We start from the raw sequence: 200,056 nt of genomic DNA, 5'->3' as shown, positions 1-200,056 counted from the left end.
GCTGCCTCATCAACTTGCCGAAGGCGCGCGGGCTCAGTCCGGCGAACGGGGCTATCCAGGACGGCTCAGACGCCGTGATCACACCAGCCACGGCCGAGATCATCCCACGGCAAGATCACTTACGGGACAACCCTTAGTGTTCGAATAGAACAAGTGGCACCAGTCTTGACCTGCGGTGATGCGGTCCAAGTCGCGGGCCGGTGCTGGCAGTGCTGAGCTGGAGACGTGGCCTCGCCTGCCAAGCCTGCGAACCGATTGACAAGGACGTTCCGGGACGCCGTCAGCAAGCCGCCGACGCCCGCACAGAAGCGGATATTCGGTCTAGCGGTATTGTTAGGCTCTGCATTAATAGTCGATGGCGCGGCCTATGGCTTGCATCATTCATCAGCTGAAGTTCGGTTCATTGTCGGCATGTCGGCCTATCTGCTAGTTGGCATTGGCTGGCTCTTCCTGGCTCGCACTGAAGCAACGCAATGGGGTCAGACGCGCCATGGGCGATGGTGGAGAGAACGAATTCAGGAGATGCTCGTAATCTTGGCTGCCCTGTCGTTTCCAGTACTCATTTCGGGCGCTCTCTCTAGCGGCGAGGAATCCCCCAGAGGGGCGGAAGTTGCCTGGGCGGAGCTAATTAGTGGACTGACAGTAGCTGGGGTCGGGATTTTTGGGGCTATGCTAAATGAGTTTCGCGGCAGGGACTCAAGTGGCCTGAAGCGGCGATTCGATGATGCCATGGAAGATCTGCAAGTGCTCCGTCTGAGGGCGATCAGTCTTGCTAGCGATATCGCGGCACTGAAGCAATGGGCGCAGGTGGACGCAGAGAGGGCCGCACACTTCTCCCAGCTGCTTGAATCGGCAGACGGCACAGTGGCCCGCGTGCTGCGCCAAGTGGAGTTCGCAGAGACGTCAATCGTTGCGGCCGTCAAAGAGGAGCCACCTCGCCAACCAGATCCCAATGTCGGTGATGGCAGTGCGGCTGATTCCTCACAGAGAAATGATCTTCCCGGCGCCGCTCGGTGATTACATCCTGTGGGCGCCATATTGCGGCCTCAGTCCTGACCACTTGCAATCCTGCGGATCCGGCGGCTCAAGCTCAGGTCTCGCTCAGACTGCTCAACCTTCACTGCGGCGGGAAAGGTGGGGCCGTGCAGGCCCTTTTTGTTGGCGGTCGTTCATGGCCCGACGAACCAAGGGGGCAGTTCCCCGCCAACCCTGTGAACAGCTAGCGCGCGACCAGGACAGCCGCGTCGCATCGACCGCCAACAAACATGAACGGTTACATGCGGATCAGCCGGCGGCGGCTGCCCTGAGCGCCATGTCCGTCTGGTGGTGGCAGTGCCCGGCGAGGGCCTCGCGCATGGTGGGGTGTTGCCGCATGGCCGCGCCGGCCTGCCGCTCACCCTCCCGCAGCGCATTCAGCCGCGCGGCCTGCTCCTCGGGCAGGGCCTGGCCGGGGTACTCGGCGGTGACCTGCGCGGAGTACTCGAACAGCTCGGCGCGCGCCGCTTCGAGGGCACGCTGGAGGGCGATCAGGTCATCGGGGATGGGGAGAGCGTCAGGCATGCCGCGATCGTACGGGCGACCACCGACAGGACGTCCTCGCCTCGCTAGGCTGCGGGCATGACGATCAGGGCAGTGGTGTTCGATGTCGGCGAGTGTCTGGTGGATGAGACCCGCGAGTACGGGACTTGGGCTGACTGGCTGGGGGTGCCGAGGCACACGTTCGTCGCGCAGTTCGGGGCGGTGATCGCTGAGGGCCGGGACTATCGCGAGACGTTCCAGGTGTTCCGCCCGGGGTTCGACCTGTACGAGGAGCGGGAGAGGCGGGCCGCAGCTGGCCGGCCCGAGTGGTTCGGCGAGGACGACCTCTACCCGGACGTGCGCCCCGCTCTCGCTCGGCTTCGCGCAGACGGCTTGTGGCTGGCCATCGCCGGCAACCAGACCGTTCGGGCGGGTGGTCTGCTGCGCGAGCTGTTCACGGGTGACGTTGACCTGATCGGCACGTCGGACGACTGGGGCGCGAGCAAGCCCGACCGGCTGTTCTTCGAACGGGTCGCCGAGGTTACGCCAGCCGCACCCGGCGAGATCCTCTATGTAGGGGACCGCCTCGACAACGACATCCGCCCGGCCGTTGAGGCGGGCATGCGTACCGCCCTGATTCGGCGCGGCCCGTGGGGGTGGATTCAGCAGCACGATCCGGCGGCCGACGAGCTGGCGACGTTCCGCATCGACTCCCTCGGTGACCTGCCTGAGCTGATCGAGAAGTTCAACGCTGGAGCGAGCTGAGCGTCGCTGACCAGCTGTACAGCCGGTCGTCGACGCGCTGGACAGCCGCCGTGTCCTGCCACGTGGCCAGGGCGCGGCGCGCGTCCCGCACGCGATCCATGCCGGTGGCGTACCAGGTGGCGGCGAGCTGGTCGAGCGCCTGTTCCAGGAGCGTGCACGCCGCCTCCGGCCTCCCGGACGCGGCTTCGACGGCGGCCAGGTCGCCGAGGACAACGACGCGCTGCTTGCCGTCCATCTCGCCCAGGTCGCCGAGGACACCCTCCAGGGTGGTGCGTGCCTGTGGCAGGTGGCCGGCGAGGAGCTCGGTGTTCCCCTTGAACGCGGCGAGGCGGACGGGAGAGAACCACGTCAGCCAGTTCGGGGAGAGGTGCTCGTTGCCGGCAGCAAGGGTGTCCTCTGCACGATTGAGTAGGGCGAGTGCGCCGCGCTGGTCGCCGCATCGGGTGAGGCATTCGGCTTCTACTGCGTCCAGCCAGGCAAGAAGTTCGGCGGACGCGGGGCCTCGGCGGGCGTAGGTACGCGCGGCCTGCATCCGCTCGACGGCATCGTCGCGGCGGCCCGCCCAGCCGGGGATGAACGCGGCGTGTCCAAGAACGGCGGCGCCGAGGAGGGTGTCATCTGCTTCGCCTGCGGCTTGGAGGGCGCGGACGAGGGTGGCGTCGGCCTGTTCGGGTTGCCTCAGGTCGAAGAACTGAATGCGTCCCGCGAGCAGCAGGCTTTCGGAGAGGGCAGAGGCGAGGACGCGCCGTGCAACGCCGGACGTCTCGCCGAGAAGTGCAGTGCCGAGGTTGGCGTGTTCGGCTACGGCCTGCACGAGGGTGGCCGGGGCGACGCTCCAGTACAGACGGCGGTGGGCCTCGGTCACTATGGCGAAATCACTGCCGACAGTGGAGGGCTGGAGGCTCGTGGACTGAGCAGGGCGGGGCAGCGCGGACCGGAGCGCGGTGGGCGCGGACGCGGTACGGACCGGTGCGGGCGGCATGGGTGCCGGCCGGGCATTGCGGTCCCAGGGCGCACGGAATCCGAGGTCCTCGACGGGTAGGTGGAGGACGTGGGTGAGGAGCCGCTGGTAGTCGTCCTGCGGCCAGGGGGGCGTGTCGGATTCCCAGCGGCGGATCTGGCGGGTGCTGACGACGACCTCGCCCATTCCGAGTTGCCGGGCGGCGATGCTGAGCGCGTCGGCGAAGGCCTGCTGAGAGGAGAGGCCAGCTGTCTGGCGCGCCGCCTTCAGCGCGGTGTTGCCAGTGGATCGGGACACGGTGCCCTCCGAGAGGTGACTGGCTCTCAAAGATACGGGCGACCAGCCTTGGAGGGGCCCCCTATGGCATATGACGGCAGGTGGAGTCCTCAAAGAGTCCGCAAGGTGTCCTCTGTGCGGCCTTCAGGACGTCCCTCGCGGGGTCGAAGATGAGCGAGTCACCACATCTGGTGGCCACCAGACTACTGCCCGTGGGGAACCATCATGTCCGACGCGCTCGCCCCGCCCTCGTCGCCGACCGACGCCCAGTTGCACGGCAAGGCGTGCATCGAGTGCGGATCGGATGGCGGCCCGTTCGTCCCGGCCGGGCATCGGCACATCGAGACGTGCGCCGGCCGGGCCCCGCTCGGCTGGGCCGTCGTCGCCTGCCCCGAGCACGCACCGGCGGTGACGGAATGATCGAGATCCCGGTCGACCGGAGCGGCGAAGCCTGGCGGGCGACGATGCAGGGCCTGGCGGGCTACCAGCGCAAGATGGCCCGCCTCGACAACCAGCGCGCAGAAGCCGCCAGCCCTGAGGGCGAGCTCACCACAGACAACGCGCACCGCGAGGAACGCGCCCCCCACCTGCCCGCGACCATCCCAGGAGACCAGATGGCCAGCGACCCAATCTTCTCCCGCGTCCCGGCCCCCGCCTCCTGGGCCCGGACAGAGCCGACTCCAGCCCCACCAGCGCCGCAGCCCGAGCCGCCCGCCGATAGCGAGCAGGAGTGACCGCCCCGAGGCGGCGCCCCGGCTGGAGTCTCGACGAGCCGTACGGCCTACGGGCGGCCGCCGCGGACCTGGCGCAGATGGCCACCCGGGTCCACGTCCTCAATCGCCGACCGAGTCCACAGTCGTCTCTGGCGAGCCTGCGGCTCGTTGCGCGGATGCAGCAGGTCATTGCCCGGATCCGCCTTGAGCCGGCGCTGGAGGGGGCCGGCGAGGACGGCGTGATCGGTGAGCCCACTACGGGGTACTGCGGTGTGTGTCGCAGGTATGGGGCGGGCTCGTACGCCGGGCCGGCCAGTGCTTATTTGGACGCCATCACCGACCACCTGGGCTGTCCTGGTGAGGCTGACGTCTGCGAGGAGGCGCATCGCCATGGCCGGAACTGAGCGGCTCACGCCGTACGTGCTGGGCGGCGGCGGGTACGGCGTGTGGGACGAGGCGCTGGATGCGCGCGTCGAGCAGCCGGGGCTGGCCGACGTGTACTGGTTCCCGAACGAGGCGCGCGCGCAGGCCTGGATCGACCGACAGGCCGAGCCGTCAGCCGTCGAAGAGGCGCCGGAGCTCGGTGTCGAGTGCGTCGGCGACCGCAGTGAGCTGGTCGATCGTGGCCGCCACAGTGCCGTGCTCCAACCGGCCGACGGTGCGGCGGTCCATTCGGGCCAGCTCGCCCAGCCGCTCCTGACTGAGCCCACGCTGACGCCGGAGGGCCCGCAACCGGTTGCCGACGGCCCGGCGCTCACGGAGCTGCTGGTCGTCGGGGGCTGGGGCGGCGACTCCCCTCGGCGCCGACCAAACCATGATCAAACCCTGGACGCATAAGCGGACTTAGTCGCGAGAATGCTTCGATAGAGTCCGTTCCCATCACACTCCGGGGGGACCAAGATCCGGAGCATGCCCTGACCACGTACACCACGCTCACGCTCGACGGCATCACCGAGCCGACCACCTACGACACGCTCATGGAAGCCACCGCCGCCCTCGCGGCCATCCTGGAGTCCCTGCCCATGGACCCGACCGAACGCGAGGCCTATGCCTTCTTCATCAGCGCCCGAGGGAGGGTCTGTGACTTCATACGCCGCGACGGCGCATTCACCCTGCCCCTGACCATCCAGGGCCACGACTACGTCGCAACCCTTCGGGCCGCAAGTCCGCCGTGACCTACATGCCGCCCTCACGCCTCGCCCACCAGTACAGCAGCTGAGCGACCGTCTGGCACCCTGTCTTCCGTCGCAGTTCTGCCAGGCGGTTCGAGATCGTGCGACGCGAGATGGACAGCGCAACCGCAGCCTCGTCCTGTTCGTCACCGGCAGCCAGGCGCCGCAGGATGTCCTGGTGCAGCTCCGTCAGCTCGACGCCAGGATCCGTACCGTCCCATGGCTCGGATCGCGCCCAGTCGCGCTCGAAGCTTGCGACAAGGAGACGGACCAGGCCCTCGTCGAAACAGAACAGCGCGCGGTCCGGCTCAGGTCCCGGCCCCTCCCAGGGGGTCAGGACCGACGTCACTGCGACGCGCCGATCAATGATGATGGCCCGCTGGAACTCGTAGCTGGTGCGGATCTCAGCACCCTCATCCGTCATGGTCTGAGCCCACCTCGCGGTCGGGCCGTCCTTGCGCACGCTGGGTAGATAGATGGTACGCATGGAGGCCCCGCGCCGCAGCACTCCGAGGTCTCGCTGGTAGGACATGGCCAGGATGTGCGCTGGCCGGGGGCCGGTGGGTTGCGCCGTCAGCAGTTCCTGCGTGACGGAGGTGACGAGCGGTTCCAGCCTCGCGTTGATGGCTTCGAAGCCCGTGACGTACTCAAGGCTGCCGCTGCCCGAACCACCCGGGTGGGCAACCTGATAGGCGCTGCTGAGCTCGCGGAGCTGCGCGGGGATCGACCTCGCTTCGGCAAGGAGCTGCCCCGCCATCGTCTGGAGGGACGCCTGCCACTGCTGAACGGCCGCCTGGACATCCTGCGCCTGGTAGTGGCCGGCGCGGTGCGGGTCGGGGGCGACAAGTCGCACGCCAAGCAGCTGATCGAGTGCCGGGCTCTCTGGCGGGGCGGTCTCGCGGCCGGACAGAATCCGCAGGTAGAGGCGCTTGGCTGCCGGTGTGAGAAACGGACGAGAGTCCGATATGTCCAACTTCACACGATCTACCCCATCCAAAGCGTGCACATATGCGCAACCTTTTGACGATAGCGCGGGAACGCTTGCTTCAACCAGCAACCAAAGCGAAAACTGGTGCGTGCGGAGATCACCGCACCACCCACCTCTCACGCGACAGCTGCTGACGCAGCGAAAGGGGCGCGCATGTCCGCGAGTAAGGCCGGTCGCCGAACCGCCGCAGCACTCCTCGCCAGCCTCGTGGTGGCGGCTGGGATCGCCACAGCGGCAACGTCACTGCCGGCTGACTCTGACCGCACCACGGTGGCTGACTCGGTCTGGGGTGGGTTCGCGGCGGCCGATCCTCAGTCGACGCCTACCCCGACGCCCGAGGTCACTCTGATGGACTCAGTCTGGGGCGGGTGAGGTCTGCGGCTCGCCGCTCAAAGGCACCCGTCCCGTAGTGCCCGCTTTCACCGGGCGCTACGGGACGGGAACTGTGGGGCTGTGGGGTGCTCGTCCAGAAGCTGGGAGGCTTGCCGGGCATCCTACTGCCCCCACCGTCGACCCGTACCCCCCCGGGCGGGGGGTGCGGGTCGACTTGCTTCCGGGGAACGGTGGGGAATCCTGGGGAGTATCTGGGGGGCGGGGGAGTGCTCGGGGGGTTCCGTGGCGGGCATTCATGGGGACACATGGGCAGCTCTGGGGAGACTGTTTCGCCAGTTCAGTAGGGCGCGTCCTGTATCGCTGGTTGTCAGCGATGCCCGGGAGACAGAACCCGGCGTACAGGCCGGCTCCATCCGCCGTACCAGGGGCTTTGCCCCCGGAAGGGCCTCTGACCTGCGTCGGAGGCCCTTTCCGATCTTTCAGGGGCTTGCCGTGTTAGGCGGCAAAACATCCCTCGAAAGTCCCCCGGACAGAGCTGAAAGTCCCTGAAAAGTCCCCGATAATGATCTTGGTTGACTGTCGCTGACCAGGCCCGATGCACCAGCATCTGGGCCGCCTCGCGGCCCCGGGCCGACGCCATTTGTCTGGACGGACGTCTGTCATGAGACCGGTACCTGGCAGTAGGCCGCCGCGCGACGGTCCGGGCTGCGCGTCCCCGATGATCTGGCGCTGGTCGCCTATGACGATGAGATCGCCGACATCGCCGAGGTTCCGCTAACCGCCGTGGCACCGCCCAAGCAGCTGCTGGGTCGGACGGCGGCCGCGTTGCTGCTGGACCGGCCCGAACGCCCGGAGCACTCCCGCCGACACGTCCTGCTCCGACCGGCGATCACCGTCCGCGACTCCTGCGGAGCCGCCCGGCCGCAGCCGGCGCCGGTCCCGGAGTGACCGCATGCCCTCTCAGGGAGTCAGCAGGGCCGCCTCCGTGACATCCGGGTCCGGGTGGCGCTGCCAGTAGGCCAGTTCCTCGCGCCAGTGTGGTGGCCAGGACTCCTTCCCGCCGATGGTGCGGACGAGTCCCACGGCGAGCGTGGCGGCGGCGGTCGTGGCGCGAGCCCGAAGGTGGTGGAGCACCGCCAGGGTGGCCTCGGGTGGCGGGCGGTCGCCCCAGGCGAGGCCGGAGTCCTCGGCCACCCGGGCCAAGCGGAGCGGATGGCCCTCCGCCAAGTCGAGGCAGCGGTCCCAGAGGTGGAGCGCCGGGTCGCCGACCGCCAAGGCGCGGACCGCGACCAGCTGCGCCGCGCGGGCTGCCCGACCTGCCAGGCCGGCTCGGGTGAGCGGCTCGACCATTCCGTCCAGCAGCTCCGGCGCCAGGGAGTCGAATCTGCCACCGACCAGCCCGGCCAGCCGCAGCTGGGCCGGCTCCCGTTGGTCGCCGCTCCCAGTGGCCAGCTCGACCAGCCGGGAAACCACCTCCGGCCATCGGTCCTGCACGACCAGCTCCTCCGGGCGGAGGGAGAACACCATCGCGGCCTTCCGCCAGACCCGTCCCGCCTGACCGAAGGTCAGCAGCTGCGCCGCCGCCGCGCGGGCCGCTGCCTCGCCGGTACGGCCGCGCCGGATCACCGCGTCGAAGGCGTCCTCCGCGACGTCCGGATCGGGATGGATCGCTGCCGCTGCCAGGAAGTCCTCCCACGCCGCCTGGGCCAATCCGGGTAGCGGTTCCGTGCGCGCCGCCAGTACCGCCTCCCGCACGGCGGGTTCACCGAGCCATGCGCTGAGCCGGCCGGCCACGCCGGGCCGGTCGAGCAGACACACCATCAGCTCACCCAGGGTGGCTCGCACATCGCGGTGCAGACTCGGGTGGTCCCAGACGGCGACGGCCGTCCGTGCAGCCGCGTCGGGCGGGAGGTCGGCGAGGGCCCGGGCGAGTTCCTTGCCGACGCCGACCGGGGTGTCCGGCGCGAGCAGCGTCTCGCGCAGCAGCGCCGCAGCCTCGCCGTCCGGCGTGTGGGCAAGCACGCGGCGCAGGCCCCGGGCGGCGGCCCGGCCGCGTACCCCGCCGCCGAGCTGGGCGAGAAGCACGGGCAGGGTCTTCGCGGGATCGCCGACCTCCGCCAGCCGCAGCAGGGCGGCGGCGGCCACCGGCTGCGGCGCCCGGTCGATCACCTCCAGCAGGTCGGAGGGGCCGGTGAGCACTGCGGCAGCGGCCGTGCGCAGCGTGATCGTCCGTTCCTCATCGTGGGCCAGGGGTGCCACTAGCGCGGTGTGCAGGGCCCGGTCCGTGCGGGAGGCGTCTTCGGGAAGGGCCGGCACCCAGGGCACCGCTCTCTGGAGGTGAGCCGTCAGGGCGGGACCGATCAGGTCGGTCCGTCGCCGGACCAGCACGCTCCACACCTCGTCCATCTCGGCGAAGGCCGGGTGGGCCAGGATCACCTCCTCGCAGCGCCGCTCACGGGTCCACCACTTCCGCAGCAGCAGACGGACCGCACGGGCGCGAACTGCCAGGCCGTCCTCGCCGTTGAGGATCTGCCGCGACCAGCGATCGACCACCTGCAGGCGGGGAAGCACCTCCGCCGCACCCAACAGCCGCTCCGGCCTGCGCAGCCGGGGGTCCGTCCGCAGGCGTGCCCAGACCTTCCACGCGAAGGGCAGGTGCCTGACCAGCGGGCCGATTGGCTCGGTGCAGCGCGGATGTTCCCGCACCTGGGCGAGGACGGCCAGCAGTTCGGCGACCCGGTCGAGATCGCGGGCCTCGGCTGCCTGACGGATCGTCCGGGCGAGCCAGCGCGCGGTGGCGTCGAGGCAACGTGCAGTCGAGTCGCGTGCCTGAAGGACCGTCAGGGCTGCGTCGCGCAGGACGTCCTCCGGGACGGCGGCGAGGAACTCCTCCGGCGTCTCGGCCGCTCGGATCAGCGCCAGCTCCCGGACCTCGGGGTGGTCGTGCCAGGCCCGTTCGCTGCGCCGTAGCACGCGGGCGTACTCGGCGGGATCGCCGTTGAGCGCGGCGCACTGGAGCAGTGCCGACCAGCCGTAGCAGCGCATGTGTCGGCTGTGGTCCCCGGCCAGCCTGGCGAGCCGTTCCTCGGCCTCGGCGAGGGGAAGGTACCTGACTGTGGCGGCCAGGCGCTGTTCCCGGCTTCTCCGGCCGGCCAGGTAGTCGCGCACGACGACGGCTCGTTCCTGCGGATCGAGGGCGAGCAGCAGCGGACCGTACGGGCGGTCGTGTGGATGGGCGGCGAGCAGTTCGCGGGCCACGCGGTGCCGTTCGGACGGTTCGAGCAGCTGGAGCACGGGTTCGGGCCGCGGCTGTCCGAACGGACCCAGCGACGCCTTCGGGCGGCAGGTCCTGGCGAGGAGGGCCAGGTCCTCGGCGGGCAGGGCGCGCAGGGCCCGGCGGATCCGCTCCGGCAGCTCTCCGACCGGAACGGGCAGGTCGACCGCGTTCTCCCGAAGGGCGGCGACCACCGCTGCCGGTTCGGCGAGCAGGTCGACGACGGCCTCGGCAGGGAGTAGGCCGGGTCGGTTGTGGAGGACGGTCAGCCCGGCGTCGCGGTCGCGACGGGTCGCCCCGGCGATCAGCTGATCGCGCTGCCGGACGGGGAGCTGGGCGTCGGCGGGTTGCCCGGCCTGGCGCAGCAGGCACTCCGTCAGCGGACGGGGGGCGGTCCGGGCGAGCGAGCGCAGGACTCCCTCGGGGACGGGCAGGCGGGGAAGCCACGTGTCGACCAGGGCGGGGGTGCAGGCGGGCAGGAGCCGGGCCGCCTCCTGGCCGCCGTGAAGCCGGTCCACCTCGGGGAGCAAGCGGTCGGCGAGGGTGTGGCGCCTGCTCCGGCGGAGCAGCCGGTAGAGGGCGTGCCGGTGGGCGCGCGGTGCCGTGCGGGCGACATCGGCCAGAACCTCGTCCGGGACGGGCAGCCGGCCGGCGGCCGCCAGGGCGCGGGCGCGGAGCAACGGATCATCGAGGGCCGAGCGGACTCTCACCAGGTCGCGCCGGACCACGGCGAGGAAGAGCGCGGTGTGCCGGGCCTGAGTATCGCCCGAGTCGAGGGCCGCGTGAAGCGCCTCGTACGCGTCGGGGGCAAGGGCCCTGGCGTGGCGCGCGAGAGCGGCCTGGCGGGCGGGCCGGGGAAGCCGGTCGAACTGGGCGAGTTGCTGAGGAATGTCGTATGCCATCGCGATCACCGGGAGTTCGCGAGGCCAGCCTTTCGGATCATCATGGGCGTGATCATGGCGCCCGTCCCGGTGGCGTGCAACCGGTTTTCGTCGTTGAGCTTGCCTCGGCGGCGACACGTGCCGCGCCCGATCGGGAGTCTGCACTTTGCAGGCATTGCCGATAGACTGGCAGCATGACTGCACTCACCATCAGGGATGTCCCGGACGACCAGATCCAGACGCTCAAGATCCGGGCTGCCCAGGCCGGCAAGTCCCTCCAGGCGTACCTTCTCGACCTCATCGGGAGGGAGACCGCGAAGCCCACCATGGCGGAGATGATGGAGCGCTTGAGTCGCGAGGCCACTGCGGACGTCAGCACGGCGGACATTCTCGCGGCGATCGACGAGGGCAGGACCGGGCGTTGATCGTCATCGACAGCTCGGCCCTCGTCACCGTTCTCACCGCGCACAACCCTGGCGGAGACCTCGTCCGCACACGTGTCGCTGAAGCAGGTGATGTCTACGCTCCCACGCTGCTGGACTACGAGATCCAGTCGGCACTTCTCGGGATGCGGCGCGGCGGCAAGCTCACGGAGAGGGAGACCGAAAAGGCTGTCAGCGCTTACCAGCTCCTCCCGATCACCAAACGGGAGACGCTCCCCTTCTGGGACCGTGTGAAGACGCTACATGCCAACCTCAGCGCCTATGACGCCCAGTACGTAGCCCTCGCCGAAGCGCTCGGTGTGCCGCTGATCACCGGCGATGCGAGGATCAAGCGCAGCGGCGCGGCGAAGTGTGAAGTCGAGGTATTTGCCTCAGGCAACTGACGAAAGGCCGTGTACCAGTTGGAGCTCGCTGCGGCCGCCGTGGTGATCCTGCGGCTTCCGAGGCCTGTGGACAGAGCGAATCCGAGTGGGGTCTGGCCCCAGCCATGGACGAGGGTTCCACGTCCTGCGGCGCACGTACGCCTCCGTCACGCGAAGCCTCTCGGCCGAATGTCCCCGAGAAGTCCCAGCGGCTGGATCGGGCCCTCCACCGCGCGCAAAGTGCCTGGTCAGGCGGGTCGTGGCATGATCGTCGCCAAGGTTGGCCCAAAGTCGGCGTACAGGCCGACTCGTCCGCCGCCTGACTGCCGAAGGCCCCCTCTGGCCTGCTGATTCGCAGGTCGGAGTCTTTCTGTGCGATCCTCCCGTCCCGTTCAACACCTGGGCGCCCGCTGGGTGCGGTCAGACGTCGTCGTCGACGTTGTTCGCGGTCTCCTCGTCGGCGGCGGTCTCGGACGCGTCCTCCGGGGCGGGGGTGGAGAGGATCGCCGCGTCCGTGGTGCCGCCGCCGATGTCCGGAAGCTGTCTGCCGTTGCCGTCGGGCATGGTGCCCTGCCCCCCTGGGTGCAGATCCCCGCCCGGGTGCGGGGATCTGACGGACGGTAGCAGGACCGGCGGGTCACCGGCCGGCGTGCTGGGGCACCCGCTCGGTCAGGAAGTCCTCCCAGGTGCGCTTGCCGGTGGTGGCGCCGGTGAGGGAGAGGTTCTCGCCGGCGCGGTAGGCGCGGCCGGCCTTGCCGGGCATCCGGACCGGCAGCATCGGGCGGTGCTTGCCACGTGCCTTCAGGTAGGCACGGGCCAGGTCGGCCATCCCGTACACCGTCGGTCCGGCCAGGTCGGGTACCAGGCCGGCGGGGGCTCCGAGCGTCAGTTCCACGAGCCGGGCGGCGACCTCGCGTGGGTCCACCGGCTGGAGGCGGACCCCGCCCGGGGCGGGGATCACGGGCAGCTTGGCCATCTTCTCCGTCACCGTCAGCATCAGGTCGTGGAACTGGGCGGCACGCAGCGTGGTCCACGGCAGGCCGGAGCCGGCGACGGCCTGTTCGGCGCCCAGCTTGGACCGGAAGTAGCCCAGCGGGATCTTGTCCGCCCCGATCACCGAGATGTACACCAGGTGCCGCACCCCGGCCCGCCGGGCGGCCCGCACCAGGTTCCGGGTCGCCTCGTCGTCGCCCTTGGGGCCGCCCGCGAGGTGCAGGACGATCTCGACCCCGTCCACCGCGGACTCGATGCCCTCGTCCTTGAGCAGGTCGGCTGTCACGTACTCGACGCCGTCCCCGGACGGGCGGGCGTGCCGGCTCAGGACCCGTACGTCGCGGCCCGCCTCCCGCAGGAGCGGTACGACGTGGCGTCCGAGCGTGCCCGTGCCGCCGGTGACCAGGATGGGTGACGTCATGGCTTCTCCAAAGTCGCTCGGTCCGAGAGTCGCTCCCGGCCGTGGCGGCCGGGTTGGTCGATCTACTCCTATGACTCCGCGCGGAGAGCGAGTGTGACAGGGCGGACGGGCGGTCGGAAGGACGGACGGACGGGATCGGCCCGGCCGGGCGTGAGAGGGCGATGGTGGACGCGTGCAGTCAAGGTGACCGTTTCGCGTTCAACCTGGTAACGATTGGGTGATCAGTGGTCTCGACTGCGGCGTACGGCCGGCGCCGCGCCGCTAGGTTCACCCTTCGTGACCAAGCATCTCCTCAAGGTGTTGCCCGCCGTCGCGGCGGTTCTCGTGCTGTCCGCCTGCGACCCCACCACGGCTGCCGCGCCGGTCGGGACCACGGCCGCGGTGCAGTCCGTCGCGGCGGCGCCGGCGACGACGGGCGCGAAGCCCGCCGTGACGACCCCGGCGGCCGGCCCGGCGTCCACGCCGACCGACGCGCCGGTCGTGGCGCCGCTGCCGGACCCTGTGCCGTCGTCGGCGCCCGCGGCCGCTGCTCCCACACCGGCGCCCACCAAACCGGCACCCACGAAGCCGGCGCCCGCGAAGTCCGCACCGGCCATGCCCGAGGCCGCGCCGACGGCGGAGCCGAGCAAGGCGCCGGCGGCGCCCGCGGGCAGCTGCGCCAGGCACACCACCGGCGCCTGCGGCTGGGACCTGGGCCTGAAGCCGTCCTCGTCGGCGCAGATGGCCGAGTGCAATGACGGCACCTCGTCCGAGTCGGCGAACTTCAGCGGGACCTGCTCGCACCACAAGGGCGTTCGCTACTGGTTCAAGTAGCGCTACCGACGGGCACCATCACGCCGGGCGTGACGGACCGTCACGCCCGGCGTCCTCCCGCTCACCTGCGCCGCCGGGCCCCGGGCCCCTACCCCGCGTCGGGGCGACGTGGGGCTCAGGCCGGGTGGGCTCCGACGGCGTCGCGGATCTGCTCGCCCAGGCCGCCGTTGACGCGGGCGCAGTTGGCGCAGCAGAAGAAGCGCCCGGACACCTCGACGCCATGGCCGACGATGCGGACCTGGCAGTGCTCGCAGCGCGGCGCGAGCTTCTCCATCGCGCACTCGAAGCTGTCGAAGGTGTAGGTGTCGCCGGTGATGGTCTTGATCTCGAAGGCCAGCCAGTAGTCGTTCCTGCAGACGTCGCAGACTGCCATGGGCCCGTCTCCCTTCCTCTGGGGCTGACCGACCGGGGCGGTGGCTCAGCGCTCTCCCAGTGTCGAAGGCGCTCCCGGGGGCGGCCATCGGCGATCGGCCGTCCGGGCGCCGCACCACGGGCCGCCGCCGCTCTGCGGGACCCCGGGCTTCGCGGCGCGCCCGGTGCTTTCCGGTCTCCTCGTTCCCAAGGTAGCGGGCCGGACTCAGGGCTGCCCGGCCGCGAGCTCCTCCAGGGTGCGCAGCGCGCGCACGGCGTCGTCGGCCCCGACGAAGAGGTGGTCGTGGTGGAAGCCGGCCACCACGTTGCAGCTGATGCCCGCCTCGGCGAGGCGCCCGGCCACCGCGGCGGTGAGGCCGACGGCCGCCAGCGCGGAGTGGATCCGCAGGGTGATCCAGGCGGCCACGTAGTCGTAGCGCAGGCCGAGCGAGTCGGCCTCCTCCTGGGGCAGCACCGCGGTGATGCCCTCCGCCTCCGTCACCGTGACGACGGGCCGCATCCCGGCGGGAACCCTGGCGGGGAACGTGCAGTACACGTACTTCCCCGGGTTGAGCACCGGGCGCATTCCCTGGAGCAGTTTCGCGAGGTCTCGTTCACCGGCCATGCCCGCCACGGTAGTCGCTGGGCGGCGCGCTGGGCGGGAGCGACGTGACCGGGCGGCTGGGCGGAAGGCCCGGCGGTGCCGGCCCGTCGCGAACGACTGTTGTTCTGTCTCCTGTCTCACTGAGCCCTGACCACGTCTCACCGACGCCTGATCAGTCGCTCGATCCATGGCCGAGCCTCGTGCGGACTGCTCCCCTCCGAGTGGACCTGGTCGATGAGGCCGTTCACGTGGCTCTCCAGCGCTGCGAGTTCGAAGCACGTGGTTATCGGCAGGGTGGGGTGCGGGCGGCAGCCGGCCTTGAGGGAGTCGGGCAGGCCGTCGAAGGCGAGGACCTTCTCGTGGGCGACCCGGTAGAGCGCGTACTCCGCGCCGTCGATCTCCTCGATGGGAAGGTCGCCCTCCCAGGCGTCCTCGTACCATCTGCCCGAGATACGGGAGATGAAGAGAAGGGCGCGTTGGCCCACGGCGAGTGACCGTTGGCCCCAGGTGGTCGGCTTGCCGACGAACTGGATCTGTGATCCCACCCTGGCCCGGAAGACCCGCTTCGAGTACACCTCTTCGACGACCGCGGTGAATTGCTGCGGAGCCGGAGAAGCAGTGATCGCCACCCTGATCAGGGCGTTCCCTTCCACCTTCGCCTGCAGAAAGCTCATGGCCCGATTGTCATCCCTACCGCCGGCCGGTGAAAGATCACCCCAGGGCCACTGGGACGTCGCCCGCCTGGTGAACATCCCAGGTGACGTTGGCGAGGTGATCCCGCTCGGTCATCCCTTCGAGAGCCTTCCACACCTCGTCGCTCCGGTCGGACGCCGGTGAGACGTGGTCAAGGTTCGAATGGGACGGACGGCGAACGACTGTCGTTCACCGTTGACGGGCGACAGTCGCCGATATATCGTCGAGTTATCGAGACAGTTACTTCGAGACTGTCCGACAGTCCCAGGTGTTCCGGCTGGTCCGAGCTTGTTCGGACGGCCCGGACGTGAAAGGTGGTGGGCGTCATGCGCCCAGGAAATCCGTACAGGCAGGAGGGCCCGCGCGGCGGACGTCGCCGTGGACGCGGCCCGGGAGCGGGGGAGTTCCCCGGTGAGGGGTTCGAGGGCCGCGGCGCCTTCGGGCCGTTCGGGCCGCCGCCCGGCGGCGGGCCGGGCTTTCCGGGCCGCCCGCCCGGTCCGTGGGGCCGGGGCTTCGGCGGGCACGGCGGTCGCGGGCACTACCCCGGCGGCCGGCGCGGCGGGCGGGCCCGGCGCGGGGACGTGCGTGCCTCGCTGCTGGCGCTGCTGAAGGAGCGCCCGATGCACGGCTACGAGATGATCGCCGAAATCGGCGAGCGGACCGGCGGGGCCTGGCGCCCGAGCCCGGGTTCGATCTACCCGACCCTCCAGCTGCTGGAGGAGGAGGGGCTGATCACGGCGCAGGTGGTGTCCGGCAAGCGACTGGTCTCGCTCACCGAGGCCGGGCGGGCCGAGGCAGAGGCCGGGCCCGACGAGCCGTGGGCCGAGGCCGGCCGTGAGGTCGACTGGGAGGCCGTCCAGGAGGTCGGCCAGGCGCTCGGTGCGGTGGACAACGCGATCCGTCAGGTGATGGCCACCGGCACGGAGGCGCAGCGCGCCAAGGGGCTGGCGGTGCTCACCGAGGCCCGGAAGAAGCTGTACCTGATCCTCGCCGAGGATGACTGACCCGGGCGGGGGGCAAGGGGCCGGAGCGGGGGAGGGGAGGGTCGGGTGGTGCTGCTGCGGTACGTCCCCCCGGACGGGCGCGCCGCGGACAGGGACGGCGCACGCGGGCCGGAGCCTCAGCGGCGTACGACGAACAGTCCCGCGCAGACCAGCAGCAGCACCGCCCACCCGAACCACAGCCAGCTGTTCGACCCGAGCGCCACGGTGTAGGCGCTGACCAGCACCAGCAGCCCGCCTGTCAGCCAGGCCACCTGTCGGTTGCGATGCGCGTTGGCGGCCGGGGGCGGGGCGGGAGGGGGATTGCGGTGTCGCTCGGGTTGCGCCATGGCCGTCCTCCAGACCGTGGACCGTCCGCCGTCGGACCGAACGCCGTCCGCTGGCTGGCGCGGACGGCCCGGCCCGGCCCGGCGTGGTCCACGCCTGCGCTACGCCGGAGGTTCCTCCGACGTGGACATCGACTCGGGGTCGGGTGACTCGGGGGTGGGTGCGTGGCCGGAGGTCACCGGGTCGAACTCGTAGCGCCAGTGCCAGCGGTAGCCCCGCTCCTGCTTGGCGCGGACGTACACCAGCGTCTGCGCCGGTACGTCCCCGTGCGCGGGGACCGGCACCTTGTACGTCTTGGGCACGCCGTTGAACGGGCCCAGGGGGATCGGCAGTATCCGGCCGTCCAGTGGGCCGCCGATGAATTCGATCTCCGCACTTCTCACCACACCAGCGTCTCACCTCCCGCGCTCGACTGACACTCGCCCGCCACCGGCCGGGCACCGGCCCGCGACCAGGACCACCACCGGCCGGGCACCGCCCCGTCACCGGCCCGTCACTGGCCCGTCACCGGGATCGCCTCCGGAAGGGCGCCGCCGCAGGAGCGTCACTGTGACCAGCGCTGCACCGCCCCCGGTCATCCGGACCCGCTCCGCACCCTTATCCTGCTCTGTACGCCCTCGGGGTTCACCCGGGTCAGCGGGCCTGTACGGGCCGGGTGAGGCGCGCGTCCGTGTGCCTGCCCGCCGAGTCGCAACTCTCGCACTCCGTACCGTGACCCCGGCGTCGGCCGTCCGGCAACCCCGGCTCCGGCCGGCAGGCGAGACGCCGGTCCGAGCACCACCCGGGAAGCAGCGGGGGGTTTCGGGTGTTGCGTCGAGTGTTGCGTCGAATGCTGTGTCACACCAGGCACGGCAGGTGTACGGAAGGGGCCCGATGGAAGCCAGCAGCAGGTGGACGACCTGGTGGCAGAAGCGCGATCGTCAGCGGGCCCGTCCGGCCGCCGCCGACGGCCCTGCCGCCCGACTGGATCAGCTGCTCGGTGCCGTCCGCGCCGGCTTCCCGCTCGCACCGGCCGCGCACCCGGCGGGTTACCGATGTTCCTGTGACCGGGTCGGCTGTCCGGCCCCCGCGCAGCATCCGGTCTCCTTCGCCTGGCAGACGCAGGCCAGCACCGACCCCGAGCAGCTGGCACGCTGGCTCTCCCGTGACCCGCAGGCGAACTTCATCACCGCCACCGGCCGCGCCCACGATGTCCTGGACGTACCGGCCGAGGCCGGTCGCCTCGCCCTGACCAGGCTCACCGAGCAGGGCGTGGCGGGGCCCGTCGCCGCCGTCGGCGAGGACCGCTACCTCTTCTTCACCGCCACCCGCGGCACCCCGGTCGACGAGGACGAGTGGTGGCCGAGCGCCCTGGACTCGACCCCGGACACCATGTCCGAACACCCAGGTCTGCGCTGGCACTGCCGGGGCTCGTACACCCTGCTTCCGCCGGCCGCCCTGCCGGACGGCTCCCAGGTGCGTTGGCTGCGCGGCCCCGAGCAGCCGCTGCCGGATCCGCTGCGGGTGCTGGACGTGCTGACCGACGCCTGTACCGAGGTGGGCGCGGTGGCCGAGGAGCAGTGGCTCATCGGCTGACCGCCGTCGGCCCGAACGGACTGCGCAGACCGGAATGGACAGCGCAGGCCCGGCCGACCGATCGCCCGGGCAATCGCTCGCCCGGGCGGGCCGCCCGCGCCGGCGCGGCCGTGCTACGGCAGGGTGAGGATCTCCGCGCCGTCCGCCGTGACCACCAGCGTGTGCTCGAACTGGGCGGTGCGCTTGCGGTCCTTGGTGACGACCGTCCAGCCGTCCGCCCAGATCTCGTAGTCGTACGTGCCCAGGGTGAGCATCGGCTCGATGGTGAAGGTCATCCCGGGCTTGATCACCTCGGTGGCGCGCTCGCTGTCGTAGTGCGGGATGATCAGGCCGGAGTGGAACGACGTGTTGATCCCGTGGCCGGTGAAGTCCCGCACCACGCCGTAGTCGAATCGCTTGGCGTACGACTCGATGACCCGCCCGATCACGTTGATCTGCCGGCCGGGCTTGACGGCCTTGATGGCCCGGTTGAGGGCCTCCCGGGTGCGCTCGACCAGCAGCCGGGACTCCTCGTCGACGTCCCCGCAGAGGTAGGTGGCGTTCAGGTCGCCGTGCACGCCGTGGATGTAGGCGGTCGCGTCGATGTTGACGATGTCGCCGTCCTGGAGCACGGTCGAGTCCGGGATGCCATGGCAGATCACCTCGTTGACCGAGGTGCAGATCGACTTGGGGAAGCCCCGGTAGCCCAGGTCGGACGGGTACGCGTCGTGGTCGCACATGTACTCGTGGGCGACGGCGTCCAGCGCGTCGGTGGCGACACCCGGCGCGATCAGCTTCGCGGCCTCCTCCATCGCCTGCGCGGCGATGCGGCTCGCGATCCGCATCTTCTCGATCGTCTCGGCGCTCTGCACCTCGGGCCCGGTGTACGGCGTCGGCGCGGGCTTGCCGACGTACTCGGGGCGCGCGATGTGGGCCGGGACCTTGCGGGTGGGGGACTGGATGCCGGGTACGAGAGCCATGGCGGCGAGTCTATCCGGCGGCCGCGGCCCGCCCCGGCGGTGTGCGCGCGGGCTCCTACGGGCATGATCGGCACGAGCGACGGATGCATGCACCACCCGAACCTGGTGCTCGGCCCATCAGTCACCTCAGTCACCTCAGTCACCTCATCACCGACCGACCGGAGAGGCCCGCCATGAACCTGGGATTCAGCCGCAAACCGACCGGCAAGCCCGGCGAGTGGTTCTTCTGCATCAAGCACAACAAGGTCGAGGAAGGCCCCGAGTGCCCGGCCAAGGACCGCCTCGGCCCCTACGCCACCCCCGACGAGGCCGCCCACGCACTGCAGCTCGCCGAGGAACGCAACCGCGAGTGGCAGAACGACCCCCGCTGGCGCGACACCCCGGCCACCGCCCCCGACGAGGACTGATCCACCGGAACCAACCGGGCCCGACCGGCGTTGGCATCGGCGCAATCGGTCTGTGCCGTGGTCGCGGGGGCGGCCAGCGCGTCCGGTTCCGTCCGATGCAGTCCGAGGGGGAGGACGAGCGGCATGGCAGAGCCCAGGGAGAGCGGCGCGGGCTACCGGGTGGACCCGGGAGCACTGCAAAAGGCGGGTGGCGTGGCGTTCGAGCTGTGACAGACCGCCCTCACCGAAGCCGGGAAGAGCTGCGAGGCGACCGGTGCCGCCGTGACCGGCCTGGCGGGCTGGCAGACCGCTGACCAGCTCAGGGCCACCCAGCAGCTTTGGGAGAAGCAGAACGACATGCTGGCCGAGCGACTGGGCCGCACCGGGGGAACCTGGAGACCAGTGGCCGGTCCTACCGCGCAGTCGAGGACGCCAATCGGTCGGCTCTGGGCGGGGGGCATTGACTGTGCTGACGGTCGAGCAGGTGCGAGAAGCGAAGGTCGGGCCGGTGCTGAAGGCCGCCGAGGCGTGGGAAGCGCAGGCGGTGCAGCTGGCCAAGCTGGTCGAGCGCTACCGCACCGAGGTCAACAACGCGGTGCAGAACAGCGGTTGGGTCGGGTCTGCCTACGAGCAGGCCCGTAGCAACATCGTCGAGGACCTGACGCAGCTGGAGTACGCGCAGAAGCAGGCCGAGGCGATCACCTACGCACTGCAGATGGCGGTCGGGGAGTTCCGGGCCGCGCAACAGGAACTGGAGCACTGGCTTCACCAGGCGCAGGCCTTGGGTGTGACCGTCGCACCGGACGGAAGTCTGCACCTGCCGCCCGACCTGCGGAACGACCCCGATGCAAGGGGCCGGGAGTTCCAGGACCGGATGACAGCGATACAGGGGCACATCGGGGATGCGCTGTCGATGGCCACCAAGTCCGATGAGAAGGTCGCCTGGGACCTCAAGGACGACAGCGGGACGACAGCCGACTCCTTCAACGGCGTCGCGTACAAGGGCCGGCGCCTGAGTCCGCAGGAAAGCCTTCAGGAGTACCAGGTGACCGACGATCCTCGGGGGATGACTCGGCTGCTCGGAGAGCCGCGGCCGATCACGCGGGGCGAGGCGAACATGCTCGGCGACCTGAATGCGGCGGAGCTCCTGGACTTCCAACGGACCAGGGAGCAGGCATTCGAGTGGAGTGCGGCCGCGTTCCCCGAGGACAACAACGACGGCCATATGGATGCGATGCGGCACGCGTACTGGAATGCCCTGATGGCCAGGCGCTACGGCGTCGACTGGACGGAGCGCTACGGGATGGCCCACGAGCGGCTCCCCGGCAATCCGTCCGACCGCGAGGCGATGGATCTCTTCAACAACGAGGTCGGGCGGAAGATCGCGTTGGAGAATCCGACAGCGACGGACGCGGAGATCGCCGGGCTGGTGCAGCAGGCCGTCCTGCACGGGCGGACGGTGGTCATGGACGCGGATGGCAACCTGGTCAACAGCGACAAGGTCAAGATCGGCGAGACCGGGCACACCGACAACAAGCCCGGGGCACCTGATGAGGGCAGAGATCTCGGCGATCCGGGCAGCAGGTAGCGGGGGCGTGGTGGGGACGGGGGCCGGGAGGTGGCGGGTGTCGCGGAGGTGGTTCGGCGGCGGGGTCGTACTGGTGGCGGTGCTGCTGTGCGGCGTGCTCTGGTACGTGCTGCGGGAGCCGGCGCTGGAGAGCGGGGTGGACGGGCGGCTTCAGGCCGCGCTCGACGGCGCGGTCAAGGGCGAGGCGCCGGTCGCGCTGGCGGAGCTCACCCCGTTCGCGTGGGACCGGGTCCAGGTGTTCGGGGAGGGTGACTCCGACGACGAGATCTCCGACGCCGTGGGCGACCCGGTGGAGTGGGTGCCGCAGGCCACCTCGTACTCGCTGCCGTCCCTGTGGGTGTTCAGCAAGGGCGGCGAGGCTGTCCGGGCCGTTCAGTTGGATGTCAATGTGCCGGTCGGATGGGCGGGCCGCGCGTGGACGCCTGCGGTGAAGGTGTCCGGCGGCCCGCATCACAACGTGCTGCAGTTGGCGGAGTGACCCGGGGGCCGCTCAGCGCAGGCGGCCCTCCAGGACCAGGGCCCAGGCGAGGCAGCCGAAGGCGGCGGTGGAGGCCACGGCGCGGACGATGTTCCAGCGCACCCAGGTGCCCTCGAAGTGGGCGCGCAGGCCCGCCAGGTCGGTGATCGAGGCCGGGTCGCCGGCGGCCGCGAGGTCGTTGTTGAGTGGGACGTTGACGGCGCCGGTGATCACGAACATCACGCCGTACAGCACGATCGCGGCCACGATCCACGGCAGCACCGACCGGCCGTCGCCACGCCAGTGCAGCGCGGCGGAGATCACCGCGAACACCGCCGCACCGCCGAAGCCGAGCGCGAACCAGCCGTTGATGATGGCGGTGTTGATCCGCTGCATCACGTCGACGAAGGTGCGGTCGTCCACCTTGCCCAGGGCGAGCATCACGGAGCACGCGTAGCCGTAGAACAGGCCGGCCGTGAGGCCCATCGTGAGGGCGGCGGCGGCCAGTGAGGTGGTCCGGAACAGGGCGAACATCGCGGCCTCCAGGGCGGGAACGGTTCTAAGGCGGGTGGTGGTACCGGTGGTGCGGGGCAGTGTGGGCGGTGCGCCCCGTTCGGACGGGGTTTCTGTTGCCTCATCAGTCAATCGCCCCAGGGGAGTTCCCCGCCATGGTCGGGACACTCCCGCCCATGCGCGAGCGTCTATAGACTCGTACGCATGGACGCACTCGCCGGTCTGCTCGACGGGCCGAGAGCCAGGGGCGCCTTCCTGCTCAGGTCGGTGCTGGACCCGCCGTGGTCGCTCCGGATCCAGGACCGGGCGCCGCTCACGCTGCTGGCGGTCGAGCGCGGCGAGGCCTGGGTGGTCCCCGACACCTGCCCGCCGGTACGGCTGCGCCCGGGCGACGTCGCCGTGGTGCGCGGGCCCGAGGCTTACACGGTCGCCGGCGATCCGGCGACCGAGCCGCAGATCGTCATCCAGCCGGGCCAGGTCTCCACCACCCCGGACGGGGTGGAGCTGTGCGAGGACATGGACCTGGGCGTGCGGACCTGGGGCGAACGCCCGGGCGGCTCGACGGTGTTGCTCAGCGGCACGTACCAGATGGAGGGCGAGGTCAGCCGGCGGCTGGTCGCCGCGCTGCCGCAGCTGGTGGTGCTGGCGCGGGGCGAGTGGGACTCACCGCTGGTACCGCTGCTCTCCGAGGAGATCGGCCGGGACGAACCGGGCCAGGAGGTGATGCTCGACCGGTTGCTCGACCTGCTGCTGATCACCGTGCTGCGGGCCTGGTTCTCCCGGCCGGAGGCGGCGGCGCCGGCCTGGTACCGGGCGCAGGGCGACCCGGTGGTCGGCCGGGCGCTCCAGCTGCTGCACGACGATCCGGCCCACCCGTGGACGGTCGCGGACCTGGCGTTCAAGGTGGGTGTCTCGCGCGCGGCGCTGGCCCGGCGCTTCACGGAGCTGGTGGGCGAGCCGCCGATGGCGTACCTGACGGGCCGGCGGCTGACGCTGGCCGCCGACCAGCTGCTCGAACCGGAGGCGACCGTCGCCTCGGTGGCCCGCAGGGTCGGCTACGGCAGTGCCTTCGCGCTCAGCGCCGCGTTCAAACGCGAACGGGGCGTCAGCCCGCAGGAGCACCGGGAGCAGGCCGCCCGAGCCTGAACCGACGCCAGCGCATGGATCTGGGCTGGTGGTTGGTGGGCCGGTGGGGTCGGCGGAGGCTCAGTGTCCGGCGGTCGGTACCTGCTCCGAGTCCGGTACCTGCTCTGACTCCAGCCCTTGCGCCGAGTCCTGCCGCGCGCGTTCGGCGCGGGCGGCCGCCACGTGCGGGTCCGTCCGGGCGTCGTACGCGAGCAGTCTGGGCAGTGCGGCCGCCAGGGCCACCACACCGACCACGCACGCCAGGCCGCCCGCCCAGATCGAGCCGCGCACGCCGACCAGCCCGGCCATCGCACCCGCCCGGACCTGGCCCAGCTGCGGGCCGACCGAGTAGCTGAGCAGCTCGACCCCGGCCAGCCGCCCGCGCAGAGCGTCGGGGATGGACTGGTTCCAGATGGTCGCGCGACCGAGACCGCTGACGTTGTCCGCGCCGCCCGCCAGGGCGAGCATCAGCAGCACCACCCAGAGGTTCCCGGCCAGCCCGGCGCCCGTCATCGCGGCGCCCCAGCCGAGCGCGGCGAGCACCACCATCCGGCCGTGCCGGTGCACCCGGGAGGTCCAGCCGCTGGTCGCGGAGACCAGCAGCGAACCGACCGCCGACGCCCCGTACATCAGCCCCAGTGCCCAGTGCGCGTCCAGCTCGTCGGCGAGGAACGGGAAGATCGCGTTGGGGAAGGCGAACAGCATCGCGCAGATGTCCACCACATAGGTGCCGAGCAGCTCGGGCCGGCTCCAGGCGTACTTCAGGCCGGTGGCGATGCCCGCCAGCGAGGGCTTCTCCGCGCCGGTGGGCGGCGGTACGGCCCGCATCCGGGCGAGCAGCAGCAGTGAGACCGCGAAGGTCAGCACGTCCAGCGCGTACGCGGTCTGCACGCCGGCCAACGCCACGATCACGCCCGCCAGCGCCGGGCCGAGGATCGACCCCGCGCTGTGGTAGAGCGAGGTGAGGGCGAACGCGGCGGTCATCTGGTCGTGTTCGACGATGCGCGGGGTGAGGGTGTCACGGGCGGGGCGCTGGAGGCCGTCCAGCGCCGCGACCAGGCCGGTGACCAGGTAGATCGGCCAGAGCATCGGTGCCGGCAGCAGTGCGTTGAGCAGCAGCAGCCCGGCGAGCAGACCCAGGCCGGCCTCCGAGGCCAGTACCAGCTTGCGGCGGTCCAGCGCGTCGGCCAGGGCGCCGCCCCACAGGCCGAAGGCGATCAGTGGCAGCAGTTCGACCGCGCCGATCAGGCCGACCGCGAGGTAGGAGCCGGTGAGCTCCTTGATCTGCATCGGCACGGCGACGTAGGTGAGGAAGCTGCCGAAGGTGGTGATGCAGCCCGCGCTCCAGAGCAGCCGGAACTCGCGGGACGAACGCCACGGCGCGAGGTCGGGCCGCAGGCCGCGCAGCAGGGTGCGCAGCCCGCTCGGATGAGGTGGTTCAGCGGTCACGAGCGGCAATCATGCGCGCCACCGATCCGCCCCCGCAACGCAATTTCCGCGCCCGGCGGCGCACACACCGGACGCCGGATCCGGGCATACGCGGGATCAGCCACCCGCCGGACCCGCGCGGGTGGCGGCCGCGCTACCAGTGGGTGACCGGCGGGGCCGTCAGCCGTTCCACCAGCCGAGCGAGTCGCGAGCGGCGCGCCGGCGCTGCCCCGGCGGCGGTGCTGACCAGATGCTGGACGAGATCGAAGGGTTGCCCCGAACCCGAACCCGAACCCACCTCCGCCGCCGCGACCCCCACCGCCTCCACCGTGAGCCGCTCGTGCGCCAGCCCGGCCAGCTCGTGGTCACCGTCGTCCAGCGCCAGCACCGTCGCCCCGCCCCGGCGCGCGTCCTGGACCCGCTCCAGCAGCCGGGCCCCGGCCGCCGTCGGAGCCACCAGCAGCACCGTCTCCCCGCGCCGGACCCCGGTGAGCCGCCGCAGGCCGTACGAGAGGTGGGCGGGGGCCTCGGCGGGGACGCGGTGGCGCAGCAGGATCGGGGCCAGTTGCGGGACGGCCGACCAGGCGGCCTCGTCCTCCAGGTGGGCGGCGAGGTGCCAGGGTTCGTACGCCGGGGTGCCGACCAGCAGCAGCCCGGCGGCGCTGCGGCGGGTGACCGACCGGCGCAGCGAGCCGGCGAACGCCCTGGTCGATTCGATCCAGCCGGTGCCCGCCAGGCTCTGCCGGAGTGCTGAAACTCTCACCGCGTCCATGCGGCCCAGCATGTCGTGGCGCCCGGGGCTTTGGCAGGATCAGCGCATGACTTCCCTCGATTCAGCGACCAACCCCGCCCATGACCTGCCGGACGTCTCGCAGCTCGTCGTCGGCGTCCTGGGCGGTACCGGCGACCAGGGCCGGGGGCTGGCCTACCGGCTGGCCAAGGCGGGCCAGCCGGTGATCATCGGTTCCCGTACGGCGGAGCGCGCCGAGGCCTCGGCCGCCGAGCTCGGGCTCGGGGTGCGGGGCGCGGACAACGCGACGACCGCGCGTGAGAGCGACATCGTCATCATCGCCGTGCCGTGGGACGGGCACGCCGCCACCCTCTCGGCCCTGCGCGAGGAACTGGCCGGCAAGATCGTCGTCGACTGCGTCAACCCGCTCGGGTTCGACAAGCAGGGTGCCTACGCGCTCAAGCCGGAGGAGGGCAGCGCCGCCCAGCAGGCCGCGGCCCTGCTGCCGGACTCCCGCGTGACCGCCGCCTTCCACCACCTCTCGGCGGTGCTGCTCCAGGACGAGTCGATCGCCGAGATCGATACGGACGTGATGGTGCTCGGCGAGGAGCGTGCCGCCACCGACATCGTGCAGGCGCTCGCCTCCCGCATCCCCGGCATGCGCGGCATCTTCGCCGGCCGGCTGCGCAACGCCCACCAGGTCGAGTCGCTGGTCGCCAACCTGATCTCGGTCAACCGCCGCTACAAGGCCCACGCGGGCCTGCGGGTCACCGACGTGTAGCACGCGGCAAGCGCGGGGCGGGCGCCCGGCGAGCAGGTGCCAGGCCGGTCGTAGCACGGGCGGCAGGCACGCCGAAGGCCCCATGGAGCGGATCCACGGGGCCTTCGGCGACAATGGGGGCTGACCGTACCCGGCCCTAGGAGCCCTCTCTCATGCCCCGCACCGCCCTCTACGCCTCGATCGTGCTCGTCCTCGCGGTGACCGCAGCCGTGGTCTCCTTCGTGCAGGGCAACTGGCTGGGAGTGGTGTGGGTGCTGCTGGCGGGCGTCTCCAGCAACATCGCGTGGTTCCACGTGCGCAAGGCCCGCCTGGAGGGCCGGGACGGCTAGCGGACGGGCGGCGGCCCCCAGGCCCCCAGGCCCCCAGGCCCCGAGCCGGCAGGCCGACCGGCGTCGACGCCCGGGGAGCAACAGCGCGAGCGGGCTCGGGCCCGGTTCAGAGCTCCCAGAACCGGAACAGGTGCTGGCCGATCCAGATGTCGCCCTCCGACACCCCGAAGGCGCCGGTGATGTCGTACACCAGGTTGAAGAACCAGCTGCCGATCTGGGACTGCCACAGCAGGATGAACACCGCGAGCAGCCCGTACGGCGCGAACGGCTCGACCGCCCGGCGGGCCTTCAGCGACAGCCAGGGCTCGACGATCCCGTAACCGTCCAGGCCGGGCACCGGCAGCAGGTTCAGCAGCGAGGCGCTGACCTGGAGCAGGCCCAGGAACGCCAGCGCGGCGGGCAGCACGGTGACCTCGTACGGACCGATCTGGGCCGTGCCGGGTGCGTCGTCGAGCCAGCCGGCGCCGACCGGGATCAGCAGCAGCGCCGCGCAGGCCACGTTCACCAGCGGCCCGGCCGCCGAGATCAGGCTGTGCTTGAGCCGGCCCCGGATGCGGTGCCGCTCGATGTACACCGCGCCGCCGGGCAGGCCGATGCCGCCCATGATGATGAACACCACCGGCAGGACGAAGCTCAGCAGCGCGTTGGCGTACTTGAACGGATTGAGGGTCAGGTACCCCTTGGCGCCGATCGAGATGTCCCCGCCGTGCAGTGCGGTGCGCGCGTGGGCGTACTCGTGCAGGCAGAGCGAGACCATCCAACCGGCCACCACGAACAGGAACACGCCGAAGCCGGGTGCGTTGCCGTAGCCCGCCCACACGGCCCAGCCCGAGGTGCCGAGGATCCCGAGCAGCACCCAGAAGACCGGGCTGATCCGGCGGTCCTCGCTGCGCGAGCGCTGCGTTGCGGCGAAGGTCATGATGCGTGGGCTCCGAGGGTCGGGGGCGGACGGAACGCGGTGGGCGATCGGCGGTGAACGGCCCGGGCGGGCCGGGGACCGATCATGCCCGCCGGGCCCGGGCCCGGACAAGCCGTCCCCGGAGAACGTCCGGGACGGCGTCCGGGGTTCCTGGCCGGGAGGTGCCGCGGCCGGTATATGTGCGTGCGCCCGGCCGGGCGTCCTCCAGAATGGGGCGGGTGTACTACGGCATCCTGGGTACGACCACGGCCCACCACGACGACGGCACGCCCGTATCCCTCGGCGGGGCGCGGCTGCGGGCCCTGCTGGCCGCGCTGGTGCTCCGGCAGGGCCGGCCGGTGCCCGCCGAGCTGCTGGTGGACGAGGTCTGGGACACCGAGCTGCCGCAGGACTCCGCCGCCGCGCTGCAGACCCTGGTCGGCCGGCTGCGCCGCACCATAGGCCGGGACGAGGTCGGCTCCGGCCCGGCCGGGTACTGGCTGACCGGCCCGCACAGCGATCTGGCCGACTTCCAGCGGCTGTCGACCGAGGGCCGCCGGGCGCTGGAGGCCGCCGACCAGGCGCGTGCCGCCGAGCGGCTGTGCGCCGCGCTGGCGCTGTGGCGCGGGCCCGCCCTGGCCGACCTGCCCGATCCCGGCGGTCCGGCCGTCCGGCTGGAGGCCCAGCGCGAGGAGGCCCGCCGCCACCGGATCACCGCCGAGCTCGGCCTCGGGCGCGCCCCGGAGCTCACCGCCGAACTCGCCGAGCTCTGTGAGCAGTATCCGCTGGACGAGCAGCTGCGCTACCTGCAGATCCGCGCGCTGTACGAGAGCGGGCGGACGGCGGACGCGCTGCGCCAGTACGACCTCGCCCGGCGGGCGCTGGCAAAGGAGCTGGGCACCGATCCGGGCCGGCAACTGCTGGACCTGTACCACGAGTTGCTCCAGCCGCCGGCCGACTCCGCGCCGCAGGTCCAGGCGGGCAGGCCGCCGGAACCCCGCCGGGCCGCCCCTGCTGCTCCCGCCGCGCCGCCCGCCCCCGCCACCCCGACACCCCTCGCCGCGCCGCCCGCCCCCGCCACCCCGACGACCCCCGGCGCGCCGCCCGCCCGGCCCGCGGGCAACCTGCGCGCGCGCCTCACCAGCTTCGTCGGCCGCGAGAGCGACCTGGCCGCCCTGCGTACGGCGCTGACCACCGGGCGGTTGACCACCCTGACCGGCCCCGGCGGCTCCGGCAAGACCAGACTCTCGGTCGAGGCGGGCCGCGCCGAACAGGAGGGCGGGCAGTGGCCGGACGGCGTCTGGCTGGCCGAACTCGCCCCGCTGGAGAGCCCGGAGGACGTCGCCGGCGCGGTGCTCTCCGCGCTGGGCCTGCGCGCCACGGCCCTGCACACCGGCGGCATGGTCGCCGAGGTGATCGAGGGCCGCAGCGGCGACCCGGTGCGTCGGATCATCGAGCACTGCGGGCGCCGCCGGATGCTGATCGTCCTGGACAACTGCGAGCACCTGATCCAGGCCGCCGCCGAGTTGGTCGACCAACTACTCGCCGAGTGCCCCGAGTTGACCGTACTGGCGACCAGCCGCGAGCCGCTCGGGGTGCCCGGTGAGAGCGTCCTGCCGGTCGAGCCGCTGCCCGACCCGGTCGCCCTGCGGCTACTGGCGGAGCGGGGCGCCGCGGCCCGGCCCGGCTTCGAGCCGGACGCCGACCCGGAGGCCGTTGCCGAGATCTGCCGCCGGCTGGACGGCTTGCCGCTCGCCATCGAGCTCGCGGCGGCCCGGCTCAGGGTCATGACGCCACGTCAGATCGCGAACCGGCTCGACGGCCGGTTCGCCCTGCTCACCGCCGGCAGCCGTACCGTGCTGCCCCGCCAGCAGACCCTGCGCGCCGTCGTCGACTGGAGCTGGGACCTGCTCGGCAAGCGCGAACGAGCGGTGCTGCGGCGGCTCTCGGCCTTCTCCGGCGGCTGGACGCTGGAGAACGCCGAGGCGGTCTGCTCGGACGGGGCCGACGTGCCCCGCGCCGACGTCGCCGACCTGCTCCTCTCGCTGGTCGACAAGTCCCTGCTGGTGGCGGGCCTGGGCGGCGAGGGTCCGCCGCGCTACTGGATGCTGGAGACGATCCACGAGTACGCCGCCGAGCGGCTGGCCCAGGCCGTCGGGGACGACGTGCAGCTGCGTCACCTGCGGCACTTCAGGGAGCTGGTCCGCGCCGCCGAGCTGGACCTGCACGGCCCGAAGCAACTGCACTGGCTGGCCGTACTGGAGCGTGAGCAGGACAACATCCGCGCCGCGCTGCGTCGGGCCGTCGACCGGGGCGAGGAGCAGGAGGCGCTGGTCCTGGTCCTCGGGATGAGCTGGTTCTGGGCCCTGCGCGGCTACGGCGCCGAGGCCGCCGGCTGGTACGAGGCGGTGGCGGCGCTGGGCCCCGAGCCGTTCGCCGAGGACGGCCCGGCGCCGCAGCCGCTGGAGTGGCCCGTGCTGGAGCACGAGTTGCCGCTGCCGGACGGAGTGCTGGCCGAGGCCCGCAGACAGCTGGCGATCTTCAGTCTGACCTGCCAGTTCGAGGGCAACCTGGACGTGCTGGGCGACCGCCGGGCCGCGGCACTGTCGCGGCGCATCCTGGACACCTACACCCCGGACCTGCCACAGGCGTACCGGTTCCCCGGGCTGATGCGGGTGTTCGGGGCGTTCCTGGTCGGCAAGCTGGAGGGGATGCGGGAGCTGCTGGACGACGCGGTGGCGGGCTGCCGGGTCCACGGCACGGACGCCGACCTGGCGTTCATCCTGCAGATCCGCGCCAAGATGATGAACGACTGGCCGGGCGGCGCGGAGCAGAGCATCCGGGACGGCGAGGAGTCACTGGAGCTGTTCGTCCGGGTCGGCGACCGCTGGGGCATGTCCCAGGCGCTGGCGGCCCGCGGCGAGGCCCTGGCGAACGGGGGATCGTCCGACCAGGCCGCCGAGGCCTACCGTCAGGCGATCGAGCTGGCCGAGGAGCTGGGGGCGCCGCACGAGGTGCCGATGCTGAGGGTGCAGCTCGGCAACGCGCTGCTCGCCCGCGACCTCGACGAGGGGGAGCACGCCATCCGGTCCGCCCTGGCGGACCTGGAGCCCGGCCCGAGCCATGCGGCCAACGGCGCCCGGCTGCTGGGGCACCTGCTGCTGTGCGCCGTCCGGACACACCGCGAGGACTTCCCGGGGGCGCTGGTGGAGCTGGACCTGCTGGCGGCGAGCAACCTCGGTCCGGGCCCGGTCGGCCTGGTCACGGGCATGCTCTGCTGCACCCGGGCCTGGGTGGTGGCCCGGGCCGGCGACCCCGAGCGCGGTCTTGAGATGCTCCGGGAGGGGCTGCGGATGCTGGCCGTGGTCCGGGACCGGATCAGCGGCGGCTTCGTCGAGCAGATGACGGTGATGCTGGTACCGCCCGCGGTGGGCGTGCTCAGGGTCTTCGCCGAGCGGGACGGCACCCGCGAACCCGCCCTGGAGGCAGCCTCGCTGATGGGCGCGTACGCCGGGCTGAACGGGCCCAAGGGCGGCTTCCTGGACCGCTCCGAGCAGGAGCGCGCCGAGCGGAGCCTGCGCCGGATGCTGGGTGACGAGGCCTACGAGGCCGCGTACGCCGAGGGCGGTGGCTTCTCGCTGCGGGAGGCATCCACCGCGCTGGACGCTATCGCGCACTGGCTCGCGCGCTGACGCCGCCACGGCCGGCCGCGCTCTGCGGTCGGCCGTGGCGGCGTGCGGGCGGTGGCGTCCGGCGCCGGGCCGCGGTCAGGTCCGCTTGCGGAACCGGGCCACCGCCAGCGGCGCGGTCACGGCGGTGATCGCCGCCGACCAGATCAGCACCACCAGCACCGCGTGCGTCAGCGGCCCGCCGTTGATCAGGTTGCGGCAGGCGTCCGCCAGCGCGGAGAGCGGGTTGTACTTGGTGAAGGACTGCAGCCAGCCCGGCATGGTGCTGGTCGGCGCGAAGATCGAGCTGCCGAACTGCAGCGGCATGACCGCGAGCATGGTGACCCCCTGGACGGCCTGCGCGCTGCGCATGGCCATGCCGAGCAGCATCGAGACCCAGACGATCGACATGCCGAAGGTCAGCGACAGACCGACCGCGGCGAGCAGGTGGAGGACGCCGGTCCTGATCTCCAGGCCGAGCAGCATCGCGAAGCCGATCAGGATGGTGAACGAGACCAGGCAGCGCAGGGTCTCCGCCGCCATCTTGGAGAGCAGGACGGCGGCGCGGCCGATCGGCAGCGTACGGAAGCGGTCCATCACGCCGGTCTGGAAGTCCGAGTTGAGGCCGGTGCCGACGGCCATCGCCAGGTTCAGCCCGGTGGTGCCCAGCAGGCCGGGGATCATGTACTGGATGTAGTCGTGCTGGTTGCCGGAGACGGCGCCGCCGAAGACGTAGACGAAGAGCAGCGTGAAGATGATCGGCACCAGCAGTGCGTCGATCATCGACTCGGGGTCCGCCTTGATCCGCAGCAGGTTGCGGCGGGTCAGCGCGCCGACGTGGCGCAGGGTGGAGCGCAGGCCGATCCTCGGGTCGTCGGCGGTCGAGGACTTGGGCAGGGCCGGGGTGAGGGTCGCGGCGCTCATGCGACGGGCTCCTTCGCAAGGGTCGCGGGGGTGGCGTCGGCGCCCGGCGCGTCGGCCGGTGCGGCGGGCTTGCCGGTGATGGCCAGGAAGACCTCGTCCAGGCTGGGCACCAGGGTGTCGATCCCGGCGATCGCGAAGCCGCGGGTGCCGAGCACCCCGACCACGGCGGTGAGCTGCTCCTCCCCGGTGAGGGGGACGGAGAGCAGCCCGGTGTCGGTGGAGAAGGTGGCGACGGGGATGCCGTGCTCACGCAGGCAGCGGGCCATCTCGGGCAGGTCGGCCGGGTGGGCCGGGCGCACCTGGAGGGTCTGGCCGCCGACCTGGGCCTTGAGTTCGGCGACACCGCCGGAGGCGATCACCTTGCCCCGGTCTATCACGGTGAGCTCGTGCGCCAGCTGCTCGGCCTCCTCCATGTACTGGGTGGTGAGCAGGACGGTCGCGCCCTCGGCGACCATGCGCTGGACCTCGTCCCAGACCTCGTTGCGGGTGCGCGGGTCCAGGCCGGTGGTGGGCTCGTCCAGGTAGAGGACCCGGGGGCGGCCGATCATGCTGGCCGCGAGGTCGAGCCGCCGGCGCATACCGCCGGAGTACGTCTTGGCGATCCGCTTGGCGGCCTCGGTGAGCGAGAAGCGCTCCAGCAGCTCGGTGGCGCGGGATCTGGCCTCCTGGCGGGAGAGGTCGAGCAGCCGGCCGATCAGGTAGAGGTTCTCGTAGCCGGAGAGCATCTCGTCGACGGAGGCGTACTGCCCGGTCAGACCGATGGTGCGGCGCAGCTGCTTGGGCTGGCGCAGGACGTCGTAGCCGCCGACGAACGCGGTCCCGGCGTCGGGCTTGATCAGGGTGGAGAGGATACGCACCAGCGTCGTCTTGCCGGCGCCGTTGGGGCCCAGGACGCCGAGGACGGTGCCCTGCCTGACGGTCAGGTCGACGCCGTCGAGGGCCTTGGTCTCGCCGTAGTGCTTGACGATCCCGTGCACCTCGACCGCGTTGCCGCTGGTCCCCTGCTCGTTCGGGGCGGTGGCGATTCGTGTCATGCCACCAGGCTGTCCGGCCCGGCTGTCAGACCGCTGTCAGCGCCCTGTCGGCACTGTCAGCGGGCTGTCAGCGGGGCGTCGGCCGTGGTCGGCCGACCGGTTCACTCGCCGGGCCGGCCGGCCCGGCGGCCTCGGGTGCGGCTCACTTGAAGGTGTGCTCCGGCGCCGGGAAGGCGCCGCCGGAGACGTCGGCGGCGAACTCGCGGGCGGCGTCGCCGAGGACGGCCCGAAGGTTGGCGTACTGCTTGACGAACTTGGGCACCCGGCCCGCCGTCATGCCGGCCATGTCCGTCCAGACCAGCACCTGGGCGTCGCAGTCGGCCCCGGCGCCGATGCCGACGGTGGGGATGGCCAGCTGCCCGGTGACCTGGGCGGCCAGCTCGGCCGGTACGGCCTCCAGCACGACGGCGAACGCGCCGGCCTGCTGGACGGCCTTGGCGTCGCGCAGCAGCTGGTGCGCGGCCTCGTCGCCGCGGCCCTGGACGGGGTAGCCGCCGAAGGCGTGGACGGACTGCGGGGTCAGGCCGATGTGGGCCATCACCGGGATGCCGGCCTCGACCAGCAGCTCGATCGAGCGGGCGCTGCGCTCGCCGCCCTCCAGCTTGACGGCGCCGACGCCGGCCTCCTTCATCAGGCGGGCGGCGTTGTGCATGGCCTGCGCGGGGGACTCCTGGTAGGAGCCGAACGGCATGTCGCCGATGATCATCGCTCGCTTGGTGCCGCGGACGACGGCGGCGGAGAGCATCACCATCTGATCCATGGTCACCGGCACGGTGGTCTCGTAGCCGAGGTGGCAGTTGCCCGCCGAGTCGCCGACCAGCAGGACGGGGATGCCGGCCTCGTCGAAGACGCCCCCGGTGAGGGCGTCGTACGCGGTGAGCATCGACCACTTCTCGCCGCGCTGCTTGGCTGCGGCGAGGTCGCGGACGGTGACGCGGCGGTTGGTGACGCCTCCGTAGAGGGTGGCGGTCGACGCCTGGTTCTGGGCAGGCGAGGGCGAAGAAGCGTTCATCGAACAGGCTCCTGAAGGGTTGTCGTCTCGTGGCGCCGTGCGGCGTCCCCGGATCTCCTCCATGCTTGCACGCCCCGGCCCGGGCGCAAAGAGGCGCGTACCCGACCGTGTGCGACGTACGCCACAGCGTGCCTTTGCCCAATCTTTACGATACGGGCCCGTCTCGTATCGAAACTGGGGCTACTCTGTCGGAGGGGGTTACGAGACGCCGTCGTCTCGGAAGGTCCCGCAAGCGGCACTTCGCACCGACGGGAAGACACACATGAGCAGCTCGCCCGCGCCACCGCGGATATCCGAAGCGATCCACCGACGCCGCTGGGCGATCCTGGGCACCCTGGTGCTCGCCCTGCTGGTCGTGGTCCTGGACAACTCGATCCTCAACGTCGCGATGAAGACCATCGCGTCCCCCGCCCCGGTCGGGCTCGGCGCCTCGCAGAGCGACCTGGAGTGGTCGATCAACTCCTACACCCTGGTCTTCGCGGGCCTGCTCTTCACGGCCGGGCTGCTCGGCGACCGCTTCGGGCGCAAGAAGTCGCTGCTCGCCGGCATGCTGGTGTTCGGCCTCGGCTCGCTGCTCTCGGCCCTCGCCACCTCGCCCGGCGAACTCATCGGCTACCGCGCCGTGATGGGCCTCGGCGGCGCCTTCGTGATGCCCGCCACGCTCGCCATCATCATGAACGTCTTCGAGCGCTCCGAGCAGCCCAAGGCGATCGGCATCTGGGCCGGCGCGGTGGGCCTGGCGATCGCCATCGGCCCGATCACCGGAGGCGCGCTGATCGAGCACTTCTGGTGGGGCTCGGTCTTCCTGGTCAACGTCCCGATCGTGCTGGTCGCACTGGTCGCCATGGCGCTGCTCGTCCCGGACTCCCGCGACCCGCGGCCGGGCCGGCTGGACCCGCTCGGCGTGCTGCTCTCGGTGATCGGCCTGGTCGCCCTGATCTACGGCATCATCAAGGGCGGCGAGCTGGCCGACCTCACCGCGCCCGCCGCCTGGGTGCCGGTCCTGATCGGCGTGCTCGCGCTGGTCGCCTTCGTCGTGCACGAGAAGCGCACCGACCACCCCGCGCTGGACGTGGGCTGGTTCCGCAACCGGGTGTTCAGCGCCTCCGTCACCGTCATCGGCCTGGTGTTCTTCGCGCTGATGGGCGTCTCCTTCTTCGGCGTCTTCTACACCCAGAGCGTGCGCGGCTACAGCGCCCTCCAGGCCGGGGTCCTGATGCTCCCGCTGGCCGTCGCCCAGCTGCTCTTCGCGCCCCGGGCCCGGCTGGTGGTCGACCGCTTCGGCGTACGGGCGACCTGCGCCGGCGGCATGGCGCTGATCGCCGTCGCCTTCCTCGGCTACCTGCTGCTCGGCGTCACCACGCCGATCTGGGTGCTGGTGGTCCTCGGGTTCCTGATGGGTGCCGGAATGGCGCACGTGATGCCGCCCGTCACCGTCGCGATCATGGGCTCGCTGCCGCGGGAGAAGGCCGGGGCCGGCTCGGCGCTCAACAACACCTTCCGCCAGGTCGGCGGCTCGCTCGGGGTGGCCGTCCTCGGCGCGGTGCTCTCCACCGTCTACCGGGACGGCGTCTCCGACCGGCTCGACCAGCTCCCGGCCGGACTGCGGGACAAGGCCGGCGAGTCCCTGGAGGCCACCCTCGGCGTCGCCGCCAAGCTCGGCCCCAAGGGGGCGGAGCTGGTCGGACCGGCCCAGGAGTCCTTCATCCACGCGATGCACGTGGTGGCCGGCGTGTCCGCCGGGGTGACGGCGGTGGGTGTCCTGCTGGCCTGGTTCCTGCTGCCGGGCAAGCCGACCGCTCAGGGCGCGGCTCCGGCCGCTGCCCCGGGCACCGCGCCGACGGCCGCTCCCGGCTCTCCGACCCTGCTCCCGGGCGCGCCGGTACCGGCCCCGGCGGGCGCCGCGGGCGCCGCGTCCGCCCGTACGCCGCAGCCCGAGGCTGCCGAGGCCTGACCCGGTGGGTGGAGAATGGGGCCCTGCCCTCCGGGAATCTCCGGGGCGGCAGGGCCGCTGCCGTGGGGCGCCGCGGCCGGTGCCCACGGCCGACATCCCCGCGCCGCGAGCCCGGCGCTCGAACGGCCCGGGGGAGAATGCCGGGGTGCCGTGCGCAGCCCGCGCACGCGGAACCGGGAGCTCGCTCCCGCCGGCCGGCGCCGGCGGGGCCGCTGAGAAGAGGACTGAGGACTGATGGAGACGGACACCACGGCCTCGGTGCCCGCTGCCGCGCAGGCCGACGCCGTACCCGCTGTGCCCACGGAGGCCGAACCCGCCGCATCCGCCGACACCGGGCGCACCGTCCCCGCACCGGTGGCCACCACAGGGGCGGCCGCCGTGCAGACAGCCGGAGCACAGGGCGTCAGCGCCCAGGGCGGGCGCGGCCCCGGCGGGGCGCCGCCGTGCCAGGCCCCGCGCCGGGGGCGGCCGCGCAGTGAGGCCGCGGAACACGCGATCTTCGCCGCCGTCGAGCAGCTGATGGAGAGCGGCGCGGGCCTCTCCGACTTCTCCGTCGAGGGCATCGCGACGGCCGCCGGCGTCGGCAAGGCCACCATCTACCGGCGCTGGCCCAACAAGGAGGCCCTGCTGGTCGACGTGGTCGCCCGGATGGAGGCCCCCGAGTTCCAGCTCACCGGCGGCAGCATCCGCGAGGACCTGGTGACGATGGTCGAGTACATGCGTCAGCGCGGCCTCGCCAAGCGCTCGCGCTGGGTGCTCAAGGCCGCGCTCGGCCAGACCCACGCCTGGCCCGAGCTGCACGCGGCCTACAAGGAGCGGGTGATCAAGCCCCGCCGGGAGCTGCTGCGCGCAGTCGTACGGCGCGGTGTCGAGGAGGGCGCCCTGCGCGCGGACCTCGGCGAGGACCTGCTCTACGACCTGCTGCTCGGCCCGATCCTGAGCCGCACCGTGCTCTGGGACGACTCCGACCTCAGTGACCCGCGGCTCGCCGAGCAGATGGTGGACGCGCTGCTCCAGGGCCTCGCGGCCGACCGCGCACCCTCGTCGTCCTCGCCGGCGCCCTCGTCCTCGCCGGCACCCCAGCCCTCGCCGGCACCCCCGGCGTCTCCGGCTCCTTCGCCCACGCACTCGTAGCCAGCCGCAAACGTGGGCTGCCTCACCAAAGCGCGCCGTGCCGCAACCCCGGTCGGCCGTGCCCGCGTCTGTGCCGTCATAGGCTGAGCCGAGAATCCGACAAAAACGGCATCAGTCCGACACCGACCGGCAACACCCCAGCACGAAGGGCACCACATGGCGCAGGCGGACAGGGCAGCGGCACCGACCGGCGACGGCCTACCCCCCTCCGACGGCGTAGCACCCTCCGACGGCGTACCGTCCCGCGACGCCGTACCGTCCTTCGGCGGCGCCGCCTCCCGGCCCGGCCGGGGCTGGAGCTGGGGGGTGGACGGCAGGGGCCGCAACACCTGGCGCCGTGGTCCGGTCATCGCCGCGCTGGCCCTGCTCACCACCCTGCTGCTGGCCCTCCACTCCCAGGTCCCCAACGGCGTCGGCAACCTCGGCAGCCTGCTGGAGACCTTCCTGCCGTGGATCGGCCTGGCGGTGCCGGTGCTGCTGGCGCTGGCCCTCTGGCGGCGCTCCGCGACGGCGCTGGTGGCGATCACGCTGCCGGCCGTGGTCTGGCTCAACCTGTTCGGCGGCCTGCTGACCGACAAGAGCAGCGGCAAGGGGGACTGGACGGTCCTCACCCACAACGTGGCCGCCGCCAACACCGACCCGGCCGGCACGGTCAAGCTGCTGAAGGACTCCGGTGCGCAGATCGTCGCGCTCCAGGAGCTGGCCGGCAGCCACCTGCGCACCTACGAGAGCGGGCTGGCGGAGACCTACCCGTACCACGCGGTGGAGGGCACGGTCGGCCTCTGGTCGAAGTACCCGATCAGCGGAGTCTCGGTGGTGGACATCAGGATCGGCTGGACCAGGGCCTTCCGCGCCCAGGTGACCACTCCCCAGGGGCCGGTGGCGGTGTTCGTCGCGCACCTGCCATCCGTCCGGGTGAAGTTCGACAGCGGATTCACGGCCGGTCAGCGGGACATGAGCGCCCAGGCGCTGGGCGATGCCATCCAGGCCGAGAGCCTGAAGAAGGTGCTGCTGCTGGGCGACCTCAACGGCACCATGAACGACCGCAGCCTCGCGCCGATCACCTCGCAGATGCGGTCCGCCCAGGGCGCCGCCGGTGACGGCTTCGGCTTCAGCTGGCCGGACGCCTTCCCGATGGCCCGGATCGACCAGATCCTGAGCCGGGGCGGCCTGAAGCCCACCGACTCCCGGGTGCTCGGCTCCGACGGCAGCGACCACCGGGCGGTCTCCGCCGACTACAAGTACTGACGCGCACGCCCGCCGGCCCCGGGCCTCCTGGCGCCGGCGCGGGGCCACTCCGGTCCGCAGTGGCCCCCGCCGCGCCGCCCGGCCGGCCGGGTCAGCCCCGGCGCCAGCGGTTGGTGATCGGCAGCCGGCGGTCGCGGCCGAAGCCCTTGGCGGAGATCTTCGGGCCCGGCGGGTACTGCCGGCGCTTGTACTCGGCGGTGTCCACCAGCCGGACGATGCGGTCCACCACGTCGGCGTCGAACCCGGCCGCCACGATCGCGTCCCGGCCCTGGTCGCCCTCGACATAGAGGTCGAGCACGGTGTCCAGCAGGTCGTAGTCCGGCAGCGAGTCGCTGTCGACCTGGTCGGGCCGCAGCTCGGCGGACGGCGGCTTGGAGATGGTGTTCTCCGGGATCGGCGGCACCTCGCCGCGCTCCTCGGCCACCTCGTTGCGCCAGCGCGCCAGCCGGAAGATCAGCGACTTGTAGACGTCCTTGATCGGCCCGTACGCGCCCACCGAGTCGCCGTACAGCGTCGAGTAGCCCACCGCCAGCTCGCTCTTGTTGCCCGGCGCGAGCACGATGTGTCCCTCCTGGTTGGAGATCGCCATCAGCAGCGTCCCGCGCAGCCGGGACTGCAGGTTCTCCTCCGCCAGCCCGGTCAGGTTCAGTGCGGCCATGTAGGCGTCGAACATCGGCGCGATCGGCACGGTACGGAAGTTCAGTCCGGTGCGGCGGGCCAGCTCGGCGGCGTCGTCGCGCGAGTGCTGGGAGGAGTACCGGCTGGGCATCGAGACGCAGTGCACGTTCTCGGCGCCGATCGCGTCCACCGCGATGGCCGCCACCAGGGCGGAGTCGATGCCGCCGGAGAGGCCGATCAGCACCGACTCGAAGCCGTTCTTGCGGACGTACGCCCGGGTGCCGGAGACCAGCGCCGCGTAGATCTCGGCCTCGTCGGAGAGCCTGGGAGCGATCTCCGCCGCCGCGCCGGGCTCGTCCGGCCCGCCGGTGGCGGCCTCGGCCACCTCGTCGTCCAGCTCGGCGCGGACCAGGTGCAGCCCGTCGCTCAGCAGCAGGCCGTCGGTGTGGTTGGAGTCCGCCGCCGGCAGGTCGAGATCGAGGACCAGCAGCCGCTCCTCGAACTGCGGCGCCCTGGCCAGCACCTCGCCGTCCGCGCCGACCACGATCGAGTCGCCGTCGAAGACCAGCTCGTCCTGAGCGCCGACCATGTTGACGTACGCGAGGGTGCAGCCGGCCTCGGCCGCCCGGCGCCGCACCAGCTCCAGCCGGACGTCGTCCTTGTTGCGCTCGTACGGCGAGCCGTTGATCACCAGCAGCAGCCCGGCGGCGACCTCGCGGGCCGCGGCGACCCGGCCGCCGTCCTGCCAGATGTCCTCGCAGATGGCCAGTGCCACGTCCACGCCGTGCAGCCGCACCACGGTCAGCTGGTCGCCGGGGACGAAGTAGCGGTACTCGTCGAAGACCCCGTAGTTGGGCAGGTGGTGCTTGGCGAAGCGGGTGACCACCTCGCCGCGGTGCAGCACGGCGGCGCAGTTCTGCGGCGAGCCGGCCGGGCGGCCCAGCTTGGCGGAGGCGTGCTCGGAACGCCCGAGGTAGCCGAGGACGACGGGCAGCTCGCCCAGGCCCTCCTCCGCCAGCCTTGCGGCCAGTTCGACCAGCGCGGTCCTGGAGGCCTCGACGAAGGAACTGCGCAGCGCGAGGTCCTCGACCGGGTACCCGGTCAGCACCAGTTCGGGGAAGGCGACCAGCTGGGCGCCTGCTCCGGCGGCCTGCCTGGTCCGGCGCACCACCTCCTCGGCGTTGCGCGCGAGGTCACCGACGGTGGGGTCGATCTGGCTCAGGGCGAGACGGAGATTGGGCATGCCCCGAGTGTAATCGTCTATCTGACGCTATGTCTCGGGCGGGGTTCCCGTGCCGCCGCTTCCCCGCCGCCCACGGGCCGTCCCGGGGCCCGTCCGCGAGTGGCCCGCAGGCCGTCCCTGAGCCGGCTCCGCCCGGCGGTGCGCCCGCCCGGGTGTCGGTTTCCCGGCGGTGATCCGCCATGATGGGGGCAGCCGCTCCCGAGTCGTCCTCCGGTGCGTACCCGGCCACCCGCCCGGTCCGTTTCCCGAGCCGCCCCCGGAGCCGCTTTCGGGCGTAACACGAACGTAAAGAGCAGAGGTGAGACTGTCCCCATGGGCAAGCAGCAGGAGTTCGTGCTTCGCACGCTCGAAGAGCGTGACATCCGTTTTGTCCGGCTGTGGTTCACCGATGTGCTCGGGTTCCTGAAGTCGGTCGCCGTGGCTCCCGCCGAGCTGGAGCAGGCCTTCGAGGAGGGCATCGGCTTCGACGGCTCCGCGATCGAGGGCTTCGCCCGGGTCTACGAGTCCGACATGATCGCGAAGCCGGACCCGACCACGTTCCAGATCCTGCCCTGGCGCTCGGAGACCCCGGGCACCGCCCGGATGTTCTGCGACATCATGATGCCGGACGGCTCCCCCTCCTACGCCGACCCGCGCTTCGTGCTCAAGCGCACCCTGGAGAAGGCCTCGGCCCTCGGTTTCACCTTCTACACCCACCCGGAGATCGAGTTCTTCCTGCTGAAGAACCTCCCCGGTGACGGCACCCCGCCGATCCCCGCCGACCAGTCCGGGTACTTCGACCACACCCCGCGCGGGGTGGGCCACGACTTCCGCCGCCAGGCGATCACCATGCTGGAGTCGATGGGCATCTCGGTGGAGTTCTCCCACCACGAGGGCGCCCCCGGCCAGCAGGAGATCGACCTGCGCTACGCCGACGCGCTCTCCACCGCCGACAACATCATGACCTTCCGCCTGGTCATGAAGGAGGTCGCGCTGGAGCAGGGCGTGCACGCCAGCTTCATGCCCAAGCCCTTCTCCGACCACCCCGGCTCGGGCATGCACACCCACCTGTCGCTCTTCGAGGGCGACCGCAACGCCTTCCACGAGTCGGGCGCGGAGTACCAGCTCTCCAAGGTCGGCCGCTCCTTCATCGCCGGCCTGCTCAGGCACGCCGCCGAGACGGCCGCCGTCACCAACCAGTGGGTCAACTCCTACAAGCGGATCTGGGGTGGCTCGCAGCGCACCGCCGGCGCGGGCGGCGAGGCGCCCTCGTACATCTGCTGGGGCCACAACAACCGCTCGGCGCTGATCCGCGTCCCGATGTACAAGCCCGGCAAGCAGGGCTCCACCCGCATCGAGGTCCGCTCGCTGGACACCGGCTGCAACCCCTACCTCGCCTACGCCGTCACCCTGGCGGCCGGCCTCAAGGGCATCGAGGAGGGCTACGAGCTCCCGGCCGGCGCCGACGACGACGTCTGGGCACTGTCCGACGCCGAGCGCCGGGCGATGGGCATTCAGCCCATGCCGCAGAACCTCGGCGAGGCCATCGACCTCATGCAGCGCAGCGAGCTGGTCGCCGAGACCCTGGGTGAACACGTCTTCGACTTCTTCCTCCGGAACAAGCGTCAGGAGTGGGAGGAGTACCGCTCCGAGGTCACGCCCTTCGAGCTCCGCAAGAACCTCCAGGTGCTCTGACGTCACGTCAAGTCCCCGTAGTGGCGCCCGGTTGGTCCTCCTGGACCGGCCGGGCGCCGCTGCGTCTGCGGGGCGGCTCCTGCGGGGGAGTGATTCGGGGAGCCAATGGGGTGGCACTGGTGGGTAAATCCGATGGATGTCGCCATTTGTGGTGAATTCTTACTTGTGGTGCTGACGGCACCATCCGGTTGGAGCGCTTCGCTCACCGGCTCGGTCGCGGGTCCAGGAGGTCGGTTTCAGCATGTCCTGTTCGGTGGTGCGAAAGACTTCAGTGGCGGTGCCGGTGGCAGCGCTGCTCTTCTCCATGGGTGGATGGGTGGCGGCGGCTCCCGCCTCCGCCGATGGTGGCCAGGGCGGCCACGGCGGCGGTAGGGGCGAGGGCGGCAACATCAAGATCCATATGCTGACGACTCCGGTGGACGACCACCGCAACGAGTCGAAGGTGTCTGAGTTCTACGTAGAGGCCTTCGACTTCAAGGCCGACGAGGAGCTGAACTGGACGATCCACCCGGGGACGTTCGGCCAGCACGGCGCCGCCGTCGCGGGCGGTACGGCCACCTTCACCGCGACCGACCACCAGGGGCAGGACATCTCCGGCCCGCTCAACACCGACGGGAACCTGTCGGGCACGTACGTGGCGATCCTGGGTGACGGCCGGGGCGAGAAGCACAAGGAGTTCAAGGTCGACTGCGGCCAGCCGGTACCGATCGCCTCGCCCAAGGTCGTCGGCGGCATGGCGGCGGTCGCGGCGCCCGCCGCCGTCGGCTTCTTCCTGTGGCGCCGGCGCCGCATCGAGCTGGCCTGAGGCCGAGGGCGGGCCGACACCATGGGCAGCGCCGCAACGGTGGCCGTCGTGCTCGGGACGCGGCCGGAGATCGTCAAGCTGGCGGGCGTCGTCCGCGGCCTCGGTGACCGGGGCCGGGTCGTCTACACCGGCCAGCACTACGACGAGGCCCTCGCCGACGGAGTCTTCCGAGGGCTGCGGCTGGCGCCGCCGCACACCCGCCTCAGCGGGATCGGCGGCGCTGCCAGGGGCCGGCAGGTCGGGGACATGATCTCCGCACTGTCGGACCTGTTCGCCGCCGACCCGCCGGCCGCCGTGGTGGTGCAGGGTGACACCAACACCACCTCGGCGGGCGCGCAGGCCGCCCACTACCACGGCGTGCCGGTGGTGCACGTGGAGGCGGGGCTGCGGTCACGGGACCGGGCCATGCCGGAGGAGATCAACCGTCAGGTGGTCGGCGTGCTCGCCGACGCGCACTGCGCGCCGACCGCCGGCGCAGCGGCCAACCTGAGGGCGGAGGGCGTGCCCGACCACCGGATCCACCTCACCGGCAACACCGTCGTCGAGGCGGTCGCCGACTCGGTGCCCGGACCGCGGCAGGCCGCCGCGCTGCTGCGCCGGTACGGGCTGCACGCCGACGGGTACGTGCTCGCCACCCTGCACCGGCCGGAGAACACGGATGACCCGCGGCGGCTGCGGGTCATCCTCGCCGAACTCGCCGGGCTCGACCTGCCGGTGGTCTTCCCCGCGCACCCCCGCACCCGGGGGTGCGCGGCGCGGCACGGCCTGTCGGCCGAGCTGGCGCGGCTGCACGTGGTCGACCCGGTCGACCACGCCGCCTTCCTGGGCCTGGCGTTGCACGCCCGGCTGCTGGTCTCCGACTCCGGCGGAGTCCAGGAGGAGTGCACCGTGCTGAAGAAGCCGCTGATCGTGGTGCGCAACAGCACCGAGCGTCCGGAGGCCGTCGAGGCGGGCTTCGCTACGCTCCTGCGCCCCGGGCCGGAGATCGGCCGGCTCGCCAGGGCGCTGATCGCCGACACCGCGTTGCCGGCCCGGCTGGCGGCCCGGCCCTCCCCGTTCGGGGACGGCCGGGCGGGCGAGCGGATCGTCGCGCTGACGCTGGCGCTCGCCGACCGGAAGGCCCGGACGGCCGGTCAGCTCCCCGGGGTCGCCCGGATTCCCGGGGGCGTCCGGATCCCCGTGGCGGCCGAGGTGCCCGCGGTTCCCGGGGCCGCTCACCCGCCGCAGGCCGGCACCGGGCCACGCCCGGGACGCCGGGCCTTCGCCCTCCCGGCGCCCTCGATAGCGGGGGTGCTCGTCGCGGGCGCACGCCGGGCCCCGTTCGCAGTTCCCTCTCCCCCCACAACCCCTCACCTCACTGGAGGCACCCTGTGTACCGTCCATCCGTAGGCGGTGGCGGCGCTGCTGCCGGCGGCGCGCTCGCCGCGACCGGTAGCGGCAACTCCGTCATGCTCGTCCTGCTGGCCCTGCTGCTGGCCGTCTCCGGCGCGCTGCTGACGAGGGTCGCGCACCACCGCCGCGAGAATGGCTGACGTCGACAGCCCGGCCAGGCGACAGCCCGACCCGGGGACCGGACCGCGCACCAGCGCGGCCCGGTCCTTCCGGCTGTTCCTGTCCGGGCTGCTGATCCTGGGGGCGCTGCTGCTGCTGGTCTTCAACGACCGGTTCCGGTCGCTGGAGGCCGTCGTCGCGGGCCCCGTGATCCACCTTGGCCTCGGCGGCGAGGTCGAGGTGGTGCCCCGCTTCGCGGCCGTGTTCTTCGACGCCCACACCTGGCGGATGGAGGGCCTGCGGATCACCAGCGACTGCACCGCGGCCGTGGTGATCGCACCCTTCCTCGCACTGGCCGGGGTCGTGATCAGCTTCAGGCGGTTCCGGATCGGCCGGGTGCTGGCCGGGGTCGGCTTCGCGGCCGCGATCCTCTTCCTGGTCAACCAGCTGCGGCTGCTGCTGATCGCCTACGCCACCCACGAGTGGGGTCTCAACCACGGCTACGGCTGGTCGCACCTGCTGGTCGGCTCGGTCGTCACCAGCGCCGGGGCGGTCGTCGCGGTCGCCGTCTTCTTCCTGCTCGTCTCGCGTACCGGCGCCGGGCGCCGGAGCGCCCACGCCCACGGAGGTACCCGAGGTGAGTGAGTCCAGCGGCACGCTGGTCAGTCTCGGCATGGCCCTGTCCCTGATCCTGGGCAGTGCCTTCGTCGCCTATCTGGCCGCGATCGCGATCCCCTTCCTGCGCAGCCGGCCCGGGCAGCCGGGCGACGCGAGCGGGTTCGACTGGCACGCCTTCGTGCCCTGCCGGGACGAGGCGGCGGTGATCGGCGACACGCTGGGGCGGCTGCGCTCGCAGTTCCCGGGCATGCACCTGTGGCTGATCGACGACGCCTCGGTCGACGCCACCGCCGAGGTGATCCGCACCGAGGCGGCCGGCGACCCGCACGTCCACCTGGTGCGGCGCTGCCTGCCCGAGGCCCGTACCGGCAAGGGCGAGGCGCTGAACGCCGCGTACCTGGCGCTCAACGAGTGGCTCCCCGAGGGCATCTCGCCCGAGCGCGTGGTCGTCGGGGTGTTCGACGCGGACGGGATTCCCGCCCCGGGCTGCCTGGAGGTGATCGCCGCCGACCACCTGTTCGGCGACCCGGAGGTGGCGGCCGTCCAGATCGAGGTCCGGATGGGCAACCGGGACGACCGCTCGCCGGTGCCGGGCGCCGGACGGCTGCGCAACCTGGCGGCCCGGACCCTGGTCCGGATGCAGGACCTGGAGTTCCGCACCACCATCCCGGCCATGCAGCTGGGCCGCCGGATCACCCGCACCGTGGCGCTGGGCGGCAACGGCCAGTTCACGCGGCTCAGTGCGCTGCGGGGGATCAGCGAGCCCGGCGGCGGCCCGTGGCGCGGCTCGCTGCTGGAGGACTTCGAGCTGGGCCTGCACCTGCGCCTGGGCGGCTGGCAGACCGCGTTCACCCGGGACACCTGGGTGGACCAGGAGGCGCTCTGGAACGCCCGGTTGCTGCTGACCCAGCGGGCGCGCTGGGGGCAGGGCTCGATGCAGTGCATGCGCTACCTGCCGAAGGTCTGGCGCTCCTCCAAGCTGACCACGCTCGGCGTACTGGAGATCTCCTACTGCCTGTTCCAGCCCTGGATGCAGCTGTTCGGCAGCGTGGTCTACCCGGTGCTGATCGCCATGCTGGCGCTGCGCTACGCCGCCCACCCCGAGGTGATCGGCCAGTTCCTGGAGCAGGGCGGCTGGGGCCTGCTGGCGGCCTACCTGGTGCTCAGCGCGATCCAGTTCACCCTCTGGGGGCCGCTGTACTGGCGCAAGTGCGAACGCGGCGTGGGGTTCTGGCGCAGCCTCGGCTGGGGAATGGCCTACACCGTCTACATCTGGCTGTACTGCCTGGCCACCTGGCGGGCCCTGGTGCGGCTGAGCAACGGCCGCAACGGCTGGGCGAAGACCCGCCGCAACGCCGAGCTGGGCGTCGGTGTGGCGGCCGTGGTGGTCGCCGAGCGCTGACGCGAGGGCGGGCGCCAGCTCGTGGACGGGCGGTGGACCCCACCGGGGGTGCGCCGCCCGTCAGGCGTTCGGCAGGTTCGCGGGGGCCGGCCGGTAGATGGTGATCTCGTCCACGCCGAGGGTGGAGGGCTCGGCGGTGGTGGGCGCGGCGTGGTACATGCCGTTGTTGACGGACAGACTTAGGATGGGGAACGCCGCGAAGTCGTCGCCGACCCCGGTGTGGTCGGCGTACACCGCTGCCAGCCGGTCCGGCGCGGTGCCGAGGTACCAGGTGGTGTTGTCGGAGCCGAGGCGCACGCCGACGTAGAGCAGCCGGCCGGGGCCGATGTCGGGGGAGCTGTAGTGGCCGGTACTGGAGTGGACCTGGTTGACGAACTCCAGGGTGTCCGGCCGGTCGGCGTGCCACTCGAAGACGTCGACCTCGTTACGGCCGTCGCGCCAGGTCCACAGGGCCGGCCAGGCGCCGTTGTCGGTGTCGGGGAGGCGGACGAGGGCCAGCAGCAGGTCGCCGGTGCGTACCTGGGCGCCGTTGCCGCCGGAGTCGCAGGAGTCGCCGGTGGTGATCAGGCCGGTGTTCCAGCTGTCGCCGTCGGCGGGGGTGGCGGTCACGGTGAGCCGGCCGCCGCTGGCGCTGAGCGCGTCGGGGGTGAGGCGGTCGAGCTTGAAGTCGGCGGGGTTGCTCACGCAGTCGGCGTAGGCGCCGGTCTGCCAGCCCCAGGTCCGGCCCGGGCCGAGCTCCAGGCGCTGGAAGCTGTCGCTGAAGGCGACCGTGGTCCGGCCGTACGGGGTGTCCACCCAGTTGTCCTGCGCGGGGGCGGCGGCCGACAGTGCGGCGAGCGCGGTGGCGAGCCAGATGTGTCTCGGGACCATGCGTGACCTCACACGGGTCGGGCCGCCGACGGCGGGCGCCGGGGGGGGATTTGCACCACATCATGCCCGGCCGGTCTGCCGGGGGCCCGCGTCCTGGGCCATCCGAGGGCGCGGTGCCCGTAGGCCCGGGGTGCTACGAGGCGAGCTCCGGCGGCGGGGTGCGGTGCTCGTCCATCGCGTCCACCCGCTGGAGGCTGCCCCAGACGGCCATTCGGTAGAGGGAGGTGTACACCGGCGTACAAGTCGTCAGGGTGATGTAGCGGCCGGGCGCGTCGTAGCCGGAGCCGGTCGGTACCGGCGCGACGACGCCGGTGTCGTACTTCGAGGTCTCCGGCAGGGTGTTGTCGACCCGGTAGACGTACCAGTTGTCCCCGGTCTCCACGACCAGTGCGTCGCCCGGCTGCACCTGGTCCAGGTCGTGGAACTTCGCGCCGTGCCCGTCCCGGTGGGCGGCGAGCGCGAAGTTGCCCTCCTTCTCCCAGGGCAGCGCGGAGCGGTACGGCTCCTGGTAGACCCCGGCCACGCCCTCGTCCAGGGTCTCCTCGTCCGTCCCCATCTTGATCAGCACCTGGTAGTCCTGGCCCAGCGCCGGGATGTGCAGGAAGCCGACGCCCTCGCCCACGTCGTGGCGCGCGCTCGCGAGGGCGGTGGACCAGGCGCCGCGCAGGCGCTCGCCGTCCTGGCCGGCCCGCCGGCCGGCCAGGACGTCCGTCCACCACAGCGAGTAGGTGGCGAACAGCGCGAGCAGTACGCCGACCGTGAACAGGGTCTCCCCGAGGGCCCCGGCCACCACCAGCACCGGACCGCGGCGTGGCGGCCGGGTGGTGCCTGCTGCGTCGGCCGGTGCTGCCTGTTGCTCCGTCACCATGGTGTCGCCCCTTGCCGTCGGAGGGTCCGGCGCGATGGGCCGGGCCCGATGCCACGTGCGCGGCCCGGTGCCCGGGCCGCCTGTCGGTACACACCCGGGTCAGCGGGCCGGGAGGGGAGCCGCCCGGGGCCGCGTCCGCCGGGGGTGCGGGCGGCCGGCTCCTCGCGGGCCTCACGCCGGGTGGTCATGGGGGTACCCCATCGTCTGCGCAAATCGGCATCAAGCAGCCACGCCACGACATTCCGCCGCTTGCCGCGCCGTTCGCCGCCATCGGGGTCGCCGCCGCGCCGGCGGGGCAGGGACGGACAGACGAGCGGCCTGCGGCGGGGTGGGCCGCAGCCCTTGCGGGCAGCGCGCGGCCGGGCCACGTACGCTGCTGCCAAGGGCCGGACGGATGTTCGCGGGCTCGCGTACCGGAGGGGCGATGGGCGTGGAGGAGCAGCGCAGCGGCAGCCGGGTCAGCCGCCCGGAGACCAGGCTGGTGCGGCGGGGGTTCACGGATCCGGACGGCGCGCTGCGACTGCTCGCCGGGCCCGCGCTGAACGGCCTCGCCGCCGAGAGCGTCCTGCTGGACGCGCTCGGCGCCACCGCGGACCCCGACCTCGCGCTGCTGGGCCTGGCCCGGCTGCTGGAGGCGCTGGACGAGGCCGAGCGGCGCACCCTGCGCGACACCCTCACCACCGCCAAGCCGCTGCGCGACCGTCTGCTCGGCGTCCTCGGCGCCTCCACCGCGCTGGGCGACCACCTGGCCAGGCACCCACGGGACTGGCACGCCCTGGTCACCTTCGAACTGCGCGACATGCACCCCGGCCCGGAGGACTTCCTCCGGGCACTGCACCACAGCGTGTGGGGCGCTGGGCCCGGCGAGGGCGGGCCGCCGCCGGGGGTGAGCCGGCCGGACGCGCTGCGGGTGGCCTACCGGCGCTGCCTGCTGGCCATCGCCGCCCGGGACCTCACCGGCACCACCGAGCTCGCGCAGACCGCCGCCGAGCTGGCGGACCTGGCCGGCGCCACCCTGCAGACCGCCCTGGACATCGCCACCGAGCAGGACCAGGACGCCGCCGCCGCCTGCCAGCTCGCCGTGATCGGCATGGGCAAGTGCGGCGGCCGGGAGCTGAACTACGTCTCCGACGTCGACGTCATCTTCGTGGCCGAGCCGCGCGAGGGCGTGAGCGAGCAGGCCGCCGTCCAGGCCGCCACCCGGCTCGCCGCCCACCTGATGCGGCTCTGCTCCGACGCCACCGGCGAGGGCACCATCTGGCCGGTGGACGCCAACCTGCGCCCCGAGGGCCGCAACGGCCCGCTGGTGCGCACCCTGGCCAGCCACCTCGCGTACTACCAGCGCTGGGCCAAGACCTGGGAGTTCCAGGCGCTGCTGAAGGCCCGCCCGGTCGCCGGGGACACCGAGCTGGGCGCCGCCTACACGGAGGCGCTGGGCCCGCTGGTGTGGCAGGCGGCCGCCCGGGAGAACTTCGTCGCCGACGTCCAGCAGATGCGCCGCCGGGTGATCGACTCGATCCCCGCCACCGAGGTCGACCGGCAGCTCAAGCTCGGTCCCGGCGGCCTGCGCGACGTGGAGTTCTCCGTCCAGCTGCTCCAGCTGGTGCACGGGCGCGCCGACACCGCGCTGCGCAGCGGCAACACCCTGGAGGCCCTCGCCGCGCTGTCGGCCGGCGGCTACGTCGGCCGGGCCGACGCCGCCTCGCTGGACGCCGCGTACCGGTTCCTGCGGACCCTGGAGCACCACATCCAGCTGCACCGGCTGCGCCGCACCCACCTGATGCCCAAGGACGCCGCCGACCAGCGCCGCCTCGCCCGCAGCCTGGCGCCGCTGATCAACGACGACACCCGCGCCGACCCGGTCGCCGCCCTCCAACGGGAGTGGAAGCGGCACGCCGTCGAGGTCCGGCGGCTGCACGAGAAGCTGTTCTACCGGCCGCTGCTGGACGCCGTCGCCGAACTGCCCGCCGGCGCCGCCGGCCTCAGCCCGCAGGCCGCCCGCGCGCGGCTGGAGGCCCTCGGCTACGCCGACCCGGCCGCCGCGCTGCGCCACATCTCGGCGCTGGCCTCCGGCGTCAGCCGCAAGGCGGCCATCCAGCGCACCCTGCTGCCGGTGATGCTCGGCTGGTTCGCCGACTCCGCCGACCCGGACGCCGGGCTGCTCAACTTCCGCCAGGTCTCCGACGCGCTCGGCCGCACCCCCTGGTACCTGCGGCTGCTGCGGGACGAGAGCGCCGCCGCCGAACACCTGGCCCGGGTCCTCTCCGGCGGCCGGCTCGCCCCGGACCTGCTGCTGCGCGCCCCCGAGGCGGTGGCCATGCTCGGTGATCCGCAGGGCCTGGAGCCGCGCGGCCGGGCCGCCCTGGAGCAGGAGATCCTGGCCGCCGTCGGCCGGGCCCCCGGCCCCGCGGCGGCCGTCGCCGCCGCCCGCGCGGTACGCCGGCGCGAGCTGTTCCGCACCGCCGCCGCCGATCTGCTCGGCCGGCTCGGGGACGGGCCGGGTCAGGCCCTGGACGCCGCGGGGGAGGCCCTCACCGCGCTGAACGCCGCCACCCTCCAGGGCGCGCTGCGCGCCTGCGTCGCGGGCTGGGAGGCCGCGAACGGCGAGCTGCCGACCCGGATCGCGGTGATCGCGATGGGCCGCTTCGGCGGTCACGAGCTGGGCTACGGCTCCGACGCGGACGTGCTGCTCGTCCATGAGCCGCTGCTCGGCTCACTGGAGGAGGACGCCGCCCGCGCGGCCCACGCCGTCTGCAACGAGCTGCGCACCCTGCTGGCCGCGCCGTCCACCGAGCCCCCGCTGCTGGTCGACGCGGACCTGCGCCCCGAGGGCCGGCAGGGCCCGCTGGTGCGCACCCTGGTCTCGTACGCCGCGTACTACCGGCGCTGGTCGAAGGCCTGGGAGAGCCAGGCGCTGCTGCGGGCCGACCCGGTGGCGGGGGATCCGGAGCTGGGGGAGCGGTTCCGCCGGCTGATCGACCCGCTGCGCTACCCCGGCACCGGCGTGCCGGAGCGCGATCTGGTGGAGATCCGCCGGATCAAGGCGCGGATAGAGTCCGAGCGGCTGCCGCGCGGGGCCGACCCGACCACCCACACCAAGATCGGCCGGGGCGGCCTGGCCGACGTCGAGTGGACGGTCCAGCTGCTCCAGCTCCAGCACGGGCACGAGCTGCCCGCGCTGCGGACGACCAGGACCAGGGCCGCGCTCGCGGCGGCCGCCGAGGCCGGTCTGGTGCCGGCGCAGGACGCGGCGGTGCTGGACGCGGCCTGGGTACTGGCCTCGCGGGTACGCGCCGCGGTGATGCTGGTGCGCGGCCGGGCGGGGGACAGCTTCCCCGCGGACGCCCGCGAGCTGGCGGGGGTGGCCCGCTACCTCGGGTACGGCGCAGGGCACAGCGGTGAGCTGGTGGACGACTACCGGCGGATCACCCGGCGGGCCAGGGCCGCGGTGGAGAAGCTCTTCTACGGTCCGGCCGGCGCCTGACGCGCGGCGGGGCCGCAGGCCCGCGGTACGCCGACGGCCCGCGGAGCCGTGCTCCGCGGGCCGTCGTACAGAGTCGTACAGAGGGGAGGCGCGCCGCTCAGCGGCGCCCGACGCTCACGGCCGGGGCCGTCCACTGCTCGGGCACGGTGACCGGCTCGCCCGCCGCCTCGGGGGTGGGCACCCTGGGCAGCTGGTAGGCCCACACGTGGTAGATCGTCCGGGCCGCCGCGAAGCCGACCGCGAGGCAGACGATGCCGCCGACGGCGTCCATCCAGAAGTGGTTGGCCGTCGAGACGATCACCACCAGGGTCGCCGCGGGGTAGAGCAGGCCCAGCGCCCTGACCCAGACCGCGCGGGCCAGGAAGAAGATCGTCAGCCCGCACCAGAGCGACCAGCCGATGTGCATCGAGGGCATCGCCGCGTACTGGTTGGAGACGTGCGCGGCCGGGCCGGAGGCCATCGAGCCCCAGGTGTGGTGCGCGGTGACGGTGTCGACGAACCCGCCGTTGGTCATCAGCCGGGGCGGGGCCAGCGGGAAGAAGTAGAAGCCGACCAGCGCGATGCCCGTGGTCACGAACAGCACCGTCCGGGTCGCCGCGTAGCGGCCCGGATGCCGTCGGTAGACCCAGACCAGCACACCGATGGTGACGATGAAGTGCAGCGTCGCGTAGTAGTAGTTCATCCCGACGATGAGCCAGCCGACGGAGTCGACGCCGTGGTTCACCGCGCGCTCCACGCCGACGCCCAGCGCCCGCTCGAAGTCCCAGATCCAGGTCGCGTGCCGCTGGGCGATGCTGGCCTGCTCGGGGACGGCGTTTCGCACCAGGGAGTAGACCCAGTAGCTGATGCCGATCAGGGCGAGCTCGAACCAGACCCGGGGCCGTGCGGGCGAGCGGCGCTGCGCCCGGACCCGCCCGCGTACCGCCGCGGCGCGGGACTGCGCGACGACCGAGGCGCCCGCGTGGGCCGGGCCCGTGGGCTCGGCGACTGCTGCCTGGATCTCGCTAGGTTCCCCCATGGACGAGAAGTCTGCCAGACGTCCCGTAGCCGATTGGTCATCCTGCAGTTGTGGATTCTTCACCGCACGTCCCCCCAGAGGTGGATGGGGTGTATCCCACCGGAGTAGGGGTTGCGATCGGGGTGTCGGTGCACCGGCGGGACGGACATATGTCCCATTGTTACGCGCCCCTGATCGGCTGGTCCAAGCGGGGTGGGTGTGGTCCTCCGCGCACGGAGTTCGGCACGGGAGAGCGGCCGGGCCGGAGGCCGTCGAACCCCGGGGTGCCCGGCGGGGCAAGGCCGGGATCGGCGCGCAGGGCAGGGGCGGCCCGGCGCAGGTCAGGTCTGCGACGGGCGGCCGCCCCCACGTGCGCGCAGCCGAACGGTGGCTTCCGACCCTCACCGGAAGCCGGGCCGCGGTGTGTACGGCGCGGTGCGCGGTAATGACTCTGAGGGGTGCCCGGGGGCCGGGTCAAGAGGTCGTTGGAAACAATTTCCGCATCTTGCTGAAACATCTTGCAACCACTAGCGTCCTCGCCACTCGATGACGATCCCGCCCGCCTTGCCGCCCCAAGGGAGCCCTTCAGTGGCCGCTGTCCAGCCCCGCCGCGCACGGAGCACGACCACCTATCGCAGACCCGGCCGCACGGCCGTGCTGCTCGCCGCTTCACTGATCGCCGCCACACTCGGCGCCGCGGCCCCGCTGGCGGCCGCCGCCGCCCCGCCCGCCCCGCCCTCGGACGCCGCGCTGGCCGCCACCGCCGGGCGGCACGACCTCACCCGCGAGCAGTTCTACTTCGTCCTGCCGGATCGTTTCGCCAACGGCGAGGGCGGCAACGACACCGGTGGTATCACCGGCACCCGCTTGGACAATGGCCTCGACCCCGCCGACAAGGGCTTCTACCACGGCGGTGACCTCCCCGGCCTGATCCAGCGGCTCGACTACATCCAGAACCTCGGCACGACCGCGATCTGGCTGGCCCCGATCTTCAAGAACAAGCCCGTCCAGGGCACCGGGGACGCCGCCTCGGCCGGCTACCACGGCTACTGGATCACCGACTTCACCCAGGTCGACCCGCACTTCGGCACCAACGACCAGCTCAAGGAGCTGATAGCCAAGGCCCACGCCAAGGGCATCAAGGTCTTCTTCGACGTCATCACCAACCACACCGCCGACGTCATCGACTACGCGCAGCAGCAGTACGGCTACCGCTCCACCGGCGCCTACCCGACGCTGGACGCGAGCGGCGCGCCCGTCGACGAGACGGCCGCCGCCCAGCCCGGCGCCGTGTTCCCCCGGCTGACCAGGGACTCCTTCCCGTACTCGCCGACCTTCCGGGCCCCGGCGGACGCCGCGGCCAAGACTCCGTCCTGGCTCAACGACCCGTCGCTGTACCACAACCGGGGTGACTCCACCTTCGCCGGCGAGTCCGCGACCGAGGGCGACTTCTCCGGCCTGGACGACCTCGACACCCAGAACCCCAAGGTGGTCAAGGGCTTCGAGAAGGTCTACCAGACCTGGGTGAAGGACACCGGGGTCGACGGGTTCCGGATCGACACCGTCAAGCACGTCGACATGGCCTTCTGGCAGCAGTGGGCGCCCGCGCTCAAGGACTTCGCCGCCAAGCAGGGCAACAAGAAGTTCTTCATGTTCGGCGAGGTCTACTCCGGCGACCCGGCGATCACCTCGCCGTACGTCACCAAGGGCAAGCTCCAGGCCACCCTGGACTTCCCGTTCCAGAACGCCGCCCGCGGCTACGCCTCGCAGGGCGGCTCCGCCCGGGCGCTGGCCGACCTCTACGCCCAGGACTACCGGTACACCACCGCCGACACCGACGCCTACGAGCTGCCGACCTTCCTCGGCAACCACGACATGGGCCGGATCGGCAGCTTCCTGCAGAGCGACAACCCGGGCGCCGACGACGCCACCCTGCTCGGGCGCGACCGGCTCGCGAGCGAGCTGCAGTTCCTCACCCGCGGGCAGCCCGTCGTCTACTACGGCGACGAGCAGGGCTTCACCGGCGCCGGCGGCGACAAGGACGCCCGCCAGGACATGTTCGCCTCCCGGACGTCCTCCTACAACGGGGACCGGGTGATCGGCGGCAAGAGCGGCCCGGCCGACCGCTACGACCAGGGCGGCCCGCTCTACCGCGGCATCGCCGCCCTCGCCGAGCTGCGCCGGGCCCACCCCGCGCTCGCCGACGGCGCGCAGATCGAGCGCTACGCGGCCGACGGCGCGGGCGTGTACGCCTTCTCCCGGATCGACGCCGGCCAGCAGATCGAGTACCTGGTCGCGGTCAACAACGCCACCGAGGCGAAGACCGTCACGCTGGACACCTTCTCGGCCGGCCAGGGCTTCGAGCGGCTCCACCCCTCGGCCGGCGCGCAGCTGACCAGCGGCGCCGACCGGAAGGTCACCGTGACCGTCCCGGCGCTCTCCTCCGTCGTCTACCGCGCCGCCGGCCGGCTCGCCCCGGTCACCGCCGCGCCGCAGCTCACCCTCCGGGCGCCGGCCGACGGTTCCACGGGCACGGTCACGATCGGCGCGGACGTCCCCGGCGGCGGCTTCAACCGGGTCTCCTTCGCGGCGCAGGTCGGCAACGGCCCCTGGCAGGTGCTCGGCACCTCCGACACCGGCGTGTACCGGGTCACCCAGGACCTGAGCGCCGCCGCGCCCGGCACCGTGGTGCGCTACAAGGCCGTGGTGCAGGACTCCAGCGGCCATCTGCGCTCCGCCACCGGCGGCTTCACCACCGGCACCCCGGCACCCGCGCCGGCGCCCAGCGTCACCGCGCGCCCGTACGCGATCGTGCACTACCAGCGCGAGGACAAGAACTACGACGGCTGGAACCTCTACGCCTGGGGCGACATCGCCGCCGGCGAGGGCACCGACTGGCCGGCCGGCCACGCCTTCACCGGCCGGGACGCGTACGGCGCCTTCGCCTACGTGAAGCTGAGGAGCGGCGCCTCGGACGTCGGCTTCATCGTGGAGAACAACGGCACCAAGGACGTCGACGCCGACCGGCACATCGACGTCGGCGCCACCGGCGAGGTCTGGCTCAAGCAGGGCGACCCGGTGGTCCGCACCCAGAACCCGGGGCCGGCCAACACCCAGCCGGCCGACACCGCCGTCCTGCACTACCACCGCGCGGACGGCGACTACGACGGCTGGGGCCTGCACGACTGGACCGGCGCCGCCACGCCCACCGACTGGGGCAGCCCGCTGCAGCCCGCCCGCCGGGACGCCTTCGGCCTGGTCTTCGAGGTGCCGCTGGCGCCGGGTGCGCGCAGCCTCAGCTACATCCTGCACCGCGGCAACGACAAGGACCTGCCCGGCGACCAGTCGCTGGACCTCGCGGTGAGCGGTCGTGAGGTCTGGGTGCTCGGCGGCCAGGAGGGCTACCTGCTGCCGCAGAGCTCCGCCGCCTCCGCCCAGCTCGACCTCGGCTCGGCCAAGGCCCAGTGGATCGACGCCAGGACGGTGGTCGTCCCGGCCGGCTTCGGCGCCGGCGACGACGCCCTGGCCGGCGGCACCAGCGCCCAGTTGGTCTACGACCCCGAGGGCGGCATCAAGGCCGACAAGGGCGTGCTCAGCAAGCCCGGCCGCCTGCTGCGACTGGAGCCCGTCAAGGGCGGCCTCACCGCGGTGCAGAAGGCCAAGTACCCGCACCTGGCCGGATACCGCGCCTTCAGCGTGGACCAGCGGGACACCGCCCGGATCCCGCAGGCGCTGCGCGGCCAGCTGATCCTCACCGAGCGCCTGCCCAGCGGCGCCGTGCTGGCCGCCACCGGGGTGCAGATCCCCGGCGTCCTGGACGACCTGTACGCGGCGAAGGCCGGCCCGGCCGACTTCGGCCCGCAGTACTACCAGGGCAAGGTCGCGCTCTCGCTCTGGGCGCCGACCGCCGCCGAGGTCTCCGTCCAGCTCTTCGACGGCCCCACCGGCGGCACGCCCAGGACGGTGCCGCTGAAGCTCGACGATGAGACCGGCGTCTGGGAACTCACCGCGGACGCCGCCGAGTTGAACGGCAAGTACTACCTGTACCAGGTCAAGGTCTGGGCGCCGTCCGTCCAGCAGGTGGTGACCAACCTGGTGACCGACCCGTACTCGGTGGCGCTCTCCGCCGACTCCCGGCGCAGCCTGGTCGCCGACCTCGCGGCCAAGGAGCTCAAGCCCGCGGGCTGGGAGAACCACCCGCTGCCCGCGGCGATCCCGCCCGGCAAGCAGCAGATCCAGGAGCTGCACGTCCGGGACTTCTCGGTCGCCGACACCACCGTCCCGGCCGAGGAGCGCGGTACCTACCTGGCCTTCGCCCGGTCCCAGTCGGCCGGGATGCAGCACCTGCGTGACCTGGCCAAGGCCGGCGTCACCACCATCCACCTGCTGCCCACCTTCGACATCGCGACCATCCGGGAGAACCGCGCCGAGCAGCAGCTGCCCGCCTGCGACCTGGCCGCGCTCGCGGCGGACAGCGAGAAGCAGCAGGAGTGCGTGGCCGCGGTGCAGGGCGCGGACGCCTACAACTGGGGCTACGACCCGCTGCACTACAACGTGCCGGAGGGCTCGTACGCCACCGATCCCACGGGTACCGCCCGCACGGTGCAGTTCCGGCAGATGGTGCAGGCGATGCACGAGGCCGGCCTGCGGGTGGTGCTGGACGTGGTCTACAACCACACCGCCGCCGCCGGGCAGGACGAGCACTCGGTGCTGGACCGGATCGTCCCCGGCTACTATCAGCGGCTGGACGCCAACGGCAAGGTCACCACGGACAGTTGCTGCGCGGACACCGCGCCCGAGCACGCCATGATGAACCGGCTGGTGGTGGACTCGGTGACCACCTGGGCCCGGGAGTACAAGGTCGACGGTTTCCGCTTCGACCTGATGGGCATCGACCCCAAGTCGACCATGTTGGACGTGCAGGCGGCGCTGCGCCGGATGACGCCGGACTCCGACGGCGTCGACGGCCGCAACATCTTCCTCTACGGCGAGGGCTGGAACTTCGGCGCCGTCGCGGACAACGCCCGGTTCGAGCAGGCCACCCAGCTGAACATGGCCGGCACCGGCATCGCCACCTTCGACGACCGGGTCCGCGACGCGGTGCGCGGCGGCAACTTCCAGCTGTCCTCCGCGCCCCAGCAGGGCTTCGCCTCGGGCCTGTTCACCGACCCCAACGGCTCGTCCGACAACGGGACCCCGGCCGATCAGAAGGCCCGGCTGCTGCACGAGATGGACCAGCTCAAGGTCGCCCTGACCGGCAACCTCGCCGGGTACACCTTCACCGACAGCAGCGGGAAGAGCGTCACCGGCGCGGGAGTCGACTACAACGGCTCGCCGACCGGCTACGCGGCGCGGCCCGGTGAGTCGGTGGAGTACGTCGACGCGCACGACAACGCCGACCTGTTCGACGCGCTGGCGTTCAAGCTGCCGGCCACCACCTCGCCCGCCGACCGCGCCCGGATGCAGGCGCTGGCGCTGGGCCTCACCGCCCTCACCCAGGGGCCCGGCTTCGCCCAGGCCGGCAGCGACCTGCTGCGCTCGAAGTCGCTGGACGCAAACTCCTTCGACTCCGGTGACTGGTTCAACGCGATCCACTGGGACCCCGTGCAGGGCAACGGCTGGGGCCGCGGCGTGCCGATGGCGGCCGACAACAAGGCGATGTGGCCGCTGTCCAAGTCGCTGCTGGCCAACCCCAACCTGAAGGTGGGCGCCGGCGACATCACCGCGGCGAGTGCGATCTACCAGCAGCTGCTGCGGATCAAGCAGTCCTCGCCGCTGTTCTCGCTGCCGACGGCGGCCGACGTCCAGCAGCGGCTGTCGTACCCGCTCTCCGGTACGGCCGGCGAGACGCCCGGCGTCATCACGCTGCACCTGGACGGCGCCGGGCTGAAGGGCGCGGAGCAGGGCATCACGGTCGTCATCAACGCCACGCCGGGCGTGCAGGGGCAGACGGTGGCCGGCCTGCGGGGCACCCGGCAGGGCCTGCACCCCGTCCAGGCGGGCGGCGCGGACCAGGCGGTCAAGCAGTCCGGATTCGACGCCGCCACCGGCACGTTCACCGTTCCCGGGCGCACCGTGGCAGTGTTCGTCCAGCAGTGACCGGCCCCTTCCTCCGGTCGTGACCGTTCGGCCGTAGTACTCCGTCAGGTCCCGCCGGGCCCCGCATCGCGCACCGAGTGCGCCGTGCGGGGCCCGCCGATTTCCTGGCCCGTACTGGCCGGATCGCACCCATGGCACGCGTGGCCGGGTGACGTGTCAGGGGGTGTCGGCGCTGTACCGAGCGGGTGGCCCCGTCCGGGGATGTCGGGTACTGGTCAAGGCCCGCGCGGCGTGGTCGAACCAATGGTCAGTAATGAAACCCATATCCAGAACCCCCCCTGCCCGTAACACACCTGACATGTCGATGGCCAATCCGGAGGGGGCGGTAATCGGCCAATCCATGGCATGCATCTGTCATTCACGACGCGTTTGCTGCCACGATTCCACCGGCTGCAGATGTGAGGGTCCCCCACCCCCCGGTGCGGCCGTGCCAGGTCAGGTACAGCGCTTCTGAATTCGAACTGCTCCTAGGTCACCGCACCCGCGCCGCGCACAGGCGGCGGGGGCCCCCACTGTCCGCAACCCGCGGTCAGGTTTCTGTCCACCGCCCGCGAACCCGCGTCCGGTCGGAAAAGGAGTCCGCATGCCCCGCTACACCCATGCCCGGAAGGCGGCAGTGGTTCTCGCCGCCTCCACGGCGCTGCTCGTGACCGGCATCCCGGTCATCGCGCAGGCCGCACCTTCACCCGTGCCGGCCGGCCAGCAGGCGGTGCCCGCCCGGGCCGAGCTCATCGCCGCCGCCGACCAGCAGAGCGCCTCGCTCGCCCAGAGCCTGGGCCTGAGCGGCCAGGAGAAGCTGGTCACCAAGGACGTCGTACGCGACGCCGACGGCTCCCGGCACCTGCGCTACGAGCGGACGTACAGCGGACTGCCCGTGCTGGGCGGCGACCTGATCGTGCACCAGGACGCCACCGGCGCCACCACCGGCGTCACCAAGGCCAGCGAGGCGGTGCTCTCCGGCATCAACACCACGCCGGCGCTGGCCGCCCCGAAGGCCCAGGAGGCCGCGCTCGCCGCCGAGTCCGGCGCCGCGCTGGAAACGGCCCCGCGCCTGGTCGTCTGGGCCGCCAAGGGCACCCCGACGCTCGCCTGGGAGACGGTCGTCTCCAGCACCGAGAGCGACGGCACCCCGAGCCGCCTGCACGTCATCACCGACGCCAGGACCGGCGAGGTGCTCGGCAAGGCCGAGGGCATCATGACCGGCACCGGCAAGGGTGTCTTCGTCGGCACCGTGCCGCTGACCACCACCCTGAGCGGCTCCACGTACCAGCTCAAGGACGGCACCCGCGGTGGGATGTACACCACCAACCTGAACAACGGCACCTCCGGCAGCGGCACGCTCTTCACCAAGAGCACCGACTCCTGGGGTGACGGCACCGTCGCCAACAAGGAGTCCGCGGCCGTCGACGCCCAGTACGGCGTCGCCGCGACCTGGGACTTCTACAAGAACACCTTCGGCCGCAGCGGCATCCGCAACGACGGCGTCGGCGCCTACAGCCGGGTCCACTACGGCAACAACTACGTGAACGCGTTCTGGGACGACGGCTGCTTCTGCATGACGTACGGCGACGGGTCGGGCAACACCCACCCGCTGACCGAGATCGACGTGGCCGGCCACGAGATGAGCCACGGCGTCACCGCCGCCACCGCCAACCTCAACTACTCGGGCGAGTCCGGCGGCCTCAACGAGGCCACCTCGGACATCTTCGGCACCGCCGTCGAGTTCTACGCGAACCTGGCGACCGACGTGCCGGACTACCTCATCGGCGAGGAGATCGACCTCAACGGCAACGGCACCCCGCTGCGCTACCAGGACAAGCCCTCCCGGGACGGCAAGTCGCCCGACGCCTGGTACTCCGGCGTCGGCAACCTGGACGTGCACTACTCCTCCGGCCCCGCCAACCACTTCTTCTACCTGCTGTCCGAGGGCAGCGGCGCGAAGGTGATCAACGGCGTCAGCTACAACAGCCCGACGGTCAACAACATCACCGTCGCCGGCATCGGCCGGGACAAGGCGCTGCAGGTCTGGTACAAGGCGCTGACCTCGTACATGACCTCCACCACCAACTACGCCGGTGCCCGCACCGCCACCCTCAACGCCGCCACCGCGCTGTACGGCGCGAACAGCACCGAGTACAACCAGGTCGCCACCGCCTGGGCCGGCATCAACGTCGGTACCGTGCCCCCCAACCCGGGCACCCCGGCGGTGACCAGCCCCGGCAACCAGACCACCAAGATCAACACCGCGGTGAACCTGCAGATCCAGGCCTCCGGCGGCACCGGCGCGCTGACCTACTCGGCCACCGGCCTGCCGGCCGGCCTGTCGATCAACGCCTCCACCGGCAAGATCACCGGTAGCCCGACCGCGCTCGGCACGTCCAACGTGACGGTCACGGCCACCGACACCGCCGCCAAGAGCGGCAGCACCAGCTTCACCTGGACCGTCAACGACACCTCCAGCACCTGCACCCCGGCGCAGCTGCTCGGCAACGCCGGCTTCGAGAGCGGCACCGCCACCCCGTGGACGGCCACCAGCGGCGTCCTCGACAACGGCTCCTCGCAGGCCTCGCACGGCGGCTCCTGGAAGGCCTGGCTGGACGGCTACGGCTCCACCCACACCGACAGCCTCTCCCAGACCGTCACCATCCCGACCGGCTGCAAGGCCAGCCTCAGCTTCTACCTGCACATCGACACCGCGGAGAGCGGCAGCACCGTCTACGACAAGCTCGCCGTCACGGTCAACGGCACCAGCCTGAAGACCTACTCCAACGTGGACGCCGCCTCCGGCTACCAGCTGCGCACCTTCGACCTCTCGGCCTACGCCGGCCAGACGGTCACCCTGAAGTTCAACGGCACCGAGGACTCCTCGCTGCAGACGAGCTTCGTGATCGACGACACCTCGATCGCCACCAGCTGACGCCGGGCCGGCCAGCCGGCGGTAGCAGCGGTACGGGTAGGACCCGGCGCAACCAGCAGGACAGGGGCAGGGCCCGGCAGCAACCGCTGCCGGGCCCTGCGGTCGTACGCGACGGCACGACGGCACGACGGCACGACGGCGCGTGGGTGCAGCGGTGTGACGGCGCGGCGGGACTCGGCCCGCAGGACCTCGCCGTGCGCCCCGCGAGCGCGTACGATCGCGGCGTTCCGGGCCTGCGGTGCGGGGGCCCACGCCCACGTGCTCACGCACTCGTCCGACAGGCCTGCGCCGTATGAAGCTGATCACCGCCATCGTCAAGCCGTTCAAGCTGGACGAGGTCAAGGACGGACTTCAGGCCATCGGCGTGCACGGGCTGACCGTCACCGAGGCCACCGGGTACGGGCGCCAGCACGGGCACACCGAGGTGTACCGGGGTGCCGAGTACCGGATCGACCTCGTGCCCAAGGTCAGGATCGAGATCCTGGTCGCGGACGAGGACGCCGAGCGGGTGATGGACGCCATCGTGCACACGGCGCGTACCGGCAAGATCGGCGACGGCAAGGTGTGGGCCGTGCCGGTCGAGGCCGTCGTCCGGGTACGGACGGGCGAACGCGGGCCGGACGCGATCTGACGCTCCGTCCCGTCGTGTGCCGCCCCCGAGGCGTGGCGCGCGGTGTCCCCCGGCGCACTGGCGTGCCCCGGCGTGCCCCGGTGCGCTGATCCGCCCTGACGGCCCCGACCTGCTCTGACGTGCGCAGTCGCGCCCTGAAAGGTCGTATGCGGCCGGTGTCGGCGCTATCAAACCGTTGCTCCGAAGGCCCTTGACGGGTTATGGGGTCGGTCATATGTTCGGCGCTGCAAGTTTCCTGCAAGTTTCAGAAACCTTGCAGATTCGGTCCCAGGCTGCCCCCACCCCAGCCCCCAGGAGACAACGTGGTCCCCACCGCCCCCACCCGTCGGCGTGCCCGCGTCGCGGGAGCGCTCACCGCCTCCGCGGCCCTCGCGCTCTCGCTGACCGCCTCGCTCGGCAACGCCCCGGCCGCCCAGGCCACCCCGCCCAGCAGCAAGGACGTCACCGCCACCCTCTTCGAATGGCGCTTCGACTCCGTCGCCAAGGCCTGCACCGACACCCTCGGCCCGAAGGGTTACGGCTTCGTCGAGGTCTCCCCGCCCCAGGAGCACATCCAGGGCGCCCAGTGGTGGACCTCCTACCAGCCGGTCAGCTACAAGATAGCCGGGCGCCTCGGCGACCGGACGTCCTTCCAGAGCATGGTCTCCACCTGCCACGCGGCCGGCGTCAAGGTGATCGCCGACTCGGTGATCAACCACATGTCGGCCGGTTCCGGCACCGGTTCCGGCGGCACCGTGTACAGCAAGTACAACTACCCCGGCTACTACCAGGACCAGGACTTCCACTCCTGCCGCGCCGCGATCAGCAACTACGGCGACCGCGGCAACGTCCAGAACTGCGAGCTGGTCAACCTCTCCGACCTCGACACCGGCAGCGGGTACGTCCAGCAGACCATCGCGGGCTACCTCAACGACCTCGCCTCGCTCGGCGTCGACGGCTTCCGGATCGACGCGGCCAAGCACATCGCCGCCGCCGACCTCGCCGCCATCAAGGCCAAGCTGGCCAACCCCGGCGCGTACTGGGTGCAGGAGGTCATCTACGGCGCGGGCGAGCCGATCCAGCCGTCCGAGTACACCGGCACCGGCGACGTGGACGAGTTCCGCTCCGGCACCTGGCTCAAGAGCGCCTTCAGCGGCGGGCGGCTGGCCGACCTCTCCGGCTGGGGTTCGGGCCTGCTCCCCGGTGACAAGGCCCGCACCTTCGTCGACAACTGGGACACCGAGCGCAACGGCTCCACCCTCACCTACCGGGACGGCAGCGCCTACACGCTGGCCAACGTCTTCATGCTGGCCAACCCCTACGGCTCGCCGAACGTCTACTCCGGGTACGCCTTCTCCGGCCACGACGACGGCCCGCCGAACGGCGGTGCCGTGAGCGCCTGCTACAGCGACGGCTGGAACTGCACGCACGCCTGGCGGCAGGTCGCCAACATGGTCGGCTTCCGCAACGCGGTGGCCGGCACCGGGATCACCAACTGGTGGTCCAACGGGAACAACGCGATCGCGTTCGGGCGGGGAGGCAAGGGCTTCGTCGCGATCAACCGCGAGTCCGGCGCCGTCACCCAGACCTTCCAGACCTCGCTGCCGGCCGGCTCGTACTGCGACGTCCAGCACGGCGACCCGGTCAGCGGCGGCTGCACCGGCACCACGTACACCGTCGGCTCGGACGGGAAGTTCACCGCCACCGTCGGCGCGGGTGACGCGGTCGCGCTGTACGTCGGCGCGAGCGGCGGCGGCACCCAGCCGCCGGCGAGCTCCGGTGCGTCCTTCGCGGTGAACGCCACCACCGTGCTCGGCCAGAACATCTACGTGGTCGGCGACAACGCCGCGCTGGGCGGCTGGGACACCGGCAAGGCGCTGCCGCTCTCCTCGGCCGCGTACCCGGTCTGGAAGCTGGACGTCGCGCTGGCGGCCGGCACCTCGTTCCAGTACAAGTACATCCGCAAGGACGCCGCCGGCGCGGTGACCTGGGAGTCCGGGGCCAACCGCACCGCGACGGTGCCCTCGTCCGGCAAGGTCACGCTGAACGACACCTGGCGCCCCTGAGCGCGGCCGGTCCGTGCGCCCCGGCCCGCGTGCTGACGGCCGCCCTGCCTCGCGCCACTCGGCGAGGCGGGCCGGCCGTCAGCGCTGTGCCCAGGGATTGTCTCCTCCGAGTGGCTCGCGGCCGTCAAGCCTCGATCCGACCCCCCGCTGCCACCATCGGGGCATGAGCACCCCCATCCCCGTCGTCCTCGACGTCGAACTCTCCGGCGGCCGCTGGGACGGCCACCGCGAGCGGGGCAACGCCCTCGCGCCGCCGCCCGCACTGCGCTACCGCTACCGCTACTCGCACGACGAGTGACGCGGTCCGGTGTCGCCCGTCAGCTCCGGCGCGACAGCGCCACGCCGCCCAGGCAGAGTGCCCCGCCGGCCAGTGTGAGCCAGCCCGGCACCTCACCCAGTACGGCCCAGGACATCAGCACCACCAGGGCCGGCACCGCGTACGTGGTCGCCCCCATCCGCCCGGCGGTGGTGCGGGCGAGCGCGTACGCCCAGGTGGTGAAGGCCAGCGCGGTCGGGAACAGGCCCAGGTAGACGACGTCCAGCGTCGCCCGCAGCGGCGCGTCCCGGACCTGCGAGAGCAGCTGCCCGGCGAACGGCAGGCAGGCCACCGTGCCGATCAGGCAGCCGAAGGCTGTGACCTGCAACGGTGAGGCGTGCCGCAGCGCCGGCTTCTGGGCGACCACGCCCGCGCCGTACGTGAGGGCGGCCAGCAGGCAGAGCGCCACGCCGAGGACGGAGGCCTCGCCGCCGCCCGACATCGACAGGCCGACCACCACCGCACCCGCGAACGACACCGCCATGCCGGTGACCAGCCCGCGGGGGAGGCCCTCCTTCAGCAGCCACCCGCCGAGCAGGGCGATCACCATCGGCCCGACGTTGACCACCATCGCGGCCGTGCCGGCGTCGACCTTCTGCTCGCCCCAGTTCAGTACCACCATGTACAGCCCGAACCAGAGCAGCCCGGAGACGGCGATCCCCGGCCAGGCGGCGCGCGGCGGCAGGCCCTCGCCGCGGACCAGCAGGATGGCGAACAGCGCAACCGAGCCAGTCAGCAGCCGGCCCAGCGCCAGCGCTCCCGGGCCGAAGTGGTCGGCGGCGTCGCGGATCGCGACGAAGGCCGAGGCCCAGAGCACGACCGACACCGTGGCGGCGACGACCGCCCTGCGGTCGACGCGGTCGACCGGGGCCGGGCCGGGGGTGGCCGTGCGATCCTCAAGAGCCATCCGCCCAAGCTATGCCATGCGGCGGGTGCGACGCCCGGGATTTCCGGGCCGGGCGGGAGGGCCGGGGCCCGATGCGGGAGCCTTATGCGGGAGCCCGACCTGGGAGCCCGCCGACGGGCTCAGCCCCGGCCGATGTACGGCATCGCGGTCGCCATCACCGTCGCGAACTGCACATTGGCCTCCAGCGGCAGCTCCGCCATGTGCCGCACGGTCCGCGCCACGTCCGCGACGTCCATGGTCGGCTCGACGGCGATCCGGCCGTCGGCCTGGCGCACCCCGCGGCTCATCGCCGCCGTCATGTCGGTCGCCGCGTTGCCGATGTCGATCTGCCCGCAGGCGATCCGGTACGGCCGGCCGTCCAGCGAGAGCGACCTGGTGAGGCCGGTGACGGCGTGCTTGGTCGCGGTGTACGCGATGGAGTGCGGACGCGGCACGTGCGCGGAGATCGAGCCGTTGTTGATGATCCGCCCGCCCTGTGGGTCCTGCGCCTTCATCAGCCGGAAGGCGGCCTGGGCGCAGAGGAAGCTGCCGGTGAGGTTGAGGTCGACCACCGCCCGCCACTCGGCGGGGTCGAGTTCCTCCACCGGGGTCGGGGTGCCGAACGTCCCGGCGTTGTTGAAGAGCAGGTCGACCCGGCCGAAGCGCTCGGCGCTCTCGTCGAAGAGGGCTTTCACCGCTCGGGCGTCGGTGATGTCGGTCGGGACGACGGCCGTCGTCCCGCCGCTGAGCCGGGCCGTCTCGTGCAGCGGCTCGGCCCGCCGCCCGGCGAGGACGAGCTGCCAGCCGGCCGCCGCGAGCTCCAGTGCCACGGCCCGGCCCACGCCGGTGCCGGCTCCGGTGACGACGGCGATCTGCTGCGGCATGACGGGCTCCTCGGCGGGCTGCGGTGGTCAGTCGATCATCGCGGCTGCCCCGGGGGGTGTCACTCGTGGAAGGCTCCGAAGAGCGGTGTGCCCGGCCCGTCCCGGTATGGCGGGATGTCCGGGGCGGGCGGGCGATCGGGCGGGCGGGCCGGGGTCCGAAGCCCGGCCCGGCGCCGGCGCCCGGTCGTCCCCCGCTGGCCCGTTCCACGCACGTTCCCCGCCCGTTCCCCACGTGTCCCCGCCGCCCGGCGGGGTGGCGTCGGGGCGGCCCCCGTCGACCGGCGGGGGTGCACGGAAGGCTTTGCCCAAACAGGGGTAAAGCTTGGAAAGCCCGGTGCCGGCCGCGCAACCGGCCCGCTCCGACCCACGTCATAAGATCGCAGGACGGCGCGCCGCTCCCCGGGGATCCGAGGACCGGAGCAGGGCTGGGCGGGGCGCCGGACCGGAGGACGGGCATGCCGCCGTCCCCCACGCCGCCAAGGTCCCACCCGGGGGCCGCCGCCCGGCTCCGAAGAGAGCGGGCGTGACACCGGTCGGAGAGTCGTCACCGTGCAGCCGCAGTCCACCCGTACCCGCGCCGTCCTCACCGGCGCCGTCGCCCTCGCCCTGGCCGCCGCGCTCGCGGCCTGCGGGAGCGAGGGCACCAGCCCGAGCGGCAATGCGGCGAAGGCCGGCGAGGGGCCCCGCGCGGGTTCCCCGTCCGCCACCGGGGGCGGCACGGCCTCCGCGCCCGGCAGCACCTCCGCCGCGCCGCCCACCAGTACGGCCCCGGCCAAGCCCAGCAAGGTGCTGATGCCCACCGGCCCGAGCGCGAGCTTCTCCAAGGCCCGGGACACCGCGGCCGGCCAGATCATCATGACGACACTGAACGGTCCGAAGTCGGGCGTCTCCGGCAAGGTCTGGGTCTGGCTCCCGCCCGAGTACAACGACCCGAAGTACGCCAAGACCGGCTTCCCGGTCCTGACCCTGTACGCGGGCGGCCAGAGCGCCGGCTACAACACCTGGACGGACAACCAGCTGCCGATCCAGGAGGTCAACGCCGAGCTGGTCAAGGCGGGCAAGGCGCACCCGTTCATCATGATCATGCCGGTGCAGAACCTGGACTCCAGCGAGGCCAAGGCCCTGGAGTGCAGTGACATCCCCGGCCAGCCCAAGATGGGCACCTGGATGGCGCAGGACATCCCCGACTTCGTCCGGGCCAACTTCCGTACGGTCAAGGGCCGCGACGGCTGGGGCCTGATGGGCGCCTCCACCGGGGCCTTCTGCAGCGCCAAGCTGGCGCTTCAGTACCCGGACACCTTCAAGGCCGCCGTCCCGATCGACGGCTACTTCAACCCGGACTCGCCGCTCTGGAAGGGCCACGACGCCGAGCGGCTGGCCAACAGCCCGGACGTCATGGTCGGGGCCGGCAAGGCCGACGTGCGGATGCTCGCGACCGCCGGCGGCGCCAACGCGTACGAGATGAAGCTGGTCAAGGCGTGGGTCGCCAAGGCCGCCGGTCCGCTGAAGGTCGAGTACTACGAGCAGCCGGGCGGCAAGCACCTCACGACGGACTTCAAGAAGATGATCCCGGACACCCTCCAGTGGCTGACCAAGAACCTGGCGGGGCCCGAGGCCGACTGACGCGGCCGTCGGCAGGCCCGGGATCTCAGCGGCCGCGGCGCGGCGCAGCGTGCTCTCGGGCGGGGTCCCGGGCGCCGTCCTCAGCCGGCCGACTCGCGCCGGCCCGCGCGCTCCACGCTCGCGGTCGCCGATGCGGTCGCTGATGCTGGCGTCGACGCGGTCACGGTCGCCTCGTCGGCGGGCGGCGGAGCGGGGGCGGCGCCGGTGGCGGCCGCGCTCGGCATGCCGGACTTCCCGCCCTCCGGGCCGCGCTGCCCCACCGCCACCCCCGCGGAGGCGATGACGCCCACCGCCGCCACCGCGGCGGTCGCCGTCAGCAGCCGGCGCCTGCGGCGCAGCCGCGTACCGGCCCGGCGGGCCCGGTCCGTCACCACCTGCGGCGGGGACGGCTCCGGCTGGTCCAGCACCGCGCGGAACAGGGCGCCCATCTCGTCAGCGCCGAACGCCGGGTCGTCCAGTGTCATCTCTTCCTCCGTCAGCTCGGGCCCGGCCGGATGCCGGCCCGGGGTACGCCGCACTCAGCTCCCGGCGATCTCGCGCAGCGAGTCGCCCAGGATCGCCCGCAGCTGGGCCAGCCCGCGGTTGGTGCTGGACTTCACGGCGCCGGTGCTGGTGGCCAGCGCGGTCGCCACCGCCTCGATGCTCTGGTCCTCCCAGAACCGCAGCACCAGCACCGCCCGGTACCCCGGGCTGACCTGCGCCAGGGCGGCCAGCAGCGCCAACCGCCGCTCCGGGTCGGGGTCGGTGGCGCCGGAGGGCAGGCCGTCCACCACCTCGGGGACGTCGACCGTCGCGACCTCCCGTGAGCCGCGCCGGCGTCTGGTGTCGATGTAGTGGCGGACGAGGGTGGTCCGCGCGTACCCGCAGGCCGACTCCGGTTCGCGCAGCCGGGGCCAGCGGGCGTACAGCTTCACCAGCGTGGTCTGCACCAGGTCCTCGGCGAGGTGCCAGTCCCCGCACAGCAGGTACGCCGTCCGGCGCAGTCCTGCGTAGCGGACCGCGACGAACTCGTCGAACGACTGCTCCTGGTCTGGTGACATCTGCTTCACGGCCCCCCGTACGTTCCCCCGGGGCGCGCCTCGGCACGCCCCGTTCACTACACGCCCAGGAGCCCCCGAAATGTTGCGTCACGGCGCTGACCTGCACGTCAATCGGACATTGATTCGACCCTGATCGACTGTGACCACTCTGGTGAAGCCAGACTCACCCAGCCTCAGCCAGTTGCGAAGAGAGCGTCATGCCCAGCCATCTGCTGCCCGTCGAGTCCCCGAACGTCCCCGCCCAGGCGGACCCGAGCCGTGAGCCGGCGGAGGGCGAGCCCGACGTGGCGCCCATGCGCTTCGCCGGAGTGCGGCTGGTGCACCGCGCACTGCGCCGCGACCTCGCCCGACTGCCCAACGCGCTGCGACTGCTCCAGCCAGGTGACGAGATCCAGGCCGAGGCGCTCCAGCGCCACTGGGACTTTCTCACCGCGATGCTCACCTGCCACCACGAGCAGCAGGACACCCGGCTCTGGCCGGTCGTGCGCCGCTTCGCGCCCGAGCAGCGGCTGCTGCTCAACTGGCTGGAGTCGGACCACCACAACCTGGACCACTCCTTCACCCGGGTCACCACCCTGGTGCGGATCGCCACCCGCGACCCCGGCAGCGCCTGGCCGGTCGCGTACGCGATCGAGGACCTGGCCGCCCGGCTGGAGACCCATCTGCGGGTCGAGGAGCGCCAGTTGCTGCCCCGGATGGAGAAGGTCTTCGCACCGACCTCCCGGATCGGCACCCTCCCCGAGCTGCTCGACCTGCTGCGCGCCGCCGACGGCCCGGGCCACGCGGACGCGCTGACCTGGCTGCTGGACGGCGTCGACGAGGCCACCATCCAGGGGCTGCTGGCCGACTGCGACGACACCACCGCCCGCCACTGGCCGCACTGGCAGGCCACGTACGAGCGCTGCACCGGCCCGCTCTGGGGCCTCGCGGACTGACCGGCGCGGGCGCGCGCACCGGCCGTCCTGCCCCCGCCCCCGCCCCGTGCTCGGCACCCCGCCCGCCACTGCACCGCCACCCGTCGCCGCGCCGCGCGTCGTTCAGCCCACGCCCAGCGGCGCCAGGTAGCCGGGCAGATCGGCCGGGTCATCGGTGGCCAGGCCGACATAGCCGTCCGGACGGATCACGAAGAGCCCGCGTCCGTACGCCTCGGCCGCCACCCGGCCGGTCGGCCGCAGGGCCCGCAGGCCAGGGGGCAGCGCCGACGTCGGCGGCAGCTCACAGCCGACGGCCAGCAGGGTGAAGTGCGTGCCCCGGAAGAACTCGAACAGGTGCCGCGCGGTGCCGTCCGCCCCCGTGTACGGTGCGTCCGGTGCACGGCCCCCGGCCCGCAGGGCGCCGGCGACGGTCGCCTCGGCCGCCCTTGTCGCCCCGCGCGCCTCCACGGTGAGCGGGCTGTCCGGGTAGCCGATCCCGAGCTGGTCGGTGTCCTCGCCGCGCCTGGCCGCGCCGGTGCTGACCAGGCCCTGCCCCGAGCCGCCCGCCCGGTGCAGCCGGGTGCTGATGCCGAGGACCCCTTCCGCGACCGGCAGCCGCTCCTGCTCGTAGCTGTCCAGCAGCTCCGGGTCGGCGCCGTGCCGCAGCACCTGGCCGAGCTTCCAGCCGAGGTTGTACGCGTCCTGGACGCTGGTGTTCAGGCCCTGGCCGCCGGCGGGGGAGTGGATGTGCGCAGCGTCCCCGGCGAGGAAGACCCGGCCCAGCCGGAAGCGCTCGGCGAGCGCCGCCCGCGGCCGGAAGTCCGAGGCCCAGCGCACCTCGCGGACCGAGCTGCGCGGCAGGTGGGTGCGGGCGGCGATGAGCGCGCCGACGGCATCCGCCGAGGTGTCCGGCTCGCCCTCCTCGAACTGGGCGAACAGCTGGAAGTCCGCGCTGCTGGGCATCGGGCAGAGCAGCAGCGCGCCGCCCGGCGCCTTCGGCCAGATGTGCCAGTTGTCGCGGTCCAGGCCGTCGATCCGTACGTCGGCGACCAGCGCGGGCCGGGGGTCCACCTCCTCGCCGATCATCGCGATGCCCATCGCCCGGCGTACGGTGCTGCGCCCGCCGTCGGCGGCGACCAGGTACCGCGCGGTGACCGTCCTGGCGGTGCCGTCCGTGTCGGTCAGTGCAGCCTCGACCCGGTCGGGGTGCTGCCGGACGTCCGTCACGGCGATGCCGAAGCCGACCGTCCCGCCGAGCTCCAGCAGCCGCGCGTGCAGGATCTCCTGGGTCCGCCACTGCGGCAGCATCCAGGTCTCGGCGTACGGGGTGGTCGGCCCGGGGGTGCCACGCTCGAAGAGCGCCCACTCGCCCGTCCGTTCGCCGTCCTCCCACCCGGCCATCAGCGGGTACGGCGCACCGGCCGCGTGGACGGCGTCGATGACGCCGAGGTCGTGGAAGGCCTCCTGGGTGCGCGGTTGCAGTCCCTTGCCGCGCGAGCCGGGGAACAGCGCGGCGGCGCGATCGACCAGCAGCGCCCGTACGCCGCGCCGGGCGAGGTCGCAGGCAAGGGTGAGACCGGTCGGGCCGGCGCCCACGATCAGGACCTCGATGTGCTCGTGCTCGGTGGTCTGGCCCGTGTCCTTCACGAGAGCCTCCTTAACATCGTTAAGCTGCGGACGTTTCCGAGGATGGCCTTAACGGTGTTAAGTTGTCAAGGGTCCAGAATTCTGGGCTCAGGCGTGCCCGCGTTCAGGGGCGCGGAGGTTCAAGGGTTCAGCCGCGGAGCTACGGACAGTGAGGCAGGGCCGGTACATGGCGGCACAGAAGCTCGATCGCGCCCTGGTGGTCGACACCGCCCTACGGCTGCTCAACGAGACCGGCCTCGAAGGCCTGACGCTGCGGCGCATCGCCACCGAACTGAACGTCAAGGCGCCCGCGCTCTACTGGCACTTCGCAAGCAAGCAGGCGCTGCTGGACGAGATGGCGACCGAGATGCTCCGCCGGATGACTGCCGTCGGCGAGGGTGGAGGTGGCCAGGACGGCGCTGCCGCCGCCCGCCCGGCCGACTGGCGCCAGGTCCTCGCCACCACCTGCCGCACCCTGCGCACCGGCCTGCTCGGCTACCGCGACGGCGCCAAGGTCTTCAGTGGCACCCGGTTGACCGACCAGGGCCACACCGAGGGCCAGAACATGCTGCTGGAGATCCTCGTCTCCGAGGGCTTCCAACTCGGCGACGCCGTCCAGGCCTTCTTCACGGCCTACGCGTACACCATCGGTTTCGTGATCGAGGAGCAGGCCGTCCAGCCGCTGCCCGGTGAGGGCTCCCCGGCGTCGGCCTACGACCCGGCCGAGCGAGCGGCCCGGATCGGGACCGATCACCCGCTCGCGGCCGCCGCCGGCCGGGACCTCTTCGCCGACTACGACCGCCGGTTCGAGCGGGGGCTCGCCATCATCCTGGCCGGTGTCGCGGCCGAACTTCTGCCGGACGCCTGAGCGCGCGCCCGGCCCACCGGGGGTCGGCGGGCTCGCCGTGGCGTCCCCCCGGTCCCCCGGCGGCTGGCCGTCCCGCTCTGGACGTGCCGGCCGCTACTCCGGCAGCCGGTGCAGCCACTCCAGCGGCGCGACGGTGATCGCCTCGTCCGGGGAGCCGCTCCACCGCACCGCCAGCCCGGCCTCGCCCAGCGCGGCCACCACCGCATGCCCGATCCGGGTCGTCTCCTGCGCCGAGCCCCGGAAGCCCCCGTAGCGCAGCATCAGGCCGCCGCCGGCCGCCGCCCGCTCGGTGTCCTGCTCGTGGAAGAACACGAAGCCCCGTGAACTCTCCTCCGCCTCCCCGCCGATCTCGGCGTAGCCGCAGCTGCTACAGCAGGTGAAGTCCATCGCCGTGACGATGCCGCTGTCCTCCAGCGCGTCGAACGCCTCCACCAGCCGGTCGACGTCCGTCACCGCCGGCCAGCCGGCCTGCTCCGCCAACTGCTGCTGCCACAGCGGTGCGACGATCCGCGCCGCCTGTTCCTCCGTCAGCCCCTGGTCGTCGAGGAAGTCGACCAGGGACTCGGCTATCTCGTCCGCCTCCTGGAATCCGCAGCGGATCAACTCCCGCGCGCGCTCCTCGGCGTCGCGCAGTACATCGGGGGAGAGCAGCGTGTCCTCGGTCATGTTCAGATCCTTGCACCCCCTACTGACAATTCCTGACCGTCCGCCACCTCCCGGTGCTAGCGTCCGCCCGATGACCTCTCCTGGAACCCCCGCTGGTCAGCCGCCTCCGCGCGGCCGAGCGCATCCTGATCGCCGGCGCCGGCGGCGGATTCGACGTCTACGCGGGCCTGCCGCTCGCGATCGCCCTGCGCGAGGCCGGCAAGGAGGTGCACCTCGCCAATCTCTCCTTCAGCCATCTCGACGGTCTCGACCTCTCGGTCTGGCTGGAGCCGCACGTCGCCCGGATCCGCCCCGAAACCGCCTCCGCCGAGCGGTACTTCCCCGAGCGGACGCTTGCCCGCTGGCTGCGACTGCACGGTATGCCCGACACCGTCTGGGCGTTGGGCTCGGTCGGCGTCCAGCCGCTGCGCGCCGCCCTACCGCGCGCTGACCGCCGAGCTGGACATCGACGCGATCGTGCTGGTCGACGGCGGTACGGACATCCTGATGCGCGGTGACGAGCCTGGCCTCGGCACGCCGGAGGAGGACATGGCCAGCCTCGCCGCGGTCGCCGGGATGCCCGAGATCCCCGAGCGCCTGGTCGCCTGCGTGGGCTTCGGCGTCGACGCCTATCACGGCGTCAACCACTCACTGGTGCTGGAGAACCTCGCCGCGCTGGAGCGGGCCGGCGGCTACCTCGGAGCCTTCTCGATACCGCGCGACAGCCGGGAGGCCGGTCTCTACCTGGACGCCGTCGAGCACGCCCGGGCCGCGCTCCCCGAGCACCCCAGCATCGTGCAGGGATCCGTCGCCGCCGCCCTGCGCGGTGAGTTCGGCGACGTCAGGTTCACCGACCGCACCGAGCACAGCGAGCTCTTCGTGAACCCGCTGATGACGATCTACTTCACGGTCACCGTCGAGGCACTCGCGGCCGAGCACCGGTACCTCGACCGGATCGAGCAGACCCGGCTGACCCGGCAGATCGCCTCCGCCATCGAGGAGTTCCGGGACGGCCTCGGACAGCTGCGCCCCGCCCGGCGGTTCCCGCACTGAGTCCCGCCCACTTCGGCGCCGCGGTCGGTCCACGGCGGGCTCGGTGCGCGCCTCGCTGAGCTCGCGCCCGGCTCAGTCCGCGGCCAGGCGGAACTCCAGCCCGCCGAACCGCACCTGATCACCCGACCGCACCCTGACCGCCCCCGCGACCCGTCGGCCGTTCACATGCGTCCCGTTGGTGGACCCGAGGTCGTACAGCACCCAGCCGTCCCCTTCGCGGCGCAGCTCCGCATGGGTACGCGAGACCGAGGCGTGGCTCAGCCGGAGGTCGGAGCCCGGCAGTCGGCCGATCGTCAGCAGCTGTGCCCCGCCGCCCTTCGGCAGGCTCAGCCCCGGCAGCTGCTCGACCTGCCAGGCGCCGCGTACCCGGACCGCGAACGCGGACAGCCGGCCGACCATCCGCAGCACCAGCCCGGAGACCCCACCGCGGGGCGCCAGGTCCGCCATCACCTCGTCGAGCTCTGCTCTGGTGCGAGCGCGGAGCACGATCTCCATCCGCGTCATGAAGGTGTCGTGGGAGATGCGGCCGACCCCGGCGCTCTCCCTGAGCACCCCGAGCGCCTGCTCCCGCTCGGCCTCCGACGGCCGCGCCGCGCGGGTGCTGATCTCAGGAGACGTCATACGGTGATTGTCGGGCTCCACCCGCACGACTGTCCAGATTCCGCCCCGCTCAGCCCTTCTTCGCGGCCGCCAGGATCTTGGCGGTGGTGTGCAGGAAGCGGGCCGTGCCCTGGCCGCCGTAGGTCTTGCCGAAGACGTCGCCCGGGTTGATGTTCATCCGGCCGCCCTGAAGGTGGATCACCACGTACGCGGTGCCCTGGTCCGCGCCGAGGATCTCGAAGTCCCCCTTGGGTGACTTCTGCGGAAGCTCGAACCCCCTCGGCAGCGGTTCGGAGAGGAAGACCAGCATCAGCCGCACGTCGGGTGTGGCCTCGATACCGGTGAACGGCTCGGCGGCGAGCAGCCGCTCGATCTCCTCGACGGTGCGCAGCATGACCGGCACCGGGTAGCCGAGCCCGGCGGCCAGGTGGTCCTCGATCCGCCGGGTCAGGGCGGCGCGGTCCTGTTCGGTGCTGGTGAAGAAGACGTTGCCGCTCTGGATGTAGGAGCGGACGCCGCCCAGGCCCAGCTCCTCGAACAGCGCGCGCAGCCGTTCCATCTTCACCGTGCGCCCGCCCACGTTGATCGCCCGCAGGAACGCGATGTAGGTCGTCGCCGGGCCGTCCGTCGCGGGCGTGCCGGTGCTGTTTCTGCCTGCCTTGGTCCTGGTGCTGGTCACCTGGCCAGTCTGGCACCGGGCACCGACAACCGGCCCGGTTGTCGGTGCCCGGTGCCAGACTGTCGCCATGGCTACCTGGCAGGATTTCGAGCACGAGGCCCCCGACCTGGCGCCCCTGGTACGGGCCCGCTTCGAGGCCAACAAGCACCATGTCCTGGCGTCGCTGCGCAGGGACGGTTCGCCGCGGGTGAGCGGTACCGAGGTGGCCTTCATCGGCGCCGATCTGACGATCGGATCGATGTACGGCGCAATGAAGGCCCGTGATCTCCAGCGGGACACCCGCTTCGCCCTGCACAGCCATCCGGGTGATGAGTCGATGGAGGGTGGGGACGCCAAGGTCTCCGGCCGCGCCGTGGAGATCACCGACGAGATCGAGCTGTCCGCCTACGAGTCCGAGCTGCCGCAGCCGCCCCCGCCCGGCCCGTACCACGCCTTCCGGCTGGAGCTGGAGCACGTGGTGCTCACCACCGTCGAGGGCGACCGGCTGTGGATCCGCTCCTGGCACCCGGGCGAGCCGGTGAAGGTCGTCCAGCGGGACTAGGGCCCCTCTGACAGGCCTCAGGGCCGCCAAAGGCCTCTCCGGCCCCGGCCATTCCCAGCGGGCGGGGTTGCGGCGGTCAGGGCAGGACGGACTTCACGGCCTCCGGCGTCCGGGCGACGATGGCGTGTCCGTCGTCCGCGGTGATGATCGGGCGCTGGATCAGGATGGGGTGCTCGGCCATCGCCGCGATCCAGCGGGCCCGGTCGCCGGGCTCGCGGGTCCACTGCTTCATGCCGAGATCCTTGGCCGCCTGCTCGTCGAGGCGGGTGATGTCCCAGGGTTCGAGCGCCAGCCGCTGCAACACCTGCTCCAGCTCGGCGGCCGTGGGCGGATCCTCCAGGTAGCGCCGCACCGTGTACTCGGCGCCGGCGGCGGTCAGCTCACTGAGCGCCGAGCGGCACTTCCCGCAACGGGGGTTGATCCAGATCTCCATCCCGCCAGCGTACCCACCGGGCGGGGAACTCGGCGCCACGTGTGGACGGTTCACCTACCAGTGGGTACGGCCGGCCTTCCCGCACGCCCCGGGAGGCGCGCTCTGCGGGGCACCCGGCGCCACCTGGCGGCACCGGCGGTACTCGGCGGTACTCGGAAGTTCTCGGATGGTTTGTCGGAGGGGAGCGGGGATGGACGGCGCGGGGATATTCGGGCAGCTCATGACGGCCGAGGGGCGGGCCAATCCGTACCCCCTCTACGAACGCGCTCACGAACTCGGGCCCGCCGTCGACTGCGGTGACGGCCTGATGCTGGCGGTCGGCCACCACGCCGCCAACCAGGTGCTCCGTATGCCCGGCTTCGCCGTCGCCGACGCCGAGATGCGCGGCGCCTACGACCCCGCGTTCAACGAGCACTCCTCGGCGGTCCTGCTCGGCCGCTCCATCCTGGAGAGCAACGCACCCCACCACGCCCGGGTCCGCTCGCTGATCGCCTCGGTGTTCACCGCCCGCCGGGTCGCGGCGCTGGAGCCCGCCGTGGCCGGCGCGGTCCAGCACCTGCTGGCACAGATGGCGGAGCAGGGTGCGGACGGCTCGCCGGTCGACTTCATGGACGCCTTCGCCTTCCGCCTGCCGGTCGGGGTGATCTGCGAGCTGCTCGGCGTCCCCGAGGCCGACCGCTACCGCTTCCGCGGCCTGGCGAGCGACCTCACCACCGCACTGGAGCTGATCGCGGACTACTCCGAGCTCGGCGTAGCCGACCAGGCGGCGGACGAACTGGCCGGCTACTTCACCGAACTCGCGGCCGAGCGCCGCGCCCACCCCCAGGACGACCTGGTCAGCGCCCTGGTCCAGGTCGCCGCGGCGGACGAGAGCCGGCTCTCCGGCCAGGAGCTGCTGGCCAACCTCGTCCTCCTGCTGGTGGCGGGTTTCGAGACCACCACCAACCTGCTCGGCAACGGCCTCGCCCTGCTCTTCGAGCACCCCGAGGCGGTGGCCGGTCTGCGCGCGGGCACCGTGACCGCGGCCGGGCTCACCGACGAGGTGCTGCGCTTCGACTCCCCGGTGCAGCTCACCTCACGGCTGGCGCTGGCCGACGGTCTGACCGTCGCCGATCTGCCGGCGCCGCGCGGCAGCTCGGTGTTCGTGCTGCTCGGCGCGGCCAACCACGACCCGGTGCGCTACCACCGCCCCGACCTCTTCGACCCCACCCGCACCGACAGTCAGCCGCTCAGCTTCGGCGGCGGCCCGCACTACTGCCTCGGCGCCCAGCTCGCCAAGCTGGAGGCGGCCGTCGCGCTGCCCGCCCTGCTGGCGCGCTTCCCCCGGCTCGCACCCGCCGGCTCGTCCACCCGCCGTGACCGGCTTGTCCTGCGCGGCTACGAGACCCTCCCGGTCACCGTGCGCTGAGCCCGCCGCCTCGGGACTCCGGACCTGTCCCGGCGGACCAAGGTGGGCGGCCGACTCCCGGGACGAACGCACGACGCGGCACGGGGCCGCGCCGCCGCCACCCGCACCGGCTACCCTCGCGACCGTGAACGCACTCGACGTGCTGGCCGGATTCGGGGCGAACGGCCGGATCGGACCGCTGTACCGCGGCGCGTCCCTGCCCGAGATCACCGCCGAACTCGGGGAGCCCTGGGACGGAGGCCCGATCGACGGATCCAACCGGTGGCCCCACCGCTTCGGCTACGGCAGCATCGACCTGACGGTCTGCCGCTGCCGCCGGGTGAGCTCGATGTCGGCGGACGTCTGGCGGGAGAGCCACGAGATCCTGGACCCGGGCTCGAATGCCCTCATCCCCGTCGGATCGGATCTGCCGCTGCGGCGCTTCACCGCCGCCCTCGACTCGCACGGCTGCCGGTGGCGGGCGGAGGATCAGCCCGCCATCGGGCAGATCGACGTGGTGACCGAGCCGGCCGGGGTGGTCTTCGTCTTTGTGACCCGGACCCACGACACCGTTTTCCCCCAGCCGCTGCTGGCCAACGCCGCGGTCTGGAGCGCCCCGCACGACTGCCCGCCGATCCCGCCCGGCACCCCGGACGGCGGCTTCGGCACCTGACGGGCCCATGGACCTACGGCCCGCCGGCGGGAACGCCCGAGGCCGCCGACCGCGCTGTGACGCGGGCCGGCGGCCTCGGACAGCTGCTTCCTACAGGTCGTAGTAGAGCTCGAACTCGTAGGGGTGGGGGCGCAGGGCGATCGGGGCGATCTCGTTGGTGCGCTTGAAGTCGATCCAGGTCTCGATCAGGTCGGGCGTGAAGACGCCGCCGGCGAGCAGGTACTCGTGGTCGGCCTCCAGGGCCTCCAGGACGGCCGGCAGGGAGGCCGGGACCTGGGGGACGGAGGCGTGTTCGTCGGGGGCGAGCTCGTAGAGGTCCTTGTCGACGGGCTCCAGCGGCTCGATCTTGTTCTTGATGCCGTCGAGGCCCGCCATCAGCATCGCCGCGAAGGCGAGGTAGGGGTTGGAGGACGGGTCGGGCGCGCGGAACTCGATGCGCTTGGCCTTGGCGTTGGAGCCGGTGATCGGGATGCGGATCGCGGCCGAGCGGTTGCGCTGGGAGTACACCAGGTTGACCGGTGCCTCGAAGCCGGGGACGAGCCGGTGGTAGGAGTTCACCGACGGGTTGGTGAACGCCAGCAGCGAGGGTGCGTGCTTGAGCAGGCCGCCGATGTAGTAGCGGGCGGTGTCGGAGAGCCCGGCGTAGCCCTGCTCGTCGTAGAACAGCGGGGAGCCCTCGGTCCACAGCGACTGGTGGACGTGCATGCCCGAGCCGTTGTCGCCGAAGATCGGCTTCGGCATGAAGGTGGCGGTCTTGCCGTTGCGCCACGCGACGTTCTTGATGATGTACTTGAACAGCATCAGGTCGTCGGCGGCGTGCAGCAGCGTGTTGAACTTGTAGTTGATCTCCGCCTGGCCGGCCGTGCCGACCTCGTGGTGCTGGCGCTCGACCTCCAGACCGGCGGCGGCGAGTTCGAGCGACATCTCCGCGCGCAGGTCGGCGAAGTGGTCCACCGGCGGGACCGGGAAGTAACCGCCCTTGTACTTGACCTTGTAGCCGCGTACGTCACCCTCGGCGGAGCCGGTGTTCCAGGCGCCGGCCTCGGAGTCGATGTGGTAGTACGACTCGTTGGCGCTGGTCTCGAAGCGCACCGAGTCGAAGACGTAGAACTCGGCCTCGGGCCCGAAGAACGCGGTGTCGGCGATACCGGAGGAGGCGAGGTAGGCCTCGGCCTTCTTGGCCACGTTGCGCGGGTCGCGGCTGTAGGCCTCGCCCGTGATCGGGTCCTGGATGAAGAAGTTGATGTTGAGGTGCTTCTCCTTGCGGAACGGGTCCAGCCGCGCCGTGGCAAGGTCGGGCATCAGCGCCATGTCCGACTCGTGGATGGCCTGGAACCCGCGGATCGACGAGCCGTCGAACATCAGCGTCTCGGCCGGATCGAAGGTCGCCGCAGGTACGGAGAAGTGCTGCATGACGCCTGGCAGGTCGCAGAACCGGACATCGATGAACTTCACATCGTTGTCGGTGATGAACTGCTTGACCTCGGCGGCGTTGTTGAACATCCATCCTCCTCAGTGCGGATTGGGCCTCACCCTAGGAACGGCCCGTTTCCGGTTAGTGACTCGGCTGTTTCCTGAATGTTAACCGCCCTCGCCGGGCGGGTGGCAAAGGCGTACTCTTCCGGGCAAATCGCTTCACCCCGCAAGGCCATGGCCTCCAGGTGGTCTGGACCACTTGAGGCAAGCCGGCGACATCCGATTCACCCTCCGGGGGAGTCGGTGACGGAGCGCGGGGGGCGCCCGGTTAGTGTGGATTCGTGGACACCAGAGAAGCGTTGGGATCGTGGATCGACGGCCCGAAGGCGGCCGCCGAGAAGATGGGGGCCGACTTCGGCCACCGCGGTGAGCGCCTCGGACTGCCCAAGGAGGGCCCCGGTTCGGTCGCCGGCCCCGGCCGCCGGATCGGCGCGCTGTTCGTGGACGGCTGGCTGGTGTCCCTCGTCGCGTACGGGCTGATCGCGCGCGGTGAGCCGACTCAGGCCAACCTCTGGACCACCCCGCTGTTCTTCGTGGTCACCGTCCTGCTGCTGGCCACCTCGGGCACGACCGTCGGCAAGCGCCTGTTCGGCCTGCGGGTGGTCCGGCTGGACGGGCAGCGGGCGAGCATCCCGCAGGTACTGCTGCGTACGGTCCTGCTCTGCCTGGTGGTGCCGGCCCTGGTCTGGGACCGCGACACCCGCGGGCTGCACGACAAGGCCGTCGGCACCGTTGAAGTTCGGATCTGAGTCGAAGCAGTGGATCCTAGGCCCGGATCCAGGGGCCCGGATCCAGATCCAGGGGCCCGGGTCCAAGGCCGCCGGGTCGCGACAGCTCCGGTCGGCAGTCGGTCGGTTTCGGTCGGCGATCGCCGACCATCGGGCATCGACCGCCACCCGGAAATCACATTCGACCAATCCGCGGGGCGGGCGGCAGGCACCGACCGGCCGGTGAGCGTCAAACGGCCCCGCCGCGGAGTCTCCGCGGCGGGGCCGTGTCGTTCAACTAGGGAGGGTCAGCGGACCTGGCCGCCCTTGGGCATCCGGGCACCCTTGGGCATCGGGCCCTTGGGGATCGGCGCCTTGGAGAGCAGGTCGCCCAGCGCGCGCAGGCGGTCGTTGGTCTCGGTGACCTGCGCCGGCGTGATCGCCCGGGGCAGGCGCATCAGGTGGACCTGCAGCTTCTTCAGCGGGATCTCACCCTCGCCGGTGCCGACCACGATGTCGTGCACGGGCACGTCACCGACCACGCGGGCCATCTTCTTCTTCTCGGAGGCCAGCAGCTGGCGGACCCGGTTCGGGTTGCCCTCACCGATCAGCGCGATGCCGGGGCGGCCGACGGCGCGGTAGACCGCGTCCTGGTTGCGGGTGACCGCGACCGGGGTCGGGTTGGCGCTCCAGCCGCGCTTGATGTTGTTGAGCACGGCCGCGACCGCGCCCGGCTGGCCCTCCATCTGCCCGAAGGCCGCGCGCTCGGCCCGGCGGCCGAAGACGATCGCCATGGCCAGGAAGGCCACGATGAAGCCCAGGACGCCCAGGTAGATGGGGTGATCGATCGCAAAGCCAATGGCGAGGAACACGCCGAAGGTAAGCAGGCCGACGCCGCCGATGATCAGGCCGATCTTGCTGTCGACCTTCTTGGTCATTTTGTATGCCAGGCGGATCTGCTTCAGTCGCCCGGTGTTCTCGGATGTTTCCCTCGCCATAACGCTCATGGTACGTGGCGGGGGCGGATGATATCCAAGCCCGGTACCCGATCGGTACGAACCGTAACCCGGGCGGCGGCGGAACGGTGACGGAACGGGTGGCGGGCGGGCACGCGCCGTTCAGCGGGGCATCCCGTCCCGGGCGGTGCCGGGCAGGTGGGCGCTCTGCGCGCGGTCGGCGGCGTGCCGGCGGTTCTCGCACACCGCCGCCCAGGCGTTGCGCCGGGCCTGCCGCTGGCCGCCGGCCAGCAGGACGCTTTCGGCGAGCCGCAGTGCGGTGCCGACCGATCGGATCCTGACCTGCATGCCGAAACAGCTCCCCTCGAAGCCGAGAAGGTCCTTACGGTTCCATCGTCAACGGTTCCATCGTCACCACCTGGTGTTACCAGCCGGTGACCGAGTCGTCAAAGCCTGATGAAAGCCGAACGCCCCATTGGCGCAATCCCGCCGCGCGGACGGCGGATGCCGGACGCCACCGCACGAGGGCGGAAACCCGTGCGCACCGACGCCCCCGCGGACGCGCCGGAGGGGCGGAGCCGGCAGGCCCCGCCCCTCCGTGGGCGATCTCAGACCGCGGCCTTCTCGCGGTGCTCCAGCGCCTGCCGGTACAGCCGCCCGGCGCGGTACGAGGAGCGCACCAGCGGGCCGGACATCACACCGGCGAAGCCGAGCTCCTCGGCCTCCTGCTGAAGCTCCACGAACTCGTGCGGCTTCACCCAGCGCTCCACCGGGTGGTGGCGCAGCGAGGGCCGCAGGTACTGGGTGATGGTGATCAGCTCACAGCCGGCGCCGACCAGGTCGGCCAGCGCCTGGCTGACCTCCTCGCGGGTCTCGCCCATGCCCAGGATCAGGTTGGACTTGGTCACCAGACCGGCGGCGCGCGCCTGGGTGATGACGTCCAGCGACCGCTCGTAGCGGAAGGCCGGGCGGATCCGCTTGAAGATCCGCGGCACCGTCTCGACGTTGTGCGCCAGCACCTCGGGGCGGGAGGAGAAGACCTCGGCCAGCTGCTCGGGCACCGCGTTGAAGTCCGGGATCAGCAGCTCGACGCCCGTGCGGCCGCCCTCGCGCCCGGCGGTCTGCTGGTGCACCTGGCGGACCGTCTCGGCGTACAGCCAGGAGCCGCCGTCCTCCAGGTCGTCACGGGCGACACCGGTGATCGTGGCGTAGTTCAGGTCCATCGTCACGATGGACTCGGCGACGCGGCGCGGCTCGTCCCGGTCGAAGTCGGCGGGCTTGCCGGTGTCGATCTGGCAGAAGTCACAGCGGCGGGTGCACTGGTCACCGCCGATGAGGAAGGTCGCCTCGCGGTCCTCCCAGCACTCGAAGATGTTGGGGCAGCCCGCCTCCTGGCAGACCGTGTGCAGCCCCTCCTTCTTGACCAGCGACTGGAGGGCGGTGTACTCCGGGCCCATCTTCGCGCGGGTCTTGATCCACTCAGGCTTCCGCTCGATCGGGGTCTCGCTGTTGCGGACCTCCAGGCGAAGGAGCTTCCTGCCGTCGGGTGCGACAGCGGACACGTGCGACTCCTAGAACTAGACGGGGTACCCCCAGGGTACGCCTGTGCTTGTACGGCTTTCGCTGGCGTAGGCCCCGCATTCGCAGGGTCCGGTCCAGCTCGGGCAACATTCGCCGCCCGGATGCGATTCCCCGCCCGGGCCCGCGGCTGCGGTCCGACCGGTGTTCCCGCCTGCCTCCGGGCGGCTTCCTACCGGGTCAGGGCGGGCTCCGGCAGCTCGGCGAAGACGCCCGCGAGGTGCTTCTCGACCACCGCCAGCGCCTCCTCGACCGGGAAGGTACGGCCCAGCTCGGTGGAGACCGAGCCGACCCCGGCGTCCCGGATGCCGCAGGGCACGATCCGGTCGAACCAGGTCATCTCGGGGTTGCAGTTCAGCGCGAAGCCGTGCATCGTCACGCCCCGCGCGACCCGCACGCCGATCGCCGCCAGCTTGCGGTCGTCCCCGCGCTGCCCGGCGTTGGACGGCGCGTACTCCGGGCCGGCCAGGCGCGGGTCGATGCCCAGCGGCAGGCCCATCCGCAGGGTCAGCCGGCCGATGTCCACCACCTGCGACGGGTCCACCACGGCGTCCGCGATGGCCTCGCCCAGGACCCAGACCCCGCTGCGGCCCTCGACCCGGGTGGTGTCCACGCCGAACTCGGCGCAGGAGCGGATCAGCGCCTCCTCCAGCCGGCGGACGTACGCGACCACGTCCATCGGCTCCGGCAGCTTGATGATCGGGTAGCCGATCAGCTGGCCGGGGCCGTGCCAGGTGATCTCGCCGCCGCGGTTGACCTCGACCACGGGGGTGCCGTCCAGCGGGCGGTCCTCCGGGTTGGTGCGGCGCCCGGCGGTGTAGACCGGCGGGTGCTCCAGGAGCAGCACGGTGTCGGGGATCTCGTCGGCGACCCGCAGGGCGTGCAGCCGCTGCTGCTCCTCCCAGGCCTCCTGGTACGGCACCGAGCCTTCGCCGATGCCCATGCGTACGAACCGTACGTTCTCGCTCACCGCTGCTCCTTGCCAGGCGTTCGAGACCAACCTCGCCACTGTACGCCTGACGGGGGACGAGTCGGTCAGGTGCCCGAGAGCAGTTGCAGGCGCAGGGCGAGCTGCAGTTCGAGCGAGCGCTCGGGGTGGTTCCAGTCCTGGCCGAGCAGGGCCTCGACCCGGTCCAGGCGCTGGACGACGGTGTTCACGTGCACATGCAGCTCGTCCTTGGCCCGGGTCAGGCTGCTGCCGTTGTCGAAGTACGCGCGCAGGGTGCGGACCAGCTCGGTGCCGCGCCGGGCGTCGTACTCCAGCAGCGGGCCGAGGGCGGCGGTGACGAAGCCGTCCACGTCGTGGCCGTCGCCGAGCAGCACGCCCAGGAAGCCCAGCGCCTGCGCGGAGGCGCCCTCGCCGGCCCGGCCGAGCACCCGCAGGGCGCGGACGCAGCGCAGGCCCTCGGCGTGTGCGGCGGCCAGCGCCACCGGCCCCGCGGCGGGGCTGCCGGCGCCGACGGTGACGGGGAAGCCGGCGAGCCTGGCCAGGTGCTCGGCGGCCCGCTGCGCGGCCCGCTGCGCGGCGTCGCCCGGGCGGGCGGTCGTGCCGTGACCGGCGGTGCTCTGCTGGGCGGGCACCGTCCGGGTGGGCCCCGATCGCCCGGACCGCCGCGGCTGCTGCGCGCCCGACGCCGCCGGGCCCGCCGGGCCCGCCGGGCCCGCCGGGCCCGCCGTGTCCGCTGCGGCGGACCCCTCCTCGGGCACCAGCAGGACGACGGCCTCCCCGTGTTCGGCGCTGATGCCGCGGGTGCCGAAGAGGTAGCGCCCGGCGGCCGCCGCCAGCCGGCCCCGGTCGGTGGCGCAGGCGGCCTCGGCGACCAGCACCAGGTGCGGGCGGCCGAGGTCCACGCCGAGCCGCCGGCCGCGGGTGACCAGGCCCGCGGGGTCGCGTCCGGGCGCGGTGAGCAGGTCGGCGAGCAGTTCGCCGCGCACCCGGTTCTCCGTCTCCGCGACCGAGCGGCGCAGCAGCAGGAGCAGCGCCGTCACCACGCCGGCCCGTTCGAACAGCCGCCGGTCGGCGTCGTCCAGCCCCGGCCGGCCGCGCAGCACCAGGCTGCCCAGTGGCTCCTGGCCGGCCAGCAGGACGCAGACCCAGCTGTCGCCGTGCCGCACGGCCCGGCCTTCGGCCCGGGAGGCGGCGACGGCCTCGGCCAGCGGCTCGCTCGGCGCCGGGCGCCCGGTGAGCGGATTGCCCTCGGCGTCGTGCACGGCTATCTCGCCGTCCAGCAGGGCGGCCACCTCGGCGGCGACGTCGGGCACCTCGGCGCCGCGCAGGACGAGATCGGTGAGCCGGTCGTGGGCCTGTTCGGCGCGCTGGACGGCGGTGGAGTGGGCGCGGATCAGGGCGTTGGCGGAGTTCAGCCCCTCCAGTGCGGCCCGGGTCTCGGCCAGCGACTTGGCGGTGTCCAGGGCGATCGCGGCGTGCGCGGCCAGCGAGCAGAGCAGGGCGACCTCGTCGGGGGAGAAGGCGCGCGCGGAGCGGTCGGCGGCGAACAGGACGCCGATCACCCGCCCGCCGAGCAGCAGCGGCACCCCGATGATCGCGACCAGGCCCTCGTCCAGGACACCGGCGTCGATCCGGCCGGTGTGCCGGAACCGTTCGTCGGCGCGGTAGTCGGGGGTCGCGTAAGGGCGGGCGGTCTGCGCGACCAGGCCGCCGAGCCCGTCGCCGAGGCTGAGCCGCAGGTTCTGGAAGAGCTGGGAGACCGAGCCGTCGGTGACCCGCATGTACGTGTCGCCGGCCTCCTCGTCGGGGAGCGTCAGATAGGCGGTGTCGGTGCCGAGCAGCAGCCGGGCCCGGCGCACGATCGCCTGGAGGACGGCGTCCAGGTCCCGGGAGGCGGCCAGGTCGCCGGCGGTGTCGAACAGGGCGGTGAGTTCGGCCTCCCGGCGCCGGTGCTGACGCAGTGTCCGGTGCACCCGCAGGGCCAGCCAGGTCGCCTCGTCGATCTCGGCGAGTGCGGCGGCCGGCGCACCCCGGCGGCGGGCGTCGGCGAGTACCTCGGCGTAGTCCTCGGTGGCGGCGCCGGAGGCGAGCAGGTCGAGCAGCCGGCGCAGCGCGGGGGCCGGGCCGGCGTGCGGGTCGTGCGGGTCGTTCATGCGGCGGCCGCCAATCCCCAGAAGTCTGGCCACAAGGACGGAAGCGCGATGGTACGCCTCGCGGCGCCCGGGGAGAGCCGCCGGCCGGCGCCCGCCGGGGGAGCGGGCGCCGACCGGCGGCCGGCGGCGCGGAGTGCCGGTCGCCGGCGGCTACGCGACGGCGGGCTTGCCCGCCGAGGGGGCGTCAGCGGCCGGACCCTCGGCGGGACTCGGGGCCGGGTCGACTGTGCCGGCCGGCTCGATCGTGCCGAGGTCCCGGCCGCGGGTCTCCCTGGCGCAGAGCACGGCGAGCACGGTGAGCACCGCGGCGATCGCCACGTACACCGAGATCGGCGTCGAGCTGCCGTAGTCCTTGAGGAGGGCGGTGGCGATCAGCGGCGCGGGGGCGCCGGCCGCGACGGAGGCGAACTGGGCGCCGATCGAGGCTCCGGAGTACCGCATCCTGGTCGCGAACAGCTCGGAGAAGAAGGCGGCCTGCGGCGCGTACATCGCGCTGTGGAACACCAGACCCACCGTCACCGCGAGCACCAGTGAGCCGAAGCTCCTGGTGTCGACCAGGCCGAAGAAGGCGAAGGCCCAGATGCCGACCCCCACCGCGCCCACCAGGTACACCGGCTTGCGGCCGACCCGGTCGGAGAGCGCGCCGAACACCGGGATCAGCGCGAACTGGACGGCGGAGGCGATCAGTACGGCGTTCAGCGCGGTCTGCTTGGGGAGGTGGACGTGGCCGACGGCGTATGCCAGCACAAAGGTGGTCATCACGTAGTACGAGATGTTCTCCGCCAATCGCGCGCCCATCGCCACCAGCACCTCTCGCCAGTGGTGGCGCAGCACGGCCACCAGCGGCGGCTGTTCGGCCGGCGCGGAGGCGTGCTGGGCGGCCCTGCGCGCCTCGGCCTGCGCCAGTGCCTGTTTGAACAGCGGCGACTCGTCCACCGCGAGCCGGATCCACATTCCGACCAGCACCAGCAGGGCGGAGAGCAGGAAGGGCACCCGCCAGCCCCAGGCGAGGAAGGTGGCGTCCGACTGGACGGTCGTCAGCAGCGAGAGCACGCCCGCTGCCAGCAGGTTCCCGGCCGGTGCGCCGCCCTGCGGCCAGGAGGCCCAGAAGCCGCGCCGCCGCTGGTCGCCGTGCTCCGAGACCAGCAGCACCGCGCCGCCCCACTCGCCGCCCAGGGCGAAGCCCTGGACCAGCCGAAGTGCGGTGAGCATGATCGGTGCGGCCACGCCCACCTGGTGGTACGTCGGGAGCGCGCCGATCAGCGTGGTCGCGCCGCCCATCAGCAGCAGGCTCACCACCAGCAGCCTCTTGCGGCCGATCCGGTCGCCGAAGTGGCCGAACACCAGCGCGCCGAGCGGGCGGGCGGCGAAGCCGATGGCATAGGTGAGGAAGGAGAGCAGGGTGCCGGTCAGCGGGTCGCTGTTGGGGAAGAAGACCTTGCCGAACACGAGCGCGGCCGCCGTTCCGTACAGGAAGTAGTCGTACCACTCGATGGTGGTGCCGATCAGGCTGGCGCCGACGACCTTCCAGAGGGGGGAGCTGGCTCTCGCTTCGTCGGGAGAACTGGCCATGGGTCCACCTGTCTACTACGGGGGCGGGGTGAGTGGGTGGCTCAGCGGGCGGTCCAGCCGCCGTCCACGGGCAGGCTGGCGCCGGTGATGTAGGAGGCGTGCGGGGAGCAGAGCCAGAGGGCGAGCTGCGCGATCTCACCGGGTTCGATCAGCCGCTTGACGGCGGTGCGGTCGAGCATGATCCGCTCGACCACCTCGTCCTCGGGGATCTTGTGGGCGAGCGCCTGGCCGGCGATCTGCCGCTCCACCAGCGGGGTGCGCACATACCCGGGGTTGACGCAGTTGCTGGTCACGCCGTGCGGTGCGCCCTCCAGCGCCACCGTCTTGCTCAGCCCCTCCAGGGCGTGCTTCGCGGTGACGTACGCGGACTTGAAGGGGCTGGCCCGCAGGCCGTGCACGGAGGAGATGTTGACGACCCGTCCCCAGCCCCGCCGGTACATGTGCGGCAGGGTGCGGCGCAGGATGCGGAACGGGGCCTCGACCATCACCCGCTGGATCAGGGTGAAGCGCTCCGGCGGGAACTCGTGCAGTGGCGCGACGTGCTGGAGGCCGGCGTTGTTGACCACGATGTCGGCGTCGTCCGGCAGGGCGTCCACGGCGGCCGGGTCCGCGAGGTCGGTGACGTGCACGACGCCACCGATCCGCAGGGCGACCTGTTCGGCCGCCTCGGCGGCCAGATCGACGACGTAGACCCGCGCGCCCGCCCCGGCGAGCGCCTCGGCGCAGGCCCGGCCGATCCCCGAGGCGGCGCCGGTGACCAGGGCCGTGCGCCCGTCGAGCAGGCCGGCGAGCGGGCCGGCGGGAGGCACGGGCGAAGTGGTGTCCATGGCCGAGAACGGTAGGAACCGGCGGGCCGCGGTCCTATGTGTCCGGCAACCACAGCACTCGTCAGGGATATGGCTTGCCCACCCATGTGTCCCGATCGGCGGGGTGCCGGGCGAATCGCAAACCCCCGTTGTCCCCTCTTCCCCACAATGGACGCCGTTGCTTCACCCGTTCGGAGGATTGCCCGGCCAGAACCGCGCATCGCGCCTGAATGCTCGCTACATTCACGCCGATTCCCGACAGGGGGCGCCGCCCCAGGCACCGGGGGACTGGTCGTGCCGGTGCGGCGCTCGAGAGGTGTTGACTGACTATGCCCCAACGGCCTGCAACCGACAGCCCGGCGTACGGACCGCTCGACCCGCTCGACCCGCACGGAGGGCCGGCCGGGCGGGCCCTTCCGGCCGCGCCCGACGCCCTGCCCGCCGCCCACACGACCGCTCACACCGCCGCCCCGGCGCACGTCGGCGGCATCCCGCAGCAGCCAGGCCCGCCGCAGCCAGGCCCGCCGCCCGCCGGGGCGGCGGGCGCCGCCGCACCCACCGCCACCTCGCCCATCCCCGGCGGGGCCACCCCCGGCCCGGCGGCCGACACCCCGTCGGTCCCGGCCTCGGTCTCGTCCTCCTCCCCGCAGAACGGCCAGCTGGCCGCCCTGATCGAGGAGGCCGGCTTCTCCCACGCCGGCCTGGCCCGCCGGGTCGACCAGCTCGGCCTGGAGCACGGCCTTGACCTGAGGTACGACAAGACCTCCGTCACCCGCTGGCTGCGCGGTCAGCAGCCACGCGGCGCCACCCCGGCGCTGATCGCCGAGGTCTTCACCCGCCGGCTCGGCCGCCGCCTCACCGCCCAGGACCTCGGCCTGGACGCCTGCGCGCCGGTCTATGCCGGGCTGGAGTTCGCCGAGACACCGCAGGAGGCGGTGGACATCGTGGCGAGCATGTGGCGCAAGGACAATGGCCCGCAGTCCGAGCTGCGCAAGATCGCCTTCACCCCGGCCGGCCTGGTGGTGCCCAGCCGGGACTGGCTGATCGGGCGTACCGAGGAGCGGGTCGCCCGGGACGGCTCGGTGCCGGGGCTGCTCGACCCCTCGCCCGGGCCCGGCGGCCCGCCGTCGGGCCCGGCAGGCGGCGGGGCGGCGGCCGCCGCGCCCGCGGCCCGGGCCGCGGGAGGCTCGCTCGGCCGGGTGCCGCTGCAGAGCCGGCGCCCGCCCGTCTCCGTCGAACCGCCGCTGAACGACCTGGGGCGCGAGCCGCGCCCCAGCCTGCGGGTCGGCCGGGGCGACATCGCCGCGATCCGCGCGGTCGGGGACCTGTTCCGCGCCCTGGACCAGGCCTACGGCGGCGGCCACGCCCGGCAGGCCCTGGTGCGGTACCTGGAGAGCGAGGCCGAGCCGATGCTGCGCGGCCGCTACGGCGAGCAGATCGGCCGTGCGCTCTTCGCGGCCGTCGCCGACCTGACCAGGCTGGCCGGCTGGACGTCCTTCGACATCGCGGCGCACGGCCTGGCGCAGCGGTACTTCGTCCAGGCGCTGCGGCTGTCCCAGGCGGCGGGGGACCGCCCGCTCGGCGGCCACGTGCTGGTCACCATGAGCCAGCAGGCCGTGCACCTCGGCCACGGCCGGGAGGCCGTGCAGCTGGCCAGGGTCGCCCAGCAGGGCGTGGGCACCGCCGGGCCCGCCTCCGTGCAGTCGCTGCTGCACGCCGCCGAGGCCCGGGGGCACGGGCTGCTCGGCGACGTCCGGGCCTGTACGACGGCACTGGTGCGCTCGGAGCGGGCGCTGGCCGCCGCCCGGCCCGGCGACGAGCTGCCCTCCTGGGCCCGGTACTTCGACGAGGCCCAGCTCGCGGACGAGTTCGCGCACTGCTACCGGGACCTCCAGCAGTGGCGCCCGGCCGCCCAGCACGCCGAGAAGTCGCTCCGGCTGCGTTCGCCCGCGTTCGCCCGGAGCCGGATCTTCTGCCGGATGGTGCTGGCCACCGCCCGGCTCGGGATGGGCGATCTGGACGAGGCCTGCACGATGGCCACCGACGCGCTGCGTGCCGCCGGCGAGATGCGTTCGGCCCGGACGCTGGAGTACGTCCGCGACTTCCATCGTCGCCTCGCCCCCTACCGGGGCAGCCCGGTGGCCCGGGCCTTCGAGGAGGCCGCGCGCCAGGCCGGCGTGATCTGACCGTGTGATCGAGCCGGTGCGGTCGGACCGGAGTGCTCCGGCCGATGCGGATACGGCCGGCGTACTTCGGCCGGTGGACTCCGACCGGAGCCCCGGGCCGCCGTTCCCGTCCGGGAGCGGCGGCCCGGGGCTCCGGTGTCCCGCCCCCGGGCGTCGGCGGGCGGGACGATGCGGTCGGCCGGATGTCGTCCTCCGGGGCCACCCGGGGACGGCGACCGGGCAACCGGGTGAGGAGCGGCCCGAGCAGGGCGAGGTCGGCCCGGTCCGGCTCGGCGGGGCCGCACCGTGCGGAGCCCGCCGGTCGCCGGCGCTACGCGGCCACCTCGGCCCCGCGTGCCGTGGCGGGCAGTCCGAGGTCCCGCAGGACGGCGTGCGCGGCCCGCCGGCCCGAGACCAGCGCGCCCTGGACACTGCTGGTGTCCCGGTGGTCCCCGCAGACGTACAGGCCGGCGAGCACCCGTACCGGCCGCCGGAGGTTGTGCGGCGGCGGCATGGCCGGGGCGGCGTCCGGCACATGGCGCACGCTCAGGAACTCCCAGCCCTTGGTGGCGGTCCCGTACAGTTCCGCGAGCCGGGCCCGCACCGCCGGTTCGAGCCCGGCGGGTCCGCCGGCGTCGAAGCTGCGGCGCCCCAGCACGGTGGTCGCGATCAGGGCCTGCCCGCCGGGTGCATAGGAGGGGTGCAGCTCGCTGAGCACCAGCGAGTGCGAGACCAGCGCCGCCGCCCCGCCGGGCCGGTCGCCGTCCAGCAACAGCACCGGCTCGCCGATCGGCGCGCGGTCGGCCGCGTGGTAGTACGTGGTGACGGGGTGGAAGTCGGGCAGTCGCAGCCCGGGCAGCAGCCCGGCGGCCGACCTGGCGTCGGTGGCGATCACCACGGCCTGCGCGCCGATGCGCCCGTGCGCGGTGGTCTCCACACCGTCCGCCGCGATCGCGGTGACCCGCACCCCGAGCCGTACCGTCCCGGGGGGCAGGGCGGCGGCCAGCTGGGCGGGCACGGCCGCGATGCCGTCGGCGGGCAGGCAGAGCCGGCCCCGGGCGTACGAGCGCAGCGCCAGGTCGGCCATCCGGCTGCTGGTGCCGAGCATCGGGTCGCTGAGCAGTGCGGCCAGCAGCGGCCGCAGGAAGCCGTCGACGGTGCGCGGCGAGAGCCCCCGGTCGTCCAGGGCGCGGGCCGCGGTGGTCTCGGGGCGGGCCAGCAGCCGGGTGGCCGGGGTGGCGCCGAGCCGGCTGAGCCAGCTGCCGAGGCGGGCCTTGTCCAGCGGGCTGCCCAGCGGCGCGCGCAGCGCCGCCTGACGGGCGGTGGTCAGGTGCGGATCGCCGGCCCGGTAGCGGCGCCCGGCACTGTGCACCAGGACGCCGGGTGCCAGTGGTCGCAGGTCCAGCCGGTCCAGGTCGAGCCGGCGGCGCAGCTCGGGGAAGGCGGTGTTGAGCAGGTGGCTGCCTTGGTCGAGCCGGAATCCGTCCAGGTCGCGGGTGGCCATCCGGCCGCCGATGCGCGCGGTGGCCTCCAGGATCTGGACGGTCAGGCCGTGGCCGGTCAGCGCGCGGGCGGCGGCCAGGCCCGCGAGTCCGGCGCCCACCACGACGACGTCCGGGTCGGACTGTCGGCGGGTGCGGCGGGTGAAGTCGTATGTGGGCACTGGCGTGCTCCCTCCCTGGTCCCGGAGCTTCGGCCGACGCAGACAGCGGGGTGCCGGGACACGGTCCGACGATGTGATGCCCAGTCAATGTGGGGATAAGACAGGCGCGTCGAGCGTGATGCGTCACCCTCCGGGAGGCGGACGGCGGACCCCGGGGTACCGTCACGCAGTGTGTGCGGGACCGGTGGATTCGCGCTCCTGCGGGCGCACACGGTCACCGGGGGCGCGCGGCGCGCCTCCCGTGTGCACCCGTGCGCCCCCGGCACGGGCCGGGTCGTCCGTATGCCAACCCGCCCCCTGGAGACCCGCCCGGCCGCCTCCGCCACCCCTCCGACCGGCATCGTCGGTGCCGGGCGGTGCCGCGGCGCCCGGGCGGCGTTCCTCAGAGCGCCGCCCGAACCGCCGAGTCCACATCCGGGTGCCGGAACCGGAACCCGGCCTCCAGCAGCCGCGCCGGCACCACCCGGTGACTGCCCACCACCTCGATCGCCAGCTCGCCGAGCGCCAGGTCGAGCGCGAACCGCGGCACCGGGAAGGGCGTCGGGCGCCCGAGCACCCGCCCCATCGAGGCCGTCAGCTCACGGTTGGTCACCGGCTCGGGCGCGGTCAGGTTCACCGGGCCGCTGAGGTCCGGGTGGTCGATGAGGAAGCGGAGCGCCGCGACCTCGTCGGCCAGCGAGACGAAGCTCCAGTACTGCTCGCCCGAGCCGAGCCGCCCGCCGAGCCCCAGCCTGAACAGCGGGAACAGCCGCCCCCCGGCGCCGCCCGCCGAGGACAGCACCAGCCCGGTCCTGGGGTGCACGACCCGAACCCCGGCCTCGGCCGCGGGCTCGGCGGCGGCCTCCCACTCCACGCAGACCCCGGCCAGGAAGTCCTGCCCGGCGGGTGCGCTCTCATCGATCACCCGGTCGCCGGTCTGCCCGTAGTAGCCGACCGCCGAGGCGCTCACCAGCACCCGGGGCGGCTCCTTCGCCTCGGCCAGCGCGCCCGCGAGCGTCCGGGTGCCGAGCACCCGACTGTCCCGGATCTCGCGCTTGTAGGAGTCCGTCCAGCGGTGCTCCCCGACCCCGGCGCCGGCCAGGTGCACCACCGCCTCCACCCCGGCCAGGCCGCCCTTGTCGACCTGCCGCAGCCGAGGGTTCCAGCCGATGGCGAGAGTCCCGTCGTCCTGCCGGCCGGTCCGCCCCCGATGCCGGACCAGCCGTACCACCTCGTGCCCGTCGTCGAGCAGCGAGCGGACGAGGGCGGTGCCGATCAATCCCGTTGAGCCAGTGACAGCGATACGCATGCGGCCATCCTCCCAGCCGGCGGGCCTTGGGAGCGGGGAGCCCGGCTGGCTAGCATGTCGCGCATGCATGACGACGATCTGATCATCCGTCCGGCCCGGCCCGAGGACGAGCAGCAGTTGGCCGACCTCAACCGCGCCGCCTGGTCCTGGCTGAGCGATGTGGCTCCCTGTCCGCCGGAGGGCACCGGGATGTTCGACGAGCGGCACACCCCCGGCCAGTACCTGCTGGCCCTGCTCGGCGGCCGGGTCGTCGGCTACGTCCGCCAGGTGCCGCCCACCCCGCTGGACAGCAACCGGCACGTGCGTCAGATCCAGGGCCTCGCCGTCGACTCCGACGTCCGGGGCCGGGGCGTCGGCCGGGCGCTGGTCGAGGCGGCCTGCGACGCCGCCAGGGGGGAGGGCGCGCGCCGGATCACTCTGCGCGTGCTGGGCCACAACGCGCCGGCCCGCCGGCTCTACGCCCGCTGCGGCTTCCGCGAGGAGGGCGCGCTGCCCGGGGAGTTCCTGATCGAGGGGCAGTACGTGGACGACATCTGCATGGGCCGCAGCCTGCTCGGCTGACGGGCCGCGCGGCTACTCGTCCGTAGGATGGCGAACCCCTGTCTGCGAGCGTCCCGCGCTGGGTACGGTACGGCGGTGAGCAACTCGACGCCGCCCGGCTGGTACCCCGTGCCGGGAGCAGGTCCGGACGGTGCGGCCACCCATGAGCGCTGGTGGGACGGCGGTGCCTGGAGCCACGAGGTGCGCCCGGCCCAGGGCGTCCGCCCGCCCACCGGGCCGCAGCAGCTCGCCGAGGCCCCGACCCAGGCCTGGGACGCGCCGGCCCAGCAGCCCGCGCCCATGCCCGCGCCCGGCTACGGCTACCCACCCGCGGGCTACCCCGCGCAGAACCTCCCGCCCGGATTCCCGCCGCCCGGCCACCCCCAGCAGACCCAGCAGCCGCAGGGCTACCCCGCAGGCGCGGGCTACCCGCCCGGAGCCGGCTACCCGACGGCCTCCCGGCCACTGCGCGGCGGCAGCGGCAGTGGCAGCGGCAACGCGGTGATCGTCGGCATCGTCGTCGCGGTGCTGCTGGTCGGCGCCATCATCGCCGCCCTGGTGGTGAGCAACGGGAACGACCCCAGCCCCACCCCGCCGAGGCCCGCCCCCACCAGCGGCGCCGCCTCACCCACGGCCACCGCCTCCGGCTCGCCCGGCCCCACCCGCCGGCCCAGCCCCACCGCGACCCCGAGCCCGACCGCCACCCAGCGGCCCACCGAGGCGCCGCCCGCCGTCTCCAGTACGGTCTCCGACCCGGTGCACGGCATCGTCGTCCCGGTCTTCACCGGGTGGACCCCCTCCACGCCCGGCGACTCCTTCACGGTGCACCTGTACTCCGGGCCCTACAGCTGTGCGGGCAGCGAATGCGTCCGGGGGCAGTTCTCGATCCGCAAGCAGGCCGTCTCGGCCAACACGGCGTCCGCCCGGATGGCCGCCGAGGCGGCCATCCCGGACTACGCCGGGACGATCTTCAGCGGGATGACCTCGCACAGCGACGCGGGCTCCGCGCCGATCACGGTGGCGGGCGTCACGTCCTACGCGGTGCGCTGGCACGTCACCAGCCCGTCGGGCGACGGGTACGTGATCGTGGTCGCGGCGCCGGCCGAGGGCGGCGGGTACGTCATCCTGGAGGGCGGCGTGGACGACGACCCGGCGGCGCCCCCGCCGAGCGTGCTCGACCAACTGCTCAGGGGCATCAGGAAGGACGGCACCGGCACGGGCACCGGCGTCTGACCGGGCGGGTGCGGGTGCGGTGCCGCCCGGCCCGCGGGCCGCCGCGGCGCGTCAGTCCCCGTAGCGCTCCCACAGTTTGGGGAACCGTTTCGCCATCGCCGAGGGGTCGTCGAAGTCCAGCGGTTCCCCCTCCGGTGCGGCCGGCTGCCGCACCCCGAGGTCCGGCAGCGGCATCCCCGTCAGCACCTCGTGCGCCTCGTCCGCCGCGTACCCGATGTCCTCCGCCTCGCCGTCCTCCTCCTCGTCGAAGTCGGGCACCAGGTCGGTGAGGTCGTCCGGGTCGTACAGGGCGCCCTCGAACACCTCCCGCCCCTGGGCGATCAGCCAGCAGCGGAAGAAGTCGAAGGTGTCCTCGGAGGCGCCGTCGAGCAGCAGGTACGCGGCTCCCCAGAGGTCGGTCCGGTAGGCGCGCTGGAAGCGAGCCTCGAACAGCCGGGCGAAGTCGATGACATCGTCCGGCGTCAACTGGGCGAGGCGCTCCACCAGCCGCTCGGCCTGTTCGTCCGGGTCGCCGTCGGCCGCGTCCCGGGTCTCGTCGATGATCTGCCAGAAGTCCGTCTCGTACATCACCGCTCAAGCATCGCTGGTCACCCGCTCGACTGCACGTGATCCGCCCCACGAAACGCGGAACCCCGCTCCGTCCGGGGACGAAGCGGGGTTCCGGCGGTCCGTACGGCCGGAGTTGTCCGGCCGTACGGGGTGCCCTGCGGGAGTGCCTGCCAGGGCGGGAGTGCCTTACAGGCCGAGGTCGCCCTCGAAGGCGCCCTCTTCCAGGCGGGCCTTGATGGTGCCCAGGAAGCGGGCGGCGTCGGCGCCGTCCACGATCCGGTGGTCGTAGGACAGGGCCAGGTAGACCATGTCGCGGACCGCGATCGTCTCGCCCAGATCCGGGTGGTTGATGACCACCGGGCGCTTGACGGCGGCGCCGATGCCCAGGATCGCCACCTGCGGCTGGTTGATGATCGGCGTGTCGAAGAGCGCGCCGCGCGAGCCGGTGTTGGTGATGGTGAAGGTGCCACCACCCAGCTCGTCCGGGGTGACCTTGTTGTCGCGGGTGCGAGCGGCGAGGTCGGCGGTCTTCTTGGCGATGCCCGCGATGTTGAGGTCGCCGGCGTCGTGGATGACCGGGACGAGCAGGCCGCGTTCGGTGTCCACCGCGATGCCGACGTGCTCGGCGCCGTGGTAGGTGATGGTGCCCTCGGCCTCGTTGACCTGCGAGTTCACCACCGGGTGGGCCTTGAGGGCCTCGACGGCGGCCTTGACGAAGAACGGCATCGGCGACAGCTTGACGCCCTCGCGGGCCTCGAAGCCGGACTTCGCCTTGGCGCGCAGCCGCATGATGTTGGTGATGTCCACCTCGACCACGGTGGTCAGCTGGGCGGAGACCTGGAGGGACTCCACCATGCGCTTGGCGATCACCGAGCGCAGGCGGGACATCTTCACCGTGGTGCCACGCAGCGGCGAGACCTCGGCGACGGTGGCCGGGGCCTTGGCGGCCGCGGCCGGAGCGGCGGGCGCCTGGGCGGCGGCCTTGGCGGCCTCCGCGGCGGCGATGACGTCCTGCTTGCGGATGCGGCCGCCGACACCGGTACCGGTGACGGCGGACAGCGCCACGCCCTGCTCGGCCGCGAGCTTGCGGACCAGCGGGGTGACGTACGCGTCCGAGCTGTCACCGGCCGGGGTGGCCGGGGCGGCTGGCGCGACCGGGGCCGGGGCAGCCGGGGCGGCGGCGGCGACCGGGGCCGGGGCGGCGGCGGCGACCGGGGCCGGGGCCGGGGCGGCGACGGGAGCCGGGGTAGCGACGGGAGCCGGGGCAGCCTGGACCGGGGCCGGGGCGGCGACCGGAGCGGCAGCCGGGGCTGCCGGAGCAGCAGCGGCCGGGGCGGCGGCGGCCGGGGCCGCACCCGCGGCGCCGACCAGCGCGAGCTGGGCGCCGACCTCGGCGGTCTCGTCCTCGCCGACCAGGATCTTCACCAGCACACCGGCGACCGGCGACGGGATCTCGGTGTCGACCTTGTCCGTGGAGACCTCGAGCAGCGGCTCGTCGACCTCGACGGTGTCGCCCTCGGCCTTGAGCCAGCGGGTGACGGTGCCCTCGGAGACGCTCTCGCCCAGGGCGGGGAGCAGGATCGGGGTGGCGTCACCGGCGGGCGCGGCAGCGGCGGGCGCCTCGGCGACCGGGGCGGGCGCAGCCGGGGCCTCGGCGACCGGGGCCGGCGCGGCGGGGGCCTCGGCGACCGGGGCCTGCTCGGCGACCGGCGCGGCGGCGGCGACCGGGGCACCCGAGCCGTCGTCGATGATGGCCAGCTCGGTGCCGACCTCGACCGTCTCGTCCTCGGCGACCTTGATCGCGGCCAGGATGCCGGAGACCGGCGCCGGGATCTCGGTGTCGACCTTGTCGGTGGAGACCTCGAGCAGCGGCTCGTCGACCTCGACGCGCTCACCCTCGGCCTTCAGCCAACGGGTGACAGTGCCCTCGGAAACGCTCTCGCCCAGCGCGGGCAGTGTTACTGAGACCGCCATGGTTTCAGCGACTCCTATCAAGTCTTGCGTACGGGAAGGGGGGAAGTAAGGGGCGCGGTCAGTCGTGCGCGTGCAGCGGCTTGCCGGCCAGCGCGAGGTGCGCCTCACCGAGGGCCTCGGACTGCGAGGGGTGGGCGTGGATGAGCTGCGCCACCTCGGCGGGCAGCGCCTCCCAGTTGTAGATCAGCTGAGCTTCGCCGACCTGCTCGCCCATGCGGGCACCGACCATGTGGACACCCACCACGGCGCCGTCCTTGACCTGGACGAGCTTGATCTCACCGGCGGTCTTGAGGATCTTGCTCTTGCCGTTGCCGGCCAGGTTGTACTTGAGGGTGACGACCTTCTCCTTGCCGTACAGCTCCACGGCCTTGGCCTCGGTGATCCCCACCGAAGCGACCTCGGGGTTGCAGTACGTCACGCGCGGCACGCCGTCGTAGTCGATCGGCACGGGCTTGAGGCCGGCCAGGCGCTCGGCGACCAGGATGCCCTCGGCGAAGCCGACGTGGGCCAGCTGCAGGGTCGGGACGAGGTCGCCGACGGCCGAGATGGTGGGCACGTTGGTGCGCATGTACTCGTCGACCAGGACGTAGCCGCGGTCCATCGCGACGCCGTTCTCCTCGTAGCCGAGGCCGGCCGAGACCGGGCCGCGGCCGATGGCGACGAGCAGCAGGTCGGCGTCGATCTGCTTGCCGTTCTCGGTGGAGACGCGCACACCGGTCTCGGTGTACTCCACGCCCGAGAAGCGGGCCTTGAGCTCGAACTTGATGCCGCGCTTGCGGAAGGCGCGCTCCAGCAGCTTGGAGGAGTTCTCGTCCTCCAGCGGGGCCAGGTGCGGCAGGGCCTCGACGATGGTGACGTCGACGCCGAAGGACTTCCACACGGACGCGAACTCGACGCCGATCACGCCGCCGCCGAGGATGACGGCCGACTTCGGGATGCGGTCGAGCTTGAGGGCGTGGTCCGAGGAGATCACGCGGTCGCCGTCGATGGTCAGACCCGGCAGCGACTTCGGCACGGAGCCGGTGGCGAGGACGATGTGGCGACCCTCGACGCGCTGGCCGTTGACGTCCACCGAGGTCGGCGAGGAGAGCTTGCCCTCGCCGGTGATGTAGTGGACCTTGCGGGAGGCCACCAGGCCCTGCAGGCCCTTGTACAGGCCCGCGACCACGTCGTCCTTGTACTTGTGGACGCCGTTGATGTCGATGCCCTGGAAGGTCGCCAGGACGCCGAACTCCGCGGCCTCCCGGGTCTCGTCCGCGACCTCGGCGGCGTGCAGCAGCGCCTTGGTCGGGATGCAGCCGCGGTGCAGGCAGGTGCCGCCGAGCTCACCCTTCTCGATGAGGGCAACGCTCAGGCCCAGCTGGGCGGCGCGGAGCGCCGCGGCGTAACCGCCGCTTCCGCCTCCGAGAATGACTACGTCGAAAACGGTGCTGGCGTCGTTCGCCACGTCACGTCCTCCATGCATGGGGTGTGGATCGCCGGGCCGGTCGCGGTCCGGTGGGTCGGAGCCTTTGTGAGGCGCCCAGTCGTGCCGGAAATACATCTTCGCACTTGTTCGCGGCGACTGATGTCGGGGGCCGCCCCGGGGGCGGGTCCGGGGCGGTCGGCCGGGGGTTGCGAGCCCCGATAGCCGGGGTATCTTCGCAGCTCAGAGCGGGGTTGGCGGTGACACGCGGTGGGCTCGTTCGATCACCGGAGGATGGAGTTCCACTCTGTGGAACAAAGTTTCGCCCGCAGCGAACACCGTGGCGGGCGGCCGACCGTTCGGTTACCGACAGGTAACCGTGGTGGGGTGCGAAACCCGCCCGCGCGAGCACGCGAACGGGCCCGGCGCATCCCGCGCCGGGCCCGTTCGGCACACGCGGACCGTCAGGCCTTGTCGCCCGCCGCGGTCTGCTGGGCGAAGCGCACCAGCGTGCGGACCGCGCTCGCGGTGCCGCCCTTGGGGGTGTAGCCGTACGGCGCGCTCTCGTGGAAGGCCGGGCCGGCGATGTCCAGGTGGGCCCAGTCGATGCCCTCGGCCACGAACTCCTTCAGGAACAGACCGGCCACCAGGCCGCCGCCCATCCGCTCGCCCATGTTGGCCAGGTCGGCGATGGTCGACTCGGTCATGCCCTTGACCAGCTCGGCGGGCAGCGGCATCGGCCAGGACTGCTCGCCGACCTCGCCGGCCGTCACGTGCAGCCGCTCGCGCAGCTCCTCGCTGTTGGACATCACGCCGAAGGTGCGGTTGCCCAGGGCCAGCACCATCGCGCCGGTCAGCGTCGCCACGTCGACGATCACGTCCGGGTTCTCCTCGCCGGCCCGCACGATCGCGTCGGCCAGCACCAGACGGCCCTCGGCGTCGGTGTTCAGCACCTCGACGGTCTTGCCGCCGTACATCCTCAGCACGTCACCCGGGCGGGTGGCCGAGCCGGACGGCATGTTCTCGGCCAGCGCCAGCCAGCCGGTGACGTTGACGGCCAGGCCCAGGCGCTTGGCGGCGACCACGGCGGCGAACACCGCGGCGGCACCGGCCATGTCGCACTTCATGGTCTCGTTGTGGCCGGCCGGCTTGAGCGAGATGCCGCCCGAGTCGTAGGTGATGCCCTTGCCGACGAACGCCAGGGTCGCCTTCGCCTTCGGGTGGGTGTAGGCCACCTTCACCAGCCGCGGCGGGTTGGCCGAGCCGTTGCCGACGCCCAGCAGGCCGCCGAAGCCGCCCTTGGCGAGCGCCTTCTCGTCCAGCACCTCGACCTTGAGCCCGTGCTCCTTGCCGGCCGCCTGCGCGATCGCGGCGAAGATCTTCGGGTTGAGGTCGTTCGGCGGGGTGTTGACCAGGTCGCGGGCCCGGTTCATCTCCTCACCGACGGCCGTGGCGCGCTCGACCGCGGCCTTGGCCTCCTTGCTGCCCTTGCGGGTGGTGAGCACGATCAGCTCGCCGACCGGCTCCTTGCCGCCGCTGCGGTACGCCGAGAAGCTGTACGAGCCCAGCAGCGCGCCCAGCGCCACCGCCTCGGCCTCCTCGGCCGACTCGCCGGCCAGCGTCAGCGCGACCTTCTTGCTGCCGGCCAGCGCGCGGGCGGCCACGCCGGCGGCGCGGCGCAGCGTCTCCGCGTCGTAGCCCTCCTCGGCGGCGTCGCCGAGGCCGACCGCGAGCACGAGCGCGGCCTTCAGGCCGGCCGGGGCGGGGAGCTTGACCGTCTCGCCCTCGGCGCCGGTCGCGCCCAGCGTGGCGAGGACCTCGGCCAGCTTGCCCTCGAACGCCTCGGTGACGGCCTCGGCGCCGGGGGCCACCACCAGGCCCTTCGGGCCCTTCGCCACGCCGATCACCAGGGCGTCCGCGCGCAGCGAGGCGGCGGAGGAGGTGCTCACAGACAATGCAGTCACGTAAATGCGTCCTGTTCTTTCGCGGTCCACGGCCGGGTACGGCGCTGCTGCCGTACCGGCGTAACCCCGTCCACGACAGGCCGACCCGCCGCGCCACCGGGTCCGGAGCCCCTGGCGCGTGCATCCACCCCCGGGCGGCCGCACACACCAGAGGCCCCGGCTCCTCGGCGAGGCCGGCCGGGCAGAACCTGCGGCGATGCAGGGCTACGGTGCTCCCCGCATGGTAGTCCGCATGCTGGGATCACGCCGCCCCCGGTGGGCAGCCCGTGGCCGCCCGCTCAGGCCGGGCCGAGCGCCAGGGTCAGCAGGCAGCCCGTCGCCGCGCTCTCCGCCATCGCGCCCAGCACGTCGCCGGTGATCCCGCCGAAGCGGCGCAGGCAGCGGTGCAGCAGCAGCCGGGCGCAGCCGAGGCCGAGTACAACGGCCGCGGGCAGCAGCAGGGCTGACCAGCCGTCACCCAGGCCCGCCATGGTCAGTGCCAGTGCCGAAGCCGCCCAGACGGCGAGCGCGCCGACGGGCGGCACGGTGCTCGCGACCATCGCCCCCAGGCCGCCGGGGCGGGCCGGCGGCACGCCGCGCAGGCAGCCGAGCGCGAGCGCGCAGCGGGCGGTGACGGCCGAGGCCAGGACGGCCAGCGCCCCGTGCCACAGTGAGTTCTCGAACCGGGTGGCGAGCGCGGCGACCTGGGCGAGCAGGACCAGCAGCAGGGTCAGCACTCCGAACGGGCCGATGTCCGACTGCTTCATGATCCGCAGCGCGTCCTCGGCCGGCTTGCCGCTGCCGAGCCCGTCCGCGACGTCCGCCAGCCCGTCCAGGTGCAGCCCCCTGGTCAGCGCGGCCAGCACCGACACCGCCGCCACCGCCCCGAGCAACCCGCCCGCGCGCCAGGCGAACAGCGCGCCCGCGGCGGCCGCGAGCGCGCCCAGCACCACGCCGACCAGCGGCGCGCAGAGCATCGCCCGCCCGCCGGTGTGGCGGTCCCAGCGGTCGACCCGCACCCGCAGCACCGAGAGGGTGCCGAAGGCGAACCGCAGTGCCTCGGAGAGTGCCGCCCCCATCACCGTGCTCAGGCCCGGTCCAGCAGCTCCGCCGCCGAGGGCAGCTTGGGCTGCGCCTTCGGCTCCTCGGGTCGCACCGGTACGGCCTGCGGCTCGGCCAGCGTGTCCGCCGCAGCCTGGAGCAGCGGCAGTGCCATCAGCGCGCCGACGCCCTCGCCCATGGTGATCTTCTGCTCCTGCAACGGCGTCAGCGTCAGCCGGTCGTAGGCCTTCGCCTGTGCGGGCTCGCCCGTCGACTGGCCGGCCCGCCACCACTCCGGCGCGCGGAACGCGATCCGCTGCGCGACCAGCGCGCAGGCCGCGGAGACCACGCCGTCCAGCACCACCGGCAGCTTGCGCACGGCGGCCTGGAGCAGGAAGCCGGTGATCGCCGCGAAGTCCGCGCCGCCGGTGGCGGCCAGCAGCGCCAGCTGGTCACCCAGCACCGGACGGGCCCGGCGCAGCGAGTCCCGGATGGCCGCGCACTTGACCATCCACACCTTGTCGTCGATGCCGGAGCCGCGACCGGTGACGGCCGCCGCGTCCGTGCCGCAGAGCGCGCCGATCAGCACCGCGGCGACGGTGGTCGAGCCGACCCCGAGGTCGCCCAGCACCACCAGGTCGGTGCCCGCGTCGGCCTCCTCGTCGGCGACCGCCATGCCGGCCCGGAACGCCTGGACGGCCTCCTCGGCGCTCAGCGCGTCCTCGACGTCGATCCGCCCGGAGCCGCGCCGCACCCGGTGGGCGACCACCTCGTCCGGGAAGTCCGCGGGATCGGCGTCCACCGCGACGTCGACCACCCGCACCCGGGCGCCGAAGCGCCGCGCGAGCACCGCGACGGGCGCGGTGCCCTCCAGTACCGCCCGCACCCGCGCGGCCGTGCCGCCCACGGCGGGCAGCCCGGACACGTTCAGCGAGGCCACCCCGTGGTCACCCGCGAACAGCAGCACCTTGGGCGCGGACAGCGGGCGCACCGGGCAGCGGCCCTGCACCGAGGCCAGCCAGCTGCCCAGCTCCTCCAGCTGCCCGAGGCCACCGCGCGGCCGCCCCGGCGCCTGCCAGCGCTCCTCGGCGGCGCGCCGGGCACTGTCGTCCGGGCGCTCGACGAGCGAAGAGAACGTATCGAGATCCACGGTCGTGTCCATTAATCCGTTTCTCGCTCACCGCGCGTGAGGCGCGGAGTACATTCGGGGTCTGCCCCCGGCGGCGGTCAGGGCTCGGCCGTCATGAGCCCGGGCAGGCGGTCGAGTGAGAAGCCCCCTCGTCGCCGAGGGGGAGGAGTCACCGTCGGGAAGGCTACACGCCAACCGATTTGATGGTCAGGACTTGTCCGGCCACAACCAGCAGTACCAGTTCCGAGGCATCCGCCACCGCCATGTTCAGCCGTCCGAGCGCGTCCCGGAACCGGCGGCCGGCGGCGGATGCCGGGACGACCCCCATCCCGACCTCGTTGCTCACCGCGATCACCTGACGGTCCGTCGCCGCCCAGGCCGCGGCCAGCTCCTCGCAGCGCAGCTGCACCGCCTGCTCGCCGCCCGCCGCCCACACCTCGTCGTCCCAGGCGTCGCACTCGTCCATCACCGCGGTCAGCCACAGCGCCAGGCAGTCGATCAGCACCGGCGCCCCGTCCGTGCCGTCCCGCAGCACCGCCGCCAGGTCGCAGGTCTCGGCCGTGCGCCAGGTCGCCGGGCGCCGCTCGCGGTGCAGTTCCACCCGCTGCGCCCACTCCCGGTCGCCGTCCCTGGTGCCGCTGGTGGCGACGTAGAGGACGTCCCGGTGGGCGGCGAGGAGCTGCTCGGCCCGGGTGGACTTGCCCGAGCGGGCGCCGCCGAGGATCAGGGTGCGGGGGAGTGCTGCCATGGGGCCATCCTGCCCGACGAGGCATACGGAAGATCAGGCCGGGCAGGCTAGGGTGCGCAGCAAAGCGACAGCGTCAGCGGGAGGAGCCGGGCATGGTCTGGACGTGGCGGTACGAGAAGGCGGACGGCACCGTGGTGGCCCCACCCGGTGGCCAGCAGGAGGAGTTCTCCGGCCAGGGCGACGCGGAAACCTGGATCGGCGAGTCCTGGAAGCAGCTGTCGGAGGACGGTGTCGACACGGCCGTGCTGCTGGACGACGAGCGCGTCATCTACTCGATGAGTCTGCACGAGGCCTGAGCTTTTGCGAGACCTGGGCCCCGCGAGGCCTGGGCCCCGCCCGTCCTGCCCGGGGGCACGCCCCTCGGGCGGGCTCCGGCGGCTTCGCCTACTTGGATCCGACCACGTGCAGCAGCGCCGCCGTCTGCCGGTACGGGTCGGTCCGCCCGGCCCGCTCCTCGGCCTCCAGCAGCTGTGCCAGCTGGCGCCCGTCCACCGGGAGCGCGGCGTCGTCCGGCACGTTGTCGGTGAAGACCCGTACGCCGTACCAGTGCTTGAGCGGCACGGAGACCTCGGCCAGCGTGACGGTCAGGTCGGCGAGCCGGTCGGCCCGGGCGGCCAGGCCGACGCTGTTGTAGTAGCGGTCGCTCTCGAAGGCGTCCAGCGCGGCGCGCCAGTCCCCCGCGACGCCGGGCCGCATGGCCAGCGCGTCGCGGTTGCGGGCGACCAGCGAGAGCAGGCCGCCGGGGGCCAGCAGCCGGGCCAGTGAGGCGATCATGGGGTCCGGGTCCGGTAGGTACATCAGCACGTTGTGGCAGAGCACCACGTCGAAGCTGCGGGCGCCGAACCAGCGTCCGCACTGGTGGCCGTCACCGCTCAGCAGCTGCACCCGGCCGCGGACCTCGGCCGGCTCCTCGGCCAGCGCGCTCTGGGCGACACCGAGGGTGGCCTGGTCCGAGTCGATCCCGGTGACGAAGTGGCCAGCCCGGGCCAGGCGCAGCGCCTGGGTGCCCTGGCCGCAGCCGATGTCCAGCACGCGCTGCCCGGTGCGCCCGGCCAGCTGCTCGGCGAGCTGCCGGGCCACCAGCTCCTGACGAACGAGGTTGCGCAGCCCGCCCTGGCGCTCCAGCCAGGTGCTGGCACCGCCGGTGAAGGCGCCGCTGCGGGAGGGGAGGCGGTCATGGCCGCCGGTGCCCTGCCCGGGCAGCGCGTACAGACTGGGCCCCTCCCAGGAGGGAGCGGCCCAGTCCGAGTACACCGGCTCGGCGGTCAGGGCTTGGCCCCGCGCTGCACCTGCGGCTTGGGCAGCCGCAGCCGCCGCATCTGCAGGATGCGCATCAGGCCGTAGGCGACGGCGCCGCGGGTGTTCTGGCCAGCGAAGCGCTCGCCGAGCTGCTTGCGCAGGCCCAGGCCCAGGCGCACGAAGTCCAGGACGACCAGCACGAAGAAGGCCAGGAACAGCAGCGTGGAGAGCAGTTGCAGCGCGGGCACCCGCACGACACTGAGGATCAGGATCACCACGGCGGCGGGCAGGAAGAACTCGGCGAGCGACCAGCGGGCGTCCACGTAGTCGCGGGCGAACCTGCGCACCGGGCCCTTGTCACGGGCCGGGAGGTAGCGCTCGTCCCCCTCCAGCAGCGCGGTGCGCTGCTTCTCCCGCTCGGAGCGCATCCGCTCGCGGGACTGCCGGGAGGCCTCCTTGCGGTCCTTGGGGACGACCACCCGGGTACGCCGGTTGGCCTCGGCCTCACTGCGCTTGGGCGTGGGCCGGCCCTTCTTCGCCTGCGGATCGCGGGCCTGGCTCGTATCGTCCTGCTTCTCCAGCACTACGGCGGAGGCAGCGGCATCATCTGAACGGCGTCGGAACACACCACCAGCGTACGGGGTGGACGAGTGCTTCTTCCCGTGCCCTTGGACCCAAACAGATATCGATAGCGGCCCGCGGCTTTCCCCGGGCCTTTCCCGTGGTCATCCGGCGTTCCCACCTACGGGTCGCCTCCCTCTCCCGGATCATGGGCCCGAACATGGATCCACCCCGGGGATGAGGCCATCGCACGGACGCTGTAGCACTCTTGTTGCAGGCAGGTGCACTGCGGCGATCACCTCGCTGCAACTACACTCGTCGTGTCTGGTAACGAGATAGAGACCGCAGGCCGGAGAAGGGGGCACCCGAGGCCCATGAGCGACGGAATCATGAAGCGTATGGGGCTGATCTTCCGCTCCAAGGCGAACAAAGCCTTGGATCGGGCGGAGGATCCGCGTGAAACGCTCGACTACTCGTACCAGAAGCAGCTCGAGCTGCTGCAGAAGGTGCGCCGGGGCGTGGCCGACGTGGCCACCTCGCGCAAGCGCCTGGAGCTTCAGCTGACGCAGCTCCAGCAGCAGTCTTCGAAGTACGAGGACCAGGGCCGCAAGGCACTCTCGCTCGGCCGGGAGGATCTCGCGCGCGAGGCGCTGACCCGCAAGGCCAACATGCAGTCGCAGATCACCGACCTGGAGACGCAGTACCAGCAGCTCCAGGCCGAGGAGGAGAAGCTCACGCTCGCCTCCCAGCGGCTCCAGGCCAAGGTGGACGCCTTCCGTACCAAGAAGGAGACCATCAAGGCCACCTACACCGCCGCCCAGGCGCAGACCCGGATCGCGGAGTCCTTCTCCGGGATCTCGGAGGAGATGGGCGACGTGGGTCTGGCGATCCAGCGGGCCGAGGACAAGACCGCCCAGATGCAGGCCAGGGCCGGTGCGATCGACGAGCTGCTGGCCTCCGGTGCGCTCGACGACGCCAGCGGTCTCGGCCGCAAGGACGACATCGAGGCCGAGCTGGAGCGGGTGGCCGGCGGCAGCGACGTCGAGCTGGAGCTCGCCCGGATGAAGGCCGAGCTGACCGGCGGGTCCTCGGCGGCCCCGCAGGCCATCGAGCAGGGCAAGCAGCAGGACACCCCGCCGACGATCAACTACAACAAGTGACCTGACTCCACCACAGCAGGGAGACGCACCGGCATGATCATGAGGGTCATGGGTGAGGGGCAGTTCGAGGTGGGCGAGGCCCATCTGAACCGGCTCAACCAGCTCGACGACGAGCTGCTCACCGCACTGGAGGCGGGGGACGAGGAACAGTTCCGGTCGGCGCTCGGCAGCCTGCTGGGCGCGGTGAAGGAGTTCGGCACGCCGCTGCCGGACGACTCGCTGGAGCCGTCCGACCTGATCCTTCCGGACGCCGATGCGACCATCGACGACGTCCGGACGCTGCTGCGGGCGGAGGGCGACGGTCTGATCCCGGGCATCCCCGAGTACGAGTAGACGGTGGACGGCGTGCGAGCGCCGGCCGCACACGTGAGGGCGGGCACCCCCAGGGGGTGCCCGCCCTCACGTGTGCGGCCTCGCCGCCGCTGCCCTACGGCAGGGCCAGCATCCGGTCCAGCGCGGCCTTGGCGTACTTCTCGGTCTCCGGGTCGACCGTGATGACGTTCGGCACCCGGCCCTCGACCAGTGACTCCAGGGCCCAGACCAGGTGCGGCAGGTCGATCCGGTTCATGGTCGAGCAGAAGCAGACCGCCCGGTCCAGGAAGACGATCTCCTTGTCGGGGTGCGCCTTGGCGAGGCGGCGGACAAGGTTGAGCTCGGTGCCGATGGCCCACTTGGAGCCGGGCTCGGCGGCGTCCAGCGCCTTGATGATGTACTCGGTGGAGCCCACCATGTCCGCGGCCGCGACGACCTCGTGCCTGCACTCCGGGTGTACCAGTACGGTGACGCCCGGTATGCGCTCGCGGACGTCGTTGACCGAGTCCAGCGAGAAGCGACCGTGCACCGAGCAGTGGCCGCGCCAGAGGATCATCTTGGCGTCCCGCAGCTGCTCGGCGGTCAGCCCGCCGCCCGGCTTGTGCGGGTTGTAGAGCACGCAGTCGTCCAGCGAGAAGCCCATGTCGCGCACCGCGGTGTTGCGCCCCAGGTGCTGGTCGGGCAGGAAGAGCACCTTCTGGCCCTGCTCGAAGGCCCACTCCAGGGCGCGCTGGGCGTTGGAGGAGGTGCAGATGGTGCCGCCGTGCTTGCCGGTGAAGGCCTTGATGTCGGCGGAGGAGTTCATGTACGAGACCGGTACGGTCACGTCGGCTATGCCCGCGTCGGTGAGTACGTCCCAGCACTCCGCGACCTGCTCGGCGGTGGCCATGTCGGCCATCGAGCAGCCGGCCGCGAGGTCGGGCAGGATCACCTGCTGCGCCGGGCTGGTCAGGATGTCGGCGGACTCGGCCATGAAGTGCACACCGCAGAAGACGATGTACTCCGCCTCCGGGCGGGCGGCGGCGTCTCGGGCCAGCTTGAAGGAGTCGCCGGTGACGTCGGCGAACTCGATGACCTCGTCGCGCTGGTAGTGGTGGCCGAGGATGAAGACGCGCTCGCCGAGCGCCGCCTTGGCCGCGCGGGCGCGCTCCACGAGGTCGGGGTCGGACGCGGCGGGCAGGTCCCCGGGGCACTCGACGCCGCGCTCGCTGTTCGGGTCGGCCTCGCGGCCGAGGAGCAGCAGTGCGAGCGGCGTCGGAGTGGGGTCGACGCCGTAGGTCTCGATGGTCGTAGTCACGGGCGGGTGCCCTCCTGTGCGGCCGATCCAGTTGAAGCAGCCTTCTCGTCTATCTGACGCTATCTATGATAACCGGTTAGCGTCACTCTGACGATGGCCGTCCTGTCGATGTGATGCGAACCGCTCGACCAAGCGGAGTCTTCCCGGCGTGTGCCGGGGCGCGATCGGAGCGCCCTCACGTTAGCTGGTGGCATGAAGGCAATCGCGATCAGGCGGTACGGCGGCCCCGAGGTCATCGAGTACACCGACCTGCCCGACCCCAAGGTCGGGCCGGACTCCGTACTGGTGCAGGTCAGGGCGGCCGGGGTGAACCCGGTGGACTGGAAGGTCCGGGAGGGCCGGCTGGACGGCATCCTGGACGCGCACTTCCCGCTGGTGCCGGGCTGGGACCTGGCCGGGGTGGTCCGGGCCGTCGGCGGAGGCGTCACCGAGTTCCGGCCCGGCGACGAGGTGATCGGCTACGTCCGCAAGGACTGGGCCGAACACGGCACCTACGCCGAACTGGTCGCCGCCCCCGTGCGCACCCTGGCCCGCAAGCCCGCCTCCCTCGACTGGGCGCAGGCCGGCGGACTCCCGCTGGCCGGCCTCACCGCCTACCAGGGCCTGACGAAGGCGCTCCGGCTGCGGGCGGGCGAGAGCATCCTGATCCACGCGGGCGCCGGCGGGGTAGGCCATCTCGCCGTCCAGATCGCCGGGGCGCTCGGCGCCCGGGTGATCGCCACCGCGGGCGAGCGCAACCACGCGTACCTGCGCCGGCTCGGCGCCGAGCCGGTCGGCCACGGGGAGGGCCTGGCCGAGCGGGTCAGGGCGCTCGCCCCCGGCGGGGTGGACGCGGCCTTCGACCTGATCGGCCGGGATGCCGTCGACATCTCCACCGACCTGGTCGCCGACCCGGCCAGGATCGCCTCGGTCGCCGACTACGGCGTCGTCGCCAGGGGCGGCCACTACGTCTGGTGCCGCCCGGACAGTGCCGACCTCGCCGCGCTGGCCCGCCTCGCCGACGAGGGGAAGCTGACCGTCACCGTCGCCTCCACCTTCCCGCTCTCGCAGGCCGCCTCCGCCCAGGCGCTCAACGCCGAGGGCCGCACCCGGGGCAAGATCGTGCTGCTGACGGACTGAGCGCGCCGCCGCGCCGATCCGCCAGAATGGGGCGGTGAACCGTTTCGGCAGTGTCGCCGAGCCGCACGAGCAGTGGAGCCCCGTACCGATGAGCACGAGCAGACCGTCCGAGCCGGGCGGGGCCGCCCTGGACGAGACCGACCGCCTGCTGCTCGGCCGGCTCGCGCGCGACGGCCGGGCCTCGTACGCCGAGATCGGACTGCTCGTCAACCTCTCCGCGACCGCCGTCCGCCGCCGGATCGACCGGCTGCGCGCCCGCGGCATCGTCCGCGGCTTCACCGTCGTCCTCGACCCCGCCGTGCTCGGCTGGCAGACCGAGGCCTTCGTCGAGGTCTACTGCCGCGAGCGCACCGCGCCCGAGGAGATCCTCGCCAGCCTGCGCAAGTTCCCCGAGGTGGTCGCCGCCTGGACGGTCACCGGCGACCCGGACGCCCTGGTGCACCTCAGGGCCCTGGACACCCGGCACCTGGAGGCCGTCATCGAGCGGATCCGCAAGGAGCCCGGCGTCCAGCGCAGCCGCAGCTCGGTGGTGCTCTCCCGGCTGATCGGCTGACGCCCGGACGCCTGCCGCGCGCCCGCCGCACCACCACCGGACGGCCCGACCCGCCGCACGCAGGAATCCTGCGTGCGGCTGCCCGAACACGCCGGAAACCTGCCTGACCAGCCGCGTTCCGACGCGCGGGCGGGCCCTCGCGCTGCCTACGCTGATCACGTCCGCCGTACGCGCCCTCCCCACGGCGCCGGCCGGACGACCGAACCCCCCCACAGCCGAGAGGGACACCCGTGTCCGCAGCCCCCAACCGCATGCACCGGCCCGACAGCGAGCTGGTCGACCTGGTATTCGACTACATGCGCGAGCGGCTGCAGTACGACCCGGTGCCGCTCGACCACCCCGGCGACGGCGAGCACCTGCGCACCCAGCTGGCCGGCCTGCTGAACGCCGACGGCAACAACCCCGCCGACGTGCTCAAGCTGTACGACCACGAGCTCTCCCGCGCGGTGATCTCCGCCGACAGCCCGCGCTACCTGTCCTTCATCCCGTGCGCCCCGACCAAGGCCGCGCTGCTCTTCGACATGGTCGTCTCCTGCGCCTCCCTCCAGGGCATCTCCTGGCTGGAGGCGGCCGGCGCCATCGCCGCCGAGAACCAGGTGCTGCGCCTGATAGCCGACCGCGCGGGCCTGCCCGAGACGGCCGGCGGCACCTTCGTCTCGGGTGGCTCGGCCGGCAACCTCTCCGCCCTCGTCGTCGCCCGGGACACCGCGCGGCGCCGGCTCGGCGTCGGCCCCGAGGCCCGGCTGCGGATCGCGGTCGCCGACCAGGTGCACTCCTCGGTCAAGAACACCTTCAACATCATCGGCGTGGAGGCCTTCAAGGTCCCGACCGTCGACCGCCGCTTCACCGGTGAGGCCCTGCGCGCCGCCCTGGCCGCCGACCCCCACCCGGAGACGGTGATCGCCGTCGTCGGCACCGCCGGCACCACCAACGAGGGCATCGTCGACGACCTCCAGGGCCTGTCCGAGGTCACCCGCGAGCGCGGCATGTGGTTCCACGTGGACGGCGCCTACGGCGGCGCGGGCCTCTTCGCCCCCTCCGTGCGCGCCCGCTACAACGGCATCGAGCACGCCGACTCCTTCGTCGTCGACCCGCACAAGTGGCTCTTCGCGCCGTTCGACTGCGCCGCGCTGATCTACCGCAACCCGCAGCTGGCCCGCGCCGTGCACACCCAGGACGCCTCCTACCTCGACGTGCTGCACACCGAGGGCGACGAGTGGAACCCCACCGACTACGCCTACCACCTCACCCGCCGCGCCCGCGGCCTGCCGCTCTGGTTCTCCCTCGCGGTGCACGGCACCCAGGCGTACACCGACGCGATCGAGGAGGGCCTGAAGCTGGCCCGGGACACCGCGCAGGTGATCCGTGACACCGAGCACCTGGAGCTGCTGCACGACCCGCAGCTGTCCGCCGTCTGCTTCCGCCGCAAGGGCTGGACCAACGACGACTACTACCGCTGGTCGCAGCAGCTGCTCGCGGACCAGATCGGCTTCGTCACCCCCACCGGCTGGGACGGCGAGACCGTCGCCCGCTTCGCCTTCCTGCACCCGGGCACCACCATGGAGATGGTCCAGGAGATCCTCGACACCATGGTGTGACGCGCCCGGCCCGGGGCCGGCGCTAGAGGTACCCGCCGTTCGGAAGGTACGGGGACGGCGGGCGCATGCCCCGCAGCGCGAGATAGCCCCGGGTGTCCAGGCTCAGGCCGACCTCCAGGCCGACGTCCACCGCCCACTCCTGCTCGGCGGTCAGGAACTCGACCCTGGCGTCGGCCCCCTCGGGCACCCGGGCGAGAGCCTCCCGCAGCAGCCGGGCGGCGATCCGCTTGGAGGTGGCGGCGAGGAGCTTCACCTCGCCGCCGTCGCGGTAGCAGTAGCCACTTCCGGCCAGCGAGTCGGCGATCAGCAGCTCCTCGAAGTGCCCGAGCATGAACGCGTGGTCCGGGCCGTGCGCGGCGCCGCGCGCCCGCCGGTCCACCGAGTCCAGCAGGTGCAGGTGGGTGGCGTTGCCGGGATGGACCGGGATGTCCCCCGGGTCCAGCAGCCCGGCGCGGTCCACCCGCCCGGTCAGCAGCATCGCCGGGTGCAGGGTGAAGCCGGCCTGCCGGTAGCGGCGGGCGGCGGCCGGCGACGGGGAGGCACACAGCATCCCGCGCAGGCAGCCCCGCCCGTGCGTGGCGGCCCGCTCCAGCAGCAGCCGGCCCACGCCCTTGCCCTGGGCCGACGGGAGCACCGCGAACAGCGCCAGGATCCACACCCCCTCGCGGCGCAGCGACAGGGCCGTGCCGACCGGCGCGCCGTCCTGCTCGGCGATCCAGCAGCCGGCCGGGTCGGTTTGCACCAGATGCCGGGTCCTGGCCCGGTGCCGGGCTCCGGCGACCGGATCGGGTGCCGGGCCCTGGAGCCCGTCCGGCGTGCGCGCGTCCGGCCCCTGGAACGCCGCGCGGCCTATCGCCAGCACGGCCTGTGCGTCGGCCTCGGTGTCCTGGACCCGGCGGAGGATCATGCCTCCATCCTGGCCGCCGGGGCGCCCCGGTGGGGTGGGTTCGTCCGGATCGGTCGGTGACCGAGGCCCGGTGGTGTGCGAGCATGGGGAAGGTGGAGTCCGGGCCCATTGCCCGGTCCACCAGAGAAGAACCGCCCGGGAAATGAATCCGGGAGGCCGCTGGTTGGTACTGGCGGCAGATCGTCGTCAAAGACCGGGAGTAAGCAGATGACCGTCCAGGACGAGACCACCGTCGAGAGTGGTCTGCTCCTTACCGATGCCGCTGCGGCCAAGGTGAAGGGCCTGCTGGAGCAGGAAGGCCGTGACGACCTCGCGCTGCGCGTCGCCGTCCAGCCCGGTGGCTGCTCGGGCCTTCGCTACCAGCTCTTCTTCGACGAGCGCTCGCTCGACGGCGACGTCGTCAAGGACTTCGACGGCGTCAAGGTCGTCACCGACCGGATGAGCGCCCCGTACCTCGGCGGCGCGACCGTCGACTTCGTCGACACCATCGAGAAGCAGGGCTTCACGATCGACAACCCGAACGCCACCGGCTCCTGCGCCTGCGGCGACTCGTTCAGCTAGTCAGCGGCCTCTGCTGAGCAGCGCGCGAAGGCGGCCCCGGGGTTCTCCCCGGGGCCGCCTTTCGTCGTGCCGTGCTGGTTGCCGCCGACTCCGGCCGTCAGCCGTCAGCCGTCAGCCGTCAGCCGTCAGCCGTCAGTCAGCCGTCGGCTGCCGTGCCGCTACTGGCCGGCGGGGCCGTCGGGGCCGCCCGGGCCGACCTGCGGGTCGCTCTCCAGCGGCACCGGCTGACCGGTACCGGTGTCCACCACCGCGCGGCCCATCAGCTGCTTGTCCAGCTCGGCCGAGACCGACTGCTTCTTGGCGAGCGCCGGGCAGCTGGTGCCCACCGGTATCGGGGTGGTCAGCACGATCCGGATCTCCACGCTGCCGGGCTTGGACTCATCGGTCTTCAGCCCGAACTTCTCGCAGATCCCGCCGTAGAACCAGACGGTCAGCTTGTTGCCGTCGGTCCGGTAGCTGACCGCCTTGTGGGCCACCGGCGCCGGCTCGCCGATCGCGATGCCGGGCCCGGTCGGCTTGTCGGTCGGCTCGCCCGGCTGCGTCGGCGTTGGATCCGTCGGCGGCTTGATCGGGATGGGCGTCACCGGCATCGTCGGGACCAGCGTCGGCCCGCTGCCCGAGGCACCCGGGTCGGGCGTCGAGGGCGCGGTGGTGGCCGTGCCGCTGCTCGCGCCGGTGGACGGCTGCCCCGGGGTGCTCGGGGCGACCGAACTCGCCACCGGGCTCGGCGACGAACCCGCGCTCGGGCCACCCGAGCTGCCGCAGGCCGCCACCGTGCCGAGCGCCAGTACCAGCCCCGCCACCGCCGCCGTCCGCCGCGCGCGAACGCGCCCCGCCGGCCGGGCCATCGTCTTTACGTCCATCACTGACATCCTCCCGAGGCTCAGCGGCGTCGCCTCCCCGGCGCCACCGCGTCGGTTCGACGTGCCCCGGAGGAGTCCGGTTCCCTCGGGCCGCCGCCCGGGCGGTCAGCCGCCGTACTCGGACATCCCCGCCACCAGCCGCTGCGCGCCCGACGGCACCGAGAAGCCGATGGGGGCGGGCGTGGCGGGTTCGGGGCCGGTGGCCAGCGGCGGCCAGAACAGGCCGAGCCGGCGGGAGGAGCTCACCAGCGCGTCCAGGGTGTCCTGGTCCGCGTCGCCCCGCAGGGCGGCGGGCACGTGCAGGGGGTGCTGACTGGGCATCATCGGCCATCGCTCCGATCACGGCGCCGTGGCGCAGATGCCACGGACGTGGACGGGGGCCGCACACGCGCCCCCTGTCAGCGACCCTAGGCGGCCCGCCCGACGCCCACCAGAGCTACCCGGAGGTAGTACCCGTTCGACCGCACCGAGCGACGATGGGGCGCTGCGCCCCCGCCCTGCCCCCTCGCGCCGGGTCCGCGCCCGGGCCCCGCGGACGCGGCCTGGACCCGTCCTCCACCGCGGACCGGTATCGTAAGTGGGTTCGCCCCGCTGCTTCTGGCCCTGGCCGCCACCCTGAGGAGACCCCGTGCGTATCGCCGTCGCCGGCTCGATCGCCACCGACCATCTGATGACCTTCCCCGGCCGCTTCGCCGACCAGCTGGTCGCCGAGCAGCTGCACACGGTGTCACTGTCCTTCCTGATCGACACCCTGGACATCCGCCGTGGCGGCGTGGCCGCGAACATCTCGTTCGGCATGGGCGTGCTCGGCCTGCGCCCGATCCTGGTCGGTGCCACCGGCGCGGACTTCGCCGAGTACCGCAGCTGGCTCCAGCGCCACAACGTGGACACCGAGTCGGTGCACATCTCCGAGACCCGGCACACCGCCCGGTTCATGTGCACCACGGACGAGGACCACAACCAGATCGCGTCCTTCTACACCGGCGCGATGGCCGAGGCCCGCTACATCGAGCTCAAGCCGGTCGCCGACCGGGTCGGTGGCCTGGACCTCGTCCTGATCGGCGCGGACGACCCGCAGGCGATGGTCCGCCACACCCAGGAGTGCCGCACCAGGGGCTACGCGTTCGCCGCCGACCCATCCCAGCAGCTGGCCCGCCTGGAGGGCGACGACATCCGCGACATCGTGGACGGCGCCGCGTACCTGTTCACCAACGAGTACGAGGCCGCGCTCATCGAGAGCAAGACCGGCTGGGACGCGGACGAGATCCTCTCCCGGGTCGGCACCCGGATCACCACCCTGGGCAGCAAGGGCGTCCGGATCGACCGCAAGGGCGAGGCGACCATCAAGGTCGGCTGCGCGCCCGAGGAGCGCAAGACCGACCCGACCGGCGTGGGCGACGCCTTCCGGGCCGGCTTCCTGGCGGGCCTGTCCTGGGACCTCGACCTGGAGCGCTCGGCCCAGCTCGGCTGCATGCTGGCCACCCTGGTGATCGAGACCGTCGGCACCCAGGAGTACGAGCTGCGCGCGCCGGCGTTCCTGCAGCGCTTCGAGGCCGCGTACGGCCCCGGCGCGGCCGCCGAGGTCCGCGCGCACCTGGTCCGCTAGGACCGGACCGGTCCTGGCGCCAATCCCTCCCGGGCCCGGCGGGGCAGCCGCACCACGCCGGGCTCAGGTCGTGCGGCGCACCAGGTAGGCCGAGCCCCGGTCGGCGCCGAAGTCGGCGGCCGGGGCCTCGCCCAGGTACTCCTGCCCGCGCATCCCGCACCACGCGGGGATGTCCAGCCGGGCCGCCTCGTCGTCCGCCAGCACCGCGATCCGCCCGCCCGGCGGTACCTCACCGAAGTGCTTGGCCAGCTCGATGACGGGCAGCGGGCAGCGCTTGCCGAGGGCGTCGATCACCAGGGTCCCGGCCGGCGCGGCACCGGCGGGCGCGGGCAGGTTCAGCCCCAGCGGCGCCCGGACGCCCGCGACGATGTCCGGCAGTACGGCCAGGAAGCGCTCCACGTCCTCCTCCGCGGCGCCGAACGGCAGCGAGAGGCGGATGTTGCCCTCGGTCAGCACGCCCATCGCCGCCAGCACATGGCTCGGGGTGAGGGTGGAGGAGGTGCAGGAGGAGCCGGAGGAGACCGCGAAGCCCGCCTTGTCCAGTTCGGTCAGCAGCACCTCGCCGTCCACGTAGAGGCAGGAGAAGGTGACCAGGTGCGGCAGCCGGTTGACCGGGTCACCCACCACCTCCACCTCGGGCACCAGCTGCGGCACCCGGGCCCTGATCCGCTCGACCAGCGCGTGCAGCCGGGCGTTCTCCCGCTCCGCCTCCGCCCGTACGGCGCGCAGCGAGGCCGCGGCCGCCACGATCGCGGGGACGTTGACGTACCCGGGCACCCGGCCGCCCTCCCGTTCGTCGGCGGGCAGCGGCGAGGCGTAGCGCACGCCCTTGCGCACGGCCAGCACCCCGACGCCGGCCGGGCCGCCCCACTTGTGCGCGCTGGCGGTCAGCAGCGACCAGCCACCCGGCACGGCGAGCCGCCCGGCGCTCTGCGCCGCGTCCACGAGCAGCGGCACGCCGGCGCAGGCCTCGGCCACCTCGGCCACCGGCTGGAGGGTGCCGACCTCGTGGTTGGCGCTCTGCAGCACCGCGAGCGCGGTGTCGGCTCGCAGCGCGGCGGCGAAGCCCTCGGGGGAGACCCGTCCGAGCCGGTCCACCGGCACCACGCCGACCTCGCCACCGGCCGCCTCGTGCCGCTCGGCGGTGTGCAGCACGCTGGAGTGCTCGACGGCGGAGTGCACCAGGTGGGAGCCCCTGCGACGGTTGCCGGACAGCGCGCCCAGCATCCCCAGCTGTACGGCCTGCGTCCCGCTCGCCGTGAACGAGATCTCGTCCGCCCGGGCACCCAGCACCTGCGCCACCCCCTCACGGGCGGAGTCCAGCAGCATCCGGGCCTGCCGCCCGGTGCGGTACAGCCGCGCCGGGTCGGCCCACCCCTCCTCCAGCGCGGCGCTCAGCGCCTGCCGGGCGACGGGATGAAGCGGTGCGGTGGAGGCCACGTCGAAGTAGGACACACCAGACACCGTATCCCCGCCTCACCACGCGTCAGTCGATCACCTCGAATGTCCGATTCATCCTGGCCCGACGGGCCGTCACCCGTGCTCCCGGGGTCATCCCCCGATCGGGCGTACGGGCCTCGAATGCCTGCCATGACCTGCGCGTCAACCCTTGCGGGGCCTGATTGGGTGGCCGGGCGGCGCGTTACCGGGACCTGCCCGTCAGCAGCGCATAAGGCTGGAGTAGGGTTTGGCCCGCATAAGCATTCAAACCGTGCCCGTGGACGGGTCGCCGGGGAGGCTCACAGCCCTCCTCGGGGCGACGCGAAGGCGGGCGAGACTTCGGGAAGGCGCTACGTGAGTCCCAACGGCTCCGACCGCTCGCCGCGGCGCACGATGCGGCGGAAGCTGCCTCAGGCGCTGGCACTGGGCCTCGTCATCGCGACCGCTACCGGCTGCTCGGCCAACGACCTCCCCAGGCTTGGCCTCCCGAGCCCCGTCACCGAGGAAGGACCCCTGGTCCTTCACATGTGGCAGGGCTCCTGGATTGCGGCTCTGGCAGTGGGCGCACTGATGTGGGGTCTGATCATCTGGAGCGTGATCTTCCACCGGCGCAGCCGCACCGGTATCCAGATCCCTCCGCAGACCCGGTACAACGTGCCCATCGAGGCGCTCTACACCGCGGTCCCCATCGTCATCGTGTCGGTGCTCTTCTACTTCGTCGCCCGCGACGAGTCGCGTCTGATCTCCACCAGTGAGAAGCCGGACCACACCATCAACGTGGTCGGCTTCCAGTGGAGCTGGGCGTTCAACTACGAGAACACCGAGAACCCCGACCCGACCAGCAAGACCGCGGCGTACGAGGTGGGCACCCCCGAACAGGTGCCGACCCTCTACCTGCCGGTCAACGAGTCGGTGAAGTTCGTGCTCACCTCGCGCGACGTCATCCACGACTTCTGGCCCGTCAACTTCCTGATGAAGATGGACGTCGTGCCGGGCGTGGTCAACAAGTTCGAGGTGACCCCGAACGTCAAGGGCACCTACATGGGCAAGTGTGCCGAGCTCTGCGGCCAGGACCACTCCCGGATGCTCTTCAACGTCAAGGTCGTCGACCGCAAGGAGTACGACGACCACCTGGCGCTGCTGCGCGCCAAGGGGCAGACCGGCGCGGTGCCCTCGGGCATCACGACCATGGGAAGTGAGAAGTGACCATCCTCAACGAGCCCGCCGCCGCCGGCGGGGCATCCGGAGGCACCGTCACGGTCGGCGGGGGCCAGCGCACCCGCAAGCCGGGTTCCACCATCATCAAGTGGCTGACCACCACCGACCACAAGACGATCGGCACGCTGTACCTCGGTACCTCGTTCGCCTTCTTCCTGATCGGTGGCATTCTCGCCCTCGTCATGCGCGCCGAGCTGGCTCGTCCCGGGACCCAGATCCTGTCGAACGAGCAGTTCAACCAGGCGTTCACGATGCACGGCACGATCATGCTGCTGATGTTCGCGACGCCGCTCTTCGCCGGTTTCGCGAACTGGATCATGCCGCTCCAGATCGGCGCGCCCGACGTGGCGTTCCCGCGTCTGAACATGTTCGCCTACTGGCTGTACCTGTTCGGTTCGACCATCGCGGTGGCCGGCTTCGTCACCCCGCAGGGTGCGGCCGACTTCGGCTGGTTCGCGTACTCGCCGCTCTCCGACGCCGTCCGCTCGCCGAGCATCGGCGCCGACATGTGGATCATGGGTCTGGCCTTCTCGGGCTTCGGCACGATCCTCGGTGCGGTCAACTTCATCACCACCATCATCTGCATGCGCGCCCCCGGCATGACGATGTTCCGGATGTCGATCTTCGTCTGGAACGTCCTGCTGACCGCCGTGCTGGTCCTGCTGGCCTTCCCGGTCCTCGCCGCCGCGCTCTTCGCGCTGGAGGCGGATCGGAAATTCGGAGCACACGTCTTCGACCCGGCCAACGGTGGCGCACTGCTCTGGCAGCACCTCTTCTGGTTCTTCGGCCACCCCGAGGTGTACATCATCGCGCTGCCGTTCTTCGGCATCGTGTCGGAGATCATCCCGGTCTTCAGCCGTAAGCCGATGTTCGGCTACTCCGGCCTCATCGCGGCCACCATCGCGATCGCCGGTCTGTCCGTGACGGTGTGGGCGCACCACATGTACGTCACCGGACAGGTGCTGCTGCCCTTCTTCTCCTTCATGACGTTCCTGATCGCGGTCCCGACCGGTGTGAAGTTCTTCAACTGGGTCGGCACCATGTGGAAGGGGAGCCTGAGCTTCGAGACGCCGATGCTCTGGACGATCGGCTTCCTGGTCACCTTCCTGTTCGGTGGTCTGACGGGTGTTCTGCTCGCCTCCCCGCCGATCGACTTCCACGTCTCGGACTCGTACTTCGTCGTGGCGCACTTCCACTACGTGGTCTTCGGCACCGTCGTGTTCGCGATGTTCGCCGGCTTCCACTTCTGGTGGCCGAAGATGACGGGCAAGATGCTCGACGAGCGTCTTGGCAAGATCACCTTCTGGACGCTGTTCGTCGGCTTCCACGCGACCTTCCTGGTCCAGCACTGGCTCGGCGCCGAGGGCATGCCCCGCCGCTACGCCGACTACCTGGCCTCGGACGGTTTCACCACGCTGAACAGCTTCTCGACCATCGGCTCGTTCCTGCTCGGTCTGTCGATCCTGCCGTTCCTCTACAACGTCTGGAAGACCGCCAAGTACGGCGAGAAGATCGAGGTCGACGACCCGTGGGGCTACGGCCGTTCGCTGGAGTGGGCGACCTCGTGCCCGCCGCCGCGGCACAACTTCCTCACGCTCCCGCGTATCCGTTCGGAATCCCCGGCGTTCGACCTGCACCACCCGGAGATCGCCGCGCTGGACTACCTGGAGTCGCACGGTGAGCCGGCCAAGCACTTCGCCGGTGTGACCCCGGCCAAGTACGACAACCCGCAGCTGGGCAAGGGCAAGAAGGACGGCGACGCCTGATGAAGGAACAGGGCAAGATCTTCCTGGGCTTCGCGGTCTTCATCCTCGCGATGGCCATCACCTACGGTCTCTGGACCTCGCACAGCGATCTGGGTCTGGAGGCGGCCGGCACCACCGCGCTGTTCCTGGCCTTCGGCCTCTGCGCCTTCATCGGGTACTACCTCGCCTTCACCGCCCGCCGGGTGGACAGCGGCGCCGGTGACAACCCCGAGGCCGAGGTCGCGGACGACGCCGGCGAGCTGGGCTTCTTCGCCCCGCACAGCTGGCAGCCGCTCTCGCTCGGGATCGGCGGCGCGCTCGCCTTCCTCGGTGTGATCTTCGGCTGGTGGCTGCTGTACTGGTCGATCCCGATCATCCTGATCGGCCTGTACGGCTGGGTGTTCGAGTTCTACCGGGGCGAGGACCAGAACCAGTAGGTTCTCCTCCCCGGCACGGCTATCGCACAGGGCCGGGCATCCCGCACGGGATGCCCGGCCCTGCTGCATGCGCACGGGTGGTGGACTCACTCCACTGGGGTAACGCCTGGTCCCCCGGATGTCGCTTCTTCGTACGACGTTCCTACGATCTGATCAATCGTGCGAACCCTCGGAGGCGGTCATGCCCGGTAGGCGCGGCATAGCAGGCATAGGCAGCGGCATCTCGCTGGCCCTCGTTGTACTGACCCCCCTCGCCGCCTGTTCCGGCGGCAGCACCGACGACGGCGTCACGTCCTCCCGGCCGGTGGACGCCGCACCCCTGGTGCACACCTCGGCCGCCGGCCAGGTCGATCCGTCCCAGCCGTTCACCGTCACCGCCGGGTCGGGCAGCAAGCTCACCGACGTCACCGTCAGCGGCCCCGACGGGCACCTCGTCGCCGGCGAACTCTCCGCCGACCAGCGCAGCTGGCACACCACCGGCCGGCTGAAGGCCGCCACCGTGTACGCCGTGCGGATCGCCGCCGACGACGGCAAGGGCGGCCGCGGCGAGACCACCTCCTCCTTCACCACCGTCGCCGCCCAGCGTCTGCTCACCGCCAAGCTCGGCCCGGACTCCTCCGGCAGCGGCATCTACGGGGTCGGCCAGCCGCTCACCGTCCAGCTCTCCGAGGAGATCAAGGACCCGGCGGCCCGCAAGCTGGTGGAGCAGTCCCTGACGGTGGTCTCCCAGCCCGCCGTGACGGGCGGCTGGTACTGGGTCGACGGCAAGAACCTGCACTTCCGTCCGCAGGAGTACTGGCCGGCCAACGCGAACGTCAAGCTGTCCTTCAACGGTGAGGGCAGCCGGATCGCCGACGGGCTCTACGGGGGCGCGCCCGCCACGCTCGCCTTCCGCACCGGGGACCGGGTCGAGTCCGTGGTGGACGCGGCCACCCACCAGCTGACCCTGCGCCGCAACGGCCAGGTGGTGCGGACGATACCCGTGACCACCGGCAAGCCCGGCTTCTCCACCCGCAACGGCATCAAGGTGGTGCTCGGCCAGGAGCGGGTGGTCCGGATGAGCGGGGAGACGATCGGGATAGCCGCCGGCAGCCAGGAGTCCTACGACCTCCAGGTGGAGTGGGCGACCAGGGTCACCTGGAGCGGCGAGTACGTGCACGCGGCGCCCTGGTCGGTCGGCTCGCAGGGGGTGGACAACGTCAGCCACGGCTGTACCGGCATGAGCACCGAGAACGCCAAGTGGTTCTACGAGCAGACCCGCATCGGGGACATCGTCCAGGTGGTCAACAGCCTGGGCGTGGGCATGGAGCCGTTCGGCAACGGCTTCGGGGACTGGAACGTCACCTGGACGGACTGGCTGGGCCACAGCGCCGCCGGGAGCCCCGTCAGCACGGCGGACAGCGCATCGGCGGCGGCCTCGGCCGCGGTGCTACTGCCGCAGCTCTGAGCGGGCTCGGCAGGCGGGTCGTGGCCGCCGGCAGCCGCTCGTTCCCCGGCCGCTGGGCCGTCCGGCCGGCTCCGGCCGCCGTCGCTCGTCAGGAGCCGGCCGGGTACGCCAGTCGCACCGCGTTCTCCACGGCGGCCAGCGCGTCCGCCGGGGGCAGCCCCAGCCGCAGCACCCGCTCGGCGTACTCGGCGGCGGCGGCCGCCGCCAGCCGGTGGGCGGTGTCCCCGGTGGCCGCGATCAGCGTGCCGCGCCGGCCGTGGGTCTCCACCACCCCGTCGGCCTCCAGCTCCCGATACGCACGCGCCACGGTGTTCGCCGCCAGCCCGAGCTGCTCGGCCAGCGCCCGTACGGTGGGCAGCTTCAGGCCGGTCGGCAGCTCCCCGCTACGGGCCCGCTCGGCGATCTGCGAGCGGATCTGCTCGTACGGGGGAGTGGCGGAGGTGTTGTCTACGGACAGCTGCACAGGGACTCCTGACGGGTGGTCGCTCACTCACCCCCATTCTGCCGCGCCGCCGCCGCACTCCCACCCCGCGTCCAGGGCCGGGAGCGCGCGAAAGCGGCGAACCCCGCCCGGCGCGGTGCCGGGCGGGGTTCGCCGCTTGCGAGTCTCGCTACGCGATCAGTGGTGGCCGTGGCCGCTGGTGATCTCGTGGTGCTCCTCGGTGGTGGGCTTGGGGATCTGGGCCCCCTCGCCGTAGAAGCCCTGGGAGAGCTTGGCGCGGGTGCGGTCCAGGACCCCGGTCTTGCGGGCGACGCCGTTCTCGTCCACCTCGGCCGGCAGCTCGATCGGCTGCGGCTGCTCGTGGGCGGTGAGCTTGAACAGCTTGTCCTGTGGGAGCTGGGCGTGCACCTCGACGAACTCACCGTGCGCCAGGCGCTTGATGACGCCGGTCTCGCGACCGTGCAGCACCTTGTCCTTGTCGCGGCGCTGGAGGCCGAGGCACCAGCGCTTGGTGATCACGAAGACCAGGACCGGCACCACGAAGAAGCCGACCCGGACGAAGTACGTGATGTCGTTGATCGACAGGTGCAGGTGGGTGGCGAACAGGTCGTTGCCACCACCGACCAGCAGCACCAGGTACTCGCTGATCCAGGCCGCACCGAGGGCGGTGCGGACCGGGGCGTTGCGCGGGCGGTCCAGGATGTGGTGCTCGCGCTTGTCCCCGGTGATCCAGGACTCGATGAACGGGTAGACCGCGATCGCGACCAGCACCAGCGGGAAGATCATCAGCGGCACGAAGACACCCATGTTCAGGGTGTGGCCCCAGGCCCGGATCTCCCAGCCCGGCATGACGCGGATCAGACCCTCGGAGAAGCCCATGTACCAGTCCGGCTGGGCGTCCGTGGACACCTGGTCGGGGCGGTACGGGCCGTACGCCCAGATCGGGTTGATGGTGGCGATCGCCGAGATGGCGGCGATCAGACCGAACACCAGGAAGAAGAAGCCACCGGCCTTGGCCATGTAGACCGGCATCAGCGGCATGCCGACGACGTTCTTCTCGGTGCGGCCGGGGCCCGCGAACTGGGTGTGCTTGTGGTAGAAGACCAGGATCAGGTGCGCCACCAGCAGGCCCAGCATGATGCCCGGGATGAGCAGCACGTGGATGGTGAAGAACCGCGGCACGATGTCGGTGCCGGGGAACTCGCCGCCGAACAGGAACATCTGGACGTAGGTGCCCACCAGCGGGACGGCGAGGATCGCGCCTTCCATGAAGCGGATACCGGTGCCGGAGAGCAGGTCGTCGGGGAGCGAGTAGCCGAAGAACCCGTCGAACATGCCGAGGACCAGCAGCAGGAAGCCGAAGACCCAGTTGACCTCGCGCGGCTTGCGGAACGCGCCGGTGAAGAACACGCGCATCATGTGCACGAGCATCGCGGCGACGAAGACCAGCGCGGCCCAGTGGTGGATCTGACGGATCAGCAGACCGCCGCGGATCTCGAAGCTGATGTTCATCGTGGAGGCGTACGCCTCCGACATCCGGATCCCGCGCAGCGGCATGTACGTGCCGTCGTAGACGACCTCGCCCATGCTGGGCTTGAAGAAGAGCGTCAGGTAGACGCCCGTCAGGATGATGATGATGAAGGTGTAGAGGCAGATCTCACCGAGCATGAAGGACCAGTGGTCCGGGAAGATCTTGCGCAGGTTGGCCCGGGCGAGGGAGTAGATCCCCAGCCGGCCGTCCGCCCAGTCCGCTGCGGCCTCCGCCTTGTTGGCGGGCTTGGCCCGGGTGCTGGCCGGCTTGTTGGCGCCGGAGGTGGCGCTGCTCGCGGCACTCATGCGCGCTCCCAGAAACTCGGGCCGACGGGCTCCGCGAAGTCGCCGGTGGCGACCAGGAAGCCCTCTTCGTCAGTGGTGATCTTCAGCTGCGGCAGCGGGTGGCCGGCCGGGCCGAAGATCACGCGGGCGCCGTCCGACAGGTCGAAGGTCGACTGGTGGCACGGGCACAGCGCGTGGTGGGTCTGCTGCTCGTACAGGCTGATCGGGCAGCCGACGTGGGTGCAGATCTTGGAGTAGGCCAGGATCCCCTCGAAACCGAGCTCGCGGGAGTCGCTGTCCTTGATGTTCTCCGGCGCGATCCGGACGAGCATCAGCGCGTCCTTGGCGATCGCCTGCTGGAAGTCCTCGGCGTCCTCCCGCAGCCCGAAGGGCTTGGCGAAGGTGAGCGAGCCGACCGCGATGTCCTCGGCCTTCATGCGCTCGTCGGTGTTCATGTTGATGAGCGCGATCGGCTTGGCCGGGGTCGCGAGGTCCCAGCCGGTGTGCTGGAGCTTGTCCTCGGGCAGCGGGCCCAGGTCGCGCAGCAGGACCACACCGGACAGCGGGACGAGCGCCATCGAGCCGATCAGGGTGTTGCGGAGCATCTTGCGGCGGCCGAAGCCGGACTCGGCGGCGCCGGTCCTGAACTGCTCGATGACGTCCGCGCGGACCTCGTCGTCGGCCTCGATCGGGTGACGCTCGGCGGGCAGCTCGTGGTCGGACATCAGGGTGCGGGCCCAGTGGACCGCGCCCGCGCCGATGCAGAACAGCGCCACGCCGAGGGTCATGCCCAGGGCGAAGTTCAGCGCACTGACCTTGCCGAGCGGCCAGATGAAGACGATCCGGTCGGGGTCGATGGCCACGTACGAGGCGATGAACCCCACGGTGGCGAGCATCGACACGACGAACATCAGCGAGACCTGGTGCTCGGCGCGCTTGGCGGCCCGCTCGTCGATGTCGGTACGACGCGGCTCGTGGGCCGGCAGGCCCGGGTCGGCGAACGGGTCACCGTGTACGGCGACCTCGTTGTGCCCAGCGGAGCCGTGCGACTCCGGGAGCTTCTCTTCTGACATGTCGTGGCTCATGACTTCTTGGCCTTGGTGGTGTGGGCGGCGACCCAGATCGCGACCGCGATGAGTGCGCCGAGGCCGAAGATCCAGCCGAACAGGCCCTCGGTCACGGGACCGAGGCTGCCCAGGGCGAGACCGCCGGGGTTGGGCTCATCGTTGGTGTGGCGGACGAAGGCCACGATCTGCTTCTTCTGCTCCTCGGGCATGGTGGTGTCCGGGAACGACGGCATGTTCTGCGGGCCGGTCTGCATGGCCTCGTAGATGTGCTTGGCGTCCACACCCTCCAGCGAGGGGGCGTACTTGCCCTGGGTCAGGGCACCACCCTTGCCGGCGAAGTTGTGGCACTGAGCGCAGTTGGTGCGGAACAGCTCGCCGCCCTTGGACACGTCGTCCGGGTTGGTCGAGCTGTACTGCTCCTCGGTCGGCGTCACCGGGCCGGGGCCGAGCGAGGCCACGAAGGCGGCCAGCTGGTCGATCTCGCCCTGGCTGTAGATGTTCTTCTTGGCCGGCACCTGGGCACCGGGCTGCTGGGCCGGCATGCGGCCGGTGGCGACCTGGAAGTCGACCGAGGCGGAGCCGACGCCAACCAGGCTCGGACCGTCGCTGCTGCCCTGGCCGTTCAGACCGTGGCAGGAGGAGCAGCCGACGGCGAAGAGCTTCTTGCCCTCATCGATCGCGAGCGACTGCGCGGTGGTGTCGGCCTGGGCCTTCTCGGCGGGCGCGAACGCGGCGTACAGCCCCCCGGTGGCCGCCAGGGCGAGAAGTAGGACGACCAGCGCCGCCAGTGGGTGGCGCCGTCGTGCGGAGAGCTTTTTCACGGAATAACCCCGGTGTCAGGATCTGGTCGACTGGTGGGTGCGCCCGGCGGCCGGTCTGGCCGGCACTGCAGGCCGCCTGTCTAGGGCTGCGCGCGCGGTCGGTCGGTTGGGTGCGTCGTCACCGGCTGAAGGGCGACGCAGGTGAGGGCGCCCCCCTGGCCGGCGGCCAGCGACCTGATCAGCTGGTTACTTGATCAGGTAGATGGTCGCGAACAGGCCGATCCAGACGACGTCGACGAAGTGCCAGTAGTACGACACCACGATCGCGGCCGTGGCCTGCTCGTGAGTGAAGCGCTTGGCCGCGTACGTCCGTCCCAGGACCAGCAGGAAGGCGATCAGACCACCCGTCACGTGCATACCGTGGAAGCCGGTGGTCAGGTAGAACACCGTGCCGTACGGGTCGGAGGACAGCGTCAGGCCGTCCGTCTTGACCAGCTCGGTGTACTCGAAGATCTGCCCGCCGATGAAGATCGCGCCCATCACGAAGGTGATGATGAACCACGAGCGGAGCTTCTTCACGTCCCCGCGCTCGGCGGCGAACACGCCGAGCTGGCAGGTGAGTGAGGAGAGCACCAGGATCGTGGTGTTGACGGACGAGAAGGGCACGTTCAGGGCGTGCGCCTTCTCGGCCCAGAACTCCGGCCCCTTGACGGAGCGGAGCGTGAAGTACATCGCGAAGAGGGCCGCGAAGAACATCAACTCGGAACTCAGCCAGACGATCGTTCCGACGCTGACCATGTTCGGCCGGTTGACCGATCCGTGCGCGTGCCCGGTTTCTACTGCTGTTGCTGTCGCCACGACGGACATTATGTCGGTCCCTTATTCCGTCTTCACGCCGGGGGGTGTCCCTCGGAGTGTCCGGTGCGTGCGGTATGCCCTGTTGAGGGCCGAGAGGGCGCCCGGCGGGCGGGTCGGCGCGGCTATGTCCGTTTTCTGACGGTTCTTTGGGGTGCCCCAGCCCGCGTGCGCCGCCCTGAGCACTCCTTTGCCCTGCGTGTCGCACCGCCGGCCGGGGTCCGCGATGGGCTAGCGGGTCGGCCGTACGGGTGGTCTGTGCGCGCGAGGGTGACGTGCTGTCCTCCGGGCGGGTGAGGGCCCAGCGCGGCGGCTTGAGCGAGATCGCGCCGTAGGGCCACCGCGCGCAGTGATCGGGAGTAGCATCCGGAGGTGGTGGACGTGGTCCGGATCACATCTGAGGGAGCAGGGCCCATGGCGCACACGACCGACGAGACGCTCACCGTCCTCGTCTACAGCGATGACCGCAACACCCGCGAGCAGGTGCTGACGGCCCTCGGCCGGCGCCCGGCCGAGGATCTGCCCGAGCTGCGCTATCTGGAGTGCGCGACCACACCCGCCGTACTCCGGGCGTTGGAGAAGGGCGGCGTGGACCTCTGCATCCTGGACGGCGAGGCGGTGCCGGCCGGCGGGCTGGGCCTGGCCCGCCAGCTCAAGGACGAGATCTACGGCTGCCCACCCGTGCTGGTGCTGATCGGCCGTCCGCAGGACTCCTGGCTGGCGGCCTGGAGCCGGGCCGACGCCGCGATCTCCCACCCCGTGGACCCGGTGGCGCTGGCCGAGGCCGTCGCGGCCCTGCTCCGGGGCCGGATCGCGGGGCGGACACCCGCCACCCACTGAGGGCGGGCCGGCGGCGGCCGTCCACGCCGCGTCCTCTCCCCTGTACGGGGCGTGCCCGGGCCGGTGCGCGTCTCAGTACTAGAGAAGTAGGGGAGAGGACCGCCCTCGGGCCGCGCACCGCTGGATAGGCTGACTCCATCCCTGTCGGTGAACCGATTCGAGAGCTGGAGTCAGCCATGGTGAACGTGAACCCTGCGAACGGCGGCAACGACCCCGCGCAGGTGGTCCGCACCTGGCCGGATCTCCTGTCGGCGCTGCTGAAGGGCGAGGACCTGACCCAGGGCGACACCGCCTGGGCGATGGACCGGATCATGAGCGGCGAGGCCACCCCCGTCCAGGTGGCCGGTTTCGTGGTCGCGCTGCGGGCCAAGGGCGAGACGGTCGACGAGATCTCCGGCCTGGTCGAGGCCATGTACGCGCACGCCGAGCCGCTGCACATCCCCGGCCCGGCGGTGGACGTCGTCGGCACGGGCGGTGACCGGGCCAAGACCGTGAACATCTCCACCATGTCGGCGATCGTCGCGGCGGCCGCCGGCGCCAAGGTGGTCAAGCACGGCAACCGGGCCTCCTCCTCGGCCAGCGGCTCCTCCGACGTGCTGGAGAAGCTGGGCATCGCCCTGGACCTCTCCGCCCGGCGGGTGGCGGAGGTCGCCGAGGAGGTCGGCCTGACCTTCTGCTTCGCGGCGAAGTTCCACCCCGCGATGCGGCACGCCGCCCCGGCCCGGCGCGACCTCGGCGTGCCCACCGCCTTCAACATCCTCGGCCCGCTGACCAACCCGGCCCGCGTCACCGCGCACGCCGTCGGCTGCTTCGACACCCGGCTCGCCGGGTTGATCGCCGGCGTGCTCGCCCGCCGCGGCTCCACCGCACTCGTGTTCAGGGGTGACGACGGCCTGGACGAGCTGACCATCTCCACCACCTCGCGGGTCTGGGTGGTGCGCGACGGCGCCGTCACCGAGACCTCCTTCGACCCGCGTGAGGTCGGCATCGAGCTGGTCGGCATCGAGGCCCTGCGCGGGGCCGACGCCGCCTACAACGCCGATGTCGCCCGCCGCCTGATCGCCGGCGAGCGGGGCCCGGTGCGCGACGCCGTGCTGCTCAACACCGCCGCCGCGCTGGTCGCGCTGGACCTCACCGACGCGCCGCTGGCGGAGCAGCTCGCGGCGGGCATCGAGCGGGCCGCGGCCGCGATCGACTCCGGCGCCGCGCAGTCCGTACTGAAGCACTGGGCGGAGGCGACCAGCCGCGCCTGAGCTGTCGGGCGGTGGCCGACGCCGCCGTCGACGTACCGTCAGAGGCCCGTGGAGCACTCCGCGGGCCTCTCGCGCGTCCGAGTGTCCGAGTGTCGGAGCGTCCGAATGCCGGAATGCCGTTTGACCGCTTCGCGCACGCGTGTCTAGAGTCTTCGCCAGGTCATGAGTGACAGCGACAAGCCCCAGCTTGCTGTCCGGCAACCCTCCGTCCGTGGCGGGGTGCCCTGGGTGAGGACCGGGTCACGTGGCGAACCGTCCGCGTGGCAAGCGCGGACCACCGGCATACCAGCACTCCCGGGGTCCTGACCTCAGAGGAGTGCATCCCCATGTCCGTGATCTCGACCGACCTCTGCGCCCCGCTCGCCGTCCTCGGACACGACGTCCAGGTCCCGCTCGTCAGCGGCGAGAAGGTCACCTACGCCGCGCTCGACTACGCCGCCAGCTCCCCGGCGCTCCAGCGGGTCTGGGACGACGTCGCCGCGTACGCCCCCTACTACGGCAGCGTGCACCGCGGGGCCGGCTACCTCTCCCAGCTCTCCACCGACCTGTTCGAGCAGAGCCGGCGCACCGTCGAGGAGTTCCTCGACCTGCGCGAGGACGACCAGGTGGTCTTCACCCGCGCCACCACCGACTCGCTCAACCTGCTGGCGAGCGCCCTGCCGCCCGGCACCCGGGTCCTCGTCTTCGAGACCGAGCACCACGCCTCACTGCTGCCCTGGCGCCGTACCGGACTGACGGTCGACTTCCTGCGGGCCCCGCGCTCGCACGCCGAGGCCGTCGCGGCGCTGGAGGAGGCGCTCGCGGGTGCCCCCGAGGGCCCCAAGCTGTTCTGCGTCACCGGCGCGTCCAACGTCACCGGCGAGCTGTGGCCGGTCGCCGAACTCACCGAGGCCGCCCACCGCCACGGCGCCCGGGTCGTCCTGGACGCCGCCCAGCTCGCCCCGCACCACCGGGTCTCGGTGCGCGAGCTCGGCGTGGACTGGGTCGCCTTCTCCGGACACAAGCTGTACGCCCCCTTCGGCGCGGGCGTCCTCGCCGGCCGCAGCGACTGGCTGGACGCCGCCGAGCCCTACCTGGCCGGCGGCGGCGCCACCCGGACCGTCGCCCGCGAGGCCGACGGCTCGGTCGCGGTCGAGTGGAACCACGGCCCGGCCCGGCACGAGGCCGGCTCGCCGAACGTGATCGGCGCCTACGCGCTGGCCTCGGCCTGCCGGGCCCTGAGCGAGGCCGGCTTCGACGCCCTGGAGGCCCGCGAGCAGCAGCTGATCGCCCGCCTCAAGGCCGGGCTCGCCGACATCCCCGAGGTCAAGGAGCTCAGCCTGTTCGGCGCCGACTCCGCCCGGGTCGGCGTGCTCTCCTTCGTGGTGCAGGGCTGGAACAGCTCGCACTTCTCGGCGGCGCTCTCCGCCGAGTACGGGATCGGCGTACGCGACGGGCTGTTCTGCGCCCACCCGCTGGTGCGCACCCTGCTGGGCGGCGAGGAGGCCACACCCTCCGAGTGCGGCGCGCCCGAGCCGTCGCTGCCCGGCGAGCGCAGCCTGAACGCGATCCGGGTCAGCTTCGGCGCCGGCACCCCCGACGAGCACCTGGAGCGCTTCCTGCGCGCCGTCCGCGAGCTGGTCACGGACGGCGCGGCGTGGACCTACCGCAACGAGGGCGGCCGCTGCGTCGCCGATACAGCGGTTTCCGGGGCTCGGCCCGCCTGATTTCCGGGGCTCGGCTCACGGAGCCGTGGCGGGGGCCGGCCCTACTCGTCGAGGCCGAGGGCGAAGGCGGCTTCGAGGTCGTGCTGGGAGTAGGTGCGGAAGGCGATCTGGGTCTCGGTGTGCGCCACGCCCGGGACCTTGTTCAGCCGGCCGGGGATCACCTCGGCGAGGTCGTCGTGCTTGCGCACCCGGACCATCGCCACCAGGTCGTAGCCGCCCGTCACCGAGTAGACCTCGCTGACGCCGTCGATGGACGCGATCGCCTCGGCGATCTCCGGGATGCGGTCGACACTGGTCTTGATCAGGACGATGGCGGTGATCACTCTTCAGCTCCTGGAAGTGCGTGTCGCACAGCTGCGCCCCCTTGACGGTGGCCGGCGACGGGTGGCGGGGTGCCGCCAGCGTAGTACTCGTCAGTCGGCGCGTCTCGGGGGCCGGGCGTAGGCCGTCCAGGCGACCAGGAAGCCCACCGTGAAGCCGATGACGTGCACCAGGTAGGCCACGCCGGGGCCGGCGGAGCGGACGGCCCACCACTGGAGGGCGAACCAGAGCCCCAGGACCAGCCAGGCGGGGAATCGCAGCGGCAGGAAGAGCAGCAGCGGGACGAGCGTGGTGACCCGGGCCCTCGGGTAGAGCCGCAGGTACCCGCCGAGGACGGCGGCGATCGCGCCCGAGGCCCCGATCAGGACCCGGGTGGACTCGGCGGACCCCACCTCGGCCAGTGCGTAGCCGTAGGTGGCGAGGCTGCCGGCGGCGAGGTAGAAGAGGAGGAACCGCACCCGGCCCAGCCGCCCTTCGACGCCGGCGCCGAAGACGTAGAGGAAGAGCAGGTTGCCCAGCAGGTGCAGCCAGCCGCCGTGCAGGAAGAGCGAGCTGAGCACCGACAGTGCGGGGATCTTGCCGGGGGTGGCGGAGAGCGGGCAGCCGGGCGCCGGCGGTTCGGTGGCGGCCAGCCGGTCGGCGGTCAGCGGGTGCTGGTCGAGCAGCTCGGCGGGGATGACGCCCCAGCGCTGCTCGTAGCGCTGCTCGGCGCAGATGCGGGCCTGGCCGGTGCCGTACAGCGGGTTGAGGCCGGCCGCCGGGCCGAGCAGGAAGACCAGGGCGTTGAGGGCGATCAGGGCGTAGCAGACCATCGGCAGGGGTGCGGCGGGGCGGCCGTCCTGCGTACCGGTGCGGTCGAGGACCGGGAGCGCCATGCGGGGAGCATTCCTCGGCGGGGCGCCGGCGACACCGGAGCGTACTGCGAGTGGGTTACCCGGCGGGGGAGTTCTGTACCGGTGGCCGGCGGCCGGGGACCAGGCAATAGGCTTGGCGCGGGCATTCCCGCCTCCCGCCGCCGATGCCGGGGTCCGGGGGGAGCGCCTCCCGACCGGATCAGGGAACCGCCCGAGAGGACCTTCGATGACCGTCCCCGCCCTTACCGCTGAGACCCGCTGGCGCTGCACCCTGTGCGGCAACCTGACCCGCTTCGATGTCACCCGGACCGCACGGGTGATCGACTTCCTGCACTTCGACCTGGCCGGCGAGTCCAAGGTGGAGGAGACCGAGGTGCTCAGCGAGAGCGTCGAGTCGGTGCGCTGCCGCTGGTGCAACGCGGTGGACCAGGTGGAGCTGGTGGACAGGCCCGGGGCCGAGGCCGCGCAGGCCGACGGCGCCGAGCAGGGCTGAGAGCGCCGTCCCGCGCGGGTACCGGGGCCCCGTGCGTGGTGTGCGCGCCGCGGTGGCCCCGGTCCGCGGGTGTGTGGCGTGGCGCGGGGTGGGGCACGGTACACGGGACAATTGCAGAGAGCGGTGGGTTTCAGGGCAGCGGCAGTAGGCCGTGAGCACCCCGCAGAACAGGATCGGAGCCGAGGACGTGGTGGACGACGCAGCGAGGGAGCCCGCCGGACCGCAGGGGCAGCCGCCCGCTGTGGACGGGCAGGCCCCGGACGCGGTCGGGGCCGCCCCGGCCGGAGAGCAGACCTCGGCCGCGCCGGACGCCGGCGAGGAGGGCCGGCCGGCCGAACAGCTGGACCGGCCGCTGCCGGAGGGTGTACGCCGTCGGGTGGTGGGCATCGCCGCCGACGCGCTCGGCGGGCTGCCCGCGGCCGAACTCCCGCAGTCCCTGCGTCAGTACGCCAAGTTCACGCCGGCCCGGCGGGCCAAGTACGCGGCCACCGCGCTGGCCGCCGCGCTGGAGTCCGAGCCGGCGTTCCGGCTCCGTATAGCGGACCGGCTGCGGCTGGGTCAGCCCGACCTGGTGAAGGCCCTGGAGGCCGGGAGCGTGCCGAGCGCGGCCGACCCGATGGACGTCGCCGCCGCCGCGTACCTGCTGCGCCAGCCGGGCTGGACCAGGCTGGTGGCCGAGGCCGGGGAGCAGGCCGAGCGGGCCGGGGTGGAGGGCGCCGCCGCCGAGGCGACCCGGCTGGCCGAGAAGCTCCAGCAGGAGCTGGCCGAGCTACGGGCCTCCGCGCGGGCGGATCTCGAACGGCAGCGGGCCGAGGCCGAGGGGGTGCGCAAGGAGGCCGAATCGCTGCGCAAGAAGGTGCGTTCGCTGGAGAGTGACACCCGCCGGGCGCAGGCGCAGGCGCGCAAGCTGACCGGCGAGCTGGAGGCGGCGCGCTCGGCGGCGGCCGTCGAGCGCAGCGCCGCGGAGGCGGAGGCCCGCCGGCTCAGGCACCGGGTCTCGGAGCTGGAGACGGCCGTCGAGCAGGGCCGGCGCTCGGCCCGTGAGGGTCGCAGCGTGGAGGACATGCGGTTGCGGCTGCTGCTGGACACCGTCCTGCAGTCGGCCCAGGGGCTGCAGCGTGAGCTGGCCCTGCCGGTGACTCAGCTCCACCCGGCGGACCTGGTGGAGGCGGTGGTGCCGGGCTCGGCCTCGCCGCACGACGTGGCCAGGCGGGCGCTGGCGGAGGACGACCCGGCGCTGCTGGACCAGCTGCTGGCGATCCCGCAGGTGCACCTGGTGGTGGACGGCTACAACGTCACCAAGACCGGCTATCCGGCGCTGCCGCTGGAGCAGCAGCGGATCAGGCTGCTGGGGGGCCTGGCGATGCTGGCCCAGCGGACCCAGGCGGAGGTCACCTGTGTCTTCGACGGGCAGGACCTGGACGTCCCGGTGATCATGGCGCCGCCGCGTGGGGTGCGGGTGCGGTTCAGCCGTACGGGGGAGACCGCGGACGAACTGATCCGGCGTTTGGTGCGGGCCGAGCCGCAGGGGCGGCCGGTGGTGGTGGTCTCCACCGACCGGGAGGTCGCCGACGGCGTACGCAAGGCCGGGGCGCGGCCGGTGGCGTCGATTCTGCTGCTCAACCGGCTGGCCCGGCCCTGAGGGCCGGTTGACACCCGGTCGGCGGCGTGGGGTCCGCATGGTCACGGGCTCGTTGGCGGACGGATGACGGCGCTGTGTGGATCGCGTGAATTCGGGGTTTCGGCGTCAACCTGGTGCCCGGAGGGGAGTGGCGGAATGCTGTGATCTTCACTAGGGTCTGGCGTCAAACCTATTTTCCGGATACTCACCCGATCGGGCGAGCCCGCAGGAAGAAGGAGCCGGTCCCTTGGCCTCCCACCGCCGTCCGAAGCAGCCGAGCCGTGCACGGGTGACCGTGCTCACCGCTGCCGCAGCGACCGCGGTCGCCCTCTCCGCCCAGGTCAGTGCCCACGCTGCGCCGAACCCCTCCAAGAAGGAGGAGGTCAAGGCCCAGATCGACCAGCTGAACGAGGAGCAGGAGCAGGCGGCGGAGAAGTACAACGGCGCCAAGGAGCGGGCGGACCAGCTGCGCAAGCAGTCGGACCAGCTCCAGGACCAGGTGGCCCGCAGTCAGGACCAGATGACCCAGCTTCAGGTGGGCCTGGCCGAGGTCGCGGCGGAGCAGTACCGCACCGGCGGCATCGACCCCTCCGTCCAGCTGATGCTGGCCTCGGACCCGGACGGCTACCTGCAGAAGGCCTCCAGCGTCCAGCAGGCCACCACGACCCAGACCGACGCGCTCAAGGGCCTTCAGGACCAGCAGCGCCGCCTGGACCAGCAGAAGATCGAGGCGGCCGCCGTACTGGCCACCCTGGACAGCACCACCAAGGAGCTGAACCAGGCCAAGACCGACGTCAACACGAAGCTGAAGGACGCCCAGGCGCTGCTGAACTCGCTCAGCGCCGCCGACCGGGCCGCGTTGCAGCAGGCCCAGCAGCAGCAGGACCGCGCCTCGCGCGACTCCACCCGCGCCGACCTGACGGCCCTGCCGCAGGCCGCCGGCTACGCCGGGACGGCCGTCGCCAAGGCGATGAGCAAGCAGGGCTCCCCGTACGTCTGGGGCGCCACCGGGCCGAGCACCTTCGACTGCTCCGGCCTGATGGTGTGGGCGTACTCGCAGGCGGGTGTCTCGCTGCCGCGGACCTCGCAGGCGCAGGGCAACGTCGGCGCCCGGGTGCCCTCGCTGGCCGAGGCCCAGCCGGGCGACCTGATCATCTACCGCCCGGACCGCAGCCACGTCGGTATGTACATCGGCAACGGTCTGGTGGTGCACGCGCCGCACACCGGTGACGTGGTCAAGGTGATGAAGGCGGACGCGATGCAGATCAACAGCATCCGCCGGGTCTGACCGCCCGCCCTGACCTTCCGCCAGCAACTCGTCCAATCCGGACATTTGCTGCCTGCTCGCCACATCACCGGTCATCCCGGTCTTCCGACACGCCCGGCCCCCGGAGTCGGGGCACTGTGATCTGGGTCACCCCGGTCGGGTGTCGGTGGCCACATGGTGAGAATCAGTCAGCTCTGAGTGGGTGCGTGATCACACATGGTCAGATTCCCCGGAATGCTACGGCGTCATTCAGACTTTTTACTGACAAGGATTTGAACGGATCACGGTTTCGTTACTAGGGTCAGGCCCTGAACCACCGCACAGTCGATCACCCATCCCGGGTGGCGGCGGGGGTTACCGCCGAGTCCGTGAAGCAGCGGGGCAGCTCGCCTGCCCTACGGGGAAGCCCCTGCGGGGGTGCTGTGGACCGGAGCCGGGGAACCATGTTCCTCGGGGTGAATCGGCGCCAGGCCGGCCGCGGGAGCGGACGGTGAGGCGTCGTAGGGCGTCTCTTCCAGCCCGAACCCGTCAGCTCACCCGGTAGGCGGACGTAGGAAGAAGGAGCCCGCCTTCGTGGCGTCCCATCGTCGTCCCAAGCCTGCCAGTCGCACCCGTGTGTCGATCATGACCGCGGCCGCTGCCGCCGCCGTCGCGATCTCCGCGCAGTCCGGTGCGCACGCCGACCCGACGCCCACCAAGGACCAGGTCAAGGAGCAGGTCGACCAGCTCAACGAGCAGGCCGAGGTCGCCACCGACAAGTACAACGGTGCGCAGGTCAAGCAGCAGGAACTGCAGAAGCAGGTCGGCGAGCTCCAGGACAAGGTGGCCCGTCAGCAGTCCGAGGTGACCGAGCTCCAGGGCGGCCTGGCCGAGCTCGCGGCCGAGCAGTACCGCAACGGCGGCATCTCGCCGACCGTCCAGCTGATGCTCTCCACCAGCCCGGACAACTTCCTGAACCAGGCCGGCTCGCTCAACCAGGTCGGCAGCTCGCAGAGCGACGCCCTGAAGCAGCTCCAGGAGCAGCAGCGCAAGCTCGACCAGGACAAGGGCGAGGCGCAGGCCAAGCTCGCCGAGCTGGACGGCACCACCCAGCAGCTCAGGGCGAGCAAGGAGGAGATCCAGAGCAAGCTCGCCAAGGCCCAGGAGCTCCTCAACACGCTGACCGAGCAGGAGCGCGAGGCGCTGCGCGCCGCCGAGGCCAAGGCCGCCGCCGAGGCGAAGGCCAAGGCCGAAGCCGCCAAGGCTGCCGCGAAGGCCGAGGCCGACCGGGCCTCGCGCGACGCCGCCCGCACCGACATGAGTGCCAAGCAGGACACCTCGGCCCCCGCGGCCAAGGCTCCCGCCGCCTCCGCTCCGGCGCCGAGCACCGCCCAGGCCGGCTCGCGCGCCGCCGCGGCCATCGCGGCCGCGGAGTCCAAGCTCGGCTCCCCGTACAAGTACGGCTCCACCGGGCCGAGCACCTTCGACTGCTCCGGCCTCACCGGCTGGGCGTACGCCCAGGCGGGTGTCTCGCTGCCGCGCACCTCGCAGGAGCAGGCCAATGCGGGCACCCGGGTCGGCACCAACATCGCCAACGCCCAGCCCGGCGACCTGATCATCTACAACGGTGGCAGCCACGTCGCCCTGTACGTGGGCGGTGGCCAGGTCATCCACGCCCCGCGCACCGGCACGGTCGTGCGCTACGAGACCGCCACGATGATGTCGATCTCGGCCATCGTGCGCGTCTGACGCCCCGGTAGGCACCTCGCGGGCCCGGTCTCCACTCGGAGGCCGGGCCTGCCGCTTTGGGACTACAGTCGACCGCTTGTCCGATATTGGGTCAAATATTCGTGTTGGGAGGGGTTTGGACTCGATCGCCCGGACTCGCTAACGTCTGCCACCTGACCCCGCTCGTACGGCCGCCCACCCGGGGCGGTGGCGGGGCGGGCCGCAGGAATGGAGCCGCCGCCGCATGGCGATGCACCGCCGAACCCAACTGCCAGGTGCGCACCCGCTCGCCCGTGCGCTGGTGCTCACCGCGGCCGCCACCACCGCGCTGGCCGTGACGGCGGGTGGCAGTGCCCAGGCCCTCCCCGGCTCGCCCGCCGACCCGCCGAGCAAGCGGGACGTCAAGGCGCAGGTCGAGCAGCTCTACGAGGAGGCCGAGCAGGCCTCGGAGAGGTTCAACGCGGCCCAGGAGTACCAGCACCGGTTGCAGAGCGAGACCGGCTCGCTCCAGGGGCAGGTGGCCCTCGCCCAGGACGAGCTGAACCGGCTGCGCGGCGAACTCGCCACCGTCGCCGCCGCCGAGTACCGCTCCGGCGGGATCGAGCCGGCCGTCCAGCTGATGCTGGCCTCCGATCCCGAGGGCTATCTCGCCCGGGCCCGCAGCCTCGATCAGGTCGCCGAGCGCGAGCACGAGACCCTGCGCGAGGTGGTCGAGCGTCAGCGCCGCCTGGACCAGCGCCGGGCCGAGACCTCGGCCAAGCTCGCCGACCTGGAGGAGGCCCGGCGCTCGCTCGCCGAGAACAAGCAGCAGATCCAGCAGCGGCTGAACGAGGCACAGAAGCTGCTCAACAGCCTCGGCGCCACCGAGCGGGCCAGGATGGTCGCCCAGGACGCCAGGGAGGCCGAGCAGCGGGCCACCAGGGGCACCGACCGGCTCGACCTCGGCACCGTCCCGCCCGCATCCGACCGGGCCGCCGACGCGCTGGCCGCAGCCGTCAGCAAGATCGGCTCCGCGTACGTCTACGGCGCCACCGGGCCGCGCACCTTCGACTGCTCCGGTCTGATGTACTACAGCTGGCGGCAGGCCGGAGTGACCCTGCCGCGGACCTCGCAGGCCCAGGCGTACGCCGGGCAGCGGGTCAGCCTCGCCGACGCCCGACCCGGAGACCTGGTGATCTTCTACAAGGACATGCACCACGTCGGTATGTACGCCGGCGGCGGTGTGGTCGTGCACGCCCCCTACCCGGGCGCCCGGGTGCGGTACGAGAGCGTCAACGCGATGCCCGTCTCGGGGGTGGTCCGGCTCTGAGCCGTGCCGACCCGCCCCCACGCGGCCTGCCCCGCCCCGACGGCGCGGCGGGCCGCGCGGTGCTGTCCAGGCGCGCCGCGCTGCTGCTGGCCGCCGGCGGGCTGGCCCAGCTCTCGGTGCCGGGGGCGGCCGCCCCGACGGCGGCCCGCCGGGCGTCCGCCACCGGGCCGGGGCCGGGCCTGACGGAGCTGCTGGACGCCCGGGCGAAGGCCCTGCTGGGCCGGGACGCGGCCGCGCTGGCCGCCACCGCCACCGCCGGCGCGGCGGGCGCCCAGCAGGAGCTGCGGGAGCGGCTGGCGGCCGTCCCGCTGGCCGGGCTGGAGTACCTCGCCCCGGTGCCGGCCGGGCTGCCGGGCGCCGGCCCGGAGGTCACCGCCGAACTGGCCGTGCGGATCGAGGGCTACGACGGGCAGCCGGCGCGCTACTCGCGGCGCCTGGCCCTGGCCCGGGTGGGCGGGCGCTGGCTGGTGGAGCGCGAGGAGCCGGCCGGCGGCCCGGCGGCGCTCTGGGACCTGGGCGTCGTCCGGGCCGCCGCCGGTGCGCACTGCCTGGTGCTGGGGCTGGACGGCGCCGCCACCGGCCCCGCGGAGGTGGCCGCGGTCGCCGGGACGGTCGTCCCGGCGGTCACCGCGGTCTGGGGCACCGGCTGGGCCGGCCGGCTGCTGCTGGAGCTACCCGCCACCGAGGACCAGTTCGCCCGGCTGCTGGACGTCCGGGCGGCCGACTACACCGACATGGCCGCCGTCACCAGCTCGGCCCCCGGCGCCCCCGACCAGGCCCCCGCGGACCGCGTGATGATCAACCCGGACGCCTACCGCAGGCTCAGCGCGTTCGGCCGGCAGGTGGTCCTCACCCACGAGGCCACCCATGTCGCGACCCGGGCCGACACCCGGGCATGGACCCCGCTCTGGCTCTCGGAGGGCGTCGCCGACTGGACGGGCTACCTGGACACCGGCCGCACCGCCCGCCAGATCGCCCCGGAGCTCGCCGCCGACGTCGCCGCCGGGCGGCTGCCCACCGCCCTGCCCGCCGACGCCGACTTCACGGCCGGTGCCGCCGGGATCTCCCAGGCGTACGAGCTGTCCTGGCTCGCCTGCGACCTGCTCGCCCGTCGCTACGGCCGGCAGAAGCTGGTTGCCCTCTATCGGGCCGTCGGCGCGGCGGGCGCCGGGGCGGGCCGGGGGCGGCAGCTGGACCAGGTACTGCGCAGCGAGCTCGGGACGGGCCTGGGGGAGTTCACCACGCTGTGGATCGACGAGGCCCGCCGGCTGTTCGGCGGCGGCTGACCGGCGCCCGGTCACCGGTGGAGTGGGAAGCCGACCCGGCCGACTTCCCAGTCCGGGCACGGGCCGCCCCGGGGGCGTCGCTCAGCGGTCGGCGCCGGCGATGGGCCGGTCGATCCCGTCCAGCAGGTCCTGCTCGTAGGCGATGCCCGGGCGCACCGGGTAGGCCGGGGTGGCCGGGCCGTCCGCCGGGGCGAGCACCACGGTGGCGGGCAGCGGGGCCGGGCCGCGGGTGGAGCGCCACAGGCGCACGCAGGAGAGCAGCGCCGCGGCGAGCAGCAGCAGGTTGCGCAGCCCCAGGGCCGTGACAGCCCAGGGGTCGCTGCCCACCACCGAGCTGAACAGCACCGGGAACTCCAGCGTGGTCAGCGGGGTGGCGATCAGGATCAGCACGGCCACCGGCCGCTGGCTGGTGCCGCGCACCGTCAGGCACACGGCGGCCGCCCCGACCAGCCAGACCAGGTACTGCGGGCTGATCACCCGGCTGGTCACGGTGAAGATCAGCAGCGCGGTGAGCGCCGCGTCGTACGTGGTGGCGTTGTTGCGGCGCTTGGCCGTCAGCCGCCACAGCAGCAGCCAGCCGAAGCCCGCCAGGGTGGCGGCCACCATCACCTTGGAGACGACGCCGACCCACGGTCCGAGCATCTCGACCGAGCCGTAGTGCATCATCACCTGGCCGTCCCAGCCACCGGCGATCCGCGCGATGTGCAGCGGCAGGGCGCCGAGCGACTCGACCTCGATCCCGCGGTCCTTCTGGAAGGTCAGGAACTCGAAGGCGCCGTTCATCCCGGCCGCCAGCAGGAAGCCCACCGAGCTCACGGTCGCCGCGGCGGCCGTCCAGGAGCGCCGGGTGCGCCGCCCGGGCGGGGTGCCGAGCAGGGCCAGCAGCGGCCAGATCTTGATGATGCCGCCCAGGCCCAGCAGGACCCCGCCGAGCGCCGGGCGGCGCAGCAGCGCCAGCAGACCCGCCACGGCGATCGCGGTGACCACGATGTCGTACCGGTTGTAGATCATCGGCCCGAGCAGCGGCACGCCGGCCACCCAGACCCAGGCCCCGGTGAAGCTGCGGCCCTTGCGCAGGCCGGCCCGCATCAGCAGACCCATCGCGAGGGCGTCCATCACGCCGCAGACGACCCAGAACGACACCAGGTAGGACCAGGGCAGCAGCCCCGGAAGCATGATCACCAGCGCCGCGCCCGGCGGGTACTGCCAGGTCACGTCGTCCAGCGGGAAGGTGCCGGTCTGCAGGACGCCGTACCAGCCGTGGTAGATCAGCCAGACGTCGGTGGTGATGTCCCCGCCGGTCATGCGGATCACGCCGACCACCAGGAGCACCAGGAGCACCCGGCTGAGCAGCCAGCCCGCACCGAGGCCCCACAGCGCCCCGCCGGCCGCCGAGGGGCCCGCGGGGGAGCCCGGGGCGGACGCGCCGGCCTGGGCCGGGATGCCGGGGCCCTCGGCGCCGCTGGATCTGCCGGGCTCGGTGGCCGGGGCCAACTCCACTGCGCTCCCTCGTTCGTCTCGGACGTCCCACCGGATGCGTCGCTCGGCGCCCGTCCGGCCGCAGGCCGGGGCGCCGGGCACCCGCCGGGCCTCGGGCCCGCCGCTCTCTAGGACAGACCCCGGGGTGAAACGGTTGCCCTGCCGGGTTCCGTTCCCGGTGGGCCGTGGTGTTGACCTATCGTACGGATCACCGAGCGGTACACCGAGCACCCCCCGACCGAGCGAGCCGTGGCCTGATGCACAAGACCTTGATCGTCACCAATGACTTCCCGCCGCGTCCCGGAGGGATCCAGGCCTTCGTCCACAACATGGCGGTGCGTCAGCCAGCCGGAAGCGTCGTGGTGTACGCCTCGTCCTGGCGGGACGGCTCCGAGGTGGCACGGTTCGACGCCGAACAGCCCTTCCCCGTCATCCGGGACCGCACGAAGGTGATGGTTCCCACACCCCGGGTGACCCGGCGGGCCGCGGAGATCCTCAAGGCCGAGAAGTGCGACTCGGTCTGGTTCGGCGCCGCCGCCCCGCTCGGCCTGATGGCGCCCGCGCTGCGCCGGGCCGGCGCCGGGCGGCTGCTGGGCATGACGCACGGCCACGAGGCGGCCTGGGCGCAGCTGCCCGGCGCCCGGCAGCTGCTGCGCCGGATCGGCGCGGGCACCGACACGCTGACGTACCTCGGGGAGTACACCCGCTCGCGGATCGCCGCCGCCGTCGGCCCGGAGGCGGCCGGCCGGATGGTGCAGCTGCCGCCGGGTGTGGACGAGCGGACCTTCCACCCCGCGTCCGGTGGCGCCGAGCTGCGGGCGCGCCTGGGCCTGGCGGACCGTCCGGTGGTGGTCTGCGTCTCGCGGCTGGTGCCGCGCAAGGGCCAGGACACCCTGATCGAGGCGATGCCGCAGATCCTCCAGGACGTGCCGGACACGGTGCTGCTGATCGTCGGCGGCGGCCCGTACCAGGGGGAGCTGGAGAAGCTCGCGGACGCCCGGGGCGTGCGCTCCTCGGTGCGCTTCACCGGGGCGGTGCCGTGGTCGGAGCTGCCCGCGCACTACGGCGCCGGGGACGTCTTCGCCATGCCCTGCCGCACCCGCCGGGGCGGGCTGGACGTGGAGGGCCTGGGGATCGTCTACCTGGAGGCCTCGGCCACCGGGCTGCCGGTCGTCGCGGGGGACTCCGGGGGCGCGCCGGACGCGGTGCTGGAGGGGGAGACGGGGTACGTGGTGCCGGGGAGCTCGCCGCAGGCGGTGGCCGAGCGGATCGTACGGCTGTTGAACGACGAGGCGCTGCGCCGGCGGATGGGCGAGGCGGGCCGGCGCTGGGTGGAGCGCTCCTGGCGCTGGGACCTGCTGGCGGGGCGACTCACCTCGCTGCTGGCGGGGTAGCCGGGCCGCGACGCACCAGGGCCCGCCCGGTCGTCCGGGCGGGCCCTGGTGCGCTTCACCGGGGCGGTCAGCGCTGGTAGAGCGCCTCGACGTCGGCGGCGAAGTCCTTCAGGACCAGGTTGCGCTTGAGCTTGAGCGAGGGGGTGAGGTGCCCGCTGGACTCGGAGAACACCGTGTCCAGCACCCGGAACTTCTTGACCGCCTCGGCGTGCGAGACGGCGGCGTTGCCGTCGTCCACGGCGGCCTGGAGGGCGGCCAGCAGGTCCGCGTCCTCGCGCAGGTCGGCCAGGGCGGCGTCGGCCGGCTTGCCGTTGAACTCCTTCCAGCGCGGGAAGAAGTCCTCGTCGACGGTGATCAGGCAGGCGATGAACGGCTTGCCGTCGCCGACCACCATGACCTCGCCGACCAGCGCGTGCGCCCGGATGCGGTCCTCGATCACGGCGGGCGCGACGTTCTTGCCGCCGGCCGTGACGATGATCTCCTTCTTGCGGCCGGTGATGGAGAGGTAGCCCTCGTCGTCCAGGGTGCCGAGGTCGCCGGTGGCGAACCAGCCGTCGCGCATGGTGTCGGCGGTGGCGGCCGGGTTGTTCCAGTACCCGCTGAAGATCTGCGGGCCCTTGAGCAGCACCTCGCCGTCCTCGGCGATCCGCACCTCGGAGCCGGGCAGCGGCTGGCCGACCGTACCGATCTTCGGCTTGTCGTGCGGGTTGAAGGCGGTGGCCGCGCAGGTCTCGGTCAGGCCGTAGCCCTCCAGGACGGTGAAGCCGATGCCCCGGTAGAAGTGGCCCAGGCGCTCGCCCAGCGGGGCGCCGCCGGAGATCGCGTGGGTGGCCCGGCCGCCGAGCGCGGCGCGCAGCTTGCTGTAGACCAGCTTGTCGAAGACGGCGTGCTTGAGCCGCAGGCCCAGGCCAGCGCCGCCGGCGTCCAGCGCGCGGCTGTAGGCGATCGCGGTCTCCGCGGCCCGGTCGAAGATCTTGCCCTTGCCGTCGGCCTGGGCCTTGGCGCGGGCGGTGTTGTAGACCTTCTCGAACACCCGCGGCACGCCGAGGATCAGCGTCGGGCGGAAGGACGCGAGCTCGGCGGTGACGTCCTTGATGTCCGAGACGTGACCGAGCTTGATCGGGGCGATCGCCGCGGCGATCTCCGCGATCCGGCCGAGGACGTGCGCCAGCGGCAGGAAGAGCAGGACGGAACCCTCGCCGGTGCGGAACAGCGGCTCCAGCCGGGCCGTCACGTTGCCCAGCTCGGACATGAAGTTGCCGTGGGTGAGCTGACAGCCCTTGGGGCGCCCGGTGGTGCCCGAGGTGTAGACGATGGTGGCGATCGAGTCCTCGGTGGGGATGGAACGCCGCTCGGTCACGGTGGCGTCGGTGACCTCGGCACCGGCCTCGGCCAGCTGCGCCAGCGCGTCCCGCTCGATCTGCCAGGTGTGCTTCAGCTCCGGCAGCCGCTCGCGGACCTTCTCGACGACGGCGGCGTGCGAGTCGCTCTCGGTCACCACGGCGACGGCGCCGGAGTCCCCGAGGATCCACTCGACCTGCTCGGCGGAGGAGGTCTCGTACACCGGGACGGTGATCGCGCCGGCCGACCAGATCGCGAAGTCCAGCAACGTCCACTCGTAGCGGGTGCGGGACATGATGCCCACCCGGTCGCCCGGCTCGATGCCGGCCGCGATCAGGCCCTTGGCGGCCGCGTGCACTTCGGCCAGGAACCGGGCGGCGGTCAGGTCGCTCCAGCGGCCGTCCACCTTGCGGCTGAGGACGGCCACCTCCGGGTGACGCTCGGCGTTCTGGTGCACGAGGTCGGAGAGGTTACCGCCGCTCGGTACCTGGTAGAGGGCCGGAAGGCTGAAGTCGAGCAAGACTGCTCCTCGTTCGCGACGCTGCGGGACGGCAGGACGTTACTGCCCGGTAGGCAGGTTCGACCAGGGGAGTGGCTCGGGTGTTCGAAGTGTCACACCTTCTCCCCCACCCGCCCCGGCCGTTACCGGGTCGTTCGAATGGCACCCTACGGCAGAGCCGGGGTGACTTGCCGGTAGCCCCGGGCCCGCCCCTGACGGGCCATGGGCCGAGCAGATCGCCGATCGCGATAGCCTGCCCTGGGCGTACAGCCGACCAGCAGGCGCAGGACGACGCGGAGGGCCGTTTCCATGGCGGAGCACACCAGGGCGAGCATCACCATCGACGCGACCCCGGCCGAGGTGATGGCCGTGATCGCCGACTTCGCCGCCTACCCGGCCTGGACCGGTGAGGTCAAGGAGGTCGAGGTGCTGGAGAGCGCCGCCGACGGCCGCGCGGCCCAGGTGCGCCTGCTGCTGGACGCCGGCGCCATCCGCGACGAGCACGTGCTCGCCTACACCTGGGACGGCGACCGCGAGGTCGCCTGGACCCTGGTCAAGAGCCAGATGTTGCGGACCCTGGACGGCTCCTACACCCTGGCAGGCGTCGGCACCGGCGCCACCGAGGTCACCTACCAGCTCGCCGTCGACGTCAAGATCCCGATGCTCGGCATGATCAAGCGCAAGGCTGAGAAGGTCATCATCGACCGAGCGCTGGCCGGGCTGAAGAAGCGCGTCGAGGGCTGAGCGGCTGAGCGGCAGAGCGGACAGAGCGGCGGAGCGGGGAGAGAGCGCGATGACGGCCGAGCGCACCATCCTGGTCACCGGCACGGACGGCGGCGGCGCCGCCACCGTCGCCGCCGCCACCGCCCTGCACGCCGCCCGCCGGGGCCGGCGCACCCTGCTGCTCGCCGCCGACGACCCGCACCGCACCCTGGACACCCTGCTCGGCACCCGGCTGAGCGAGCGGCCCGAGGAGTACGAGAGCGGCCTCGCCGTCGCCAGGATCGACGAGCAGGCCGCGTTCCGGCACGCCCTCGGCGAGGTCGGCGGCCGGCTGAAGCCCGTCCTGGACCTGCTCGGCGCCGACCCGCTCGACCCCGAGGAGCTCACCGCCCTCCCCGGCACCCGCCGGATCGCCCTGCTGCGCGCCCTGCACACCGCGGATGCCGACGTCCTGGTGGTCGCCGCGCCGCCGCCCGCCGCGCTGATCGACACTCTCGCCCTGCCCGAGCAGCTGGAGCGCTACCTCGCGCGGCTGCTGCCCGAGCAGCGCCAGGCCGCCCGCGCCCTGCGCCCGCTGCTGGCGGCCGTGGCCGGCGTCCCGATGCCCGCCGACTGGCTGTACGAGGCCCGCGGGCACGCCTGCGCCGCACTGGCCCGGGCCCGCGCGGCGATCACCGCGCCGGGGACGTCCGTGCGGCTGGTGGTCGAGGCGCAGGCGTACCCCGTCGAGGAACTGCGCCGCATCCGCGCGGGCCTGGCCCTGCACGGGCACCGCCCGGACGCCGTGGTCGCCCACCGGGCCCTGCCCCCCGCCGCCGCCCAGTCACCGGATCCGTGGCTGGCCACCCTGGCCGGCCGGCAGCAGGACCTGCTGGCCGCCCTCGCCGCCGAACTCGACGTACCGCTGCTGGTCAGCGGCCACCCCGAGGTCGCCCTGGAGGGCGTCGCGCACGAGCTGTACGGCGAGGGCCCGGGCCCGGCGCCCGCCCCGGCCGCCGCGCCCCGGCTGGAGGACCGCCGGGCCGAGGACGGCCTGCTGGTCTGGCACCTGCCGCTGCCCGGCGCCGACCGGGCCGATCTGGACCTGGTCAGGCGCGGCGACGAGCTGGTCATCGGCATCGGCGCGTACCGTCGGATCCTGGTGCTGCCCTCCGCGCTGCGCCGCTGCACCGTCACCGGCGCCGGGCTCGCGGACGGGGTGCTCGCCGTGCGCTTCGCCCCGGACCCGGCGCTCTGGCCCCGGGGCTGAGCCGGCCGGTCCGGTAGCGTCGGAGCCAGGCGGCCGCAGCCGCGGCCACAGCTGAGGAGACGCCCGGATGACCACCGCTGACGAGGGGACCACGCAGGACCGCTCCACCGGGGACCACCCCTTCGGCCCTGAACTGGGCCCGCTGGTGGAGGAGGTCCGCCGGTTCGCCACCGTCGTCGGCGAGAAGGCCCAGGAGTTCGGCGCCGAGTCGCTGATCTCCCTCTCCGGCCTGAGCGAGCGCCTGCGCGAGAGCCACCCCGAGGTGTACGGACACCTCTCGGCCGCCGGTGGCGAGTTGCTGGCGGCCTACCGAGCGGCCGTCTCGGGCCACGAGCGGCGCTGGTCAGGGGGGGATACCGCCCCGAGCGAGCGAATTGACCTCGACGGAGCTGACGGAGCCGACGGAGCTGACGGGCCGTCCGTCAAGGAATGAATCAGCAGGTCAGGAGTGATCACCCTGGCGCGAACATGCGTAACGCAACGATTTGAAATGTACGACTTTTGAAGGCGTCCAGCCTGGTTCCCGCCAGGTTGTCTTCGGTTAATGTAGGCGAGGGTGTGTACGGGAGCAGCGCTGGGCGGTACCTTTCCGTCCAGCGGGAACGAGTGAATAGCTGAGGGACACATGGCTCTGACCATCGGCGTCGATGTCGGCGGTACCAAGATTGCGGCCGGCGTGGTCGACGAGGCGGGCGAGATCCTGGCCCGGACCCGGGTCCCCACCCCGGCCGACCCGCAATGGGCGGTCGACGCCATCGCGCAGGCCGTCCGCGAGCTCAAGGAGCAGCACCCGGAGGTCACCGCCGTGGGCGTGGGCGCTCCCGGGTTCGTCAACCGGGACCGCTCCACCGTGATCTTCGCGCCCAACATCGACTGGGAGAACGAACCGCTCAAGGTCCGGGTCGAGGAGCTCACCGGCCTCACCACGGTCGTCGAGAACGACGCCAACTGCGCGGCCTGGGCCGAGTTCCGCTTCGGCGCGGCGGCCGCGTACGAGGACATGGTGCTGATCACCGTGGGCACCGGCATCGGCGGCGGCATCGTGCTGGACGGGCGCCTGCACCGCGGCCGGTTCGGGGTGGCCGGCGAGATCGGGCACCTCAACATGGTTCCGGACGGGCTGCCCTGCGGCTGCGGCGGCCGCGGCTGCTGGGAGCAGTACGGCTCCGGCCGGGCGCTGCGCCGCTACGGCCGGGAGAAGGCCGGCGCGGACGCGATCCGCGGCCGGCGGATGCTGGACCTCAACGACGGCGTCGCCGAGACCATCCGCGGCATCCACATCACCGAGGCCGCCGAGGCCGGCGACCCGCTGGCGCTGGAGTGCTACGAGGAGCTCGCCGACTGGCTGGGCCGCGGCATGGCCGACCTCGCCGCGCTCTTCGACCCGGGCGTCTTCGTACTCGGCGGCGGCGTCTCCGACTCCGGCAGCCTGCTGCTCGACCCGGTCGGCAAGGCCTTCCAGAAGTACCTGACGGGCGGCGTCCACCGCCCGCGGGCCGAGGTCGTGCTGGCCTCGATGGGCTCCGCCGCCGGTATCGCCGGCGCGGCGGACCTCGCCCGTACGCACTGATCCCGTCAGACCGGCACCACCACCGGCGGCGGGGCGGGGACCCTCACCCCCGCCCCGCCGCCGAGTCATTGCACCGGCCGCCCGGACCGTCCGCGTCCGCCGCCCGTCCGTCCGCGCCTGCCGTCGGGCGGCGGCCCCGGCCGGGGCGCATCCCGGCGAGGCGGCGGCGGGCACGCAGCCGCGGCGGCTATCGTCTCCTTCGGATCGAAGGGGGATCTCCGTGGCCGAACTGCTCCCACTGCCGCCCTCCGGGCCCGGACCGGACGGTGCCCGGCGGGTACGCCTGCTCAGCTACAACGTCCGCTCGCTGCGCGACGACCGCCGGGCGCTGGCCAGGGTCGTCAAGGCCTGCGAGCCCGACCTCGTCTGCATCCAGGAGTCGCCGCGCTACTGGTACCCCGGCGGCCAGGCCGCCTGGCTGGCCCACGCCACCGGCACCGTCATCCTCTCCGGTGGCGGGCGGATCGCCGCCGGCCCGCTGCTGCTCGGCGGGCTCGGCGTGGACGTGCTCTCCGTCCATGACCGGCTGCTGCCCAAGACCCGGGGCCTGCACGCGCGCGGCTTCGCCACCGCCCGGGTCAGGATCGCCGGCTCGGCGCCCTTCTCGGTGACGAGCTGCCACCTCAGCCTGGACGCCGCCGAGCGGTACACCCAGTTCAGCCTGCTGCTGGGCCAGTTGGACGTGGCCGAGCACGGTGTGATCGCCGGTGACTTCAACGAGCACCCGGACGGCCCCGGTTGGCGGATGCTCGCCGGGCGGCTCCAGGACGGGCACCTCACCGCTCCCTGGGGCGGCACCTACACCTCCCGGCCGGGCGACCCGCACCAGCGGATCGACGCCGTCTTCGCGACCCCCGGCGTCAAGGTGCTGGCCTGCGGTGTCCCGTGGGGCCTGCCCGGCGTCACCGAGGCAGACCTGCGGGCCGCCACCGACCATCTGCCGGTGCTCGCCGTCCTGGAGATCCCGCCCGGCTGAGCCGGGCGGGCCAGGTGGGGCTCACACGACGGCGCCGCCCGTCGGGTCCGGCGGCTCGTCCTCGTCGTGGTCCTTCATCCGCACCACCAGGGTGATGAAGCCGCCGAGGAAGGCCGACACCCCCACCCAGGCCGGCCAGCCGGCGACCTCGCGCCACACCACGGCGTCGAGCAGCAGCAGCGCGGGGCCGCCGAGCACCGCAAGCCAGGCGAACTTCGCAGTGACGTCCGCCTCGGGCAGCGGCGGTGGCTCCGGCGGTACGAAGTGGCCCTCGTCCGCGTCCTCGGCCGGCTCGTAGTCGCGCGGGCCGAGCGCCGGCACCACGGGCCGGGAGGAGCGGGGCCGCGGCTGGGGCGCCAGGTCGGCGAGGTCGCCGGCCGGGTCGTCCTTGAAGCCGCCCTTCGGCTCGCCCTTGGCCCGGAGGTTCTCGATCTCCGGCCAGTCGGGGTTGTTCAGGTCGACGGGGTCGTCGAACTGGGCGACCAGGGCGGCGAAGATCTCGTCCTGCTCGGCCTGGCTGCGCTCGGGGGTGGCGCGCCGGCGGCCGGCCGCGGCCTCGCCTTCTGGGCGGCCGTCGGCGGGCTCCTCGGCGGCCCTCCTGAGGCCGTCCTTGCGCAAGCCGTCCTTGCGCAGGCCGTCCTTCCCGCCGTCCTTCAAGCCGTCCTCGCGGGGCGGCTCGTCCTCGCCGCCCGCCGTGCTGCTCTCGTGCACTTCCGGCCCTTCAGCCTTGGTGATCGTCGGAATCGACCCGGGTGACGCCCACCGCGGACGCGGGGGCCAGTCGACTGATGAACTCCAGGCTCGCCCCGAAAATTTCAGCCGCGTCGTGGTCCAGTGTCGCGACGTGGTAGCTGCGCTCGCACAGCCGCTCCGTCACATCCGCCGAGGATATCCGCGCGAGGACCAGTTCCGAGTTGGCCGGCGAGACGACGTGGTCCTGTGGGCTGTGGAAGAGCAGCACCGGTTGACGCACCTCGGGCAGCCGGGCCTGGACGTCCTTCCACAGCTGGGACAGCGACCAGGCGGCGTGCAGCGGGGTCCGGTCGTACCCGACCTCCAGCGAGCCCTCCAGCGCGATGTCGTTCGCCACCCCGGGCAGGCTCGGCACCACGTGACGCAGCGCCGGGAGCAGCACACTCGCGGGGTTGTCCGAGCGCACCGACGGGTTGACCAGCACCAGACCGGAGATCTCGGGGCCGTGCAGCGCGGCCAGCCGCAACGCCAGCGCGCCGCCCATCGACAGTGCACAGACGAAGACCTGCTCGCAGCTCGCGCTGAGCGCCAGCAACTCCCGCTCCACCTCGGCGTACCAGTCCTCCCACCGGGTGAGCTGCATGTCCTGCCAGCGGGTGCCGTGGCCGGGCAGCAGCGGCAGCGAGACCGTGAGGCCCGCGGCGGCCAGCTGCTCGGCCCACGGGCGCAGCGACTGCGGGGAGCCGGTGAAGCCGTGGCAGAGCAGCACGCCGACCTTGCCGCCCTGGTGGCGGTAGGGCTCGGCACCTGGCAGCAGCGGCATGGCCGACTCCTTCGCGTTCGGGGGGCGTGGGGGGTTTCGCGGCGCTGGAGCCGCATCGTCCCACGCCCCGCTCCGCTCGTACACCCCGTCGGGGCGGGGCGGGGCGCGCCCGGAGCCCGCGGGGCATTAGGATCGACCGGTCCGCGAAACAGGAGGCCCGGGTTGTTCTACCGACTGATGAAGATGATCGTCGCGCCACTGCTTCGGATCTTCTTCCGGCCGTGGATGGAGGGGGTGGAGAACATCCCCGAGGAGGGCGCCGCGATCATCGCTAGCAACCACCTCTCCTTCTCGGACTCCTTCTTCCTCCCGGCGCTGATGAAGCGGCGGGTCACCTTCATCGCCAAGGCCGAGTACTTCAACACGCCTGGCCTCAAGGGCAAGCTCACCGCCGCCTTCTTCAAGGGCGTCGGCCAGCTCCCGGTGGACCGCTCGGGTGTGCGCGGCGCCGGCGAGGCGGCGATCCGCAGCGCGATCGCGGTGATCGACCGCGGCGAGCTCTTCGGCGTCTACCCGGAGGGCACCCGCTCGCCCGACGGCAAGCTGTACCGCGGCAAGGTCGGGGGTCTGGCGCGGGTCGCACTGGCCACCGGCGCGCCGGTGATCCCGGTCGCGATGATCGACACCGAGAAGGTCCAGCCGCCCGGCCAGGTGATCCCCAACTTCGGGATCCGCCCGGGCATCAGGATCGGCCGCCCGCTCGACTTCTCCCGCTACCACGGCATGGAGAACGACCGCTTCATCCTCCGTTCGGTGACGGACGAGGTGATGTACGAGATCATGCGGCTCTCCGGCCAGGAGTACGTGGACATCTACGCGACCGCCGCCAAGCGGCAGATCTCCGACGAGAAGAAGCGCGCCGACGCCGAGCGCAAGGCGGCCCAGAAGGCCGAGCAGGCCGCGCTGAAGGCGGAGAAGGCCGAGGCGGAGAAGGCCGCGCAGGCCGAGAAGGCCGAGACGGAGCAGACCGAGAAGGACGCGGGGCAGGCCTAGGCCTTGTCCGACCCCGCGCCGCCAGGGGAGGGGCACATGACGGACGCCAGCAGCACCGATTCCCTACGGCCCGCCGCCGCCCCGGTGGCGGGCCGCGGCGCGGGCGCCGGGGCCCGGAGCGTCGGGGGCACCATCGCCGCCGGCGGTATGTCCATCGAACTCCCGCTGTGGCGGGCGATCTCGTACTTCAGGGTGCTGGCGCTCTGCTACGCCCTGCTGCGCTACTTCAACTCCTACCTGGACTTCCTCCACCCGGTCGCCGGCTGGATCTACATGGGCGCGCTGACGCTCTGGACCCTGGCGACCATCCGCGCCTTCGCCGGCCCAGGGCGCTGCACCTGGTACGTGCTGGGCACCGACCTCGCGATGACCGTCACCGGCGTGGTGATGAGCGGCATGATCGACGCCCCCGCCCGGATCCAGTTCGGCGCCCCGACGCTGCCCACCATCTGGGCGGCCGGCACCGTGCTCGGCTTCGCCGGCCGGGGCGGCTGGCTGGGCGCCGCGTTCGCGGGCACCGTCATCGGGATCGCCAACTTCGCCGGCCACGGCGGCGTCACCGGCGACAACGTGCACAACATCGTGGTGCTGATGGTGGTCGGCTGCGCCATCGGGTACGTGATCGAGCTGGCCCGCGCGAGCGAGGCGGCCCTCACCCGGGCCCTGCAGGTCGAGGCGGCCACCCGCGAGCGCGAGCGGCTCTCCCGGGACATTCACGACGGAGTGCTCCAGGTGCTGGCGCTGGTCCAGCGCCGGGGCACCGAGACGGGCGCCGACCTGGGCGAACTCGGCCGGCTCGCGGGGGAGCAGGAGCGGGCGCTGCGCGCGCTGATGGCGGGTGGCCCGCTGCCGCAGCAGCGCGGTGGTTCGAGCGAGCCGCAGGACCTGAGCGCCCTGCTCGCCCCGTACGCGGGCTCGCGGGTGACGCTCTCCGCGCCCGGTACGCCGGTGCTGCTGCCCGCGCCGGTGGCCGTCGAACTGGCCGCCGCGGTGGGCGCGGCCGTGGACAACGTGCACCGGCACGCCGGGCCCGGGGCACGGGCCTGGATCCTGGTGGAGGACGAGCCCGAGGCCGTGACGGTCAGCATCCGTGACGACGGCCCGGGTTTCGCGCCCGGCCGGCTCGGCGAGGCGGAGCAGGCCGGGCGCCTGGGCGTCTCCCAGTCGATCCGCGGCCGGCTGCTCGACCTCGGCGGCACCGCCGAGCTGTACTCCGTCCCCGGTGAGGGCGTCGAGGTCGAACTGCGGGTCCCCAGGGAGGGCAAGTGACGGAGCAGCAGCAGCCGGTGCGGGTGATGGTGGTCGACGACCACCCCATGTGGCGGGAGGCGGTGTCGCGGGATCTCGCCGAGGCGGGCCTGGACGTGGTCGCCACCGCGGGGGACGGCGAGGAGGCGGTGCGCCGGGCCCGTGCCTGCACCCCGCAGGTGGTGGTGCTCGACCTCAACCTGCCCGGCCTGCCCGGCGCCGAGGTGTGCCGCCAGGTGGTGGCCCAGGACCCGTCGGTGCGGGTGCTGGTGCTGTCCGCGAGCGGTGAGCACCAGGACGTCCTGGAGGCGGTGAAGTCCGGCGCCACCGGCTACCTGGTCAAGTCGGCCGGGCGGGAGGAACTGCTGGACGCGGTGCGCCGGACGGCCGTCGGCGACGCGGTGTTCACCCCGGGGCTGGCCGGCCTGGTGCTGGGCGAGTTCCGCCGGCTGGCCACCGAGCCGGCCTCGGCCTCCGCCCCCGCGTGCCCGCAGCTGACCGCCCGGGAGACGGAGGTGCTCCGGCTGGTGGCCAAGGGCCTGTCGTACCGTCAGATCGCGGACCGGCTGGTGCTCTCGCACCGCACCGTGCAGAACCACGTCCAGAACACCCTGGGCAAGCTCCAGCTGCACAACCGGGTCGAGCTGGTGCGGTACGCGATCGAGCAGGGCCTGGACGACGAGGTCTGACACCCCGCCGGGCGCACGCGGCGCCCGGCGGGATGTCGTGGGCCTCAGTGGTGCAGGGCGGCGGCGGTGCCGGTCAGCAGCCCGGCGACGATGTCGACACCCTCGCGGGTGAGCACCGACTCCGGGTGGAACTGCAGGCCGGCGAAGCCGGGCCCGCGCAACGCGTGCACATCGCCGGTGGCCGGGTCCCGGGCGACCTCGATGCCCTCGGCGGCCAGCCGCTCGGCGTCCGCCGCGCCGCAGCGCGCGGTGAAGGTGTTGTAGAAGCCGACGGTGCGCCGGGTGCCGAACAGGTCGATGCTCTCCTGCGCGCCCTGGTACGGGACGGCCTTGCGGGCCAGCGGCAGGCCCAGCGCGTCGCAGAGCAGCTGGTGGCTGAGGCAGACGGCGAGCAGCGGCGACGTCCGGGCGCCGGCCCGTACGGCGGCCAGCGCGTCGGCGACGATCGGCCGCAGCAGCGCCATCTTGGGGTCCTCGGCGAGCGCCGGGTCGCCCGGGCCGGGGCCGAGCACCAGCGGCCCCTGGTGCGCGGCGACCAGCGCGCGCAGCCCGGGGATGTCGTAGCGCAGCACGCTGACCTGGTGGCCGAGCGAGGTCAGCAGGTGGGCGAGCATCGAGGTGAAGGTGTCCTCGCCGTCCACAATCAGGGCCGGCAGCGCCTGGGCGGCCTGGGCCGGCTGCTGCATCCGCAGCCAGAACGGCGCCAGGCCGGCGCGCCGGGCGTCCAGCGCGGCCTGCACCCGGTGGTCGTCGGCCAGCCGGGGCCCGCCGGGCCTGGGCAGCCGGTGCGCGGGGGCGGGGAGGGCGCCGATCGCGGTCAGCACGCCGGCGGCCTTGGCGTGCGTCTCGGCGACCTCGGAGTGCGGGTCGGAGTGCCGGACGAGGGTGGCGCCGACCCGGACGACCAGCCGGCCGGTGGCCGGGTCGATGTCGGCGGTGCGGATGCAGATCGGGGAGTCCAGCAGCTGCCCGCCGCTGGCCGAGCGGCCGATCAGCGCCAGCGCGCCGGAGTAGTAGCCGCGTCCGGTGGCCTCGTAGCGCTTGATGACGCGGGTGGCGTTCTGGACGGGGCTGCCGGTCACGGTGGCCGCGAACATCGTCTCGCGCAGCACCTCCCGTACGTCCAGCGAGGTGCGCCCGCGCAGCTCGTACTCGGTGTGCGCGAGGTGCGCCATCTCCTTCAGGCGCGGTCCGAGCACCTGGCCGCCGAGGTCGCCGACGGTGCACATCATCTTGAGTTCCTCGTCGACCACCATGGTGAGCTCCTCCAGCTCCTTGGGGTCGTGCAGGAAGCCGAGCAGCGAGTCGATGTCCGGGCCCTGGGCCGGGTAGCGGTACGTCCCCGAGATCGGGTTCATCACGACCGTCCCGCCGCTCTGGCGGACATGCACCTCGGGGGAGGCGCCGACCAGGATGCGCTCCCCGGTGTGCACCAGGTACGTCCAGTACGCGCCGCGCTCCTGCTCCAGCAGCCGGCGCAGGAGCGAGAGCGCGAGCTCGGGCGTGAAGCCGTCGAGCCGGGCGCTGAAGTCACGGCGGATGACGAAGTTGGCGCCCTCGCCACGCCCGATCTCGTCCTGGATCACCCGGCGGACGATCTCGGCGTACTCGTCGTCGTCGATGTCGAACGAGCCGTCCGAGAGCGAGACGGGCAGCTGGGGCAGGGCGGGCAGCAGTTCGCCCAGCGGATAGGCGTAGCTCTCGCGGACGGAGATCGCCTGGAGCGGGGTGGCGTCGTCGTGTGCCTCGAAGCCGCGCTCGGTGATCTGCCGGTAGGGCACGAGCGCGAGCAGGTCGTGGCCGGGCCCGTCGGCCGGGATGCCCGCCCGGACGGGCAGGTCGGCCAGCTGCTCGTACGAGCCGACCTCGCCGAGCAGGATCTCGACGGTGTCCGGGGCCAGCCGGGGCGTGCGGCGGTGGAGCAGGGCGAACGCGGGGGCGCCGGGGGCGGTCAGTCGGGCGAGCAGGGCGGTGAGGCCGGTCACGGTGCGGCTTCCTTCCGAAAGGGATGTCTGGCGCGGTGCTGTGGTCCGCTTTCGGGAGGGCCGGCTGCTCTCGATACGCCGACGGCCGCCCCGAGGGGCGGCCGTCGTGTCGTCAGGGACGCGCGATCAGTGGACCACCCTCGGGATGGTCCACCACCAGGAACAGGTGTGGGGCGCGTTCATGGCTTTGAGAGTAGCCGATCCGAAATCGTGGTGAAGCGCATCACGCGAATGTCCGAACCCTGTCTCACCCATCGGGCGGCGGTCACAATTCGGTTGCCGCACCCCGTAGCCTTGGCTGCGTGACCGTGACAAATCTCCACCCCTGGCAGTCCCTGCCCGCGGCGCAGCAGCCTGAATGGCCGGATCCTGAGGCGCTGCGCAAGTCTCTTGCGGACCTCGCCTCGTATCCGCCGCTCGTCTTCGCCGGCGAGTGCGACCAGCTGCGCGCCCGGCTCGGTGCCGTCGCGCGTGGCGAGGCGTTCCTCCTGCAGGGCGGTGACTGCGCCGAGGCCTTCGACGGCGTTTCGGCCGAGCACATCCGTAACAAGCTCAAGACCCTGCTCCAGATGGCGGCCGTACTGACGTACGCGGCCTCCGTCCCGGTGGTGAAGGTCGGCCGGATCGCGGGCCAGTACTCCAAGCCGCGCTCCAAGTCGACCGAGACGCGGGACGGCGTCACTCTTCCGGTGTACCGGGGGGACTCGGTGAACGGCTTCGAGTTCACCCCCGAGTCGCGCATCCCGGACCCCGAGCGCCTGAAGCGGATGTACAACGCCTCCGCCGCGACGCTCAACCTGGTGCGTGCCTTCACCACCGGTGGCTACGCGGACCTGCGCCAGGTGCACGCCTGGAACCAGGACTTCGTGCGCAACTCGCCCGCCGGGCAGCGCTACGAGAAGCTGGCCAAGGAGATCGACAACGCGCTGGCCTTCATGCAGGCCTGCGGGGTCGCCCCGGAGGAGTTCAAGACCGTCGAGTTCTACTCCTCGCACGAGGCGCTGGTGCTCGACTACGAGACGGCGCTGACCCGCGTGGACTCGCGCACCGGCGACCTGTACGACGTCTCCGGCCACATGGTCTGGATCGGCGAGCGCACCCGCCAGCTCGACGGGGCGCACATCGAGTTCGCCTCCCGGATCCGCAACCCGATCGGCGTCAAGCTCGGCCCGACCACCACGGTCGAGGAGGCGCTCACCCTGATCGAGCGGCTCGACCCCGAGCGCGAGCCCGGCCGGCTCACCTTCATCACCCGGATGGGTGCGGGCAAGATCCGCGACCACCTGCCCACCCTGGTGGAGAAGGTCACCGCCTCCGGCGCCCAGCCGGTGTGGATCTGCGACCCGATGCACGGCAACACCTTCGAGGCCTCCAGCGGCCACAAGACCCGCAGCTTCGACGACGTGCTCGACGAGGTCAAGGGCTTCTTCGAGGTGCACCGCGCGCTGGGCACCCACCCGGGCGGCATCCACGTGGAGCTGACCGGCGACGACGTCACCGAGTGCGTCGGCGGCGGCGACGAGGTGCTGGTCGACGACCTGCACCAGCGCTACGAGACGGCCTGCGACCCGCGGCTCAACCGCAGCCAGTCGCTGGACCTCGCCTTCCTGGTGGCGGAGATGTACCGCAGCGGTCACTGACAGCGGCGGATGTGACGAAAGCCCCTCCGGTTCTCGGGTCTCCCGAGCCGGAGGGGCTTTTTCGTACCCGGATCCCCGGGTAAGGTGAGGCTTAGTGAGCTAAGGCAAGCCTTGGTTAAGATCCACTGGTCCGGCTGCGGACCGCGCACCCCCGGGAGAAACCGCGATGTACGTGTGCATGTGCCATGCGGTCACCGAGGCCCAGGTGAAGCGCGAGATAGAGGCCGGGGCGAACAGCCCCCGCCAGGTGGCCAAGGGTTGCAAGGCCGGCACCGACTGCGGCTCCTGCGTGCGCCGCATCCAGGCCCTGCTGGGTGAGCACGGCGCCCGGCCGTGCCCGACCGCGCGGCTCGCCGCCAAGCTCGGGCTGAACGACCCCGAGACGCCGCAGCCCGCCCGGTCGGCCGATCCGCACGCCCCGACCGCCCAGCCCGTCCGGGCCGCACTGCGCGCCGCCTGACCCGGCCGGCCGACCCCGCGGGCCGTACCGGTCGCTCCACCGCTCCACCGCTCGACCCGTGCTGCCCCGTGTATCGGTCAGGACTCCGGCTGCTCGATCAGCTGGGCCAGGTAGAGCGCCTCGCCGAGCTTCTCCAGCAGCTCCAGCTGGGTGTCGAGGTAGTCGATGTGGTGCTCCTCGTCCGCCAGGATGTCCTCGAAGATGTTGGCCGAGGTGACGTCGTTCTTGGCCCGCATCACCACGATCCCGCGCCGCAGCCGGTCGATGGCCTCGACCTCGACCTGCCGGTCGGCCTCGAACATCTCCTTGACCGTCTGGCCGATCCGGACGTGGAACAGCCGCTGGTAGTTGGGCAGGCCGTCCAGGAAGAGGATCCGGTCGGTGAGCGTCTCGGCGTGCTTCATCTCGTCGAAGGACTCGTGCCGGGTGTACTTGGCGAGCTTGGTCCAGCCGAAGTTCTCCTGCATCTTCGCGTGCAGGAAGTACTGGTTGATGGCGGTCAACTCGGCGGTGAGCTGCTCGTTGAGGAACTCGATGACCTCGGGGTCACCCTTCATGGCACTGGCCTTCCTGCTGGACTACCGGGAACCGCGGCTGGTCGCATCCTGGCACCGGTACCGGATCGAATTCCAGTAAGTTCACACTCACTAGGACATGTGTCGGAATATCCGATATAGAGCGAATTGCCCTGGCTGGGCGAGCGCACACCTCCGGCAAGGGGCGCGCGCTTGACGATGGCCGCCGTCTGTCACCATGGAGCCATGGGTCAGTCCGAACAAGAACAGCTTCCGCAGTCTGACCCGAGGCTTCCCCCCGGCCAGCGGCTCCAGCGCGGCTGGCCCGTCCTGCACTACGGCCCGGTGCCCCGCTTCAAGCCGCTGACCTGGGACTTCCAGGTCTTCGGGGCGACCGCGTCGGCCGAGAAGCACAGCTGGGACTTCGAGGGCTTCCGCGCCCTGCCGCGGGTGTCCGTGCAGGCCGACCTGCACTGCGTCACCCGGTTCTCGATGCTCGGCAGCGAGTGGAGCGGCGTGTCGGCCGCCACCGTGCTCAAGGAGGTGCCCCCCGCCCCCGGCGTCACCCATGTGATGGTGTGGGCCGAGTACGGCTACTCCTCCAACCTCCGGCTGGAGGACTTCGCCGACGCCCGGACGGTCTTCGCCACCCACCGCAACGGCGAGCCGCTGACCGTGGAGCACGGCTTCCCCGTCAGGCTGGTCGTGCCCCACCTGTACGCCTGGAAGGGCCCCAAGTGGGTGCGCGCCGTGGAGTACATGCGGGCCGACCGCCGGGGCTTCTGGGAGGAGCGCGGGTACCACAACCGCGCCGACCCCTGGCGCGAGCAGCGCTACTCCTACCAGGAGGAGCCCGGCGACGGGCCGCTGCGCTAGCCGTCCCCGGCTCGCCGGCCGGTCGTCGCCCGGCCGCCGGGGCCGGCCGCCGGCGGGCTCAGAGCAGCGGGAAGGTCAGGACCACGACGGTGCCCTGCGGCTTGCGCTCGCCCGCCGCCGGGCTCTGGCTCTTGACCTTGCCGGTGCCGAACAGGTTCAGGCCGCTGGTCTGCACCTTGAAGCCGGCCGCCTGCAGGGCCTTGGCCGCGTCGTCCCGGCTCAGCCCGCTCACGTCCGGCACCGGCACCATGCCCTTGCTGACCACCAGTGCGACCGGCGTGTTCTCCGCCACCTGGCCGCCGGCCGCCGGCGAGCTGCTGATCACCGCACCCTCGGGGACGAGGTCGCTGAACTCCTCGGTGGTCGTCCCCACCGCCAGCTGCGCCCCCGCGAGTGCCTGCCGGGCCTGCTCCGCCGTCCTCCCGGCGAGCTCGGGGACGGCGATGCGCCGGGGGCCCTTGGAGAGGACCAGCTTCACCGCGTCGCTCTTGCGGGTCCGCTCCCCGACGCCCGGATCGGTGCTGATCACCTGCCCGGCCGGGACGCTCTCGCTGAACACCTCGCTGAAGCTGCCCCGCAGCCCGGCCGAGTCCAGCACGGACACCGCCTGCGACTGGGTCATCCCGAGCACACCGGGGACCTTGGCGTACAGCGCGGAGGAGAGCACGAAGGTGGCGCCGCCGACCAGGACGGCCAGCGCCGCCAGCACCGACACCCAGATCACCGGCCGGCGGGCCCGGCCGGCGCGCCCGTCGGCCTTGCCCCGGCTTTCGCCGCCGCGTGGCGCCGGCTGCTCGTCGTACGGGCGCGGGCCGGTGAGCAGCTGCTCCAGCAGCTCGGGCGGCGCGTCCAGCACGCTGGTGTGCTGGACGGCGGGGACCCGCAGGACGGTGGTCGCCTCGCCGGCCGGCCGCTCCTCGGCGGGCCGGGCGGGGGCGGGCGGTTCGGCGTCCAGCTGGGCCGGGGTGAGGCCGCGGCGCACCCGCTGGAGGGTGGCCAGCAGCTCCACCGCGTCGCGCGGGCGGGCCTGCGGGTCGCGGGCCGTGGCGGCCGCCACTATCGCGTCGAGTCCGGGGGCGAGGCCGGGGACGGCCAGGGACGGCGCGGGGACGTCCTCGTGCAGGTGGCGGTACATCACCTGGACGGGGTTCTCGCCGGTATGCGGTCGGCCGCCGGTGAGCAGCTCGTACAGCAGGATGCCCGCCGCGTAGACGTCCACCCGCTGGTCGGTGGGCTCGTCGGGGCGGATCTGCTCGGGTGCGAGGTAGGAGACGGTGCCGAGCACGGTGCCGGCGGCCGAGGTGGTGCTGGTGACGGCGCCGTCCGCGCCGTTCAGCACCCGGACCAGGCCGAAGTCGGCGACCTTGACCAGGCCGTCGTCGGTGATCAGGACGTTCTCGGGCTTGACGTCGCGGTGGACCAGCCCGGCCCGGTGGGCGGCGCCGAGCGCGGCGAGCACCGGCTCCAGGATGTCCAGGGCCGCCCGGATGGACAGCGCACCCCGGTCACGCAGCACGTCGCGCAGGGTGCGGCCGGGGACGTACTCCATCGCGAGGAAAACCGTTTCGCCGTCGGCGCCCTGGTCGAAGACGTTGACCACGTTGGGGTGGGCCAGCCGCGCGACGGCCTTGGCCTCGCGGATGAAGCGGCCGGTGAAGCCCTCGTCACCGGCGAGCGAGGGGTGCATCACCTTCAGCGCCACCACCCGGTCGAGCCGGGTGTCCGTGCCGCGGTAGACGGTGGCCATCCCGCCGGTCGCGATGCGCTGGTCGACCCGGTACCGGTTGTCCAGCAGGGTACCGAGCAGCGGGTCGTGCAGCGCCATGTCCACCAGGAGAGTGTAGGGGCGGGCGTGCCCGCGGCCCCGGGGGACACCGCCCCCGGGGCCGCTTGTGCCCTGCTTGTGACATGCCCCGGGCGCGCGGCCGCCCCCGCCGCTCCCCGGGAGCGGCGGGGGACGGGGCTCAGAACGCCGGGTGCTCCCGGTGGTCCAGCTCCGCGCGGCCGGCCATCGCGGAGGAGGCCTCGGCGTGGAAGCGGCGCGGGATCCGCCCGGCCCGGTGGGCCAGGCGGCCGGCCTCGGCGGCGTGCCGCATCGCCTCGGCCATCAGCACCGGATCCTGCGCGCGGGTCACCGCGGAGGCCAGCATGACGGCCGAGCAGCCGAGCTCCATGGCCAGCGCCACGTCCGAGGCGGTGCCCGCGCCCGCGTCCAGGATCACCGGGACGCCCGCGCTCTCCACGATCAGCTGGAAGTTGTGCGGGTTGCGGATGCCGAGGCCCGAACCGATCGGCGAGCCCAGCGGCATGATCGCCGCGCAGCCCACGTCCTCCAGCTTCCTGGCCAGCACCGGGTCGTCATTGGTGTACGGCAGTACGGTGAAACCGTCGTCGACCAGCGTCTCGGCGGCGTCCAGCAGCTCGATCGGGTCGGGCAACAGGGTCCGCTCGTCCGCGATCACCTCCAGCTTCACCCAGTCGGTGCCGAGCGCCTCGCGGGCCAGCCGGGCCGTCAGCACGGCCTCGCCGGCGGTGAAGCAGCCCGCCGTGTTGGGCAGGATCCGGATGCCGTTGCGGGTCAGTACGTCCAGCACCGAGCCCTGGGTGGTGGTGCTGACCCGGCGCATCGCCACCGTGGTCAGCTCGGTACCGGAGACCCGCAGCGCCTGCTCCAGGACGTCCAGGCTCGGAGCGCCGCCCGTCCCCATGATCAGCCGGGAGGAGAAGGCGGTGCCGGCGATCGTCAGGAGGTCCTTGTCGTCCCGGACCTCCCCGCCCGTCCGGGTGCCCCGGTCGTTCATGTCCGCCGGCCCGGTCGGGTCGTCCTGGCCCTTGCTGCGCCTCTCGGGCCCGAGGTCGGTCATCGTGCTCAGCCTCCCTGTACGGCCGTGAGGATCTCGACCCGGTCACCGGGCGAGAGCGCGGTGGCGCCCCAGGCGCCGCGCGGCACCACGGCCTCGTTGAGCGCGGCGGCCACGCCCGACGGGGCCCTGCTCAGGGTGGCCACCACCTCGGCGAGGGTGGTCGCGGCCGGCACCTCGCGGGGCTCGCCGTTGACGGTGAGTGGGATGTCGCTCATCAGCAGACCTCTGTCGTGAAACGGGTGGGGGAGAAGGGCTTGGCGAGGTCCGGGGTGACCCCGGTCGCCAGCTCCTGGGCCAGCAGGTCCGCCGTCACCGGGGTGAGCAGCACCCCGTTGCGGTAGTGGCCGGTCGCCGCGAACAGCCCGGGCAGCGCGGTCCGCCCGATCAGCGGGGCGTTGTCGGGCGAACCGGGCCGCAGCCCGGCGGAGGTCTCCACCAGCGGCAGTTCGGTGATCCCGGGGACGAGTTCATGGGCGTCGCGAAGCAGCTCGTACACCCCGCCGGCGGTGACGGTGGTGTCGTAGCCCTGCTCCTCGCTGGTCGCGCCGATCACCAGCTCGCCGTCCTCGCGCGGCACCAGGTACAGGTGCTGACCGCGTACCACGGCGCGGACGTTGCGGGAGAGGAACGGGCGGTACGGCTCGGGGATGCGCAGCCGCAGGATCTGACCCTTCACCGGGCGGATCGCGGGCAGCACCCCCGCGGGCAGGCCCGGCAGCCGGTGGCTGTGCGGCCCGGCGGCCAGCACCACCGCGTCGGCGGTCAGACCGGTGCCGTCGTCCAGCCGGACGCCGCGGGCCCGCCCGCCCTCGGCCAGCAGCTCGACGGCGCCCGCCCGGCGCAGCTCCACCCCCTGCCGCTCGCAGGCCTCGACCAGCGCCGCCGCCAGCCGCCGGCCGTCCACCTGGTGATCGTCCGTCACATGGAGGCCGCCGCGCACCCCGGGGGCCAGCATCGGCTCCAGCCTGCGGGCCTCCCGGCCCGTCAGCCAGTGCGAGGCCAGGCCCAGCCGCTGGTGGAAGGCGTGCAGCTCGCGCAGCTCCTCCCGGTCGTCGGAGTCCAGCGCGACGGCGAGCGTGCCGCAGGCGCGGTAGCCGGTCGGCAGGCCGGTGGCCTCCTCCAGCTCGGCCGCGAAGGCCGCGTACCGCTCGTTGGACGCCACCCCCAGCGCCAGCAGCGCCTCCTCGCCGTACCGCAGCTCGGTGACCGGCGCCAGCATGCCCGCCGCGACCTGCGCCGCGCCGCCGCCGGGCGCCGGATCGACCACGACCACGCCCAGCCCGCGCTGGGCGGCCCGCCAGGCGAGGGCCAGGCCGATGATGCCGCCGCCGACGACCGCGACATCGGTGTGCCCGGCCGGTTCCATGCGTGTCAAAGCTGCTGCTCTCCCTTCGCCGGTATGACCCGGATCAGGTTCGGACGGTCGCAGGCCGCGTCAGCCCGCCTCTCAGCCCGGTGCGCCGGGCTCCCGTGATGAGGGTGCACCCACCATAACTCCGGGTGTCTCCCCCGCCGAAGGCGCGTACGAGGGGTGGACACCCGGCCAGTACAGTGGCGGCGTGGGAGAGCTGAACAGTGCGGATCGGGTGGTCGTCGTCGGTGCCGGCCTGGCGGGGGCGCAGTGCGCGACGGCACTGCGCGGCGGGGGCTGGCGGGGGCGGATCACGGTGGTCGGTGAGGAGCCGCACCCGCCGTACGACCGGCCGCCGCTCTCCAAGGACGTCCTGCTCGGCAAGAGCGACTCCACCACCCTGGACATCGACTTCGAGCAGCTGGGCGTCGAGCTGCTCACCGGCCGCCGGGCCACCGGGCTGGAGCCCGGAGTCCTGCACACCGACGCCGGCGAGCTGCCGTACGGCAGCCTGGTGATCGCCACCGGCGCCGTCCCGACCGCACTGCCCGGCGCCGACCGCGCCCACCTGCTGCGCACCCTGGACGACGCGCTCGCGCTGCGCGCCCTGCTGCGCCCGGGCCTGCGGCTCGCGCTGGTCGGCGCCGGCTGGATCGGGGCCGAGGTCGCCACCGCCGCCCGCGAGCTGGGCTGCGAGGTCACCGTGGTGGAGGCGGGCCCCGCGCCGCTGCCGGGCGCCCTGCCCGCCGAGATCGGCTCGGTGATGACCGCCTGGTACGAAGCCGCGGGCGTGCGGCTGCGCTGCGGCGCCGGCGTGGCGGCGCTGGAGCCCGGCGCGGTGCTGCTGGAGGACGGCGGCAGGGTCGCCGCCGACGAGGTGGTGGTCGGCATCGGCGCCCGTCCCGCGACCGGCTGGCTGGCCGGCTCCGCGGTCGAGCTGGACGCCGCCGGCGCGATCCTGGCGGACGGGACGCTGCGCACCACGCTGCCCGGCGTCTGGGCGGCCGGGGACTGCGTCTCCTACCCGTCCGCCCGCTTCGGAACCCGGCTGGCCGTCCAGCACTGGGACCACGCCCTGCAGTCCGGCGCCGCCGCGGCCGCCGCGCTGCTCGGCTCCGACGCACCGTACGACCCGGTGCCGTACTTCTGGTCCGAGCAGTTCGGGCGGATGGTCCAGTACGCCGGGCGGCACACCGCACAGGACCGGATGCTCTGGCGCGGCTCGCCGGACGACGCGTCCTGGACGGTGCTCTGGCTGCGCGGCACCGAGCTGCGCGCCCTGCTGACCGTCGACCGCCCGCGCGATCTCACCCAGGGCCGTCGGCTGGTCGAGCGCGGCGCCCGGCTCGACGTCGACCGGGTGGGCGACCCGGCGGTGCCGCTGAAGTCGGCGCTCGCGGCGTAGGGCCGCACCGGCCGCCGGCTACCGGGCCACCGGCCCCGGCTACCCCGGCCCCGGCCACTTGTCGCGGGTCCGTCGCGTAGGCCACGGTACGGTCACTTTCGGTGACCGCGGCCGGCCGCGGAGGTGCGGTTGGTGCGCGGCGGCCCGGGAAGGTGGCAGTCTGGTGGCGTGAGCGAGATCGAAGCGAAGATTGAAGACCTTGTCCCCGAGTGGATGTACCTGCCCGACATCTCGGAGCAGTGGGGTGTCCGGGTCACCGAGGTGCGCGACCTGGTCAAGAACGGCGGCCTGATCGCCGTACGCCGCGGCCCGAACAAGTCGCTCCAGGTGCCCGCCGCCTTCATCGACGGCACCGGACTGGTCAAGCACCTGTCCGGCACGCTGACGGTGCTGCGCGACTGCGGGTACAACGACGCGGAGATCCTTGAGTGGCTCTTCACCGAGGACCCGTCGCTGCCCGGCAGCCCGATCCAGGCCCTCCAGGAGAACCGGGGCACCGAGGTCAAGCGCCGCGCCCAGGCGATGCTGATCTGATGGCGGCGGGCACCCTGCGCCGGCAGCTCGCCGACGCCCGGCTCTACCTGTGCACCGACGCGCGCCGCGAGCAGGGCGACCTGGCCCAGTTCCTGGACGCCGCGCTGGCCGGCGGCGTGGACATCGTCCAGCTCCGGGACAAGGGCCTGGAGGCCCGGCAGGAGCTGGAGTACCTGGAGGTCTTCGCCGACGCCTGCCGCCGGCACGGCCGGCTGCTCTCGGTCAACGACCGCGCGGATGTCGCGCACGCCGCCGGACCGGACGTACTGCACCTCGGGCAGGACGACCTGCCGGTGTCCGCCGCCCGCGCCATCCTCGGCGAGGACGTGATCGTCGGGCGCTCCTGCCACGCCGAGTCCGAGGTGGACGCGGCGATCGCCGAGCCCGGTGTGGACTACTTCTGCACCGGCCCGGTCTGGCCGACCCCCACCAAGCCCGGGCGCCATGCGCCGGGCCTCGGCCTGGTCTCGTACGCCGCGAAGCAGGCCACGGACCGCCCGTGGTTCGCCATCGGCGGCATCGACCTGGGCAACCTGGACGAGGTGCTCGCCGCCGGTGCGCGCCGAGTGGTCGTGGTCCGCGCGATCACCGCCGCGGACGACCCGGGCGCGGCCGCCGCCGAGCTGGCCCGCCGGGTGCGCGCGGCCTGAGCCGGTCACACCGGCCGAACGCCAGAACGCCAGAACGCCTGAGGGGCCCCGCCGGGGCCCCTCAGGCGTTCACCGCCGTGCCGGCTCAGTACCGCCGGACGGTCGCCGCCTCGGCCAGCGCCAGCAGCACCGCTCGCGCCTGCCCGTCCGCCAGCGGGGCGCTCTCCAGCGCGGCCAGCGACTGCCGCATCAGCTCCTCGATCCGCTGCTCCACCCGCTCCGGCGCGCCACTGCGCTCCACCAGGGCGCGCAGCACGGCGACCTCCTCGGGCGCCAGGTCCGGCGCGCCGAGCCGCTCGTCCAGATGCCGGGCCTCGGCCGCCGGCAGCCCGCGCATCGCGTGCGCCACCAGCAGCGTCCGCTTGCCCTCGCGCAGGTCGTCCCCGGCCGGCTTGCCGGTCACGGCCGGGTCGCCGAACACCCCCAGCAGGTCGTCCCGCAGCTGGAACGCCTCGCCGAGCGGCAGCCCGAAGGCCGAGTAGGCCTCCACCAGCGCCGGTGACGCCCCGGCGAGCAGTGCGCCCACCTGCAACGGCCGCTCGATGGTGTACTTCGCGGACTTGTAGTGCAGGACGGTCTGCGCCCGCTCCAGCGCGCTCTCGTCGGTGGAGTCGCCGGCGACCGGCTCCAGCACGTCCAGGTACTGCCCGACCATCACCTCGGTGCGCATCAGGTCGAAGGCGGGCTTGGCCGCCAGCACCGCGGCCGGCTCCAGGCCCGAGCGCAGGAACAGCTCGTCGCACCAGATCAGCAGCAGGTCGCCGAGCAGCACGGCCGCCGAGGCCCCGTACTGCTCGCGGTCGCCGCGCCAGCCGTTGGCGCGGTGCAGGGCCTCGAAGCGGCGGTGGACGGAGGGCAGGCCGCGCCGGGTGTCGCTGCGGTCCATCAGGTCGTCGTGGACCAGCGCGCTGGCCTGGAGCAGCTCCAGGGCCGCCGCCGCGTGGGCGATGCCGGAGCTGTCCGCCGCGCCGCCGGCGCCGCGCCAGCCCCAGTAGCAGAACGCCGGGCGCAGCCGCTTGCCGCCGTCCAGCAGGAAGTCGCGCAGCGCCTCGCAGACGGGTGCCAGCTGAGGTGAGACCTTGCCGAGCAGCGCGCTCTGGCCGTCCATGAACTCGGCGAGCGCCGCGTTCACACGCTCGCGCACGGCCTCCACGTCGATGGGGTTGGCCGGCCGGCTGCTGGACGAGGTCACGTTGGGGCTCCGGGGGAGATCGCTGGGATGGCCAACAGCCTAACCGGGTGGCCGGGAACAGGCGTACGGGAGCAGGTGAGGGGCGGTCCGGGGGTACCCGCGGGGGTGTCCAGAATCCGTCTCAGCTCGTGGACCCGACTTGTCCGTGTGCTTCGGACGGCGGCTAACCTGCCACCATGGCACTCGGCATCGCTTCCACCAGAACCGACCGCGCAACCACCGTTCGCGAACTACTGGCGGCAGGCAAGCGGTCCTTCTCCTTCGAGTTCATGCCCCCGCGCTCCGAGGCCGCCGAGAAGCGGCTCTGGGACGCGATCCGACGGGTCGAGGCACTCGACCCCAACTTCGTCTGCATGACCTACGGCGCGGGCGGCTCCTCGCGCGGGCGCACCGTCAACCTGGTGGGCCGGATCGCCACCGAGACCACCCTGACCCCGGTCGCCCACCTGACCGCCGTCGACCATTCGGTCGCCGAGCTGCGCAACATCATCGGCCAGTACGCGGACCAGGGCGTACGCAACGTGCTGGCCGTGCGCGGCGACCCGCCCGGCGACCCGATGGGCGACTGGGTGCGTCACCCGGACGGCGTCACCTACGCGTACGAGCTGGTCGAGCTGATCAAGGGCATCGGGGACTTCTGCGTCGGCGTCGCCGCGTTCCCCCAGATGCACCCGCGCTCGGAGAACTGGGACGACGACATCCGGCACTTCGTCGCCAAGTGCCGGGCCGGCGCCGACTACGCGATCACCCAGATGTTCTTCGAGGTCGAGGACTACCTGCGGCTGCGCGACCGGGTCGCGGCGGCCGGCTGCGAGGTGCCGATCATCCCGGAGATCATGCCGGTGACCAACATCAAGCAGCTGGAGCGCTTCCCGCAGCTCAGCGGCTCGGAGTTCCCGGACCACCTGGTGCGCAGCTTCCGTGCCGTCGCCGACGACCCGGAGGCCGTCCGCGCGGTCGGCATCGACCACGCCACGGCGATGTCGGAGCGGCTGCTCGCCGAGGGCGCCCCCGGGCTGCACTTCATCACCCTCAACCACTCCACCTCGACCCTGGAGATCTACCAGAACCTCGGCCTGCACCAGCGCTGAGCCGGCGGGTGGGGCCTGACCGCGCCCGGCCGCCGCCCTCCCGGTGGCGGCCGGGCGCGGTGCTGGATGTGGGGCCCGGGGCGGCGAAACGGTACAGTCGCGGCACACGCGCGGCGCGCGCGGCATGTGACTGGAGGTAGCGGGCGGATGGGCATCGGATACCTGCTGCTGTATGCCGCGTTGGCGGTGGTGGCGCTCTGGCTGCTGGCCGAGGTGCTGCTGCAGAACCGCGCTCCGCTGCACTGGCGCGGCCTCGCGCTCGGCGGCTTCCTCGGCGTCGTCGCCGGGATGGCGCTCGGCTCGGTCGTGGTGATCGGCGCCGGCGCGGCGCTGTTCGCGCTCGGGCAGACCTTCGTCACGCTCTCGGTCAAGCGCGGGTACGCGGCCGGCTGGTCGCTGCGCAGGGCCGACGGCAGCCTGCCCGGCCCGCTCGCGAAGGTCCCGCTGCTCAGCGCCGCCACCGGTGGCGCCGCGGTGGCGGCGGTGGCGGTCGCGGTCGAGCAGGTCGGCGAGGTGAGTGCGATCGAGGAGCCCGAGCCCGTCCCGGCCGTGGAGGAGACCGCCGCCTTCGAGATGCAGGAGCTCACGGCGGACGGCGTCTACACCGACGCGCCGTCTCCCGCGTCCGGCTACTACGATCAGGCCGGCTACGAGCAGCCGGACGCCGTCCAGTCCGAGGTCTACGCCGACCCGTACGCCGGCGCCACCGGGTACCAGTCCGGCTACCCCGACCAGCAGTGGCAGCAGCCGCAGCAGCAGCCCGCCTTCGGCTACGACCAGGGCCAGGGCCAGGGGTACGGCGGCTACCAGCAGGACCAGTACGCCGGGTACCAGCAGCAGGCCACCGGCTACGAGCAGCAGCAGCCGGCCTACGACCCTTACGGTCAGCAGACCGGATACGACCAGCAGCAGCAACTCGCCTGGGACGCCGGCCAGCAGCAGTGGCAGCCCCAGCCGGACCAGCACGCCGTCCCGCAGCAGCCCACGTCGTACGGCTACCAGCAGGGCAGCTGGCAGCAGCAGGGCTGAGCACGCCCGGAAGCACCCCCCGCGGACGGTCGGCCGCGGGAAGTCGGCCCGGCCGACCTCCCGTTCCGCGTCCGCACCGCGCCGACCAGGCGCTAGGCGGGGCCGATCAGGCCGGCGGTGATCGACGCGGACATGCCGACCCGGGCCAGGCCGCCGCCGGGGTGGGCGGCGCCGCCGATCAGGTACAGACCGGGGACGGGTGAGGCGTTGGCGAGCCGCAGCCAGTCGCCGCGGCCGCCGGCGAGTGCGGGGCGAGGCACACCGCCCTCGGCGGCGCCGGTCTCGCGCCGGGTGTCGGCCGGGGTGCGCACCACACGCCACAGGACGCGCTCGCGCAGGCCCAGGCCCGCCGCGTCGACGTGGGCGAGCAACTGGTCGGCGTACCGGTCGGCGGCCCCGGGCGCCGTCCAGTCGAAGGTGCCGAGCGCCGGTACGGTCGCGGTGAGCACGACGCTCTCGTGGGCGTCGTCGGGGCGCAGCGACGGGTCGTCCGGCCGCAGGACCTGCACGGTGGGGCGCTCGCACAGGTCGGCGTCCGAGTGGGCGGTCAGGGCGTCGAGCTCCGCGTGCGGCCGGGACGCGTGCACCACGGTGCGGTGCGCGGTACCCGCCGGGCGCGGCCCGCGCAGGGCCAGCAGCACGCTGAACCGCCCGTTCGGCGCCTCGTGGTGGCCCCAGTCGGCCGGGTCTGCGCCGCCCGGCCAGTCGGCGACCTGCTCAGCGAACAGCGACCAGGCGTCCATCGAGGAGACCACCAGGTCGGCGTCCAGCCGCTCGCCGCCGGCCAGCTGCACGCCGCCCGCGCGCCCGTCGGTGAGCAGCACCCGGGCGACCGGGGTGTCGAAGCGGAACTCCACCTTTCGCAGCAGGCACCGCCGGTACACCGCGTCGGCCAGCGTACGGATGCCGCCCCGGACGTACCAGACGCCGAAGGACTGCTCCATGTACGGCAGTACGGTCGCCCCGGCGGGGGCGGTGCCCGGGTCGAAGCCGAAGCGCAGCGCGTGCTCGGTGAGCAGCGCCGTCAGGCCGGGGTGGCCGCCGAGCTCGTGCTCGGCGACGTGGGCGAGCGTGCGCTGCCCGGGCCGGCGAAGGCGGGCCAGGCCCCGCCGGGGCGGGGCGGGGTAGGGGTCGTCGTGCAGGGGCGTGGTGTCCGCCGGGAGGGGCTCCTCCAGGAGCGGGCGGCGGGTGGCCTCCCAGACGGTGCGGCCGTTGTTCAGCATGGCGTTCCAGCGCTCGCCGGAGCCCGGGCCGAAGGCCGCGTCCAGGGCCTGGGCCACCCCGCCCCTGGAGGCGTTGGGCAGCAGCAGGTCGGTGCCGTCGGGGAGCAGATGCCGGCTCTCCGGGTCGACCGGGGCGAGCTCGACCAGCTCCTCCAGCGGCTCCTTGCCGGTCTTCAGCGCCAGGTCGCGGTAGACCGCGGGCAGGGTGAGCAGGCCCGGCCCGGTGTCGAACGCGAAGCCCTCGCGCTCGTACCGGCCGACCATGCCCCCGTACGTGCCGGCGGCCTCGCAGACCGTCACCCGGTGCCCGATCGTGGCCAGCCGGGAGGCCGCCGCGAGCCCGCTCATTCCTGCGCCGATGATGACGATCCGTGCCATGGCAACTGATCCTAGGCCGCGGTCCTGCGCCCGGGGCACGCCGGTGTCGCGCGCGACGAGCGACCGGCGGCGCACGAGCGCCGGGCAGAGCGGCGTCGACACCGCAGCGCTCCGCCCGAACGCTGTGACCGCGGTGGTCAGTAGGCGCTGCGGCTGGGCTCCGGCCGGGGCAGCGGCGCGCCGGCGCGGGCGGCCTTGCGCACGCGCCGGCGCGCCAGGAAGCGGCGGATGCGGGTGACGGCGAACCACACCAGCAGCAGCCCGGCCAGCAGCAGCACGGAGGCCACCGAGGCGGCCAGCCAGGGGTGGAAGATCGCCAGGGTGATCAGCCCGGCGACCGAGAGGTCCTCGGCCAGGCTGACGATGATGTTGCTGGCGGGCTCGGGCGAGGTGTTGACGGCCATCCGCAGCGAGGCCTTGACGCAGTGGCTGATCAGCGCCGTGGTGCCGCCCATCGCCCCGGCCGCCACCTCGCCCAGCGAGCCCGGGTCGTGGCTCGCGAGCAGGGCGCCGACGGTGGCGCCGGCGATCGGGCGGATCACGGTGTGGACGGCGTCCCAGACGGTGTCCACATACGGGATCTTGTCGGCCACCGCCTCCAGCAGGAACAGCACGGTCGCGGCGACGAGGACGTCGGTGCGCTCCAGCACCGGCGGCACCGAGTCCGCCCCGCCGAAGCGGCCGAACAGGCCGAGCAGCATCACCACGGCGTAGGCGTTGATCCCGCTCGCCATGCCGCTGGTGAAGATCAACGGAATGATCGTCATGGCTCTCCCCTCCTGGAAACCCCGGCCGGACCACGCCCGGCCGGACCACGCCCGGCCGCGCCACACCGTACCGGCGCGCACCGACGGATCCGTGACCGGTGCAGGACGCGCCGCGCGGCCCGCCGGTTCCCGGCGCGGCGGCACCCGGGTGATCTGAGTACGGGTACTCAGATCACCGAATGAGTAGCACAGCGGATGGCCGTCGACCTGCGAAGACGAGAGAGTGGTGACACCGGGAGGACGGGCCGCGAGGCACGGGGGACCTCGCGGAGCGGACGCGGTTCGTCCGCCGGCTCACGGGGGGTCGGCGGAAGAGCCGCGCCGCGCACGGGAAAGCCGGTTCAGGCCGCGCACCGCCGACACGGGGCGGCGGAGCGGGGCCACGGGGGGGCCGGCTTCGGGGGGAGGACCGGGACGCCAGAGGGCGGACCGGAGGACGTGCGGGGCGACCCCGCGCGGCCGGACCCGGACGGGGGATACGTCGGGTCCGGCCGCCGGGGGCCGCCCGTACGCCCCTCGGGGGACACGGGGGAACACGGGGGTACCCGTGGGTTCGGGGGAGCCCGGGGGGTACGGGGGACGCGGGGCGGTCTCGGGGTGGGGCTGATTGTCAGTGGTGCCGTTCACGATGGAGGGGCGAGGGCCGACCGGCCCGCGCGCCTCGTCTCGGATCGGGGGAGACCATGACCATCAGCCACCCTGAGCCCGTCACCGCCACCCGCCTGCGTTCCGCAGCCCGCCAACCCGCCGCCGACGACCAGCCACTGCCCGCGATGCCCGCGGTGCCGGCGATTCCCGCGCCGATGGGTGCGCCGACACCCGCGCCGACGCCCGCGGCCGCGGCCCGCGGTGGCGACGTCCACCCGGTGATCCGCCGCTCCGGCGCCCCGCCCGCCGCCGTCGACCTGCTCACCCACGCGCACCGCACCCTCGCCACCGCCCGCCGGCTGCCCGACCCGCTGGAGCGGTACGCCACCGCACACCTCGCCGCGCTGCGCACCGCGGCCGCCGTGCTCGCCGTCCGCGGGCGGCCGGAGAAGGACCCGAGGCGGCGCCGGGCGATCCGCAGCGCCTGGGAGGTGCTGCCGCAGGTCGCGCCGGAGCTCTCCGAGTGGGCGGTGTACTTCGCGGCGGGAGCCCGCCGCCGGGCCGCCGCCGAGGCGGGCATCACGGGCGCGGCCGGCCCCCGGGACGCGGACGACCTGATCCGCAACACCGCGCTCTTCCTGCGGATCGCCGAGCGCCTGCTCGGCCTCCACCCGCGGCCGCCCGCCCCACGAAGGCCGCCCGGCGGTGAGGGGGAGCAGCCGGGCCTGGGGTGAACCCGGCGGGCGCCCGCGCGGGGCGGGGCGCCGACGGCCTAAGGTGGGGGTGTTCGGACCCACCTCCATGCGCCAAGGAGTCCTCACCTTGTACCCGACGCGTCCCCGCAGTGCCCTGCGTACCGCCGTGGTCTGGGAGGTGGTGCGCGCGGCCCTGGAGACGCGGGCCACCGAGCTGGGTCGGCCCGTGCTCGACGTGGTGGACACCGGCGGCGGCACGGGCAACTTCGCCGTGCCCGTGGCGCGGCTCGGCCACCGGGTGACGGTGGTCGACCCGAGCCCGGACGCACTGTTCGCGCTGGAGCGGCGGGCCGCCGAGGCCGGGGTCACCGACCTCGTCCGCGCCGTCCAGGGGGACACCCAGACGCTCCCCGAGGTGATCGCCCCCAAGAGCGCCGACGCGGTGCTGTGCCACGGCGTGCTGGAGGTCGTGGACGACCCGGCCGAGGCGCTTCGCAACCTCACCGACACGCTGCGCCCCGGCGGCCTGGTCAGCCTGCTCGCCGCCAACCGCAACGGCGCCGTGCTGGCCCGCGCCCTGGCCGGCCACTTCGCCGAGGCCCAGGCGGTACTAGGCGCGTCCGACGGCCGCTGGGGCGCGGGCGACCCGATGCCCCGCCGGTTCTCCGGGGAGGAGCTCGGCCTGCTCGCGGCCGAGGCCGGCCTGCGGGTGGAGTCGATGCACGGCGTACGGGTCTTCGCCGACCTGGTGCCCGGCGTGCTGGTGGACACCGAGCCGGGGGCGATGGAGGCGCTGCTCAAGCTGGAGCTGGCCGCCGCCGAGCAGCCCGCCTTCCACGCCGTCGCCACCCAGCTTCACCTGCTGGCCACACTCGCCTGACGCCCGGGCCGCCGCCGAGGCGGGCATCACGGGCGCGATCGGACCGCTCCGCGGCGTTGTCACCGCCATCGGACCGCTCCGCGGCGTTGTCACCGCCACGGCCGGCCCGGCGGGTCCCGGGGCCGGCCGTCGGGACGCCCCGGATCGCCGGTGCTTCGCGCGTGTTTCCGCTGTTCCCGGGGGGTTTACTCGGATGTAACGGCCGATTCCGGAGAATCGGGCACTTGTGCCCGCCCTCCCACGTTTGAAAGCGTGCGGATCGGGCTCGCCGACGTGGTCCGGCCCGCGCGTGGTCGACCATCCCGAAGTGCGTCCGAGGACCGTATGATCTGGGTAAAGCCGGAAAGCATGACAGCCGGACGCATGGGGCATATGGACGACACAGGCCGGGACGGCAGGTCCTTCGGGACAGGCGGCAGGACCGTCCGGACCGCACGGTGGCGTTGTCGGCACCGGGATGGGCTCCACACAAGCGTCTGACCGCGTGTCTTGAAGGCTGAATGGACTGGCTGTCCCGAAAGGGGTGGCGGACCGGTCGCCCCGCGACCGACGAGTAGGAGGACTCCGTGCCGCTCTCGGAGCACGAGCAGCGACTGCTCGAGCAGATGGAGCGAGCGCTGTACGCCGAAGATCCCAAATTCGCGTCGGCGCTTGAGGGAACCGGGCTGCGCACCCACACCCGTCGGCGGGTCTACCAGGCCGTCGCGGGGTTCGTGGTGGGCATCGCCCTGCTGATGGGGGGCATGGTCGCCCAGCTCATCTGGGTGAGCGTCGTCGGGTTCCTGGTGATGCTGGGTTGCGCGGTCCTCGCCGTCACGGGCTGGAGGCGGGCGCCGGGCGGACACGGTACGGGGCCGCGACCGGCCGCCGCGCCGCGCCGCAAGGCCGGTGTGATGGACCGCATGGAGCAGCGCTGGCAGCGCCGCAGGGACGAGCAGAGCGGTCTCTGACCGCCCACCGGAGCGGCGCCGGCACGTCGGGGCCGGCGCTCCCCACAGGACAAGGCACGTCACAGGACCAGAGCCACCCGGAGCCACAGAGCGGGACAACGCGCGAGGGCGGGCAGTCGAGCGACTGCCCGCCCTCTCGCGTTGTCCGGCCCGGGCCCTAGCTGCGGCGTCCGCGTCGCAGCCCGTCCGCGGCCCGGCGCACCGGGCCGGTCACGGCGGTGCTCACCGCGAGGACCCGCCGCCGGCCGGCCATCCGCAGTGCCATCACCCGGTCCGCGGCCCGCCACCACAGCTTCGCCGAGGACGGCGGCAGCAGCAGCGCCCGGGCCCGTCCGGCCCGCCCGGCGCTGGCCCGCAGGCCCTCCCGGGCCGTCCGCACGTCCCCAGCCAGCGGCGGGGCCTGCTCCCCTGCGCGGGCGTAGAGCACCCGCTCGGTGGCCAGCGCCACCCGCCCGACCGCCGCCGTGGCGGCCTCGTCCAGTTCGCCGACCTCGGCGATCCGGCGTACCGAGGCGCGCGGGGTACGGGAGTCGTCCGGGGGGATGCCGAGATCCCAGGCGGAGTCGATCAGCTCGTCCCACGCGGCCAGCACCTGCGCCTCGGTCAGCTCGGCCGGTCCGCCGCCGCCCGGCCGGCGCCGGCCGCCCGCGCCGAGCCGGTGCCGGCGCAGCCAGGCCCGCCAGAGCATCGGGGCGGCCAGCAGCGCCAGCAGCACCACGCCGCCGGCCACGATGCCCAGGTGCTGCCAGGACTGCCACCAGGCGCGCTGCGTCGGCTGGGCCACCGGGGTGTGGTTCTGGTCCGGGCACTCGCCCAGCTTGCGGAGCTTCGCGTCGCAGCTGCTGCTGACCGAAGGCGCGGGCGCGGCCGTCGTGCTGGGCGCCGCCGTGGGCGCCTGCTGGGTCGGGGCGGTGGTCGGGGTGGACACCGGCGCGGAGTACCCGGGCGCGCTGCCGCGCTGCGGGGTCGGCTCGAAGCGCAGCCAGCCGCTGCCCTCGAAGTACAGCTCGGGCCAGGCGTGGTACTCCTCGCCCGTCACCACGAAGGAGTTCGGACCGATGGGCTTGCCGGGGGTGAAGCCGACCGCGACCCGGGACGGGATGCCCAGGGCGCGGGCCATCGCCGCCATGGTGGAGGCGTAGTGGACGCAGAAGCCGCTGCGGCGCTCCAGGAACTTCACGATCGCGTCGTTACCGGCGGCCGGCTCGACCTTCACGGTGTACGTGAAGTTCTGCACGAAGTAGTTCTGCAGCGCCACCGCCTTGTCGTAGTTGGTGGCGGCGTTCCTGGTGACGCCCTCGGCGGTGTCCCGGACCACCACCGGAAGGTTCGCCGGCAGGTCCAGGTAGCGGCTGGTGATCGCGCTGGGGGCGGGCCCGGCGGCGCGCAGCTGCCCGGCCGTGGGCCGTACGTCCAGGCTGGTCACCTCGTACTTCAGGCCCGGTGTCGCCTTGTTGTTCTCGCCCAGCACCGTGCGGGTGGAGGGTTCGTACTTCCAGCTGCCCGGGGCCGCGACCTTCACGGCCGGGTAGGGCAGCGGCAGCCAGGTGGACTTCATGCCCCCGACGGTGACGGCGGAGCGGACCTCGGCCTGCGGGACCAGCCGGTCCAGCCCGGCCACGTCCGGGAGCCGCTCCGGCAGGTCGCCGATCTCCTTGGGGCTCAGCCGCCACTCGGTGCCGTTGAACTCGTCGAGCGCTCCGGTGCGCAGGTAGGTGGTCTCCGGCAGGCCGCCCACCATCGTGTAGGAGAGCAGCTGCTCCTTGGTGGGATTGGCCACCGCGTCGGCGAGCGTCACCAGCGGGTCCAGCGTGCTGGTGACCCCGCCGCCGCTGCCACCGCTGCCCTTGCCCGAGCCGTGCACCAGGCCGAGCTGCCAGTTCGGGAGGAAGGCCGGCAGCAGCAGGGCCAGCGCCAGCGCGAGCACACCGACCCGGTGGCCGCTGTGCGACAGCGCCCCCGGGCTCTCGGCCCCGGCGCTGCCGCTGCCGTGGAAGACCCGGCCCCAGCGGGAGAGCCGGTCCTGGCCCTCGGCGAAGAGCAGCACCAGGTAGCCGCAGGCCGCCAGCAGGAACCAGAACCAGCCGCTGCCGCCACCGGCCAGGCCGGTGCCCACGGAGTACAGGGCGAGCAGCGGCAGGCCCGCCAGCGCGGAGCGGCGGAAGGTCACCGCGACGGCGTCCACCACCAGCGCGACCAGTGCCACCGCGCCGACCAGGATCAGCCGCAGGCCGGGGCTGGCGGGCGCGGGGATGGCGTACTGGGAGATGTCGTCGACACCGTTGCCCAGCAGGCTGCCGAGGGCGTCCAGCGCCTTCGGGCCGGGCAGCAGCCCGCCGGCCAGCGCGGGCTGCACGAAGCCGAGCATCAGGGTGTAGAGCACGACGAGCAGCTGCCCGGCGGGTACCAGCCAGCGCGGGATCGGCAGCCGGCGCAGGCCGGCTCCGGCCGCCGCGACGACGGCGATCAACAGCAGGGCGTGCGCGTACCAGTCCTTGGAGACGAGCAGCGGGGTCAGGCAGAGCGTGGCGAGCGCCGTGGCCAGCGCCGCGTACGCCGTCAGTTTGGCCCGGGTCGTCATGCGCCGGCCTCCTCTCGGTGCGGGGCGCGGGCGTCGCCGGGGCCGGTGGCCCGGTCGGCGGCGCGCCACAACTCGGGCACCGAGTCCCCGGCGCGCACCGGCAGGACCGTCCAGCCGGCCCGGCGCAGCCGGCGCACGCCGGCGTCGAACTCGCCGTTGCCCAGGCCCGGGGCGAGGGCGTGCAGCCCCGACCAGGAGCCGGTGTCGAGCAGGAAGGCGACCGCCCCGCCGGTACGCCGGCGCAGCCGGCCGAGCCGGGCGATCTGTTCCTCGTCCAGCGAGCCGAGGACGGCGACGAGCAGGCCCTCGCCGCCCAGGCGCAGCGCCTCCTCGGCGCGCGAGAGCCCGCCGCCGTCGGACTGTTCGACGATGGCCAGGGCGTCCAGCAGCAGTCCGGAGGACTCGGCGATGGTGTTGCTGCCACCGCTGTCCGGGCCGGGGACGCACTGGCCGTCGTCGGTGAGCAGCCTGGTCTGGTAGCCGCGCTCCAGCAGGTGGACGCCGACCGAGGCCGCGCAGCTGACCGCCCACTCGAAGGAGGAGGCCGGCCCGCTGCCGCGGTGGCCGAACTCGCGGGTGTCCAGCAGGACGGTCGCGCGGGCCTTCTGCGGCTGCTCCTCGCGGCGGACCATGAGCTCGCCGTAGCGGGCGGTGGACTTCCAGTGCACCCGGCGCAGGTCGTCGCCGGGGCGGTACTCGCGCAGGATGACGTCGTCGTCCCCGGCCAGCGCCAGGGTGTGCGAGCGGCTCTCACCCTGCCCGGCCCACTCGCCGCTCAGCCGGGAGTCGGGCAGTTTCTGCACCTGCGGGACGACGGTGAGCAGGTCGCAGGCGGCGAACGCGCGGGTCAGCTCGCACATCCCGAACGGGTCGGACAGCCGCAGCTGGAGCGGGCCCAGCGGGTAGCGTCCGCGCAGGTCGGAGCGGACCCGGTAGGAGACCTCGCGGTAGCCGCGCGGCTCGATCCGGTCCAGCACGAAGCGCGGACGCGGCCCGAGCACGTACGGGACCTTGTCCTCCAGCAGCAGCAGGCCGGTGGGCACCCGGGAGACGTTGTCCACCCGCAGGTGGACCCTGGCCTCCTGGCCGGCGGTGGCCCGGTGCGGGTTCAGCCGCCGGCCGCTGGCGACCCGGTAGCGGGTACGCACCAGCAGGAGCACGGCGGACAGCGGCAGGGCGGCGAGCAGGACGCCGACCCGCAGCAGGGCGTCCTGGTCGAGGATGTACGCGCAGCCGATCGCGGTGACACCGGCGGCGAGGAAGGAGCGGCCCCGGGTGGTCAGGCCGGCCAGGCCCGCGCGCAGGCCGTGCGGGCTCCGCCCGGCCGCCGGGGCCGGGGGAGCGCCGTCGGGCGCGGGCACCTCAGACCCTCCGCGCGGCCGGGCCCTGCGGGCGGGGCAGTGGCAGCCGGGCGACCAGGTCGCGGACGATCTGCTCGGCGGTGCGGCGGCCGAGCTGGGTCTCGGCGGTCGGCATCAGGCGGTGGGCGAGCACCGGGACGGCCAGGGACTGGATGTCGTCCGGGGTGACGTACTCGCGCCCGTCGAGGGCGGCGGCCGCGCGGGCGGCCCGCACCAGGTGCAGGGTGGCCCGGGGCGAGGCGCCCAGGCGCAGCTCGGGGCTGGTGCGGGTGGCGCCGACCAGGTCGACGGCGTAGCGCCGGACCGGGTCGGCGATGTGAACGGTGCGCACCAGCTCGATCAGCTTGAGGATGTCGTGGGCGTGGGCGACCGGCTGGAGGTCGTCCAGCGGGTTGGCGCCGCCGTGCACGTCGAGCATGGCGAACTCGGCCTCGGCGCTCGGGTAGCCGATCGAGATCCGGGCCATGAAGCGGTCGCGCTGCGCCTCGGGGAGCGGGTACGTGCCCTCCATCTCCACCGGGTTCTGGGTGGCCACCACCATGAACGGGGACGGCAGTTCGTAGCTGGTGCCGTCGATGGTGACCTGCCGCTCCTCCATAGACTCCAGCAGCGCCGACTGGGTCTTGGGCGAGGCGCGGTTGATCTCGTCGCCGACCACGATCTGCGCGAAGATCGCGCCGGGGCGGAACTCGAAGTCCCGCTGGTGCTGGTCGAAGATGTTGGTGCCGGTGACGTCGGAGGGCAGCAGGTCGGGCGTGAACTGGATCCGGCGCACCGTGCAGTCCACCGACTTGGCGAGTGCCTTGGCCAGCATGGTCTTGCCGACGCCGGGGACGTCCTCCAGCAGCAGGTGGCCCTCGGCGAGCATCACCGTCAGGGCGATCCGCACGGCCTCCGGCTTGCCCTCGATGACGCTCTCCACGCTGGCGCGGACCCGCTCCACCACGGCGCTGAGCTCGTGCAGTCCGACCCGGCGGAAGGCCTCGGGCTGCCGGTCGCCCCCACGACCGTCGAGACCGGCCTGATCGTTGTAGCTCGTCACCCGTATGCTCCCTGACCCGCTTGTGCCCGGCCTCACCCGAGGCCGGCCCCCACCCCGTGTATTACGCGACCGTTCCGGGCGCGGTTGCGGCGGTACCGGCTCCGGGCCGGCCCGCGGCCAGGCCGTCCCAGGTGGTGCGGGATCAGGCCTGCATGGCGCATTCTTCCCTGTCGCACGGGCAGAAGTCACCCGGCGGGGCAAGACGCGCGCATTGCCCGGTTCGTCCCCGCAGCACCACCGCGTGCCGTTGCCGCCGTGCGGCGGCGGAGCACGGACAAGGGCCCGGACGTCGTCGGCCGGGCCCCGGTGCTGCGTGACGGCCCTCGCGTCAGTGGATCTCGCGCAGCAGGCCGGTGTGGACGTCGAACACGAAGCCCCGGACGTCGTCGGTGTGCAGCAGGAAGGGCGAGGTGCGTACCCGCTGCATGGACTGGCGCACGTCGCCGTCCAGGTCGACGAAGGACTCCACCGCCCACTGCGGGCGCTGGCCGACCTCCAGTTCCAGCTCGCGGCGGAAGTCCTCGGTCAGCCCGAGCAGGCCGCAGCCGGTGTGATGGATCAGGGCGATGGATCGGGTGCCCAGGGCGCGCTGGCTGATGGTCAGGGAGCGGATGGTGTCGTCGGTGACCACGCCGCCCGCGTTGCGGATGACGTGGGCGTCACCGAGCTCCAGGCCGAGGGCGGCGAACAGGTCGAGGCGGGCGTCCATGCAGGCCACCACGGTGACCTTCTGGACGGGGCGGGCGTCCATGCCGCCGTCGCGGAAGTCGACGGCGTACTCACGGTTGGCGGCGAGCAGGCGGTCGATGATGCCGGGCTCGTCCCGGGGTGCGGGGCGGGCGGAGGCGGGCGGGGCAGGTGCGGCAGCGGCGGTCGGCGTGGGCCGGTCGGGGGTCACTGTCATATCGACGACGTTAGTGCGATTCGGGCCGTCGTGGTGAGGGAGGGGCGTACCGAAGGCCCCGCTGTGATCGAGTGCATACCGGCCTGGGCGGCCCGGACAGGTACTGCACGGTGGTCTGACCCGGTTTGTCCGGCGCGGGCCCGGGTCGGTGCGCGCCCGCGGTGTCCGCCTGGTGGACGCCGCCGCGCCGCCCGCTCCACCGCTGCGACCTGCGGGAACCCGTACCGCCGCCCGGGTGGTGCGCCGGAGCGGACCGTTGACTGGCCATCCGGCCGCGATAGAGTTGCGGCGCAGTGGAGCACACCGACCACGCAGCGTCAACCGGGCCCTTCGATCCGGTCGCGCGGGCGGCGGCGTGCCGTACGCAGCCTGCGGCCTCCACCCGCTCCGTGGCCTCCTGGCGCACCTTCCCCGGTGCCGGGCGGTCACGCCTTCCCCCAGGTGAGCGGGCGGGGACCACGGGCGGCGTACGGACCCTCCGGGGCCGGCGTACCGGCCCCACGCGGTGTCCCCGGCGCAGAGTGGGCCAAAATGGTCGCAGCTCCCCGAGTACGGGCGGCTTCGCACCGAGGAAGGGCGCCACAGCGCATGAGCACCAACGATCCGGCACCCAAGCACGTCCCGGTGATGCTCCAGCGGTGCGTGGACGCGCTGGCCCCGGCCATCGCGCGGCCCGGTGCGGTGGTGGTGGACGCGACACTCGGCCTCGGCGGACACAGCGAGGCGCTGCTCACCCAGTTCCCCGAGGTCCGGCTGGTCGCCGTCGACCGCGACCCCGCCGCCCTCGAGCTCTCCGGCGAGCGGCTGGCCCGGTTCGGCGAGCGGGCCACGCTGGTGCACGCCGTCTACGACGAGATCCCCGAGGTGCTGGAGCGCCTGGAGATCCCCGAGGTCCAGGGCGTCCTGTTCGACCTCGGCGTCTCGTCCATGCAACTGGACGAGGCCGAGCGCGGCTTCGCGTACGCCCAGGACGCGCCGCTGGACATGCGGATGGACCAGACCCGCGGGCTGAGCGCCGCCGAGGTCCTCAACACCTACAGTCACGGTCAGCTCGCCCGCATCCTCAAGGTCTACGGCGAGGAGCGGTTCGCCGGGAAGATCGCCTCGGTGATCGTCCGCGAGCGCGAGAAGGAACCGTTCAGCAACAGCGCGCGTCTGGTGGAGTTGGTCCGCAACGCCATCCCGGCCGCCACCCGGCGCACCGGCGGCAACCCGGCCAAGCGGACCTTCCAGGCGCTGAGGATCGAGGTCAACGGTGAGCTGGAGGTGCTGGACCGGGCCATCCCCGGGGCACTGGACGCGCTCGCCCTCGGCGGACGGATCGTGGTGATGTCCTATCAGTCGCTGGAGGACCGCCTGGTCAAGCAGTACTTCGCGGCCGGCGCCACCAACACCGCGCCGCCCGGGCTGCCGGTCATCCCCGAGGAGCACCAGCCCTGGCTGAAGCTCATCACCCGCGGGGCCGAGCTGGCCACCGAGGCGGAGATCGAGGAGAACCGGCGCGCCGCGCCCGTGCGACTGCGGGTGGCGGAGAGGATCAGGGACCGGAAGACCCGGCGCTGACCGGGCCGGTGGCTGACGCGGACATATCGATACGCGGGCGAGGAGAGCGTGGTGCCAGTGGCCGGCGGTGGGGCCCGCCAGGGGAGCGGCAGGCTGCTGCCCGGGCAGGGCGGCAGAGCACGGATCACGGTACGGCCGGGCGCGGCCGCCGCGCGGGGGCGCACACCCTTCACCGTCCTGGTGGTGGTGCTGCTCGGGGCCGGACTGCTCGGCCTGCTGGCACTCAACACCGCCCTCAACGAGGGCTCCTTCGAGCTGTCCCGGCTCCAGCGGCAGACCACCGAGCTGACGGACCAGCAGCAGACCCTTCAGCGCCAGATCGACCAGGGCGCCGCACCCGACGCCCTGGAGCGGCGGGCCCGCGAGCTGGGCATGGTGCCGGCCGGAGGGCTGGCGTTCCTGCAGGACGACGGCAAGGTCCTCGGCAAGCCGGGGACGGCCCAGGACAGCCCGCCGGTCAAGCGCTCCGGCGCCGAGCCGTGGCAGCAGCCCCGGCCCAGTGCCCAGCCCTCCGCGACCCCCGGCGCGGCCCCCGCGCCGGGCGCGTCCGCGCCGACGGGGGACGCCGCCGTCCAGATCGCCCCGGTGGGCCAGGGGGCGTCGGCGTCCTCGGCGGGCGGTGCGGTGCGATGAGCGGACGGCCGGGGGCGGGTGCCCCCGACAGCATTGACGGGAGCGACGGCGGTCGCGAGAGGGGGTGCGGCTCGGTGAACGGGTTGCTCGGCGGGGGTGGCGGTGCTTCACGGGCCGAGGCGACGGGCGGGGGTGCGGGCCGATGAGTACGCCCCGCCAGCCGTCCCGGGGGCCGGGCGAGCGCAAACCGGCGCGCGGGGCGGCGCCCCGCCAGCCGGCCCGTAAGGGCGCCGAGCGGCCCAGGCCCCGGGCCCAGGCCCCCGCCCCCCAGCAGCGCCGGCCCGCCGAGCGTCCGCCGGCGGCCAAGGCCCGCCCCCGCCCGCGTCCGCCAGCCCGCTCGCAGCCGAAGAGCATCAAGCTGGCCGACCCGCGCCGGCGGCTGCGGTTCGTGACGGTCGCGCTCTCGCTGGTGTTCTCGGTGTTCGCGGCCCGGCTCGTCCAGCTCCAGCTGCTGGACTCCGACGCGCTGGCGGCCGACGCCAACGTCAACCGCTACCAGGTGATCCCGCTGAGCGCCGAGCGCGGCTCGATAACGTCCTCCGACGGCGTGGCACTGGCCACCACCGTCGACGCCTACGACATCACCGCCGACCCGCAGATGTTCACCCAGCAGGCCACGGGCGTACCGGACGCCCCGGAGCAGGCGGCGGCGCTGCTGGCGCCGATCCTCGGGGTGGCCAAGGAGCAGCTGGCCGCCCTGCTGCACACGCCCAAGGCCCGCTACGCGCGCCTCGCCGCCAAGCAGACCCCGGACGTGAAGAACCAGATCAGCGAGCTCAAGACCGCCCTGGAGAAGCAGGCGGGCAGCAAGCTGTGCCAGGCGCAGAAGCGGCTCCTGCTCAAGCCCGCCGACCAGGGCGGGCGCACCCGGGTGGACAGCGAGTGTGCCAACCCGCTGGCCGGCGTGTTCAACCACGACACCCAGCGCCGGGTCTACCCGGCCGACGGCCTGGCCTCCAACCTGGTCGGCTTCGTCAACGCCGAGGGCGTCGGGGCCGGCGGCCTGGAGCAGCAGTACCAGGCGCAGCTCGCCGGCAAGGACGGCCACAGCAACTACGCGCAGGCCGGTGGCCGGCTGGTGCCCACCGCCGGCGGATCGACCGACGCCGCCGTGCCCGGCACCGACCTGCGGCTGACCATCAACCGGGACATCCAGTGGGCGGCCCAGCGCGCCATCACCGATCAGGTCTCCAACGCCGGGGCGCAGAAGGGCTACGTCATCGTTCAGGACGTGAAGACGGGCCAGGTGCTGGCGATGGCCACCTCGCCCGGCTTCAACCCCAACGACCTGCGCTCGGCCAAGCCCGACCAGCTCGGCAATCCCGCACTTCAGGACGCGTACGAGCCGGGCAGCACGGCCAAGCTGATGACGCTGGCCGCGGTGCTGGACACCGGCAAGGCCACCTGGGACACCCACGTCACCGTGCCGGGCCAGCTGCCCCGGGCCGGTCAGGCCTTCTCCGACGACGTCGAGCACGGCACCTGGTACCTGACGCTGGCCGGGGTGCTCGCCAAGTCCTCCAACATCGGCACCATCGAGGCCGCCGAGACGCTCGGTGCGGACCAGCCGGAGACCAGCCGGGTGCTGGACGGCTACCTGCGCAAGTTCGGCATCGCCCAGCCCACCGGCCTGAACTTCCCCGGTGAGAGCTCGGGCAAGCTGACCAAGCCGGAGGATCTGGTGGCCACGGACAAGTACACGATCATGTTCGGGCAGGGCCCGCTGACCGTGAACGCCCTGCAGGCGACCTCGGTGTACTCCACCATCGCCAACGGCGGCGTCCGGGTCGCCCCGAGCGTCGTCCAGGGAACCACCGCGCCGGACGGCCGGTACACCCCGGCCGAGCCCGGGGCACAGAGCCGGGTGGTCAGCGAGCAGACCGCCAGGACCCTCACGGACATGCTGGAGTCCGTCGTCACGGACGAGCAGGGCACCGGTGGCAAGGCGGCCATCCCCGGCTACCGGGTCGCCGGCAAGACCGGTACGGCCAATCGGGCGGCAGCGAACGGCAAGGGGTACGAGGGCTACACCGCCTCCTTCATCGGCTTCGCGCCCGCCGACCAGCCCCGGCTCACCGTCTCCTGCGTCATCCAGCACCCGGTCAACGGCTACTTCGGCGGCCAGCTCTGCGGGCCGGTGTTCAAGCAGGTGATGGAGTTCAGCCTGAAGACCCTCAAGGTCCCGCCGAGCGGGAGCGAGGCGCCCAACCTGCCCGTCGAATGGAAGCCGTGATCCACCATGAACAGCGAGCCCGCCCGCGATGTGAACCCGCTCACACCCCCGCCGGGGGCGCCGGGGGCGTCCGGCGCGGCCGCGGGCCGGGCGCAGGGCGCGAGAGCGGGCCGGTTTGGCCCTGGGCACCCTTCGGCCGATAGCCTGCCCGCCGTGCCGAAACCCGATCAAATCACCGTGAGCCCGCCCCGCCCCGACCGGGCGGCCGCCCTGCCGCTCGCCGAGGTGGCCCGACTGCTGGGCCTGGATCCCGTCGAGGGCGCCGCGGTCACCGGCATCACCCACGACTCCCGCGCGGTGCGCCCGGGCGACGTCTACGTCGCCTTCCCCGGCGCCAACCACCACGGCGCCGCCTTCGCCGCCCAGGCGGTCGCCTCCGGCGCCGTCGCGCTGCTGACCGACCGGGCCGGGGCCGAGCTGGCCGCCGGGGCCGGCGTGCCGCTGCTGGTGGTCGACCGGCCGCGGGCCCGGATGGGGGAGCTGGCCGCCGCGGTCTACGGCCGCCCCTCCGAGCAGCTGCTGACCATCGGGATCACCGGCACCAACGGCAAGACCACCACCTCGTACCTGGTCGAGGGCGGCCTGCTGGGCGCCGGCCGGGCGCCCGGGGTGATCGGCACCGTCGAGATGCGGGTCGGCGACGAGCGGATCAAGAGCGAGCGCACCACCCCCGAGGCCACCGACCTGCACGCCATCCTCGCGGTGATGCGCGAGCGCGGCGCGGACGCGGTGACCATGGAGGTCTCCAGCCACGCGCTGGTCTTCGGCCGGGTCGACGGGGTGGCGTACGACGTCGCGCTGTTCAACAACCTCACGCCGGAGCACCTGGACTTCCACCCTGACATGGAGGACTACTTCCAGGCCAAGGCCCGGCTGTTCCAGCCCGGCAAGTCGCGGCTCGGCGTGGTCAACCTGGACGACCAGTACGGGCGCAGGCTCGCCGCCGAGGCGAAGATCCCGGTGACCACCTTCTCCGCCACCGGCGCTCCCGAGGCCGACTGGCGGGCGCTGGACGTGCAGCTCGGGCCGATCGGCTCGACCTTCCGGGTGGCCGGGCCCGACGGCGCCGCGGCCGACGCCTCGGTGCCGCTGCCCGGGCCGTTCAACGTCGCCAACGCGCTCGCCGCGATCACCGCGCTGGTCACCGCCGGTCTGCCGCTGGAGCGGGCGGTGGCCGGGGTGGCCGCCGTCGCCGGCGTGCCGGGCCGGCTGGAGCGGGTGGACGCCGGGCAGCCGTACGTCGCCGTGGTCGACTACGCGCACAAGCCGGACGCGCTCAAGGCCGTGCTGGAGTCGCTGCGCCAGGTCACCAAGGGCCGGCTGCACGTGGTGGTCGGCTGCGGCGGCGACCGCGATCCGCACAAGCGCGGCCCGATGGGTGCCATCGCCGCGCGCCTGGCCGACACGGCCCTGCTGACCAGCGACAACCCGCGGAGCGAGGACCCGCTGGCGATCCTCGCCAGCATGCTGAACGGCGCCGCCGAGGTGCCCGAGGCCGAGCGCGGCGACGTCCTGGTCGTTCCCGACCGGGCCGAGGCCATCGCCGCGGCGGTGGCCCGCGCCCAGGCCGGCGACACCGTCCTGGTGGCCGGCAAGGGCCACGAGCTGGGCCAGTACGTACGAGACGAGATCCGCCCCTTCGACGACCGGGAGGTGCTGCGGGAGGCCATCTCGCACCACTCCGCCGTGCGGGGCACCCGAGGAGTAGAGCAGCCGTGATCGCACTGACCCTCGCCGAGGTGGCCGAAGCCGTCGGCGGCACCCTGGACGGCGCCGACCCGCAGACCCTGGTGACCGGCCCGGTCGAGGTCGACTCCCGCAAGGTCCGCCCCGGCGGCCTGTTCGCCGCCTTCGCCGGCGAGCACGTGGACGGCCACGACTACGCCGAGCGCGCGGTCGCGGCCGGCGCCGTCGCGGTGCTCGCCGCCCGCCCGGTCGGTGTGCCCGCCGTGCTGGTGGACGACGTCGTCGACGCGCTCGGCAAGCTCGCCCGCGCCGTGGTCGGCCGGGCCGAGGACACGGCGGTGGTCGCGCTGACCGGCTCGGCCGGCAAGACCAGCACCAAGGACCTGATCGCCCAGCTGCTCCAGCGCCGTGGCGAAACGGTCTTCCCGCCCGGCTCGCTCAACAACGAGATCGGGCACCCGATGACGGCGCTGCGGGTCGAGCCGACCACCCGTCACCTGGTGCTGGAGATGGGCGCCCGGCACAAGGGCGACATCCAGTACCTGACCGCGATCACCCCGCCGAGGATCGGCCTGGTGCTGAACGTCGGCACCGCGCACGTCGGCGAGTTCGGCTCCAAGGAGGCGATCGCCGAGGCCAAGGGCGAACTGGTGGAGGCGCTGCCCGCCGACGGCGTCGCGATCCTCAACGCCGACGACCCGCTGGTGCGCGCGATGTCCGCCCGCACCAAGGCCCGGGTGGTGCTCTTCGGGGAGGCCAGGGACGCCGAGGTGCGGGCACAGGATGTTCGCCTCGACTCCACCGGACGGCCATCGTTCACGTTGACCACCCCGGCCGGTTCCGCAGCCGTCCGGCTGCGCCTGTACGGTGAGCACCACGTCTCGAACGCCCTCGCCGCCGCCGCGGTGGCGATGGAGCTCGGGCTGTCCGTCGACGACACCGCCGCCGCCCTGGGCGAGGCGGGCGCGCTGTCCCGCTGGCGCATGGAGGTCGTCGACCGGGCCGACGGTGTCACCGTCGTCAATGACGCTTACAACGCGAATCCCGACTCGATGCGGGCCGCGCTGCGGGCGCTCGTGTCGATGGGGGGCCGGGGTCCGGGGCGCCGCCGTACCTGGGCGGTGCTCGGCGAGATGCGGGAGCTCGGCGAGGAGAGCTTCGCCGAGCACGACGCCATCGGGCGGCTCGTGGTCCGGCTGGACGTCACCAAGCTGGTGGCGGTCGGCGGACGCGAGGCGGCCTGTATGGAACTGGGCGCGAGGAACGAAGGTTCGTGGGGTGAGGAGTCGGTGCTGGTGTCCGACGCGGACGCGGCGGTCGAACTGCTGCGTGATCAGCTGCGGCCGGGGGATGTGGTCCTGGTGAAGGCTTCCCGTTCGGTGGGGCTGGAGAAGGTGGCCGAGGCGCTGCTCTCGGACGTGGCGCCGGCCTCCGGCGGTGCTGCTCTGTGAAGCAGATTCTCTTCGCGGGCATGATCGGCCTGGTGCTGTCACTGCTCGGCACCCCGGCCCTGATCAAGCTGCTGGCCAAGCACGGCTACGGCCAGTACATCCGTGACGACGGACCCAAGGCGCACCACAGCAAGCGCGGCACCCCCACCATGGGCGGCATCGCGTTCATCCTGGCGACCCTGATCGCCTACTTCGCGACCAAGGCGATAACGGGCGAGAGCCCGACCGCCTCCGGGCTGCTGGTGCTGTTCCTGACGGTGGGCCTGGGCCTGGTCGGCTTCCTGGACGACTACATCAAGGTCGTCAAGCGCCGTTCGCTGGGTCTGCGGGCCAAGGCGAAGCTGTTCGGCCAGTCCTTCGTCGGCCTCGCCTTCGCGATCCTCGCGCTGCAGTTCAGCGACAGTCGCGGGCTCACCCCGGCGTCGCAGAAGCTGTCCTTCGTACGGGACTTCGGCTGGTCGATCGGCCCGGTGCTGTTCGTCATCTTCGCGTACTTCATGATCGCGGCGATGTCCAACGGCGTGAACCTGACGGACGGTCTGGACGGCCTTGCCACCGGCGCCTCGGTGATGGTCTTCGGCGCCTACACCTTCATCGGTGTGTGGGAGTACGGGCAGAGCTGCGCCTACTACTACTCCGCCACCAGCCCGTGCTACGACGTACGAGATCCGCTGGACCTGGCCGTGGTCGCCGCCGCCCTGATGGGCTCCTGCTTCGGCTTCCTGTGGTGGAACACCTCGCCCGCCAAGATCTTCATGGGTGACACCGGCTCGCTCGCCCTCGGCGGCGCCCTCGCCGGCCTGGCGATCTGCTCGCGCACCGAGCTGCTGCTCGCCCTGCTCGGCGGCCTCTTCGTGATCATCACCCTCTCGGTGATCATCCAGGTCGGTTCCTTCCGGATGACCGGCAAGCGCGTCTTCAAGATGGCCCCCCTACAGCACCACTTCGAGCTCAAGGGCTGGAGCGAGGTCCTGATCGTGGTCCGCTTCTGGATCATCCAGGGCCTGTGCGTGGCGGTCGGCCTCGGCCTCTTCTACGCGGGATGGGTGACCGGATGACAGCGCCCCTGGCGAACGATCCGCAGGCGGCGGACATCCCGTGGGCCGGCCTGCGGATCACGGTCGCCGGCCTCGGCGTCTCGGGCATCAGCGCCGCCCGCGTCCTGCGTGACCTCGGCGCCGAGGTCACCGTCGTCGACGGCGGGGAGGGCGAGGGCCTGCGGGCCCGCGCCGCGGAGCTGACGGCCCGGGGCGTCACCGTCCGCCTCGGCGACGGCGACACCCTCCCCGAGGGCACCGCCCTGATCGTCACCTCCCCCGGCTGGCCGCCGAGCAGCCCGCTGTTCACCGCCGCGGCCGAGGCCGGTATCGAGGTCTGGGGCGACGTCGAGCTCGCCTGGCGCCTGCGCAGGCCGCTGGCCGCCACCGGCGAGCCCGCCCCCTGGCTGGCCGTCACCGGCACCAACGGCAAGACGACCACCGTCCAGATGCTCGCCTCCATCCTCACCGCCGCCGGCCGGCGCACCGCCGCCGTCGGCAACGTGGGTGTCTCCGTGCTGGACGCCGTCCTCGCCGAGGAGCCCTACGACGTCCTCGCCGTCGAGCTCTCCAGCTACCAGCTGCACTGGGCGCCCTCGCTCCGCCCGCACTCCGCCGTCGTCCTGAACCTCGCGCCGGACCACCTGGACTGGCACGGCTCGATGGAGGCCTACGCCGCCGACAAGGGCCGGATCTACGAGGGCAACAAGGTCGCCTGCGTCTACAACCTGGCCGACCCGGCCACCGAGGCGCTGGTCCGCGAGGCCGACGTCGAGGAGGGCTGCCGCGCGATCGGCTTCACCCTGGGCGCGCCGGGTCTGTCCCAGTTCGGGGTGGTCGACGGCCTGCTGGTGGACCGCGCCTTCGTACCGGATCGGGCCAAGAACGCCGCCGAGCTCGGCTCCGTCGAGGACGTCAACCCGCCGGCTCCCCACAACATCGCCAACGCCCTCGCGGCGGCCGCGCTGGCCCGGGCCTACGGCGTCGAGCCCAAGGCCGTCCGGGAGGGCCTGCGGGCCTTCCGCCCGGACGCCCACCGGATCGCCGAGGTGGCCGTGGTCGAGGGCGTCACGTACATCGACGACTCCAAGGCCACCAACACCCACGCGGCGGCGGCGTCGCTGGCGGCCTACCGGCCCGTCGTGTGGATCGCCGGCGGCCTGGCCAAGGGCGCGACCTTCGACGAGCTCGTCCAGGGCGCGGCGCCCCGGCTGCGGGCGGCCGTGCTGATCGGCGAGGACCGCGCCCTGATCCGCGAGGCGCTGGCGCGACACGCGCCGGATGTCCCGGTGATCGACGCGGCCGAGGGCCAGACTGGCGCCGAGGCGATGACCGCGGTGGTCGGCGCGGCCGCGGCACTCGCCCAATCGGGTGACACCGTCCTGCTGGCCCCGGCCTGCGCCTCGATGGACATGTTCACCAACTACGGCGAGCGGGGCGACCTCTTCGCCGCCGCCGTGCGGGACCTGGCGGGCCGGTAGCGGCGGCGGTCGGTGGCCCGGGCCACACCGGCCGCCACGACCGGCCGCCACGACCGGCCGCCCGTCCTCCCGCCCGGCCCGGGCGGGAGGGCCCGTCCGCCGGCGGCGGGGCCCGGGTGCGCCGGTGGCGGGCCGGGCCTGGAGATCGAGTCGGGACTGGAGACGGGGAGCGTGCGGTGGCGGGTGGTCAGGGCAAGACGGGTACCGCCGCGCCGGAGCGCGGCGCGGCCTCCCCGCTGAAGCTGATCTCGGCGACCACCACGACCTTCAAGTCGGCCGGCCCGGTCACCCGGCTGCGGGCCTTCCGGGCCCGGGCGCGGTACACCCTGGACCGCCCGCTGACCCCGTACTACCTGATCCTCGGCGCGGTGCTGCTGCTGGTGGTGCTCGGCCTGGTGATGGTCTTCTCGTCCTCTCAGATCCTCGCGATGGGCCAGCACCGGTCGCCGCAGTTCTACTTCCGCAAGCAGCTGGTGGCCGCCCTGCTGGGCGCCGCGCTGCTGGTGACCCTGGCCTGGCTGCCGATCGCGGTGCTGAGGGTGATCGTCTACCCGCTGCTGATCGCGGTGATCGGCGCCCTCGTCCTGGTGGCCGTCCCGGGCATCGGCATGGAGATCAACGGCAACCGGAACTGGCTGAACTTCGGCTTCTTCCAGGTCCAGCCCTCCGAGTTCGCCAAGCTGGCCCTGCTGCTCTGGGGCGCCGACCTGCTCGCCCGCAAGCAGAAGACCGGCACCCTCGACCAGTGGAAACACCTGCTCGTCCCGCTCGTCCCGGGCGCGCTGCTGCTGTTGATGCTGATCATGCTCGGCGGTGACATGGGCACCTCGATGATCCTGGTCGCGATGCTCTTCGGCCTGCTCTGGATGGTCGGCGCCCCCATGCGGCTGTTCGTGGCCACCCTCGGGGTCGCGGTGGTCGCCTGCACCGCCCTGGTCGTCACCGTGCCGCACCGGGCCGAACGGCTCTCCTGCATCGGGGTGACCAAGCTCGACCCGGCCGGCAACTGCTTCCAGGCGCTGCACGGGGTGTACTCGTTCGCGCTCGGCGGCGGCTTCGGCTCCGGCCTCGGCGCCGGCATCGAGAAATGGGGCCAGCTGCCCGAGGCGCACACCGACTTCATCTTCGCCGCCACGGGCGAGGAACTCGGACTGGTGGGGACGCTGTCGGTGCTCGGCCTCTTCGCGGCACTAGGCTACGCGGGTATCCGTGTGGCCATCAGCACGAAGGACCCCTTCGTCAGGTACGCCGCGGGAGCCGCCACCACCTGGATCATGGCGCAGGCCATGGTCAACCTGGGGTCGGCGCTGGGACTGCTGCCCATCGCGGGCGTCCCGCTCCCGCTGTTCTCCTACGGCGGTTCCGCCATGCTGTCGGCCATGTGCGCCATCGGTGTGCTGCTGAGCTTCGCGCGCAGTACACCGGGGGCGAAGGCGGCGCTGGCCGCCCGGAGCAAGAACTCCCGGTTCAGGACACGACTGGCCCGGGTGCTGCCACGACGACGAACCACAGCGCGCCCGGCCCCCCGGCCGGCACGCAGGGAGCGGTGAATTTCGGTGCATGTCGTACTCGCCGGCGGGGGGACCGCCGGTCACATCGAGCCGGCCCTCGCCCTCGCGGACGCCCTCCGCAGACACGACCCGTCCATCGGGATCACCGCGCTGGGCACCGAACGCGGCCTGGAGACCCGGCTGGTGCCCGAGCGCGGCTACCAGCTGGAGCTCATCCCGGCCGTGCCGCTGCCCCGCAAGCCCACCCCCGAGCTGATCACCGTCCCAGGCCGGCTGCGCGGGACCGTCCGGGCCGCCCAGGAGATCATCGAGCGGGTCAAGGCGGACGCCGTGGTCGGCTTCGGCGGCTACGTCGCCATGCCCGCCTACCTGGCCGCCAAGCGGGCCGGGGTGCCGATCGTGGTGCACGAGGCCAACGCCAGGCCCGGGCTGGCCAACAAGATCGGCGCCCGGTACAGCGACTTCGTCGCCGTCTCCACGCCCGACAGCAAGCTGCGGGACTCGCGCTACATCGGCATCCCGCTGCGCCGGACCATCGCCACCCTGGACCGCAACGCGGCCCGCCCCGAGGCCCGCCAGTACTTCGGTCTCGACCAGCGGCTGCCCACCCTGCTGGTCTCCGGCGGCTCGCAGGGCGCCCGCCGCCTGAACGAGACCATCCAGACCATCGCGCCGCGTCTTCAGCAGTACGGCGTGCAGATCCTGCACGCGGTCGGCCCGAAGAACGAGCTGCCGCAGGTCGACGACATCCCCGGGATGCCGCCGTACCGACCGGTGCCGTACGTGGACCGGATGGACCTCGCGTACGCCGCCGCCGACCTGATGCTCTGCCGGGCCGGTGCCATGACGGTCGCCGAGCTCGCTGCCGTCGGGCTGCCCGCCGCGTTCGTCCCGCTGCCGATCGGCAACGGCGAGCAGCGGCTGAACGCCCAGCCGATGGTGAAGGCGGGCGGCGGCCTGCTGGTGGACGACGCCGACCTCACCCCGGACTGGGTGCTCAGCAACGTGCTGCCCGTCCTGACCGACCCGCAGCGCCTGTGGGACATGAGCCGGGCCGCCGCCGAGTTCGGCCGCCGGGACGCCGACGACCTGCTGGTCGGCATGGTGTACGAGGCCATCGAGGCGGCGCGAGGTGGTCGCCGCCGTGGCTGAGGGCGCCGCGGGCCGCTTCGAGGAGGACGAGGCCGAGGAGTTCGCTCCCCGGCTGCGTCTCTCCCGGCGCGGGATCGCGGTGCTCGGCGCGCTCGGCGCCATCGTGCTGGGCGCGCTGGCCTGGCTGGTGTTCCTCTCCTCGGTGCTGGACGTGCGCAGCGTCGCCGTCCAGGGCGCGAGCGAGGACCGGCTCACCGCCGAGCAGGTGCGCCAGGCGGTGGGCTCGCTCGCCGACGGCCCGCTGGCCCGGGTGGATCTCGACGAGGTCGAGCGGCGGGTCGAGGCGATCCCCCGGGTCGCCAGGGCCGAGGTGTGGCGGGGCTGGCCGCACACCCTGCGGGTGCAGGTGACGCAGCGCAGCGCGGTCGCCGCCGTCAAGGGGGAGGACGGCAGGTTCACCCAGGTGGATGGAGCCGGCGTGAGCTTCGCCACCGAGGCGAGCGCCCCCGCGGGGGTGCCTGTGGTGGAGCTGCAACTCAGTCAGCAGGCGAAGGATTCCGCCGAGGTGATCACCCGCCAGCAGCTGGTGGACGGCGCGGTCGCGGTGGCCGCGAGCCTGCCGGCGGAGGTCGCCAAGCGGGCCGGGGCGGTGCTGGTGCACTCGTACGACGACATCCAACTCCAGCTGAGCGGTGGGGGAACGGTGCACTGGGGGAGCCCGGAACGGACCGGGCGCAAGGCCGTCGTACTGACCGCGCTGCTGCACCAGAAGGCGGCGGTCTACGACGTCAGTGCACCGGACGCGCCTGCGGTGTCCGGGTGATCGGGTAGGTTCTGTGCCTGGGGGAGGGTTGACGCGCTCGGAGCGTCGGCCTGACTCTTGGTGGTCACCCCGGTTTCATCAGCCGGTTGATGATCACATAGGCTCAAAAGAAAAGAGGGAAGCTCGGCGTGTTCGTTGAAACACGGGCCCGTCGCGACCTAGTGTCCTGTGTCACCAGGCTGTGTCCCACGGTGATGTGACGGGGGCGCAGCAGTAACCCTAAAGGTCAAGTTTAGGGTTCGGGTCGGCGGTCGGCATTTCGGACATTCAGTCAGGAACCAGGCTCCCCACCCATCGACATCCGTCGGGACGGCGCAGCACCCGAGCGCCGGGCCGACCCGGAAATTCGAGGCGAGAGGCCTTCGACGTGGCAGCACCGCAGAACTACCTCGCAGTCATCAAGGTCGTCGGCATCGGCGGCGGTGGTGTCAACGCCATCAACCGGATGATCGAGGTCGGTCTCAAGGGCGTCGAGTTCATCGCGATCAACACCGATGCGCAGGCCCTCCTGATGAGCGACGCCGACGTCAAGCTCGATGTTGGCCGTGAACTCACCCGGGGCCTCGGCGCCGGCGCCAACCCCGAGGTCGGCCGCAAGGCCGCCGAGGACCACCGCGAGGAGATCGAGGAGGTCCTCAAGGGGGCCGACATGGTCTTCGTGACCGCCGGCGAGGGCGGCGGCACCGGCACCGGCGGCGCGCCCGTGGTGGCCAACATCGCCCGTTCGCTGGGCGCGCTCACCATCGGCGTGGTCACCCGCCCCTTCACCTTCGAGGGCCGCCGTCGCGCCAACCAGGCCGAGGACGGCATCGCCGGCCTGCGCGAAGAGGTCGACACCCTCATCGTCATCCCCAATGACCGGCTGCTGTCCATCTCGGACCGCCAGGTGAGCGTGCTTGACGCGTTCCGCTCGGCCGACCAGGTGCTGCTGTCCGGTGTTCAGGGCATCACCGACCTGATCACCACCCCCGGTCTGATCAACCTCGACTTCGCCGACGTCAAGTCGGTCATGTCGGACGCCGGTTCGGCCCTGATGGGCATCGGCTCCGCCCGGGGCGAGGACCGCGCCAAGGCGGCGGCCGTGATGGCCATCTCCTCGCCGCTGCTGGAGGCCTCCATCGACGGCGCGCGCGGCGTGCTGCTCTCCATCTCCGGTGGCTCGGACCTCGGCCTGTTCGAGATCAACGAGTCCGCCCAGCTGGTCAGCGAGGCGGCGCACCCCGAGGCCAACATCATCTTCGGCGCGGTCATCGACGACGCGCTCGGCGACGAGGTCCGGGTCACCGTCATCGCGGCGGGTTTCGACGGCGGGCAGCCGCCGGCGATCGTCCGCGACCCGGTGGTCAAGGCGTCCCCAGCCAGCGCGCCCGCCACCCCGGCGGAGCGCCCGGCCACCCGCCCCTCGTACGGCAGCATCGGCTCGGTGACGGCCCGCTCGGAGGGCGAGGGCTCCTCGCGCCCCTCGGAGGCCCCGGCGACCACGACGGGCGCCTCGGTGCCGCCGCAGGTGCAGCCGGCCCGGCAGCCGTTCGTGGAGAGCCCCGCCGAGGAGCTCGACGTGCCCGACTTCTTGAAGTGATGGATCACTCGGTACGCAACGGTGCTCACTTCGCCTTCACCGACCGGTGGGGCGGGGTGAGCACTTCGCCGTACGGGGAGCTGAACCTCGGCGGCGCGGTGGGGGACGACCCGCGGGCCGTCCGGGAGAACCGGCGGATCGCGGCGGACGCGATGGGGCTGGACCCGGCGGACGTGGTCTGGATGAACCAGGTGCACGGCGCGGACGTGGCGGTGGTGACGCGGCGCCAGCCCGAGGGCTCGGCGCCGGTGGTCGACGCGGTGGTGACCGACCGCCCGCTGGCGCTGGCGGTCCTGACCGCCGACTGCACCCCCGTGCTGCTGGCGGACCGCGTGGCGGGGGTGGTCGGCGCGGCCCACGCGGGCCGGCCGGGCCTGGCGGCGGGAGTGGTACCGGCGGTGCTGCGGGCGATGGAGGACCTCGGCGCCCGGCCGGAGCGGATCACCGCGGCCATCGGGCCGGCCGTCTGCGGGCGCTGCTACGAGGTGCCGCCGGCGCTGCGCGAGGAGGTGGCGGCCGTGGTACCCGCCGCGTACGCGCAGACGTCCTGGGGGACGCCGGCGCTGGATGTGCCGGGGGGAGTGGAAGCACAGTTGGCCGCTGCGGGAGTCACCGAGTTGGTGCGATCATCTGTCTGCACCATTGAATCGGCTGATCACTTCTCCTATCGCCGCGAGCAGCGCACCGGCCGGCTTGCGAGTTACGTCTGGTTGGGCTCTGAATCTTGATGACGAATGACATCTACGGACCGTTCCCGGGCGGACACGACTTCCTCGCCGCCCTGACGCAGGGGCAGCGGACCCGCTACGAGGAACTGGGCGCCAACCTCGAAGTGGTCGAGCGCAGGATCGTCGCGGCCTGCGAGGCCGCCGGGCGCCCGCGCCGGGACGTCACCCTGATCGTCGTCACCAAGACCTACCCGGCCGAGGACTCCGCGCTGCTGGCCGCGCTCGGCGTGCGGGACGTGGCCGAGAACCGGGACCAGGATGCCGCCCCCAAGGCGGAACTGTGCCGAAACCTTCCTCTTGACTGGCACTTCGTCGGCCAGCTGCAGACCAACAAGGTCCGTTCGGTGGTCCGGTACGCCAACCACGTGCACTCGGTGGACCGGGTGCGGCTGGCCGAGTCGTTGTCGGCGGCGGTGCTCAAGGCCGGGCGGCCCGAGCTGGGCTGCCTGGTCCAGGTCGCACTGGACAAGGAGGCCGGGGAGGGCGAGGGCCGGGCAGGTGTGGCGCCCTCGGAGGTCCGGGCGCTCGCCGACGCCATCGCCGACACGCCCGGCCTGCGGCTGGACGGTGTGATGACCGTCGCTCCGCTGGCCGGACCGCTGGCCGGTGATCCGGCCCGGGCCTTCGAGCGGCTGGCGGAAATCGCAACCGCCGTACGGGCGAGCCATCCTGCTGCCACGATGGTTTCCGCGGGAATGAGCGGCGACCTGGAGCAGGCCGTGGCCGCCGGAGCGACACATGTGCGCGTCGGAACGGCGGTACTCGGAGTGCGGTCACCCCTCGGGTAACGTCACCGGGTAGTAGATCAGACTGCAGGACAAAATAGGACAGAACCTAGCAGCTTTCCTGAGCGCTAGCGAACCGTGGATCGCAGCTCCGCGGACACCACCAGGTTTGCCGGGCCATCGGCCTGACGGATCGTGGGTGTACGCGGAATCCGCAGGCGAAGGCCGCCGGTGACGGAGCCGATCCACCACAGAGCGGAGGAGACAGGAGCATGGCCGGCGCAATGCGCAAGATGGCGGTCTACCTCGGCCTCGTGGAGGACGAGACGTACGACGGCCAGGGGTACGACCCCGACGACGACTACGACGCGGACCCCGAGCCGATGCGCACCGGGCGGACGGAGGACATCCCGCGACCCGCCCCCGCGCCCGCCTCGGTGGCGCAGATCGCACCCCAGCCGGTGCCGGCCGCGGTTCCGATCCGCCAGGAGAGCCCGAGGATGGCACCAGTGTCGTCCATCACACCCGAACGCCGCCACAACCTGGAGAAGAGCGCCCCGGTGATCATGCCCAAGGTCGTGAACGAACGAGAGCCCTACCGCATCACCACGCTGCACCCGCGGACCTACAACGAGGCCCGTACCATCGGGGAACAGTTCCGCGGCGGCACCCCCGTGATCATGAATTTGACCGAGATGGACGACACCGACGCGAAGCGGCTCGTAGACTTCGCCGCTGGACTCGTCTTCGGTCTCCACGGCAGTATCGAGCGCGTGACGCAGAAAGTGTTCCTGCTGTCGCCTGCTAACGTCGATGTCACGGCGGAGGACAAGGCTCGTATCGCCGAGGGTGGGTTCTTCAACCAGAGCTGACCCGGCCACGACTGTATGTGTGGGTCTGATCAACAGTGAGTTAGCGACAGCGTTTTGCGACAAGCCGAGTGCGGCCAGGGAGAGGGAGCGCGATGGGGATCGTGTGGGCGGTGCTCGGTTATGCACTGACCGTCTTCCTGGTCTTCCTGCTCTTCCGGCTGGTCATGGACTGGGTCTTCCAGTTCGCGCGTTCGTGGCGGCCGGGCAAGGCCATGGTCCTGGTCCTGGAGGCCACGTACACTGTCACGGATCCGCCGCTCAAGCTTCTTCGGCGGTTCATCCCGCCGTTGCGTCTCGGGGGCGTGGCGCTCGACCTGTCCTTCTTCGTACTGATGATCATTGTGTATGTCCTGATCTCGCTCGTGCAGCGCCTGTCGTAGGTGAGCGATGCGACAGGATGCCGGTGTGCCGACGATCACGTTGAGGTGAAGAGATGCCATTGACCCCCGAGGACGTTCGGAACAAGCAGTTCACGACCGTCCGCCTGCGCGAAGGCTATGACGAGGACGAGGTCGATGCCTTCCTCGACGAGGTCGAAGCCGAGCTGACCAAGCTGCTGCGCGAGAACGAGGACCTGCGCGCCAAGCTGGCCGCCGCGACCCGTGCCGCCGCGCAGAACCAGGCCAACATGCGCAAGGAGCCGCAGCAGGACTCGCGCTCCGGTGCTCCCGTCCCCGCTGCCATATCCGGTCCGCCGGTCCCCGGCCAGCAGGGGCCCGGTCAGGGCGGCCCGATGGGCCAGCAGCAGCAGCAGATGGGTGGCCCGCAGCAGCAGATGGGCCAGCAGCAGATGGGGCAGCAGCCCCTCGGCCTGCCCTCCGGTGCCCCGCAGCTCCCGGCCGGCCAGGGCGGCCCGATGGGCCAGCAGCAGATGAACCAGACCATGGGCGGCCAGCAGCAGCTGGTGCAGCCGATGGGCGGTCAGATGCTCCAGCCGATGGGCGGCCCGATGGGCCAGCAGGTCCCCGGCCAGCAGATGGGCCAGCCGATGGGCGGCCAGCAGCTCCAGCCGATGGGCGGCCCGATGGGCCAGCAGCAGCAGATGGGCGGCCCGCTCGGCGGCGCCCCCATGCAGCAGCAGGGCGGCGGCGACAGCGCGGCCCGCGTGCTCGCGCTGGCGCAGCAGACCGCGGACCAGGCCATCTCGGAGGCCCGCTCGGAGGCCAACAAGATCGTCGGCGAGGCGCGCAGCCGGGCCGAGGGTCTGGAGCGCGACGCCCGTGCCAAGGCCGACGCCCTGGAGCGGGACGCGCAGGAGAAGCATCGCGTCGCGATGGGCTCGCTGGAGTCCGCGCGGGCCACGCTGGAGCGCAAGGTCGAGGACCTGCGGGCGTTCGAGCGTGAGTACCGCACGCGTCTGAAGTCGTACCTGGAGACGCAGCTGCGCCAGCTGGAGTCGCAGGCGGACGACTCGCTCGCTCCGCCGCGCATCCCGGCCACCGCTTCGCTGCCGCCGGCCGCGTCGTCGATGACCCCGGCTGCCTCGTCGATGAGCGGCGGCCAGCCGAGCTTCGGCGGCGGTCAGCAGTCGTTCGGCGGCGGGCAGTCCTTCGGCGGGCAGAGCTCGTTCGGTGGCGGCAGCGGCCAGCCATCCTTCGGCGGCCAGGCCTCGGGTGGATCGGGTGCACCGCAGATGGCTCCGGCTGGGATGACCCAGCCGATGGCCGCGGTGCGGCCGCAGCCGCCGCAGCCGATGCAGCAGGCTCCCGCGCCGATGCGTGGGTTCCTGATCGATGAGGATGGGGACAACTAGCGGTTGTTCTTCGGGCGCCCCCTTTGCGACGGAATGTCGCGGAGGGGGCGCTTTTGTGTGGGTTGCTGTTGTCTGTGGGCTCTCGGGAGGGTGGGTGGCGCCGGGGGCGGCTCCCGGGGTGGTCGCTCCGGGGGCTGCATGATTGTCCGACTGC

Annotated in this window: 179 protein-coding genes, 4 pseudogenes and 3 riboswitches; of the genes and pseudogenes, 101 read left to right on the top strand and 82 right to left on the bottom strand. The window is 72.7% G+C overall.

Annotation, left to right across the window (positions count from 1 at the left end):
• Window positions 1-91: pseudogene (locus ACIBH3_RS18620) on the bottom strand (IS5/IS1182 family transposase); the annotation flags it as partial.
• 638 nt (window positions 92-729) lie between these two features.
• On the opposite strand from ACIBH3_RS18620, the gene ACIBH3_RS18615 reads away from it, so the two are divergent.
• Window positions 730-1,017, top strand: coding sequence for a hypothetical protein (locus tag ACIBH3_RS18615; protein WP_396313057.1), 288 nt, complete (start codon window positions 730-732; stop codon window positions 1,015-1,017).
• Between the two features lie 267 nt (window positions 1,018-1,284).
• On the opposite strand, the gene ACIBH3_RS18610 is transcribed toward ACIBH3_RS18615, so the two are convergent.
• Window positions 1,285-1,560 (bottom strand): hypothetical protein, encoded by a 276-nt coding sequence (locus tag ACIBH3_RS18610; protein WP_396313056.1) that lies wholly within the window; start codon window positions 1,558-1,560, stop codon window positions 1,285-1,287.
• A gap of 57 nt (window positions 1,561-1,617) precedes the next feature.
• Between ACIBH3_RS18610 and ACIBH3_RS18605 the strand changes: the two genes are divergently transcribed.
• Window positions 1,618-2,283, top strand: a complete 666-nt coding sequence (locus ACIBH3_RS18605) for an HAD family hydrolase (RefSeq protein ID WP_396313055.1) — start codon at window positions 1,618-1,620, stop codon at window positions 2,281-2,283.
• Here ACIBH3_RS18605 and ACIBH3_RS18600 read toward each other — a convergent pair.
• Window positions 2,264-3,541: a transcriptional regulator gene (locus tag ACIBH3_RS18600; protein ID WP_396313054.1), complete on the bottom strand. Its 1,278-nt coding sequence runs from the start codon at window positions 3,539-3,541 to the stop codon at window positions 2,264-2,266. The genes ACIBH3_RS18605 and ACIBH3_RS18600 overlap by 20 nt on opposite strands.
• Before the next feature lie 204 nt (window positions 3,542-3,745).
• Between ACIBH3_RS18600 and ACIBH3_RS18595 the strand changes: the two genes are divergently transcribed.
• Together ACIBH3_RS18595 and ACIBH3_RS18590 are read left to right on the top strand one after the other, a co-directional pair.
• Entirely contained in the window at window positions 3,746-3,940 is a 195-nt protein-coding gene (locus ACIBH3_RS18595; RefSeq protein WP_396313053.1) for a hypothetical protein, read from the top strand.
• Window positions 3,937-4,254 carry a hypothetical protein gene (locus tag ACIBH3_RS18590; protein WP_396313052.1) on the top strand — a complete coding sequence of 106 codons (318 nt, stop codon included), beginning with the start codon at window positions 3,937-3,939 and terminating at the stop codon, window positions 4,252-4,254. Before ACIBH3_RS18595 ends, ACIBH3_RS18590 begins: the two co-directional genes overlap by 4 nt.
• 534 nt (window positions 4,255-4,788) lie before the next feature.
• On the opposite strand, the gene ACIBH3_RS18585 is transcribed toward ACIBH3_RS18590, so the two are convergent.
• Entirely contained in the window at window positions 4,789-5,049 is a 261-nt protein-coding gene (locus tag ACIBH3_RS18585) for a helix-turn-helix domain-containing protein (RefSeq protein WP_396313051.1), read from the bottom strand.
• 161 nt (window positions 5,050-5,210) lie between these two features.
• Between ACIBH3_RS18585 and ACIBH3_RS18580 the strand changes: the two genes are divergently transcribed.
• Window positions 5,211-5,408 (top strand): hypothetical protein, encoded by a 198-nt coding sequence (locus ACIBH3_RS18580; protein ID WP_396313050.1) that lies wholly within the window; start codon window positions 5,211-5,213, stop codon window positions 5,406-5,408.
• A 1-nt stretch (window position 5,409) separates the two neighbouring features.
• Here ACIBH3_RS18580 and ACIBH3_RS18575 read toward each other — a convergent pair whose 3' ends face one another.
• Window positions 5,410-6,378 carry a hypothetical protein gene (locus tag ACIBH3_RS18575; RefSeq protein ID WP_396313049.1) on the bottom strand — a complete coding sequence of 323 codons (969 nt, stop codon included), beginning with the start codon at window positions 6,376-6,378 and terminating at the stop codon, window positions 5,410-5,412.
• Between the two features lie 1,047 nt (window positions 6,379-7,425).
• Here ACIBH3_RS18575 and ACIBH3_RS18570 point away from each other — a divergent pair.
• Window positions 7,426-7,674: pseudogene (locus ACIBH3_RS18570) on the top strand (substrate-binding domain-containing protein); the annotation flags it as partial.
• A gap of 12 nt (window positions 7,675-7,686) precedes the next feature.
• Here ACIBH3_RS18570 and ACIBH3_RS18565 read toward each other — a convergent pair.
• Window positions 7,687-10,902 (bottom strand): hypothetical protein, encoded by a 3,216-nt coding sequence (locus ACIBH3_RS18565; RefSeq protein ID WP_396313048.1) that lies wholly within the window; start codon window positions 10,900-10,902, stop codon window positions 7,687-7,689.
• Between the two features lie 173 nt (window positions 10,903-11,075).
• Between ACIBH3_RS18565 and ACIBH3_RS18560 the strand changes: the two genes are divergently transcribed.
• Window positions 11,076-11,306: a FitA-like ribbon-helix-helix domain-containing protein gene (locus ACIBH3_RS18560; RefSeq protein ID WP_396313047.1), complete on the top strand. Its 231-nt coding sequence runs from the start codon at window positions 11,076-11,078 to the stop codon at window positions 11,304-11,306.
• A complete protein-coding gene (locus ACIBH3_RS18555) occupies window positions 11,303-11,707 on the top strand; it encodes a type II toxin-antitoxin system VapC family toxin (RefSeq protein WP_396313046.1) in 405 nt (134 codons plus the stop codon). Before ACIBH3_RS18560 ends, ACIBH3_RS18555 begins: the two co-directional genes overlap by 4 nt.
• A 399-nt stretch (window positions 11,708-12,106) precedes the next feature.
• Here the strand turns inward: ACIBH3_RS18555 and ACIBH3_RS18550 are convergent, their stop codons facing one another.
• A complete protein-coding gene (locus tag ACIBH3_RS18550; RefSeq protein WP_396313045.1) occupies window positions 12,107-12,250 on the bottom strand; it encodes a hypothetical protein in 144 nt (47 codons plus the stop codon).
• Between the two features lie 73 nt (window positions 12,251-12,323).
• Window positions 12,324-13,100 (bottom strand): SDR family oxidoreductase, encoded by a 777-nt coding sequence (locus ACIBH3_RS18545; protein ID WP_396313044.1) that lies wholly within the window; start codon window positions 13,098-13,100, stop codon window positions 12,324-12,326.
• 276 nt (window positions 13,101-13,376) lie between these two features.
• On the opposite strand from ACIBH3_RS18545, the gene ACIBH3_RS18540 reads away from it, so the two are divergent.
• Complete coding sequence (locus ACIBH3_RS18540; protein WP_396313043.1) at window positions 13,377-13,913, top strand: hypothetical protein; 537 nt, start codon at window positions 13,377-13,379, stop codon at window positions 13,911-13,913.
• Between the two features lie 115 nt (window positions 13,914-14,028).
• On the opposite strand, the gene ACIBH3_RS18535 is transcribed toward ACIBH3_RS18540, so the two are convergent.
• The 3 genes from ACIBH3_RS18535 to ACIBH3_RS18525 form a co-directional block, all read right to left on the bottom strand.
• Window positions 14,029-14,286 (bottom strand): Prokaryotic metallothionein, encoded by a 258-nt coding sequence (locus ACIBH3_RS18535; RefSeq protein WP_396313042.1) that lies wholly within the window; start codon window positions 14,284-14,286, stop codon window positions 14,029-14,031.
• A gap of 204 nt (window positions 14,287-14,490) precedes the next feature.
• Complete coding sequence (locus ACIBH3_RS18530; protein WP_396313041.1) at window positions 14,491-14,889, bottom strand: ACT domain-containing protein; 399 nt, start codon at window positions 14,887-14,889, stop codon at window positions 14,491-14,493.
• 137 nt (window positions 14,890-15,026) lie between these two features.
• Window positions 15,027-15,542 (bottom strand): hypothetical protein, encoded by a 516-nt coding sequence (locus ACIBH3_RS18525; RefSeq protein ID WP_396313040.1) that lies wholly within the window; start codon window positions 15,540-15,542, stop codon window positions 15,027-15,029.
• A 345-nt stretch (window positions 15,543-15,887) separates the two neighbouring features.
• Here ACIBH3_RS18525 and ACIBH3_RS18520 point away from each other — a divergent pair, with 345 nt between their 5' ends.
• Window positions 15,888-16,565, top strand: a complete 678-nt coding sequence (locus tag ACIBH3_RS18520; protein WP_396313039.1) for a PadR family transcriptional regulator — start codon at window positions 15,888-15,890, stop codon at window positions 16,563-16,565.
• A gap of 116 nt (window positions 16,566-16,681) precedes the next feature.
• Here ACIBH3_RS18520 and ACIBH3_RS18515 read toward each other — a convergent pair whose 3' ends face one another.
• Window positions 16,682-16,816, bottom strand: a complete 135-nt coding sequence (locus ACIBH3_RS18515) for a hypothetical protein (RefSeq protein WP_396313038.1) — start codon at window positions 16,814-16,816, stop codon at window positions 16,682-16,684.
• Between the two features lie 174 nt (window positions 16,817-16,990).
• Window positions 16,991-17,275, bottom strand: a complete 285-nt coding sequence (locus tag ACIBH3_RS18510; RefSeq protein ID WP_396313037.1) for a hypothetical protein — start codon at window positions 17,273-17,275, stop codon at window positions 16,991-16,993.
• A gap of 487 nt (window positions 17,276-17,762) precedes the next feature.
• Here ACIBH3_RS18510 and ACIBH3_RS18505 point away from each other — a divergent pair, with 487 nt between their 5' ends.
• Complete coding sequence (locus tag ACIBH3_RS18505; protein WP_396313036.1) at window positions 17,763-18,464, top strand: bifunctional DNA primase/polymerase; 702 nt, start codon at window positions 17,763-17,765, stop codon at window positions 18,462-18,464.
• 113 nt (window positions 18,465-18,577) lie between these two features.
• Here ACIBH3_RS18505 and map read toward each other — a convergent pair whose 3' ends face one another.
• On the bottom strand, window positions 18,578-19,423 hold the full coding sequence (gene map, locus ACIBH3_RS18500; protein WP_396313035.1) for a type I methionyl aminopeptidase: 846 nt from the start codon (window positions 19,421-19,423) through the stop codon (window positions 18,578-18,580).
• Window positions 19,424-19,596: 173 nt separating this feature from the next.
• Between map and ACIBH3_RS18495 the strand changes: the two genes are divergently transcribed.
• From ACIBH3_RS18495 to ACIBH3_RS18485, 3 genes are all read left to right on the top strand, one after another.
• A complete protein-coding gene (locus ACIBH3_RS18495) occupies window positions 19,597-19,830 on the top strand; it encodes a hypothetical protein (RefSeq protein ID WP_396313034.1) in 234 nt (77 codons plus the stop codon).
• A gap of 463 nt (window positions 19,831-20,293) precedes the next feature.
• Window positions 20,294-21,397 (top strand): DUF6973 domain-containing protein, encoded by a 1,104-nt coding sequence (locus ACIBH3_RS18490; RefSeq protein ID WP_396313033.1) that lies wholly within the window; start codon window positions 20,294-20,296, stop codon window positions 21,395-21,397.
• Window positions 21,398-21,434: 37 nt separating this feature from the next.
• Window positions 21,435-21,875 carry a hypothetical protein gene (locus ACIBH3_RS18485; RefSeq protein WP_396313032.1) on the top strand — a complete coding sequence of 147 codons (441 nt, stop codon included), beginning with the start codon at window positions 21,435-21,437 and terminating at the stop codon, window positions 21,873-21,875.
• Between the two features lie 12 nt (window positions 21,876-21,887).
• Here ACIBH3_RS18485 and ACIBH3_RS18480 read toward each other — a convergent pair whose 3' ends face one another.
• The gene (locus ACIBH3_RS18480; protein WP_396313031.1) at window positions 21,888-22,499 is read right to left on the bottom strand and encodes a DUF1772 domain-containing protein; all 612 of its coding nucleotides are present in this window, start codon (window positions 22,497-22,499) and stop codon (window positions 21,888-21,890) included.
• A 72-nt stretch (window positions 22,500-22,571) separates the two neighbouring features.
• Here ACIBH3_RS18480 and ACIBH3_RS18475 point away from each other — a divergent pair, with 72 nt between their 5' ends.
• A complete protein-coding gene (locus ACIBH3_RS18475; protein ID WP_396313030.1) occupies window positions 22,572-23,513 on the top strand; it encodes an AraC family transcriptional regulator in 942 nt (313 codons plus the stop codon).
• A 60-nt stretch (window positions 23,514-23,573) separates the two neighbouring features.
• On the opposite strand, the gene ACIBH3_RS18470 is transcribed toward ACIBH3_RS18475, so the two are convergent.
• A complete protein-coding gene (locus ACIBH3_RS18470) occupies window positions 23,574-24,911 on the bottom strand; it encodes an MFS transporter (RefSeq protein ID WP_396313074.1) in 1,338 nt (445 codons plus the stop codon).
• 163 nt (window positions 24,912-25,074) lie between these two features.
• A complete protein-coding gene (locus tag ACIBH3_RS18465) occupies window positions 25,075-25,692 on the bottom strand; it encodes a hypothetical protein (protein ID WP_396313029.1) in 618 nt (205 codons plus the stop codon).
• Between the two features lie 46 nt (window positions 25,693-25,738).
• Between ACIBH3_RS18465 and npdG the strand changes: the two genes are divergently transcribed.
• Window positions 25,739-26,431 carry an NADPH-dependent F420 reductase gene (npdG, locus tag ACIBH3_RS18460; RefSeq protein WP_396313028.1) on the top strand — a complete coding sequence of 231 codons (693 nt, stop codon included), beginning with the start codon at window positions 25,739-25,741 and terminating at the stop codon, window positions 26,429-26,431.
• 152 nt (window positions 26,432-26,583) lie between these two features.
• Window positions 26,584-26,760 (top strand): hypothetical protein, encoded by a 177-nt coding sequence (locus ACIBH3_RS18455; protein ID WP_396313027.1) that lies wholly within the window; start codon window positions 26,584-26,586, stop codon window positions 26,758-26,760.
• A 106-nt stretch (window positions 26,761-26,866) separates the two neighbouring features.
• Here the strand turns inward: ACIBH3_RS18455 and ACIBH3_RS18450 are convergent, their stop codons facing one another.
• Window positions 26,867-27,679, bottom strand: a complete 813-nt coding sequence (locus ACIBH3_RS18450) for a site-2 protease family protein (RefSeq protein ID WP_396313026.1) — start codon at window positions 27,677-27,679, stop codon at window positions 26,867-26,869.
• Between the two features lie 218 nt (window positions 27,680-27,897).
• Between ACIBH3_RS18450 and ACIBH3_RS18445 the strand changes: the two genes are divergently transcribed.
• Window positions 27,898-31,350, top strand: coding sequence for an AfsR/SARP family transcriptional regulator (locus tag ACIBH3_RS18445; protein ID WP_396313025.1), 3,453 nt, complete (start codon window positions 27,898-27,900; stop codon window positions 31,348-31,350).
• A gap of 75 nt (window positions 31,351-31,425) precedes the next feature.
• Here the strand turns inward: ACIBH3_RS18445 and ACIBH3_RS18440 are convergent, their stop codons facing one another.
• The 3 genes from ACIBH3_RS18440 to panB all read right to left on the bottom strand — a co-directional run bounded on the left by ACIBH3_RS18440 (window position 31,426) and on the right by panB (window position 34,296).
• The gene (locus tag ACIBH3_RS18440) at window positions 31,426-32,250 is read right to left on the bottom strand and encodes an ABC transporter permease (RefSeq protein WP_396313024.1); all 825 of its coding nucleotides are present in this window, start codon (window positions 32,248-32,250) and stop codon (window positions 31,426-31,428) included.
• The gene (locus tag ACIBH3_RS18435; protein WP_396313023.1) at window positions 32,247-33,284 is read right to left on the bottom strand and encodes an ATP-binding cassette domain-containing protein; all 1,038 of its coding nucleotides are present in this window, start codon (window positions 33,282-33,284) and stop codon (window positions 32,247-32,249) included. The genes ACIBH3_RS18440 and ACIBH3_RS18435 overlap by 4 nt, the downstream gene beginning before the upstream one ends.
• 142 nt (window positions 33,285-33,426) lie before the next feature.
• On the bottom strand, window positions 33,427-34,296 hold the full coding sequence (panB, locus tag ACIBH3_RS18430) for a 3-methyl-2-oxobutanoate hydroxymethyltransferase (protein ID WP_396313022.1): 870 nt from the start codon (window positions 34,294-34,296) through the stop codon (window positions 33,427-33,429).
• A gap of 262 nt (window positions 34,297-34,558) precedes the next feature.
• On the opposite strand from panB, the gene ACIBH3_RS18425 reads away from it, so the two are divergent.
• The 3 genes from ACIBH3_RS18425 (at window position 34,559) to ACIBH3_RS18415 (ending at window position 38,632) form a co-directional block, all read left to right on the top strand.
• The gene (locus ACIBH3_RS18425; protein ID WP_396313021.1) at window positions 34,559-36,250 is read left to right on the top strand and encodes a DHA2 family efflux MFS transporter permease subunit; all 1,692 of its coding nucleotides are present in this window, start codon (window positions 34,559-34,561) and stop codon (window positions 36,248-36,250) included.
• A gap of 234 nt (window positions 36,251-36,484) precedes the next feature.
• Window positions 36,485-37,384, top strand: coding sequence for a TetR/AcrR family transcriptional regulator (locus tag ACIBH3_RS18420; protein ID WP_396313020.1), 900 nt, complete (start codon window positions 36,485-36,487; stop codon window positions 37,382-37,384).
• A 156-nt stretch (window positions 37,385-37,540) separates the two neighbouring features.
• Complete coding sequence (locus ACIBH3_RS18415) at window positions 37,541-38,632, top strand: endonuclease/exonuclease/phosphatase family protein (RefSeq protein ID WP_396313019.1); 1,092 nt, start codon at window positions 37,541-37,543, stop codon at window positions 38,630-38,632.
• Between the two features lie 91 nt (window positions 38,633-38,723).
• Here ACIBH3_RS18415 and ACIBH3_RS18410 read toward each other — a convergent pair whose 3' ends face one another.
• The gene (locus ACIBH3_RS18410) at window positions 38,724-40,493 is read right to left on the bottom strand and encodes an NAD+ synthase (RefSeq protein ID WP_396313018.1); all 1,770 of its coding nucleotides are present in this window, start codon (window positions 40,491-40,493) and stop codon (window positions 38,724-38,726) included.
• Window positions 40,494-40,805: 312 nt separating this feature from the next.
• Here ACIBH3_RS18410 and glnA (ACIBH3_RS18405) point away from each other — a divergent pair, with 312 nt between their 5' ends.
• The 6 genes from glnA (ACIBH3_RS18405) to ACIBH3_RS18380 all read left to right on the top strand — a co-directional run bounded on the left by glnA (ACIBH3_RS18405) (window position 40,806) and on the right by ACIBH3_RS18380 (window position 46,483).
• A complete protein-coding gene (gene glnA / locus ACIBH3_RS18405) occupies window positions 40,806-42,167 on the top strand; it encodes a type I glutamate--ammonia ligase (RefSeq protein ID WP_396313017.1) in 1,362 nt (453 codons plus the stop codon).
• A 256-nt stretch (window positions 42,168-42,423) separates the two neighbouring features.
• Window positions 42,424-42,972: a hypothetical protein gene (locus ACIBH3_RS18400; RefSeq protein WP_396313016.1), complete on the top strand. Its 549-nt coding sequence runs from the start codon at window positions 42,424-42,426 to the stop codon at window positions 42,970-42,972.
• A 21-nt stretch (window positions 42,973-42,993) separates the two neighbouring features.
• Window positions 42,994-44,361, top strand: a complete 1,368-nt coding sequence (wecB, locus tag ACIBH3_RS18395; RefSeq protein ID WP_396313015.1) for a non-hydrolyzing UDP-N-acetylglucosamine 2-epimerase — start codon at window positions 42,994-42,996, stop codon at window positions 44,359-44,361.
• Entirely contained in the window at window positions 44,343-44,504 is a 162-nt protein-coding gene (locus ACIBH3_RS18390) for a hypothetical protein (RefSeq protein WP_396313014.1), read from the top strand. The genes wecB and ACIBH3_RS18390 overlap by 19 nt, the downstream gene beginning before the upstream one ends.
• Window positions 44,497-45,108 (top strand): exosortase/archaeosortase family protein, encoded by a 612-nt coding sequence (locus ACIBH3_RS18385; RefSeq protein ID WP_396313013.1) that lies wholly within the window; start codon window positions 44,497-44,499, stop codon window positions 45,106-45,108. Before ACIBH3_RS18390 ends, ACIBH3_RS18385 begins: the two co-directional genes overlap by 8 nt.
• Window positions 45,101-46,483 (top strand): glycosyltransferase family 2 protein, encoded by a 1,383-nt coding sequence (locus ACIBH3_RS18380; RefSeq protein ID WP_396313012.1) that lies wholly within the window; start codon window positions 45,101-45,103, stop codon window positions 46,481-46,483. The genes ACIBH3_RS18385 and ACIBH3_RS18380 overlap by 8 nt, the downstream gene beginning before the upstream one ends.
• A gap of 60 nt (window positions 46,484-46,543) precedes the next feature.
• On the opposite strand, the gene ACIBH3_RS18375 is transcribed toward ACIBH3_RS18380, so the two are convergent.
• A complete protein-coding gene (locus ACIBH3_RS18375; protein WP_396313011.1) occupies window positions 46,544-47,353 on the bottom strand; it encodes a beta-glucanase in 810 nt (269 codons plus the stop codon).
• A 133-nt stretch (window positions 47,354-47,486) separates the two neighbouring features.
• Window positions 47,487-48,221, bottom strand: coding sequence for a class E sortase (locus tag ACIBH3_RS18370; RefSeq protein WP_396313010.1), 735 nt, complete (start codon window positions 48,219-48,221; stop codon window positions 47,487-47,489).
• Between the two features lie 424 nt (window positions 48,222-48,645).
• Here ACIBH3_RS18370 and ACIBH3_RS18365 point away from each other — a divergent pair, with 424 nt between their 5' ends.
• Window positions 48,646-51,705, top strand: coding sequence for a bifunctional [glutamine synthetase] adenylyltransferase/[glutamine synthetase]-adenylyl-L-tyrosine phosphorylase (locus ACIBH3_RS18365; protein WP_396313073.1), 3,060 nt, complete (start codon window positions 48,646-48,648; stop codon window positions 51,703-51,705).
• Window positions 51,706-51,802: 97 nt separating this feature from the next.
• Here ACIBH3_RS18365 and ACIBH3_RS18360 read toward each other — a convergent pair whose 3' ends face one another.
• Window positions 51,803-52,723 carry a phosphatase PAP2 family protein gene (locus ACIBH3_RS18360; protein ID WP_396313009.1) on the bottom strand — a complete coding sequence of 307 codons (921 nt, stop codon included), beginning with the start codon at window positions 52,721-52,723 and terminating at the stop codon, window positions 51,803-51,805.
• Between the two features lie 567 nt (window positions 52,724-53,290).
• Here ACIBH3_RS18360 and pulA point away from each other — a divergent pair.
• The 5 genes from pulA to ACIBH3_RS18335 all read left to right on the top strand — a co-directional run bounded on the left by pulA (window position 53,291) and on the right by ACIBH3_RS18335 (window position 64,692).
• Complete coding sequence (gene pulA, locus ACIBH3_RS18355; RefSeq protein ID WP_396313008.1) at window positions 53,291-58,801, top strand: pullulanase-type alpha-1,6-glucosidase; 5,511 nt, start codon at window positions 53,291-53,293, stop codon at window positions 58,799-58,801.
• A 583-nt stretch (window positions 58,802-59,384) separates the two neighbouring features.
• Window positions 59,385-61,718: a M4 family metallopeptidase gene (locus ACIBH3_RS18350; RefSeq protein ID WP_396313007.1), complete on the top strand. Its 2,334-nt coding sequence runs from the start codon at window positions 59,385-59,387 to the stop codon at window positions 61,716-61,718.
• Between the two features lie 292 nt (window positions 61,719-62,010).
• Entirely contained in the window at window positions 62,011-62,349 is a 339-nt protein-coding gene (locus ACIBH3_RS18345) for a P-II family nitrogen regulator (RefSeq protein WP_396313006.1), read from the top strand.
• A gap of 302 nt (window positions 62,350-62,651) precedes the next feature.
• Window positions 62,652-64,394 carry a carbohydrate-binding module family 20 domain-containing protein gene (locus ACIBH3_RS18340; RefSeq protein WP_396313005.1) on the top strand — a complete coding sequence of 581 codons (1,743 nt, stop codon included), beginning with the start codon at window positions 62,652-62,654 and terminating at the stop codon, window positions 64,392-64,394.
• 163 nt (window positions 64,395-64,557) lie between these two features.
• On the top strand, window positions 64,558-64,692 hold the full coding sequence (locus tag ACIBH3_RS18335; protein ID WP_396313004.1) for a hypothetical protein: 135 nt from the start codon (window positions 64,558-64,560) through the stop codon (window positions 64,690-64,692).
• 19 nt (window positions 64,693-64,711) lie between these two features.
• Here ACIBH3_RS18335 and ACIBH3_RS18330 read toward each other — a convergent pair whose 3' ends face one another.
• On the bottom strand, window positions 64,712-65,617 hold the full coding sequence (locus tag ACIBH3_RS18330; protein ID WP_396313003.1) for a DMT family transporter: 906 nt from the start codon (window positions 65,615-65,617) through the stop codon (window positions 64,712-64,714).
• A 119-nt stretch (window positions 65,618-65,736) separates the two neighbouring features.
• Entirely contained in the window at window positions 65,737-66,480 is a 744-nt protein-coding gene (locus ACIBH3_RS18325; protein WP_396313002.1) for an SDR family oxidoreductase, read from the bottom strand.
• A 549-nt stretch (window positions 66,481-67,029) separates the two neighbouring features.
• On the opposite strand from ACIBH3_RS18325, the gene ACIBH3_RS18320 reads away from it, so the two are divergent.
• The gene (locus tag ACIBH3_RS18320; RefSeq protein WP_396313001.1) at window positions 67,030-68,103 is read left to right on the top strand and encodes an alpha/beta hydrolase; all 1,074 of its coding nucleotides are present in this window, start codon (window positions 67,030-67,032) and stop codon (window positions 68,101-68,103) included.
• 80 nt (window positions 68,104-68,183) lie between these two features.
• Here ACIBH3_RS18320 and ACIBH3_RS18315 read toward each other — a convergent pair whose 3' ends face one another.
• Together ACIBH3_RS18315 and ACIBH3_RS18310 are read right to left on the bottom strand one after the other, a co-directional pair.
• Complete coding sequence (locus ACIBH3_RS18315) at window positions 68,184-68,567, bottom strand: hypothetical protein (RefSeq protein WP_396313000.1); 384 nt, start codon at window positions 68,565-68,567, stop codon at window positions 68,184-68,186.
• Window positions 68,568-68,621: 54 nt separating this feature from the next.
• A complete protein-coding gene (locus ACIBH3_RS18310) occupies window positions 68,622-69,143 on the bottom strand; it encodes a SigE family RNA polymerase sigma factor (protein WP_396312999.1) in 522 nt (173 codons plus the stop codon).
• 197 nt (window positions 69,144-69,340) lie between these two features.
• On the opposite strand from ACIBH3_RS18310, the gene ACIBH3_RS18305 reads away from it, so the two are divergent.
• Window positions 69,341-70,078 carry a hemerythrin domain-containing protein gene (locus ACIBH3_RS18305; protein ID WP_396312998.1) on the top strand — a complete coding sequence of 246 codons (738 nt, stop codon included), beginning with the start codon at window positions 69,341-69,343 and terminating at the stop codon, window positions 70,076-70,078.
• Window positions 70,079-70,180: 102 nt separating this feature from the next.
• Here the strand turns inward: ACIBH3_RS18305 and ACIBH3_RS18300 are convergent, their stop codons facing one another.
• Complete coding sequence (locus ACIBH3_RS18300) at window positions 70,181-71,704, bottom strand: FAD-dependent monooxygenase (protein ID WP_396312997.1); 1,524 nt, start codon at window positions 71,702-71,704, stop codon at window positions 70,181-70,183.
• A gap of 166 nt (window positions 71,705-71,870) precedes the next feature.
• On the opposite strand from ACIBH3_RS18300, the gene ACIBH3_RS18295 reads away from it, so the two are divergent.
• On the top strand, window positions 71,871-72,551 hold the full coding sequence (locus ACIBH3_RS18295) for a TetR/AcrR family transcriptional regulator C-terminal domain-containing protein (protein WP_396312996.1): 681 nt from the start codon (window positions 71,871-71,873) through the stop codon (window positions 72,549-72,551).
• A 93-nt stretch (window positions 72,552-72,644) separates the two neighbouring features.
• Here ACIBH3_RS18295 and ACIBH3_RS18290 read toward each other — a convergent pair whose 3' ends face one another.
• Window positions 72,645-73,217, bottom strand: coding sequence for a DUF6891 domain-containing protein (locus tag ACIBH3_RS18290; protein WP_396312995.1), 573 nt, complete (start codon window positions 73,215-73,217; stop codon window positions 72,645-72,647).
• 122 nt (window positions 73,218-73,339) lie between these two features.
• On the opposite strand from ACIBH3_RS18290, the pseudogene ACIBH3_RS18285 reads away from it, so the two are divergent.
• Window positions 73,340-74,249 (top strand): annotated as a pseudogene (locus ACIBH3_RS18285) (DUF1152 domain-containing protein).
• A 72-nt stretch (window positions 74,250-74,321) separates the two neighbouring features.
• Here the strand turns inward: ACIBH3_RS18285 and ACIBH3_RS18280 are convergent.
• Window positions 74,322-74,870: an FHA domain-containing protein gene (locus ACIBH3_RS18280; protein WP_396312994.1), complete on the bottom strand. Its 549-nt coding sequence runs from the start codon at window positions 74,868-74,870 to the stop codon at window positions 74,322-74,324.
• A 49-nt stretch (window positions 74,871-74,919) separates the two neighbouring features.
• On the bottom strand, window positions 74,920-75,528 hold the full coding sequence (locus tag ACIBH3_RS18275; protein ID WP_396312993.1) for a DUF1697 domain-containing protein: 609 nt from the start codon (window positions 75,526-75,528) through the stop codon (window positions 74,920-74,922).
• A 67-nt stretch (window positions 75,529-75,595) separates the two neighbouring features.
• On the opposite strand from ACIBH3_RS18275, the gene ACIBH3_RS18270 reads away from it, so the two are divergent.
• Window positions 75,596-76,069, top strand: coding sequence for a pyridoxamine 5'-phosphate oxidase family protein (locus tag ACIBH3_RS18270; protein WP_396312992.1), 474 nt, complete (start codon window positions 75,596-75,598; stop codon window positions 76,067-76,069).
• A gap of 76 nt (window positions 76,070-76,145) precedes the next feature.
• On the opposite strand, the gene ACIBH3_RS18265 is transcribed toward ACIBH3_RS18270, so the two are convergent.
• Window positions 76,146-76,502: an arsenate reductase family protein gene (locus tag ACIBH3_RS18265; protein ID WP_396312991.1), complete on the bottom strand. Its 357-nt coding sequence runs from the start codon at window positions 76,500-76,502 to the stop codon at window positions 76,146-76,148.
• A 190-nt stretch (window positions 76,503-76,692) separates the two neighbouring features.
• On the opposite strand from ACIBH3_RS18265, the gene ACIBH3_RS18260 reads away from it, so the two are divergent.
• Both ACIBH3_RS18260 and ACIBH3_RS18255 read left to right on the top strand, forming a co-directional pair.
• Complete coding sequence (locus ACIBH3_RS18260; RefSeq protein WP_396312990.1) at window positions 76,693-77,910, top strand: cytochrome P450; 1,218 nt, start codon at window positions 76,693-76,695, stop codon at window positions 77,908-77,910.
• Between the two features lie 124 nt (window positions 77,911-78,034).
• A complete protein-coding gene (locus ACIBH3_RS18255; protein ID WP_396312989.1) occupies window positions 78,035-78,562 on the top strand; it encodes a hypothetical protein in 528 nt (175 codons plus the stop codon).
• Window positions 78,563-78,652: 90 nt separating this feature from the next.
• Here ACIBH3_RS18255 and glnA (ACIBH3_RS18250) read toward each other — a convergent pair whose 3' ends face one another.
• Window positions 78,653-80,065, bottom strand: a complete 1,413-nt coding sequence (glnA, locus tag ACIBH3_RS18250) for a type I glutamate--ammonia ligase (protein ID WP_396312988.1) — start codon at window positions 80,063-80,065, stop codon at window positions 78,653-78,655.
• Between the two features lie 254 nt (window positions 80,066-80,319).
• On the opposite strand from glnA (ACIBH3_RS18250), the gene ACIBH3_RS18245 reads away from it, so the two are divergent.
• Window positions 80,320-80,787 (top strand): RDD family protein, encoded by a 468-nt coding sequence (locus ACIBH3_RS18245; RefSeq protein ID WP_396312987.1) that lies wholly within the window; start codon window positions 80,320-80,322, stop codon window positions 80,785-80,787.
• Window positions 80,788-81,053: 266 nt separating this feature from the next.
• Here ACIBH3_RS18245 and ACIBH3_RS18240 read toward each other — a convergent pair whose 3' ends face one another.
• From ACIBH3_RS18240 to ACIBH3_RS18210, 7 genes are all read right to left on the bottom strand, one after another.
• Entirely contained in the window at window positions 81,054-81,752 is a 699-nt protein-coding gene (locus ACIBH3_RS18240) for a DUF4191 domain-containing protein (protein WP_396312986.1), read from the bottom strand.
• Between the two features lie 111 nt (window positions 81,753-81,863).
• Window positions 81,864-82,049, bottom strand: a complete 186-nt coding sequence (locus tag ACIBH3_RS18235; RefSeq protein WP_396312985.1) for a hypothetical protein — start codon at window positions 82,047-82,049, stop codon at window positions 81,864-81,866.
• A gap of 260 nt (window positions 82,050-82,309) precedes the next feature.
• Window positions 82,310-83,263, bottom strand: a complete 954-nt coding sequence (locus ACIBH3_RS18230; protein ID WP_396312984.1) for a lipoyl synthase — start codon at window positions 83,261-83,263, stop codon at window positions 82,310-82,312.
• 188 nt (window positions 83,264-83,451) lie between these two features.
• Complete coding sequence (gene lipB, locus ACIBH3_RS18225) at window positions 83,452-84,222, bottom strand: lipoyl(octanoyl) transferase LipB (protein WP_396313072.1); 771 nt, start codon at window positions 84,220-84,222, stop codon at window positions 83,452-83,454.
• A gap of 92 nt (window positions 84,223-84,314) precedes the next feature.
• Window positions 84,315-86,381 (bottom strand): helix-turn-helix domain-containing protein, encoded by a 2,067-nt coding sequence (locus ACIBH3_RS18220; protein ID WP_396312983.1) that lies wholly within the window; start codon window positions 86,379-86,381, stop codon window positions 84,315-84,317.
• 150 nt (window positions 86,382-86,531) lie between these two features.
• On the bottom strand, window positions 86,532-87,953 hold the full coding sequence (locus ACIBH3_RS18215; protein WP_396312982.1) for an MFS transporter: 1,422 nt from the start codon (window positions 87,951-87,953) through the stop codon (window positions 86,532-86,534).
• A gap of 41 nt (window positions 87,954-87,994) precedes the next feature.
• Window positions 87,995-88,780 (bottom strand): 3-hydroxybutyrate dehydrogenase, encoded by a 786-nt coding sequence (locus tag ACIBH3_RS18210; protein ID WP_396312981.1) that lies wholly within the window; start codon window positions 88,778-88,780, stop codon window positions 87,995-87,997.
• Between the two features lie 308 nt (window positions 88,781-89,088).
• On the opposite strand from ACIBH3_RS18210, the gene ACIBH3_RS18205 reads away from it, so the two are divergent.
• Window positions 89,089-90,945 carry a regulator gene (locus ACIBH3_RS18205; protein WP_396312980.1) on the top strand — a complete coding sequence of 619 codons (1,857 nt, stop codon included), beginning with the start codon at window positions 89,089-89,091 and terminating at the stop codon, window positions 90,943-90,945.
• Between the two features lie 310 nt (window positions 90,946-91,255).
• Here ACIBH3_RS18205 and ACIBH3_RS18200 read toward each other — a convergent pair whose 3' ends face one another.
• Both ACIBH3_RS18200 and ACIBH3_RS18195 read right to left on the bottom strand, forming a co-directional pair.
• A complete protein-coding gene (locus tag ACIBH3_RS18200) occupies window positions 91,256-92,587 on the bottom strand; it encodes an FAD-dependent oxidoreductase (RefSeq protein ID WP_396312979.1) in 1,332 nt (443 codons plus the stop codon).
• Between the two features lie 382 nt (window positions 92,588-92,969).
• Window positions 92,970-93,875, bottom strand: a complete 906-nt coding sequence (locus tag ACIBH3_RS18195; protein WP_396312978.1) for a TIGR01777 family oxidoreductase — start codon at window positions 93,873-93,875, stop codon at window positions 92,970-92,972.
• Between the two features lie 63 nt (window positions 93,876-93,938).
• Here ACIBH3_RS18195 and ACIBH3_RS18190 point away from each other — a divergent pair, with 63 nt between their 5' ends.
• Together ACIBH3_RS18190 and ACIBH3_RS18185 are read left to right on the top strand one after the other, a co-directional pair.
• Entirely contained in the window at window positions 93,939-94,436 is a 498-nt protein-coding gene (locus ACIBH3_RS18190; RefSeq protein WP_396312977.1) for a GNAT family N-acetyltransferase, read from the top strand.
• A gap of 75 nt (window positions 94,437-94,511) precedes the next feature.
• Complete coding sequence (locus tag ACIBH3_RS18185; RefSeq protein WP_396312976.1) at window positions 94,512-95,648, top strand: DUF2510 domain-containing protein; 1,137 nt, start codon at window positions 94,512-94,514, stop codon at window positions 95,646-95,648.
• A 51-nt stretch (window positions 95,649-95,699) separates the two neighbouring features.
• On the opposite strand, the gene ACIBH3_RS18180 is transcribed toward ACIBH3_RS18185, so the two are convergent.
• The 7 genes and pseudogenes from ACIBH3_RS18180 to cobU all read right to left on the bottom strand — a co-directional run.
• Window positions 95,700-96,215, bottom strand: coding sequence for a DUF4240 domain-containing protein (locus ACIBH3_RS18180; RefSeq protein WP_396313071.1), 516 nt, complete (start codon window positions 96,213-96,215; stop codon window positions 95,700-95,702).
• Between the two features lie 168 nt (window positions 96,216-96,383).
• On the bottom strand, window positions 96,384-98,171 hold the full coding sequence (gene sucB, locus ACIBH3_RS18175; RefSeq protein ID WP_396312975.1) for a 2-oxoglutarate dehydrogenase, E2 component, dihydrolipoamide succinyltransferase: 1,788 nt from the start codon (window positions 98,169-98,171) through the stop codon (window positions 96,384-96,386).
• Window positions 98,172-98,229: 58 nt separating this feature from the next.
• Entirely contained in the window at window positions 98,230-99,636 is a 1,407-nt protein-coding gene (lpdA, locus tag ACIBH3_RS18170; protein WP_396312974.1) for a dihydrolipoyl dehydrogenase, read from the bottom strand.
• A gap of 404 nt (window positions 99,637-100,040) precedes the next feature.
• Window positions 100,041-101,540 (bottom strand): leucyl aminopeptidase, encoded by a 1,500-nt coding sequence (locus ACIBH3_RS18165; RefSeq protein ID WP_396312973.1) that lies wholly within the window; start codon window positions 101,538-101,540, stop codon window positions 100,041-100,043.
• Window positions 101,541-101,818: 278 nt separating this feature from the next.
• On the bottom strand, window positions 101,819-102,598 hold the full coding sequence (locus tag ACIBH3_RS18160) for an adenosylcobinamide-GDP ribazoletransferase (RefSeq protein WP_396312972.1): 780 nt from the start codon (window positions 102,596-102,598) through the stop codon (window positions 101,819-101,821).
• 8 nt (window positions 102,599-102,606) lie between these two features.
• Window positions 102,607-103,722 carry a nicotinate-nucleotide--dimethylbenzimidazole phosphoribosyltransferase gene (locus ACIBH3_RS18155; protein WP_396312971.1) on the bottom strand — a complete coding sequence of 372 codons (1,116 nt, stop codon included), beginning with the start codon at window positions 103,720-103,722 and terminating at the stop codon, window positions 102,607-102,609.
• 151 nt (window positions 103,723-103,873) lie between these two features.
• A pseudogene (gene cobU / locus ACIBH3_RS18150) lies at window positions 103,874-104,458 on the bottom strand (bifunctional adenosylcobinamide kinase/adenosylcobinamide-phosphate guanylyltransferase); the annotation flags it as partial.
• Window positions 104,459-104,529: 71 nt separating this feature from the next.
• Between cobU and ACIBH3_RS18145 the strand changes: the two are divergent.
• Window positions 104,530-104,733, top strand: a complete 204-nt coding sequence (locus ACIBH3_RS18145) for a hypothetical protein (protein WP_396312970.1) — start codon at window positions 104,530-104,532, stop codon at window positions 104,731-104,733.
• 88 nt (window positions 104,734-104,821) lie between these two features.
• Here ACIBH3_RS18145 and ACIBH3_RS18140 read toward each other — a convergent pair whose 3' ends face one another.
• The gene (locus ACIBH3_RS18140) at window positions 104,822-105,562 is read right to left on the bottom strand and encodes a class I SAM-dependent methyltransferase (protein WP_396313070.1); all 741 of its coding nucleotides are present in this window, start codon (window positions 105,560-105,562) and stop codon (window positions 104,822-104,824) included.
• A gap of 140 nt (window positions 105,563-105,702) precedes the next feature.
• Window positions 105,703-106,302, bottom strand: a complete 600-nt coding sequence (locus ACIBH3_RS18135; protein ID WP_396312969.1) for a DUF3043 domain-containing protein — start codon at window positions 106,300-106,302, stop codon at window positions 105,703-105,705.
• Window positions 106,303-106,611: 309 nt separating this feature from the next.
• On the opposite strand from ACIBH3_RS18135, the gene ACIBH3_RS18130 reads away from it, so the two are divergent.
• Together ACIBH3_RS18130 and ACIBH3_RS18125 are read left to right on the top strand one after the other, a co-directional pair.
• Entirely contained in the window at window positions 106,612-107,397 is a 786-nt protein-coding gene (locus tag ACIBH3_RS18130) for a PspA/IM30 family protein (protein ID WP_396312968.1), read from the top strand.
• A gap of 33 nt (window positions 107,398-107,430) precedes the next feature.
• Window positions 107,431-107,730: a hypothetical protein gene (locus ACIBH3_RS18125; RefSeq protein WP_396312967.1), complete on the top strand. Its 300-nt coding sequence runs from the start codon at window positions 107,431-107,433 to the stop codon at window positions 107,728-107,730.
• 94 nt (window positions 107,731-107,824) lie between these two features.
• On the opposite strand, the gene nadA is transcribed toward ACIBH3_RS18125, so the two are convergent.
• A complete protein-coding gene (nadA, locus tag ACIBH3_RS18120) occupies window positions 107,825-109,006 on the bottom strand; it encodes a quinolinate synthase NadA (RefSeq protein ID WP_396312966.1) in 1,182 nt (393 codons plus the stop codon).
• A 192-nt stretch (window positions 109,007-109,198) separates the two neighbouring features.
• On the opposite strand from nadA, the gene ACIBH3_RS18115 reads away from it, so the two are divergent.
• The 3 genes from ACIBH3_RS18115 (at window position 109,199) to ACIBH3_RS18105 (ending at window position 112,276) form a co-directional block, all read left to right on the top strand.
• Window positions 109,199-110,125 carry an NADP-dependent oxidoreductase gene (locus ACIBH3_RS18115; protein ID WP_396312965.1) on the top strand — a complete coding sequence of 309 codons (927 nt, stop codon included), beginning with the start codon at window positions 109,199-109,201 and terminating at the stop codon, window positions 110,123-110,125.
• 88 nt (window positions 110,126-110,213) lie between these two features.
• Window positions 110,214-110,678: an Lrp/AsnC family transcriptional regulator gene (locus ACIBH3_RS18110; RefSeq protein ID WP_396313069.1), complete on the top strand. Its 465-nt coding sequence runs from the start codon at window positions 110,214-110,216 to the stop codon at window positions 110,676-110,678.
• 230 nt (window positions 110,679-110,908) lie between these two features.
• On the top strand, window positions 110,909-112,276 hold the full coding sequence (locus ACIBH3_RS18105) for a pyridoxal phosphate-dependent decarboxylase family protein (RefSeq protein ID WP_396312964.1): 1,368 nt from the start codon (window positions 110,909-110,911) through the stop codon (window positions 112,274-112,276).
• Window positions 112,277-112,298: 22 nt separating this feature from the next.
• Here ACIBH3_RS18105 and ACIBH3_RS18100 read toward each other — a convergent pair whose 3' ends face one another.
• Window positions 112,299-113,183, bottom strand: coding sequence for a GNAT family N-acetyltransferase (locus ACIBH3_RS18100; RefSeq protein WP_396312963.1), 885 nt, complete (start codon window positions 113,181-113,183; stop codon window positions 112,299-112,301).
• Between the two features lie 207 nt (window positions 113,184-113,390).
• Between ACIBH3_RS18100 and erpA the strand changes: the two genes are divergently transcribed.
• Complete coding sequence (gene erpA / locus ACIBH3_RS18095) at window positions 113,391-113,744, top strand: iron-sulfur cluster insertion protein ErpA (RefSeq protein WP_396312962.1); 354 nt, start codon at window positions 113,391-113,393, stop codon at window positions 113,742-113,744.
• A 158-nt stretch (window positions 113,745-113,902) separates the two neighbouring features.
• Here erpA and ACIBH3_RS18090 read toward each other — a convergent pair whose 3' ends face one another.
• Together ACIBH3_RS18090 and ACIBH3_RS18085 are read right to left on the bottom strand one after the other, a co-directional pair.
• A complete protein-coding gene (locus tag ACIBH3_RS18090; protein WP_396312961.1) occupies window positions 113,903-114,607 on the bottom strand; it encodes a hypothetical protein in 705 nt (234 codons plus the stop codon).
• Window positions 114,608-114,712: 105 nt separating this feature from the next.
• The gene (locus ACIBH3_RS18085; protein WP_396312960.1) at window positions 114,713-114,931 is read right to left on the bottom strand and encodes a hypothetical protein; all 219 of its coding nucleotides are present in this window, start codon (window positions 114,929-114,931) and stop codon (window positions 114,713-114,715) included.
• 304 nt (window positions 114,932-115,235) lie between these two features.
• Between ACIBH3_RS18085 and ACIBH3_RS18080 the strand changes: the two genes are divergently transcribed.
• Window positions 115,236-116,213: a carbohydrate kinase family protein gene (locus tag ACIBH3_RS18080; RefSeq protein WP_396312959.1), complete on the top strand. Its 978-nt coding sequence runs from the start codon at window positions 115,236-115,238 to the stop codon at window positions 116,211-116,213.
• A gap of 63 nt (window positions 116,214-116,276) precedes the next feature.
• Here ACIBH3_RS18080 and ACIBH3_RS18075 read toward each other — a convergent pair whose 3' ends face one another.
• Complete coding sequence (locus ACIBH3_RS18075; protein WP_396312958.1) at window positions 116,277-117,668, bottom strand: cysteine desulfurase/sulfurtransferase TusA family protein; 1,392 nt, start codon at window positions 117,666-117,668, stop codon at window positions 116,277-116,279.
• 339 nt (window positions 117,669-118,007) lie between these two features.
• On the opposite strand from ACIBH3_RS18075, the gene coxB reads away from it, so the two are divergent.
• The 4 genes from coxB (at window position 118,008) to ACIBH3_RS18055 (ending at window position 122,500) form a co-directional block, all read left to right on the top strand.
• Window positions 118,008-118,859: a cytochrome c oxidase subunit II gene (gene coxB, locus ACIBH3_RS18070; protein ID WP_396312957.1), complete on the top strand. Its 852-nt coding sequence runs from the start codon at window positions 118,008-118,010 to the stop codon at window positions 118,857-118,859.
• Window positions 118,856-120,637, top strand: a complete 1,782-nt coding sequence (gene ctaD, locus ACIBH3_RS18065) for a cytochrome c oxidase subunit I (RefSeq protein WP_396312956.1) — start codon at window positions 118,856-118,858, stop codon at window positions 120,635-120,637. The genes coxB and ctaD overlap by 4 nt, the downstream gene beginning before the upstream one ends.
• Window positions 120,637-121,053 carry a cytochrome c oxidase subunit 4 gene (locus ACIBH3_RS18060; protein WP_396312955.1) on the top strand — a complete coding sequence of 139 codons (417 nt, stop codon included), beginning with the start codon at window positions 120,637-120,639 and terminating at the stop codon, window positions 121,051-121,053. Before ctaD ends, ACIBH3_RS18060 begins: the two co-directional genes overlap by 1 nt.
• Window positions 121,054-121,234: 181 nt before the next feature.
• Window positions 121,235-122,500 (top strand): Ig-like domain-containing protein, encoded by a 1,266-nt coding sequence (locus ACIBH3_RS18055; RefSeq protein ID WP_396312954.1) that lies wholly within the window; start codon window positions 121,235-121,237, stop codon window positions 122,498-122,500.
• Window positions 122,501-122,588: 88 nt separating this feature from the next.
• Here the strand turns inward: ACIBH3_RS18055 and ACIBH3_RS18050 are convergent, their stop codons facing one another.
• From ACIBH3_RS18050 to ACIBH3_RS18030, 5 genes are all read right to left on the bottom strand, one after another.
• Entirely contained in the window at window positions 122,589-122,963 is a 375-nt protein-coding gene (locus tag ACIBH3_RS18050; RefSeq protein WP_396312953.1) for a GntR family transcriptional regulator, read from the bottom strand.
• Window positions 122,964-123,119: 156 nt separating this feature from the next.
• Entirely contained in the window at window positions 123,120-124,778 is a 1,659-nt protein-coding gene (locus ACIBH3_RS18045; protein WP_396312952.1) for a cytochrome bc complex cytochrome b subunit, read from the bottom strand.
• Entirely contained in the window at window positions 124,775-125,830 is a 1,056-nt protein-coding gene (locus ACIBH3_RS18040) for a Rieske 2Fe-2S domain-containing protein (protein ID WP_396312951.1), read from the bottom strand. Before ACIBH3_RS18040 ends, ACIBH3_RS18045 begins: the two co-directional genes overlap by 4 nt.
• An 8-nt stretch (window positions 125,831-125,838) precedes the next feature.
• On the bottom strand, window positions 125,839-126,645 hold the full coding sequence (locus ACIBH3_RS18035; RefSeq protein WP_396312950.1) for a c-type cytochrome: 807 nt from the start codon (window positions 126,643-126,645) through the stop codon (window positions 125,839-125,841).
• 186 nt (window positions 126,646-126,831) lie between these two features.
• Complete coding sequence (locus tag ACIBH3_RS18030; RefSeq protein WP_396312949.1) at window positions 126,832-127,452, bottom strand: heme-copper oxidase subunit III; 621 nt, start codon at window positions 127,450-127,452, stop codon at window positions 126,832-126,834.
• A gap of 402 nt (window positions 127,453-127,854) precedes the next feature.
• Between ACIBH3_RS18030 and ACIBH3_RS18025 the strand changes: the two genes are divergently transcribed.
• The 3 genes from ACIBH3_RS18025 (at window position 127,855) to ACIBH3_RS18015 (ending at window position 131,239) form a co-directional block, all read left to right on the top strand.
• Entirely contained in the window at window positions 127,855-128,280 is a 426-nt protein-coding gene (locus ACIBH3_RS18025) for a hypothetical protein (RefSeq protein WP_396312948.1), read from the top strand.
• 176 nt (window positions 128,281-128,456) lie between these two features.
• The gene (trpD, locus tag ACIBH3_RS18020) at window positions 128,457-129,533 is read left to right on the top strand and encodes an anthranilate phosphoribosyltransferase (protein WP_396312947.1); all 1,077 of its coding nucleotides are present in this window, start codon (window positions 128,457-128,459) and stop codon (window positions 129,531-129,533) included.
• A 158-nt stretch (window positions 129,534-129,691) separates the two neighbouring features.
• A riboswitch (SAM riboswitch) is annotated at window positions 129,692-129,809 on the top strand.
• A 50-nt stretch (window positions 129,810-129,859) separates the two neighbouring features.
• A complete protein-coding gene (locus ACIBH3_RS18015; RefSeq protein WP_396312946.1) occupies window positions 129,860-131,239 on the top strand; it encodes an aminotransferase class V-fold PLP-dependent enzyme in 1,380 nt (459 codons plus the stop codon).
• A 41-nt stretch (window positions 131,240-131,280) separates the two neighbouring features.
• Here the strand turns inward: ACIBH3_RS18015 and ACIBH3_RS18010 are convergent, their stop codons facing one another.
• The gene (locus ACIBH3_RS18010; protein ID WP_396312945.1) at window positions 131,281-131,562 is read right to left on the bottom strand and encodes an Lrp/AsnC family transcriptional regulator; all 282 of its coding nucleotides are present in this window, start codon (window positions 131,560-131,562) and stop codon (window positions 131,281-131,283) included.
• Window positions 131,563-131,652: 90 nt separating this feature from the next.
• Complete coding sequence (locus tag ACIBH3_RS18005) at window positions 131,653-132,435, bottom strand: rhomboid family intramembrane serine protease (RefSeq protein ID WP_396312944.1); 783 nt, start codon at window positions 132,433-132,435, stop codon at window positions 131,653-131,655.
• A 205-nt stretch (window positions 132,436-132,640) separates the two neighbouring features.
• Here ACIBH3_RS18005 and ACIBH3_RS18000 point away from each other — a divergent pair, with 205 nt between their 5' ends.
• The 6 genes from ACIBH3_RS18000 (at window position 132,641) to ACIBH3_RS17975 (ending at window position 140,097) form a co-directional block, all read left to right on the top strand.
• Window positions 132,641-132,907, top strand: coding sequence for a hypothetical protein (locus ACIBH3_RS18000; RefSeq protein WP_396312943.1), 267 nt, complete (start codon window positions 132,641-132,643; stop codon window positions 132,905-132,907).
• A gap of 241 nt (window positions 132,908-133,148) precedes the next feature.
• Complete coding sequence (locus ACIBH3_RS17995) at window positions 133,149-134,549, top strand: NYN domain-containing protein (protein ID WP_396313068.1); 1,401 nt, start codon at window positions 133,149-133,151, stop codon at window positions 134,547-134,549.
• 226 nt (window positions 134,550-134,775) lie between these two features.
• Complete coding sequence (locus ACIBH3_RS17990) at window positions 134,776-135,816, top strand: NlpC/P60 family protein (RefSeq protein ID WP_396312942.1); 1,041 nt, start codon at window positions 134,776-134,778, stop codon at window positions 135,814-135,816.
• A gap of 387 nt (window positions 135,817-136,203) precedes the next feature.
• Window positions 136,204-136,358, top strand: a riboswitch (cyclic di-AMP (ydaO/yuaA leader).
• Between the two features lie 61 nt (window positions 136,359-136,419).
• Window positions 136,420-137,523, top strand: coding sequence for an NlpC/P60 family protein (locus tag ACIBH3_RS17985; protein ID WP_396312941.1), 1,104 nt, complete (start codon window positions 136,420-136,422; stop codon window positions 137,521-137,523).
• A gap of 223 nt (window positions 137,524-137,746) precedes the next feature.
• On the top strand, window positions 137,747-138,811 hold the full coding sequence (locus ACIBH3_RS17980) for an NlpC/P60 family protein (RefSeq protein ID WP_396312940.1): 1,065 nt from the start codon (window positions 137,747-137,749) through the stop codon (window positions 138,809-138,811).
• 59 nt (window positions 138,812-138,870) lie between these two features.
• Window positions 138,871-140,097: a hypothetical protein gene (locus tag ACIBH3_RS17975; protein ID WP_396312939.1), complete on the top strand. Its 1,227-nt coding sequence runs from the start codon at window positions 138,871-138,873 to the stop codon at window positions 140,095-140,097.
• Window positions 140,098-140,178: 81 nt separating this feature from the next.
• Here ACIBH3_RS17975 and ACIBH3_RS17970 read toward each other — a convergent pair whose 3' ends face one another.
• Window positions 140,179-141,597 (bottom strand): glycosyltransferase 87 family protein, encoded by a 1,419-nt coding sequence (locus ACIBH3_RS17970; protein ID WP_396312938.1) that lies wholly within the window; start codon window positions 141,595-141,597, stop codon window positions 140,179-140,181.
• Between the two features lie 236 nt (window positions 141,598-141,833).
• Here ACIBH3_RS17970 and ACIBH3_RS17965 point away from each other — a divergent pair, with 236 nt between their 5' ends.
• The gene (locus tag ACIBH3_RS17965) at window positions 141,834-142,970 is read left to right on the top strand and encodes a glycosyltransferase family 4 protein (RefSeq protein ID WP_396312937.1); all 1,137 of its coding nucleotides are present in this window, start codon (window positions 141,834-141,836) and stop codon (window positions 142,968-142,970) included.
• Window positions 142,971-143,037: 67 nt separating this feature from the next.
• Here the strand turns inward: ACIBH3_RS17965 and ACIBH3_RS17960 are convergent, their stop codons facing one another.
• Complete coding sequence (locus tag ACIBH3_RS17960) at window positions 143,038-144,831, bottom strand: AMP-dependent synthetase/ligase (protein ID WP_396312936.1); 1,794 nt, start codon at window positions 144,829-144,831, stop codon at window positions 143,038-143,040.
• A 288-nt stretch (window positions 144,832-145,119) separates the two neighbouring features.
• On the opposite strand from ACIBH3_RS17960, the gene ACIBH3_RS17955 reads away from it, so the two are divergent.
• From ACIBH3_RS17955 to ACIBH3_RS17935, 5 genes are all read left to right on the top strand, one after another.
• Window positions 145,120-145,554, top strand: coding sequence for an SRPBCC family protein (locus ACIBH3_RS17955; protein WP_396312935.1), 435 nt, complete (start codon window positions 145,120-145,122; stop codon window positions 145,552-145,554).
• A gap of 49 nt (window positions 145,555-145,603) precedes the next feature.
• Window positions 145,604-146,782, top strand: a complete 1,179-nt coding sequence (locus tag ACIBH3_RS17950) for an ArsA family ATPase (RefSeq protein ID WP_396312934.1) — start codon at window positions 145,604-145,606, stop codon at window positions 146,780-146,782.
• A gap of 67 nt (window positions 146,783-146,849) precedes the next feature.
• Window positions 146,850-147,215 carry a DUF5304 family protein gene (locus ACIBH3_RS17945; protein ID WP_396312933.1) on the top strand — a complete coding sequence of 122 codons (366 nt, stop codon included), beginning with the start codon at window positions 146,850-146,852 and terminating at the stop codon, window positions 147,213-147,215.
• Window positions 147,216-147,407: 192 nt separating this feature from the next.
• Entirely contained in the window at window positions 147,408-148,352 is a 945-nt protein-coding gene (locus ACIBH3_RS17940) for an ROK family glucokinase (protein WP_396312932.1), read from the top strand.
• A 214-nt stretch (window positions 148,353-148,566) separates the two neighbouring features.
• A complete protein-coding gene (locus ACIBH3_RS17935; RefSeq protein ID WP_396313067.1) occupies window positions 148,567-149,328 on the top strand; it encodes an endonuclease/exonuclease/phosphatase family protein in 762 nt (253 codons plus the stop codon).
• A 21-nt stretch (window positions 149,329-149,349) separates the two neighbouring features.
• Here the strand turns inward: ACIBH3_RS17935 and ACIBH3_RS17930 are convergent, their stop codons facing one another.
• Entirely contained in the window at window positions 149,350-150,039 is a 690-nt protein-coding gene (locus tag ACIBH3_RS17930) for a hypothetical protein (RefSeq protein WP_396312931.1), read from the bottom strand.
• A 10-nt stretch (window positions 150,040-150,049) separates the two neighbouring features.
• A complete protein-coding gene (locus ACIBH3_RS17925) occupies window positions 150,050-150,844 on the bottom strand; it encodes an alpha/beta hydrolase (RefSeq protein ID WP_396312930.1) in 795 nt (264 codons plus the stop codon).
• Window positions 150,845-151,021: 177 nt separating this feature from the next.
• Between ACIBH3_RS17925 and ACIBH3_RS17920 the strand changes: the two genes are divergently transcribed.
• From ACIBH3_RS17920 to ACIBH3_RS17910, 3 genes are all read left to right on the top strand, one after another.
• The gene (locus ACIBH3_RS17920) at window positions 151,022-151,837 is read left to right on the top strand and encodes a lysophospholipid acyltransferase family protein (RefSeq protein WP_396313066.1); all 816 of its coding nucleotides are present in this window, start codon (window positions 151,022-151,024) and stop codon (window positions 151,835-151,837) included.
• Between the two features lie 147 nt (window positions 151,838-151,984).
• Window positions 151,985-153,106 (top strand): MacS family sensor histidine kinase, encoded by a 1,122-nt coding sequence (gene macS / locus ACIBH3_RS17915; protein ID WP_396313065.1) that lies wholly within the window; start codon window positions 151,985-151,987, stop codon window positions 153,104-153,106.
• Window positions 153,103-153,774: a response regulator gene (locus tag ACIBH3_RS17910; RefSeq protein ID WP_396312929.1), complete on the top strand. Its 672-nt coding sequence runs from the start codon at window positions 153,103-153,105 to the stop codon at window positions 153,772-153,774. The genes macS and ACIBH3_RS17910 overlap by 4 nt, the downstream gene beginning before the upstream one ends.
• 44 nt (window positions 153,775-153,818) lie before the next feature.
• On the opposite strand, the gene ACIBH3_RS17905 is transcribed toward ACIBH3_RS17910, so the two are convergent.
• Window positions 153,819-155,759: an anthranilate synthase family protein gene (locus ACIBH3_RS17905; RefSeq protein WP_396312928.1), complete on the bottom strand. Its 1,941-nt coding sequence runs from the start codon at window positions 155,757-155,759 to the stop codon at window positions 153,819-153,821.
• 302 nt (window positions 155,760-156,061) lie between these two features.
• On the opposite strand from ACIBH3_RS17905, the gene ACIBH3_RS17900 reads away from it, so the two are divergent.
• Together ACIBH3_RS17900 and ACIBH3_RS17895 are read left to right on the top strand one after the other, a co-directional pair.
• Window positions 156,062-157,399, top strand: coding sequence for a class II 3-deoxy-7-phosphoheptulonate synthase (locus tag ACIBH3_RS17900; protein ID WP_396312927.1), 1,338 nt, complete (start codon window positions 156,062-156,064; stop codon window positions 157,397-157,399).
• Window positions 157,400-157,565: 166 nt separating this feature from the next.
• Window positions 157,566-157,859 (top strand): bacterioferritin-associated ferredoxin, encoded by a 294-nt coding sequence (locus ACIBH3_RS17895; RefSeq protein ID WP_396312926.1) that lies wholly within the window; start codon window positions 157,566-157,568, stop codon window positions 157,857-157,859.
• Window positions 157,860-157,936: 77 nt separating this feature from the next.
• Here the strand turns inward: ACIBH3_RS17895 and bfr are convergent, their stop codons facing one another.
• Window positions 157,937-158,416, bottom strand: a complete 480-nt coding sequence (gene bfr / locus ACIBH3_RS17890) for a bacterioferritin (protein WP_396312925.1) — start codon at window positions 158,414-158,416, stop codon at window positions 157,937-157,939.
• Window positions 158,417-158,620: 204 nt separating this feature from the next.
• On the opposite strand from bfr, the gene ACIBH3_RS17885 reads away from it, so the two are divergent.
• Window positions 158,621-159,250, top strand: a complete 630-nt coding sequence (locus ACIBH3_RS17885; protein ID WP_396312924.1) for a sulfite oxidase-like oxidoreductase — start codon at window positions 158,621-158,623, stop codon at window positions 159,248-159,250.
• A 58-nt stretch (window positions 159,251-159,308) separates the two neighbouring features.
• On the opposite strand, the gene pknB is transcribed toward ACIBH3_RS17885, so the two are convergent.
• The 4 genes from pknB to thiO form a co-directional block, all read right to left on the bottom strand.
• Complete coding sequence (gene pknB, locus ACIBH3_RS17880; protein WP_396313064.1) at window positions 159,309-161,075, bottom strand: Stk1 family PASTA domain-containing Ser/Thr kinase; 1,767 nt, start codon at window positions 161,073-161,075, stop codon at window positions 159,309-159,311.
• 139 nt (window positions 161,076-161,214) lie between these two features.
• Complete coding sequence (locus ACIBH3_RS17875; protein WP_396313063.1) at window positions 161,215-162,051, bottom strand: thiazole synthase; 837 nt, start codon at window positions 162,049-162,051, stop codon at window positions 161,215-161,217.
• A gap of 68 nt (window positions 162,052-162,119) precedes the next feature.
• A complete protein-coding gene (gene thiS, locus ACIBH3_RS17870) occupies window positions 162,120-162,329 on the bottom strand; it encodes a sulfur carrier protein ThiS (RefSeq protein ID WP_396312923.1) in 210 nt (69 codons plus the stop codon).
• Complete coding sequence (thiO, locus tag ACIBH3_RS17865; RefSeq protein ID WP_396313062.1) at window positions 162,329-163,480, bottom strand: glycine oxidase ThiO; 1,152 nt, start codon at window positions 163,478-163,480, stop codon at window positions 162,329-162,331. Before thiO ends, thiS begins: the two co-directional genes overlap by 1 nt.
• Window positions 163,481-163,483: 3 nt before the next feature.
• A riboswitch (TPP riboswitch) is annotated at window positions 163,484-163,596 on the bottom strand.
• A gap of 77 nt (window positions 163,597-163,673) precedes the next feature.
• On the opposite strand from thiO, the gene ACIBH3_RS17860 reads away from it, so the two are divergent.
• The 3 genes from ACIBH3_RS17860 (at window position 163,674) to thiE (ending at window position 166,054) form a co-directional block, all read left to right on the top strand.
• Window positions 163,674-164,870, top strand: a complete 1,197-nt coding sequence (locus ACIBH3_RS17860; RefSeq protein ID WP_396312922.1) for an NAD(P)/FAD-dependent oxidoreductase — start codon at window positions 163,674-163,676, stop codon at window positions 164,868-164,870.
• A gap of 168 nt (window positions 164,871-165,038) precedes the next feature.
• Window positions 165,039-165,404: an Rv2175c family DNA-binding protein gene (locus ACIBH3_RS17855; protein ID WP_396312921.1), complete on the top strand. Its 366-nt coding sequence runs from the start codon at window positions 165,039-165,041 to the stop codon at window positions 165,402-165,404.
• Complete coding sequence (gene thiE / locus ACIBH3_RS17850; RefSeq protein WP_396312920.1) at window positions 165,404-166,054, top strand: thiamine phosphate synthase; 651 nt, start codon at window positions 165,404-165,406, stop codon at window positions 166,052-166,054. Before ACIBH3_RS17855 ends, thiE begins: the two co-directional genes overlap by 1 nt.
• A gap of 85 nt (window positions 166,055-166,139) precedes the next feature.
• Here thiE and ACIBH3_RS17845 read toward each other — a convergent pair whose 3' ends face one another.
• Window positions 166,140-167,246: a polyprenyl synthetase family protein gene (locus tag ACIBH3_RS17845; protein ID WP_396312919.1), complete on the bottom strand. Its 1,107-nt coding sequence runs from the start codon at window positions 167,244-167,246 to the stop codon at window positions 166,140-166,142.
• A gap of 176 nt (window positions 167,247-167,422) precedes the next feature.
• Between ACIBH3_RS17845 and metF the strand changes: the two genes are divergently transcribed.
• On the top strand, window positions 167,423-168,337 hold the full coding sequence (gene metF, locus ACIBH3_RS17840) for a methylenetetrahydrofolate reductase [NAD(P)H] (RefSeq protein ID WP_396312918.1): 915 nt from the start codon (window positions 167,423-167,425) through the stop codon (window positions 168,335-168,337).
• Between the two features lie 147 nt (window positions 168,338-168,484).
• On the top strand, window positions 168,485-169,366 hold the full coding sequence (locus tag ACIBH3_RS17835) for a hypothetical protein (RefSeq protein WP_396312917.1): 882 nt from the start codon (window positions 168,485-168,487) through the stop codon (window positions 169,364-169,366).
• 92 nt (window positions 169,367-169,458) lie between these two features.
• Here the strand turns inward: ACIBH3_RS17835 and ACIBH3_RS17830 are convergent, their stop codons facing one another.
• Window positions 169,459-170,967 carry a phytoene desaturase family protein gene (locus tag ACIBH3_RS17830; protein WP_396312916.1) on the bottom strand — a complete coding sequence of 503 codons (1,509 nt, stop codon included), beginning with the start codon at window positions 170,965-170,967 and terminating at the stop codon, window positions 169,459-169,461.
• A gap of 137 nt (window positions 170,968-171,104) precedes the next feature.
• Window positions 171,105-171,734 (bottom strand): DUF4126 domain-containing protein, encoded by a 630-nt coding sequence (locus tag ACIBH3_RS17825; protein ID WP_396312915.1) that lies wholly within the window; start codon window positions 171,732-171,734, stop codon window positions 171,105-171,107.
• Between the two features lie 803 nt (window positions 171,735-172,537).
• Between ACIBH3_RS17825 and ACIBH3_RS17820 the strand changes: the two genes are divergently transcribed.
• The 3 genes from ACIBH3_RS17820 to ACIBH3_RS17810 all read left to right on the top strand — a co-directional run bounded on the left by ACIBH3_RS17820 (window position 172,538) and on the right by ACIBH3_RS17810 (window position 174,847).
• Window positions 172,538-173,056 carry an SAV_6107 family HEPN domain-containing protein gene (locus tag ACIBH3_RS17820; RefSeq protein WP_396313061.1) on the top strand — a complete coding sequence of 173 codons (519 nt, stop codon included), beginning with the start codon at window positions 172,538-172,540 and terminating at the stop codon, window positions 173,054-173,056.
• 67 nt (window positions 173,057-173,123) lie between these two features.
• Entirely contained in the window at window positions 173,124-173,897 is a 774-nt protein-coding gene (locus ACIBH3_RS17815; RefSeq protein WP_396313060.1) for a methyltransferase domain-containing protein, read from the top strand.
• Window positions 173,898-174,463: 566 nt separating this feature from the next.
• Entirely contained in the window at window positions 174,464-174,847 is a 384-nt protein-coding gene (locus tag ACIBH3_RS17810; RefSeq protein ID WP_396312914.1) for a DUF3040 domain-containing protein, read from the top strand.
• Between the two features lie 157 nt (window positions 174,848-175,004).
• Here the strand turns inward: ACIBH3_RS17810 and ACIBH3_RS17805 are convergent, their stop codons facing one another.
• From ACIBH3_RS17805 to ACIBH3_RS17790, 4 genes are all read right to left on the bottom strand, one after another.
• Window positions 175,005-177,428 carry a DUF3488 and DUF4129 domain-containing transglutaminase family protein gene (locus tag ACIBH3_RS17805; protein ID WP_396312913.1) on the bottom strand — a complete coding sequence of 808 codons (2,424 nt, stop codon included), beginning with the start codon at window positions 177,426-177,428 and terminating at the stop codon, window positions 175,005-175,007.
• Window positions 177,425-178,789 (bottom strand): DUF58 domain-containing protein, encoded by a 1,365-nt coding sequence (locus tag ACIBH3_RS17800; RefSeq protein WP_396312912.1) that lies wholly within the window; start codon window positions 178,787-178,789, stop codon window positions 177,425-177,427. The genes ACIBH3_RS17805 and ACIBH3_RS17800 overlap by 4 nt, the downstream gene beginning before the upstream one ends.
• Window position 178,790: 1 nt before the next feature.
• Window positions 178,791-179,831 carry an AAA family ATPase gene (locus ACIBH3_RS17795; protein ID WP_396312911.1) on the bottom strand — a complete coding sequence of 347 codons (1,041 nt, stop codon included), beginning with the start codon at window positions 179,829-179,831 and terminating at the stop codon, window positions 178,791-178,793.
• Between the two features lie 328 nt (window positions 179,832-180,159).
• Window positions 180,160-180,735 carry a beta-class carbonic anhydrase gene (locus ACIBH3_RS17790; RefSeq protein ID WP_396312910.1) on the bottom strand — a complete coding sequence of 192 codons (576 nt, stop codon included), beginning with the start codon at window positions 180,733-180,735 and terminating at the stop codon, window positions 180,160-180,162.
• 588 nt (window positions 180,736-181,323) lie between these two features.
• On the opposite strand from ACIBH3_RS17790, the gene rsmH reads away from it, so the two are divergent.
• The 16 genes from rsmH to ACIBH3_RS17710 all read left to right on the top strand — a co-directional run bounded on the left by rsmH (window position 181,324) and on the right by ACIBH3_RS17710 (window position 199,902).
• A complete protein-coding gene (gene rsmH / locus ACIBH3_RS17785; protein ID WP_396312909.1) occupies window positions 181,324-182,298 on the top strand; it encodes a 16S rRNA (cytosine(1402)-N(4))-methyltransferase RsmH in 975 nt (324 codons plus the stop codon).
• 51 nt (window positions 182,299-182,349) lie between these two features.
• Window positions 182,350-182,931, top strand: coding sequence for a cell division protein FtsL (locus ACIBH3_RS17780; protein ID WP_396312908.1), 582 nt, complete (start codon window positions 182,350-182,352; stop codon window positions 182,929-182,931).
• 142 nt (window positions 182,932-183,073) lie between these two features.
• The gene (locus tag ACIBH3_RS17775; protein ID WP_396312907.1) at window positions 183,074-185,164 is read left to right on the top strand and encodes a peptidoglycan D,D-transpeptidase FtsI family protein; all 2,091 of its coding nucleotides are present in this window, start codon (window positions 183,074-183,076) and stop codon (window positions 185,162-185,164) included.
• 30 nt (window positions 185,165-185,194) lie between these two features.
• The gene (locus ACIBH3_RS17770) at window positions 185,195-186,883 is read left to right on the top strand and encodes a UDP-N-acetylmuramoyl-L-alanyl-D-glutamate--2,6-diaminopimelate ligase (RefSeq protein WP_396313059.1); all 1,689 of its coding nucleotides are present in this window, start codon (window positions 185,195-185,197) and stop codon (window positions 186,881-186,883) included.
• Window positions 186,880-188,301 (top strand): UDP-N-acetylmuramoyl-tripeptide--D-alanyl-D-alanine ligase, encoded by a 1,422-nt coding sequence (gene murF, locus ACIBH3_RS17765; protein ID WP_396312906.1) that lies wholly within the window; start codon window positions 186,880-186,882, stop codon window positions 188,299-188,301. Before ACIBH3_RS17770 ends, murF begins: the two co-directional genes overlap by 4 nt.
• Window positions 188,298-189,359, top strand: a complete 1,062-nt coding sequence (mraY, locus tag ACIBH3_RS17760; protein ID WP_396312905.1) for a phospho-N-acetylmuramoyl-pentapeptide-transferase — start codon at window positions 188,298-188,300, stop codon at window positions 189,357-189,359. Before murF ends, mraY begins: the two co-directional genes overlap by 4 nt.
• Window positions 189,356-190,819 (top strand): UDP-N-acetylmuramoyl-L-alanine--D-glutamate ligase, encoded by a 1,464-nt coding sequence (gene murD / locus ACIBH3_RS17755; RefSeq protein WP_396312904.1) that lies wholly within the window; start codon window positions 189,356-189,358, stop codon window positions 190,817-190,819. Before mraY ends, murD begins: the two co-directional genes overlap by 4 nt.
• Window positions 190,820-190,995: 176 nt before the next feature.
• The gene (ftsW, locus tag ACIBH3_RS17750; protein ID WP_396312903.1) at window positions 190,996-192,369 is read left to right on the top strand and encodes a putative lipid II flippase FtsW; all 1,374 of its coding nucleotides are present in this window, start codon (window positions 190,996-190,998) and stop codon (window positions 192,367-192,369) included.
• Between the two features lie 6 nt (window positions 192,370-192,375).
• On the top strand, window positions 192,376-193,482 hold the full coding sequence (murG, locus tag ACIBH3_RS17745; protein WP_396312902.1) for an undecaprenyldiphospho-muramoylpentapeptide beta-N-acetylglucosaminyltransferase: 1,107 nt from the start codon (window positions 192,376-192,378) through the stop codon (window positions 193,480-193,482).
• Window positions 193,475-194,245, top strand: coding sequence for a cell division protein FtsQ/DivIB (locus ACIBH3_RS17740; RefSeq protein ID WP_396312901.1), 771 nt, complete (start codon window positions 193,475-193,477; stop codon window positions 194,243-194,245). Before murG ends, ACIBH3_RS17740 begins: the two co-directional genes overlap by 8 nt.
• 367 nt (window positions 194,246-194,612) lie before the next feature.
• Complete coding sequence (gene ftsZ, locus ACIBH3_RS17735) at window positions 194,613-195,824, top strand: cell division protein FtsZ (protein WP_396312900.1); 1,212 nt, start codon at window positions 194,613-194,615, stop codon at window positions 195,822-195,824.
• Entirely contained in the window at window positions 195,824-196,552 is a 729-nt protein-coding gene (gene pgeF / locus ACIBH3_RS17730) for a peptidoglycan editing factor PgeF (protein ID WP_396313058.1), read from the top strand. Before ftsZ ends, pgeF begins: the two co-directional genes overlap by 1 nt.
• Window positions 196,552-197,340, top strand: coding sequence for a YggS family pyridoxal phosphate-dependent enzyme (locus ACIBH3_RS17725; RefSeq protein WP_396312899.1), 789 nt, complete (start codon window positions 196,552-196,554; stop codon window positions 197,338-197,340). Before pgeF ends, ACIBH3_RS17725 begins: the two co-directional genes overlap by 1 nt.
• A 209-nt stretch (window positions 197,341-197,549) precedes the next feature.
• The gene (locus tag ACIBH3_RS17720; protein WP_396312898.1) at window positions 197,550-198,149 is read left to right on the top strand and encodes a cell division protein SepF; all 600 of its coding nucleotides are present in this window, start codon (window positions 197,550-197,552) and stop codon (window positions 198,147-198,149) included.
• 92 nt (window positions 198,150-198,241) lie between these two features.
• Window positions 198,242-198,529 (top strand): YggT family protein, encoded by a 288-nt coding sequence (locus tag ACIBH3_RS17715; RefSeq protein WP_396312897.1) that lies wholly within the window; start codon window positions 198,242-198,244, stop codon window positions 198,527-198,529.
• Window positions 198,530-198,582: 53 nt separating this feature from the next.
• Complete coding sequence (locus ACIBH3_RS17710) at window positions 198,583-199,902, top strand: DivIVA domain-containing protein (protein ID WP_396312896.1); 1,320 nt, start codon at window positions 198,583-198,585, stop codon at window positions 199,900-199,902.
• The last annotated feature ends 154 nt before the right edge of the window (window positions 199,903-200,056 follow it).

The organism is Kitasatospora sp. NPDC050543 (assembly GCF_044457565.1).
GTDB lineage: Bacteria > Actinomycetota > Actinomycetes > Streptomycetales > Streptomycetaceae > Kitasatospora.
The sequence above is the reverse complement of the archived record's forward strand: the minus strand, read 5'-3'. Positions and strand labels throughout refer to the sequence as shown.

Excerpts from the sequence above, each read along its gene's own strand:
- ACIBH3_RS18615 (WP_396313057.1), top strand. The coding sequence starts at position 730 with ATGGAAGATCTGCAAGTGCTCCGTCTGAGGGCGATCAGTCTTGCTAGC.
- ACIBH3_RS18610 (WP_396313056.1), bottom strand. The coding sequence starts at position 1,560 with ATGCCTGACGCTCTCCCCATCCCCGATGACCTGATCGCCCTCCAGCGT.
- ACIBH3_RS18605 (WP_396313055.1), top strand. The coding sequence starts at position 1,618 with ATGACGATCAGGGCAGTGGTGTTCGATGTCGGCGAGTGTCTGGTGGAT.
- ACIBH3_RS18595 (WP_396313053.1), top strand. The coding sequence starts at position 3,746 with ATGTCCGACGCGCTCGCCCCGCCCTCGTCGCCGACCGACGCCCAGTTG.
- ACIBH3_RS18590 (WP_396313052.1), top strand. The coding sequence starts at position 3,937 with ATGATCGAGATCCCGGTCGACCGGAGCGGCGAAGCCTGGCGGGCGACG.
- ACIBH3_RS18585 (WP_396313051.1), bottom strand. The coding sequence starts at position 5,049 with ATGGTTTGGTCGGCGCCGAGGGGAGTCGCCGCCCCAGCCCCCGACGAC.
- ACIBH3_RS18580 (WP_396313050.1), top strand. The coding sequence starts at position 5,211 with ATGGAAGCCACCGCCGCCCTCGCGGCCATCCTGGAGTCCCTGCCCATG.
- ACIBH3_RS18565 (WP_396313048.1), bottom strand. The coding sequence starts at position 10,902 with ATGGCATACGACATTCCTCAGCAACTCGCCCAGTTCGACCGGCTTCCC.
- ACIBH3_RS18560 (WP_396313047.1), top strand. The coding sequence starts at position 11,076 with ATGACTGCACTCACCATCAGGGATGTCCCGGACGACCAGATCCAGACG.
- ACIBH3_RS18550 (WP_396313045.1), bottom strand. The coding sequence starts at position 12,250 with ATGCCCGACGGCAACGGCAGACAGCTTCCGGACATCGGCGGCGGCACC.
- ACIBH3_RS18545 (WP_396313044.1), bottom strand. The coding sequence starts at position 13,100 with ATGACGTCACCCATCCTGGTCACCGGCGGCACGGGCACGCTCGGACGC.
- ACIBH3_RS18535 (WP_396313042.1), bottom strand. The coding sequence starts at position 14,286 with ATGGCAGTCTGCGACGTCTGCAGGAACGACTACTGGCTGGCCTTCGAG.
- ACIBH3_RS18530 (WP_396313041.1), bottom strand. The coding sequence starts at position 14,889 with ATGGCCGGTGAACGAGACCTCGCGAAACTGCTCCAGGGAATGCGCCCG.
- ACIBH3_RS18525 (WP_396313040.1), bottom strand. The coding sequence starts at position 15,542 with ATGAGCTTTCTGCAGGCGAAGGTGGAAGGGAACGCCCTGATCAGGGTG.
- ACIBH3_RS18520 (WP_396313039.1), top strand. The coding sequence starts at position 15,888 with ATGCGCCCAGGAAATCCGTACAGGCAGGAGGGCCCGCGCGGCGGACGT.
- ACIBH3_RS18505 (WP_396313036.1), top strand. The coding sequence starts at position 17,763 with ATGGAAGCCAGCAGCAGGTGGACGACCTGGTGGCAGAAGCGCGATCGT.
- map (WP_396313035.1), bottom strand. The coding sequence starts at position 19,423 with ATGGCTCTCGTACCCGGCATCCAGTCCCCCACCCGCAAGGTCCCGGCC.
- ACIBH3_RS18495 (WP_396313034.1), top strand. The coding sequence starts at position 19,597 with ATGAACCTGGGATTCAGCCGCAAACCGACCGGCAAGCCCGGCGAGTGG.
- ACIBH3_RS18475 (WP_396313030.1), top strand. The coding sequence starts at position 22,572 with ATGGACGCACTCGCCGGTCTGCTCGACGGGCCGAGAGCCAGGGGCGCC.
- ACIBH3_RS18465 (WP_396313029.1), bottom strand. The coding sequence starts at position 25,692 with ATGGACGCGGTGAGAGTTTCAGCACTCCGGCAGAGCCTGGCGGGCACC.
- npdG (WP_396313028.1), top strand. The coding sequence starts at position 25,739 with ATGACTTCCCTCGATTCAGCGACCAACCCCGCCCATGACCTGCCGGAC.
- ACIBH3_RS18455 (WP_396313027.1), top strand. The coding sequence starts at position 26,584 with ATGCCCCGCACCGCCCTCTACGCCTCGATCGTGCTCGTCCTCGCGGTG.
- ACIBH3_RS18450 (WP_396313026.1), bottom strand. The coding sequence starts at position 27,679 with ATGACCTTCGCCGCAACGCAGCGCTCGCGCAGCGAGGACCGCCGGATC.
- ACIBH3_RS18440 (WP_396313024.1), bottom strand. The coding sequence starts at position 32,250 with ATGAGCGCCGCGACCCTCACCCCGGCCCTGCCCAAGTCCTCGACCGCC.
- ACIBH3_RS18435 (WP_396313023.1), bottom strand. The coding sequence starts at position 33,284 with ATGACACGAATCGCCACCGCCCCGAACGAGCAGGGGACCAGCGGCAAC.
- panB (WP_396313022.1), bottom strand. The coding sequence starts at position 34,296 with ATGAACGCTTCTTCGCCCTCGCCTGCCCAGAACCAGGCGTCGACCGCC.
- ACIBH3_RS18425 (WP_396313021.1), top strand. The coding sequence starts at position 34,559 with ATGAGCAGCTCGCCCGCGCCACCGCGGATATCCGAAGCGATCCACCGA.
- ACIBH3_RS18420 (WP_396313020.1), top strand. The coding sequence starts at position 36,485 with ATGGAGACGGACACCACGGCCTCGGTGCCCGCTGCCGCGCAGGCCGAC.
- ACIBH3_RS18415 (WP_396313019.1), top strand. The coding sequence starts at position 37,541 with ATGGCGCAGGCGGACAGGGCAGCGGCACCGACCGGCGACGGCCTACCC.
- ACIBH3_RS18410 (WP_396313018.1), bottom strand. The coding sequence starts at position 40,493 with ATGCCCAATCTCCGTCTCGCCCTGAGCCAGATCGACCCCACCGTCGGT.
- glnA (WP_396313017.1), top strand. The coding sequence starts at position 40,806 with ATGGGCAAGCAGCAGGAGTTCGTGCTTCGCACGCTCGAAGAGCGTGAC.
- wecB (WP_396313015.1), top strand. The coding sequence starts at position 42,994 with ATGGGCAGCGCCGCAACGGTGGCCGTCGTGCTCGGGACGCGGCCGGAG.
- ACIBH3_RS18385 (WP_396313013.1), top strand. The coding sequence starts at position 44,497 with ATGGCTGACGTCGACAGCCCGGCCAGGCGACAGCCCGACCCGGGGACC.
- ACIBH3_RS18375 (WP_396313011.1), bottom strand. The coding sequence starts at position 47,353 with ATGGTCCCGAGACACATCTGGCTCGCCACCGCGCTCGCCGCACTGTCG.
- ACIBH3_RS18370 (WP_396313010.1), bottom strand. The coding sequence starts at position 48,221 with ATGGTGACGGAGCAACAGGCAGCACCGGCCGACGCAGCAGGCACCACC.
- ACIBH3_RS18365 (WP_396313073.1), top strand. The coding sequence starts at position 48,646 with ATGGGCGTGGAGGAGCAGCGCAGCGGCAGCCGGGTCAGCCGCCCGGAG.
- ACIBH3_RS18360 (WP_396313009.1), bottom strand. The coding sequence starts at position 52,723 with ATGGGGGAACCTAGCGAGATCCAGGCAGCAGTCGCCGAGCCCACGGGC.
- ACIBH3_RS18350 (WP_396313007.1), top strand. The coding sequence starts at position 59,385 with ATGCCCCGCTACACCCATGCCCGGAAGGCGGCAGTGGTTCTCGCCGCC.
- ACIBH3_RS18345 (WP_396313006.1), top strand. The coding sequence starts at position 62,011 with ATGAAGCTGATCACCGCCATCGTCAAGCCGTTCAAGCTGGACGAGGTC.
- ACIBH3_RS18335 (WP_396313004.1), top strand. The coding sequence starts at position 64,558 with ATGAGCACCCCCATCCCCGTCGTCCTCGACGTCGAACTCTCCGGCGGC.
- ACIBH3_RS18330 (WP_396313003.1), bottom strand. The coding sequence starts at position 65,617 with ATGGCTCTTGAGGATCGCACGGCCACCCCCGGCCCGGCCCCGGTCGAC.
- ACIBH3_RS18325 (WP_396313002.1), bottom strand. The coding sequence starts at position 66,480 with ATGCCGCAGCAGATCGCCGTCGTCACCGGAGCCGGCACCGGCGTGGGC.
- ACIBH3_RS18315 (WP_396313000.1), bottom strand. The coding sequence starts at position 68,567 with ATGACACTGGACGACCCGGCGTTCGGCGCTGACGAGATGGGCGCCCTG.
- ACIBH3_RS18310 (WP_396312999.1), bottom strand. The coding sequence starts at position 69,143 with ATGTCACCAGACCAGGAGCAGTCGTTCGACGAGTTCGTCGCGGTCCGC.
- ACIBH3_RS18305 (WP_396312998.1), top strand. The coding sequence starts at position 69,341 with ATGCCCAGCCATCTGCTGCCCGTCGAGTCCCCGAACGTCCCCGCCCAG.
- ACIBH3_RS18295 (WP_396312996.1), top strand. The coding sequence starts at position 71,871 with ATGGCGGCACAGAAGCTCGATCGCGCCCTGGTGGTCGACACCGCCCTA.
- ACIBH3_RS18290 (WP_396312995.1), bottom strand. The coding sequence starts at position 73,217 with ATGACCGAGGACACGCTGCTCTCCCCCGATGTACTGCGCGACGCCGAG.
- ACIBH3_RS18280 (WP_396312994.1), bottom strand. The coding sequence starts at position 74,870 with ATGACGTCTCCTGAGATCAGCACCCGCGCGGCGCGGCCGTCGGAGGCC.
- ACIBH3_RS18270 (WP_396312992.1), top strand. The coding sequence starts at position 75,596 with ATGGCTACCTGGCAGGATTTCGAGCACGAGGCCCCCGACCTGGCGCCC.
- ACIBH3_RS18265 (WP_396312991.1), bottom strand. The coding sequence starts at position 76,502 with ATGGAGATCTGGATCAACCCCCGTTGCGGGAAGTGCCGCTCGGCGCTC.
- ACIBH3_RS18260 (WP_396312990.1), top strand. The coding sequence starts at position 76,693 with ATGGACGGCGCGGGGATATTCGGGCAGCTCATGACGGCCGAGGGGCGG.
- glnA (WP_396312988.1), bottom strand. The coding sequence starts at position 80,065 with ATGTTCAACAACGCCGCCGAGGTCAAGCAGTTCATCACCGACAACGAT.
- ACIBH3_RS18240 (WP_396312986.1), bottom strand. The coding sequence starts at position 81,752 with ATGAGCGTTATGGCGAGGGAAACATCCGAGAACACCGGGCGACTGAAG.
- ACIBH3_RS18235 (WP_396312985.1), bottom strand. The coding sequence starts at position 82,049 with ATGCAGGTCAGGATCCGATCGGTCGGCACCGCACTGCGGCTCGCCGAA.
- lipB (WP_396313072.1), bottom strand. The coding sequence starts at position 84,222 with ATGGGCATCGGCGAAGGCTCGGTGCCGTACCAGGAGGCCTGGGAGGAG.
- ACIBH3_RS18220 (WP_396312983.1), bottom strand. The coding sequence starts at position 86,381 with ATGAACGACCCGCACGACCCGCACGCCGGCCCGGCCCCCGCGCTGCGC.
- ACIBH3_RS18215 (WP_396312982.1), bottom strand. The coding sequence starts at position 87,953 with ATGGCCAGTTCTCCCGACGAAGCGAGAGCCAGCTCCCCCCTCTGGAAG.
- ACIBH3_RS18210 (WP_396312981.1), bottom strand. The coding sequence starts at position 88,780 with ATGGACACCACTTCGCCCGTGCCTCCCGCCGGCCCGCTCGCCGGCCTG.
- ACIBH3_RS18205 (WP_396312980.1), top strand. The coding sequence starts at position 89,089 with ATGCCCCAACGGCCTGCAACCGACAGCCCGGCGTACGGACCGCTCGAC.
- ACIBH3_RS18195 (WP_396312978.1), bottom strand. The coding sequence starts at position 93,875 with ATGCGTATCGCTGTCACTGGCTCAACGGGATTGATCGGCACCGCCCTC.
- ACIBH3_RS18190 (WP_396312977.1), top strand. The coding sequence starts at position 93,939 with ATGCATGACGACGATCTGATCATCCGTCCGGCCCGGCCCGAGGACGAG.
- ACIBH3_RS18180 (WP_396313071.1), bottom strand. The coding sequence starts at position 96,215 with ATGTACGAGACGGACTTCTGGCAGATCATCGACGAGACCCGGGACGCG.
- sucB (WP_396312975.1), bottom strand. The coding sequence starts at position 98,171 with ATGGCGGTCTCAGTAACACTGCCCGCGCTGGGCGAGAGCGTTTCCGAG.
- lpdA (WP_396312974.1), bottom strand. The coding sequence starts at position 99,636 with ATGCATGGAGGACGTGACGTGGCGAACGACGCCAGCACCGTTTTCGAC.
- ACIBH3_RS18160 (WP_396312972.1), bottom strand. The coding sequence starts at position 102,598 with ATGGGGGCGGCACTCTCCGAGGCACTGCGGTTCGCCTTCGGCACCCTC.
- ACIBH3_RS18155 (WP_396312971.1), bottom strand. The coding sequence starts at position 103,722 with ATGGACACGACCGTGGATCTCGATACGTTCTCTTCGCTCGTCGAGCGC.
- ACIBH3_RS18145 (WP_396312970.1), top strand. The coding sequence starts at position 104,530 with ATGGTCTGGACGTGGCGGTACGAGAAGGCGGACGGCACCGTGGTGGCC.
- ACIBH3_RS18130 (WP_396312968.1), top strand. The coding sequence starts at position 106,612 with ATGAGCGACGGAATCATGAAGCGTATGGGGCTGATCTTCCGCTCCAAG.
- ACIBH3_RS18125 (WP_396312967.1), top strand. The coding sequence starts at position 107,431 with ATGATCATGAGGGTCATGGGTGAGGGGCAGTTCGAGGTGGGCGAGGCC.
- ACIBH3_RS18115 (WP_396312965.1), top strand. The coding sequence starts at position 109,199 with ATGAAGGCAATCGCGATCAGGCGGTACGGCGGCCCCGAGGTCATCGAG.
- ACIBH3_RS18110 (WP_396313069.1), top strand. The coding sequence starts at position 110,214 with ATGAGCACGAGCAGACCGTCCGAGCCGGGCGGGGCCGCCCTGGACGAG.
- ACIBH3_RS18100 (WP_396312963.1), bottom strand. The coding sequence starts at position 113,183 with ATGATCCTCCGCCGGGTCCAGGACACCGAGGCCGACGCACAGGCCGTG.
- erpA (WP_396312962.1), top strand. The coding sequence starts at position 113,391 with ATGACCGTCCAGGACGAGACCACCGTCGAGAGTGGTCTGCTCCTTACC.
- ACIBH3_RS18090 (WP_396312961.1), bottom strand. The coding sequence starts at position 114,607 with ATGGACGTAAAGACGATGGCCCGGCCGGCGGGGCGCGTTCGCGCGCGG.
- ACIBH3_RS18085 (WP_396312960.1), bottom strand. The coding sequence starts at position 114,931 with ATGATGCCCAGTCAGCACCCCCTGCACGTGCCCGCCGCCCTGCGGGGC.
- ACIBH3_RS18060 (WP_396312955.1), top strand. The coding sequence starts at position 120,637 with ATGAAGGAACAGGGCAAGATCTTCCTGGGCTTCGCGGTCTTCATCCTC.
- ACIBH3_RS18055 (WP_396312954.1), top strand. The coding sequence starts at position 121,235 with ATGCCCGGTAGGCGCGGCATAGCAGGCATAGGCAGCGGCATCTCGCTG.
- ACIBH3_RS18045 (WP_396312952.1), bottom strand. The coding sequence starts at position 124,778 with ATGAGTGCCGCGAGCAGCGCCACCTCCGGCGCCAACAAGCCGGCCAGC.
- ACIBH3_RS18040 (WP_396312951.1), bottom strand. The coding sequence starts at position 125,830 with ATGTCAGAAGAGAAGCTCCCGGAGTCGCACGGCTCCGCTGGGCACAAC.
- ACIBH3_RS18030 (WP_396312949.1), bottom strand. The coding sequence starts at position 127,452 with ATGTCCGTCGTGGCGACAGCAACAGCAGTAGAAACCGGGCACGCGCAC.
- ACIBH3_RS18025 (WP_396312948.1), top strand. The coding sequence starts at position 127,855 with ATGGCGCACACGACCGACGAGACGCTCACCGTCCTCGTCTACAGCGAT.
- trpD (WP_396312947.1), top strand. The coding sequence starts at position 128,457 with ATGGTGAACGTGAACCCTGCGAACGGCGGCAACGACCCCGCGCAGGTG.
- ACIBH3_RS18015 (WP_396312946.1), top strand. The coding sequence starts at position 129,860 with ATGTCCGTGATCTCGACCGACCTCTGCGCCCCGCTCGCCGTCCTCGGA.
- ACIBH3_RS18005 (WP_396312944.1), bottom strand. The coding sequence starts at position 132,435 with ATGGCGCTCCCGGTCCTCGACCGCACCGGTACGCAGGACGGCCGCCCC.
- ACIBH3_RS18000 (WP_396312943.1), top strand. The coding sequence starts at position 132,641 with ATGACCGTCCCCGCCCTTACCGCTGAGACCCGCTGGCGCTGCACCCTG.
- ACIBH3_RS17985 (WP_396312941.1), top strand. The coding sequence starts at position 136,420 with ATGACCGCGGCCGCTGCCGCCGCCGTCGCGATCTCCGCGCAGTCCGGT.
- ACIBH3_RS17980 (WP_396312940.1), top strand. The coding sequence starts at position 137,747 with ATGGCGATGCACCGCCGAACCCAACTGCCAGGTGCGCACCCGCTCGCC.
- ACIBH3_RS17965 (WP_396312937.1), top strand. The coding sequence starts at position 141,834 with ATGCACAAGACCTTGATCGTCACCAATGACTTCCCGCCGCGTCCCGGA.
- ACIBH3_RS17955 (WP_396312935.1), top strand. The coding sequence starts at position 145,120 with ATGGCGGAGCACACCAGGGCGAGCATCACCATCGACGCGACCCCGGCC.
- ACIBH3_RS17950 (WP_396312934.1), top strand. The coding sequence starts at position 145,604 with ATGACGGCCGAGCGCACCATCCTGGTCACCGGCACGGACGGCGGCGGC.
- ACIBH3_RS17945 (WP_396312933.1), top strand. The coding sequence starts at position 146,850 with ATGACCACCGCTGACGAGGGGACCACGCAGGACCGCTCCACCGGGGAC.
- ACIBH3_RS17940 (WP_396312932.1), top strand. The coding sequence starts at position 147,408 with ATGGCTCTGACCATCGGCGTCGATGTCGGCGGTACCAAGATTGCGGCC.
- ACIBH3_RS17925 (WP_396312930.1), bottom strand. The coding sequence starts at position 150,844 with ATGCCGCTGCTGCCAGGTGCCGAGCCCTACCGCCACCAGGGCGGCAAG.
- ACIBH3_RS17920 (WP_396313066.1), top strand. The coding sequence starts at position 151,022 with ATGAAGATGATCGTCGCGCCACTGCTTCGGATCTTCTTCCGGCCGTGG.
- macS (WP_396313065.1), top strand. The coding sequence starts at position 151,985 with ATGTCCATCGAACTCCCGCTGTGGCGGGCGATCTCGTACTTCAGGGTG.
- ACIBH3_RS17895 (WP_396312926.1), top strand. The coding sequence starts at position 157,566 with ATGTACGTGTGCATGTGCCATGCGGTCACCGAGGCCCAGGTGAAGCGC.
- bfr (WP_396312925.1), bottom strand. The coding sequence starts at position 158,416 with ATGAAGGGTGACCCCGAGGTCATCGAGTTCCTCAACGAGCAGCTCACC.
- ACIBH3_RS17885 (WP_396312924.1), top strand. The coding sequence starts at position 158,621 with ATGGGTCAGTCCGAACAAGAACAGCTTCCGCAGTCTGACCCGAGGCTT.
- pknB (WP_396313064.1), bottom strand. The coding sequence starts at position 161,075 with ATGGCGCTGCACGACCCGCTGCTCGGTACCCTGCTGGACAACCGGTAC.
- ACIBH3_RS17875 (WP_396313063.1), bottom strand. The coding sequence starts at position 162,051 with ATGAACGACCGGGGCACCCGGACGGGCGGGGAGGTCCGGGACGACAAG.
- thiS (WP_396312923.1), bottom strand. The coding sequence starts at position 162,329 with ATGAGCGACATCCCACTCACCGTCAACGGCGAGCCCCGCGAGGTGCCG.
- thiO (WP_396313062.1), bottom strand. The coding sequence starts at position 163,480 with ATGGAACCGGCCGGGCACACCGATGTCGCGGTCGTCGGCGGCGGCATC.
- thiE (WP_396312920.1), top strand. The coding sequence starts at position 165,404 with ATGGCGGCGGGCACCCTGCGCCGGCAGCTCGCCGACGCCCGGCTCTAC.
- metF (WP_396312918.1), top strand. The coding sequence starts at position 167,423 with ATGGCACTCGGCATCGCTTCCACCAGAACCGACCGCGCAACCACCGTT.
- ACIBH3_RS17835 (WP_396312917.1), top strand. The coding sequence starts at position 168,485 with ATGGGCATCGGATACCTGCTGCTGTATGCCGCGTTGGCGGTGGTGGCG.
- ACIBH3_RS17830 (WP_396312916.1), bottom strand. The coding sequence starts at position 170,967 with ATGGCACGGATCGTCATCATCGGCGCAGGAATGAGCGGGCTCGCGGCG.
- ACIBH3_RS17825 (WP_396312915.1), bottom strand. The coding sequence starts at position 171,734 with ATGACGATCATTCCGTTGATCTTCACCAGCGGCATGGCGAGCGGGATC.
- ACIBH3_RS17820 (WP_396313061.1), top strand. The coding sequence starts at position 172,538 with ATGGGTGCGCCGACACCCGCGCCGACGCCCGCGGCCGCGGCCCGCGGT.
- ACIBH3_RS17815 (WP_396313060.1), top strand. The coding sequence starts at position 173,124 with ATGCGCCAAGGAGTCCTCACCTTGTACCCGACGCGTCCCCGCAGTGCC.
- ACIBH3_RS17805 (WP_396312913.1), bottom strand. The coding sequence starts at position 177,428 with ATGACGACCCGGGCCAAACTGACGGCGTACGCGGCGCTGGCCACGGCG.
- ACIBH3_RS17790 (WP_396312910.1), bottom strand. The coding sequence starts at position 180,735 with ATGACAGTGACCCCCGACCGGCCCACGCCGACCGCCGCTGCCGCACCT.
- rsmH (WP_396312909.1), top strand. The coding sequence starts at position 181,324 with ATGAGCACCAACGATCCGGCACCCAAGCACGTCCCGGTGATGCTCCAG.
- ACIBH3_RS17775 (WP_396312907.1), top strand. The coding sequence starts at position 183,074 with ATGAGTACGCCCCGCCAGCCGTCCCGGGGGCCGGGCGAGCGCAAACCG.
- murD (WP_396312904.1), top strand. The coding sequence starts at position 189,356 with ATGACAGCGCCCCTGGCGAACGATCCGCAGGCGGCGGACATCCCGTGG.
- pgeF (WP_396313058.1), top strand. The coding sequence starts at position 195,824 with ATGGATCACTCGGTACGCAACGGTGCTCACTTCGCCTTCACCGACCGG.
- ACIBH3_RS17725 (WP_396312899.1), top strand. The coding sequence starts at position 196,552 with ATGACGAATGACATCTACGGACCGTTCCCGGGCGGACACGACTTCCTC.
- ACIBH3_RS17720 (WP_396312898.1), top strand. The coding sequence starts at position 197,550 with ATGGCCGGCGCAATGCGCAAGATGGCGGTCTACCTCGGCCTCGTGGAG.
- ACIBH3_RS17715 (WP_396312897.1), top strand. The coding sequence starts at position 198,242 with ATGGGGATCGTGTGGGCGGTGCTCGGTTATGCACTGACCGTCTTCCTG.
- ACIBH3_RS17710 (WP_396312896.1), top strand. The coding sequence starts at position 198,583 with ATGCCATTGACCCCCGAGGACGTTCGGAACAAGCAGTTCACGACCGTC.